The sequence below is a fragment of the Micromonospora pisi genome (assembly GCF_003633685.1).
Classification (GTDB): domain Bacteria; phylum Actinomycetota; class Actinomycetes; order Mycobacteriales; family Micromonosporaceae; genus Micromonospora_G; species Micromonospora_G pisi.
Map to the genome: position 1 here is coordinate 1,553,702 of NZ_RBKT01000001.1, position 230,686 is coordinate 1,784,387.

Here is a 230,686-nt window from a genome sequence, read left to right on the forward strand (position 1 = left end):
TCCACCCCGCGTCGCCAACAGGTGAAACCTTAGCGCACCCCTTCGGCCACACTCACAGGGGGTCGCCGGCGCCGGCTGGTTGCCGTGAATCCAGATCGGACCGAGTGCCTGGGACAGTAGACGTCGGGAGCCGTACGGCGTGTCAGGGGCCGGCGAGTTGGTTGCCCGGGGTGACGCTGGCGGCGACCACCTCGGCCTCGCCCGCCATTGCGCGTACCAGCCGGGCCCGACCGACTGCGGGTACGAGGCGCCCGGCTCGCCAGGCCACACCGAGTCCGGCGGCCAGTACGAGGAACGCGCCGAGGGTCTGCAACAGGCCGGCGAACATCCCGGCGATCCCGATCAGCGGGGCGGCGAACATCAGCAGCCATCCGTCGGAGTAGCTGAACACGCCGGAGTGCAGCACCGCCCAGCCGGCCAGCAGCCAGCCGAGGGTGTAGAGGCTGGCGCCGGTCAGGGCGATGGCACGGCCAGCTCCGCCGTACACCGTGGTGCCTTCGGGCAGCCCGGCGAAGGGCAGCATCAGCATGGCCCCGGCCAGGGCCGCCAGGAGTCCGGCCGTCGCGGTCCCCCGGCTGCGCGCGGTGACCAGCAGGCCGGTGAGTGCCATCAGGGCCAGCACGCCGAGCCAGGTGGCGATCGCCCAGAGCACCAGCGGGAACGAGCGGCCGTCGGCCGAGGCCGGGGCGGGCCCGTCGCCGATGAGCGTGACGAGGCCGTACAGGAGGGCTGATCCGGGCAGGATCCAGACCGCGCCTCGGGCGAACCGGCGCAGGGTCCAGGCCCAGGAGGTGTCGGTGGCCGGTTCCGGTTCGGAGCCTTCCTCGAAGAAGGGCAGCAGGTGGAATCCGCCGGCCGGTCGGCTCGGCTGGGCCGATGGCCGGGGTACGGCCGAGGAGGCTTTCACCGGTCGCTTGGGCTTCATCGCGTGGCTCATGCGTCACCTCGCTCCACTCGCCGGACGTCGTGTCGGGGTTCCGCACGAACATCCGCCCTGGTCACCGCTCGGCTCTAGCCCGATCGTGGCAAAGCCGGGTGGGGCGGCGCCGGGCTTCGCGGATTTCCGTACGGATCGTCTACACCTACCTCACCGGAAACGCGCGGTGGCCGTACCCCCGGTGGCACAACCCGGGCGGTACGGCCACCGCGATCGATCAACCCCGCTCGGTACGGTCCCGATCGGTGCTGGTCTCGTCGAGCAGGCTGGCCGGTGAGACGGGCTCGGGAGCGGGCAGCCCCTTGGCGCCGGACGAGGATGTCACCTGCGCCTCGGCCGCCCGTACCTGATCGTGCACCTCTTGTGCGGCCGCTGCCGCGGCCCGGGCCGCCTCGGCCGCCTCGCGCTCGACGTCGCTCGCGGTTCTCGACGCCTCCGGCGCGGGCGCGTCACCGGCCATCCCGGCCAGGCCGCCGAGCGCACCGCCCAGCCCTTCGAGTGCCTTGGTCAACTCGGCCGGCACCACCCAGATCTTGCTGGCCTGGCCGTTGGCGATCTGCGGCAGCGCCTGGAGGTACTGGTAGGCCAGCACCTTCTGGCTCGGGTTGGCCTGGTGGATGGCGTCGAAGACGGTCCGGATGGCCTTGGCCTGGCCTTCGGCCTCCAGGATCCGGGCCTGCCGGTCACCGTCGGCCCGCAGCACCGCGGCCTGCTTCTGCCCCTCGGCGGTGAGGATCTGGGACTGCTTCTGTCCCTCGGCGTTCAGGATCGCCGCCCGGCGGTCCCGCTCGGCGCGCATCTGCTTCTCCATCGAGTCCCGGATGCTCGGCGGCGGCTCGATCGCCTTGATCTCCACCCGGGTGACCTTGATGCCCCACCGTCCGGTGGTCTCGTCGAGCACCCCGGAAAGGTGGCGGTTGATCTCCTCGCGGCTGGTCAGCGCCCGCTCGAGATCGAGCGAGCCGATGACGTTCCGCAGCGTGGTGACGGTGAGCTGCTCGATCGCCTGGAGGAAGTTGGAGATCTCGTAGGTCGCCTTCGCCGAGTCGACCACCTTGAAGTAGAGCACCGTGTCGATCGAGACAACCAGGTTGTCCGAGGTGATCACCGGCTGCGGCGGGAAGCTGACCACCTGCTCACGCATGTCGACCTTGGTCCGGACCGCGTCGATGAACGGCACCAGCAGGTTCAGCCCTGGTTGCAGGGTCCGCTTGTACTTACCGAGCCGCTCGACCACGTCCTGCCGCTGCTGCGGCACGATCCGTACCGCTTTGGCGAATGTGATCACCACAAGTAGAGCCACGGCGGCGAACAACACCGCGATCGCCACATCCATACCGCTCACCTTTTCGTATCCGAAGACGCACCGGTTGAGGAATCGTCCCGCCAGACCATCGCGGTCACACCTTTGAGTTCGATCACCCGGACCCGCTCGCCGGGTAGGAACACCTGGCCGGCGTCGTAGGACCGGGCCGACCAGACCTCGCCCTCGATCTTGACCGAGCCGTGCGCGGTGTCGACCTGCTCCAGCACCAGCGCGTCGGAACCCTCGATCGCCTCCACCCCGAACGGCCGCTCGCCGCTCTCCAGGGCGGACCGCCGATGTCGTCTGATCACCGGTCGTACCGCGACCACGCTCAACGCGGAGACAAGGGCGAAAACCAGGACCTGCGCGAGCGGCGGCGCGCCGAGGGCCGCCGCGCCGGCCGTGACGAGCGCGGCCACACCGAACATCAGGAGAATCAGCGTCGTGGTGAAGACCTCGGCCACCAGCAGCACCACGCCGAGAACGATCCAGAGGAGGGGTTCCACCATTCGATCCTGTCACGGCCACGCACGTCGCGACGATCGGCGGAAACCGCCCGGATAGGTATGATCACCGATTGCCGTACCGGTCGACCGAGAGGGCCGTCGCCATGGCGCTGCTGCTCGACACCACCCGTCGTCTCGACACCCTCGTGGCCGAGACCCAGGCGACCGCGGCGGTGCCGACGCTCGTCGCCGGAGTGGTCCGGGACGGGGTGCTCGCCCACGTCACCAGCGCCGGCGAACCGCCACCGGATCCCGGCACCCAGTACCGGATCGGTTCGATCACCAAGACGATGACCGCCGCGCTGGTGCTCCGGCTCCGCGACGAGGGCCGACTGGCCCTGGACGATCCGCTCGACCGGCACCTGCCCGGCACCCCGGTCGGCACGGTCACCCTGCGCCAGCTACTCGGGCATGCCAGCGGCCTGCAACGCGAGCCGGAGAGCGACGGCTGGTGGGAACGGACCGAGGGAGCGGACCTCGCCGCCCTGCTCGCGGGGCTGACCCCGGCCAAGCTCGCCCACCCGCCGTACCGGGTCTTCCACTACTCGAACCTGGCGTACGGGCTGCTCGGCGGCGTACTCGAACGGCTCACCGGGCAGTCGTGGTGGGACCTGCTGCGCGAGCGGCTGCTCGGCCCGCTCGGCCTGACCCGGACGTCGTACCAGGCGGAGGCGCCGTACGCCCTCGGCTACGTGGTCCACCCCTGGCACGGCACCCTGCGCGAGGAGCCGCGTACCGACACCGGGGCGATGGCACCGGCCGGACAGCTCTGGGCCAGCACCGCCGATCTGGCCCGCTGGGCGGCGTTCCTGGCCGACCCCGACCCGGCCCTGCTCGCCCCGGAGACGGTGACCGAGATGTGCGCGCCGGTGGTGATGAACGACCTGGACTCCTGGACCTCCGGCCACGGTCTCGGCCTGGAGCTCTACCGCAGCGGTGAACGGGTCTACATCGGTCACGGTGGCTCGATGCCCGGCTACGTCGCCGGCATGATGGTGCACCGGCCGTCCCGGACCGCCGTGGTCACCTTCGCCAACGCGTACGGCTTCCGCAGCGGTTCCATCGGCGCTCTCACCCGACAACTGCTGACCGAGGTGCTCGACCGGGAGCCGAACCCGGTCCGGGCGTGGCGGCCGGCCGACGGCCCACCCGAGCCGGCGGTGGCCGAGCTGACCGGTCGCTGGTGGTTCATGGCCCGGGAGTTCGAGGCCAGTTGGGACGGGGAAGCGGAGGAACTGCTCCTGACCCTGCTCCGGCCGGCCGGGGCGGCACCGTGGCGGTTCGCCCGGGTGGAGCCCGACCGGTGGCGCGGCCGGTCCGGGATGAACGACGGGGAGATCCTCGCCGTACGCCGGAACCCGGACGGGAGCGTACGGGCACTCGACATCGCCACCTTCGTCTTCACCCGCGATCCGGACCGGCTCGACTGAACCGGCGGCGACTCACGGCGACCTCGGGGCGGCAGGTCAGGCCGGTACGGTAACGAAGTCGATCATCCTTTCGACCGCGTTGATCAACGGTGTCTCCACATCCTGGTAGCTCGACACCCGGGAGAGGATCAACCGCCACATCTGCGCCGGCTCGGCCACCCCGAGCGCCGCGCAGACCCCCTCCTTCCACGGCTGCCCCGGCGGCACCACCGGCCACGCCCGGATACCGAGCCGGGCCGGCTTCACCGCCTGCCAGACGTCGACGTACGGGTGCCCGGTCACCAGGACGTACGGCGAGGTCACCCCGGCCACGATCCGGCTCTCCTTCGAACCCGCGACCAGGTGGTCGACGAGCACACCGAGCCGGCGCTCCGGCCCCGGGCCGAACTCCCGTACCCGGGCGGGCAGCTCGTCGATGCCGTCGAGCGGTTCCACCACCACACCCTCGATCCGCAGGTCGTCGCCCCAGATCCGCTCCACCAGGGCGGCGTCGTGGATCCCCTCGACCCAGATCCGGCTCGCCTTGGCCACCTGGGCACGTACCCCGGCGACGGCGACCGACCCGGAAGCGGTCCGCCGCCGGGCGGCCGGGACCGCCGCGGGCGCCGGCCGGCGCAGTGTGACCGGCGAGCCGTCCAGCAGGAACGCCGCCGGCAGCAACGGGAAATTGCGCCGCCGGCCGTGCCGGTCCTCCAGCACCACCGCACCGGACTCGAATCCGACAACGGCGCCGCAGAAGCCCGAGTCGGCATCCTCCACCACCAGGTCCGGCTCGGCGTCCACCTCGGGCACCGCCTTGCGTCGCCGCCAGTTTCCGGCCAGCACGTCCTCGCCGTACATCCTCCCCATGGCGGCGACGCTAACCCGATTCGGGTGATCGGTGAAGCAGACGCGCCGCGCCCCGCCGGCACCCGAGACACGACAGCGGTGAGCACGTACCCTTGCCTGCATGTCCCCCGCAACGGGCGCGGCGACCCTTGCGCCGCGCCGGTCGAGCCGGTTCGTGGCCTGGGTACGCGCATGGCGCGCCGGGCTGGTGCCCTATGACGAGGTCGCCGAGGAGGTGGCCGGTGACGAGGAACACCTCGTCGCCGACGCTCCCGGCACCTGGACCGACGTGCCGCTCGCCGACGCCCTGCCCACCCTGTCGAAGCTCTCCCCGGACGAGATCCGGCTGGTGCTGCCCGCACCCGGCGACCCGCGCGGCCTGCCCGGCCCCGGTGCGTTCGCCGGTGCGGCGCTACTCGCGGGCGAGGCGGTGATAGCCGGCAACATGGGTCTGATCCCGGAGGTACGGCTGCACACCTCCGGCTCGGGAATGACCTTCGAGACGGTGCTCTGGCGGGTCTACCCGCTGCCCGAGGGGGCACCGGCGGCGTCGCTGGCACACCCCGGGCCGGCCGAGGCGGAAGCCGACCTCGCCACCGCCCTCGCCGAGGCGACGGCGGCGCTGACCCGGCTGGACGTCGCCCACTGGCGGCCCGAACTCGCCGGGGCGCTGGCCGCGTTGCGCCGCCCGGACGGCGGCACCGACCTGCCACCCGGTTTCGACCCGCGGTCCCGCCGGCTCTTTGCCCGGGCCAGCGTGCTCGACCAGGTGCTCGCACTCGCCGAGCACGTGGCGCCGGGCGGTGCGGTCAACAACTACGAGGTACAGCAGCGGGACGCGGCTCTGCGGCCACTCACGGTCGCCTGCCGGCGTGCCCTGGTGGCCGCCTGCAACGCCCCGCTGACCGTCTGACCCGCGCCGCTGACCGACCCGCGCGGGTCGGTCAGATCTCGTCCATCAGGTCGACGACCGAGTTGATGATGCGCGACGGGCGGTACGGGTAGCGCTCGACCTCGGTCTTGTTACTGATCCCGGTCAGCACCAGGATCGTCTCCAGCCCGGCTTCCAGTCCACAGAGGATGTCGGTGTCCATCCGGTCACCGATCATCGCGGTCGACTCGGAATGCGCGTTGATGGTGTTCAACGCCGACCGCATCATCATCGGATTGGGCTTGCCGACGAAGTACGGCTCGACCCCGGTCGCCTTCGAGATCATCGCCGCGACCGAGCCGGCCGCGGGCAACAGCCCCTCGTTGGAGGGGCCGGTCACGTCCGGGTTGGTGCAGATGAAACGGGCACCAGCCTCGATCAGCCGGACCGCCTTCGTGATCGCCTCGAAGCTGTAGGTGCGGGTCTCCCCCAGCACCACATAGTCGGGCGCGAAGTCGGTCAGGATGTAACCGACCGCGTGCATCGCCGTGGTCAGCCCCGCCTCGCCGATCACGTACGCGGTGCCGCCGGGGCGCTGGTCGGCGAGGAACTGGGCGGTGGCCAGGGCAGCCGTCCAGATTGCCTGCTCGGGCACCTCGAAACCCATCCGGGCCAGCCGGGCCTGGAGGTCGCGGGGCGTGTAGATGGAGTTGTTGGTCAGGACCAGGAACGGTTTGCCGGAGGCACGCAGCCGGTTGATGAACTCCGGTGCGCCGGGCACCGGTTGTCCCTCGTGCACCAGCACGCCGTCCATGTCGGTCAGCCAGCTCTGCACGGGCTTCCGTTCCCTCATGCCATCCCCTCGCTACGCCAGCTCGACCGACCCGGTCCCGGCCCGCCGGAGCGGGAGTCGTTCCTTGCCAACACCCGCCGGGGCGGGAATGCGCGCGTCCACCCCGCCGAAGCGGTCAGGGGCGCCGGGCCGGCACGCAACAACCCGCCGGGCAGGTGTCCCAGACCGGGAGCGTACCGAGGCGGCGTCGCGGCGACGTATCGGGCGGGTTAACCCGCTCGACGACCAGTTCGCGGACCATGGAGACGAACCGGGGGTCGGTGCCGGGGGTGCCGGCGCGGGCGAAGTCCAACCCGAGCCGCTTCGCCGTGGCGGCCGCCTCGGTGTCCAGGTCCCACACCACCTCAAGGTGGTCGGAGACGAAACCGATCGGGCTGACCACGACCGAGCTGACCCCGTCGGCCGCGAGCAACGCCAGGTGGTCGTTGACGTCCGGCTCCAGCCACGGTACGTGCGGCGGGCCGGACCTGCTCTGCCACACCAGGTCGTACCCCAGGTCCGGGGCGGCGGCCGCGGCGACCAGCGCGGCCGTCTCACGCAGCTGCGCCTCGTACCGTCCGCCCTGCGGGCCGGCGGCGGCGGCCATCGCGGTCGGCACCGAGTGGGCGGTGAAGACCAGCCGGGTGGTGGCCCGACGGGCCGGGTCGAGGGTGGCCAGGGCGGCCCGGACCGCGTCGGTGTGCGGCTCGACAAAACCGGGGTGGTCCCAGAACTGGCGCAACTTGTCGATCATGGGTGCCTCGGGGCCGACCGCCGAACGGGCGGCGACCAGGTCCTCCTGGTACTGCCGGCACGAGGAGTAACCGCCGTAGGCGCTGGTGACGAAGGCGAGCGCGGTGCCGATCCCGTCGGCCCGCATCTGCGCCACGGTGTCGGCGAGCATCGGGTGCCAGTTCCGGTTGCCCCAGTAGACCGGCAGGTCGACCCCGTTGGCGGCGAAGTCGGCGCGGATCGCGGCGAGCAGGTCACGGTTCTGCTGGTTGATCGGGGAGACGCCGCCGAAATGCTGATAGTGCTCGGCGACCTCGGCCAGCCGTTCCGGGGGTACGCCGCGCCCCCGGGTCACGTTCGCCAGGAACGGCAGCACGTCCTCGGGCCGCTCCGGCCCCCCGAACCCCACCAACAGCAGTGCCTCGTACGCCATGAAAGATATTCTTCCCCCGCCGTCTTTCCGGCGCGGCAGGACCCCGAGCTATAGCGAGCGCGGTAACACGGGGCCCTGCCTCACCAGTCAGGCGCCGAGCGCGTGGTAACCGCCGTCGACGTGCACAATCTCACCGCTGGTGGCCGGGAACCAGTCGGAGAGCAGCGCCAGGCAGGCGCGCGCCGCCGGCTCCTGGTCGGTCAGGTTCCAGCCCAGCGGTGCCCGCTCCGCCCAGGCATCCTCGAACTGCTCGAAGCCGGGGATCGACTTCGCCGCCATGGTGCGCAGCGGTCCGGCCGAGACGAGGTTGCTGCGGATGCCCTTCGGCCCCAGGTGCAGCGCCAGGTAGCGGGAGGCGGACTCCAGCCCGGCCTTGGCCACACCCATCCAGTCGTAGACCGGCCACGCCTTGGTCGCGTCGAAGGTGAGCCCGACCACCGCGCCGCCCGGCGCCATCAGCGGCAGCGCCGCCATCGCCAGCGACTTGTACGAGTACGTCGAGACGTGCAGCGCCGTCGCCACGTCCTCCCAGGGGGCGTCCAGGAAACCGCCGCCGAGGCAGCTAGCGGGCGCGAACCCGACCGAGTGCACCACCCCGTCCAGCCCGTCCACGTGCTCGCGGACCCGGTCGGCGAGACCGGCCAACTGCTCGGCGTTGGTCACGTCCAGCTCGATCACCGGCGCGGGCGCGGGCAGCCGCTTGGCGATCCGCTCGACCAGCGAGAGCCGTCCGTACCCGGTGAGGACGACCGTCGCGCCGTTCTCCTGGGCGAGCTTCGCCACCGAGAAGGCGATCGACTGGTCGGTGATGACGCCGGTGACGAGCAGCCGCTTACCGGCCAGGAGTCCAGACACGTGTAGCTCCTCCAAAGGTTGGTTGCTTGATGGGACCGGAGTCGGTGACCCGAGGTGGTCGGGATGGGTGGTCGTGCCGGGGCTCAGTGCCCCATCCCGAGGCCGCCGTCGACCGGGATCACCGCGCCGGTGACGTACCCGGCAGCGTCGCTGGCCAGCCAGGTGACCACACCGGCGATCTCGTCCGGGGAGGCGAACCGCCCGGCGGGGATCGTCTTGCGGTACTCGGCCTTGCGCTCCTCCGGCAGCTCCGCGGTCATGTCGGTCTCGACAAAACCGGGGGCGACCACGTTCGCGGTGATGTTGCGGCTGCCCAGCTCGCGGGTGATGGAACGGGCGACACCGACCAGGCCGGCCTTGCTCGCCGCGTAGTTGACCTGTCCCGGGTTGCCGGAAAGGCCGGTGATCGAGGAGATGAAGATCATCCGACCCCAGCGGGCCCGGACCATCTTGGTGGCCGCGCGCTTCGCGACCCGGAACGCCCCGGTCAGGTTCGTGTCGATCACGTCGGTGAACTGCTCCTCGGACATCCGCATCAACAGCGTGTCCTTGGTGATGCCGGCGTTGGCGACCAGCACCTCGACCGGGCCGAACTCGGCCTCCACGGCGGCGAAGGCGGCGTCGACAGCGGCGGCGTCGGTGACGTCGCACTGCACGCCGAAGAAGTCGCTCGGGGCGGTGCCCCGGTAGGTCACCGCGACCCGGTCGCCCTGCTTGGCGAACGCCTGCGCGATGGCCAAACCGATGCCGCGGTTCCCCCCGGTCACCAGCACGGTGCGGGCCATGGGCTCTCCCCCTTGTTCTGCGTACGGATGGTGCGGGTTGGAGATTAGGCGCTACCGGCAGGTAAGCAGTAACGCGGGCCAGGTCAGACCGGGGCACGACACACCCCGGGGCACTGTCGCGATCAGGCCCGTCATACCGGGGTACGACGAGCAGGATCCCACTACGGCGGGACGACCCGAGGGTTCCCGCGCCGTACCCTGCGCAGGATGGAGCAACCCGCCAACCCGGTCGGCACCGCCCTGGGCGACCTGCGCCGGCTTCTCGTCGGCCTGACCGCGCCCGCCGCCCAGTACCTGATCGGCAACCGGAACCTGGCCGGTGTCCACGCGGTCGGGCTCGGCATCGGTTCGACCCTGCCGGTGGCGCTCGCACCCCGTCGCGCGCTCTGGGCGTGACGGATCAGCTACCCGTTGCTCTTCCTCGGCGCCGTCGGCGCCACCACGGCGGACGCGCGCAGTGCCGCGGCCAGCCACTCGTACGGGAACCGCTCCGGCGGCACGTTGTTCACCGCGGTGACCAGCGCCATGTACCGGTCGAACGGTCCCTCCGGCTCCGGCGGGGTGCGGTCCCACTCCGCGCCCGCCAGCATGTGGTCGGCCGCCTGGATCCGGAACTCGGGCGTGTCCGGCATCCCGGGGCTGTCCGGTGTCGCGAAGATGCCGGTCAGCCACCCGATCCACCGGTCGGCGATCTCCCGCCCCCTGGGCGAGTCCGGCGGCACCCGCTCCCGCGCCGCGTCCATCACCGGCTGGCCGATCGCCGCGCCCGCTTCCAGGGAGTCCAGCATCGGCGACGAGGTCATCAGCGGCCCGGCCCCGGTGGTGCACGCCTCGTACAGCTCACGGCGTACGGCCTGCCGGACCTCGGTGTCCCGGACCAGCTCGGCCAGCTCGATCCACGCCTCCAACTGGGCCGCGGTGGGATGTTCGGGCAGCTCCGGCCGGGCCGCCCGCCACCACTCGACCATCCGCTCCGGCGCCTCCCAGCCGGTGGAGACCTCGGTCCAGAACTCGTCGATCAGCCGGTCACGTTCCTCGTCCGCCATGCCAACCAGCTTGTGCATCAGCGTGACCTGCTCAGCCGTGGAATCCTGTCGCAGGATGGCCGACAGCACCGCGCGACGGCTGCGCAGCCGTGCCTCCTGCTGTGCCAGCAGGGCCAGGTGGGTGGCGGCCAGCTCGCGCAGTGTCGCCTCGCCGGCCAGCACCCGCCGGATCTCGTCCAGGCCGGCGTCGAGTTCCCGTAGCGTCCGGACCAGTTCCAGCCGGGCGATGGCCGACACGTCGTACAGGCGGTGGCCGGCCGGGGTGCTGGCGGCCGGCGTGACGACACCGGCGTCCGCGTAGTACCGGACGGCGCTGACGCTCAGCCCTGTCCGCCGGGCGACATCCCCGATGGCGTACAGCTCGTTCATGTCCACGGCGCCCACTATGCGACCTCAAGCGGCTTGAGATACAAGCCCCTAATCAGGTCGCCCGGCAATCTCGGGAGACAGCCCTTGGTTGCCGCTGGTCGCCGGGATGCTCGCCATCCTGGTCGCCGGTTGGAGTGGCGGCGGCTCAGGCCGCCGCGCCGCCGTCGAGCACCAGGTCGGTGCCGACGGCGTACGCGGACTCGGGTGAGGCGAGGTAGAGCACCGCCGCGGCGACCTCGTCCAACCCGCCGACCCGGCCGATCGGTGACTGGGTCGCGAGCCGGGCGGCGCGCTGCGCCGGGGCCTCCCCCGGCCGCAACGACATCGTGGTGTCGGCGGGACCGGGACTGACGCTGTTGATCCGGATCCCGTCGCGGATGTGGTCCAGGGCGGCGTTGCGGGTCAGCGCGCTGACCGCCGCCTTGGTCGCGACGTACGCCCCGAGTCCGGGGACCCTACGGTGGGCGCCGACGTTCGAGGCGATGTTCACGATGACTCCGCCGCGGGCCCTCATCTGGGCGATCTCGTGCTTCATCGACAGCAGGGTGCCGGTGAGGTTCACCGCGACCAGCCGGTCCCACTCGTCCTCGTCGACGTCGCCGACCGGGCCCGTCGCGGCCAGCAGGCCGGCGCTGTTGACCGCGATGTCGAGCCCGCCGTAGTGGCTGTCGGTCCAGGCGACCAACCCGGCCAGGTCGGCCGAGCGGGTCACGTCCGCGGTTCTCGCCGCCGCCCGGCCGCCCGCCTGCTCGATCAACGCGACCGTACGGTCGAGCGGGGCCGGGGTGCGGCCTGCCACCACGACCGCGGCGCCCTCGGCCGCGAGGGCCTGTGCGACCGCCCTGCCGATGCCGGCACCACCGCCGGTGACCAGTGCCACCTTGCCGGCGAAGCGTGCGCTCATGCCCTCAACCCCCTGAACTTGTTCATGACTGATCGTTCTCATATTGGCCGTCGGATCGCCGAAGGCACCGGTGTCGCAGGGTGGCCGCCCGGCCCCCTCACCCGAGCAGGGCCAGGGCCTGTGTGACCGCGTCCGGCAGCCGCCGCGCACCGCCCGGCACCTTGCCGACCACCCGGATGCCCTGCATCAGCACCAGCAGCAACCGGGACAGGGCCCGGGGATCGCGGTCCGGGACGAGTTCACCCTGGGCCTGCGCCCGGATCAACGCGGAGGCCAGCACCGCCTCCAGGTGGTCCCAGCTGGCCGCCACCCGCTGCTGCGCCGACTGGTCGTGCGGTGCCAGCTCGACCGCGGTGTTGACCACGAAACAACCACGCGCACCGCCCGGTCCGGCGGCCTCGGCGGCAAACCTGCGAACCAGCGCCCGCACCGAGGGGAGCACCGGGCCGGGCTGCGCCAGTTCCCGGAGCAGCAGCGGGTCGACGATCTCGCCGTAGTGGTCGAGCGCCCGCAGGTAGAGCTCGCGCTTGCTGCCGAAGGTGGCGTAGATGCTGGCGCGGGCCACCCCGAGATGAGCCACCAGGTCGGCCATCGAGGTCGCCTCGTAGCCGCGCTCCCAGAACAGCTCCAATGCCGCCCGCAGGGCCGTGTCCGGATCGAACTCCTTGGTCCTGGCCATGGCGGGCAGGCTAGCCCAATCAAGAACGATCGGTCAATTAAGAACCCGGGAACCCGTACCCGACCGAGCCGATCGGTGGGGCTGCGCACCACCGGTCGGCCAACTTCGCCCCACGCCGACACGGGTGTACGATCCTTGCGTTCCGGTCCGGTTCGACAGGTGGAGGTGATCGCTGTGCGAGATAGCGATCCTCCTAGTCGTGGCCGGGCCGCTCGTCAGTCCCGCTGAGCCACGACTCTGCCGGTGAACTGACCCAGTCCCGCTCCTCGCACCGCCTGCGTCAACCTCGGCCGCCGCCCGGTTGAGGCACGTGTGGTGCGATCCCCCGCCGCCCGCTCGGCGCCGGGGCGCGTGGAGCGCCCGGTCACGACTTCGTGTGCGCGTCCCTACCCCTCAGGCCCCTGCCGGTCCGGTCACGCCGGCGCGGGCCGCCTGAGCCGCCACCGGAGAACACAGTCATGAACCGTTTTGTCGCCCCCGTCGGCTTCACCCTCGCCGCCATGTGGGTCCTGGTCCTGTTCGTCCTGGTCAGCGGGACGCCCTGAACGTACCGACCGCCCCGGGGCCAGCCGGTCCACCCGAACCGGCCGGCCCACGGGGGATGGTCGTCAGGGCAGCCGCGAGGTCCACAGCAGACTCATCGCCGCCGCGCACAGCGCGAACAGCAACGCCACCCCGGCGTACCACTGGGTGACCTCACGGGGTTCGGTCCGGAACCCGATCGAACTCCCCATGTCCTGGTAGACCTGCTTCAGCTCGGTGACCGACGCGGCCTCGTAGAAGAAGCCCTGGGTGGTCTCGGCGAGCTGCGCCAGGGCCATCCGGTCGACCGGTACCCGCTGGACCTGCCCGCCGATGTCGACCTGACCCGAGTCGGTGCCGAACGCGATCGTGGAGACCGGTACGTTCGCCGCCTGCGCCGCCGCAGCGGCCTCCTCCACCGACCGCCCGGCCGTCCGGAACCCGTCCGACAGCAGCACGATCCGGGCGGGTGGGATGCCCTGCGCACCGTCGGCCGGCACCGACCGGATCGCCTCCAGCGAGGTGAAGACCGCCTCGCCGGTCGCGGTCGCCTCGGCCAGCACCAGACCGTCGATCGCCTGGGTCACCGCCGAACGGTCCTTGCCCGGCGGCACCAGCACGTTCGCCGACTTGGCGAACGAAACCAACCCCAGGTTGTACGTCGGCGGCAGCTCGCCGACGAACTGCTTGGCCGCCTCCTGCGCCGCCTCCAACCGGTTCGGCGCGACATCGTCGGCCTCCATCGACAGCGACACGTCGATGGCGAGCATGATGGTGGCCCGCTCCAACGGCTCCTCGGTGTCGACCGACGGGCGCGCCATCGCGGTCGCCAGGATCGCCAGGCTCAGCAGGAAGGCGCTCGCCGCCGCGTGCCGGCGCCAGCCCAGCCCCTTCGGCGCGAGGCTGCGCAGCAGCTCCACATTGGTGAAACGGATCGCGTACTCGCGACGGCGCAACTGCCGCCACACGTACGCCCCGGCGACGGCGAGCACCGGCAGCAGCGCCAGCAGCCACCACGGTTGCAAGAAACGAATCATCGCGTCGTCCCCCTGGTACGTGCGTGCCGCTGCGCGGCGACAAAACGCACCATGTCCAGCAGCCAGTCTGAGTCGGTCCGCAGCCGCAGGTGCGCCGCACCGGCGGCGCGCAGCTGATGGGCGATCGCCGCCCGTTGGGCCGACGCGGCGTCGGCGTACCGCTGCCGCAGTCGGGGATCGGCGGTCTGCACCTCGTGCAGCGCACCGGTTTCCGGGTCGACCAACGCGAGCACCCCGACATCGGGCAGCTCCAGCTCACGCGGATCGACCACCTCGATCGCCAGCACGTCGTGCCGGACGGCCAGCTTGCGTACCGGCCGCCCCCACTGCTCCGGCGGCGCCAGGAAGTCGGAGATCACCACCGCCACGCCGCGCCGTCGCGGCGGGCGGTTGAGCATGTCGACCAGGGCGCCGAGATCACTGCGGCCGGGCCGGATCTCGGTGGCCGCGATCGCCCGCAACAACCCCTGCGCCTCCTTGCGGCCAGGCCGGGCCGGCAACCGGAGCACGCCCGGCCGCGCGCTGGCCAGACCGGTCCCGGTACGGGAGGCACCGCCCACGCCACCGCTGCCGACCACCGCGCCGATCCGGTTCCCACCCCGTACGGTCAGGTGCACCATCGCCGCCGCGGCGGCGACCACGAGGTCGCGCTTGAGCCACTGTCCGGTCCCGAAGTCGAGGCTGGCCGAGAGGTCCACCGCCATCCAGGTCTCCAACTCCCGGTCGGCGACCGTCCGGCGCACGTGCGGCGTGGTGGTACGTGCCGTCACCGGCCAGTCCATCCGGCGTACGTCGTCACCGGGGCGGTACTCCCGGGACTCCCCCGCCTCGCTACCCGGCCCCGGCAGCAGGCCCGCGTAGTCCCCCTGAAGGAGACCGTCGAGTTTGCGGGTGACCAGCAGTTGCAACCGCGACAGCACGGCCTCGGCACGGCCCGAGGTGGCGTCGGAGGTCGCCGGTCCGACGCCGGGGAACCGGGCCCGGTCGGCGGCAGGCGTCACGGCCGTCCCGGCCAGGCGGCGGCCGGTTGCACGGGGGTGGGCGACACCGGCGCGGCATTCTGCCGGGGTGCCACCGAGGGCAGCGGGATGGTGGACATCACCCTGCCGACGATGTGGTCCGCGGGTACGTCGTCAGCGAGCGCGTCGTAGCTGAGCACCAGCCGGTGCCGCAGGATGTCCGGGGCGATGTCCTGTACGTCCTGGGGCAGCGCGTAGTCCCGCCCGCGCAGCAGTGCCAACGCCCGGGTGGCCCGGACGATGCCGAGCGAGGCGCGTGGGCTGGCCCCGTACTGGATGAGCTGGGCCACGTCCGGCATCCCGTGCTCGGCCGGGGAGCGGGTGGCGAGGACCAGCCGTACCGTGTAGTCGACCAGGGCGTTGTGTACGAACACCTGGTCGGCCTTGCGTTGCAGGGCGATCAGTTCGGTCGGGCTGAACACCGGCACCGGCTCGGGCGCGCTGACCCCCATCCGGTAGACGATCTCGCGTTCCTCGGCGTCGGTCGGATAGCCGACCAGGATCTTCATCAGGAACCGGTCCCGCTGCGCCTCGGGCAGCGGATAGACCCCCTCCTGCTCGATCGGGTTCTGGGTCGCCATGACCAGGAACGGGTTCGGCACCCGGTGGGTCTGGCCGCCGATCGAGACCTGCTGTTCCGACATCACCTCCAGCAGGGCCGACTGCACCTTGGCCGGCGCACGGTTGATCTCGTCGGCGAGCAGGAAGTTGACGAAGACCGGACCGAGTTCGACGTCGAACTTCTCGCTCGACTGCCGGTAGATCCGGGTCCCGACGATGTCCGCCGGCACCAGGTCCGGGGTGAACTGCACCCGGGAGAAGGTGCCTCCGACGACCTTGGCGAGGGTCTCCACCGCCAGCGTCTTCGCCACTCCGGGCACCCCCTCCAGGAGGCAGTGGCCGCGGGCGAGCAGGGCGACGAACATCCGCTCCACCATCCGGTCCTGGCCCACAATCACCCGCTTGACCTCGAACAACGCGCGTTCGAGCAGGGTCGCGTCCTCCGCCGGGGTGCTCCCGGTGGTGGTGCCGCCGGTGGCGGATTCGGTCGGTGTCGGGGCGTCGGGCGTGGTCGGCTGGGCCACCGGTCCTCCACAGCGGGGTCGCGTGATCGAAAATGTCGGCGAGGCAGTCCGCCCTCCCTCGGCCGGACTGCCGCACCAAGCCTCGCACGTCCGGCTGAGAAGCCGGGTGGCGAGAACACCATTTATCACGTGGCCGCCCCCGGCGCGACCGCATCGCTACGCCGGGGACGGCTCTCGGCGTACGGCGGCGACAACATGAAACGTCGCTCGTGGGTAGACACGACCCGGCGGGTGACGTGTACGATTCAGCCGTCGCCGGGCGGCTCCCCCCGTGGTCGCCCGGCGCTCAACTGCCCGTGTCGACCCCGGGTGCCTCCTGCGGAACCGCGTGTTTCGACCTCCGTACACTCGCCGGGTGACCGACTCCGACCCGCTCCCGACCACTCCGGTCTGTTCGGCACGGGGTTGCCGGGCGCCCGCGATCTGGGCCCTGCGTTGGAACAATCCCCGGTTGCACGACCCGGAGCGGCGTAAGACCTGGCTCGCCTGCGCGGAGCATCGGCAGAGTCTCGGCGATTTTCTGGACGCCCGCGGTTTCCTCCGCGAGGTGGCATCAATGGACCAATCGCCTACGCTCGACCCGTGAGCGAGCGAAGCGATCTCCGCTGTAGTGGTGTCCCGGTTCGCGGCGTCCACCCGCGACGCGGGGTGACCAGTTGAGCGGCTCCGAGACTCCCGACCCGGCTCCGGCTCCGGCTCCGGCTCCGGCTCCGGCTCCGGCCAGCGTGGGTCACGCCGGGCCGACGAGTCCGCTCGAACCGTGGCCGGAGACGGTGCGGTGGCAGCCGGTCTCCCGGGACCTGATCTGGGTCGAGGTGCTGCGGCTCGCCGCCGGCATGGGCGTACTGCTGGCCGGACTGGGCATCACCTGGGCGATCACCGGCTACTGGCTCTTCGGGCTTCTCCTGGCACTGGCCGCGGTGCTCGGCGGCTGGCGGGTCTTCGCGATCGTGCGGGCCGTACACGCCTGGGGGTACGCCGAACGCGACCACGACCTACTGGTCCGGCACGGCCTGCTGGTCCGCCGCCTGTCGATCGTGCCCTACGCCCGGATGCAGTTCGTCGACGTCAGCGCCGGCCCGTTGGAACGCGCCTTCGACCTGGCCACGGTCCAGTTGTACACCGCCGCCGCGGCGAGCGACGCCCGGGTGCCGGGGCTGCGCCCGGCCGAGGCGTCCCGGCTCCGGGACCGGCTCACCGCCCTCGGCGAAGACCGCGCGGAGGGCCTGTGACCATCCGCGGGTACCGGGGGCACGGCCGGTGACCGAGCCACCCGCGCCGGGCAGTCCGGCCGCCCAGCCGCCCCCCACCCAACCACCGGCCGGCCAACCACCGGCCGTCGAGCCACCAGCCGGCCAACCACAGCCCGTCGAGCCACCAGCCGGCCAGCCACCAGCCGTCGAGCCACCGGCCGGCCAGCCACCAGCCGTCGAGCCCCGGAAGAGGCTGCATCCGCTGAGCCCGCTGCTGCACGGCGCCAACTCTCTCGTCGTGATCATCGCGGCGCTCTCCTGGCAGACCCTCGGCCGGGTGGGGATCGGCTGGTACGCCGCCCTGGTCACGGTGCTGCTGCTCGGCGTCGTCGTCCTGTCGCTGGTCAGCTGGTACAACACCGGTTACCACGTGGTCGGCCGGGAGCTGCGGATCCACGAAGGGCTGCTGTGGCGACGTACCCGGGCCATCCCGCTGGAGCGGCTGCAGTCCGTCGAAGTGGTCCGCCCCCTGCTGGCGCAACTCAGCGGCCTGGCCGAACTGCGTCTGGAGGTGGTCGGCGGCGGCAAGACCGAGGCACCTCTGGCGTACGTCGCGGTGGCCGACGCGGTGGCACTGCGCGAGCGCCTGCTCGGCCTCGCCGCCCGTACTCCACCGTCGACCCCGTCCGGTGACGGTCGGGTCGAGGCCCCCGTCCCGGGCGAGCTGAACCGTCGGCACCTGCTCTCGGTCGCGAACCGGGACCTGCTGGTCAGCCAACTGCTCACCCCGCAGGCGCTGCTGCTGCCGTTCGGCGTCGCCTTCGTCGTGGTCCAGTTCCTCTCCGCCGGGTCCTGGTCGTTCATCGCGGTCGCCAGCACCCTGACCGCGATGGCGGGCGTGCTGCTCCAGCCGCTGCGCCGGGTGCTCGCGGACTGGAACTTCCAGCTCGGCCGGGACGAGGCCGGGCTCCGCGTACGACACGGTCTGCTGGAGACCCGCGCGCAGACGGTGCCGTTGGACCGGGTCCAGGCGGTCGGGGTGACCTGGCCGCTGCTGTGGCGGGTGAAGGGCTGGCTCCGGCTGCGACTGGAGGTGGCCGGCTTCTCCACCGACGCGGACGCGGTCAACCGGGCGGACCAGCTGATGCCCGTGGGTGACCCGGACACCGCGCAACGGGTCATGGCCGAGGTGCTGCCGGGCGTGGATCTCACCATGACACTCCCCCCGCCGCCCCGGCGGGCCCGGTGGGTGCACCCGCTGGCGCAGCCGGTGCTCGGTGCCGGCCTGAGCGAACAGGTGTTCGCGGTCCGGCAGGGGCTGCTGACCCGGCAACTCGTCGTGGTGCCGTACGCCCGGATCCAGAGCGTCCGGGTGGTTCAGGGGCCGTTGCAGCGCCGGCTGCGGTTGGCCACGGTGCACGCCGACACGGCGGGCGGGCCGGGCGCGGCGGCGCAGGACCGGGACATCGCCGAGGCGTGGGCGTTGGCGGCCGAACTGACCGCCCGCGCACGGGCGGCCCGGACGCCCCGCTGAACCCCGCCGCGCCGACCCGCCGGCCACGGGTGGCCGGGTCATGCCGATCATCCGGCGGCGGCACAGGCCCTAAGCTGCACCCATGGAGCAACCGCCGGATCCCGGCTTCGCACCCGGTCTGACCGCCCGGGTTGAACTCACCGTCAGCGACACCGACACCGCCCTGGCGGTGGGTTCGGGTGACGTGCCGGTGCTGGGTACGCCCCGGGTGCTCGCGCTCGCCGAGGCAGCCACGGTCGCCGCGACCGCCACCCGACTGCTGCCCGGGATGACCACCGTCGGTCTGCGGGTGGAGCTCGACCACACGATGCCGACCCCGGTCGGGCGGACGGTCGTCGCCCAGGCCTGGCTGACCGAGGTGACCGGCCGGCGGCTGCACTTCGACGTGAGCGTCACCGACGGCTCGACCATGGTGGCGCAGGGGCGGGTGGAACGGGCACTGGTCGACCGGCACCGGTTCGTGGAAAGGGCGTCACGGACACCATGAGCATCGGATTCGACGAGGTCGGCGAGCGGGTCTACCTGCTGCGCCATCCCGTACTCGACGTCAACGTGACCCTCGTCGTCGGCGACGACAGGGCGCTGCTGGTCGACACGCTGTCGACCGCGACCCAGGCCGCCGAACTGGCCGTCGCCGTACGAGCGCTCACTGGCCACCCGTGGATCCTGGTCAACACCCACCACCACTTCGACCACTGCTTCGGCAACGCCACCCTGGTCGGGGAGGTGACCGGGCCGGTCTACGCGCACACGGCCGCCGCGGCCCGGTTACGCGACCAGCCGGAACTGGTCCGCCAGCAGGCGTACGACGAGATGCGCGACCGGGAGCCGGCGCTCGCCGAGGAGTTGACCCGCACCACCATCCTCGCCCCGACGCACACGGTCCACCTGGAGTCCACCCTGGATCTCGGTGGGCGGACGGTGGTCCTGCGGCACCTCGGGCGCGGCCACACCGACGGCGACCTGGTGGTGCAGGTGCCCGACGCCGACCTGCTGGTCGCCGGGGACCTGGTGGAGTCGAGCGGGCCGCCGTCGTTCGACGACAGCTACCCCCTGGAGTGGCCGGAGACGGTGGCGGAGCTGCTCCGGCTGACCACCCCGAACACCGTGACCGTGCCCGGACACGGCCCGGTCTTCGACACCGACCAGGTACGCGCGCAGCACGAGCAGCTCGCCACGCTCGCCTGGTTGATCCGCGACGGACACGCCGACGGCGCGCCGGCCGAGCGGGTCGCCGCCCGGGCACCGTTCGGCCCGGAGGTGACCCTGCCCGCCATCCGTCTCGGTTACGCGGAGCTCGGCGGCGACACCTGATCCCGGCCCCGGATCGGGGTGGGGAAGCGGGCGGCCACCTGCTCCCGGGTGGGCATCGCGACCGCCGCGCCCGGTGCCTCGCAGACCAGCCCGGCGACGCGCAGGGCGTACGTCACCCGTTCCGGCCAGTCCTCCGGGGCCGGTGGCCCGGTCAGGAGCAGGTCGGCGATGAGCGCGCCCATCACCGAGTCACCGGCGCCGGTGGCGTCGACCGCGTTGACCACCGGCGCGGGCACCCGGACCGGGGCTTCCCCCGTCCCGGCCGAGACCAGCGCGCCGGTAGGCCCCTGGGTGATCACCACGGCGGCGGCGCCGAGCGTGCGCAGCCGCTGCGCGACCCGCTCCAGCGGTTCGCCGGGATAGAGCAGTTCGGCGTCGGCGGCGCTCAGTTTGACCAGGTCGGCGCTGGCCGCGAACTCGGCGACCAGGGCACGCAGCCGGTCCATCGCGGCCGCGTCGGGCAGCAGCCGGGGGCGTACGTTCGGGTCGAAGACGCGCCGGCCGGTGGTGAGCGACCAGGCCCGCCGGGCGGCGGCGAGTACCGGGGCGCGGAGCAGGGCGATCGAGCCGCAGTAGAGCACGGACGCCGCACGGATCAGTTCCTGGTCGAGGGCGTCAGCCTCCAGCAGGCCGTACGACGGGGGTTCGCCGTAGAAGCGGAAGTCGGGTTCGGCACCGGCGAAGGTCGCCACGGCCAGCGCGGTCGGCGCCGGTACGGTGACCACCCCGCGCTGTCCCACCCCGGCGTCGGCGAGCAGGGCGCGGATCCGCCCGGCGAGTACGTCGTCTCCGAGTGATCCGACGAACTCCACGGCCGAGCCGAGCCGGGCCGCCCCGACGGCGACGTTGAGCGGCGCGCCACCGATCATCTGCCGGTAGACCGGTTCCCCGTCGACCTGCCCGTCGAGGAGGTCGACCAGCGCCTCGCCGATCACCACCGCGTACCCCATTCACTGCCCCCATCGCCGCCATGCCGCCCCGGTACGGGCTTTCGTCCGTGCACAGCATGCCGGTTGCCTCGACCAGCGGGTCGGGTCGGGTCGGATGTGAGTGGCCGACGGAGCCGGAGTGACGCCTCCCACCTTCGATAGACATCTACCTATTGCCATGGGGTCCTCATCCGTGGTGCACTGGCGCGTACCGGGACAGCGCGGGGGCTAACGCGCCGTGCCGGATGCCGCAGGGGCCACGCGAGCAGCAGACCCGTCCGTGATCGGACCGGGCGCCGCGTCGTCGCCTGCCCGCCACCTGGGACCTCAGCAGGGCGAGAGGGTTCGGCGACACCGCGCACAGGTCTGGCGACACCGCTCCCGCGCTCGCGGGACCCCACTGGTAGTCCGCAGCACCGGCGTACCCACCCGCCTGCGGATCTAGCCCGAAGTAAGGAGAACTCGGTGAAACCCTTCCGCAGAGTCGTGGTGCTCGCCACCGCGGCCATGCTCACCGCCGGCGTCCTGACGGTGGTGACCCCCAACGCGGCGCTCGCCCACGGTGCCGCCATGGCACCCGGCAGCCGTACGTTCCTGTGCTGGAAGGACGGGCTCAGCCCGCGTGGCGACATCCAGCCGAACAACCCGGCCTGCGCGGCGGCGGTGAACCAGAGTGGGGCGAACTCGCTCTACAACTGGTTCAGCGTGCTGCGCTCCGACGCGGCCGGGCGGACCACCGGCTTCGTCGCTGACGGGCAGCTCTGCAGCGGCGGCAACGCCAGCTTCAGCGGCTACAACCTGGCCCGTAACGACTGGCCGCTGACCCACCTGACCGCGGGCGGCAACTTCAACTTCAAGTACAGCAACTGGGCCCACCACCCCGGCACCTTCTACTTCTACGTCACGAAGAACAGTTGGAGCCCGACCCGACCACTGGCCTGGAGCGATCTCGAGGAGCCGTTCCTGACCGTGACCAACCCGCCGCAGAGCGGCGGGGTCGGCACCAACGAGGGCCACTACTACTTCAGCGGGCAGTTGCCGACCGGCAAGAGCGGTCGGCACATCATCTACTCCCGCTGGGTGCGCTCCGACAGCCAGGAGAACTTCTTCGGCTGCTCGGACGTGGTCTTCGACGGCGGCAACGGTGAGGTGACCGGGGTGGGACCGGGTGGTTCCAACCCGCCGAACCCGACCACGCCGCCGCCGAACCCGACCACCCCGCCACCGAACCCGACCACCCCGCCGCCGGGCAACGCGGGCTGCTCCGCCACCTACCGCACGACCGGTAGCTGGTCCGGTGGATTCCAGGGCGAGGTGACGGTCCGCAACACGGGCAGCTCCGCACTGAGTGGCTGGACCACCCGCTGGACCTGGGCGAACGGCCAGACGATCGGCAGCCTCTGGAACGGCAGCTTCACCCAGAGCGGGTCGACAGTGACCGTACGTAACGTCGCCCACAACGGGAACCTCGCCGCCAACGGCACCGCCACCTTCGGCTTCACCGGCAGCGCCGGCGCCACCAACACCGCCCCGACGGTGACCTGCACCAGTCCGTAGCTCCGCCCCACTGAAGCGGCCGGGCCCGACGCGTGACGCGTCGGGCCCGGCTCGGTGTGCGTGCTCCGGCCCGTACGGCCGGTCGTGGTGCGGTGCTCAGGCGACCATCGAGCCGACCACCGGCTTGGTGAGCAGGGCGGACTGGTTGCGCTGGATACCCGGGTCGAGGGTGCGCTCGACGAAGATCGCGTGCCAGATGCAGAAGATGAGTACGGTCCAGACCTTGCGCGAGTGGTCCGCCTCCTCCCGCTTGTGCTCGTCGAGCAGCCGCATCGCGTACGAGAGGTCGAGCAGGTCACCGGCGCCGGAGGTGGCGAAGATGTGCCGGACCCACTCGTACATCTCGCCCCGCAGCCAGACCCGGGTCGGGGTCGGGAAGCCGAGCTTGCGCCGGTTGACGATGGCCGGCGGCACCACGTTGCGCAGCGCCTGACGCATGGCGAACTTGGTGGCGTCGGAGCGGGGCGGCAGCTTGAGGTCGACCGGGATGCCGGCGGCGACCTCGAACACCTCCCGGTCCAGGAACGGCACCCGCACCTCCAGTGAATGCGCCATCGAGATCCGGTCGGCCTTGACCAGGATGTCGCCGCGCAGCCAGGTGTAGAGGTCGATGTACTGCATCTTGGTGACGTCGTCGAGTTCGGCGGCCTCGGCGTACAACGGAGCGGTCACGTCGGTGTAGCGCACGCTCGGGTCGTAGCGGCGCATCAGGTGCTGCTTCTCCTCCTCCGTGAACATCCGCGCGTTGCCGTAGTAGCGCTCCTCGATCGGCGTGGTGCCGCGTTCGAGGAAGCTCTTGCCCTTGACCCCCTGCGGGATGGCCTTGGAGACCGCCCGCAGCCCGCGCTGCATGCCGCCGGGCAGGCTGTTCACCGCGCCGAGCGAGAGTGGTTCACGGTAGATCGTGTAGCCGCCGAAGAACTCGTCCGCGCCCTCACCGGAGAGGACCACGGTGACGTGCTCGGCGGCCTTCTTCGCCACGAAGTAGAGCGGCACCAGCGCCGGGTCGGCGACCGGGTCGTCCAGGTGCCAGACGATCTTCGGCAGGGCATCCATCATGTCCTGCGGGCCGATCTTGGTCGCGATGGTGGTGACGTCGAGCGCCCGGGCCGACTCCTGGGCCACGTCGATCTCGGAGTAACCCGGCACGTCGAAGCCGACCGTGAAGGTCAGGATGTTCGGGTTGAACTCGCGGGCCAGGGCGACCACGGCGGTCGAGTCGATGCCGCTGGAGAGGAACGACCCGACCGGTACGTCGGCCCGCATGTGCATCCGTACGCTCTCCCGCAGCGTCTCCCGGATCTGGTCGTAGAGCCGCTGCTGGTCGTCGACCGGGGCGGGCCGGAACACCGGGCGGTACCACCGGCGCACGTCGATCCGGCCACCCGGCGTCCAGGTCAGGTACTCGCCCGAACCGATCCGGCGGATCCCGTGGTGCAGCGTGCCCGGCTCGGGCACGTACTGGAGGGTGAGGTAGTGCGAGAGGCTCGCCCCGTCCACCCCGGCGTCACCGGCGTGCGCCGCCGGCGCGAACGGCAGCAGCGCCTTCTTCTCCGACGCCAGGTAGACCCCGTCGTTGGTCTCCAGGTAGTGCAGCGGCTTGATGCCGAAGTAGTCCCGGCCGCCGAACGCCCGCCGCTCCTGCCGGTCCCAGATCACGAACGCGAACATGCCGCGCAGCCGGGTGAGCACCTGCTCGCCCCAGTAGTGGAAGCCGGCGACGATCACCTCGCCGTCGCCCTGGGTGGCGAACTGGGCGCCGAAGTCCCGGGCCAGTTCCTCGCGCAGCTCCAGGTAGTTGTAGATCTCACCGTTGAAGGTGAGCAGGTAGCGGCCGTCGGCGTACGGCAGCGGCTCGTGGCTGAGCGCCACGTCGATGATCGACAACCGCTTGTGCGCGAAGACGGCGTCCGCCCGGGTGCCCGTCGGGTCCGCGATGAGTTCGACACCGGTCTCGTCCGGTCCCCGGTGATGCAGGCATTCCAACGCTCCGGCAAGGGCGTCTCGGTGCGCGCTGGCGTCGCCGCGCGCGCTGAAAAAGGCCAGGAGTCCGCACATGGCGGTCATCTTTCCACGCGCGCCGCACACGTGTGCCGGCACCGCTGGGAGATCTCGACACACAGGCGCGGTACGGTCTGAAGGCAGGCTGGCGTGGGAGGAGCGGGACATGGGTGACGAACAGAACGAGAACACGCCGGAAACGACACGTGTCGAGTCGCACGACCCCGACTTCCCCGAGAAGTTCCTCGCCTTCATGCGGGAGGGCTGGCGTGACGCGGCCCTGGCGGTGAACCCCCGTCCCGAGGTCCCGAACTACGCCAAGCGGCGGGCCGCCCTCTCCGCCGCGTTCGCCGGCGAGACCCTGGTGATCCCGACCGGTGTCGAGAAGGTGCGGGCGAACGACACCGACTACCCGTTCCGGCCGGGCAGCGACTTCGCGTACCTCACCGGTGACCACGACCCGGAGAGCGTGCTGGTGCTGCGCCCCAACGGGTCCGGCCACGAGGCCACCCTCTACACCCAGCCGCGCAACTCGAAGGAGTCCGACGAGTTCTTCCGCAGCCGCAACGGCGAGCTGTGGGTGGGTCGCCGGCACACGCTGGCCGAGAAGTCGACCGAGCTGGGTGTCGAGACGGCGCCGCTGACCGAGCTCGGGGCCGCGCTGGCCGACTGCGCGCCGGGGCGTACCCGGGTGCTGCGCGGGCTGGACCCGTCGGTCGACGCCGCCGTCCGCCCGTACGACACCTCGGCCGCGACCGGCGCGAAGCCGGCGGCCGGGCTCGGCCGGGACCGGGAACTGGCCGCGGTGATCAGTGAGCTGAAGCTGGTCAAGGACGAGTGGGAGATCGCCCAGCTACAGGAGGCGATCGACGCGACCGTACGCGGCTTCGAGGACGTCGCCCGGGTGCTGCCGGCCGACCGGCCGGTGGCCGAGCGGCTGCTGGAGGGGATCTTCGCGCTGCGGGCCCGCCACGACGGCAACGACGTCGGTTACAGCTCGATCGTCGGGGCCGGTGAGCACGCCACGATCCTGCACTGGATCCGCAACACCGGCGCGACCCGCCCGGGCGACCTGCTGCTGATGGACATGGGCGTGGAGGGGCGGAACCTCTACACCGCCGACGTCACCCGGGTGGTCCCGGTGTCGGGCACCTTCAGCCCGCTGCAACGCCAGGTCTACGACATCGTGTACGCCTCCCAGCAGGCCGGGATCGAGTTCATCCGCCCCGGGGTGAGCTTCAAGGACGTGCACCGTACGTGCATGCAGGTGCTCGCCGAGGGGCTCTCCGAGCTGGGGTTGCTGCCGGTCAGCGTGGACGAGGCGATGGACGATTCCTCGACGATCTACCGCCGGTGGTCACTGCACGGCTTCGGGCACATGCTCGGCATCGACGTGCACGACTGCGCGAACGCCCGCAAGGAGCACTACCGTGGCGGCACCCTCGACGAGGGCTACGTGCTCACCGTCGAGCCCGGCCTCTACTTCCAGCCCGAGGACGAACTGGTCCCGGCGGAGCTGCGCGGTGTCGGCATCCGGATCGAGGACGACGTACTCGTGACGCCCGCCGGCGCGGTCAACCTCTCGGCCGGCCTGCCCCGGCAGGCCGACGAGGTGGAGACCTGGTTGGCGGCCCAGCGTGAGGCGGGGCACCGGCTCCCGGGCTGACGGGTTACCGGCACTCGTCGATCCTTGTGGGGGCGAATCGCAACGGTACGATGACGCTGCGTTCATGCCCGATCCCCCGCGGGAGGCGTCGTGCCCGGCAGGAATCTCGGCGAGCCGCCACGTGCGCCGACCATGGACGTGTTACGCCTGATCTTCGCGCTGATCGGGGTCGCGTCGCTGGTGCTCGGTTATCTCGGCCTCGACGATTTCCTCAAGGGGAACGCGCACCCGCTGGACCTGCTCTACTACGACCTCCAGCTCTTCGTCCTCGGCTCACCGCCGCTGGACGACGGCGGCACCTTCCCGGTGCCGTTGGAGATCGCCCGGTTCACCGCCCCCGCCGTCACCCTGTACGCGTTCATCGAGGCCGGCCGGTTGGTCTTCGCGACCGAACTGCGCCGGCTCCGGGTACGGCAGGCGCGTAACCACGTGATCGTCTGCGGTGACGGCATGATCGCCAACACCCTCGCCCGCCGACTCCGCTCCGACGGCGAACGGGTGGTGACGGTCCCTTCGGGGGCGGTGCCGACGACGCCGGGTGCCCGCCGGGTCGCCCGTGCGGCCCGGGACCCGGACCTGCTCGGAGCCGCCGGGGTGGGCCGGGCACGGGCTCTCTACGCCTGCACCGACGACAGTGCCGCGAACACCGCGATCGCCCTCGCCGCCGCCCGCCACGGCCGGCACGGCCAGCGCAGCCCGCTCTCGGTCTACGCCGAGGTCGCCGACCCGGAACTCTGCCTCGCGCTCCAGGCCCGGCACCTCGGCCTGACCGGCCAGCCCGGGGCGCGGGTGGACTTCTTCCACATCGACGACCTGGCCGCACGGAAGCTGCTCACCCAGGAGCCGCCGGTCCCGGTCCACGATCGACCACCCCGGGTGGTGGTGCTCGGTGCCACCGCGTTCGGCCGCTCCGTGCTGGTTGAACTGGCCCGGCGCTGGCGGGTCCGCGACCCGCAGGACGAGCGGCCGATTCCGCTCGCCCTGGTCGACGGGGACGCCAACCAGGCCCGGGAACAGCTCACCCAGCGCTTTCCCTTCCTGGACCGGGTCTGCCGGATCACCGCCTACGACGGCGACCTGGCCACCTTCCTGTCCGCCGGTGGTTTCCCGCTGCCGCCGGACCGGGTCTTCATCTGCTACGACGACGAGCAGCGGGCGTTGAAGACGGCGCTCACCGCCGAGCAGTTGTGGCACGGCGAGCCCGGCTCGGTGGTGGTCCGGCTGGACCGGCTGGCGAACCTCCGGGACGCCTTCGGCGGCCCCGGCGAGCGGCTGCTCGACGACCTCTCCGGCACCCTGCGCCTGTACGGCGTGGTCCGCGCCGCCTGCGACCCGGAACTGATCGGGGACGACCTGGCCCGGGTGATCCACGAGAGTTACGTCGCGGCCCGGCATCGGCGCGGCGAGCGCCCGGAGGAGACGCCCGCGCTGGTGCCGTGGGAGCGGTTGCCCGAGACGCTGCGGGTCGCCAACCGTGCCCAGGCCGAGGATTTCGGCAGCAAGCTGCGGGAACTCGGCTGTGCCCTCTCCCCCCGGGTGGGGCCGGGTGAGGAGTACACCCTGGCCGAGCCGGAGATAGAACGGCTGGCGGTGCTGGAACACGAGCGCTGGGTGCGGGAGCGGACCGCCAACGGCTGGCGGTACGGTGAGCCCCGCGACGACGCCCGGCGGCTGCATCCGGCGATCGGACCATGGGAGAGCCTCGGGGCGGAGATGCGCGCACGCAACCACGACGCGATCAGGGAGATGCCGGTCATCCTGGCCGATGCCGGCTTCCGGATCGTCCGGGTACGGCACGCGTGACAACGAACGGACGGTGTGCCATGCCGCGAATCGGGGTCACCGGGCACGTGATACTGGCCCACGGCACCGCGGAGCTCGTCTCCGCCAGCCTGGCCGAGCACCTGAGACCGTACGCGGGACCCGGGCTGCGGGGGATCACCTGCCTGGCCAACGGTGCCGATCAGCTCTTCGCTCGGCAGATCCTGGCGCTGGACGGCACGTACGAGGCGGTGATCCCGGCCGCCGACTACCGCCAGCACGCGGTCGAACGGGAGAACCTGGCCGACTTCGACGAGCTGCTCGACCTCGCGGCGAAAGTGGACTACATGCCGTACCCACGGTCCGGCCGGCAGGCGTACATGGCGGCGAGCGAGGAGCTGCTGGACCGCTGCGAGATGCTCGTGGCGGTCTGGGACGGGCGCCCGTCGGTCGACATCGGCGACACCGCCGACGTGGTCCGTGCCGCCCGTGAACGGGGCCTGCCGGTGACCGTGCTCTGGCCGGCCGGCGCGCGCCGTGGCCGATCGTCTCGATAGGACGTGTCAGCGCCCGCCGGTGATCGGCTCCCGGTCGGCAGCTCCCGCTGTACGGCTCACCGGTCCGCGGCTCCCGGTCCGCGGTGCGCGGTGCCCGGTCCGCGGTGCCCGGTTCAGCGGGACGGGATCTCGACCGTGATCTCCGCGCCGAGTCGGGCGCCGTCGGTGAGTTCGAGGTCGTCGCCGCTCCAGAACCGGCCCGGGTCGTACCAGTTCGGCCGGCGACCGCCCGGAAGCAACCCCATCTCCTCGTACGTCACCGCGACCACCTCGGCGCAGTAGGCGGTCTCCAGCACGCTCTCGCGTTGCCGGGCGAGAGCCGATCCGGGCCGGGCGAGAGCCGATCCGGACGGCGACTCGCCGGACGGGTCGGCGCGATCCGGACGTTCGGCCCCGAACAGCCCAGGCCGTCGCAGGCTGGGCACCCGGCCCTGCGCCCAGCGCCAGGCCAGCCGGGCGGTGGAGGGGAACGGGGTGCCGTCGAGGCGGGCGATCGTACGGAGCACCGCGTCCTCGTGGGCACGGCCGGCCGGCGGTTCGAGTTGGCGGAGCCACGCGCGTTGGCCGTACCGGTTCGCCCAGACGCAGACGGCGTCGCGAAGGTTGTGCAGTTGTACGCCGCGCTGGTGGGTACCGGACCACATGTCCGGTAGCGACCGGCCCAGTTCGGCGTGCCACATCAGCGGGGGCAGGTCGTCGAGGACGACAGCCATCCCGACGTGGTTGACCGGACTGTTCGTGGTGAGCTGGATGGCCCGGTCCGGGACGCTGCGTCCGCGGAAGACCCACACGTCCCCGGTACGGGTCACGTCGACGGCCTCATCGAGGCTGATGCTCGTATCGACCACTCGACTACCCTAGGCGGATGCGCTGGTGGAAGATAGTTGGCCTGGCAAGCGTCGTCGGTGTGGCGGCGACCGGCGTGGTGATCGCCCGTGCCGAGCGCCGACGGCGGGCGTACACGCCTGATCAGATCCGTACCCGGCTGCGGGACCGGCACGCCGAGGCCACCGTGCTGGGGCAGCGTCCGACCGACCAGTAAGTGGCTGGATGTCCGGTATGTCCGCCAAGTAGAACCGGACGGCGGCCAAGTTGCCTTGATCAACTCGCTGGACCGGCCATCTCCCGGAATGCCGGGGGCCCCGGATCGGTTATACCCCCGTACGCCGGAGCACCCCGAGCGGGTCGACTCCACGACCGGCCCCCGGGCGAACATCCCCGGAATGATTCACGGGCCGGACCGGTTACATCCCCCTGAACACCGGAGCACCCCGAGCGGGTCGACTCCACGGCCAGCCCCCGGGCGAACATCCCCGGAATGATTCACGGGCCGGACCGGTTACATCTCGAACGCGTCCCGCCACCCCCATGGCCTGGAGACGCATTCGCCCCGCGCTTGTCCCCCATGCGCGGGAAACCCCCACTGGAAGGCAACCATCGTGACTACCTTTAGTCAGTGGCTACCGGCCATCGCAAAGACTTCCGCAGTTCGTAAGGGCGCCATGACCGCCGCTGGTCTCGCGTTCGTCGGCGGTGCCATCGTCGGACCGCTCGGCGCCACCGCGCAGGCCGCCCCGGCGGCCAACCCGGCCCCGGCCATGACGACCGTCGCCCACGTCACCTCCGACAAGGGTCACGGCGACATGGACAAGGGCCAGGACAAGGACCAGGGCCAGGACCGCGGCAAGGGTCACGCCCCGTCGGCCAAGGAACTGAAGGCTGACTACCAGGCGCAGCCGAACTTCTACTGGTGTGGCCCGGCCTCGACCCGGATCGCGCTGAGCGCGGACGGGCACAACCTGAGCCAGGACGAGGTCGCGAAGAAGCTGGGCACCACGGTCGAGGGCACGCCGTCGGCCGAGGACACCACCCGGGTGCTGAACGACGTCGTGGGCGGCAACGTCTACAAGACGACGGCCATCCCGGACAGCAAGGCCAAGCCGGAGCAGATGGACAAGCTCCAGGCTGACGTGAAGCACGCGATCGACGACAACCGTGCCGTGGTCGCCAACATCATCGGCACCGGTACCGACACCGACGGGGTCTCGCACTCCTACGAGGGCGGCCACTACCTGGCCGTGATCGGTTACCGCGATGACGGTCGGGCAGTGAAGATCTCCGACCCGGCCAACCCGAACGACCCGTCGTACTGGATGAGCACCATCGACATGGCCAACTGGATCGCCACCCGCGGTTACTCGGCCTGATCCCGATCCGGGACGACAATCGAACAGCAGCATGGTGTGACCGAGGGGCCAGCTCATCGAGCTGGCCCCTCGGCGTGTCTCTATCTGATCCCGAACGCGCGCACCACGGTCTGGCTGACCGTGTTGCCCTGACCGTCACGGGCGGTGGTGCGCACCGAGGCGAAGGTCGCCGACGCCGGTGCGCGCAGGCTCGTGCGCCAGCCGTCCGTGGTCCGGCTCAGGCTGGTCGCCTGCCAGGTCACCCCGTCGTCGTACGACAGCTCCACCGTCACCCCGCGAATGCCGGCCGACCCGGCGACGGCCCCGAGTCGGACCGGCGCGACCGTGAGTTCCGCCCGCCGACCGGCCCGCCCGGAGGCGTCGGTCGTCACCTGGTAGTCGACCTGGATCAGCGGCAACGTGGCCGTCCCGCCCTCCGCCGCCGGGGCGGAGGTGAAGCCCCATTCGGTCCGGGTCCGGGTCGAGTACGGCAGCACCGCACCATCCTGGGCCGTCTCGGTGACCAGCCGCAGCGTCACCGGGTCGGGGCCGACGGGGGCGGAGAGGATTCCGCCCGGTGACTCGGCGAGGAGTTGGTCCCCCTGGTAGAGGCGGGTCGTCTGGGTGAATCCCGCAACGCTCGGCATGCCCTGGTGGTGGGGATCGGAGTCGCCCCACGGCGGCAGGTCGAAGACGACCACCTCCTCGCCGGAGCGGACCGGTGGCGAGGTGAGGCCGGTGGCGAGGACGCGTGGACGTGCCACCGGCGCGAACCAGGTCACGTCGGTGCGTTCCCCGCCGGCGTACGAGACCACCGACGAGGTCTGCGTGAGCTCCGGCATGACGGCCAGCTCCATCCACCGGTTGTGCTGGTCGGCGGTGACCCAGTCGGTGCGTACGCCCTGGGTGGGGATCGGCAGCGCCGCGCCGGAGAGCGCGGAGTGGGGCTGGTCCGGTGAGACGTCGAACCGGAGCCCGACGCCCTCGCCCGACCGGTGGTGGCGGAAGGCGACGTCGACCCGGGCCAACTCGGGCCGCGTGGGCCGGTAGCTCAGGTCCGCCGGAATCGCCCCGTTGTAGCGCCGCACCAGGTCGTAGACGTACTCGGGCGCGTGGTGCGCCTCGACCGTGAGCGCGGTACGCCCCGAACCGAGCCGCGCCACGAGTTCCTCGCCCCGGTCCCGGCCGAGCGAGGCGACCGGCAGCGGGGTACGCGGGTCGGCCACCTCGTACCAGGCGTCCAACCGACCGACTCCGTTGTTGACCAGCAGCAACAGCTTCGCGCCCGCCGCCGCGGCGGCATCGGCCTGGTCGAGCGCCCCCACGGCGTCGTTCGCCCGGACGACTGCCACCTTGCCGCGCACGTCCAGCCGGTCGTAGTCGGCGGGGGCGCCCTGACCGGCGAAGACCGCGTCGAGGCGCTGCCGCCCGTCGGGGAACGCCACGGAACCGCTCTGGATCAGCAGGTCGTCGAAGGTCTGACCGTTCGCGGTGACCGCCAGTGGTGGCTGGACCAGGCTCCACCGGGCGCGGAACGTGAACGTACCCTTGCTGACCTTTGCTCCGGTGGAGGCCGCCCAGACGCTGTCGTACTCGTGGCCGACGACGTAGTTGTCGGCGAGCGGGTACCGGCCGGGGTAGGACCGGAAGTAGTCGAGCCGCACCTGGGCGGTGGCGGTCACCTGCGGCGCGATCGCCTCCACCCGGTGCAGTCGGCGCCCGTCCAGGGTGACGGTGCTGTCCCGGCTGAGTTCGATCTCCGGCTCGGCCAGCACCGCCCGACCGAGCGAGTACGGCCCGCCTGCGCCCGGTACGTCGGCGTACATCCAGGCGCTGTAGGTGCTCGGCGGCAGGCTGACCTCGAGGGTGCCCGAGGCGTCGACCGGGTAGAGCCGGGGCACCACGTCCCGGACGATGTCCTTGATCATCACGGTGCCGGCCAGTGCCTTGCCGTCCGGTCCCCGGGTCTTGAGGGTCAGGTCGACCCGCTCGCCCTCCTTGTTGATTCCGACCACGGTGTGCACGCTCGGTGCCCCGGAGGGACCGGTGGCGACCACCATGCCGCTGGAGTACTTGTCGTCGGCGAGCAGGTCGAGGTCGACCGCGACCACCACCGTGCTGGTTCCGCGCGCCGGTACGGTGACCTGGCCGGCCGGCAGGGTGAAGAGCCCGGCCGGTGCGGTCGGCGCGTTGACCCGCAGGTCGAGCGTGACCGGGGCGTCGCCGGTGTTGGTGTACGTGACCTCCTGGTCGACCCGCTGCCCGGGTGCGTACGGCCAGTCCAGGTCGGTGAAGACGGTCCCGCTGGCGAAGACCGTGCCGGCGACGGCGGCGGAGACGTCGAGCCGACCGCTGCCGGCAAAGTACGCGTCGTACCGCTGGGTGATCTTGGTGGTACTGACCAGCGCGTCCTTGAGCTGCGAGCCGGTCCAGTCCGGGTGGGCGGCGGCGAGCAGCGCGGCGGCCCCGGCCACGTGCGGCGTGGCCATCGAGGTGCCGCTCATCGTCTGGTAGTACCCCTCCCCCTCGGCCGCGTACTGCGAGCGGGCCGCCAGCACGTCCACTCCGGGGGCGGTCAGCTCCGGCTTGAGTCCGTTGTCACCCCGGCGGGGGCCACGGCTGGAGAAGACCGCGAGCCGGTCGAGGCTGTCGACCGCGCCGACGGTCAGCGCCGCGTCGGCGGCACCGGGCGCGCCCACCATCTGCATGTCCGGCCCCGAGTTGCCGGCGGCGATGGTGAACAGCGCACCGGTCTCCGCGCTCAGCCGGTCGACCGCCTGGCTCAGCGGGTCGGTACCGTCGGTCGGGGCACCGCCCAGGCTCATGCTGATCACCTTGGCGTGCTGGTCCCGGGCCGCCCACTCCATCCCGGCGATGATCCAGGAGTCCTGGCCGCCGCCGGTGTCGTCGAGCACCTTGCCGACGTGCAGTTCCGCGCCGGGCGCGACGCCGCGTTCGGCGCCACCGGAGGCGGCGCCGCTGCCCGCGATGGTCGAGGCGACGTGCGTACCGTGGCCGTTCCGGTCGGTGACCTCCTCGCCGGGGACGAAACTCGCCGACTCGGCGACCCGTCCCACCAGGTCCGGGTGGCCGAGGTCGACGCCGGTGTCCAGCACCGCCACCGGCACGCCGACACCGGTGTTGCCACCGGACCAGACCGCTGGGGCGCCGATCTGCGCGGTCGTGTCCGCGAGCGCCGCCCGGACCTTGCCGTCCAGCCAGACCTTGCTGATGCCGGCGGCGAGGCCGGGTCGTTCCGCCTTCGCCCGGGTGGTCGCCGGTCCGGTGCCGGTCAGCCCGGCCCAGAACTCCGCCGCCCGGTCCCGCCGCGCAGTCAGCGCCGCCCCCTGGATGCTCTCCAGGCCCCGCACCCGCTCCGCGCCCGCCGGTACGGCCTGGGTACGGCTCCGCGCCGCCGCGTCGGTGTAGCTCACGATCAGCGGCAACCGGTCGGTGTGCGCGTCGTCGTAGCCGTCGGCGAGCAGCCGGGTCACGTTGAACAGGTCCTCGTCCAGCAGACCGGCGGCGACGTACGGCACCGCCGCGTCCGGGTAGACGTAGGTGTCGGTGCCGACGGTGGTGATCCGCGCCCCGCTCGCCCGGCCTCCGGGCCCTCGTACGGTAACCGCGGTGAGATCGCCGGCGGCGGCGCCGACGGTGACCCGGTCCCCGGTGATCAGGGTGACCGTGCGCGGGGTCCGGTCGGTGGCTCCCGGGGTACGGGTCGCCCCGACGGCGCTCGCCGCCCCGGTGCCGGCGGCGGTTGGCGCGTGACTGCCGGCGGCGGCGGAGGCCGGGGCGGCGGTTGCCGCGATCGCGAGCGTGGTCACCGCGGCGACCATCGACCCCGGTCCACGGAACGAGAAAGCTGGTCTACGGAACGAGAAAACAGGCAAGGGGCATCCCTCGATCGGTGAAAATATTCACCGAGCAGCATGCGCCCTTGATCATCTCAAGCCAAGGGAAGATCAATGACGACGTTGCGACATGGCGAGGATGCGCCATGGCTCGGTCGTTGACACCGTCCCGGCGTCCTGTTCACCGGAGCCGGGCCGACCGGGCGCTACTCGCCCCCGCCCCCGCCACCGCCGTCGCTGTCACCGGACACCGGCGAGCTGTCGGCGTGGCCGCCACCGCCGTCGCTCTCCGCACCCGGTTCGCGTACGGCGTCCGGGGCGCAGAGCACGGTGACCCGGTAGGTGAGCCCGACGTTGGACCAGATGGTGCCGTGCACCCAGAGACAGAGGCCGACCCCGGTGCCACCCTCCGGGTGCTCGTAGAACTCGATCACCGGGTCGGCGATCGCACCGACCAGGCCCTGGGTGCCCTGGGCGGTGCCGGGGACCTGGAGCAGGCCGACGCTGAGCTGCACCTCGACATCGGAGAGGGCGTCCAGGTCGTACCAGTGGGTGTCCGGGAGGAAGAGCCGGGCATCGACCTCGCGGCGCTTGTACTCCGGCCCCATCAGCCCGGTCTCGGCGTCGGGCTCGCCGCCGATCCAGGCGATACCGGCGTAGTCGCTGCGCAGTCGCCGGGCGTCGGTGAAGAATCCGGTCGCCACGGTGTCGATGCGGGTCTGGGCGGCGAGCTGGACGGTTGCGTCGGTCACTCGCGGCACCCTAGCACCGTCACCCCGGCCGGGTGCCACCCTCCGCCGGGGCAGACCGGCTTGCGCCAAGTAGCAAGACGGACGTACGGTTTGAATAGCCGAAGGAAACCGGTTGGTAAGTGTTACCTAAGCCGCGCGTGGCGGTAACAGGTACGAAAGACTGCGCAGGACTATTCACGGTCGCCCTTCGGCCGGAAGGCATCGGCCGGAACGAACACAGCGTGAAGGAGTACGACGTGGCGAGCCTCGACACCTTCGGTGCGAAGAGCCAGCTACGCGTCGGAGACGCGAGCTACGAGATTTTCAGGATCAACAAGGTGGCCGGGCAGGAGCGCCTGCCGTACAGCCTCAAGATCCTGCTGGAGAACCTGCTCCGCACCGAGGACGGCGCGAACATCACCGCCGACCACATCCGCCAGCTCGGCGGCTGGGACCCGGACGCGGACCCGAGCGTGGAAATCCAGTTCACCCCCGCCCGGGTGCTGATGCAGGACTTCACCGGGGTGCCGTGCGTCGTCGACCTCGCCACCATGCGTGAGGCGGTCCGCGACCTCGGCGGCGACCCGACCCGGGTCAACCCGCTGGCCCCGGCCGAACTCGTCATCGACCACTCGGTCATCGCCGACCTGTTCGGACGCGAGGACGCCTTCGCCCGCAACGTCGAGCTGGAGTACGAGCGCAACAGGGAGCGCTACCAGTTCCTGCGCTGGGGCCAGACCGCGTTCAACGAGTTCAAGGTCGTGCCGCCGGGCACCGGCATCGTGCACCAGGTCAACATCGAGTACCTGGCCCGTACGATCATGGAGCGCAACGGCCAGGCGTACCCGGACACCGTGGTCGGCACCGACTCGCACACCACCATGGTCAACGGTCTCGGCGTACTCGGCTGGGGCGTCGGCGGCATCGAGGCCGAGGCGGCCATGCTCGGCCAGCCCGTCAGCATGCTCATCCCCCGGGTCGTCGGCTTCAAGCTCTCCGGCGAGGCGCCGACCGGCACCACCGCCACCGACCTGGTGCTCACCATCACCGAGATGCTGCGCAAGCACGGGGTGGTCGGCAAGTTCGTCGAGTTCTACGGACCCGGCGTGAGCGCGGTGCCACTGGCCAACCGGGCCACCATCGGCAACATGTCCCCGGAGTACGGCTCCACCGTCGCCATCTTCCCGATCGACGCCGAGACGATCCGCTACCTCCAGCTCACCGGCCGCACCGAGCAGCAGGTGGCGCTGGTCGAGGCGTACGCCAAGGAGCAGGGCCTCTGGCACGAGCCGGACGCCGAGCCGAACTACTCCGAGCGACTCGAACTCGACCTGTCGACGATCGAACCGTCGTTGGCCGGGCCGAAGCGCCCGCAGGACCGGGTGCCGCTGGGCAACGCCAAGACGCTCTTCCGCTCCGCGCTGATCAACTATGTCGGCGACGACAACCCGGTCGCGCACGGCCCGGCCGACGAGGCGAGCGAGGAGTCCTTCCCGGCCAGCGACTCGCCGGCCAACGGGATCAACGACCCCGACGACGCTCCGGTCGACCTGGTCTCCGCCGCCACCGGCGCGAAGGGACGGGCCAGCGCCCCGATCCGGGTCACCGGCGACGACGGCACCGAGTTCGAACTCGACCACGGCGCCGTGGTGATCGCCGCCATCACCTCCTGCACCAACACCTCCAACCCGCAGGTGATGATCGGCGCGGCCCTGCTCGCCCGCAACGCGGTCGACCGTGGCCTGTCCCGCAAGCCGTGGGTGAAGACCACCCTGGCACCGGGCTCGAAGGTGGTCATGGACTACTACGAGCGCGCCGGCCTCACCCCGTACCTGGAGAAGCTCGGCTTCCACCTGGTTGGCTACGGCTGCACCACCTGCATCGGCAACTCCGGCCCGCTGCCCGAGGCGGTCTCCGCCGCGGTCAACGAGCGTGACCTGTCGGTGGTCTCGGTCCTCTCTGGCAACCGGAACTTCGAGGGCCGGATCAACCCCGACATCAAGATGAACTACCTCGCCTCGCCGCCGCTGGTGGTGGCGTACGCGCTGGCCGGCACGATGGACATCGACCTGGCCAACGAGCCGATCGACCTCGGCTCCGACGGCCAGCCGGTCTACCTGCGCGACATCTGGCCCAGCTCGACGGAGATCGAGGAGGTCATCGCCAACGCGGTCCGCAGCGAGATGTTCACCGCCGACTACGCCGACGTCTTCGCCGGTGACGAACGCTGGCAGTCGCTGCCGACGCCGACCGGTGACACCTTCGCCTGGGCCGGTGACTCGACCTACGTACGCAAGCCCCCGTACTTCGAGGGCATGGCGCGCGAGCCGCAGCCGGTCGACGACATCACCAACGCACGGGTGCTGGCCAAGCTCGGTGACTCGGTCACCACCGACCACATCTCGCCGGCCGGCTCGATCAAGGCCGACTCCCCCGCCGGTAAGTACCTGGCGGAGCACGGCGTGGCCCGCCACGAGTTCAACTCGTACGGCTCCCGCCGGGGCAACCACGAGGTCATGATCCGGGGCACCTTCGCCAACATCCGGCTGCGCAACCAGCTCGTGCCCGGGGTCGAGGGCGGCTTCACGGTCAACCACCTGACCGGGGACCAGACCTCGATCTTCGACGCCTCGGTCGCGTACCAGGAGGCGGGCGTACCGCTGGTGATCCTGGCCGGCAAGGAGTACGGCTCCGGCTCGTCGCGGGACTGGGCGGCGAAGGGCACCATGCTGCTCGGCGTACGGGCGGTCGTGGCCGAGTCGTACGAGCGGATCCACCGCTCGAACCTGATCGGCATGGGTGTGCTGCCGTTGCAGTACCCGGTCGACGTGACCGCGGAGACCCTCGGGCTCACCGGCACCGAGACGTTCACCATCACCGGCGTGACCGCGCTCAACAACGGCGAGGTTCCGCGTACGGTGCGGGTCAGCACCGACACCGGGATCGAGTTCGACGCGGTGGTCCGGATCGACACCCCCGGCGAGGCGGACTACTACCGCCACGGCGGCATCCTGCAGTACGTCCTGCGCCGGATGATCGCCAGCTGACACTTCGCGTACGGGTAAGGAAGGGCCCCTTGTTATCGCCTGGCGATAACAAGGGGCCCTTCCTTCCTTACGAACCGGGCGGGCAGCGATCTGCGTTGACATCGCCAAGAATGAGGGCATCCACTCGGACCACGGATAGGACATCGAAGATGCGCGCGCTGATCTACACCGCCTTCGTCTCGCTGGACGGCGTCGTCGACTCTCCCGGCGGCGGCACTCCGTTCGAGGCCCACCGCAGCGGCGGCTGGACCTACAAGGACATCGAGTTCCGACCCGAGGCGTACGAGCTCAAGGGCCGGGAGACCGAGGAGGCCACCGCGCTGATGTTCGGCCGGACCAGCTACGAGGCCTTCTCGCCGTTGTGGCCGGACATCGCGGACTTCGCCGCACTGAAAGAACTGCCGAAGTACGTCGTCTCGACCACCCTCGGCGAGGACGCCCTCGTCGACAACTGGGGTGACATCACGATCCTGCGCTCCATGGAGGACGTCGAGAAGGTCAAGCAGACCGACGGCGGTCCGATCGTCATCCACGGCAGCGCCACCCTCGCCCGCAACCTCTCCGATGCCGGCCTGATCGACCGCTACCACCTGCTGGTCTTCCCGGTGCTGCTCGGGGCCGGCAAGCGGATGTTCAGCGACACCGACAAGGACAAGCAGATGCTGAAGGTGGTCGAGTCGGAGACGTACGCCAACGGCATCACCAAGCTCGTCTACGACGTCGTCCACTGAGGCGGCTGACCACGGTGTTAGGAAGGGCCCCCTCCTAACCGATAGCGATAACAAGGGGCCCTTCCTTACACCTCAGAAGGTGACGGGAAGGCTGCGCAGGCCACGGGTGCGGAAGCTCGGGCGCCAGGACAGGTCAGCCGGGTCGACCGCCAGCGTGAGCTTCGGGAAGCGCCGGATCACGGCACCGATCGCGACCTGGAGTTCGAGCCGGGCCAGCGGGGCGCCGACGCAGTAGTGGATGCCGTGCCCCAGGGTCAGGTGACCGCTGTCCGAGCGGTTCACGTCGAGCAGCTCCGGCTGGTCGAACCGGAGCGGGTCGCGATTCGCGGCGGCCACGTTGACCAGGATGGCGGCGCCGGCCGGGATGTGCACCCCACCGATGGTGACGTCGGTGAGCGGGAAGCGGCGGAAGGCCACCGGTGCCGGCGGTTCGTAGCGCAGCAGTTCCTCGACCGCACCGGCGGGCAGTTCGGGTGCCGCACGCACCGCGTCGAGCTGTTCCGGGTGGCGCAGCAGGGCGAGAAGGCCGGTGCCGATCAGGTGCACCGAGTTCTCGTAGCCGGCGAAAAGCACCAGGAAGGCCAGTGAGGTCAGCTCGTCCTCGCTGAGCCGGTCGGTGCCGCCGTCCGCCTCGGTGTCACGGGCGGCGATCATCGCGGAGAGCAGGTCGTCGCCGGGCTGCCGCCGCTTGTCGGCGATCAGCGCCACCAGGAACTCCTGCAACCGCATGATCACCCGGGCGCCGGCCCGTGGATCGTCGGCGGGCGGGCTGAGCATCACGTCGGTCCAACCACGCAGGGCCGCCCGATCCGCCTCGGGAACCCCGAGCAGGTCGCTGATGACGGTGACCGGCAGCGGGCCGGCGAAGTCGGCGACCAGGTCGGCGTGGCCGTGGGCGGCGACCCGGTCGAGCAGTTCCTGCGCCGCCGCCTCCACCCGGGGACGCAGGCCGGCGATCCGCTGGGGGCCGAACGCCTGGGCGATCAGCCGGCGGATCCGGGTGTGGTTCGGCGGGTCCATGTTGAGCAGGTTCGCGTCCAGCGCCGGGGGCAGCGAGAACCCACGCCAGGAACCGTCCGAGTTCGCCTTGTCCAGGGAGAGTCGCTGGTCGGCGAGGGCCGCGCGGACGTCCGCGTAGCGGGTGACCAGCCAGACGGCGCTGCCGTCCGGCAGCGTCACCTGATGCACCGGACCGGCCTCGCGCAACGCGGCGTAGGTCGGGTACGGGTCGGCGACAAAAGCGGCGTCGAACGGCGAGGAGGGTGGGGCTGCGGCGGCTTGTCCTGTCACCGTTCGAGGCTAACCGGCTCGGCCGAGCCCTTCCCCGGTGCCCGAGGCGGCCGAGACACCCACCACCGCTGGAACGACCGGCTCCGGCGTACGGGGGGACCATCCGTACGCCGGAGCCGACCGGGGTCAGCCGGTGATCCGACCGACGCCCGCGCCAGCGGTGACCGCCGCCGGCACACCCGCCGCCGGTTGGAGCTGGTACGCGTAGTAGGTGCTTGGTTCGACCACGGTCCCGGTCGTCTCCGGTACGCCGGAGTTGACGAAGATGTTGTTCCGTTGCACCGCCCGGCCGGGTCCGCTGTCGGCGTAGCCGCTGGCGGAGTAGATCGGGAACGGCACGTTCTCGAAGTAGTTCCCCTCCACCAGCACGCCCGCGTTCTCGGTGGACGCGACCGCGTACAGGTCGTTGCCGAGGAAGTAGTTGTTGTAGACGTGCACCGGCTCACCGAACCGGACCCTCGGGTGGCGTTGCCGGGAGTGGTCGAAGAAGTTGTGGTGGATGCTCACCTTGAGGTGCCCGATGTCGGTGGAGCCGGCCCCGTCCGAGTGGCTGATCAGCATGCTCTTGTCGGAGTGGTCGAAGTGGTTCCAGGAGACGGTGACGTAGTCGGCGCCCCGGACGATGTCGACCGAGCCGTCGACCGCGCCGGCGAACCGGTTGTGGTCGATCCAGACGTGGTGCGACTCCTGCCCGACGTTGATCGCGTCATCCTCCGCCTCGGTGAAGTTGATGTTGCGCACGATCACGTTGTACGACCGGTAGAAGTCGAGCCCACCACCGGTGATCTCGGCGTTGCCACCGACCCCGATGATCGTCTTGTGTGGGCGTACGCCCTGCTTGCTGCTGATCCGGATCACGCCCTGCACCCGAATCACCAGTGGCCCGGTGGTGTCGATGTAGTTCAGGAAGTCGGTGGCGTTGGTGGCGGTCACCACCGGTCCGCCGGCACCGCCGGTGGTGCCGTTCTGGCCGAGCGCGTTGACGCTGGCGAAGCCGTCCGGCTGGCCCGGCACCGGGTTGCCGGTCGGCGGCGGGGTGGTCGGTGCCGGGGTGGTCGGTGCCGGGGTGGTCGGGGCGGGCGTGGTCGGGGTCGGTCCCGGAGTGGTCGGGGTCGGCGAGGGGGCGCCCACCGTCTCCACCAGTACGTCGTCGAAGTGGGCGCTGGCGTAGAAGGTGGCCACCCCGACCTGGCCGGTGGCGTACTGGCTGTCGGTGGCGGTGAGCACCGGACCGTTCTCCAGCCGACCGGTCAGCGTCGAGCCACTGACCTGGAGGCTGAGGCCGTACCAGGTGCCGGCCGTGACGGTGACCGCGGCGCTGGCGAGGGTGGTCGACGTACCGTTGCTGAGCCGCTTGAGTTCGACCGTGTTGTTGCCGCGCAGGGCGAGGTAGTAGTAGCTGGTGGCGGACTGGACCCGGGCGGTGAGCGCGACGAACCGGTTGCTCCCGTTGAAGACGGTCGGCTTGACCCGGGCCCGCACGGTGTAGTCGGTCCAGCTCGCTGACCCGGCCCGGGAGCGCGCGTCGGCGCTGGTGCCGGCCTGACGCAGCACGCCGCTGCCGTCGGTGGCAACGCTCCAGCTGCCGCCGGAGGCGGTCCAGCCGGTGGAGTTTCCGTCGTCGAAGTTGTCGCTGAACAGGGTGGCCGCCCGCGCGGAGCCGCCGGTGACCACGAGCGCGGTGGCGACCAGCAGGAGCGCGAGCAGGGCTGCGCCGGGCGCGGTACGCGACGGGGTGAGGCGTCTTGTGCCCTGGTGGAGGTTCATCGGCTCAGCCCAGCTTTCCCACCCCGGCACCGGCCGGGACGATGGTCGGGATGTCGGCGGCGGCGTCGAGGCGGTAGCTGTAGTAGGTGCTCGGCTCGGTGACGGTGCCCCGGGTCTCGATCGGGTGGTTGCAGTCGACGAGGATGTTGCCCCGCTCGACGATCCGGCCGAGGTCACCGCTGAACTCGACCCGCCCCGGGTTGTTCACGCTGTAGAAGTAGTTCCCCTCGACCAGCACCCCGGCGTCGTACGTGGAGGCGACCCCGTAGCTGTTGTCGTAGTAGTAGTTGTTGTAGACGTGGGTGAGGTGGGAGAACCGCACCCGAGGGTGGCGCTGGTCGGAGCGGTTGAAGTAGTTGTGGTGGTAGGTGACCCGCAGCCGTCCGAGGTCCTGCGCCCCGGCGTCCTCGTCGTGCGAGAGCAGCAGGGTCTTGTCGTGGTCGTGGAAGTTGTTCCAGGAGACCGTGACGAAGTCGGAGCCGCGTTTGATGTCGACCGCACCGTCGTCTCCGTTGGAGAACTCGTTGTGGTCGATCCAGATGTGGTGGCTGAACATCTGCACGTTGAGCAGGTCGTCGGTCGCTCCGGTGAGGTGCAGGTTGCGGATGATGACGTTGTGGACCGCGTCCGGTGGCGGCGAGCTGATGGTGTCGCTGACCGGTAGGCCGATGTTGAGCCCGCCACCGGAGAGGGTGGCGGTGGCGCCGACCCCGACGATCGTCTTGTCCGAGGTGACGTTGTGCATGCCGTCGCTGGTGCCGGTGGGCAGGGTGATCGTGCCAACCACCTGGATGACGTACGGGCCGGGGCGGGCGATGTAGTCGAGGAACTGGGCGCTGGTGTAGGCGGTGACGACCGGCCCGCCGGCGCCACCGGTGGTGCCGTTCTGGCCGAGCGCGTTGACGCTGGCGAAGCCGTCGGCCGGGCCGGTGACCGGGGTGGTCGGGGTGCCGGTCGGGGCGGGGGTCGTCGGCGCCGGTGTGGTGGGTGCGGGTGTGGTCGGCGTCGGGCCGGGTGTGGTCGGGACCGGGCTGGACGGGGTGGGCCCGGCGGGCCCGGACTCCACTGCCACGTCGTCGAAGTTGGCGGCGGCGTACCGCCCGAGCAGGCCGATCTGGCCCTGGGCGTACTGGCCGTCGGTTGCGGTCAGCGGGTTGCCGCCGTCGACCCGGCCGGTCAGCGTGCCGCCGTTGACCTCGAGACTCAACGCGTACCAGGTGCCGAGGCTGACCGGCAGCGGGGCGCTGGCCAGGACCGTGGTGGTGCCGGCGGCGACCTTGCCGAGCACAGCCGCACCGTCGCCGCGTACGCCGAGGTAGTAGTAGCTGCCGCTGCCCTGCGCACGGGCCGCGACCCCGGCCAACCGCTCGCCGGTGCCGAAGGCGGTGGGTTTCACCCGGGCGGTGACCCTGTAGTTGGTCCAGTTCGTGGCGCCGGCCCGAACCCGGGCGTCGGCGCCGGTGCTGGCCTGGCGCAGCGCGCCGCTGCCGTCGGTGACGACGCTCCACGAGCCGCCGGAACTGCTCCATCCGTTGTGGTTTCCGTCGTCGAAGTTGTCGCCGAACAGCGGCGCCGCCTGCGCGGTGCCGGTGGTGGTGGCCAGGGCGGCGGCGAGTGTGGCGGCGAGCCCGGCCGAGGCCAGGGCACGCCAGCGCGGCGCTCGCCGCCGCGCGGTGGAAATGGTGGGGGTGGGTGCGGTCACGATCGGTTCCGCCTTCCGGAGGTGGGCGCCACCCGGCGTGGGGCGCCGACCATCGGCCCGCCCGGGGACGCGGCCGTCGAAGGCCGTCGGGCGCGCTGAGGGGAGGCCGGAGCCCGCCGCCGGGTCGGCGGCGGTCCGCGCCGGGCGGGGTCACGACTGATGCGGTACGGGGTGCGCGATGCGGGACGGGTGCGCTGTGCGGGACGGATGCGCTGTGCCTGGCAGGCGCGAGGCGGTGCGGGGAGGCTGGCGCCCCAGGGCGGGGCGAGCCCGGAAGATCCTTAGGAAAGCGCTTTCCTGTCGCTCACCATAGAAACATATTCCCGCCGTGTCAATGAGAGATGTCGATACATCGACCATCCCGACCGCACTCGTGCCCCGTCCTCGGGTCGGACGGACGGACGCGCGTACGGGTCAACCGGATCACCGGCTGACCCGTACGCGTCGTCGTTCAGCGGTTGCGGCGGGGCGGGACACCGGGCTGGACCTGGTCGCCCGGCGTGGTGCCGTCGGCAGCCGTGTTCCCGGTGTCCGGCTGGTCGTCGTTCCGGTTCGGCTGGTTGTTGTTCTGGTTCGACGGCACGTCCAACTGCCCGTCCCCGCCGTACGCGATCTCCCGGCTCGGCGGGGTGAACTGCGCCGCCGGCTTGCCGGTCACGCCGGCCATCAGGGTGCGGGCCACGGCAGTGTTGACCTTCGGGGCCACCGCCGAACCGACGAAGTCGCCCGGGTCGTCCGGGTTTGCCGCGATCCCTGCCACCGCGAGCTGCGGAGTGAAGCCGACGAAGGTCTCCGTCGCGTTCTCCTCCGAGCTACCGGTCTTGCCGGCGACCTGCCGACCATCGAGGATGTCGACGACCTGGGTCGCGGTGCCTCCGTCGCAGGTGCCGAAGCTGGACTGGCCGCCGACCGGGCAACGGGCCGCGTCGGTCGCCGCCCGCGCCACGTCCGCGCTCACCACCCGGTTGCAGGACGGCCCGATCCCGTCGACCTTCTTGCCGTCCGACCCGGTGATCGAGTTGACCGGCAACGGCTTGCAGTAGACGCCCTCCGCACCCAGCGTCGCGTACGCGTTCGCCAGGTCGAGCGGGGTCGTCGACGCCACGCCCAGGGTGAAGGCACCCCAGCGGTCAGCGCTGTTCTTGGCCAGGTTGGCGTCGGTCTGGGCCCGGAACTTGATCCCGAACCGCTGCGCCATCTCCACCGCCTTCTCCGAGCCGACCTGCTGCTCCAGCCAGACGAAGTAGGTGTTCACCGACCGACCGAAGCCCGTCCACATGGTCCGGTAGCCATCCATCCAGGCCGGGTTCTCGTTCGACGGGCACCAGGCGCCGTTGCAGTTGCCCGGCCCGTCGTCCGAGTACGCGCTCGGGAACTTGGACGGTGCGTCGAACGCCGTGTCCAGGCTCCGACCGTTCTCCAGCGCGGCGAGCATGGTGAACATCTTGAACGTCGAACCGGCCTGGTAGCCGGTGATCGTCCCGCCGCCGGCCACCAACTGGTTCACCGTGTTCGGGTAGTTCTGCTGCCCGCCCGGGTTGGCGTCCACGCTGTAGTGCCGGTTCACCGCCAGGGCCAGCACCCGGCCGGTGCCGGGTTCCACCGCCGCGATCGGCAGCGCGCGCTTGTTGTTGTAGCCGTACACGGTCAGGGACTGGTTCAGCGCGGCGGTCTGCACCTTCGGGTCGAGCGAGGTGACGATGGTGTAACCGCCCCGGCGCAGCGCCTGCTGCCGCTCTTCGACGGTGGAGCCGAACGCCGGCTGTTCGTTCCACCACTGGCGGAAGTAGTCGCAGAAGAAGCCCCAGTCGACGTGTCCGGCGGTCATCGCGCCACAGTCGTTCGGCGCCTGGGTCGGGTGCAGCACCAGCGGCTCGGCGGCGGTCTTCTTCGCCTCGTCCTCGGTGATGACCTTCATCTTCGCCATCGCGTCCAGGACGTACGCACGTCGGCTCAACGCCGCGTCCTTGTCACCGCTGATCGGACTGTCGGAGTCCGGGGACTGCACCAGACCCGCCAGCAACGACGCCTCGCCGAGCGTCAACGCCGAGGCGGGCTTGCCGAAGTAACGCTGACTCGCCGCCCCGACCCCGTACGCGCCCGCGCCGAAGTACGCGATGTTCAGGTACCGGTCCAGGATCTCCTGCTTGGAGAGCTTCTTCTCCAGGGCGATCGCGTACCGCATCTCCTGGATCTTCCGGCCCTTGGTCTCGGCGGTGGCCGCCTCCCGCTGCTCCGCGGTGAGGTTGGGGTCGGACTTGAGGACGTTGCGCACGTACTGCATGGTCAGCGTCGAAGCACCCTGCTCCACCTCGCCGGTGGTGGAGTTGGCGACGAACGCCCGGACGACACCGCGCAGGTCGACACCGCCGTGCTCGTAGAACCGGGTGTCCTCGGCCGCGACGATGGCCTGCTGCATGGTGGTGGCGATCTCGTTGATCGGTACGTCGACCCGGTTCTCGTCGTAGAAGCTGGTCAGCAGCGTCTTGCCGTCGTTGGCGTACAGGTACGAGCGCTGGGCGCTCGCCGGCACGCGCAGGTCCGCCGGAAGGTCTTCGTACGACTGACTGGCCGCCTTCAGGACAACACCGGCGAGCGCGCTGGCCGGCAGCGCCGACGCGGCGAGCACCGCACCAGCCAGTACGCCGTACAGCGCCAGTCGGCCGATCTTGCCAAATCGGGTCTTCTCCGTCACCGGTCAACAGTGCCTGCGCGCCCCGGAACCATCACCGGCCGGGGCACGATCGTTAGCAAAGTCACGGCGGGCGCCAAGGTTCCGTACAGTCTCGAACCGGACGGTGCGCCCGGCAGGTGGCAAAGCACACCCGGGCCGGGGAATAGGGACGCCGTCGCCAGGGCTGTGACAGGCTCTGCGCATGGACGACAGCACGATTCTGAGCCGAATCAGCGAACTGGTCGACGAGGAGCACAAGCTCCGCGCCGAGGAACAGGCGAACCACAAGACCACCGACGAGGAGCGCGCCCGGCTCCGTGCCCTGGAGGAGTCCCTCGACCAGTGCTGGGACCTGCTCCGCCGCCGCCGGGCCGCCCGCACGGCGGGCAGTGACCCGGAGACGGTGGGCGATCGGGCCAAGAACGAGGTGGAGAGCTACCTCCAGTAACCCCGGGGCAGCACGCCCCTCGGCACAGCGCCGGGTCGAGCCGCTCGGCCCACCCGGCGCTGGCCGGTCCGGCTCACCGTACGCCCGCCTCCCCCAGCAACCGGCGGGTCAGGCCGTCCGGGTCGATCAGTTCGCCGGGCAGTCCTCGCGCGGCGAACCAGTTCGACACCACGCGTACGTCCCGGGCCAGGAACTCCTGGCCCTGCGGGTTGGCGACCACGTCGACCACCTGGGGCAGGTCGATCAGGACCAGCCGCCCCTCGTGCACCAGCAGGTTGTACGGCGACAGGTCGCCGTGTGCCAGCCCGGCGCGCGCCAGCACCGTCAGGGCGTCGAGCAGTTGGCTCCAGAGACTGCGCAGCTCGACCGCCTCCGGGCGGACCTGGGCCAGTCGGGGTGCCGCCTGGCCCTCCTCGATGTCGCCGACGAATTCCAGCATCAGCTCGGTGCCGACCAGTTGCACCGGGTACGGCACCGCGATGCTGCCCAGTTCCTGGCTGACCTGCCAGAGCCGGACCAGCGCGTCGAACTCGGCGGCAGCCCACTGACCGGCGATCATCTGCCGGCCGAACGCGGTCCGGCCCTCCATCGCCCGGTTCTCCCGGGACCGTCGCACCCGGCGTCCCTCGAGGTACCCGGCGTCGCGGTGGAAGAGCCGGTGCTCGGCGTCCCGGTACCGCTTGGCGGCCAGCAGACAGGATCGGTCGGTGCCGGGCACCTGCCGCCGGACGAGGTGCACGTCGGCTTCCTTGCCGGTTTTGAGCACACCGAGTTCGGTGTCGACCGCGGCCAGTTCGGTGACCAGCCAGTCCGGGTACGGCGTGGGGCCGTGCACCGCCAGGTCCCAGCTCGACCAGCGGTCGCCGATCTCGGGGGCGTCGGTGTCGGTGTTGGTGTTGAATCCGGCCGGTGTGGCGTGCCGGGGCCGCTTCAGGAACTGCGGTTCGTCGTCGTCGAAGCGACGGTTGCGGCGCTCTCGCGCCGATGGGACGTTGTCGTACTCACGCAAGGTAGGAATCCCTTGATCGAGGTGAAGGAAGGCAGGTGTGGGCGCACGACGACGACAGCCATTACGCGACCTCCTTCTTTCCTCGACCCGGGGCCACCGGGCGTACCTGGGTGTGACGGGAACATGTTCGTCGGGACCGGATCCGGCGGTCAAGCGAATTAACGGCGCGGAGGATCGGCCGGTCCCAACCGGCACGGAGAAAGGGCGGGGATCAGCCGGCGAGGACGGCGGAGACGGCCGGGATGAGGCCGTCGGCGGTACGGGTTGGCGCGAACCGGGACTCCATCCAGCTCCGGCCCCGATGCAGCCACACACTGGGCAGACCGACCGCCGCCGCGCCGCCGATGTCGGCCTCGGGGCTGTCGCCGACCACCCAGGAGCCCCGCAGTTGCATCCGTACCCGCTGGGCGGCGAGCACGAAGATGCGCGGGTTGGGCTTGCTGACGCCGGCCTCCTCGGAGATGACCCAGTCCGCCACGTACCGGTCGAGTCCGGTCCGCCGGATGATCGCGTCCTGCTGCCGTACGGCACCGTTGCTCACCACCACCGGTACCCAGCCGGCGTCGTCGGCGATCCGCAGCGCACAGGCGATCAACGGATCGAGCCGGGTGTGCTCCACCACGCCGTCGTGCAGCGCCTCGACCAGGTCGATCGAGGGAGTACGCAGCCGGTAGCGGTCACGGATCGCGTCCGCCACGTCCCACCGGTCGGTCAGCCCGTCCGCATCGATGGAGAGCAACCAGTCGATGTCGGTCTCGGGTGCCCCGATCTCGGCCAGGAAACTCTGCCCCCAGGCACGGAACGGGCCCGCCCGGTCGAGCAGGGTGTTGTCCAGGTCGAGGAGCAGCAGTGGCACTCGCGCACCCTACGGGAACCGAGGTGTCCGACAACAGACCCCACGTGTTAACAGCTCCCGCGATCGGCTGTGCCGCGAATCAGGCGGTGAGCAGGGCACGTTCGCCACCCAGGTGTGGCCGGCGATCGGCGAGCATCCGGTGGGTCGACCGGACCCGGAACAGTTCCACCGGATCGAACGTGCCGACAATCACCGCCTCGCCGTCGTCGGCGGCCCGTCCCAACGGCCGGCCCTCCGGGTCGTACAGCGCGGCGCCGCCGTTGAACCGCCACGGCTCGGCTCCGCCGACGGAGTTGGCGAAGGCGACGTACATGGTGTTGTCCAACGCTCGGGCGGCGTAGTAGAGGTCGCGCCGATGCGCGGAGCCGGCCACGTAGCCGCTCGGGCAGAGGTAGCCGTGTGCCCGGTCAGCGGCGGCGGCGCGGGCGTGCTCGGGGAAGCAGCCGTCGTAGCAGACCCCGAGACCGAGCCGCCAGCCGTCGACGACGAGGGTCGCCCCCCGCTCCCCGGGGACGAACAGCTCCTGCTCGTCCGGACCCCACAGGTGCTGCTTGTCGTAGCCGGCATGGGCCGTACCGGAGCGGTCGAGCACCACCGAGGCGCAGGTCCGGCGGGCGTCGGCGTGACGTACCGCGGCGCCGACGACCACGACGACCCGGCGGTCGCGCGCGGCGGCCCGGAGCGGGTCAAGGCGGGGGTCGTTGATCCGGCCGCCGTCGACGGCGGCGAGGTCGGTTCCGTCCGGGTCGGCCCGCAGGGTCGGCGGGTGGTACGCGGACAGGAACAGCTCCGGGAGTACGACCAGCCCGGCGCCGGCGTCGGCGGCCTGGTGGACGAGTCGGGCGGCGGTCGCCGCGTTGCCGGTCAGGTCACCCGGTACGGGCTCGGCCTGGACCGCCGCGACGGTGAGCGGGCCGGGTGGCGTGTCGGGGGTCGTCACGACCGGGAGCCTATCCCGGCCCGGAACCAAGCCGTACGTACGGTTTGCATCGCCCAGCGCCACCTGACACGATCGACGGGTGCCCAGAGTGAGCCAGGACCAGCTAGACGCTCGCCGCCACGAGATCCTCGCGGCGGCGCGGACCTGTTTCGCCCGGTACGGATACGAGGGTGCCACAGTACGGCGGCTGGAAGAAGCGACCGGCCTCTCCCGGGGCGCGATCTTCCACCACTTCCGGGACAAGGACTCGCTCTTCCTCGCCGTGGCCGAGGACGACGCCGTGGCGATGGTCTCCACCGTCGCCCGCAACGGCCTGGTCCAGGTGATGCGGGACCTGCTGGGCAGCGCCAACTCACCGGAGACCGCCGGCTGGCTGGGCAGCCAACTGGAGGTCTCCCGCCGGCTGCGTACCGACCCGGAGTTCGCCAAGCGCTGGGCCGAACGCTCGGCGGCGATCGCCGACGCCACCCGGGACCGGCTGCTGCGGCAGCGCGACGCCGGGGTGCTGCGCGACGACGTACCGATCGACGTGCTGGCCCAGTTCCTCGAGCTGGCGTACGACGGGTTGGTACTGCACCTGGCGATGGGCCGACCCGCCGGTGACCTCGGCCCGGTGCTCGACCTCGTCGAGGAGGCGGTACGCCGCCCCGCCGGCGGCGGCGCCCCCCGCTGAGCGGGCCCCGACAGCACCGGTGCCGTCGAGAGTCGACACCGACGACGGTGGCGTTCCAGCCCGGAGTCGAGAGGCGGAGCGGGTGGCGAGGCTGGTCCACAATGAGCCCATGATGATCAGTGCGGCGGCACCCGCGGACACCTGGGGGATCTCGGGGCCGACTTTCCTGTTCCTGTACGCCGCGGCAGCCGGTCTGCTGATCCTCGCCGCCGTCGTACAGCGCTCCATCGTCTTCGCCGGGCGGCGGGACCTCGACGCCGCCCAACTCACGCCGGAGCAGGCCGCGTACCTCAACGGCGGCAGCCGGCTCGCCATCTACGCCTCGCTCGGCGGACTCCGGGCCGCCGGGGCGATCGACTCGACCCGGCACCACCTCGCCACCGCCGGCCCGATGCCCGCCGGAGCGACCGCTCTGGACCAGGCCATCTACCACGCGGCCGGGCAACGGCTGCGCGCCCGCAGTCTGGCCGGCACGCACCGGGTTCAACTGGCCCTCGACCAACTTCGTACGGAACTGGAACGCAAGGGCCTCGCTCCCGCCCCGGAACAACGTCGCGCCGCCCGTCTCTTCCCGCTCCTGCTGTTGGGGCTCGTCGGCCTGGGCGTGCTCCGGTTCATCGCCGGGATCGCCGGCGGCAAGCCGGTCCTCTTCCTCTTTTTCCTCGTCGCCGTGGTCACCGTGATCACCCTGGTGCTGCTGACCCGGGTGCCGAAGCAGACCCGGGCCGCCCGCAGCGCCGTACGGACCCTGCGCGGCCAGCACGCGCACCTCTCCCCCAGCGCCTCCCCGGCGTACGACACCTACGGCGCGACCAGCGCCGCGATGGGTGTCGCGCTCTTCGGCGGCGCCGCGCTCTACAGCCTCGACCCGGGCTTCGCGAGCGAGGCCGAGGTTCAGCGCAACGTCGCCAGCGGAGGCTCAAGCGGCGGCGGTGACGGTGGGGGCGGCTCCGACGGTGGCGGCGGCGGAGGCTGCGGGGGTGGCGGCGGAGGCTGCGGCGGCGGAGGCTGCGGCGGATGAGCCGGACCGAGTACGGCGTCGGGATCGGCTGGCGGCCGGAGATCTCCGGCTTCGTCGCCGAACTGCCCGGTCTGCGCTTCGTCGAGGTCGTCGCCGAGACAGTCGCCGCCGCCGGCCCGCCACCCGAGGCGCTCACCGCCCTGCGGCGGCGTGGGGTGGCGGTCGTACCGCACGGGGTGCGGCTCTCTCTCGGCGGAGCCGAACCGGTCGAGCCGGCTCGGGTGACCCACCTCGCCCGGGTCGCCGAGCTGTTGGACGCACCCCTGGTCAGCGAGCACATCGCGTTCGTCCGGGCGGGCGGCGTCGAGGCCGGGCACCTGCTGCCGGTGCCACGTACGCACGACGCGGTCGACGCACTGGTGGAGAACATCACCCGTACCCAGGCCGAGCTGCCGGTGCCGATCGCGCTGGAACCGATCGCCGCGCTCTTCGACTGGCCGGACGACGAGCTGGACGAGGCGGACTTCCTCACCGAGATCCTCGACCGGACCGGCGCGCTGCTGCTGCTCGACGTGGCGAACGTCTACGCCAACGCCCGCAACCGGGGCACCGACCCGCTCGACCTGCTCGACCGGCTGCCCCTGGACCGGGTCGCGTACGTGCACGTGGCCGGCGGTGCCGAGCACGACGGGATCTACCACGACACGCACACCGACCCGGTCCCGGCGCCCGTACTCGACCTGGTCGGCGAACTCTGCGCCCGGCACCGCCCGCCGGCCCTGCTGCTCGAACGCGACGGGCGCTATCCGCCGGCCCAGGTGATCCGCGACGAACTCGACGCGATCGCCCTCGCCGCCGGTTACCCAACCGTCACATGACCACCCCGGAAAGGTCCGCCGCCGACCGGACCACCGCCGGGCCGTCGGCCCGCGACCGGCTCGCGGCGCGGCAGGCGGAGCTGGTCGCGACCCTGGTATCCGGGGCGGCGGTGCCCGCCGGCTTCGACACCCGCCTGGTCGGCGCCGCCCGTGCCGCACTGCTGAACAAGCGGGCCGGCGACGTCGCCCGGCACTGGCCGCTGCTCGCCGCCGGCCTCGGCGCCGGATGGTCGTCCACCTTCGGCTCCTGGGCCGCCACCCGCCCGACCAACGGCTCGCTGCGCGACGGCTGGGACCTGGCCCGGGAGTTGGCCGCCGGTGGCCGGCTACCGGCACCTGCGGCCGAGGAACTGGCCGTACGCGAGGCGGCCTGGCGCTACGACGGCGGCTCGGCTCCCGACCGGCGCCGCGCACCAGGGCTGGGCCGGGTCGGCCGCGTGCTGGCGCTCCAGGTCGCCGGGCGGGTCCGGCTGCTCCGAGGCGGAGCCGGATAACCGGGCACCGGTGGCGTCACCCCGCGACAGGCACCGGTGGCAGCCGCCCTCACCGGTACGGCAGGATCGTCGCCATGGATCTGGGACTCACTGACCGGGTGTACGTGCTGACCGGCGCCTCGAACGGACTCGGCCTCGCCACCGCGGAACAACTCGTCGCCGAGGGTGCCCGGGTGGTGATCGCCGCCCGTGACCCGGGCCGGGTCGCCGCCGCGGTCGAGCGGCTCGGCGGTGCCGGGTCCGCGGTCGGGCTGGCCGCCACGCTCGCCGACCCGGACACCCCGCAACGCCTGGTCGACGCGGCCGGTGAGCACTTCGGCCGGCTGGACGGCGCACTCGTCTCGGTCGGCGGGCCGCCGGTCGGCACCGCCGCCCAGATCACCGACACGCAGTGGCGGGAGTCGTTCGAGACGGTCTTCCTCGGCACCGTCCGGGCCATCCGTACGGTCGCCGAGGCCCTGCCCGACGGCGGCGCGATCGGCCTGGTCCTCTCCACTTCGGTTCGCGTCCCGATCAGCAACCTGGGCATCTCCAACGGGCTGCGCCCCGGCATGGCCGCGGTGGCGAAGGAGATGTCCGACGAGTACGGGCCGCGCGGGGTCCGCTTCGTCAGCCTGCTCCCCGGGCGCATCATGACCGACCGCAACCGGCAGATCTTCGCCGCCAGCCCCGACCCGGAGCGGGCCCGGGTCGACACGGAGTCGACGATCCCGATGCGCCGACTGGGCGATCCTGCGGAGTTCGGCCGCGTCGCCGCGTTTGTCCTCTCCCCCGCCGCCAGCTATCTGACCGGGGTCACCATCCCGGTCGACGGTGGCGCACTGCGCGGGATCTGAGCCGTGCCGCCACGTACCCGGGCAGTGCCGACACGTCGAGCGGAGGTTGCCGCGGGCCCCGTACCCGCACCGGTCCGACCGACCCGGGCCGAACTGGCGCAGGCGTACGGGCGGACCATCCCCGACCTGATCGCACCCGGCTTGGACGTGCTCTTCTGCGGCATCAACCCCGGCCTCTACTCGGCCGCGATCGGTCGGCACTTCGGCCGTCCGGGCAACCGGTTCTGGCCGGCGCTGCACCGGGGCGGGTTCACCCCCCGGTTGCTCGGCCCGACCGACCAGGCAGAGCTGCTCGGCTACGGCCTCGGCATCACCGACCTGGTGGAACGGGCCACCGCTCGCGCCGAGGAGCTGACCCCGGACGAACTCGCCGAGGGTGGTCGACGGTTGCTGGCGAAGGTCCGGCGCCATCGGCCGGCGTGGGTGGCGGTGGTCGGGGTGACCGCGTACCGGGTCGCGTTCGACCGGCGTCGTGCCGCACTCGGGCGGCAGCCGGAAGGTCTCGGCGGGGCGGGACTCTGGGTGTTGCCGAACCCGAGCGGGCTCAACGCCCACTACACCCCGGACCGGCTGGCCGATACCTTCGCCGAGCTACGGGCGGTGGTGCACGCCGGCCGGGACGAACGGGGGCGCTCCGGCGGAGCGGTTCACTCCGGGTCGTAGTCGCGCCGGGCCACGGTCGTCACCGGCTCCGGCCCGACCACGTCGAGGAACGGCTTCGGGGAGTCGGCCACCGAGAACTGGGTGCGGTAGAGCTCGGCGTAGAGGCCACCGACCGCCACCAGTTCGTCGTGCCGGCCCCGCTCGACGATCCGGCCGTGGTCGAGCACCAGGATCTGGTCGGCCTCCCGTACGGTCGAGAGCCGGTGCGCGATGACCAGCGCGGTACGGCCGCGCAGCGCGACCGCGAGCGCACGCTGCACCGCCGCCTCGGATTCCGAGTCGAGGTGCGCGGTCGCCTCGTCGAGGATCACGATGGACGGCGCCTTGAGCAGTAGCCGGGCGATCGCGATCCGCTGCTTCTCCCCGCCGGAGAAGCGGTAGCCGCGCTCGCCGACCATGGTTTCCAGCCCTTCGGGCAGGGCCCGGACGAGTTCCTCGACCTGCGCGCCGCGCAGCGCCGCCCAGAGCTCCTCGTCGGTGGCGTCCGCCTTGGCGTACCGGAGGTTCTCGGCGATGGTCTCGTGGAACAGGTGGGAGTCCTGGGTGACCACACCGATCTCGTCCCGGAGCGAGTCGAGGGTGGCGTCCCGTACGTCGACGCCGCCGACCCGTACCTCGCCGTCGGTGACGTCGTAGACGCGGGAGACCAGCATCGAGGTGGTCGACTTGCCGGCGCCCGAGGGGCCGACGAGGGCGACCATCTGTCCGGGCTCGACGGTGAAGGAGACCCCCCGCAGGACCGGTTCGGAGACCGTACGGTCGAGCGCGGCCACGTCCTCCAGGGAGGCGAGCGAGACCTCGGCGGCGCTCGGGTAGCGGAACCGTACGTCGCGGAACTCCAGCCGACCGGAGCCGGCCGGGATGGTCACCGCGTCCGGTTTCTCGGCGATGGACGGCTTCAGGTCCAGCACCTCGAAGACCCGGTCGAAGGAGACGAGCGCGCTCATCACGTCCACCCGGACGTTGGAGAGCGCGGTCAGCGGGCCGTAGAGGCGGGTGAGCAGCAGGGCGAGGGTGACGACGGTGCCGGCGCTGACCGAGCCGGTGACGGCGAGCCAGCCGCCGAGGCCGTAGGTGAGCGCCTGGGCCAGGGAGGCGACGAGCAGCATCGCGACGAAGAAGGTGCGCGAGTACATGGCCGTCTGTACCCCGATGTCGCGTACCCGGTCGGCCCGCTCGGCGAACCGCCGCGCCTCGTCCTCCGGCTTGCCGAAGAGCTTGACCAGCAGCGCGCCGGAGACGCCGAACCGTTCGGTCATGGTGGCGTTCATCTTGGCGTCGAGGTTGTACGCCTCCCGGGTGATCTCGGCCAGCCGTTTGCCGACCCGGCGCGCCGGGATGACGAAGATCGGCAGGAGCAGCAGCGAGAGCACGGTGATCTGCCAGGAGAGGGTGAACATCACGACGGCGGTCAGCACGAGCTGGATGATGTTGCTGACCACGCCGGACAGCGTCGAGGTGAACGCCCGCTGGGCACCCTGCACGTCGTTGTTCAGCCGGCTGACCAGCGCACCGGTCTGGGTACGGGTGAAGAACTGCAACGGCATCCGCTGCACGTGGTCGTAGACCCGGGTGCGCAGGTCGAGGATGATGCCCTCGCCGATCCGGGCCGAGTACCAGCGCTGGGCCAGCGAGAGCAGTGCGTCGGCGACGGCGAGTCCGGCGATGAGCAGGGCCAGCCGGACGATGATCCCGCCGGCGTCCGCGCCGCCCTTGGTGATGGTGTTGATCACGTCGCCGGCGAGCACCGGGGTGGCGACACCGATCACGGCGGCCAGCACGACGGTGATCAGGAAGACCACGATGTCCCGACGGTACGGTCGGGCGAAGGCGACGATCCGCCGGGTTGCCCCCCGGCTCAGCTGGTGGCTCCGGACCTCGTCCCGGCTCCGCATCGAGCGCAGGGTGCTCCACCCGCCCATGCCGCCGCCAGCCATCGGGTTGGACACCCGTCACCTCCGTGTCGCTAATTGTCGCGGATCGGGCCGATCCGATTCCGTACGACGCTTAAGTCAACTCGAGAGGTAAGTTATCTCTTCCCGACTGCTCCTTACAATTTCCATAATTATTCGCCGTGCCCGGCCAGTTCGCCTATACGGCGCATCTGAGCCTCACGTTCTGCCCGTTGTTGATCACTCGGGGAACGTCCGGCGGCGCCGGCGAGCAGCGCCTTGATCTCGATCACCGCGTTCCGGTCCCCGGCCAGTACGGCCGCGGCCAGGTCGCCCACGGTGTTGTCCAGTTCGGCGGCGGGCACCACGACCGTGGCCAACCCCATCCGGGCCGCCTCCGCCGCGTCCAGGCGCCGCCCCGTCACACAGACCTCCAGCGCACGCGCGTAGCCGACCAGGTCCACCAGTCGCTTCGTGCCGGCCAGATCAGGCACCAGGCCGAGCGTCACCTCGGCCATCGCCAGGCTGGCATCGTCGGCCAGCACCCGCAGGTCACAGGCGAGCGCGAGTTGGAAACCCGCACCGATCGCATGCCCCTGCACCGCCGCGACCGAGATCAGGTCGGGTCGGTGCAGCCAGGTGAAGGCCGCCTGGAACTCCGCGATCCGGTCCGCCGCCTGCTCGGGCGGCAACCCGGCGAGCGCGGCGAACGAGTCCGGGCCGGTAGCGCCGACAACAGCGCGGTCCAGACCGGCGGAGAACGCCCGACCCTCACCGCGCACGACAACGACACGCACGTTCCCGGGCAGGTCACGGGCGAACTCGCGCATCGCCCGCCACATCGCGGGCGTCTGCGCGTTGAGCACGTCGGGCCGGCACAACGTCACCGTCGCCACCGGCCCGTCGCATTCCAGCCGCACCCCGCTGTCAGCGGTCACCATGAGTCCCCACTGCGCGGGGCGCGGGCCAGGCTGAGAAGCGGGTCACGCCTTCTTGCGACGGCGAGCTCCGCCGCGCTGGCGCAACTGGACGCCGGACTCCGTGAGCACCCGGTGGATGAACCCGTAGGAACGGCCCGTCGAGGCCGCCAGGGCGCGAATGCTCTCGCCGGACGTGTACCGCTTGACCAGGTCCTTGGCGAGCGTCTGACGCTCGGCTCCGACGATCCGGCGACCTTTCTCAGTGCTGGTGGCTGTGCCGGTGGCTGCCATGTTGATTCCTCACGTCCCAGACTGTGCGGTTCGATACGGTCCCACCTATTAGACCGCCTCGAACGATCATGCGCCAGATATCAACTCTTCGCCAACCGACACGCACAGCAGTGTCAATTTCCCGATTGGACGATTGCGCTTCCGGGGAAAGGTGCAGGCCGGCGTCGGGGGAGCGTTCTTCGGGGGCCGATGTCCGTACAGCCGATCCTGTGACCGACCGTTCCGGTACAGCCGGCGGAGAGCAACCGCATTCACCACGTGCTCTGGCTGACCGTGCCGCCGACCACCCGACCGCCGCTCGCGGCCGGGGTGGTCGGCGTGGCCGACTCAGGCCAGCTCCACCAGTTCCAGCAGATCGTCGCTCCAGGCGTCCTCGTCGCCGTCGGGCAGCAGGATCGCCCGGTCCGGCTTGAGCGCCAGCACCGCACCCGGATCGTGCGTGACCAGCACGATCGCACCGGGGTAGCGGGCGATCGCGTCCAGTACCTGTTCCCGGCTGACCGGGTCGAGGTTGTTCGTGGGCTCGTCGAGCAGCAGTACGTTCGCGCCGGAACAGACCAGCGTGGCGAGCGCCAACCGGGTCTTCTCACCACCGGAGAGCACCCCGGCCGGCTTGTCCACGTCGTCGCCGGAGAAGAGGAACGCGCCGAGGATCTTGCGTAGCTCGGTGTCCGACTGCTCGAACGCGGCACTGCGCATGTGGTCCAGCACGCTCCGGTCGACGTCCAGGGTCTCGTGCTCCTGGGCGTAGTAGCCGAGCCGCAGGCCGTGCCCTGGACGAATCTCCCCGGTGTCCGGTTTCAACAAGCCCCCGAGCATCCGCAGCAGGGTCGTCTTGCCGGCACCGTTCAACCCCAGGATCGCCACCCGGGAGCCCCGGTCGACCGCCACGTTTACGTCGGTGAAGATCTCCAGCGAGCCGTACGACTTGGAGAGCCCGGCGGCGGTCAGCGGGGTCTTGCCGCACGGTGAGGGGCTCGGGAACCGCACCTTCGCCACCTTGTCGGCGACCCGGGAGTCCTCCAGACCGGAGAGAAGCTTCTCGGCCCGGCGGGCCATGTTCTGTGCGGCCACGGTCTTGGTCGCCTTGGCCCGCATCTTGTCGGCCTGCGCCATCAGCGCCCCGGCCTTCTTCTCCGCGTTGGCCCGCTCGCGGCGGCGGCGGCGCTCGTCGGTCTCCCGCTGCTCCTGGTACGTCTTCCAGCCGACGTTGTAGACGTCGACCACGGAACGGGTGGCGTCCAGGAACCAGACCTTGTTGACCACGGCCTCCAGCAGCGAGGCGTCGTGACTGATAACGATCAGTCCGCCCTTGTGTCCGGCGAGGAACCCGCGCAGCCAGGTGATCGAGTCGGCGTCGAGGTGGTTGGTCGGCTCGTCGAGCAGCAGGATGCCGCCGCCGTTCTCGGCCGCGTCCCGGAACAGGATCCGGGCCAGCTCGATCCGGCGTCGCTGACCACCGGAGAGGGTGCCGATGGTCTGGGCGAGCACCCGGTCGGGCAGGCCGAGGTTGGCGCAGATCCGGGCGGCCTCCGCCTCGGCGGCGTAACCACCGAGGGAGGCGAACTGGTCCTCGAGCGCGCCGTAGCGGCGTACCAGACGATCCTCCGGGGAGATCGCGAGCTTTGCCTCGATCTCCGCCATTTGCGCCATCAGCACATCCAGCCCTCGGGCGGAGAGCACCCGGTCCCGCGCGGTGACCTGCAGGTCGCCTGTGCGCGGGTCCTGCGGGAGGTAACCGACGGCGCCCCGGCGGTCGATCTCACCGGAGTACGGCTGCCCCTCACCGGCGAGCACCTTGAGGGTGGTGGTCTTGCCCGCGCCGTTCCGCCCGACCAGGCCGATCCGGTCGCCGGGCTGGACCCGCAGGGTCGTGTCGGAGAGCAGGATCCGGGCGCCGGCGCGCAGTTCCAGTCCGGAAACGGTGATCATGTCGTGGGACTCACTCTCGGGGTCGAAGGCTGACTCAGGCACACGCAAGCACCGGCGGGGACGACGTCCCCCCGGTGCGGGGCGGTTCAGCCTTCGCAGAGCAGCACGGCATCCAGTGTACCGGGCCGCCCGGCTGAGCTTTCGTCGGTTTTGCCACCATGATCACTCGATCACGTAGCCACAGGTCAGCCGGGGCGTGCACTCAGGCCGGGATCGGATCCCCGCAGATCCGCCAGCTGCCCCGGTCCTCGACCACCCGGTAGACATGCGCCTCGCTCGCCCCGCTCGGGTCGGCCAGAGTGACGCTGATCGAAAAGGTCCGGCCGGACCTCTCGATCTTGTCGATCTGGTACGACCGCACCGCCGGGCGGCCACCGATGTCGGCGGTGAACTGCTCCCGGTCCAGCCGCTCCCGGGTGTCCGAGCAGAGCTGGTCGTACGCCCCGCCGTAGTTGCCGGCGATCAGCCGCTGGACGAAGGAGTCGATCGCGATCCGGGCCGCCGTCTCCGGCTCCTGGCCCGGCCGGAACAGGAAGAACCCGCCGATGCCGAGCCCACCGAGCAGGAGTGCCAGCGTCAGTGCGGCAACCGCCAACAGCGGTCGGCGTACCTCCCGGTTCGTCCACGGGCTCGCCGCGGCGGCGACGGAGTCGGAGCGGGACCGGGTACGGGCGCGCGGAGCCATGGCGGGAGGGTAGCCAGTACGCCCAGCGCGCGCTATCCGGACCCGGCGGATTCCGCACCCTGCGGATCGCGGACCAGCACCCGTACCGCCCGGGCGGCGGCGATCGAGTCGACCAGCACCGTACGCCTCGGCTCGGGAACGTCGAGCAGCCGTTCGGCGCGGAGCGCGGCCAGCGGGGCGAGCCGCCGGTCAGCCAGGATGGTGTCGATCGCCCGTCGGTCCCCACCGGCGACCACCGCGTCGAGACTGCCGACCTCCGGCAGCAGCAGCCGCAGGGCCAGGTCCACGCCGTCAGCCATCGCCGCCTTCGCCTGGTTGTCCCGTCGCCGCGCGAACCGCTGCTGGGACCAGCCCCCGGCGGCGGTGCGACCCTGCACGTAGCGACTGTCCACCTTGGATACCTTCAGTTCGGTCCCGTCGGCGATACCGACCGCCACCGCACCCTTACGCGCCAGCACCAGACCGAGTCGACGGGCGGCGGTGGCCTCGGCCAGGAAGTTGGACAGACCGGCGGTCGGCGGCGTACCGGGCGGATGGTGCAGTTCGGCACTGGCACCGTCCGGCGCGGCGAGCAGGAGACCGTACCCGGTCGCGGTGACCTCGGGCGAACCGTGCCGGGTGGCGAAGCCGTCGATCCACCGGGCGATCCGGACCGGGTCGACGTCGACCCACCGGCCGCCGCCGGCGGCGGGTCGGCTGCTCATCCCCCGACCGTACGGCACCGGGCCGGCCGGGAGGGGGACCGGGCTCAGTCGGAGAGCAGCAGCCGCAGGGCGAGCAGCACGATCAGCGCGCTCGACCCGAGTGCGGTGCCGAGCCGCCCCCGGGGACTGGCCAGCGCCCGGCCGAGCAACGATCCGCCCCCGGCGACCAGTAGCTGCCAGCTCGCCGAGGCGGCCAGCACGGCCACCACGAAGATGGCCGCGTCGCCGGGGGTGAACGGGGCGGATGCCTGCCGGCCGAGGATGAGCGCGCCGAAGTAGAGAATCGTGGTCGGGTTGAGCAGGGTCAGCGCGAGCACCCCACCGAACGCCCGCACCGGCGTGGTCAGACCTCGGCCGTCGCGTACCGGGGTCGACGGATCGCGGTACTGCCGGACCGCGCGGACCACGGTCTGGGCGGCCAACGCCAGCAGGATCACCACCGCGAGCAGCCGAAGCGGTCCGGCGACCGGGCCGATCACCCCGGCCAGCGCGGTGCCGCCGAGCACCGCGACTCCCGCATAGAGCCCGTCCGCCACGGCCACCCCGAGCCCGGCGCCGGCGCCGACCTGGAACGAGGTACGGGCGGTCAGGGCCACGACCAGGACGGAGATGGCGCCGAATGGGATGGCCACTCCGTAGCCGGCGAGCAGACCGGCGACCATGGCGTCGACTGGGGCGTTCACCAGCGCATTGTGCTGTCTCGACCGGGGGCGCCGCGATCGGATTTAACACCCTCGTCGTGATCAAGTAACACTTGCCGTGCATATGATCATGACCGGCGCCGCACGAAGCGGTCCATTGTACACAAAGGAGCAGAATGCTCAGGAGAATGCGGTGGCTACCCGCGGTAACCCTGGTCGCCACCATGGCGGGCTTCGTGCCGAGCAGCCCCAGCCTGGCCGACGGGGGCACCGCCCCCCAGGGCAAGAGGTACACCGTCACCCTGTTGACCGGGGACGCGGTAACCGTCGAGATCACCGGGACCGGATGCCCCCGGGTCACCATCGAGCCGGTGAACCCGAACGGTGTGGTCCAGCAGAGCTGCGGCCCCGACGGACACGTACACGTGATCCCGGCGAGCGTGGCGGCGCAGATCGGCCCCGTCCTCGACCCGACCCTCTTCGACGTCACCGCGCTCATCCACGACGGTTACGACGACGCCAGCACCTCCGAACTGCCCCTGATCGTCCAGCCGAAGGCGAACGCCCGGATGGCGGTCCTCGGCGACGTACGGCAACTGTCGAGCATCGGAGCTGTGGCCGGTCGCGTACCGAAGAAGACCCCCGCCACCGCGAAGGCGGCCGGCGACAGCCTGCTCGCGGGGGCCGCGAAGGTCTGGCTCGACCGTAAGGTCCAGGCGACCACGTTCACCAACGACCTCGACCGCAACCTGCCCCAGATTTCCGCGCCCGAGGCCTGGGACGCCGGCTACACCGGCAAGGGCACCCGGGTCGCCGTGCTCGACAGCGGCGCCGACTTCACCCACCCGGACCTGGCCGGCCAGGTCGTCGACCGGGCCGACTTCATCGTCGAGGGTGGCGACGCCGTCGACCACAAGGGCCACGGCACCCACGTGGCCACCACCATCGCCGGCACCGGGGCGGCCTCGCACGGCCAGCGCCGTGGTGTCGCACCGGGTGCACGGCTGGTCATTGGCAAGGTTCTCGACGACAACGGCTTCGGTGAGGACTCGGGGATCATCGCCGGTATGGAGTGGGCAGCAGCCCGCGCCGATGTGATCAACATGAGCCTTGGTGGCGAGGAAGCGAGCGACGGAACCGACCCGCTCTCGCTCGCCGTCGACGCCCTCTCGAAGCAGACCGGCGCGCTGTTCGTGGTCTCCGCCGGCAACAACGGCGGCGCGATCTCCTCGCCCGGCGCCGCCCGCAGCGCGCTGACCGTCGGCGCGGTCGACGCCGCCGACAAGCTGGCCGGGTTCTCCAGCCGGGGGCCGATCGTCAACACCCACGTGGCCAAGCCGGAACTGGTGGCACCGGGCGTCGACATCGTCGCCGGCCGTGCCAGCGGCACCACGATGGGCGACCCCATCGACCAGTACTACACCAGCTCCGACGGCACCTCCATGGCGTCGCCGCACGTCGCCGGTGCTGCGGCACTGCTCGCCCAGCGTCACCCGGACTGGACCGCCGAGCGGCTCAAGGCCGGACTGGTCGGCGCCGCCGACCCGATGCCGGACGTGGACCGGTACGCCGTCGGCGCCGGCCGGCTGAACGCGGCACGGGCGCTCTCCGGCCCGGTCAGCAACCAGCCGGTGGTGGCGCTCGGTACGTTCCCGTACCCGCAGAAGGGGTCCAGCACCGCGAACCTGAGCTGGACCGGTGACTCGAACTCGGCCAGCACCGACCTCGACCTCGACGTCACCGTCACCGACCACGCCGGATCGGCCGCGCCGCGCCACACCGCGTCGCTCTCCGAGACCCGGGTACGTCTCAAGCGGGGCGCCTCCGCCGGCACCACGCTGCGGATCGACCGCTCGGCCCTGGCCGGCAAGCCGGGCTTCTACACCGCTGTCGTCACCGCCCGATCGCACGGCAAGCTCGTGTCGACCACGCCGGTGAGCTTCTACGTGGAGGTGCCGAGCTACGACCTGACGATCAAGACGGTCGCGACCAGGGACAAGCCGGAGGCCGCGACGGACTGGGTCGGTCTGCTGGTGACCAACCTCGACGACCCGACCGTCTACGGCGGCGGCGACTTCGACACCCCCGGTAAGACCGTCACCCTGCGGGTGCCCGCCGGCCGGTACGCGGTGACCGGCGCCTACACCGTCTACGACCCGGAGACCGACAACCAGCAGGGGTCGCTCGTCGGTGACCCGGACATCGCCGTCACCGCCGACCGCGTCATCACGCTGGACCCGGCTCGGGCGAAGCCGGTGACCGCGACGGTGGAGAAGGTTGCCACCACCACCAGCACCACCCAGTTCACCACTGTCCAGACCTCGCGCAGTGGTCTGGGCTGGACCCAGAGCACCACCGGTTTCGGCAGCCTGTCGAAGGTGTCGGTGGAGCCGATGGAGCGTCCCGGGATCGGCACCTTCCAGTCCTACTCGGGCTTCGCCCTGGACAGCACCGGCAACTCGGGCACCCCCGCGCACTACGACCTGGTCCACGCGTACGACAAGGGCGTACCGGCCGATCCGACGTACCGGGTGACCAAGAAGGAGCAGTCCCGGCTCGCCCGGATCGACCAGCGCTTCAACCAGATGGACTCGGACGGGATGGTCACCTCGCTGCGGCGTAGCGGCTACACCTCGGACGGGTTCGCGTTCGTGCTCCAGAACCGCACGTACGACCTGCCGGTGAACCGGACCGACTACGTCACGCCCGGTTACATCTGGAAGGACGAGGGGATCTACGGCGGGCTGACCGCCGCCGAAGGCGACCGCGCCTACCAGGCGGGCAGCAAGCAGTCCAAGATCTGGGCGCGGCAGCCGCTGCACTCGGACTGGTACGACGACCCGTCGGGCGCCGAGTTCAGCTGCGCCACCGCACCGTCTCGGACCAGCGGCAACCTGCACGTGGATCTGGTCATGCTCACCGACCAGCACCAGCGGGCCGACTGCCTGGCTGCCGGGACGATCGGGGTCAACCGCAAGCTGTCCCTGTACCGGGACGGGAAGCTGGTCGAGGAGCGGGCGGCCTCGCTGGCCGACTTCACCGTACCCAGCTCCGCCGCGGACTACCGGTTGACCTTCGACGTAGAGACCGGCCTGATCCTGCCGATCTCGACCAAGGTCAACACGTCGTGGACGTTCCGGTCGGCCGGCCCGAGCGGCACCCGCAGCGTTCCGCTGCCGCTGCTCTCAATCGACTACGCGCTGCCGCTGGACGCGGCCAACCACCCGACGGGTGGTGCGGCCAGCTTCCACGTCCGGCAGGCGAACGGCACGCCGACCCAGCGGGTGGAGTCGTTCCAGGTCTGGACCTCGACCGACGACGGCGCCTGGCGCTCGGCCCGGGTGAACCGGGACGGCGACGGCTACCGGGCCGAACTGCCGACGGTCAAGGCGGGACAGGCCGTCTCGCTCCGGGTGAAGGCCGGCGCGAGCGGTGGAAGCGGCATCGAGCAGACGATCATCCGGGCGTACCACGCCGGCTGATCAGCACCGGTTGGCGCGTCCCGTGGATCGGTCCGCGGGACGCGCCACCACTTCGACGGCGACCTGGCCGGCCGGCTCCCCGGCGGTCAGGTCGCCGTTCTTCGTGCTGCTCCGCGAGTTCCCGGCTGGTCGCGTACCGGGGTGGGAGGCCGGCGCGGACCAGGGAAAAATGTCTGTCACGTATCGAGGATGTTAGGTCTTTCCAACGTCCTGAGTGAACGGTTAGCATCCGGTACCCGAAGCTTCTTCATGTAATGATCCCACCGCGAGGAGGATCAGCATGTACCGACGTGCCCCGTACCGACGGACGACCGCCATCGCCGTCGCGGTCACCACGATCGCCGCCGCGCTCCTCGGCGCTCCGGCCACCGGCGCGCAGGCCGCCCTCGAACCCACTCCCGCCACCTTCGCGAACAGCGCCGCCGCCAACAGCGCCGCCGACCCGAACCGCGCCGGCACCACCAGCTTCGCGGCCGGCGACTACTGCCTCGGCGAGTGCGCGGACATCCTGCCACCGGGTCAGAACGGCAACGCCACCCTGATCGAGGTGCTCGGCAACCAGGCCTTCGGCACCCTGCCCCGGCACTCCGGTGACCAACTCGGCAAGTACGCCGACCTGGTGTACGGCTACGCCGGGCTGCACGAGGACCAGATCGGGAACTTCTTCAACGACGCCTCCTTCGGCGTGCCACCCGGCCAGGCGGAACGGACCTACTCCCCCCGCTCCGACGTCACGATCGTCCGGGACCGGTCCACCGGCGTCCCGCACGTCACCGGCACCACCCGGGGCGGCACCATGTACGGCGCGGGCTACGCCGGCGCCGAGGACCGCCTCTTCACCATGGACCTGCTCCGGCACGTGGGGCGCGGCACGCTCACCCCGTTCGCCGGTGGCGCACCCGGCAACCGGGCGCTGGAGCAGAGCGTCTGGCGCAACTCGCCGTACCGGGACGCGGACCTGGCCGCCCAGGTCGAGGCACTACGCCAGCGTGGGCCCCGGGGCGAGCAGCTCTACCAGGACGTACGCGAGTACATCGACGGGATCAACGCGTACATCGGCGTCTGCGTGGCGGGACGCAACTGTCCCGGCGAGTACGTGCTCACCGGTCACCTGGACGCGATCACGAACGCGGGCGGCCCAGAGCCGTTCCAGATGACCGACCTGATCGCGATCGCCGGTGTGGTCGGCGGGCTCTTCGGCGGCGGTGGCGGCACCGAGATGCAGTCGGCGCTGGTCCGGATCGCCGCCCGGGCCAAGTACGGCACGAGCGAGGGGGACCGGGTCTGGGCCGCGTTCCGGGCCGAGAACGACCCGGAGGCGGTGCTGACGCTGCACGACGGGCAGAGCTTCCCGTACGGCGCCGCCTCGCCGGACGCGCCCAGTGTGGTGCTGCCCGACGCCGGCTCCGCCCGGGTCGAGCCGGTCGTCACCGACCAGACCGGTTCGGCGACCAGCACCACCGGTGGCCCGTCCGAACTCGCCGCCGCCCTCTCCGGACTCACCATCACCCCGGCGAGCCGGGGCATGTCGAACGCGGCCGTGATCTCCGCCGAGCATTCCGCCACCGGGCACCCGGTCGCCGTCTTCGGCCCGCAGACCGGCTACTTCTCCCCGCAACTGCTGATGGTGCAGGAGTTGCAGGGGCCGGGGATCAGCGCCCGGGGCGCCGCCTTCGCCGGGATCAACCTCTACGTGCTGCTCGGCCGGGGACAGGACTACGCCTGGAGCGCCACCTCCTCCAACCAGGACATCACCGACACGTACGCGGTCCCGCTCTGCGCCCCGGACGGCAGCGCGCCGACCCTGGCCAGCAACCACTACCGCTTCCGGGGCCAGTGCCGGCCGATGGAGGAGCTCTCCCACGTCAACTCCTGGACACCGAGCGTGGCGGACGGCACACCGGCCGGCTCGTACCGGCTCGTCGCCTGGCGCACCGCACTCGGGCTGGTCGCCTGGCGGGGCACGGTCGGCGGTCAACCGTACGCGTTCACGTCGCTGCGTTCGACCTACCGGCACGAGGCCGACTCGGCGATCGGTTTCCAGATGTTCAACGACCCGGCCCTGATGGGTTCCACCGCCGGGTTCAAGGACGCGGCGGCCACCATCGGGTACGCGTTCAACTGGTTCTACGTCAACTCCGACTCCTCGGCGTACTTCAACTCCGGCCTCAACCCGGTCCGGGCCGCCGGCGCGAACCCGAACCTGCCGCAGCGGGGCGAGCCGGCGTACGAGTGGGTCGGCTTCGACCCGGCGGCCAACACCGCGACCTACCTGCCGGCCGCCGCACACCCGAACTCGGTCGACCAGGACTACTACGTCAGCTGGAACAACAAGCAGGCCAAGGACTTCGGCGCCGCCGACGGCAACTTCAGCTTCGGCGCGGTGCACCGGGGCGACCTGCTGGACAAGCCGGTACGGGCCGCGCTCGCCGCCGGGCAGAAGTTCGACCGGGCCTCGCTGACCGGTCTGGTGCAGCGCGCCGGGCTGACCGACCTACGCGGCGTCGAGGTGCTCGACGAACTGATCCGGGTGCTGGAGAGCCAGCCGGTCACCGACGCCAACCTGGCGGGTGTGGTGACCCGGTTGAAGAACTGGCGGCAGGCGGGCGCCCTGCGGGTGGAGACGGCCAGCGGATCCAAGGTGTACCAGCACGCGGACGCGATCCGGGTCTTCGACGCCTGGTGGCCGCTGCTGGTCAACGGCCAGTTCAAGGCCCCGCTCGGGGCCGACCTCTACCAGGCGCTGGTGAACGCGCAACAGGTCAACGAGTCCCCCTCCGGCCACCAGCGCGGGGACGTCTCCACCCTGCCGACCTCGGCGAACGAGGCCCAGGCACACAAGGGATCGTCGTTCCAGTACGGCTGGTGGGGCTATGTCGACAAGGACCTGCGCGCGGTCCTCGGCGACCCGGTGCAGGGCGGGCTGGGGCGTACCTACTGCGGCAACGGCAACCTGGCGGCGTGCCGGCAGATCCTGCTCGACACGCTACGCACCGCCGCCGCCCAGCCGGCGACCGTCACCTACCCCGGCGACGCGAGCTGTTCGGCCGGGGACCAGTGGTGCGCGGACGCGATCATCCAGTCGCCGCTGGGCGGGATCAAGCACGCCACGATCGCCTGGCAGAACCGCCCGACGTACCAGCAGGTGGTCTCCTTCCCCGCCGGCCGGGGAGACGACATCTCCAACCTCGCCGCCGGGCGTACGGTGACCGCGTCGAGCACCCAGTCCGGCAACGGAGCCGCCCGTGCGGTCGACGGCGACCTCGGCACCCGTTGGGCGAGTTCCTGGTCGGACAACCAGTGGATCACCGTCGACCTCGGCTCGGTGCGACCGGTCAGCCGGGCGGTGCTGACCTGGGAGGCGGCGTACGCGAGGTCGTACCGGGTGGAGGTGTCGACCGACGGCGCCACCTGGCAACCGGTCTGGTCGACCACCGCCGGCGACGGTGGTACGGACCAGGTCGACTTCACCACCACCTCGGCCCGCTACGTCCGGATGCAGGGCCTCACCCGGGCCACCGGTTTCGGCTTCTCGCTCTGGGAGCTCGAGGTGTACGCGCACTGACACCCGTACGACAAAGGAGAGTGGCCGTCCGCTGCCGGACGGCCACTCTCCTTCTGCACAGGGACCTGCTCAGACGTTGAAACCCAGGGCGCGGAGCTGCTCGCGACCCTCGTCGGTGATCTTGTCCGGGCCCCACGGCGGCAGCCAGACCCAGTTGATCCGGAAGTCGGAGACCAGACCGCCACCGGGACCGGTGGTCAACGCGTTGCGGGTCTGGTCCTCGATCACGTCGGTCAACGGGCAGGCCGCCGAGGTGAGCGTCATGTCCAGGGTGGCGATGTTGTCGTCACCGACGTGCACCCCGTACACCAGGCCCAGGTCGACCACGTTGATGCCCAACTCGGGGTCGACGACGTCCTTCATCGCCTCCTCGATGTCGGCGATGGCGGCCTTGCTGACAGCCGGCGCGCCAGCGCCGGTGTCACCGGCGCCGGTCGCGGCGACCTCGGCCGCACCGGTCGCGCCCACGGTCTCCTCGGAACTCATGCCTTCCAGCACCTCGCTGCGCTCGCTCATGCCTTCACCTCCGGGCTCACGCCCACACCGGCGCGTACCGCGGCGTCCTTGAACGCCATCCACGGCAGCAGCGCACATTTCACCCGGCCCGGGTAGCGGGCGACACCGGCAAAAGCCACCCCGTCGCCCAGCACCTCCTCGTCCGGCGTCACCAGCCCGCGGCCGGAGACCAACTCGACGAAGGCCGTGTGAACGGCGAACGCCTCGTCGGCACCCCGACCATTGAGCAGTTCGTGCAGCACACTCGCCGAGGCCTGGCTGATCGAACAGCCCATGCCGTCGTACGAGATGTCGGAGAGCACGTTCCGCGCCACCGCCACCCGCATCGTCACCTCGTCACCACAGGTCGGGTTGACGTGGTGCGCCTCGGCGACCTGGCCGGACTTGTCGGCCGGGTCGCGCAATCCGCGACCGTGCGGGTGCTTGTAATGATCCAGGATGATCTCCTGGTAGAGCTGGTCGAGTTGCATCAGCCAAATACCTTTCGCACCTGCTCAAGGGCAGCCACCATCGCGTCGATCTCGGCGGTGGTGGTGTACAGGTAGAACGAGGCGCGGGTCGTCGCCGGTACGCCGTACCGGACACAGACCGGACGGGCGCAGTGGTGGCCGACGCGCACCTGCACCCCCTGGTCGTCCAGCACCTGCCCGACGTCGTGCGGGTGCACACCGTCGAGCGCGAACGAGATCGTGCCACCGCGGCCGATCGGCACCACCGGCCCGAAGATCCGCAGCCCGGGTACGGTCCCGAGCGCGTCCAACGCGTACGCGGTGAGCTGCTTCTCGTGCCACTGGATCGCGCGCATGCCGATCCCGGTCAGGTAGTCCACCGCCGCGCCGAGCGCCACCGCCTCGGCGATCGGCGGCGTTCCCGCCTCGAACCGGGCCGGTGGCTGCGCGAAGGTCGAACCCGCCATGGTCACGGTTTCGATCATCGAACCGCCGCCGAGCACCGGCGGCATCGCCGCGAGCAGCTCGGCCCGACCCCAGAGCACGCCGATCCCGGTCGGCGCGCACATCTTGTGCCCGGTGAACGCGATGAAGTCGACGTCCAGGTCGACCACGTCGACCGGGATGTGCGGTGCCGACTGCGAGCAGTCGAGCATCAGCAGTGCGCCGACCTCACGCACCCGTGCGGTGATCCGCGCGGTGGCGTTGACCGTGCCGAGGATGTTCGAGACGTGCACCAACGAGACGAGCTTGGTCCGCTCGTTGATCAGCTCGTCCACCTCGGACTCGTCCAGCCGCCCACCCTCGGTGAGCTTGAACCAGCGCAGCGTGGCGCCGGTCCGCTCACAGAGCAACTGCCACGGAACGATGTTGGAGTGGTGCTCCATCTCGGAGATGACCACCTCGTCACCGGGGCCGAGGCGGAACCGGGGGTCACCGGCCGCACTGGTGGAGGCGTTCGAGAAGGCGTACGCGACCAGGTTGATCGCCTCGGTGGAGTTCTTGGTGAAGACCACCTCGTCCACGCTGGGCGCGTTGATGAACGCGGCGACCTTCGCCCGCGCCCCCTCGTACGCCTCCGTCGCCTCGGTGCCGAGCGTGTGCACCGATCGGGAGACGTTGCCGTTGTGCCGCTCGTAGTGCTGGCGCAGGACGTCGAGAACCTGCCGGGGTTTCTGCGAGGTGTTCGCGCTGTCCAGGTAGACCAGCGGGTGCCCGTTGACTTCCCGACCGAGGATCGGGAAGTCCGCGCGCACCTTGTCCACGTCGAAGCGCGGCACGTCGTCGTACTGCGGCATGCCCGGCGGGATCGCGATCGTGGTCATCTCTGGCAGCTTTCTCTTCTCAGGCGCGGGCTGCGCCGGCTCCGGCGACGTACCGCTCGTAACCCTCGGCCTCGAGCTTCTCGGAGAGTTCCGAGCCGCCCTGCTCGACGATCTTGCCGCCGACGAAGACGTGCACGAAGTCCGGCTTGATGTAGCGCAGGATCCGGGTGTAGTGGGTGATCAGCAGCAGCCCGGTCTGGCCGGTGTCGCGGACCCGGTTGACGCCCTCGCTGACCACACGGAGCGCGTCGATGTCGAGACCCGAGTCGGTCTCGTCGAGGATCGCCACCTTCGGCTTGAGCAGTTCGAGCTGCACGATCTCGTGCCGCTTCTTCTCACCGCCGGAGAAGCCCTCGTTGACGTTGCGCTGGGCGAACGCCGGGTCCATCTGGAGCCGCTCCATCGCGGTCCGCAGCTCGCCGGCCCAGGTACGCAGCTTCGGCGCCTCGCCATCAATCGCGCCCTTGGCGGTACGCAGGAAGTTGGCGACCGAGACGCCGGGAACCTCGACCGGGTACTGCATGGCGAGGAAGAGCCCGGCGCGGGCCCGCTCGTCGACGGTCATCGAGAGCACGTCGACCCCGTCGAGGGTCACCGCACCACCGGTGATCTGGTACTTCGGGTGACCGGCGATCGAGTACGCCAGGGTCGACTTGCCCGAGCCGTTCGGACCCATGATGGCGTGGGTCTCCCCCGCCCGCACGGTCAGGTCGACACCGGCCAGGATCGGCTTCAGCTCACCCTCGGGCAGCTTGACCGACACCTGCAGGTCACGGATCTCCAGAACGCTCACGGGGTAACTCCATTGCTTGGCGTAAGACTGACGAAGACATCACCGTCGCGGACCTCGACGGGATAGACGGGTACGGGTTCGGTGGCGGGCAGGCCGCTCGGCTCACCGGTACGCAGGTCGAAGCGGGAGCCGTGCAGCCAGCACTCCAGCGTGCACCCGTCGAGTTCACCCTCGGAGAGGGCGACCGAGGCGTGCGAGCACTCGTCCCGGATGGCGTAGAAGGCGTCGTCGTCGGCGTGCACCAGAGCGATCTCGGTGCCGTCGACCTCCGCCCGGACCACCGCCCCCTTGGGCAACTCCTCGGCCGCACAGATCCTGATCATCAGGATCCCGCCTTGACCAGCCGGGACTCGATCGTGTCGCCGAGCCGGTCGCGCAGTTCCTCGACCGGGATCTTGTTGATCAGCTCGGCGAAGAAGCCACGGACCACGAGCTTGCGCGCCTCGGCCTCGGGAATGCCCCGGGCCATCAGGTAGAAGAGCTGTTCGTCGTCGAAACGACCGGTCGCGCTGGCGTGGCCGGCGCCGGCCACCTCGCCGGTCTCGATCTCGAGGTTCGGTACGGAGTCCGCCCGCGCCCCGTCCGACAGGACCAGGTTGCGGTTGATCTCGTACGTGTCGGTGCCGGTGGCGGCGGCCTGGATCAGCACGTCGCCGACCCAGACGGTGTGCGCCGCCTCGCCCTGGAGCGCACCCCGGTAGCCGACGTAGCTGCGGCAGTCCGGGACACTGTGGTCGACCAGCTGCCGGTGTTCCAGGTGCTGGCCGGCGTCGGCGAAGTAGAGCCCGTACAGCTCGGCCTCGCCACCCCGCCCGGTGTACTCGACGCTGGTGAACTGCCGCACCAGGTCGCCACCGACGGAGACCTGTACGTGCACCACCTTGGCGTCCCGACCGAGCCGCACCTTCAGGTGCTGTGCGTGCACCGCGTCCGGCGCCCAGTCGACCACCGTCACCAGGGTCAGCTTCGCGCCCTCGGCGACCGTCACCTCGACGTTGTCGGCCAGCGTCACGCTGCCCGAGTGCTCCAGCACCAGGGTGACCTCGGCGAACCGGCCCACCTCGACGAAGGTGTGCCCGTACGTCACCTTCTCCGCACCGGTGCCGACCACCCGTACCACGGCCGGCTCGGCGACCACGGCCTCCGGCGCGACCGAGATCAGGTACGCCTCGGGCGCGGCGCCGTACGCGAGCGCGCTCACCCGGTCGAACGGGGTGAGCACACTGCCGACCCGGGGGTCGTCCCGGGCGATGGTGCTGGTGGTGACGCCGTCGGGCAGCGCACCGACCTCATGGCCGAGCGGTGCGCCGGTGCCGGCGGTGTCACCGGCGAGCGACCGCAGGCGCTTGAGCGGGGTGAACCGCCATTCCTCCTCGAGCCCGGTGAGGGCCGGGAAGTCGGCGACGTCGTACGAGCGGAGCGCCTGCGACTTGGTCGTGGGCGGCGCGAAAGCCTCGGTAGTCATCTCTTCCTTGAGTCTTCTCTGGCGAGAGTCCGGCTGGGGGCGTACGCGGGCGGCGTCAGCCGACCGCGCCCTCCATCTGCAGCTCGATCAGGCGGTTGAGCTCCAGGGCGTACTCCATCGGCAGTTCCTTGGCGATCGGCTCGATGAAGCCACGGACGATCATGGCCATCGCCTCGTCCTCGCTCATGCCCCGGCTCATCAGGTAGAAGAGCTGGTCCTCGCTGACCTTGGAGACGGTCGCCTCGTGCCCCATCGACACGTCGTCCTCGCGGATGTCGACGTACGGGTAGGTGTCCGACCGGGAGATGGTGTCGACCAGCAGCGCGTCGCACTTGACCGTGGACTTGCTGTGGTGCGAACCCTCCATCACCTGGACCAGGCCCCGGTAGGAGGTACGGCCACCGCCACGGGCGATGGACTTGGAGATGATCGTGCTGGAGGTGTGCGGCGCCGCGTGCACCATCTTGGCGCCGGCGTCCTGGTGCTGCCCCTCGCCGGCCATCGCCACCGAGAGCACCTCGCCCTTGGCGTGCTCGCCGACCATCCAGACGGCCGGGTACTTCATGGTGACCTTGGAGCCGATGTTGCCGTCGATCCACTCCATGGTCGCGCCCTCGTGGCAGACGGCGCGCTTGGTGACCAGGTTGTAGACGTTGTTCGACCAGTTCTGGATGGTCGTGTAACGGCAGCGCGCGTTCTTCTTGACGATGATCTCGACGACCGCGCTGTGCAGCGAGTCGGAGGAGTAGATCGGCGCGGTGCAGCCCTCGACGTAGTGCACGTACGCGCCCTCGTCGACGACGATCAGGGTCCGCTCGAACTGACCCATGTTCTCGGTGTTGATCCGGAAGTACGCCTGCAGCGGGATGTCCACCCGGACGCCCTTGGGCACGTAGATGAACGAGCCACCGGACCAGACCGAGGTGTTCAGCGCGGCGAACTTGTTGTCACCGACCGGGATCACGGTGCCGAAGTACTCCTTGAAGAGTTCCTCGTGCTCCTTGAGCGCGGTGTCGGTGTCGAGGAAGAGCACACCCTGCTCCTCCAGATCCTCACGGATCTTGTGGTACACGACCTCGGACTCGTACTGGGCGGCCACACCGGCGATCAGCCGCTGCTTCTCCGCCTCCGGGATGCCCAGCCGGTCGTAGGTGTTCTTGATGTCCTCGGGCAGGTCCTCCCAGCTGGCGGCCTGCTTCTCGGTCGAGCGCACGAAGTACTTGATGTTGTCGAAGTTGATCCCGGTGAGGTCGGCGCCCCAGGACGGCATCGGCTTGCGGCCGAACAGGCGCAGGCCCTTGAGACGCAGGTCGAGCATCCACTGCGGCTCGCTCTTCTTGGCCGAGATGTCCCGCACCACGGCCTCGGACAGACCACGCTGGGCGGTCGCCCCGGCGGTGTCGGTGTCGGCCCAGCCGTATTCGTAGCGGCCCAGGGCAGCGAGGTGCTCCTCCTGGGAGATCGGCTGAACGATCTGCTCGGTCATCTATCTGTCCTCACAGTGGTGGCGGGATTACCGGGTTGGGCACGCCTGGACTGAGCGGGAATGTGCGTGGTGCACACCCCGTCGCCGTGCGCGATGGTGGCCAGACGCTGCACATGGGTGCCGATCAGACGGGAGATGACCGCCGTCTCGGCCTCGCACAGCTGGGGAAACTCTGCGGCCACGTGCGCCACCGGGCAGTGATGCTGGCACAGCTGACCACCGGTGGCGATCGTGGACGCGTTCGCAGCGTAGCCCTCGGCGGTCAGTGCGCCCGCAAGCGCCTCCGCGCGAGCCAGCGGGTCGTCGCCGGCGTCTTCGAGGGCGGCCCGGCAGCGGGCCTCCAGGGCTGCTACCTGCTCCGCGGCAAAGGCGTCGACCGCGCGGGGGCCGCCCTGGCGGGCGATCCAGCGCAGCGCGGCGGTGGCCATGCCGTCGTAGGTGTGGGTGCCGCAGCGCACCTTCGCCGAGTCGGTGAGCATGAACACCCGGGCCGGACGGCCCCGGCCGCGATGGCCGCGCAGGGGTTGCTCGCGGGAGATCACGTCACCGTCGGCGAGCATCGCGTCGAGGTGCCGGCGGATCGCGGCCGGGCTCAGCCCGAGCGCGGTGCCGAGCTCGGCGGCGGTGGACGCCCCGTGGGCCAGCAGCAGGTGGGTGACCCGGTCCCGGGTGCGATCGGCGATCATGGACGTGGCGTGCGCGGACACGGCGGCCTCGGCGGCCGGACCGGCCACCGGGTCGTGCTCAGAGAGCGCCGCCATGTTTTTCACTACGCCAACGTTACGTATTTCCCGAGACGACCGCAAACCGTACTCCGAGTGATCCGGACCACCGGTTTGCCACGGTGCCCGGCGAGGCCCAGCACTACGCTACGTAGGATTACCGCCGTGAACCGATTCGGCCGCCTTCCGGTCAGCCTTCCGCTTCTGCGCCGCCTCGCGCTCGCCTCGGTGGTCGCCAACGTGATCATCGTCGTGACCGGCGGCGCCGTCCGGCTCACGGGCTCCGGCCTCGGCTGCCCCACCTGGCCCCGCTGCACCGACGAGTCGTACACCACCACCTCGGAGATGGGCATCCACGGGGTGATCGAGTTCGGCAACCGTACCCTCACCGGGGCGGTCGGGTTCATCGCGCTCGCCGGGCTGCTCGCCGCGCTGACGTACCGGCCCCGGCGGCGGTCGCTGGTGCTGCTCGCCGGCTCGGTACTGCTCGGCGTCGCGGCCCAGGCGGTGATCGGCGGGATCACCGTACGGATGCAGCTGCACCCCGGGGTGGTCGGCATCCACTTCGTCGTCTCGATGCTGCTGCTGCTCTCCACGTACGCGTTCTGGCGCCGGGTCGACGAGGGCGACGCGCCGGCACGGCTGACCGTACCGCGCCCGATCCGGACCCTGGCCTGGTTCACCACGGCGGTCAGCGGCGCGGTGATCGTGGTCGGTGTGCTGGTCACCGGCAGCGGCCCGCACGCCGGTGACGAGGACGCCGCCCGCAACGGCCTGGACCCGCTGGCGATCTCCCAGTTCCACGCCGACCTGGTGTTCCTGCTCGTCGGCCTCACCGTGGGGCTGCTGCTGGCCCTGCGCGCGGCGAACGCCCCGGCGGTCGCGGTACGCGCCGCGGTGGTGCTGCTCGTGGTCGAGCTGAGCCAGGGGCTGATCGGACTGGTGCAGTACCTGACCCACCTGCCCGCGCTCCTGGTCGGTGCGCACATGCTCGGCGCCTGCCTGGTCTGGCTGGCCACCCTGTCGGTGCTCTGGGCCACCCGGGTACGGCAGCCGGCCGCACCGGCAACCGTCGCCGACCAGGTAGCCGCCTCCACCACGCCCGCCCCCGCCCTCTCCCGCTGACGTCCGGCGCCCGAAGCGCCTCCGTGCGCCCACCATCCCGCACGGCGCACCCCGATTCCCGCGCTTTCACCGAATGAGTGCCCACCCGGGTCCGGGTGGGCACTCACGGGCACAAACCCCCGAGCAGCGCCGGGGAGCGGAAAGGGTCAGGAGAGCCGGGTCAGGATGCCGTCGGCCAGGCGGTCGGCGGCACCGGGGGCGTGGGCGAGGAAGAGGGACGGTTCGGTCAGCTCCAGTTCGACCAGGACCGGGGTGCCGTCCGGACCCGGTATCAGGTCCACCCGCGCATAGAGCAGCCGCTCGGTGGTGCCGCCCGGCAGAGCGGCCAGCACCCGCTCGGCGGTCGCCCGCTCGGCCGTACTCGGTGTACGTGGGGTGATCTTCTCGCTCCGGAAGAGCTCCACCGTCTCCTGGTCCGGACCGGTGAGCATCGCCCCCTTGCGGATCGCGTGGCTGAACCCGAGGCCGTCCGGGCCGGCGAGGAAGAGCAGAGCGGTCTCCCCGACCGTGTCGACGGCGCTCAGGTAGGGCTGCACCATGGCGAGCCGGCCAGCGGCCCCGAGCCGGGCGACGTGTCGCGCGGCGAGCCCGCGCAGGGCCGGGTCGGCGAGGTCGTACCGGCCGGTGTCGAGACTGCCGGCACTGATCGCCGGCTTGATCACGTACTCGCCGCCGGTCGGTGGCCGCCAGGTCGCTCCCGGTTCCACCCACTCGGTCGGCACCGTCGGCACGCCCGCGTCGGCGAGTTCGGCGAGATACCGCTTGTCGGTGTTCCAGCGCACGAGATCGGACGGGTTCGCCAGGCGGGGCACGGTATCGGCCCAGGCGACGAACTCGTCCCGGCGCGACGCGTAGTCCCAGGCCGAGCGGAGCACCACGAGGCGGTACGCGGCCCAGTCGACCCCTGGCGCGTCCCAGACCACCGGTTCGATCCGTACGCCCCGGGCGGCGAGCGGTCCGACCAACAGCCGGTCGTCCGGATCCAACTCCGGCAACTCGGCACAGGTAACGAGTGCGACCCGGGGCTCTCCCCGGGTCGCACGGTAACTCTCGGACAAATTTATCAACGGGCCATTGTGCGTCGAGCCATCGAGCGCCACAGGTCGTTGCTCGGTCGCATCTGGTCCATCAACTCGCGTTCCCATTCGTTCTCTATTGCTACCCCTGCCTTTTCGCAGGCCAGTCGGGCGACATCAGTGCCGTCCGCGAACTGGTCCCCCCACACACCGTCCTCCCCCACCAGGACGATGCGGGCACCGCGCTTGCCGACGTACTCGATGACCGCCTTCGCGCCGCCGTGTCCAGCGGCGAACGTCCGGATGCCGGCGACCAGACCACTCGGGGCTGGCTGCACGGCGGCCTGTTCGCTCGTCAGCGTCGTATCGGAACCATCTGCCATAGGGCGAAGCCTAAGCAGAGGCGCCCTGGAGCGCCTCCCAGTTGTCAGGATTTTGTGATGACAGTTACCTCTCCACTTAAGGAGAAGCACAGGTGGTTTATGCCCATTTATCCGTTATACACGCCGATGATTCGCGGACAAATCAGGACGATTCACGTTTACCCTTGAGTCGAGCCGACTCACCTCGATGCAAGGGCGTTTCCCGACATAAGAGCCCAGATGAGATTCAATCAGCTCGATTTGCCTCAGTTATACTGATCGATTGCCCAGCGGGAACAGCGAGACATCCGGAACCTGACGACACGTGACCACGCCCCCGAGGACGCGGCTGGCTCAGATCAGCGCGTCGAGCGCGACCGCGACGCAGAGAATCGTCAGATAGGTCGTCGACCAGTGGAACAGCCGCATCGGCTTGAGCGGCTCACCCCGCCGGGCCCGCCCCTCGAGACGGTGCGCCTCGAGCAGGAAGACCGCGCCGGTCACCACCGCGGTGATGCCGTAGATCGGGCCGAGGCCGAACTCCGCCCCCGCCGGCCAGGCCGCCAACGACGTGGCCACGGTGAGCCAGGAGAAGATCACGATCTCCAGGTTGACCCGACGGACCGAGGCCACCACCGGCAGCATCGGGATCCCGGCGCGGGCGTAGTCGTCCTTGTACTTGATGGCGAGCGCGTAGAAGTGCGGCATCTGCCAGAAGAAGACCAGCCCGAACAGCGCCCACGCGGCCGGCGCCAGCGACCCGGTGACCGCAGCCCAGCCGATCAGCACCGGTGCCGCCCCGCAGATCCCGCCCCAGAACGTGTTCTGCGACGTGGTCCGCTTGAGCCACATGGTGTAGACGAGGTCGTAGTACGCGATCGCACCCAGGGTGATGGCCGTGGCCAGCCAGTTGGTGAAGACCGCCATCAGGACGACCGACACCACCGCCAACGTCAGGCCGAAGATCAGCGCGTTGCGCGGCGCCACCGTGTGGGTCGGCAACGGACGCCGCTTCGTACGCCGCATCAACTGGTCGATGTCACGGTCGATGTAGCAGTTCAACGCGTTCGCCGCGCCCGCCGCGAGCGAGCCACCGACCAGCACCACGACGATCAGCCAGAGCGATCCCAGCCCCTTTGCCGCGAGCATCATCGCCGGCACGGTCGTGATGAGCAGCAACTCGACGATCCGAGGCTTGGTGAGCGAGACGTACGCCCGGACCACCGCGCCGATGTCACTGCCACGAACGGTCGAACCGGCGGGCACATCTCCCGCTGGAGTTCCGCCAGGGGTGGTGGCGACCGGGCGCTCGGTGATCGTGCTCACGGATTGCCACCTTCCGGCATCGAGGCGGGAGATCGGATTCGGCGGCGACCGGCACGGATCAGCACACCGAGCGACAGCCTACGCGTCGCCCTTTTGGCTGACCGGGCGACCCGTCAAGGGTGCGGGCGGTCACATCTCCATGACGCGCTCGAACATCCGAATCAGCCTGGTCGAGAGTATCGGCATCTGGATCCCCGGGCGCACGTTTAGCCCGGGTCGCTAGGGTCATCCCAGAGGGTTCCGACCACTGCCTAGGAGCACAAACCATCGTGGCTGCCAAACGACCCGCGTCATCTCCGCTGAACTGGTCCGACCTCGACCGTCGGGCCGTCGATACCGTCCGAGTGCTGGCCATGGATGCCGTCGAGAAATCCGGCAACGGTCACCCGGGCACGGCGATGAGCCTCGCGCCCGCCGCGTACCTGCTTTTCAACCGCCTGCTCAAGCACGACCCGTCCGACGCCGCGTGGCCGGGCCGGGACCGCTTCGTGCTCTCCGCCGGACACTCCAGCCTCACCCTCTACATCCAGCTGTACCTCAGCGGATACGGCCTGAGCCTGGACGACCTGAAGTCGCTGCGCCAGTGGGGATCACTCACCCCGGGCCACCCCGAGCACGGTCACACCGTCGGCGTCGAGACCACCACCGGGCCGCTGGGTCAGGGGCTGGGCAACGCGGTCGGGATGGCGATGGCCGCGCGGCGTGAGCGGGGCCTGCTCGACCCCGACGCCGAGCCCGGTCAGTCCGTCTTCGACCACCACATCTGGTGCATCGCCTCGGACGGCGACATCGAAGAGGGCATCAGCCACGAGGCGAGCGCCCTGGCCGCGCACCAGAAGCTCGGCAACCTCGTGCTGATCTACGACGACAACGAGATCTCCATCGAGGACGACACCCGGATCGCGAAGAGCGAGGACGTCGCCGCCCGGTACGCCGCGTACGGCTGGCACGTGCAGACCGTCGACTGGCGGGCCGGCGACGCCGACCAGGGCGACTACCACGAGGACGTGGAGGCGCTCTACGCGGCGCTGAACGCCGCCAAGGAGGTCACCGACCGGCCGTCGTTCATCGCGCTGCGCACCATCATCGGCTGGCCCGCGCCGAACAAGAAGAACACCGGCAAGATCCACGGCTCCGCGCTCGGTGCCGACGAGACCGCCGCGACCAAGAAGATCCTCGGCTTCGACCCGGCGCAGAGCTTCGCCGTCGACCCGGAGGTGCTGGCCCACGCCCGCGGCACGCTGGAGCGCGGTCAGGCGGCGCACGCCGAGTGGAACAAGGCGTACCAGGCGTGGTCGGAGGCGAACCCGGAGCGCAAGGCGCTGCACGACCGGCTCTCCACCCGTACGCTGCCGGCCGGCTGGACCGACGCGCTGCCGACCTGGCCGGCGGACGCCAAGGGCGTCGCCACCCGGGCCGCCTCGGGCAAGGTACTGGAGGCGCTCGCCCCGGTGCTGCCCGAACTCTGGGGCGGTTCGGCCGACCTGGCCGAGAGCAACAACACCACGATGAAGGGCGAGCCGTCGTTCATCCCGGCCGAGTACGCGACCAAGGACTTCCCCGGTCACGAGTACGGCCGGACGCTGCACTTCGGCATCCGTGAGCACGCCATGGGGGCGATCCTCAACGGCATCGCGCTGCACGGCGGCACCCGCCCCTACGGCGGCACGTTCCTCGTCTTCAGCGACTACATGCGCCCGTCGGTCCGGCTCGCCGCGCTGATGAAGCTGCCGGTGGTCTACGTCTGGACGCACGACTCGATCGGCCTCGGCGAGGACGGCCCGACCCACCAGCCGGTCGAGCACCTCTCCGCGCTGCGCGCCATCCCCGGCCTCGACGTGATCCGGCCGGCCGACGCCAACGAGACCGCGTGGGCCTGGCGGCAGGCGCTCACCAACACCGACCGGCCGGCCGCGCTGGCGCTCAGCCGGCAGCCGCTGCCGACGGTCGACCGTGAGACGCTCGCCTCCGCCGAGGGGGTGGCCAAGGGCGGTTACGTCCTGGCCGAGGCGTCCACCGCGCAGCCCGCGGTGATCCTCATCGGAACCGGCTCCGAGGTGCAGCTCTGCCTCACCGCCCGGGACCGCCTCGAAGCCGCCGGCACGCCCACCCGGGTCGTGTCGATGCCCTGCCAGGAGTGGTTCCGGGAGCAGGACTCGGCGTACCGCGAGTCGGTGCTGCCGCGTGGCGTACGCGCCCGGGTCAGCGTCGAGGCCGGCATCGGCATGTCCTGGCGGGACCTGGTCGGTGAGCTGGGCGAGACGGTGAGCCTGGAGCACTACGGCGCCAGCGCCCCGCACACCGTGCTTTTCGAGCAGTTCGGCTTTACTCCCGACCACGTCGTCGCCGCCGCTCACGCGTCGCTGGCGAAGGTCGGCGAGATCACTGGCTCCACCACCGGTAACTGAGAGAAGGTCAGCACATGACGGACAGGTTGGGTGAGCTCAGCGCGGCGGGCGTCGCGGTCTGGCTCGATGATCTATCAAGGGTGCGGCTCAGCTCCGGCGGGCTGGACCAGCTCCGCCGGGAGAAGCACATGGTCGGTGTCACCACGAACCCGACCATCTTCGCCAAGGCACTGAGCGACGCGGACGAGTACAACTGGCAGCTGCGTGACCTCGCCCTGCGCGGCGTGGCCGTGGAAGAGGCCGTACGGATGCTCACCACGTACGACGTGCGCTGGGCGACCGACGTGATGCGGCCCGCGTACGACAGCTCGGACGGCGTCGACGGCCGGGTGTCGATCGAGGTCGACCCGCGGCTGGCGTACGAGACCGAGAAGACCGTGGCCGAGGCGAAGTCGCTCTGGTGGCTGGTCGACCGGCCGAACCTCTACATCAAGATCCCGGCGACCGAGGCCGGCCTGCCGGCGATCACCGCCACCCTCGCCGAGGGGATCAGCGTGAACGTGACGCTGATCTTCGGTCTCGACCGCTACTCGCAGGTGATGGAGGCCTTCCTCGCCGGCCTGGAGCAGGCGAAGGCGAACGGGCACGACCTTTCCAAGATCGGGTCGGTCGCCTCCTTCTTCGTCTCCCGGGTCGACTCCGAGATCGACAAGCGGCTCGAGAAGATCGGCTCCGCCGAGGCGAAGGCGCTCAAGGGCAAGGCCGCGGTGGCCAACGCCCAGCTCGCCTACGAGCGCTACGCGGAGGTCTTCTCCACCGACCGGTGGCGCGCGCTCGCCGACGCGGGTGCCCACCCGCAGCGCCCGCTCTGGGCCTCCACCTCGACGAAGAACCCGGACTACCGTGACACGATCTACGTCGAGGAGCTGATCGCTCCCGGTACGGTCAACACCATGCCGGAGTCGGTCATCCACGCGTACGCGGACCACGGCGAGACCCGGGGCGACACCATCACCGGCTCGTACGAGGCCGCCCGGAAGGTCCTCGCCGACCTGATCGCGGTCGGCGTCGACTTCGACGACGTGATCAACACGCTGGAGCGCGAGGGCGTCGAGAAGTTCGAGGCCAGCTGGGAAGAGCTGCTCGACGGCGTACGCAAGTCCCTCGCCGCGGCGGCCACCGGAGCCAACCACCCCAACCAGGCGGCCCAGGGCAACGCCGCAGCCGCCCAGCAGGCGGGGGGCAACGCGTGACCCAGGACCTGGGGAGCGCCGAGGCGGCGGCCGGACTCACGGTCTACGGCGCGGAGGCCATCGACGCCTCCGCGCCCGGCTCGACCCGCACCGCCCTGGTCGCCGACGACGCTCCCCGCCGGCTGGCGGGCAAGGACGCCACGCTCTGGGGGCCGGACGCCGAGGCCGAGGCCTCCGTCCGGCTCGGCTGGGTGGACACCCACCAGCGCAGCCGCGAACTCCTCCCCCAGCTCGCCGAGCTCAAGGCCGAACTGGTCGACCTCGACCACGTGGTGCTGGCCGGCATGGGCGGCTCGTCACTGGCCCCCGAGGTGATCACCCGTACCCTCGGCAAGCCGCTGACCGTACTCGACACCACCGACCCCGGTCAGGTCCGCGCCGCCCTCGGCGACCGACTGCTCCAGACCGTCGTCGTGGTCGCCAGCAAGTCCGGCTCGACGGTGGAGACCGACAGCCACCGCCGGGCGTACTGGCAGGCGTTCCTCGACGCGGGGCTGACCGAGGCGGAGGCCGGCCGGCACTTCGTGATCGTCACCGACCCCGGCTCGCCGCTGGTCGAGACCGCCAACGAGATGGGCGCCTTCGTGCTCCTCGCCGACCCCAACGTCGGCGGCCGGTACTCGGCGCTCACCGCGTTCGGACTCGTCCCGTCGGCACTGGCCGGGGTAGAGGTGGCCGAGCTGCTCGACCAGGCCGAGGAGTTCTCCGCCGCTCTCGGCGGGGACAAGGACAACCCGGCGCTCGCGCTCGGTGCCGCACTCGGCACCGCCGCCACCGGGGGCCGGGACAAGGTCGCGCTGATCTCCGACGGCACCGGCATCGAGGGACTCGGCGACTGGGCCGAGCAGCTCATCGCCGAGTCGACCGGCAAGGGCGGCGTCGGCATCCTGCCCGTGGTGATCGAATCGCCGCAGGCGCCCGGCGCCACCGGCGCGGACGTGCTCACCGTGACCTACGGCGGGGCGCTCGCCCCGGGGGCCAACCCCGGCGGCGGGATCGCACCCCAGCTGGCCGTGAACGGCCCGCTCGGCGCGCAGTTCCTGGCCTGGGAGTACGCGACCGCGCTGGCCGGGGTGGTGCTCGGCATCGACCCGTTCGACCAGCCGAACGTCACCGAGTCCAAGGAGAACACCAACCGGCTGCTCGCGGGCGGCCTGCCGGACGAAACACCGTCCTTCACCACCGGCGCGGTCGAGGTCTACGCCCCCGCCGGTGCCCCGGGCGACCTGACCGGCGTGCTCCGCTGGCTGACCGACGGGCTCGGCCCGGACGGCTACCTGGCCGCCATGGCGTACCTCGACCGGTTCGGCGACGCCGGCGCGGCCGAGCTGCGCCCGCTGCTCGCCGAGGTCTCCGGACGCCCGGTCACCTTCGGCTGGGGACCCCGGTTCCTGCACTCCACCGGCCAGTACCACAAGGGCGGCCCACAGGTCGGCTCGTACCTGCAGATCACCGGCGCGGTCGCCGACGACCTGCCGGTGCCGGGCAAGCCGTACACCTTCGGCGAGTTGCAGGCGGCCCAGGCGGCCGGCGACCGGCAGGCCCTGGCCGGCCGGAAGCGGCCGGTGCTCCGGCTGCACCTGACCGACCGGGCGGCCGGTGTGGCGCAACTGCTCGACGCGGTCCGAGAGCTGCGGGGCTGAGATGAGCCCGGGGCTGAGTAAGGAAGGAGGCGCTGTGAACCCGCTGCGCGATCCGCAGGACCGGCGGCTGCCGCGCATCCCGGAGCCGTGCGCTCTGGTGATCTTTGGCGTGACCGGGGACCTGGCCCAGAAGAAGCTGCTCCCGGCCGTGTACGACCTGGCCAACCGAGGGCTGCTGCCGCCGGGCTTCGTGGTCCTCGGTTTCGCCCGCCGCGACTGGGGCGACGGTGACTTCGAGTCGCTCGCGTACCAGGCGGCGCGCAAGGGCGCCCGGACCCCGTGGCGGGAGGAGGTCTGGGCCCGGCTGGCGGGCAACATCAAGTTCGTCGGCGGCTCGTTCGACGACGACGACGCGTTCGACAGCCTGGCCACGACCCTGGACGAACTGCGTTCCACGCACGGCATCACCGGCAACGCGGCGTTCTACTTCTCCATCCCACCGGCCGCGTTCCCGGTGGTGCTGAAGCAGCTCGCCCGTACCGGGATGGCGGACAACGGCAAGTCCGGTGGCTGGCGCCGGGTGGTGGTGGAGAAGCCGTTCGGCTCCGACCTTCGCTCGGCGAAGTCGCTCAACGACCTGGTCGACGACGTCTTCACCCGGGACGACGTGTTCCGCATCGACCACTACCTGGGCAAGGAAACCGTCCAGAACATCATGGCGCTGCGGTTCGCGAACAACCTGTTCGAACCACTCTGGAACTCCAAGTACGTCGACTCGGTGCAGATCACCATGGCCGAGGACGTCGGCATCGGCTCCCGGGCCGGTTTCTACGACCACGCCGGCGCCGCCCGCGACGTGCTCCAGAACCACCTGCTGCAACTGCTCGCCCTGGTGGCGATGGAGGAGCCGACCAGCTTCGACGCCGCCGAGATCCGGGCCGAGAAGCTCAAGGTGCTGCGCGCCATCACCATCCCGAAGGACGTCTCCACCGGCACCGTACGCGGGCAGTACCTGCCCGGTTGGGTGGCCGGCGAGCGCGCGGTCGGCTACCTGGACGAGAAGGACATCCCGCCGGACTCGACCACCGAGACGTACGTGGCCGTACGGCTCGGAATCCAGAACCGCCGTTGGGCCGAGGTGCCGTTCTACATCCGGGCCGGGAAGCGCCTGCCCCGCCGGGTCACCGAGGTGGCCATCATGTTCAAGCGGGCACCGCACCTGCCGTTCGGCGCCACCGACGTGGAGATGCTCGGCAACAACCAGCTCGTCGTACGGGTCCAGCCGGACGAGGGCGTGGTGCTGAAGTTCGGCGCCAAGGTCCCCGGCACCACCATGGAGGTCCGCGACATCGCGATGGACTTCCAGTACGGCGAGGCGTTCACCGAGTCCAGCCCCGAGGCGTACGAGCGGCTCGTGCTCGACGTGCTGATCGGCGACCGGACGCTCTTCCCGGACGCGGCCGAGGTGGAACAGAGCTGGCAGGTGATCGACCCGCTGGAGGACGCCTGGCAGGCGACCAAGCCGGAGCCGTACCGCGCCGGCGAGTGGGGACCCCGGGCGGCCGACGAGATGCTGGCCCGCGAGGGCCGGGCATGGCGGCGGGCGTGAGCGGGCGGACCAGCGGGCTCAGCGAGCAGACCAGGAGGCTCCTTTGATCGGCCTATGGGACACCACCGGGAACGAGGTGGTGAAGGCGTTGGCCGCCGAGCGGCGCAGCGCGGGCGGGGTGGCCAGCGGCATGGCACTCACGCTGATCGTGGTGGTGGACGAGAAACGGGTCCGCGAGGCCGAGGCCGCCGCGACCATCGCCGCCGCGGCGCACCCGTGCCGGCTGCTGGTCGTGGTCCGCTCGGACGTCGAACGGGAACAGAGCCGGCTGGACGCCGAGATCGTGGTCGGCGGCCGGCTCGGCCCCTGTGAGGCCGTCGTGATGCGGATGTACGGCCGGCTCGCGCTGCACGCCGAGTCGGTGGTGATGCCGCTGCTGGTGCCGGACGTACCGGTGGTCACCTGGTGGCACAGCGAACCGCCGTCGCAGATCGCCAACGACTTCCTCGGCGTGGTCGCGGACCGGCGGATCACCGACGCCGCGCAGGCGATCAACCCGATCGACGCGCTGCGGCAGCGGGCCCAGGACTACGCACCGGGCGACACCGACCTGGCCTGGACCCGGATCACCCCGTGGCGCACCCTGGTCGCGGGCGCGTTCGACACCACCGCGGCCCGGGTCACCGACGCCACGGTGGTGGCGCCGAAGGCCGACCCGACCGCCGCCCTGATGATCGGTTGGCTCGCCGCCCGGCTCGGCATCAAGCCGCGCCTGCAGGAGACCACCGAGCACGCCCGGATGCGCTCGGTGGAGCTGCTCTGCGCCAACGGCGACCACGTGGTGCTCACCCGGGAGAACAACATGGCCACCTTCGAGCGGACCGGGCAGGCCGAACGGCAGCTTCCACTGACCCGCCGACCGCTCGGCGACGAACTGGCCGAGGAGTTGCGTCGGCTCGACGCCGACCAGGTCTACGCCGAGGCGCTGAGCGCGACCACCGGCCTCGGCGGCCTGGATCTGCGGCCGGCTCAGCGGGTGCACATCTGGAAGGACCCGACACCACCTCGGCGACCGGCCGCCCCGGCGGCTTCCGGCAGCTCGAAGAGCCACGCCCCGGCCACCGCACCGGGTGGATCCGCGAAGTGAGCGAAACGGTCGTAGAGGTACACGCCGACCCGTCCGTACTGGCCCAGGTGGTCGCGGCGCGGTTGGTGGTCAAGCTGATCGACGCACAGGCTGCTCGTGGTACGGCGGGGGTGGTGCTGACCGGTGGCCGGATCGCCGGCGCGGTCTTCCTCGCCGTACGGGACCTGCCGGCCCGGGACGCGGTCGACTGGTCCCGGGTTGACGTGTGGTGGGGTGACGAGCGGTTCCTGCCGACGGGGCACCCGGAACGCAACGAGACCCAGGCCCGGGCCGGCCTCCTGGACCACCTGCCGCTGGACCCGGCCCGGATTCACCCGATGCCGGCCTCGGACGGCCCGGACGGGGACGACCCGGAGGCGGGTGCGGCCCGGTACGCGCAGACCCTGGCCGCGGCGGCCCCCGGTACGGCCGACCTGCCCCACTTCGACGTGCTGATGCTGGGGGTGGGCGAGGACGGCCATGTCGCCTCGGTCTTCCCGGAGCACCCGGTGGGCTACGAGACCCGGCCGGTCAGCGCCGTACGGGGCAGCCCGAAGCCGCCACCGACCCGGGTCACCCTCACCCTGCCCGCGATCAACACGGCCGAGGAGATCTGGCTCGTGGCGGGCGGGGCCGACAAGGCGAGGGCGGTCGGGATGGCTCTGGCCGGTGCCGGGGCGCTCCAGTTGCCGGCGGCCGGCGTACACGGGGTGGAACGCACCCGGTGGCTGCTGGACCGGGCGGCGGCGGCCGAGGTCAAGCCGACCTTCCGCAGCCTGCGCTGAACACACGAACCCGGCCGGCCCGATGGTTGATCCGTCGGGCCGGCCGGGTTCTTTTGTCGGCCGGCCCGGTTCAGATCTCGCCGCGACGGCGGCGGAGCGCGGCCAGGGCCTCGTCGAGCAGGGCCGCCCCGTCGGCGTCGCTACGCCGCTCCTTCACGTACGCCAGGTGGGACTTGTGTGGCTCGGCGCGGAGCGGGCCCGGCGGGTTCTGCGCGTCCTGCCCGGCCGGTTGACCACAGCGGGGGCAGTCCCAGGTGTCGGGCGGTGCCACCTCGGCCGCCAGCAGGATCTCGACGGTGTGCCGGTTGACGCACCAGTAGGTGACCGGCCGGCGGGGTGCCGGTTCTGTCCGGCCGGTCGGGCGGGCCGGCACGGCACCGACCCGGGTGCCACGGATGGCGCTGTTGTTGTGCACGGCTGCTCGCTCCTGTCGTCCGAGCGGGACCGGCGCCGGGTACGGCGACGGCGTGGTGCGACGCGGTGCGGCAAAACGGCTGCGCGCGGCCCGTGGGCACGGGCCGCGCGCAGGTGTTACGACTCTCTGCAGGCGCAGGTCAGCTGGCCATCGCGAGCTTGAGCCAGAGGCCCAGGCCGACAATGCAGGCAAACCAGACAACACCCACCAGAACCGTGTAACGGTCGAGGTTCTTCTCCGCCACCGACGAACCGGCCAGGCTGGAGCTCACCCCACCGCCGAACATGCTCGACAACCCGCCACCCTTGCCGCGGTGCAGCAGGATCAGCATGGTGAGGAGCACACTCGTGATGACCAGCAACACGATCAACGTGTATGCGAACTGGATCGGAAGCATGGTAAGGGTCAGTCCTCTCGTGACGGGCCCGTCAAGAATAGCGGCCGGCTATGCGGTGACGTGCTCCGGGAACCGGCAGATTTTCGCGAACTCCTCCGCGTCCAGGCTCGCCCCGCCGACCAGAGCGCCGTCGACATCCGGCTGCGCCATGATCGCGGCGACGTTGGAGGACTTCACCGAGCCGCCGTAGAGGATCCGGACCTGCTCCGCCGTGGAGTTGCCGAACGTCTTCGCCACCCGTTCACGAACCGCCCCGCACACCTCCTGGGCGTTCTCCGGGGTCGCCGTCTTGCCCGTGCCAATCGCCCAGACCGGCTCGTACGCGACCACGATCTGCGCCACCTGCTCCGGCGTGAGCCCCTGCAGGGCCGCGTCGAGCTGGTCACAGCAGTGCACCACGTGGCGGGACTCCTCGCGGACGTCCAGCCCCTCCCCGATGCAGAGGATCGGCGTCATCTCGCTGCCGAGTGCCGCCACCACCTTCGCGTTGACCAGGGAGTCGTCCTCGTGGTGGTAGGCCCGCCGCTCGGAGTGCCCGACCACCACGTACTGGCAGCCGAGCTTGCTCAGCATCGGCCCGGAGATGTCCCCGGTGTAGGCCCCCGGCGGGTACGGCGACAGATCCTGCGCGCCGTACCCGATCAGCAGCTTGTCCCCCTCGATCGCCGTCTGCACACTGCGCAGCGAGGTGAACGGGGGCAGGACCACCGTCTCGACCTCCGTGAGCTGCTGGACGTTGAGCCGGAAGGCCAGGTCCTGGATCAGCTTGTTGGCCTCGAAGTGGTTCAGGTTCATCTTCCAGTTGCCGGCCATCAGCGGCCGACGTACGGGAGCTGCTGCGGCCATCACTTCTCCAGAGCGGCGATACCGGGGAGGGTCTTGCCCTCCAGGTACTCCAGCGAGGCACCCCCGCCGGTCGAGATGTGACCGAACGACGACTCGTCCAGCCCGAGCGCACGCACCGCGGCGGCCGAGTCACCGCCACCGACCACCGTGAACCCGTTGACCGCGGTGATCGCCTCGGCGATCCCTCGGGTGCCGGCCGCGAACGCCGGCATCTCGAACACGCCCATCGGGCCGTTCCAGAAGACCGTCTTCGCGCCGCTGATCACCTCGGCGAAGGCGGCCACCGTACGCGGACCGACGTCCAGCCCGAGCCGGTTCTGCGGAATCGAGTCCGCCGGCACCGTCTCGTGCGTGGCGTCCGGCGCGAACGCGGTGGCGGCCACCACGTCCAACGGAAGCACGATCTTGCCGTCGGCGCGGGCCAGCAGGTCCCGGCAGGTGTCGACCATCTCCTCCTCGAGCAGCGAGGTGCCGACCCCGTGGCCCTGGGCCTTGAGGAAGGTGAAACACATCCCGCCACCGATGAGCAGGCGGTCCACCGTCGGCAGCAGCGCCTCGATCACGGCGAGCTTGTCGCTGACCTTCGAACCACCGAGCACCACCACGTACGGCCGGTCCGGCTCTCCGGTCAACCGGGAGAGGACCTCCACCTCACGCAGCACCAGCCGACCGGCGACGTGCGGCAGCCGGGCCGGTACGTCGTAGACACTGGCGTGCTTGCGGTGCACCGCGCCGAACGCGTCGTCCACGTACGCCTCGGCGAACCCGGCGAGCTGGTCGGCGAAGGCGCCCCGCTCGGCCTCGTCCTTGCTGGTCTCCCCCGGGTTGAACCGCAGGTTCTCCAGCAGCACCAGCTCACCGGCGGCGAGCGACTCGACCGCACCCCGGGCGGACTCGCCCACGGTGTCGGTCGCGAAGGTCACCGGCGAGCCGAGCAGCTCGGCCAGCCGGGTGCCCACCGGCGCCAGGCTGTACTGCGGATCCGGCGCGCCCTTCGGCCGCCCCAGGTGCGAGCAGACGATGATCGCCGCGCCCGCGTCCCGCAGCGCGGTCAGGGTCGGCAGCACCGCCCGGATCCGGCCGTCGTCGGTGATCGCCCCGGTGGCCTTGTCCAGGGGTACGTTCAGGTCGGCGCGTACCAGCACCCGCCGACCTGACACCCCCTCGGCCAGCAGATCGTCGAGGGTACCGATGCTCACAGCGAGGAACCCACCAGCTTGACCAGGTCGACGAGGCGGTTGGAGTAACCCCACTCGTTGTCGTACCAGCCGACGACCTTGACCTGGTTGCCGATCACCTTGGTCAGACCGGCGTCGAAGATGCAGGAGGCCGGGTCGGTGACGATGTCGCTGGAGACGATCTCGTCCTCGGTGTAGACCAGGATGCCCTTGAGCGGGCCCTCGGCGGCGGCCTTCAGCGCGGCGTTGACCTCGTCCACCGAGGTCTCACGGCCGGCGGTGAAGGTCAGGTCGGTGGCCGAACCGGTCGGGATCGGCACCCGCAGCGCGAAGCCGTCCAGCTTGCCCTTGAGCTCCGGCAGCACCAGGCCGATCGCCTTGGCCGCACCGGTCGAGGTCGGCACGATGTTGAGCGCGGCGGCACGGGCCCGACGCAGGTCCTTGTGCGGACCGTCCTGCAGGTTCTGGTCCTGGGTGTAGGCGTGGATCGTGGTCATCAGACCCTTCTCGATCCCCACCGTGTCGTTGAGCACCTTCGCCATCGGGGCGAGGCAGTTCGTGGTGCACGACGCGTTCGAGATGATGTTGTGCTTGGCCGGGTCGTACTGGTCGTGGTTGACGCCCATCACGACCGTGACGTCCTCGTTCTTGGCCGGCGCCGAGATGATGACCTTCTTGGCCCCACCGTCGATGTGCGCCTTGGCCTTGGTCGCGTCGGTGAAGAAGCCGGTCGACTCGATCACGACGTCGGCGCCGAGGTCGCCCCACGGCAGCTTGCTCGGGTCCTTCTCGGCGAACGCCTTGAACGTCTGCCCACCGACGGTGATCTCGTCGGCGGTCGCCTTCGCCTCGTGCGGCAGGCGACCGAGGATGCTGTCGTACTTGAGCAGGTGCGCCAGCGTGGCGTTGTCGGTCAGGTCGTTCGCGCCGACCAGTTCGATGTCGGCGCCCGAGGCGAGCACCGCACGGAAGAAGTTGCGGCCGATTCGGCCAAAGCCGTTGATGCCAACCCGGATGGTCACAGGCCCATCTCCTCGCAGTCTGGTCCGGCGGCGTTCAGGCCGATCGCCGTCGGAGGTGTGCGCGCCGACCGCAGGAGTCGGCCGCCGATAGTGATCGGCCACCCCGCCGCGGTCCGAGGACCTGACCGCCCGAGGCGGTGAATACGGCGCGGATAACCGGTTCCGGCCCCGTCGCCGTACGCTGGGTACCTTATCCGAGCGGAGCGCCCCGCGTTGCGTCGGGGCGTAAACCCACCCCCTCCGGGCGACGATCCGGGGACTGTCGAAGTGAGACGGCACACGCGGGACACCCGACCGGCCGTTCAGACCGCGAGCATGTCCGGCGTGACCGCCGCTTCGGTATCGGGGATGCCCAGGTCGCGGGCACGCTTGTCGGCCAGCGCCAGCAGCCGCCGGATCCGCCCGGCGATCGCGTCCTTGGTCAGTGGAGGGTCGGCCAGCGCGCCCAGCTCCTCGAGGGACGCCTGACGGTGCTCCAGGCGTAGCTGCCCGGCCGAGGTGAGGTGGTTGGGTGCCTCCTCGGCGAGGATCTCCAGCGCCCGGGTCACCCGGGCGGCGGCGGCCACCGCCGCGCGGGCCGAGCGGCGCAGGTTGGCGTCGTCGAAATTGGCCAGTCGGTTGGCGGTCGCCCGCACCTCCCGGCGTACCCGACGCTCTTCCCAGGCCAGCACGCTGGAATGGGCGCCGATCCGGGTGAGCAGGGCGGCGATCGCGTCCCCGTCCTTGACCACCACCCGGTCGACCCCACGCACCTCGCGGGCCTTGGCGGTGATTCCGATCCGGCGGGCCGCCCCGACCAGGGCGAGGGCCGACTCCGGGCCGGGGCAGGTGATCTCCAGCGCGGAGGAGCGGCCCGGCTCGGTCAGCGAACCGTGCGCCATGAACGCACCCCGCCAGGCGGCCACCGCGCAGCAGACGTTCGCCGCCACCACGTGCGGCGGCAGGCCGCGTACGGGACGGCCCCGGACGTCGAGCAGCCCGGTCTGGCGGGCCAGCGCCTCGCCGTCCTTGACCACCCGGACGATGTAGTGGCTGCCCTTGCGGAGGCCGCCGGAGGCGAGCACGTGAATCTCGCTCGGGTAGCCGTACACCTCCGCGATCTCGCGCCGCAACCGCCGGGCGACCGCGCCGGTGTCCAGCTCCGCCTCGACCACCACCCGCCCGGAGACGATGTGCAGTCCGCCCGCGAACCGCAGCAGGGCGGCCATCTCCGCTCGGCGGCAGCAGGGTTTGGGCACGTCGACCCGGCTCAGCTCGTCCTTGACCGCAGCCGTCATCGCCATTGTCGTCACCTCGTGGCCGGTTCCGGCGTGATGCCGGTGATTCGTACGTGCTTAACGATTGGCACCCAGGACAGGCACCAGCGCGGCTCCCAGTGCGGCAGGATCATGTCGTGGACTACCGTCCTCGACCGCCACCGGTGCGACCACCAGCCGCGCACCCAGCGATTCTGCCGCACGATGGACCGGTTCGGGGTCACCTACCGCTTTCCCGTCGGCGAGAACCAGGTCGACCCGCAGTTCCGGCAGGTACCACCGGAGCGCGGCGAGGTGGTCGGCGACCGAGAGACCGAGTGTTTCCTGCTCCGCCGCCAGGTTCAGGGTGACCAGCCGGCGGGCCGGGCTGGCGACGATCGCGGCGGCCAGCTCCGGCACCAGCAGGTGCGGGATCACGCTGGTGTACCAGCTCCCCGGACCGAAGATCAACCAGTCCGCCTCGCAGACCGCCGCCACCGCCTCGACGCAGGCACGGGGACCGGCCGGGGTGAGCCGTACGGACTCGACCCGCCCCTGGGTCACCGCCACCGAGTGCTGGCCGCGTACGGTCCGCAGCTCGTCCGGCCGGGTCGGATCGGCGCCGCGTACCCGGGCCTCGATCTCGACCTGCTGGCAGGACATCGGCAGCACCCGCCCGACCGCGCCGAGCATGGCGCCGGCGTGGTCGAGTGCGGCCACCGGGTCGCCGAGCTGCTCCATCAGACCGAGCAGCACCAGGTTGCCGACCGCGTGGCCGGCCAGGGGGTCCGCACCCGGGGGCCGGGCGCCGTTGCCGTGGGCGAAGCGGTGCTGGAACAGTTCGGCGCTGCGCCGGGTGGCCGGCTCCTCGTCGGCCAGGGCGACCAGGGCCTGTCGCAGGTCGCCCGGTGGCAGTGCGCCGCGTTCGGCGCGGAGCCGGCCGCTGGAACCGCCGTCGTCGCCGACCGTGACCACAGCGGTGATGTCGAGCTCGAGGTCGGGCGCGCAGCGGCGCAGGGCTCGCAACGACGCGGCGAGCCCGTGGCCACCGCCGAACGCGACGACCTTGATCGCCGTCACTCGCGGCCCAGATCGCGGTGCTGGGCGTTGGCGGCCAGCCGGGCCTGCCGCAGCCGGCTGGAGAGCTCCTCGGCGATCGCCACGCTGCGGTGCTTGCCGCCGGTACAACCGACCGCCACGGTCAGGTACCGCTTGCCCTCCCGCTCGAAACCGGGAGCGGTGGCGTTGATCAGGCGGGCGTACGTCTCGACGAAGGTCACCGCCCCGCGCTGACCCAGCACGTACCGGCTCACCGCTTCCTCCCGACCGTTGTGTTCCCGCAATTCCGGCACCCAGTATGGATTAGGCAGGAACCGGGCGTCGAGGACGAAGTCCGCATCCGGTGGTAGACCGTACTTGAAGCCGAAGGAGAGCACGGTCACCTTGATCCGGCGGGCGTCCTCGCCACCGAAGAGCTCTTCCACCCGGCTGCGCAGCTGGTTGACGTTGAGATGGCTGGTATCGATGATCACGTCGGCCTGCTCGCGGGCCTCCTCCAGCAGACCGCGCTCGACCGCGATGCCGTCGGCGAGCCGTCCGTCCCCCTGGAGCGGGTGCGAGCGCCGGACGCTCTCGAACCGCCGGATCAGGACCTCGTCGTCGGCGTCGACGAAGACCACCCGGGGCTGGAAGCCCCGATCCTTGAGCGCCCGGATCGCGCCGGCCAGGTCGGTGGAGAAGGCGCGGCTGCGTACGTCGAGCACCATCGCGGTCTGCCGGGTGGTCCCACCGGCCTTGAAGGCCAGCTCGGCCATGTCCAGCATGAGCGCCTGCGGCAGGTTGTCCACCACGTAGAAGCCGACGTTCTCCAGCGCTCGGGCGACCGTGCTGCGGCCGCCGCCGGAGACCCCGGTCACCACGACCAGGTCGGTCTCGGACCGGCTGGGCTCCGTCGCGCTCTCGTCCGCGCGCGAGCCGTGCGCGCCGCCGCGCTCGCTCACCTGTTCCCCCCAAGCCGCGCGTGCCGGACGGCCGCTCTTCGGTCGGGTCCGTGCGCGCGGGATCGATGTATGGTCACCAGCCACCGTCCCAGGCCGCCGAGCCCCCCGGTTGTGGAGTGTGCCCGTGGAAGAAGCCGAGGATCAGCGTCGCTATCACGTAGTTGTCAACGACGAAGACCAGTACTCTATCTGGCCTGCCGGCTCGCAACTCCCACCGGGTTGGCAGCGGACGGGCGTGGAGGGTGACCGGGCGACGTGCCTGGCCCACGTCGACGAGGTCTGGACCGATCTGCGGCCACGTGATCTGCGGGAGTGGTCGGCCGTACGGACCTGAGCCGCAACACCACCGTCAGAACGGGCGCCTCGATTGTTCGAGGCGCCCGTTTTTGTATGCGCAGGACCGGAATGAGCGAGCCACCCAGATTGCGCCGTGAATCCGTACACGTTAATTAATGTTGTTTCTTTTCCATGACGAATATGTCCGCTCGACCGGAAGCGTGACCGGCGGAATTTCCGCCGCCAAGTGTCCAGCATCATGAATGTGCGTCACTAACACGGACAGGATCGGGTAACGGCAACTTCGTGGCTTTTTGTCATACAGAATCTGATCAAATCGGGCCGAATCTCCCGAGCTGACAAGCATCTGTCTCGGTCCCGACCCAGTGTTGACAGATCTGAATGCCTCTCGTATTTTTTGGTCACCCCCGATCACTACGCGATATCTTCCGCCTTTCCGATCGACTCGCCGTGCCGTCACCCTGCCCTGACCACGCACTCGGTGACGCATTTACCGGCGATGTTTCATCGTGCGCCGATAAAGCCGGCCGCACCCAAAAAGGAGGAAAGCAGACCGTGCGGTCGACCAGCAGTAGCGCAGGCGAAGTCAGCGACGACCAGGCGAGCGCGGTCGAACCGGACGGCGAGTGTTACGACCTACTGGCGCTCCAGCAGGGACTGTTGTTCCACGACCGCTTCGAACCCGGTTCGGGCGTCGACATCCTCCAGATCGTCATCGACTGGCCGGAGCCGCTCGACCCGACCGCCATGACCACCGCCTGGCAGGCCGCGGCCCAACGCCACCCGGTGCTCCGGACCGCGTTCACCCTGCTCGGGCCGGAACGGGCCAGCCAGCGGGTGCAGCCCGAGGTCACCATTCCGGTGCACCGGTACGACTGGCGCACCGACGCCCCGACCGGCCGGGCGGAACGGTTGGCCAGACTGGACCGGTTCCTCGCCACCGACCGCTCACACGGCTTCGACCCGGCCACCGCGCCACTGGTCCGGATCGGACTCATCCAACACCGGGCCGACCAGCACACCATCGTGTTCAGCCTGCACCACGCGATCATCGACGGCCGATCCGTGCCGCTGCTGCTGACCGAAGTCCTCACCGACTACACCGCGATCCTCCAGGGCACCGAGCGCCCGGTCCCCGACCGTCGCCCCTTCCAGGACTTCGCGACCTGGGCCGGCCAACGATCACTCGTCGCCGACCAGCGCTTCTGGCGTACCCGACTGGACGGGGTCACGCTACCCACCCCGCTCCCACTGCACCCCGCCACCAGCACCCCGCCCCGCGGACCGGACTCCGTACGCGAACTCACCCACCAGCTCGACCCGGCCCGGAGCGCGACCCTGCACCGGGCCGCGAGCGCGGTCGGCGTACCGCTGAGCACCCTGGTCACCGCCGCCTGGGCGGTGCTGCTGCACCGCTACAGCGGCGAACGGGACGTGGTCTTCGGGGCGGTCCGGAGCTGTCGTCGGGGCTCGATCGACCGGGCCGACACGATCATCGGAATGGTGATCAATACCGTGCCGCTGCGGATCGACGTACGACCGGAACTGACCGTACGGGACTGGCTGGTCGACGTACGCGCCCAGATCGACGCGGTCCGGGCGCACCAGGCCGCGCCCCTGACCGCCGTCCAGGGCTGGAGCGGCCTGCCGGCGAGCACCCCGCTCTTCGACAGCCTGCTCATGTACGAGCACCGTGACCTACAGACCGTACTCAGCCGTTCGGTGCCGGACTGGGGTGCCCGCGTGGCCCGGGTGCACCGCCACCCGGGACCGCCGGTGACCGTCCTGGTCTTCGGTGAACCGGTGCTGCGGGTGCTGCTCTACCACGACCGGCGACGGCTCACCGACCTCGCCGCCGACCGGATGCTGCACCACCTCACCACCTGCCTGGTCGGACTCGCCGCCGGGCTGGACGCACCGGTCGCCGCGCTCCCCCTGCTCGGTCCGGACGAACACCACCAGCTCACGCACGACTGGGCCGGGCACCGCCCCGAGCCCGCCGGTGGTCCGGACCACCCGACCGACAGCACCATCGGCGAACGGTTCTCCGCACAGGTGCGACGCAGCCCCGACGCGGTCGCGGTGACCGGGCCGGACGGCACACTCAGCTACGCCGAACTCGACGCGCGCGCCAACCGCCTCGCCCACCTGCTGATCCGGCGGGGCGCCGTACCGGACCAACCGGTGGCGGTCGCCCTGCCCCGGTCGGTCCGGCTGGTGGTCGCGCTCCTGGCCGTGGTCAAGGCCGGGTGCGCGTACCTCCCCCTCGACCCGACCAACCCACCGGCCCGGACCCGGGAACTGCTCGCCGTGAGCGGCGACCCGCTGCTGCTCACCGAAGCCGACCTGACCGCGGCCGAACTGGCCGGAGCCGAGCTGCCACCGACCACACCGGACCTTCCTGTCCGACCGGAGAGCCTGGCCTACGTCAACCACACCTCGGGTTCCACCGGCGCCCCGAAGGGTGTCGCGGTGCCGCACCGCGCCGTGCTCCGACTGGTGCACGAACCGGGCTACCTGCGTCTCGGTCCCGACCAGACGGTGCTGCAACTCGCCCCGGCCGCCTTCGACGCCGCCACCCTGGAAATCTGGGGCAGCCTGCTCAACGGCGCCCGGCTCGTGGTCGCCCCACCCGACCCGCTCGGACCGGCCGAGCTCGCCCAGCTGCTGCGGGCCGAACAGGTCAGCGTGCTCTGGCTCACCGCCGGGCTCTTCCACCAGGTGGTCGAGGAGGACCCGGGCGCCCTCGCCACGGTGGGGCAGCTCCTGGCCGGCGGCGACGTACTCGACCCCGGCGCGGTCCGCACCGCGCTGCGGGTCCGCGCCGGTCGCCCACTGGTCAACGGGTACGGGCCGACCGAGAACACCACCTTCACCTGCTGCCACCGGATGACCGACCCGGAGACGGTCCCGGCGCCGGTACCGATCGGCCGGCCGGTGCCGCGCAGCACCGTCTACGTCCTCGACGGACTGCTCCGTCCGGTCCCGGTCGGCGTTCCCGGTGAGCTCTACACCGGTGGCGACGGGCTGGCCCGGGGCTATCTCGGGCAACCCGGTCGGACCGCCGAGCGGTTCCTGCCGGACCCGTTCGCGCCCCGGCCGGGCGCCCGCATGTACCGGACCGGGGACCGGGTCCGCTGGCGCCCCGACGGGACCCTGGAGTTCCTCGGCCGGGTCGACCGGCAGGTGAAGATCCGGGGATTCCGGGTGGAGCCGGCCGAGGCGGAGGCGGTCCTGCGGGCGCATCCGTCGGTCGGCGAGGTCGCCGTGGTGGTGCACGGCGACGGCGAACACCGCCGGCTGGTCGCCTACGCCAGCCCGTCGACGGGTACGGCCACACCGGACGGTACGGCGCCCCTGGACGAGCGGCTGCTCGGCGCGTACGCGCTCGCCCACCTGCCGCCGTACCTGCGCCCGGCCGGTTACGTACTGCTGCCGGCGTTGCCGCTCAACCGCAACGGCAAGGTGGACCGGGACGCCCTGCCCGCCCCGGCGGCGCCGACGCGCCCGGTGCCGGAACGACCGCTGACCGACCCGACCCAGCTCCAGCTCGCCGCCCTCTGGACCGACCTGCTCCGGACGGGTGTGGGACGGGCCGAGGACGACTTCTTCGACCTCGGCGGCAACTCGCTGCTCGCCACCCGGCTCGCCTTCCGCGCCGCCGAGCGGTTCGGCGTCGACCTGCCGGTACGCGTCATCTACGAGCAGCACAGCCTGGCCGGGCTCGCCACCGAGATCGACCGGCGCCGGCACAGCCCCGGGCCGGCATCGGCCCGGATCACCGCCCGGGACCGGGGCGCCTACCGCAGCGGGGTCGCCCGCACCGGACCGATCGATCCGACCGGTCACCTGGTCAGGCCGGGGACCGGGCCCTGGGCGATGTGGCGCTGGATCGGACTGCGTGCCGCCGGATTTCCGGTCGGGCCGCTCACCCGGCTCGGTGACCCCGACCACCTGGCCCGCACCGACGCGCTGCTGGCCAGCGAGGACCGGCTGGCCGAGGTACGCCGGGCGATGACCGGGCGGCTGCACCAGGCCCGCCGGACCGCCCCCGCCGACCAGCGGTCCCGGTGGAACCGGGCGGACCGGCAACTGCGCCAGGGCAGCTTCCCCGACGACCTGCCGGACGTCGCCGACCCGGTGCTGGCGGCCGGGATCGCCGAGACCCGGGCCGCTCTCGCCGACGCGGTGCGACGGCACCGGGCCGACCGGTCCGCGTTCGACCGGTCACACGTTCAGGCGAGCCGGCGACGTACCGCAGCGCTCCGCGCCGCCGCCGCCGACCCACGGCTGCGCGAGGCGGTGACCTGGCAGAACCGGCACGCCCTGCGGACCGGGCTCGACCCCCTGTTGAACCGCGCCGACGGCGACGCGACCACCCGCGACTCGAAACACCGGCAACACGAAGCGCTGCTCGCCACCTACCTGCAGCGGTACTGCGCCAAGAACGACACCATCGGCTTCTTCGGCCCGGTCGGTTGGGCCACCGTCGCGCCGGCCGGTACCGGGCTGGAGATCACCTCCGACGCCGCCCCGCTGACCCGTACGGTCTACTTCGAGAACTGGGCGATGGCCGGGCTCGCGGACGCGCTCACCGCCCACCACCCGCGCCTGGCCCCCTGGCTGATCCCCCGTCGGCTGCCGTTCCTGACCGTCCTCGACGACCAGCTACTGCTGCCACTCACCCCGCCCACACCGCTACCGCCACCGCTGGCCCGGCTGCTCGCCGCCGCCGACGGCCGGCGTACCGCCGAAGAGATCGCCGCCGAACTGGTCGCCGACCCGGCCAGCGGGTTCGCCACGCCGGACGAGGTGTACCGGATGCTGGCGGAACTGCGCGACACACACCGGATCACCTGGTCGCTGGAGGTGCCGAAGGAGGACCTCTTCCCGGAGCGGTCGGTCCGGAACCGACTGGCCCCGGTCACCGACGACGCCGTACGGAAACCGGCACTGCGCGCCCTGGACGACCTGGTCCGGGCCCGGGACGCGGTCGCCGGGGCGGCCGGGGACGCCGACCGGCTCGGCACCGCCCTCGCCGACCTGGAACGGACCTTCACCGAACTGACCGGCGCCGCACCGACCCGCCGGGCCGGCCGGGTGTACGCCGGCCGCACGCTGGTGTACGAGGACTGCCGGGCGGGCGACCGGGTGACGCTCTCCACCGACCTGGTCGGCACCCTCTGGCCGGCGCTGAGCCTGCTGCTGGAGAGTGCCCGCTGGTTCACCTTCGCCGGCGCCGCCCTGTTCGCCCGGGCCTGCCGCGAGCGGTACGCCGAACTGGTCGGCCGGGGCGGGCAGCCAACGGTGCCGTTCGCCGACTTCTGGCTCTGGGCCAACGATCTCCTCTTCGACCTGCCGGAACGGCTCATCGCACCGGTGGTCCGGGGGCTGCAGGACCGGTGGCGCCAGATCCTGCCGGAACTCGACGGGGAACGCCGGATCCAGCTCGACTCGGCGAGCATCGCCGACCGGGTCACCGCCGCGTTCGCCGCCCCCCGACCCGGCTGGGTCGGCGCGTACCAGCACAGCCCGGACGTGATGCTGGTCGCCGACGGGGCCGAGGCCGTCGCCCGGGGCGACTTCCGGTGGGTGGTGGGCGAGGTCCACCCGGGGGTGAACACGCTGCGGTCCGCCCTGTTCATGGCCCAGCACCCGGATCCGACGGAACTGGTCGCCGCGATGCGGGCCGATCTGCCCGGCCCCCGGGTGGTGCTGGCCGCCACCGGTGAGGAGGGCGGGGCCCCGTCCCGGCTCACCGACAAGCTCGTCACCGACCAGGACCTGCGGCTGGTCTTCGGGCACGACAGCTGCGGGCTGGACCCGGAGACGGCGGTCGCGGTGGCCGACTGCGTACTGGAGTCGCAGGACGGGACGCTGACCGTACGGACCCGGGACGGCCGGCACGCGCTGCCGCTCGCCGAGGTGGTCGGCGAGGCGCTGATGCTGCAACTGATCCAGCGCTTCGACCCGCTGCCGCCGGCCGACCACCGACCACGGATCACCGTCGACCGGGTGGTGATCTCCCGGGAGAGCTGGCGGTTCGGTGCGGCTGGACTGGACTTCGCCACGATCGTCGAGGAGGCGGAGCGGTTCCGTGCGGTACGTCGCTGGCAGCGCGACTCGGGTCTGCCCCGGTACGTCTTCGTCAAGACCCCGGTGGAGAAGAAGCCGTTCTTTCTCGACTTCGCCAGCCTCGCCTCGGTGGACGCGTTCGCCCGAGCGGTCCGGCGCACGGTCTCCGGCGCCGGACCGGACGCCACCCTGCGGCTGAGCGAGATGCTGCCGACGCCGGAGCAGCTCTGGTTGACCGATGCCGGCGGTGGCCGCCGGACGGCCGAGTTCCGCCTTGTCGCCGTGGACACCCGCCGGCCGGAAGCACAGAGGAGAAGCCATGACCGGTGACACCTTCGTCCTGCCCGCCTCGTCCACCCAGCGGCGGCTCTGGATGCTGGACCAGCTCGACCCGGGCTCGGCGGCGTACAACATCGCCTGGTCCGTCCGGCTCACCGGCGAACTGCGGGTCGACGCGCTCCGCGCCACACTGGACTGGCTGGTCGGCCGGCACGAGGTGCTGCGGACCGTCTTCACCTCGGTCGACGGCGAACCGGCGCAGGTGGTCGGTCCGAAATGGTCGGTTCCACTGCCGGTCACCGACCCGGGAGCCGACGGGTCGGCGGGGCTCGACGCCCTGCTCGACGCGGAGAGCCGGGCGCCGTTCGACCTCGCCACCGGCCCGCTGCTGCGGGTGCGGCTGGTCCGGCTCGCCCCGGACCAGCACGTGCTCATCCTGGTGGTGCACCACATCGTCGCCGACGGGTGGTCGTTCGACACGGTCTTCGACGAACTCGCCCACGGCTACCGGGCCGCCGTCGCCGCAACCGTGCCGGAGCTGCCGCCACCGCCGATCCAGTACGCCGACTTCGCGGTCTGGCAACGGGAACAGGCACACGGGTCCGCCTTCGCCGAGGACCTCGCCTACTGGCGGGCCGAGCTCGCCGGGGCACCGACCCTGCTCGACCTGCCCGCCGACCGTCCCCGTCCGGCGGAGCAGTCACCGGCCGGCGGGCTGGTCACGTTCCCGCTGCCGGCGGAGCTGACCGACGGTGTACGGCGACTAGCCCGGGACGCCGACACCACCGACTTCGCGGTGCTGCTCAGCGGTTTCCAGGCCCTGCTGCACCGGCTCAGCGGACAGCCGGACCTGCTGGTCGCCGTACCGGTGTCGGGACGGAGCCGGCCGGAGACCCGGGGTGTGGTGGGCTTCTTCGCCAACACCCTGGCGCTGCGCGGTCGGTTCGAGGAGCGGACGAGTTTCGCCGAACTGCTGGGCGCCGCCCGGAGCAGCGCGATCGCCGCCCAGTCCCGGCAGGACGTGCCGTTCGAGGAGCTGGTCGACCTGCTCGCCCCGCAGCGCAGCCTCGCCTACTCGCCGCTGGTGCAGGTGATGTTCGCGCTCGAACAGACACCGGCACCGGTCGAGGCGGCCGGGCTGCGGATCGCCCCCGAACTGCACGAGAACGGCACCGTCAAGTTCGACCTCACGCTCACCGTGGAAGAACGGCCGGACGGGTGGCGCGGACGACTGACGTACCGGACCGAACTCTTCGACGCCGACCGGATCGAGCGGCTCGGGGCGGCGTACCTGGCGCTGCTCGGGGCGGCGGTCGAGCAGCCCTCGACGCCGGTCGCCGAGCTGCCGCTGCTCAGCCCGGCCGCCCGCGCGGAGATCATCGCCGGTTGGCGGGCCGAACGGCTCGACCCGCCCCCGTACGACTCGATCGCCGCGCTCTTCGCACGGCACCCGCCGGCCGACCCGGACGCGGTCGCGGTGGCGGCGCCGGACGCGACGCTGACGTACCAGCGGCTGACCGCCGACCGCAACCGCCTCGCCCACCTGCTCCGCGAGTACGGGATCGACGTCGACGTCCCGGTCGGGATCTGCCTCACCCGGGGCAGCGGCATGCTCACCGCGATGCTGGCGGTCTGGCAGGCCGGCGGCGGATACCTGCCCCTGGACCCGGAACTGCCGACCGCCCGGCTGGCCGGGATGGCGCGTTCGGCCGGGGTGCCGCTGATCCTGACCGACCGGGCCAGCGCCGACCGTACGGGTGACTGCTGGCCGACCGGGACGCGGGTGCTCCGCCTCGACGACGCCGAGCAGGTCACCCGGTTACGGGCGCTCCCGGAGACCCCACCGACCTACGCCGCCCACCCGGACAGCCTCGCCTACCTGCTCTACACCTCCGGATCGACAGGTGTCCCGAAGGGAGTCGCGGTCACCCACGGTTCCGTGGCCAACCTGCTGGTCGCCTTCGACCGGCTGCTCTGCCTCACCGCCGCCGACCGGGTCGCCGCCCTCACCACGAACGCGTTCGACATCTCCGTGGTCGAACTGGTCCTGCCGCTGCTCGCCGGGGCCCGGGTGGAGCTCTTCGACTCCCGGTTCGCCCAGGACTCCGCCGCCCTCCGGTCCGCACTCGCCGAGCGGGGCGTCACCACGATGCAGGCCACCCCGGCGAGCTGGCGGATGCTGCTCGCCGCCGGCGGGGTGCCGGCGAACGTACGGCTGCGGATCAGCGGCGGCGAAGCGCTCACCCGCGACCTCGCGGACGCGCTGTGTACCGACGGCGCCACCCTGGTCAACGGTTACGGCCCCTCGGAGACCAGCATCTACTCGACCGCCGGCCGGGTCGACGCCGACGGACCCGTCAACCTCGGCGGCCCGGTCGCGAACACCCGGCTCTACCTGCTCGACCCGGCCGGCCAGCCGGTTCCGGTCGGCGCCGTCGGCGAGCTGCACCTGGGCGGCCTCGGCGTGGCCCGGGGATACCACGGCGACCCGGCCCGGACCGCGGTCAGCTTCCGCCCCGACCCGTGGAGCAGCCGCCCCGGCGCCCGGCTCTACGCCACCGGCGACCTGGCCCGGTGGCTGCCGGGCGGGCGACTGGAGTACCTCGGCCGCGCCGACCAGCAGGTCAAACTCCGTGGCTACCGGATCGAGCTGGGCGAGATCGAAACCGCGCTACGCGCCCAGGAGGGCATCCGGGACGCGGTCGTGGTGACCTGGCGGGCCAGCGCCGAGGACGTCCGGCTGGTCGGGTACGTGGTGCCGACCGACCCCCACGCCGACCCGGCCGCGCTCTGGTCCCGGCTGCGCCCCGCGCTCGCCGCCCAACTGCCGGAGTACATGCTGCCGGCGACCCTGGTGCCACTGGACCGGTTTCCGCGTACCGGCAGCGGCAAGGTCGATCGCCGGGGCCTGCCCGAACCGGTGTGGCGGGACGCCGACGACGGCAACCGGGTGGCGCCACGTACCCCGGTGGAGAAGCAACTCGCCCTGCTCTGGGGCGAGGTGCTGGGGCTCGCCGGGGTCGGCGTGCACGACAACTTCTTCAACCTGGGCGGCCACTCGCTCACCGCGACCCGGCTGATCGCCCGGATCCGCACCACATTCGGCGTCGACCTGCCCCTGCGGCTGCTCTTCGCCGCGCCGACCATCGCTGAACTCGCACCCCGGGTCGCCGACCCGGCCACCGCAGGCCCCCACCGCAACGGCACCACCGACCGGGTCGCGACCGGCGGACCAAGCGCCCAGGACCTGCTCGCCTCGCTCGACGACCTCTCCGACCGGGAGATCGACGAACTGTTGGACACGCTGATCGCCGAGGAGGGCTCATGACGGCCACGCCGTCCCCGACCGACCGCCGGGACCGTGCCGTGATCATCGGCGCCGGTCTGGCCGGCTCACTCGCCGCCGTGTACCTCGCCCGCCGTGGCTACCGGGTGGACGTCTACGAGCGACGCGACGACCCACGACTGGCCCCGGCCGGAACCGCCGGCCGCTCGATCAACCTCGGGCTCTCCGCCCGGGGGATGCGCGCGTTGCAGGAGGTGGGGCTCCTCGGCGACGTACTCAAGCGCAGTGTGCCGATGCGCGGCCGGGTGGTGCACTCACCGGACGGCACGGTCAGCTTCCAGCCGTACGGGGTGCACGGCCACCAGATCCTGCACTCGGTGCTCCGAGACGAGCTGATCGCCGTCCTGGTCGACGCGGCCGAGGCCCAGCCCGGGGTGCGGTTCCACTTCGGCTGGCGGCTGCACGGGCTCGACCGGGAGACCCCCTCGGTCTCGGTGACCCAGCTCGCCGACGGCGTCACCGACGAGGTGCCGGCGGACCTGATCGTCGGCGCGGACGGGGCGTTCTCCTCGGTACGGCAACAGCTCCAGTACGGCCTGCGGGCCAACCACGGCCAGGAGTTCCTCGACTGGGGCTACAAGGAGCTGACCATCCCGGTCGACGTCGACGGCCGACCCCGGGTACGGCTGGAGGCGCTGCACGTCTGGCCCGGCGAGCACGGGCTGATGGTCGCCCACCCGAACGTCGACGGCTCGCTGACCTGCACCCTCTTCATGCCGTTCGAGGGGCCGCACAGCTTCGCCACACTCAACGGACCGGCGGCGATCCGCGACTTCTTCCGGCGGAACTTCCCCGACGCCCAGGAGCTGATGCCCCGACTCGTCGAGGAGATCATCGAACACCCGACCGGGCAGATGGTCACCGTACGGACCAGCCCGTGGCGGTACGCCGACCGGGTGGTGCTGATCGGCGACGCGGCCCACGCCGTCTACCCCTTCTACGGCCAGGGCATGAACTCCTCCTTCGAGGACTGCCTGGTGCTCGACCAGTGCCTGGAGCGGCACCGCGACCGAGGCGACGCGCTCGCCGCGTACGAGACGGCCCGCAGGCCGCACACCGACGTGCTCGCCGACCTCTCCACCCGGAACTTCGTCGAGTTGCGGGACCGGGTGCACCGGCCGGCGTACGCCCTGAAGGCGGGTGCGGACCGGCTGCTCAGCCGCCTCCTGCCCGCCCACTGGACCCCGCTGTACACGATGGTCGCCCACACCACCACCCCGTACGCCGAGGCACTGGCCCGGTCGGAGCGACAGGACCGGCTGCTGCGCGCGGCGGCGACCGGCGGCGTCCTGGCGCTCGGCACCGCCCTGGCCTACACGATCACCCGGGCGGCCCGCGCCACCCGCCGGTCGGGGCGGTGACGGTGCCGTGCTGATCCATCCCCAGGAGCCGGCCTGCGTGCTGGTGGAACAGTTCGACCTGACCGCCGAGGCGGTCCACCCGCTGCTGCACGGGGTCGAGGAGAAACTGCTCAGCGTGCTCCGCTGGGCCCGCGAGTACCTCTGCCGGCCCCATCCCGAACTCGGCCGCAAGGGCCCGGTCTGCCCGTTCGCGCAGGCGTCACTGGACCGGGGGATGTTCTACCTCGCCGTGCACCGGGGCGAGACGGTCGCGCCGGCCGTGCTCGACGGGCTGCTGATGACGTACCGCGACTGGTTCCGGGAGCTGCCCCCGACCGCCGGCCCGGCCGCCCAGTTCAAGACCATCCTGCTCACCCTGCCGGACCTTCCGCCGGACCAGGCGAACACGGTCGTGGACCGGGCCCAGGAGCGGCTGAAACCGCAGTACGTGGCCGAGGGGTTGATGGTCGGCGAGTTCCACGCCGGACCGCCGGAGAAGGCAGGGCTCTGGAACGTCGACTTCCGCCCCCTGTACAGCCCGGTGCCGCTGCTCGCGATCCGGCACATGGTCTCGTCGGACTTCCCGTTCCTCGCCGACGACGCGGACGCGGTCGCCGCGTACCTGCGCCTGTTCGGTGCGAACACGCCACCGGCCCTGCGTACCCGGGTCAGCGCCGCGGCCCGCGAGTTCGGCCTCTCCCTGCCCGCCCCGGAGCCGGTCTCCCCCAGACCACCGGTCCCCCAACTGGCCGATCAGCAAGGAGCCACATCATGACCGAGCGAAGCGAGGGAATCAGCCAGCTCAGTCACACAGGTCATGGCATCGACGAGCGCAGCGAGGAGAGGTCATGACCGAGGTCAATGGAGCGGATCATGGCAGTACCCCGCCGGCGACCAACAAGCGGGCGTTGTTGGCGCGGATGCTGACCGAGCGGGCGAACGCTCCCCGGACGTACCCGGTCTCGTCCGGTCAGCAACGGTTGTGGTTCCTGGACCGGTTCCAGCCCGGTGACCCGGTCTACAACATCCCGGTCGCGTTCCGGTTGCGCGGCCCGCTCGACGTCGAAGCGCTCCGCGCCGCCCTGGAACTGATCGTGCGACGGCACGGGGCGTTGCGGACCAGCTTCGCCGACTCGGGTGGCGAACCGGTGCAGGTGGTCCGCCCGACCGCCGACCCGGTGCTGGAGGTCACCGACCTGTCCGGCGGCACGGCCGAAGAGGCGGCCCGGCTGGTCTGGCAGGAGGCACGCCGCCCGTTCGACCTCGCCCACGGCCCGCTGTTCCGGACCAGGCTGGTCCGGACCGCCGACGACGACCATCATCTGTCCCTCTGCCTGCACCACATCGTCTCCGACGCCTGGTCGCTCGGGGTGCTCTTCACCGAGCTGAACACCGCGTACGCGGCGCTGCGCGAGGGCCGTACGCCGCAGTTGCCGGAGCTGCCGGCCCAGTACGCCGACTACGCGCTCTGGCAGCGGGAGAAGCTGGCCGGCGAGGCGCTGCGGGACCAGCTCGACTACTGGCTGGGCCAGTTGCGCGGCGCCCCCGCCCTGCTCACCCTCCCGACCGACCGGCCCCGACCGGCCGCCCAGTCCTACCGGGGCGCGGTGCACTACTTCGACTTCGGTGCCGCGCTGCTGCGCCGCCTGCGGGAGTTCAACCAGGCCAGCGGGGCGACCACGTTCATGACCCTGATGGCCGGGTTCAGCGCGTTGCTGTCTCGCTCCAGCGGCCAGGACGAGCTGGTGATCGGCACCCCGGTCGCCGGGCGCAACCACGCCGACCTGGAGCCGCTGATCGGGTTCTTCGTCAACACGCTGCCGCTGCGGGTGTCGGTGGCCGGCGTACCGACGTTCGGGGAGCTGGTCGACCGGGTCCGGGAGGCGACCCTGGGTGGGCTCGCCCACGCCGACGTGCCGTTCGAGAAACTGGTCGAGGAGCTGGCGCCGGAGCGCAGCCTCGGCCACGCCCCGGTCTTCCAGACCCAGCTCATCGTGCAGAACACGCCGCCGGCCAACCTGGACCTCACCGATCTGACCAGCACCTCGCTGCGGGTGGACAGCGGCACCGCCAAGTTCGATCTCTCCCTGGTCGGCGAGATGACCTCGGACGGCGGGCTGCACCTGGCGGTGGAGTACGACACCGCCCTCTTCGACGCCGAGTCGGTGGCCCGCCTGGCCCGACAACTGACCACGTTGCTCGACGCGGCGCTCACCGACCCGGACCGCCCGGTCGCCGAGATCCCGCTGCTCGCCGGGGTGGAGCGGTGGCGTTCGGTGGTCGACTGGAACGCCACCGCGCGGGGCCTGCCGCCGGTCGCGTCGGTGCTGGAACTGCTGCCGGTCGACGACTCGGAGGCGGGGCCGGTGCCGGCGGTCAGCGGCCCGGACGGGGCGGTGAACCCGGCCGGGTTGCACGAGCGGGCGGCCGGGTTGGCGTACGTGCTGCGCGCCCGTGGAGTACGGCCGGACACCCCGGTCGGCATCTGCCTCGACCGGGGCGTCGGCATGCTGGTCGGCGTCCTCGGCACCTGGCACGCCGGGGCCGGTTACCTGCCGCTGGATCCGAGCCTGCCGGCCGACCGACTCCGGTACCTGCTCGACGACTCCGGCGCCCGGGTGGTGGTGACCCAACGGTCGGTCCGGGAGCGCCTCGCCGACCTGCTCGCCGACGTACCGGTGGTGGTCTGTCTGGACGACGACGCGGCGGAGCTGGCGGCGGCCCCGACCGACGCGGACCCGGTGCCGGCCCACCCGGACGGCCTGGCCTACCTGATCTACACCTCGGGTTCGACCGGCCGGCCGAAGGGGGTCGCGGTGCCGCACCGGTCGGTGCTGAACCTGATCGCGTCCTTCCACGACGACCTCGGCCTGACCGGCGCGGACCGGTTCGCGGCGGTCACCACGCTCTCCTTCGACATCTCCGTGCTCGAACTGCTGGTGCCGCTGGTCACCGGCACCCCACTGACCATCGTGGACTCCGCCGTCGCCGGTGACGGGCCGGCCCTACGGGAGCTGCTGGTGGCCGACGGGATCACCGCCATGCAGGCGACCCCGGCCACCTGGCGGCTGCTGCTCGCCACCGGTGGGGTGCCGGCCGGGTTGCGGCTGCGGCTCTGCGGCGGCGAGGCGCTCCCCCGGGACCTGGCGGACGCGCTGCTCGCGGACGGCGCGATGCTCTGGAACTGTTACGGCCCGACCGAGACCACGGTCTGGTCGGCCGCGACACCGGTGGCGCCGTCGCCGGCCACCATCGACCTGGGTACGCCGATCGCCAACACCGAGCTGTACGTGCTGGACCGGATCGGCCAACCGGTGCCGGTCGGCGTGGTCGGCGAGGTGCACATCGGCGGTCACGGGGTGGTACGCGGTTATCCCGGTCGCCCCGGACTGACCGCCTCCCGGTTCGTCCCGGACCCGTTCAGCGGCCGGCCAGGGGCCAGGCTCTACGCCACCGGTGACCTGGCCCGGCAGCGGGCCGACGGCCGGTTGGAGTTCCTCGGCCGGACCGATCACCAGGTGAAGATCCGCGGCTTCCGGATCGAACTGGGCGAGATCGAGGAGCAGTTGCGGGCCCACGACCTGGTCGCCGACGCGGTGGTGAGCACCTGGGCGGCCGGCTCCGACGACACCCGACTGGTCGCGTACGTGGTCCCGACGGGCGCCCCAACCCCCGACCTCTGGGCGGTGCTGCGCCCGTGGCTGGCCACCCGGCTGCCCGGTTACATGGTCCCGGCGACCCTGGTCACCCTCACCGCGCTGCCGGTGAACGCCAACGGCAAGACCGACCGGGGCGCGCTGCCGCAACCGGACTGGCGGGACGCGGTCACCGCCGAACGGGTCGCCCCGCGCGACCCGGTGGAGCAGTTGCTCGCCGAGATCTGGCAGCAGGTACTCAGGGTCGAACGGCTCGGCGTACACGACGACTTCTTCGCCCTCGGCGGGCATTCCCTGCTCGCCGCCCAGGCGCTGAGCCGCATCGGTGCCGCGTTCGAACTGGAACTGCCGATCCGGGTGCTCTTCGAGGCGCCGACGGTGGCCGCCATGGCCGACGCGCTGGTCGCCCGGGAACCGGTTCCGGGGCACGTGGTGACCGTCGCCGAGCTGCGCCAGGATCTCGCCGGGCTCTCCACCGAGGAGCTGCGTACGCTGCTGGGTGAGCCGTCGTGACCGAGGTCGACGCCGGTACGCGGGAACGGCTGATCCGGGAACTGCTCGCCCGGCGCGGGGTGACCTCGGCCCGCCGCTCCACCACCGTCGTGCCCCGCGAGCCGGGCACCCGGATTCCGCTCTCCCCGTTGCAGGAGGGGCTCTGGTTCCTCGACCGGATCGACCCTGGCGGCGCGGCGTACGTGCTGGCCGTCGCGGTCCGGTTGACCGGCACCCTGGACCGGGTGGCGCTGCGCCGCGCGCTCGACGCGACCCGGGACCGGCACGAGGCGCTGCGTACCGTGTTCCAGCTCCGGGACGGCCGGACCGAGCAGGTGGTGCTCCCCGCCTCGGACCCCGGCAACCGGATTCCGCTGGAGGACGTCGACCTCACCGCCACCGACCCCGCCGACCGGGAGGAGCGGGCCGGCACGCTCGCCCGAGGCTTCATCGAGACCGGCTTCGACCTGGAGCGGGGGCCGCTGGTCCGGGCCCTGCTGGCCCGGATCGAACCGGACGAGCACCTGCTGGTGCTGAGTGTGCACCACATCATCGCCGACGACCGGTCGCTGCACACCGTGCTGGGTGAGGTCCTGGACGAGCTGTTCGGCGCCCCCGCTCCGGCACCGCCCGAGGTGCAGTACCCGGACTACGTACTGTGGCGACAGCGGGCGTTGGACGCCGGAGTGATGCGGCGGCAGCGCGACTTCTGGGCCGGCCAGCTCGCCGGGGTGTCCGGGGCGTTGGACCTGCCGACCGACCGGCCGCGCCCACCGGTGCAGACGTTCACCGGCGGAACGCACCGGTTCGAGGTGCCGGCGGAGCTGACCAGTGCCCTCGACGGGGTGGCCCGGCGCACCGGCAGCACCCGGTTCATGCTGGTCCTGACCGGGTTGCAGGTGCTGCTGCTGCGCTGGACCGGCCAGGACGACATCTGTGTCGGCTCCCCGGTGTCGCTCCGTTCCACCCCGGAACTCCAGTCGGTGGTCGGGCTGATGGTGAACAGCCTGGCGCTGCGCACCGACCTCTCCGGTGATCCGACGCTCACCGAGGCCCTCGGGCGGGTACGCCGTACCTGCGTCGACTCGCTCGACCACGCCGACCTGCCACTGCACCAGGTGGTCGAACTCGCCGCCCTGCCCCGGGACCCGAGTCGCAACCCGCTGTTCCAGGTGATGTGCGTGGTCAACCCCGGTGGTACGCACCGACGGTCGTCCGGGCTGACGGTTCGGCCGGCGGGCTTCGACCGGGAGAGCGCGCGGATGGATCTGACGGTGCTCTTCTCCGAGACCGGTCCGACCCTCACCGGGGTCGTCGACTACAACCGTGACCTCTTCGACCCGGCGACCATCCGGCGCTTCGGTGACCGGCTGCTGGTCGTACTCGACGCGCTCGCCACCCGCCCGCAGCGGCGACTCTCCGAACTGGACCTGCTCACCGGCGACGATCGGCGTGTGCTGGCGCAGTGGAACGACACCGCCCGCGACCGCCCGGGCGGCGGGGCGCCGAGCGGCGACGGGTTGGCGGAGCTGGTCCGGGTGTGGGCGGCGGCGACTCCGGACGCCCCGGCCGTGGTCGACGGCGACGAGACGATCGACTACGGCGAGCTGGACCGCCGGGCCGAGCGGCTGGCCCGGCGGCTGCGGCGGGCCGGGGTCGGCCCGGAGGTGCCGGTCGGTCTGCTCCTGCCCGCCGGCATCGCGGCGATCACCGGCATCCTCGGTGTCCTCAAGGCCGGCGGCGCCTACCTGCCGCTGGACCCCGGACATCCACCGGCGCGGCTGCGCGCCCTGCTCGCCGACGCACACGCACCGGTGCTCCTGGTCGACCCGGCGGACCTGTCCCGGTTCGCCGACCATCCCGGTACCGTGCTCCCCATCACAGACATCGACCCCAATGACATCGATCTGGATCACGCCCCGCTGCCGGTGACCGCCCCGGACCAGCTCGCCTACGTCATCTACACCTCCGGCTCGACCGGCGCGCCGAAGGGAGTGATGGTCAACCACCGGAGCGCGGTCAACCTGACCAGGGCTTTCATCGAGGAGCACGGGATCGGGCCGGGGGACCGGCTGCTGATGCTGCCGCCGTTGAGCTTCGACGCCTCCGTCGGCGACATCTTCCCGGCCCTGGCCGGCGGCGCCGCCCTGGTGCTGCACCGCCGCCCGGCCGAACTCACCGGCCCGGACCTGCTCCGGCTCTGCGCCGAAGAGCGGATCACCCTGGTCGACACCGCCGCCGCGCTCTGGACCCGATGGGTCGCCGACCTCGCCTCGGCGCCGGCGGGTACGCCGGCAACCGGGTTGCGGGCGCTGATGGTCGGCGGTGAGGCCGCCCCGACCGACACCGTACGGGGCTGGGCCCGCGCCACCGGCGGAACCGTACGGGTGCACAACCACTACGGCCCGACCGAGGGCACCGTCTGCGCCACCACGTACGCGACCGTCGACGCGAGTGAGCTGCCCGGCCTCGGTCAACTGCCGATCGGCCGCCCACTGGACAACGTACGGGTGCACCTGCTCGACGCCCGACTGCGCCCGGTGCCGGTCGGCTTCACCGGCGAGGTCTACCTCGGCGGCGCCGCACCGGCCCGGGGCTACCTCGGCGCACCGGGCCTGACCGCGTCACGGTTCGTGCCTGACCCGTTCGGCGCACCCGGCGCCCGGCTCTACCGCACCGGCGACCTGGCCCGGCACCGGCCGGACGGGACCATCGAGTTCCTCGGCCGCACCGACCGCCAGGTCAAGATCCGGGGACACCGGATCGATCTCGGCGAGGTGGAGGTCGCCTGCGCCGCCCAGCCCGGGGTGGGGCGGGCGGCGGTGACGGTACCCGACGACGGAACCGGTCCCCGGCTGGTCGCGTACCTGGTGCCGGCGGGCGGGACCGCGCCGACCCCGGCCGAGGTCCGGGCGGGTCTGCGGGAGCGGCTACCGGACTACCTGCTCCCCGCGCACCTCGTCTTCCTGCCCGAACTGCCGCTGAACGCGCACGGCAAACTCGACCAGGCGGCCCTGCCGGCGCCGGTCGAAGAGACGCCGGGGGCCGATCACGTACCGCCCCGGACCGCGACCGAACGGGCGCTCGCCGGCATCTGGTCCGGGTTGCTCGGCCGGGAACGGGTCGGCGCCCGGGACAACTTCTTCGACCTCGGTGGACACTCCCTGCTCGCCGGTCCGCTGGCCGCCCGGATCCACGCGGACCTCGGTGTCGACCTGCCGCTGCGGGCGCTCTTCGAGACCGCCGACCTGGCCGGCCTGGCCCGCCGGGTCGACCAGGCTCGGGCCGGCGACACCGGCCGCCGGCTCGACCCCGACCGGGTACGCGACGACGCCCGGCTCCCCGACGACGTCGCCGACCGCCTGCCGGCCGGCCGCCCGGCGACCACACCGGAGACGGTGCTGGTCACCGGGGCCACCGGCTTCCTCGGCGCGCACCTGCTCGCCGACTGGCTCGACCGGAGCCGGGCCGAGCTGCACTGTCTGGTCCGGGCCGGCTCCCCGCAGGCCGCCACCGACCGGGTACGCGACAACCTCGCCCGGTACGGCCTCTGGCGTGACGAGTACGCGAGCCGGCTGGTCGGTGTCCCCGGTGACCTCGGTGAACCCGCGCTCGGGCTGAACCGTCGGGACTTCGAGGCGCTGGCCGACCGGACCGACCTGGTGCTGCACAACGGCGGGCTGGTCAACTTCCTGATGCCGTACGAGCTGCTGCGGCCGGCGAACGTGACCGGCACCGTCGAGGTGCTGCGGCTCGCCGCCGCCGGGCGCCCGACCGCCGTACAGCTCGTCTCCACCCTCGGGGTGTTCCTCACCCCGGACCGGGTCGACGGCCGGGTCGACGAAGGGGACACCCCGGACGACTGCACCGGTCTCGGCGACGGTTACAACTCCACCAAGTGGGTCGCGGACGCGCTGGTACGCGCCGCACGTGCACGCGGGCTGACGGTCAGCGTGCACCGGCCGGCCCGGATCACCGGCAACGCCACCACCGGGGTCGGCAACGCCGACGACTACTTCAGCCGGCTACTGAAGACGTTCGTGCAGCTCGGCGCGGTGCCCGAGATCGGCGACGACCACGCCGACCTGGCCCCGGTCGACTACGTCGGCGCCGCGATCGGGCACCTCTCCCGGCAACCGGAGCGCTGGGGGCAGGACTTCCACTACTACAACAACCACACCATCTCCTTCGCCGACCTGGCCGGTGCGCTGGCCAGCTACGGCTACCCGGTCGACCTGGTCCCGTACGACCGGTGGCGGGCCGCGCTGCTGGGCCGGCCGGACGCGGCACTGGCACCCTTCACCCCGCTCTTCGGCGAGCACGCGCCCCGGCGTACCCAGCCCTTTTTCGACTGCACCCGGACCGAGGCGGCGCTGGCACCGGCCGGCATCACCTGCCCACCGGCGGACCCGGCGCTGCTCCACACCTACCTGGCCTGGTACGTCAGCGCCGGGTTCCTCGACCCGCCGCCCGGCGGGCACAGCGATGTCAGGAGCATCCATGGCTGAACGGATCCGCGCCCGCCTGCTGATCGCGGTCTGGCTCGGCCAACTCGTCTCCCTGGTCGGCTCCAGCCTGACCGGCTTCGTGCTCGGCGTCTGGGTCTACCAGCGGACCGGCTCGGTCACCCAGTTCTCGCTGATCTTCCTGGCCAGCAGCCTGCCGGCGGTGCTGGTCGCCCCGTTCGCCGGGGTGATCGCCGACCGCTGGGACCGGCGCCGGGTGATGCTCCTCAGCGACCTGGGGGCGGCGATAGGCACCGCCGCGCTCGCCCTGCTGGCGGCGAACGACAGCCTCGCCGTCTGGCACATCTACCTGGCCACCGCGCTGAGCGCGGCCAGCTCCACCGTGCACCAGGTCAGCTACCAGGCGATGACCCCGGCGCTGGTCGGCAAGACGCACCTGGCCCGGTTCAACGGGCTGATGCAGGTCACCCGCGCCGCCCAGATCGCCGCGCCGCTGGTCGCCGGTGTGCTGGTGGTGACGATCGGGATCGGCGGGGTGCTCGCGGTCGACCTCGGCACCTTCGCGGTGGCGTCGCTGACCCTGCTGCTGGTCCGGCTTCCCGCCGAGGCGACCCGTCCGGCCGCACGACGGACCCGCGAGCCGGTGCTGACCGAGGCCGCCGCCGGCTGGCACTACCTGCGCGCGCACACCGGACTGTGGCAGTTGATGGTCCTCTTCGGCGCGTACAACTTCCTCTTCGGTTTCGCCGGTGTGCTGGTACAGCCGCTGATCCTCTCGTTCGCCTCGGCGGACACCCTCGGGTTGCTGATGTTCGCCGGTGGGGCCGGGCTCTTCGCCGGCAGCGTGGTGATGACGGCCTGGGGCGGCCCGGCCCGTCGGATCCACGCGGTCTTCGGTGGGCTGGCGCTCGGCGGGGTGGCGCTGGTGCTGCATTCGCTCACCCCCTCGGCCTGGTTGATCGCCGTGGTGGCGCCGCTGTTCCTGTTCACCCTGCCGATCGTGAACAGCTCCACCATGACCCTGATCCAGACCAAGACCGAGCCGGCGGTGCTGGGTCGGGTGCTGGCCGCCGCCCGGGTGGTCGGCGACGCCAGCATCCCGGTCGCGTACCTGCTCGCCGGCCCCCTCGCGGACCAGGTCTTCGAGCCGCTGATGCGGCCTGACGGTGCGCTCGCCGGCACTGCCGGCGCGGTCATCGGCACCGGTGACGGCCGGGGCACCGCCCTGGTCTTCGCGGTCACCGGCACGTTGATGGTGCTGCTCGTCGCCGCCGCCTGGTCCCGCCGGTCGCTGCGCGCGGTCGACGACCTGCCGGACGCCCTGGAGCCGGCCGAGCCCGCCGAGGCCGCCGAGGCCGCGACACCGGAACCCGTGGAAACCCCCGAGCCGGTACGCGACTAGCGACCGCCCCGCCTCCTTCCCCGTCCCCGCCTCCAGCAAGGAGTACGAGCATGCCGGTGCCGTTGTCGCCCGAGGTCCTCCGCGCGTTCATCGAGTCCGACGAGGCCCCCTCGGCCCACCTCGACATGCTTAACGCGATCTCGTTCCGTACCGCCGGTGCGGGCCTGCGGCTCGGTGTGTTCGAGGCGTTGGCCGACGGTCCACTGCCGGTCACCACCATCGCCGAGCGGGTCGGCGTCGATCCGCTCGGGCTGCGGCTGCTGCTCGACGCGCTGGTCGGTTTCAACTACCTCACCCACACCGACGGCACGTACGCGAACAGCGCCAACACCACCCGCTGGCTGCTCCGCTCGGTCCCGGACAGTTTCGCCCCGGTGCTGTCGTTCTGGTCCACGGTGCTGACCGAACTCTGGGGCGACCTGGAATCCTCGATCCGCCAGGGCGGACCGACCGGCGACTTCTACGCCTGGCTGGAGCGGCGACCGGAAACCCTGCGCGACTTCCAGACCATGCTGCGGAGGCTCTCCGGTTGGCTCGCCGAGGAGGTCATCACCCTGGTCCCCGCTCCCCCGGCGAACGGGCGCCTACTCGACCTCGGTGGCGGGCACGCCGGTTACACGGCGGCGTTCTGCGCCGCGTACCCGCAGTTGCGGGCGACGGTGCTGGACCTGCCCGGTGCCCTGGCCCAGGGGCGGGCGGTGGTCGACACGGCCGGGCTCGCCGACCGGGTCGAGCTACGCCCCGGCGACCTGCTCACCGCCGACCTCGGCACCGGGTACGACCTGGTCCTGCTCTTCAACATCGTGCACGGGTACGACGAACGCCAGGTCGCCGCGCTGCTCGACCGGGTCGCCGCCGCACTCAACCCCGGTGGCCGGGTGGTCCTGCTGGAGCCGCTCGCCGAGGTCCCCCAACGTCCGCCGGGTGTCGCCGACGCGTTCGTACGCGCGTTCAGCCTCAACCTCTTCCACACCCAGGGCGGCAGGGCGTACGCCTTCGACGAACTGGCCAAACTGCTCACCGAGGCCGGATTCGACGAACCGGAGGAACGGATGCTGACCCGTTCCGACGCCGACCACCTGGTCCTCGCCACCCGCGCCTGACCGGTCCCGCTCCGCGGACACACTGGTTTTGCCCGCGCTCCACCTGTTCCGTTGGGGTGACAACAGTCCCGGCAACGGCTAGGACCCGTACCGGCACGAGTGGACCAGCAAACGGACCGTCGTGCGCGGCGGTGGCGCTGGGGGTGGGGTGCACGTGCGGCGGTTGATACGTCTGAAGAGGTTATCGCCACTTGAGCGAATGCGATCTTGAGCGGAAACGGCAACCGGCGCTCCTCCTGGTGAGGAGCGCCGGTGCTGGTGCCGGTTCAGCGTGCGGCGTTCTCGCAGTTCACCGTGTTACCGCCGGACGGGCCGAGCAGGCAGGTGTCGCCCGTTTCGGTACGGTTGTCGCCGCCGTCAAGCGCGTCGGCGCCGTCGGCCGCGGTGCCGCCGACAAGGTGGTCGTCGCCGCCGAGGCCGAAGAGCTGGTCCTGACCCTTACCACCGAAGATCTGGTTGTCCCCGTCGTTGCCGGTCAGCACGTCGTTTCCGCTGCTGCCGTAGAGGTCCTCGATGTCGATGAGTGAGTCCCCCTCGCCCGGCGTGCCGTCGTCGCCGGTCACGTTGTCGAGGTCGACGGTCACCGGTCCGGAGTGGTTCCAGTCGTAGCGGGCCATGTCCCGACCCGCGCCGCCGTCGAGGACCTCGCCGCTATAGCCGGAGTAGATGATGTCGTCACCGTTCCCGCCGCGCAAGGTGTTGCCGTCCACCCCACCGTCGATGGTGTCGTTGCCGTCGCCGCCATCGATGACGTCGACACCGTCCTCACCCTTGATGGTGTCGTTGCCGTCACCACCTTCGAGCAGGTCCGCCCGCATGCCGCCGGTGATGATGTCGTCGCCCTCGCCACCGATCAGGTGGCATGCGTCATGTCCCCCGATGGTGTCGTTCCCGGGACCGCCAATGCCCGTGAAGTTTTCGATATTCCCGATGGCGTCGTCGCCCGCGTTACCTCGGAGTTCCACCTCGTATTCCCAGCCGTACAAACGATCGTTGCCGGCACCGCCCTCGATCACGGCGAAGTCCGAAAAACTGAAGGTGTCCCACTCGCCAGCTTCGCCCTGGTCAACCTTGTGATCGCGGTTGCCGTAGGTGACAGAAACCGGGTTGGTCCGGCTGGCATAGCTCAGCGTGTTCCGGCCCATGCCACCGAACATCGAGTCCGCACCGAAGCCGCCGTCAACAAGGTCGTCGCCGTCACCGGCGGAAATGTAGTCGTTGCCGTCGCCGCCATACACCCGGTCGTTACCGGTGCCCAACTCCCGAAGCTGATCGTCACCAACCCCGCCCTCGACCCGGTCATCGCCGTCGCCGCCGTCGACCATGTCGTTGTCAGCGTCGCCGTACGCCTGGTCAAGCCCCCCATCACCGTTGATCGTGTCAGCACCCGCGTCACCACGCACCGTGTCGTTACCCGGACCACCGTTGACGACATCGTCACCATTACCACCGGAAACAAAATCAAGCCCGTCGCCGCCAGCCACCGTGTCGTTGCCGTCATGGCCGTACACCTTGTCGGCACCATCACCACCGTCCAACGTGTCCGCCCCGCCGCGACCCACGAGCATGTCGTCCGCCCACTCACCGACCAAACGGTCAGCACCGCCGATCGAACCGGTCAACGTGTCCACACCCTGATTGCCGTACGCCAACATCCCGTACGCCGAATCATTCGTGACCGTGTCATCACCATCCATCGCGTACACCACGATCCCCAACGCCACCGGCGTCACCCCGGAATCACACGTCGCCTTCGTCGAATCATTGGCGACAGCAGCGCAACCCTTACCCGCCACAACCGGCACCACATCATCGAAAATCACCACTCGACCATTGGCCGTAACGTGCAGCGCGTTCGCCTGACCATCACCGGCCGTGAATCGCACATTCCCCGGCGACATCACCTGAACCGTCGCGTTCACCGCCGCGAACACCGGAGTCGCAGACACCGCAACAAACGTCACCGTAGCCGTAGCGACCACACCAAATAAACGCAGACCGCGAAAACCATGCAATGTGGACATACCCATTCTGCTCCCCGCGTAATCGAAAAGCCATCCTCCCCACTTGATCACCAATCAGTCAAGCGAACTTTCGGCTTGCCCGGAGGCACCGATCGAGAGTGGTCGGACCGTCCCGGACACCGACTGCGATCATGGGTGGATGGCTGTCACCGCCCGACTCGTCCGGATCGAGGACGTCCCGGTCCTGGCCGATCTGCTCCAAACCAACCGTGAGGTCCTCGCCCCGTGGGATCCCGTCCGGAGCGAGGACTACTTCACCGTCGAGGGCCACCGCGTTGTCATCGACACCGCGCTCGAACAGTACGAACGGGGCGCCGCGCTGCCGCACGTGATCGTCGATGACGGCCGAATCATCCTGAACACGATCGTCCGGTGCCCATTCCAGTCGCGCAGCCTCGGTTACTGGGTGGGCACCGCCGACAACGGCCGGGGCGTCGCCAGCGCCGCCGTACGCGAGATCGTCCGGGTGGCTTTCCAGGAGTTGGGGCTGCACCGGGTCGAGGTCGGCACACTCCTGCACAACGTAGCCCCGCAGCGGGTGCTGGAGCGCAACGGTTCAGTTCGCTTCGGCATCGCCCCGAACTACCTGAACATCGCGGGCGTCTGGCAGGACCACACCCTGCACCAACTCGTCGCCCATCCGGACGATACGTAGCGTGCCACTCCCACCACGCCGTCGGGCGGAACACCGGCGTGGCCTACCCGGTCGGTTGACGCAAGTTGCACCCGGCGATCTACGGCACCGCACCGGTCCTCGCCACCCGCGCCTGACCGCTTCCGCCCGGATCCAGGGCTCCTCCAATCAAGAATTTCAGGAGCCGACGTCAACGAACATCGTCGTTGCGCCAGTCCATGCGACTCAAGAACGTCCGGATCTGTTCGCGGCGGCTTCGCCACCTCTCGCCCATCAGCCAGATCCGGAGCTGGAACTGTTGGGATCTTCGGATCTCCGACACCCATACTCGCCGTGGCTGCTGCCGAAGGGTTCTCGCCCACCGCAGCCCGTTGTTGTCCGTGAAACGGATTTCGATCTCCTGCAGGTCCGGCAGGGCCGATCCGACGAGCACCGGCAGCCTTTTGTCAGTTGGGCCCCCATCGGTGGCGGTGTGGAAGCCGTCCATCCGGGGCCACGAAATGTCGATCGAACCACCCGGCCCGAGACTGCGGCGACGTCGAGTCACGGAACCCGTGACCAGCGTCTGAACATGGAGGAAGAAGAACTCAAAGAAGGCGTCGCCGAACAGATTGGTGCCCAGATCCGGTGGCCATCCTCCATGTCCGAGCCAGGCTCTCCACCAACTCTTCTTGAGAGTCGACAGCGGTCGCATGGCATCAGAATTCAGCGGCAATGCCATCAGGTCGAATACCGGCTCACTGCCGACGTTCGTCACCGTCACGATATGTCGATCGTCGCGTGTCTCCACGGAACTGACGTAGACGAGCCGGGCGTGTCTGGCCTGCTGGTCCTGGCGTTCGAGCCTGGCTCGTCTGATTTCATACCAGAGTCCGAATGCGAGTCCGCCGAAGGCGAGCATGCTGCCAACGCCGGCAATCCAGTCCGGGACGCTACCCCAGTTGGCACCACCCGCCGCATACTCCACCCGCCCATGGTGGGTAGCACAGTCAACAGGGCGGGCTGGTCGCGCTGACCGTACGAGCAGCGTCCCCGTGGAGATCATGTGCTAACTTAGGGCTCCTAAGTTAGCTCCTAGTACATGAAAGGTCGGCATGCCACGGCAGGGTTTGACGGGCGAGCGTGTCTCGGCCGCGGCAGCCGAGCTGGCAGACAAGGTCGGGCTGTCCCGGTTGACCGTCGCGGCGGTCGCCCGGCAGTTCGGGGTCTCGGATGCCGCCCTGTACGCGCATGTGCGAAGCCGCGACGCGTTGATCGCCCAGGTCGCGGTTCGGGCCGCGGCCGCATTGGCTGACAAGCTCTCGCTCGCCGTGGCCGGGCGATCCGGCAGGCAGGCCCTGGCCGGATTCGCCGACGCGTGGCGCACCTTCGCGACAGCGCACCCCGGGCAGTACGCCGCGACCCAACTGCAGTTGCCGCCCGAGATCGGCACGAATTCGGCGGGGCATCTGCGGCTGATCGAGCTGAGCTACGCGATGCTGCGCGGGTACGGGCTCAACGAACCGGACCTGACTGACGCCATGCGTTTCGTGCGCAGCACCTTCCACGGTTTCGCCACCCATGAAACTGTCGACGGATTCGGGCATCCCCGCGATATCGACGCCTCCTGGGGCAGCATCGTCGACGCGGTGCACACCACTCTGAGCAACTGGCCAACCAGAAAAAGGGAGCAGGAGTGAACAGTCACGAGAGCCACGACCTGTACGTCAGGTCGGCGGACGGCAGCCGCCTGGCGGTCCGACGTGTGGGTTCCGGTGATCCCGTTGTCCTGGTGCACGGGTCCGGCGGTGGGCTGCATTCCTGGGCCGTGGTCGCGGACCAGCTTGCCGACGACCACGAGGTGTGGATGCCGGCCAGGCGCGGCTACGGTCCCAGCGACGTCCCGCCCGGAAGCAAGTCGTTCAAGGACGAGACCTCCGACGTGATCGCCGTCATCGAGGCGGCGGGCGGATCATCGGGTAAGCCCGTCCATCTTGTCGGGGCCTCCTACGGAGCAACCCTGTCGTTGCACACCGCGTCGGCTGCCCCGCGCGACCTGCGTTCACTCGCCATCTTCGAGGCTCCGCTCTTCGCGGCCGGGACGAAGACCGTGCTCCTGCTCGATCGGTACCGTGCTGCCTTCGAGCGCGACGACGCCCGAGCGATGGCCGTGGTGTTGAACGAAGTGACGCGGGTTCCGGCGGAGATCGTCGCGGCATTCGCCGCCGCCTCGGATGACAGGAAACCCGACCCGGTCGAGGCGCGGCGCTCGGCGATCGGCTGGCTGCACGATCTCGAAGCGCTCGCCGAGGACAGCACGGACATCGCCCGGTGGTCCTCGATCACCGTGCCGACCCTGGTGATGCAGGGGGCCGACACCTGGGAGCCGATGCCGAGCACGATGAACTCCCTCGCGAACACCATTCCTGGCGCACGTCAGGTCATCTGGCAGGGCCAATCGCACTTCGTGACGATGACGGCACCCACTCTGGTCGCGGACACCCTGCGCCGGTTCTTCGCCGAGGCCACGGCCTGACCCTCGCCGCCGGCTCGGGGCGGCCTGCGCCCCGACGGCGGCGCCGCGTACGGTCAGCGGTCGACGTCGGCCGGGCGCCAGCCCAGCGCCGGGCCGAGCCCGGTGGCGATGTCGCTGAGGATCTGCACGTAGTCGTCGTGGTCGAAGGTGAACGGCAACGCGAACGCGACCTCGTCGACCTCCCGGAAGGCGGCGTGCGCGTAGAGCCGTTCGGCGATCTCCGACGACGTACCGACGAGGTCGGGCGCGAACATCATCCGCCCGGGCCCCTGCGGGCTGGCGGTACGCGGCGTCCGCTGCCGCGCGTACGCCTGGTACTTCGCCCGCTGCTCCGGCGAGGCACTGTCGGTGGGGATCACCACCAGCCCCTGCGAGACCCGGGCACCGGCACCATCGGGGTGGTGCTCGCGGAAGGTCCGGATGTGCGAGAGCTGGATCTCGGCGAAGTTCTCCGACTCCTCCGCCTTCACCACGCTGCTGGTCAGGAAGTTCATCCCGTTCTCACCAGCCCACTGGGCGGACCGCAGGCTCGCCCCGCCGTACCACATGCGGCGTCCCAGACCCGGGGAGTGTGGCTGCACCCGGTGGGAGAACACCTCAAAGCCCTCGACACCACTGAAGTCGGTGGCCGACTCACCCCGGACGAAGTCCAGCAGTCGCCGTACCCTCTGGTAGCTGAAGTCCTCGACATCGGCGGTGTCCGGGTAGAGCGCGTCCTTGACCTGCTCGTAGTGCATCGGCGGCCCGACGCTCACACCCGGATTGAGCCGACCGCCGGAGAGGATGTCGACCGTCGCCAGGTCCTCGGCCAGCCGCAGCGGATTCTCCCAACCGAGCGGGATGACGGCGGTGCCCAGCTCGATCCGGCTGGTGCGTTGGGAGGCCGCCGCCAGGATGGCGACCGGCGACGAAATGCCGTACTGGAGGTGGCGGTGCCGGACCCAGGCGCTGTCGAAGCCCAGTTCCTCACCGAGTGTGATGATGTCGAGCGTCGACTCGTGACCCGGGCGAGGATCGGCGTCGTCGAACAACCCGATGGTCAGAAAGCCCAGCTTTCGCAGCGGCTCCGAGGGCAGCGGCACAGGGCCCCCCATCGTCCACGGCATGCTCTGCCGTACCCCAACAACCGCCCGGTCGGGCAGGAGATCACCGTACCCGTCGACCTTCGGTGGAACACTGGCGCGATGGCTGACGCCGCTGCCCTGTCCGCTCGCCCGGTGCCCCGTACGCCGGAACGGGTCCGCTCGGTCCGAATCGCCGTGGCCGTCGTGCTGGCCGTCGGCGTCGTGATCGGCGCCGTCCTGCTCTGCTGGCCCCGGAGAACCGTCGTGGAGGTCATCAACCAACCACCGGAGGTGCGGTACGCGGACGGCGACAACTCCCACGTCGCGGTCCTCGTACACGTCCGGGCGCCGATCGCCGCTCTCCAGCTCTCGGCGGGCGGCACCTCCTCCCTGGACCACTACGAGGTCGTCCTCGGAAGCGACCCGAGCGGGGGCTACGGGCATCTTGTCCGGGTCGACGCGACCGGGATGGATCCGGGCCGGCTGACAGTCGTTTGGACGGTCGAGGGCGCGTGGTTGAACTATCAGCATGGCCACCGCCTCTTCGTTCCCGCGAAATCCTTCGTCGGGGGCAGGTGAGCACGCGGTTGAACCCACGCACCAGCCGGCACGTCGTAGGCCCTGTGAACGACACAATCTGGCGTAGAAGCTCCGAAGCCTCCCTGGTGATCCGTACCGACTTCAGCCACGAAGAGGAGTGGACGCGCATCCAGGCGGCAATCACCGAGCCGCAGACCGAGGACGAGTTCGAGGCCTACGTCGAGTTCGTCGACGACAAGGCGTACGAGGGTGTCACCGCCGCACGGCTGCTTGAACTCGTACCGGCCGATTCACACGAGAGGTTCGTGTTCCTCGTCGACACGGAGGCGCTCACCCATCCCGACCGCCCGATTCTCGTGGTGAACCTCTACGACTGGGTGGAGGGCCTCGAGGACCAGGGCAAGGGGCCGCACTACGGCGCCACGTTCCGGGTGGTGCCGGAAGAGATGTGGTCGGTGCAGAACAACCTCTCGCTGGCGAACATGGACTGGGAGGAATTCGCCGACAACGTCGACGAGGACGGCATCTTCCGCGGCTTCGAATAGGGCGGGAAGCGGGTACGCGGCACCCGCCCCGCCACTGATTGCCTTACGTCGATACGCTCCGGGCGGGTGCCTACCGGCGAAGGAGACGATCCCCATGGCTCAGGACGGCGCGTCGCGACCCCCGCTGCGGCCACGTTATTCCCGACCGTCGCCGCCCCGACCGACCACGAGACCCGGCTCGGTGTGGGTCGTCTCGCTGTTGCTGGTCGGCTACGGCCTGCTCGGCACGTCACTCGGAACGGTGCTGCTGGAGGACGCGATCTCCCATGGTGAGGAGGACGTGGTCATCCTGATGGCGGTGATCAGTCTCCTGCTCTCGGCGGCGCAGGTCACGTCGGGCATCGGCCTCTTCTTCGGTGCGCGGTGGGGGCGTACCGGCGCGCTGACCGTCTGCGGCGTCAACGTCCTGTCCGTCGCGGTGGCCGCCGCCAACGACGGCGTGGGCGCCGCCCAGGCATGGATCGCGGTCGCCGTCAACGCCGTACTGGTCTTCATCCTGCTCGGCGAGAAGGTCCACGGCTGGACCGGCGGCGACAACTGACCGACGCCGGGCGGCGCGGCCCGTACCGGGTCGGTGCGAACCCCTACTCGTATGGTGATCGCCGTGTCGGGAGAACGCGTCATGGCCGGTATCACCGGCGACTTCGAGATCGATGTGACCGTTGGCGCCGGTGACGCCGACCCGTTGGCGGGCTTCGCCGAGGACAACGGGTTGAAGTACACGCACGTGGTGCTGGACCGGGGTCTGGCACCGTCCCAGCCCATGCTGACGCTGGCCGGCGCCGGTTCGCTGGATCGACAGCGCGGCGTCGCCCAGCGATGGAGCGAGCGGCTGGAGCAGGCGGGCCTGCGGGTCGTGCGGAGCAGGATCAGGGCCGCGTCCTGGTGCGAGGGCGTTCCGGCGACGGACGAGGAGGCGGCCGCCCAACCCTCGGGTCGCTACTTCGAGCATCGCCTGCGGCTGCTGCTGCCACCAGGGGTGGCGACACTGCTGGCCGTGACGGAACTGGCCGAACGGCACGGTGCCCGGCTGTCACGAGACGCTCAGCGGACCCGCACCGACGGCCTCGACGAGCGGTTCGTCACGCAGCGCTGCCGGAACGCCGGCCGGGCCACGGCGCAGGCTCACCTCGACCAACTCGTCGGCACACTGCGCGGTCACGGTTGGCAGGTCGTCGCGGCCGAGCAGACGTACGTCGTGTTCGACGACTGTTCGCGGCTCGACGCGGAGTGGCTCGTCCGCACGGAGCAGGCCGGTCAGGGCGGCTGGGAGGACCGGATGCGCCGCGCGCCCGCCGGCACACCCGACTATCCCCGTACGTATCTGCCGCTCCCCGACAATCCGGGGCTGCGGCAGCGGGCAGCCTTCGACCCGGCGCTCAAACAGCGCCCGAACGCCTACCGGGCGGGAGAGCCCGAGTTCGCCGACCCGGTCGTCGGGCAACGGTGGACCACGGCTCGCCGTACGGCGATGACGCACCTGTTGAACGTCATCAACCGGACCCGCTGGGCGGAGCATCTCGTCCTGCGGGGCAGCGTCACGTTGTCGGCCTGGCTCGGCGACGCCGCCCGGGAGCCGGGCGACCTGGACTTCGTCGTGACGCCGTTCGCGCTCTCGATCAACAGTCCCGAGGCCCGGGAGATGCTGGACGGGGTGGTGTCGGCACTGCGCGGGCATCCGGGGGCGGGGCTGGATCCCGACCGGGTCCAGGTGGAGGACATCTGGACCTACGAACGTGCCGACGGCCGGCGTCTGGCCGTCCCGTTCACCGCCGCCCACGACCTGACCGGTTCCGTACAGCTGGATTTTGTCTTCAACGAGCACCTTCCCATGGAACCCACCACGATTCGGATCGACGGTGTGGGAGAGGCGATGCGAGCGGCACCGCCGGCGCTCTCGCTTGCCTGGAAGCTCATGTGGCTCGGCACCGACATGTACCCACAGGGCAAGGACCTGTACGACGCCGTCCTGCTCGCCGAGTACACCACCGTGGACCTGCGACTCGTACGGGACCTGCTCCGGCCCGAGTTGGGCGCCGAGGCGGACACCTTCACCGCCGAGACCGTGCTCCGCTGGGACGTCGACTGGCGCAACTTCACCGACGAGTACCCGGGGGTCACCGGCGACGTCGATGCGTGGAAGCACCGCCTGGCGCTCGCGCTCGACCGGCCCGCCGGCGCCCTGCTCTAGGGTGCGTGCCATGGGACGACGATGAGGACGGTGGATGCGGGTCGAGTCGGACCGGGCGGATGAATCCGTGATGGCGGAGCCGGAACTGGTGGCCGCCGCGCAGGCCGGTGATCACGATGCCTTCGGTCGTCTGGTCGGGCCGTTGCGCGACGAGTTGCGCGCGCACTGCTACCGAATGTTGGGGTCGCTCCACGACGCGGAGGACGCGGTCCAGGACACCCTGGACCGGGCCTGGCGCGGCCTGGCACGCTTCGAGGAACGCGGTTCGGTACGGCCCTGGCTGTACAAGATCGCGACGAACCGGTCGCTGACGCTCATCGAACGGCGGGGGCGGCGTGAACTCCCCACCGACCTGGGTCCCGAGGGCACCGCGCTGGCCGAGGCGACGTGGCTCGAACCGTACCCGGACCGGCTGATGGGCTGGACGGCGGAGCTGAGCCCGGAGGCTCGCGTACTGGCACGGGAGAGCGTGGAGCTGGCATTCGTCGCCGCTCTGCAACACCTGTCCGCCGCACCGCGAGCCGTCCTGCTCCTGCGCGATGTGCTCGGCTACAGCGCCAGCGAGACCGCCGACCTGCTGGAGACCACGGTCGCGGCGGTCAACAGCGCGCTGCAACGCGCCAGGAAGACCCTCACCGGGCTCCTGCCGGAGAACACCCAACAGCACACGATGGCCGCGCTCGGGGAATCGACGCGGCGGAGGCTGGCCCGGCGGTACGCCACCGCCTGGGAGGCCGGGGACGTCGACGCCATCGTGGCGATGCTGACCGAGGACGCGAAGTACTCGATGCCGCCACTGACCGCCTGGTACGTGGGCCACGACAACATCCGCGGCTTCCTGGTCGACGGACCACTCAGGCGACGGTGGCGTTTCCTACCCGCGCGGGCGAACGGACAGCTCGCCTTCGGCACGTACCTGTGGGACAAGGACCGGGGTGGCTACGTTGCGGCAGGTCTGGACCTGCTCGTCCTGCGCGGCACACGGGTCGCCGAGGTGGTCTCGTTCCTCGACGCCAGCTTCCCGGCGTTCAATCTGCCGCTGACCCTCACGGACGCCGGTCACGGGGTGAGGCTGTCCAACTGATCGAGCCGACCGGTTTCGAGGTGGGTGATGTCGCCGCCGGAGTCGAGCGCGGCGTCGAGCAGGAGTGCGAGTGAGGTGCCGTATACCGGCACCTCGGCTGGGTCTTCGACCAGTCGGAACTCGCGGTCGATCGGGTCGGTCGATCCGTTGGGGACCGTTTCGAGGCGGCAGACGACCCAGTGCGGCGTATCCATTCCGAAGTCGGAGGCGACGGCGACGCTTCGGCCATCGGCGAGGTCGATGATAGCGACTATCGACCGTTCGCCGGGGCCACGCCAGAGCCGGCGATGCTGGTCGGCCGGCAGCACCCGCCAGGCGTTGTCGAACAACGTCGCGGAGCCGATCCGACGGTAGAGCGCGACGATATTGGCGGCGGCCGCCTCGAACATCTCGACCGGCGTGGGAGGCGAGGTTTCGTGGTCGCGCAGGATCCGGTCCTGCGCCGGAACGGCGAGCCGGCGCGCTGCCCGTACGCTCCCCACGTTTAGCATTCGACCCATGGCACTGCTGCATCGCGCTGAACTGCACCCGACCAAACTCGAACTCCTGGCGTCCTGGCTGCCCGGCCGCCCGTGGTACGAGGGGCCGGCTGCCGCCGACGTCGAACGGGTGGCGGCCTTCCGGTTCGACGACCCCGCCGGTGCGGTGGGAGTCGAGACGATGCTCGTCCGGGCCGGTGCCGGGCCGGTCCACCAGGTTCCGCTGACGTACCGTGACGCGCCGCTGGACGGTGCCGACGACTGGCTGATCGGCACCACCGAGCACTCGGTTCTCGGCCGGCGCTGGGTGTACGACGGGTGCGGAGATCCCGTCTATGTCGCGGCACTGACCGAAGTGATCTACTCCGGCGGCGTCCAGGCGGACGAGTACTTCGAGGTCGATGGCAAGGTCGAACACCGCGAGCCGAACATGCTCGTCACCGGCAGTGGTGTCGCAGACGCCGACATCCCCGCCACCGGCGCGTTGCACCACGTCACCGACGAGGACAACAGCACGGCCGTCGTGACGGACTCCGTACGGTTGACGGTCCTGCGTCGTCTCCCCGCCGGCAACCCGGTGGCCGGCGCCATCCTGACCGGCACCTGGGACGGCCAGGAGACCCCGGTGACGCTGGCGTACGCCACCCCACGCTGAGCCGGGACCGCGCCCAGCGCCGCTGACGTCGGCGCGAGCCGCCGACGTCAGCGGAGGGCGTCGACCTCAGCCGGCGGCCTCGACGAGCAGTTCGTCGATCTGTCCCATGGCCTGCCGCAGCCCCTCTTCCATGCCCATCGCGAGCATCTGTTCGAGCTGCTCCGCGTTGGTGAACTGGCTGACGGTCGTCATGCGTGTCCCGGAGCCGACCGCCTCGAGTGTCACCACGGCGTGGGTCGGCTCGATGGTGGTGACAGGTTCGCCGTCGTCGTCGGCGAAGCCGTCGTCGAACTCCAGCCGGTACGGTGCTTCGATCGCGGTCATCCGCCACCAGCCTCGGGACTTCTGGCCCTCGGGACCGGTCATGTAGTAGGCGGACCGCCCGCCCACCACGAACTCGTGCCGTTCGAAGGTGGCCGGCCAGGCCGGCGGGCCCCACCAACGCTCCAGCTGGCGTGGGTCCTCCCAGACCTGCCACACCCGCTCGACGCTCGCGTCGAACTCGGCGACCATGGTCAGGGTCAACGCCGCACTGTCCTTGAACGTATCCACTACCGCCACCGTGTTGGATCCTCTCAGTCTTCGGCCAGGATCTGCTCGATCTGACCGGTGCGATACCGCCAGATCTCCTCGTACGCGCCGAGGAGGCGGGTCGCCTTGCGCAGCGCCGCCAGGTCCCCGTGGACGATCTGCTCCCGTCCCCGCCTCTTCTTGGTAACGAGCAGGGCCCGTTCGAGCACCGCGACGTGCTTCTGTACGGCCGCGAAGCTCATCGGGTAATGCTGTGCGAGCGCCGAGACGGATTGCTCGCTCCGGATCACCTGGGCGAGGATGTCGCGCCGGGTCGCGTCCGCGAGCGCGTGGAAGATTCGGTCTACTTCCGCCGCGTCCAGCTCATCTACAACCATATAGTTGTACGTTAGTGCCGATCCGTGCGGGGCACAAGCAAGCTCCCCTGACGGCCCTCTCCGGCGGGGCAGCGCGAGGGTGTATCGACCACCTACTGTGTAAACGCCATCGATCGATCGCCACCTCGGGGGTGCACCGATGACGGACTACACCAACGGCCTGCGCGGTTTCGATCACATGTTGACCGAGACCCGGCAGCAACTCGCCCGGATGCGTGCCGCCGCAGCCACCGGCGCCGCCGCTCCCTCCGACGAGGACGCGAACACAGAGCCACCGCAGCCGTTGACCGGTCAGGGCAGTGATCCGGCTGGATGGGTACTGGCCACCGTCTCCGCCGGCCAACTCCAGTCGTTGACCGTCGACCCCCGGTTGCTACGCGAAGGCACCGAGGCGGTCTGCGAACAGATCATCGCGGCAGTCAACGACGCCTTCGCCGATCTCGGCCTGCACACCCGCGCCGGCTCCGCGCAGGAGAGCACGGACGTACCCGAGACCGAACAACTGGCCGCGAGCCTCGCCGACCTGCAGGACGAGTCGATGCGCAGCATGGCGATGTTCACCCAGACCCTCACCTCCGCGCTGGACCGCATCCAGTCCCGAAATCGGTAGGCGCTGTGGTGGACAACCAATTCGAGGTCGAGCCGGAGAACCTCGCCGAGAACGGTGCTGGCATCGGCCGGGTTGGGGAAAACCTGCAGACCCTCTGGCAGCAGTTCAGTAGCCAGGTCGAGGCCATGGGAGACATCTTCGGCGACGACGACGTCAGCAGCCTCATCGCCACCTCGTACCAGGCGGCGCACCAGATCGCCGCCGACTCGATCGGCACCGTGGTGGAGAGTCTCGCCGGCTTCGGCACCGGCCTGCAGGAGATGGCCGCCCGGTACGCCGAAGCCGACGAGCAGATCGCCGACGGATTTCGCCGCCTGCTGCGCTGACGCCGAGGAGACCGACCATGGGATTGCAGCTTCCCGGCGAGCTCGCCGATCTACTCAACGAACTCGGCTACACGTGGCCGAAAGCGGACGAGACAAAGATGTTCGAACTCGCCCAGATGTGGTTCGGGTTCGCCGATCAGGTCGCACCGCTGCCGGCTCAGGCCCACGCGGCCGGGCAGTCGGTGCTGGCGCAGAACAACGGGCCAGCGACGGACGCATTCGCGAAGTTGTGGACAGCGAATTCGGCGGCGGTGCCCGTGCTGGACAACGCCGTGACGGGCGCCCAGGCGATCGGCGCGGCCCTGATCGTCTGCGCTGCGGTCGTCCTCGCCCTGAAGATCAGCGTCATCGTCCAACTGACCATCCTCCTGATCCAGATCATCCAGGCGATCGCCACCGCGGCACCCACCTTTGGCGCATCCCTGCTGGAGATCCCGGTGTTCAAGAAGCTGGCCGACATCGCCATCGACTACCTGGTCGGTCAAGCCTTGGAGGCTCTCCTTGGCTAGGGATTCCAGGGGCGTGGGCAGAAAGGTCGACAGCGCCGTCAGCGGAATCATCGCGCGCAAGGCCGACGAGGTCTTCGACACCGCCGACGTGCCGGGCAGCGCCAGAGGCGTACCGCCGGCCGGGCGGGGCGGCTGGCCCCCGTCCCCGCCGACCGGCCCGAAGCCACCCCATGGCGCCACCGGTGCCGCCGAGTGGCGGTACCAGCGGTACCTGCACCAGGCCCACAGCAAGGGCAAAACCCAGGACCAGGTGCTCCCCTTCGACAAGTGGAAAACCAGCCACTACGACCCCGCCGCCGCCGGTGGCCGCCCCGGCCGTCGGGGCGGCAGCGAGCAGGTGGCCGCCAAGGAATACCTTGCCGAGCACTACGGCGTCCAAGAGGTCGAGAACGTACAACTCGGCCCCCAGTGGGTTGACGGGGTACGCCCCAACGCGACGGGCGGCACCGACTACTTCGAGGTCGGTGCAATGACCCAGGGCGGGCTGCCGGAGGCGCGCGAGCGGGTGAAACTGGCCAACGAGGTGCCGGCGCTCGGGGAGAACGACACCCTGCAGTTCGTCGACAAATCAGCTCCCAGCGAGGACCGATGGATTCGATACAGTAGGAGCGACGACCCGATGACCAAGCGCTACGTCCCGCCCGAGACCGGCGAAGGGTGACCCGGTGTCCCAGTTCCACAACATCTTCTGCACCTCCGACGCCCGACTGACACCGTCCGAGATCGCTGAACGCGCGGACGAGACGTGGTACGGCGACGGCGAACCCTCGTACTCACCGCAGCCCGGCGACGATCCGGCGTGGCGCCGGTTGGAGATGCGCCTGCCCGGCATCGGACGCCCGATCGTCTTCCTCAGGAATGTCGGCGCCGAGGAGACCCAGCTCTACGTCGACGAGGCCCTGGCGGAACCGCCCGCTCCGTTGCCCCCGGAGGTCGCGCAGCGGATCCGCGCCACCCGACAGATCGTCGGCATCGAACTCTGGCCGGAGTCCCTCAACGACGACGCCTGGGAACTGCTCGACCTCGTCCAGTCGTTCATCGCGAGCACCCTCGACGGTCTGCTGGTCACCGGCGACGGCGTCTACGACGCGGGTCTGCAACCAATCGTCTGACCGACCGAATCCGGCGTGGTGTCTGCCGCAGGCTCGGCTAGCGGGTAATGCTGGGGCGTGTCTCCGGAACGGGAGCAGGGGTCTCGGACGGCGCGGCGGGCTCGGCGCCGATGCGTCGTACGCTGGGGAGGGCGGCGGTGCCGAGGCAGGCGAGCGCGACGACGACCGCCGCCGCGACCAGGGGCAGCTCCGCCGACCACAGGCTCGCACCGAGCGGGGCCAGGGCGTAGCCGACCGGCGTCGCGGCCAGCGAGAGCAGCCAGTCGTACGAGGTGACCCGGGCGAGGACGTGTGATGGGATCTCGGCCTGGACCACGGTCTGCCACACCGGATTGAGGAACCCGAGCGCGGCCAGCGCGATGCCGTACGAAGCGATGACGGCCGGCGCGGGCGCGGCGGTCGCCAGCAGCAGGAGCGGGAGCGCGTACGTCGCCAGCCCGAGGTTCGCCACCAGGATCGGTCGCTTCGGTCGCACCCGTCCGGCCAGGAGCGAGCCGAGCAGCAGTCCGACCGCGCCCGCTTCCAGGACCAGTACCCAGACACCCTCGCCGCCGAGTTGATCGACCACGATGACGGGACCGAGGGTGACCAGGATCGCGGCGGCGCCGTTCCAGGCGGCGTGGGCGATCAGGCTGCTCCAGTACCAGTCGCGGGTGCGTACCTCGGTCCAGCCTTCCGCCAGGTCGGCGAGGAGTGACCGGCGTTCGATCGGGGTGCGGCGTACCCGGATGGTGGTGAGCAGCGCGGCGCTGGCGGCGAACGACGCGGCGTCGAGGATGAACGCCCAGCCGGGACCGGCGGTCAGGATCAGCAGTCCGGCGAGCGCCGGCCCGCCGAGTCTGGTGGCGTTGGACGCGACGGCGAGCAGGGCGTTCGCGGCTTGGCGGTCCGGTTGCTCGAGGGTTCCGGCGACCAGGGGTGAGGTTGTCGGCATGGCGAAGGCGGAGGCGACGCCGCCGACCGCCGACGCGGCGGCGATGTGGGTCAGGGTCGGGCCGGCGCCGAGCAGTTCGACGCCGATGAAGAGTTGGGCGGCGCAGCGGACGAGGTCGGTGACGAGTGCGACCCGACGGGCGTCGAAGCGGTCGGCGACAACGCCCCCGACCGGCAGGAGCAGCAGCTTGGGCACCGTCGCACAGGCGAGCACGAGGGCCAGCGCCGAGGTCGAACCGGTGACCCGGAGTACGGCGAGGGCGAGCGCGGCGGGTATGACGGCGTCGCCGAGGGCGGAGAGGGTACGGCCGACGAGGAGCAGCCGGAAGGCGCGGTGCCGGAGCGGATGAATCACCCCCGAGAAGTTAGTTCGATGTCGAACCTTTCGTCAACGAATAATTCGATGGTGACATAGAGTAGTGCGATGGAGCACCGCGACTCGACCGACGACCACGTCGACCGCTGGCTACCGGTCCTTCCCGACCTCGACCCCGACGTGGAGGGAGCGGTCACCCGCGCGACAAAGCTGACCCGCCACCTACGACGGGTCAAGGAGAGGTACCTCGTCGACTTCGGGTTCCAACGACACGAGTTCGACACCCTGCACGCCCTGGCCGGCCGGCGCGGCCGGGCCACCCCGTCGGAACTCGCCGCCGACCTCGACATGGCCCCACCGTCGGTGACCGCCCGCCTGGACGCGCTGGAGCGACGCGACTTCGTCCGCCGCATCCCCTCGGCCACCGACCGCCGCCGCGTGGACATCCAACTCACCGAAACCGGGCACGCCGCCTGGCTCGGGGCGATGAAGCTCCTCGGCAAGGAGGAGCACCGACTGCTCGGCGCCCTCGACCCGGCCGAACGCAGGACCCTCTCCGACCTGCTGCGCCGGGTCATGCTCGCCGCGGAGACGGCGGACGTCGAACAGAACGCGGCGGTGGCGGGCGACGACTAGTCGTCGGTCAGGGTCTTCACCAGCGCGGGCGACAGATCCTGATCCGCGTAGAGCAGCCGTACGGCGTGCGGGTCGGGGTTGCCCGCGTCTGGGCCACGCCACACCAGGCGTAGCCCGGCCCGCTCCGTCGTCCGCCGCGATCGTGTGTTGCCCTCCAGCAGGTACGCCGTCAGCGGCAGGTCCGTACGCGTCGCCCGAGCGGCGCCGACCGCGGCACGGATGATCTCCTGGGCGTACCCCTGGCCCCAGAAGGTCGGCGAGAGGCGGAAGCCGAGGTTCCACGCCACGCCGTGACGGACGAAGCAACCACCGATCCCCACCAGTTGCCCCTGGGCGGACGGCTCGGTGCCGCGCGCCACCCAGATGCCCAGACCATCACGAAGCCAGGCGGCCCGCCAACGATCGATCATGGATTCGGTCTGGTCGACGGTGGTGTGGCGGCTGATCGGATCATCGCGCCACACCTGCGGATCCGCGTACAACCGGTACAGCTCGGTCAGGTCGCCGTGCTCTGGAACGGTCAGCACCAGTCGCTCGGTCCCGTGGGTGCCGGCCGCTCCGGGAATGTCGGTCCGCATCTCGTCCTCACGCCCCCCGGTTCGGTGATCGTTGCCGATGTTATGCGTACGGTCCGCGCGCCGGCACCCGCCACCGGCCCGAGAGCCGGGTGATGACGTCCGCCAGCGGGAGATCGGCGGCGCTGCGGAGCACCACGTCCGCCGCGCCGACCTGCGCGACATCGACGAACGGGTTCGGAATCGCCACGGTGGCCATTCCGGCGCCCCTGGCGGCGGCGACACCGTGCGGGGTGTCCTCCACGGCCAGCGAGGCGGAGGCGGTCGTCCCGAGCCGATCGAGCGCGAGCAGATAGACCGCGGGATCCGGCTTGTGGGCGGCCACCTCCTCACCGGTGGCGACGACGTCGAACATGTCGAACGCGCCCACCCGGGACAGGTGTTCTCCCACCCAGCGCAGGGGCGAGCTGCTGGCAACGGCGCAGGCCAGGCCCAGCTCCCGGGCATCCCGCAACCAGTCCCGGATGCCCGGACGGAAGTCCATCGACAGGTGCATACGTCGCCGATGGGCGATGAACCGGGCGTGACTGGCCGTCCGGTCGAAGGTCGGACCGACCATTGCTCCGAGTCGGTCGAGCCGATCCGCGGGGAATCAGGCGGGCGGGGCCGTGGTCCGGTCCGGGTCGAGCGCGGCGAGGATCGCCTCGGCGGTCCGCCGGCCGATGCCCGGCACCTCGACGATCTCGTCGACCCCGGCAGCGGCCAGTCGCTTGACCGACCCGAAATGCCGCAGCAGCGCCTTGCGGCGTACCTCGCCGAGACCGGGCACGTTGTCCAGGCCGGAGGTGGTCATCCGCTTCGACCGGCGCTCCCGGTGGAACGTGATGGCAAAGCGGTGCGCCTCGTCCCGGACCCGTTGCAGCAGGTAGAGACCCTCGGAGGTACGCGGCATGATCACCGGGAACTCGTCGTCGGGCAACCACACCTCCTCCAGTCGCTTCGCCAGGCCGCAGAGCGCGACGTCGTCGATGCCGAGTTCGGCCAGCACCGCCGCGGCGGCGGCCACCTGAGGCTGCCCGCCGTCGACCACCACGAGCTGCGGGGGGTACGCGAACCTGCGCGGACGCCCGGTGGTCGGATCGATGCCGGGACGGTCCGGATCGGCCGCCATCTCCTCGCCCAGCTCACCGGTTTCCGCCCGGGTCTCCAGATAACGGGCGAACCGGCGGCGCAGCACCTCGGACATGGCGGAGAGGTCGTCGGTCGCGCCGCGCACCACGAACCGCCGGTATTCGCTCTTGCGAGGCAGCCCGTCCTCGAAGACGACCATGCTGGCGACCACGTCGGTGCCCTGGATCTGCGAGATGTCGTAACACTCGATCCGCAGCGGCGACGTACGCAGGCCGAGCGCCTCGGTGATCTCGTCGAGCGCCTTGCTCCGGGTGGTGAGGTCACCGGAACGGCGCAACTTGTGCCGGGTCAGCGCCTCACCGGCGTTGCGCCCGACGGTCTCCAGCAGCGTCCGCTTGTCGCCGCGCTGCGGCACCCGGAGGCTGACCCTGCTCCCCCGGTGCTCGGAGAGCCAGTCGGCGAGCGCGTCGGCGTCCGGCGGCAGGGCCGGCACCAGCAGCTCCCGGGGTACGTCGGTCTCGCCCTGCTCACCGCCGTAGACCTGGGTGCAGAAGTGGTGCACCAGGTCACCGGTGGTCAGGTCCTCGACCTTCTCCACCACCCAACCCCGCTGGCCGCGCACCCGACCGTCGCGTACGTGGAAGACCTGGACCGCCGCTTCGAGGGGGTCCTCGGCGAAGGCGACCACGTCCGCGTCGGTGCCGTCGCCGAGCACCACAGTCTGCTTCTCCATTGCCCGGCGCAGCGCGGCCACATCGTCGCGCAGCCGCGCCGCAAGCTCGAACTCCAGCTGCTCGCTCGCGTCGAGCATCTCCCGTTCGAGGCGGCGGACCATGGTGTCGGTCCGGCCGGCCATGAAGTCGCAGAAGTTCTCCACGATCTCCCGGTGCTCCTCGGCGGAGACCCGGCCGACGCAGGGCGCCGAGCACTTGCCGATGTCGCCGAGCAGGCACGGGCGACCGATCTGACCGGCCCGCTTGAACACCCCGGAGGAGCAGGTGCGCGACGGAAAGACACGTAACAGCAGGTCGAGGGTCTCGCGGATGGCCCAGGCGTGCGAGTACGGCCCGAAGTAACGGACCCCCTTGCGCTTGGCGCCGCGCATCACCTGGAGCCTCGGGTACTCCTCGTCGAGGGTGACGGCAAGGTACGGGTACGACTTGTCGTCCCGGTAGCGGACATTGAACCGGGGGTCGTACTGCTTGATCCAGGAGTATTCGAGCTGGAGCGCCTCGACCTCGGTGCCGACCGTGACCCAGTCGACCGAGGCGGCGGTGGTGACCATCTGCTGGGTCCGCTGGTGCAGGTTCCAGATCTCGCCGAAATAGGAGTTGAGTCGGCTGCGCAGGCTCTTGGCCTTGCCGACGTAGATCACCTTGCCGGTCGGGTCGCGGAAGCGGTAGACCCCGGGAGCCTCCGGGATCGTGCCGGGGGCGGGACGGTAGGTCGAGGGGTCAGCCACGCCAGCAAGCGTAGTCCGCGCCCCTGTCATTCCCGCCCAGGCTCGGCCCCCACTCCCCCAGCCCCGTGAGGCCCGTTTGGAAGGGCCCCTTCCTATACAGAAAGCGATAACAAGGGGCCCTTCCTTACCCTCAGGTGAGTTCGACGATCAGGCCGGGCTCGGCGGCGCCAACCTCACCGTCGTACGTCTCGCCGGCCGCCGCCTGCGCGGCGGTGCGGTCGGTTCCCGGCCAGAAGTGGGTCAGCAGCAGCATCCCGACACCTGCCTCGGCTGCCTGTGTGCCGGCCTGCCGGGCGCTGGTCAGGTCGTGTACGGAGTCCGCCGGCACCTCGTCGACGTGGCTCGCCTCGGCGAGCAGCAGGTCGGAGTCGTGGGCCAGTTCCACCACGTCCGGGCTCGGCCCGGTGTCGCCGGTGTACGTGAGCACCCGCCCACCGGAGGTCAGACGTATCCCGGCGTTCGGCACCCAGTGCGGCAGCAGCCGGGTCTCCGCCTCGAACGGGCCGATCCGCAGCCGGTCGCCGGCGTTGAACTCGTGCCGGACGTACGCGTCGTCGAGCATTCCGGGCCGGTCCAGCGCGAGTACCGCGTCCACGGCACCGGGCAGCGCGTACACCGGGAGTGCTGTGGGTTTCTCCGCCCGCAGATGGCGTGCCCGCAGCAGCGGGTTGAGGTCGGCGCAGTGGTCGGGATGACCGTGGCTGACGAAGACCGCGTCGACCTGCTCGGCGCCGATCCGCTCCAGCAGTCGCGGCAGGGTGGCGTACCCGATGTCGAGGAGCAGCCGGAAGCCGTCCTGTTCGACCAGGTATCCGCTGCACGCCTGGCCGGCTTCCGGCCACGCACCGCAGGCACCGAGCACGGTCAGCCGCATGCACGCATCGTAGAGCGGGCCCGGCCCTGACGCGGAGTGTCGCGCTTGCCGCGTCAGGCCGGCCCGCAGATCAGCCGAGGATGCGGCCCGCAGGTCAGGCGAGGGTGATGTTCTCCCCGTCGACCTTGACCTCCTTGGTCGCCAGCGGCCGGGTCGCCGGTCCGGTCTTCACCGAGCCGTCGGTGATCGAGAACTTGCTGCCGTGACAGGTGCAGTTGATCGTGCCACCGTCGACGCTGGTCACCGGGCAGTTCTGGTGGGTGCAGATCGCGCTGAACGCCTTGAACTGGCCAGCGGTCGGCTGGGTCACCACCACGTCCTTGGCCGCGAAGATCAGGCCACCGCCGACCGGCACCTCACCGGTCTTGGTCAGCACGTCCGCGCCGCCGCCGGTCGGGTCGCTCGCGCCCGGGTCGCTGCCCGGAGCGGCGTCGTCGGCACCGTCGGTGGAGTTGTCGGTGCCGCAGGCGGCGAGCACCACGGTCGCGCCTACGGCGCCCGCGCCCAACAGCATGGCGCGGCGGGTCTGCACCGGAGCGGTCACGATCTGATCGTCACTCATGCCTAGCCTTTCCTCTTCGACTGTGGCGGCCGTGTCTGGGCTGGTGCTACGGCCACGACAGTAGACACGCAAGATCCCCGGCATTGGTTCAGTTGGGCACGAATCAGACCCCGGACGCCGCTCGGCGCCCTCGGGCCGGGGTCGCCGCGGTCTTGGCCGCGCCGGCCTTGGCCTTCGTAGCCGTGGCCGGTGCCGCCGTGGCCGGCGCCGCCTTGGCCGCGCTCGTCCGCGTCTTCGCCGTCGCCGCGCCGTTGGCCTTGTCGGCCCGTGCGGTCGCCGTCTCCGAGCCCTTTGCCGTGCCCTTGAGACCGAGCACCGGACGGAGGAACTGACCGGTGTGGCTGGTCGGCACCTCGGCCAACTCCTCCGGCGTGCCGGCGGCGAGCATCAGGCCGCCCCGGTGGCCGCCCTCCGGGCCCATGTCGATCAGCCAGTCAGCGGTCTTGATCACGTCCAGGTTGTGTTCGATCACGATCACCGTGTTGCCCTTGTCGACCAGGCTCTCCAACACGCCGAGCAGCTTGCGGATGTCCTCGAAGTGCAGACCCGTGGTCGGCTCGTCGAGCACGTACACGGTCCGGCCGGTGGAACGTTTCTGCAGCTCGGAGGCGAGCTTGACGCGCTGCGCCTCGCCACCGGAGAGCGTCGGCGCGGACTGGCCGAGCCGTACGTAGCCGAGGCCCACGTCGACCAGCGTCTTGAGGTGCCGGTGGATCGCCGGGATCGCGGAGAAGAAGTCCGCCGCTTCCTCGATCGGCATCTGCAGTACGTCGGCGACGGTCCGCCCCTTGTAGTGCACCTCGAGGGTCTCCCGGTTGTACCGGGCACCCTTGCAGACCTCGCAGGGCACGTAGACGTCGGGCAGGAAGTTCATCTCGATCTTGATCGTGCCGTCACCACTGCACGCCTCGCAGCGTCCACCCTTCACGTTGAAGGAGAACCGGCCCGGGCCGTAGCCGCGTACCTTCGCCTCGGTCGTCTCGGCGAAGAGCTTGCGGACGTGGTCCCAGACCCCGGTGTACGTCGCCGGGTTGGACCTCGGCGTACGGCCGATCGGCGACTGGTCGACTCCGACGACCTTGTCCACGTGTTCGAGGCCGGCGACCCGGGTGTGCCGCCCCGGCACCATCCGCGCACCGTTGATCTGGTTCGCCAGGACCGCGTACAGGATGTCGTTGACCAGGGTCGACTTCCCCGAACCGCTGACCCCGGTGACGGCGGTGAACTGACCGAGGGGGAACGACACGGTCAGGTTGCGCAGGTTGTGCTCACGCGCTCCGTGCACCACCAGCTCACGTCCGGGCGTCTGCGGCCGGCGCTGCTTCGGGGTGGGGATCTTGCGGCGCCCGGAGAGGTAGGCGCCGGTGACCGACTCGGGATTTCTGAGCAGTTCGGGTACGGAGCCGCTGTGCACGATCTTGCCGCCGTGCTCGCCCGCACCCGGCCCGATGTCGACGATCCAGTCGGCGACCCGGATGGTGTCCTCGTCGTGCTCGACCACGATCAGGGTGTTGCCCAGGTTCTTGAGCCGGACCAGGGTCTCGATCAACCGGTGGTTGTCGCGCTGGTGCAGCCCGATCGACGGCTCGTCGAGCACGTAGAGGACGCCGACCAGACCGGAACCGATCTGGGTGGCGAGCCGGATGCGCTGGGCCTCGCCACCGGAGAGGGTGCCGGCCGGCCGGTCCAGCGAGAGGTAGTCCAGGCCGACGTCGACCAGGAAGCGCAGCCGGGCGTTGATCTCCTTGAGCACCCGCTCGGCGATCATCTTCTGCCGGTCGGTGAGTTCCAGTACGGCGAGCAGTTCGGCGCACTCGCCCACCGAGAGGGCGCAGGTCTCGGCGATGCTCCGACCGCCGAGGGTGACCGCGAGCACCTCGGGCTTGAGCCGGGCCCCGCCGCAGGCCGCACAGGGTACGTCCCGCATGTAGCCCTCGTACTTGTCCCGCGACCAGTCCGACTCGGTGTCGGCGTGCCGGCGCTCGATCCACTGCACCACACCCTCGAAGCCGGTGTAGTAGGAGCGTTCGCGGCCGTACTTGTTGCGGTAGCGCACGTGCACCTGGTCACCGGAGCCGTGCAGGATGGTCTTCTGCGCCCGCGAGGGAAGCTTGCGCCACGGGGTGTCGAGGTCGAAGTGCTCCGCCTCGCCCAACGCCTCCAGCAGGTGCAGGAAGTATTCCAGGGTCTGCCCCGACGACCAGGGCTGGATGGCCCCCTCGCGCAGGGTCCGCTCCGGGTCCGGTACGAGCAGTTCCGGATCCACCTCCTTCTTCGTACCCAGGCCGGTGCACTCGGGGCAGGCGCCGTACGGGGCGTTGAAGGAGAAGACCCGGGGTTCCAGGTCCTCGATCGCCAGCGGGTGGTCGTTCGGGCAGGCCAGGTGCTCGGAGTAGCGCCGCTCCCGGTCCGGGTCGTCCTCGGCCAGGTCGACGAAGTCGAGCAGGACCAGCCCACCGGAGAGGGCGAGCGCGGACTCCACCGAGTCGGTCAGCCGCTGCTTCGCCGAGGTCTTGACGGCAAGCCGGTCGACCACCACCTCGATGGTGTGCTTCTCCTGCTTCTTCAGCTTGGTCGCCGGGGACTCGCCGATGAACTCGGTCAGCGGGTAGACCGTGCCGTCGACCCGGGCCCGGGCGTACCCCTTGCCCTGGAGTTCGGCGAAGAGGTCGAGGTATTCCCCCTTGCGGCCACGGATCACCGGCGCGAGCACCATGAACCGGGTGCCCTCCTTCATCGCCAGCACCCGGTCGACGATCTGCTGCGGGCTCTGCTTGGAGATCCGCTCCCCGCAGACCGGGCAGTGCGGCTCGCCGACCCGGGCGTAGAGCAGGCGGAGGTAGTCGTAGACCTCGGTGATCGTGCCCACCGTCGAGCGAGGGTTGCGCGAGGTGGACTTCTGGTCGATCGACACCGCCGGGCTCAGCCCCTCGATGAAGTCGACGTCTGGTTTGTCCATCTGGCCGAGGAACTGCCGAGCGTACGAGGAGAGCGACTCCACGTAGCGTCGCTGACCCTCGGCGAAGATCGTGTCAAAGGCCAGGCTCGACTTGCCCGAGCCGGAGAGCCCGGTGAAGACGATCATTGCGTCCCGCGGCAGGTCGAGGTTGACGTCGCGCAGGTTGTGCTCGCGCGCGCCGCGAATGATCATGCGGTCGGCCACTGTCCGTGTACTCCCGGGGAGAAGAAAGCGAGAACCTGCCCGTCGGGACAAGTTTCTACTGCTCGAAAAGATTCTGCTTTTAGGTCCGGTTCAGCAACTGCGTCCAGTCCGCCGGTTATGTCCAACCCGGCGACTGCCCAGTCAGCGATCTTGGCACCGGTTCCGATGGTCCGGCAGACGCCAAGAATGCGCCTCGGCAACTCTAGCCCCGGCGTACGACACTTTCTCCCAGCCGGACGTCTGCCCTGGTCAGCGACGTGGCCCCCCGCGCCAGAGCCGGCCGGACCGGGCCGGTTGCGGGCGGGCTCGACGGCGGGCGGACATCGAACCAAAGCCGGTCCGCCGAACCAGCACCGGTTCGCCCGGGGCGCCGCGTCGAACCGGACAGAGATCGGGTTACGGGCGGATCCGGCGCTCCGGTCGCGTACGTCGCCGCCCGGCCCGCGCCTCGGCTGCCAGTCGCGTCTCCCGTCGCCGGGTCTCGAAGGCAACCTCGCGTTGCAGTTTGCACCAGCTCTCCCACCGGCGCGGAGTGAGATCCCCCTCCTCGAGCGCGGCCCGGACCGCGCAGCCCGGCTCCACCCGGTGCGAACAGTCGTCGAACCGGCAGGCCGCCGCCAGCTCCGCGACGTCGGCGAAGGCCAGATCCAGCCCACCGGCCGCGTCGAGCAGACCCACCGCCCGGATGCCGGGGGTGTCGAGCACCGCACCACCGCCGGGGATCGGGATCAACGCCCGGTGGGTGGTGGTGTGCCGGCCCTTGCCGTCCACCCCACGGATCCCCTGGGTCACCATCACGGTTACCCCGGCCAGCGCGTTGACCAGCGTCGACTTGCCCGCACCGGAGGGCCCGAGCAGCGCCAGCGTCCGGCCGGCACCGGCTCGTGGCCGCAGCTCGTCCAGGCCACTACCGGTCTGCGCGCTGACCGGCAGCACCCGTACCCCGGGCGCCAGCTCGGCCACCTGCGCGGCGACCGCCGCCGGATCAGCGGCAAGATCACATTTGGTGAGCAGCACCATCGGTTCCGCCCCCGAAGCCCAGGCGAGGGCGAGCATCCGTTCGATCCGCGCCATGTCCGGCGTCGGATGCATCGGCTCGACCACCGCCGCGGTGTCGAGGTTGGCCGCGAGCACCTGCTCCACGGCGGCCTTGCCGGCGATCCGGCGCACGATCGCCGTCCGCCGGGGCAGCACCACCTCGGCGGTTACCCGGTCGTCCGGCCAGTGCCGGACCAGCACCCAGTCCCCGACACAGGGCAGCCGGGTGGGATCACCGGCCGCCCCGGCCAGGATCGTCCCGGCCAGACTGGCCCGGAAGGTGCCGTCGGCACGGAGTACGGTGCAGACCCCCTGATCCACCCGGACCACCCGGCCCGGCCGCAGATCGCGCCGCCCGGAGGCGGCGTTGGCGAAAGCGGCGTCCCAACCCAGGGACGCAAGATCGAACCTCATGTCAACCCTCGTCAGACGTGGTGAAACGGGATGTGGGAGACGCGCACGGCGACCGGCATGATCCCCACCTCCCTCCCACTCCCGGGTGACGCGTTCAGCTCGAACGGTAGAGGCTCCCTCCGATCCCCCGAAAGCCATTTCCCGGTACGGCCCGCCGATGACCACCGGCGGGGTCGGGACGACTAGGGTCGAATACGTGACAGTTGACCCACTGGTACTCAGCGCCGAAGTGGACCGGGCCACGGAGCGGCTGCTCCGTACCGCCGGCACGTTCGACGCGACGGCCCTGGCCGAACCGTCGCGACTGCCCGGCTGGAGTCGTGGGCACGTACTGGCCCATCTCGCGCGCGGCGCCGACGCGCTGGTGAACCTGCTCAGCAGCGCACACACCGGGCGGGACATCCCGGCGTACGCGAGCGCGGACGCCCGGGACGCCGAGATCGTGGCCGGTGCCGGCCGCGCGATCGACGAACACCTGGACGACCTGCGCGGCAGCGCCAAGCGCTTCGCCGAGGCGTGCGCCGCCATGCCGGCCGAGCGCTGGGCGGCGGTGGTCCACTCGCACCGCGGCGACCGGGTCGCGGCGATCCTGGTCTGGACCCGGCTGCGCGAGCTCGAGGTGCACCACGTCGACCTGGACGCCGGCTACGACATCGTCGACTGGCCCGAGGGGTTTGGCCAACGGGTGCTCAACGAGGCCGCCACCGACCTGGGTCAACGTCCCGACGTACCCCCGCTGGTGCTGCACCCCACCGACACCGGCCGCGCCCTGACCATCGGCGCACCGGGCCACGGCCCGACCGTCTCCGGCCCGGTGCGCACCCTGGCCGGTTGGCTGATCGGCCGTTCGGCCGGCGCCGGACTCACCGTCACCCCCGCTGGCCCCCTCCCCACCCCACCGGACTGGATGTAGAGGTACGGACATGAGTTACCGCGGAGATGTCTCGACCGGCGGCGCGCCGGACGTACGGGAGCTGGACAGCCTCATCATCACCAAGGTGTCGGTCGGCCCGATGGAGAACAACGCCTACCTGGTGCGCTGCCGCTCGACCGGGGACCAGGTGCTGATCGACGCCGCGAACGAGGCGCCCCGGCTGCTGGATCTCGCCGGTGAGACCGGGCTCAGCCACGTGATCACCACGCACCGGCACATGGACCACTGGGTGGCCCTGGAGGAGGTGGTGGCGGCCACCGGCGCGGTGAGCCTGGCGCACACCGCCGACGCCGAAGGGCTGCCGATCGACTCCGAGACGCTGGTCGACGGCGACACCGTACGGGTGGGTGGCTGCGCGCTGGAAGTGATCCACCTGGTCGGGCACACCCCGGGTTCGATCGCCCTGCTCTACCAGGACCCGGCCGGCATCCCACACCTGTTCACGGGCGACAGCCTCTTTCCCGGCGGGCCGGGAAAGACCACGGATCCGGCCCATTTCGAGAGCATCATGAACGACCTGGAGTCCAAGGTCTTCGGGCGGCTGCCGGACGAGACCTGGTTCTACCCGGGTCACGGGCGGGACTCCACCCTCGGTGCCGAACGCCCGAGCCTGGGCGAATGGCGGGCCCGGGGCTGGTAGTCAGAGCTCGAAGAGGTCCTTGAGCGCCTCGACGATCCGGGACATGCTCGCCCCGGTGGCCATGCCGACCCGTTCGACACCGGCCACGGCGGGCACCCGGCGCATCCGGTTGACCACCACCACCCCGGTCATCGGGTCGGTCTCCGCCAGCGGCACCACGAACGGCGGCAACTCCTCGGTGCCGCGCTGCCGGACGATCGGGGCGCAGTACGGGGACGCGCTCGGCCGATCATTGTGGGCGTCACCGGAGAGGACGATGACGCGGTACCGCACCTGCGTGGGGTCGCCGACGGTCCAGATCTCACCCCGGTTCACGCTGCCTCGACCAGATCGGTCCAGCCGGCTTCGAGGTTGTCGGCGAGCCGGTCGAATCCGTCGAGTTCGTCGCGTACCTCCGGGTTCGCGGCCAGCCACTCGTCCTGCCGGCGGGCGGCGTGGCGCAGCGCCTCCCGGCGCGCGGCCCGGTCGATCCACGCGGACAGGGACATGCCCTCCTGGCCGGCGGCGGCGCGAGCACGCGCGAGCGTATCCGGGTTCAGGCTGAGTGTGACCTTGTCTGCCATACGGGTCACCATACTCGCGGTGGTATTCACGGAGGTACGTCCCAGCCGGGCGCGTCGCACCGAGGTCCCTTGAGGGACAAACCAGGCGATTCACTCGGTCCGACGGCTCCACCAGCAGGTCCGACCATGGGCGGACGCCCAGGCAGCGGCTAACCTCGGCGGGTGAACTGGCTCGACATCATCGGTTGGAGCGGCTCGGCGCTGCTGGTCTGGTCCCTGCTACAGACGCGGGTGCTCCGGCTGCGCGCGCTCAACCTGGTCGGCTCCCTGGTGCTGATCGGCTACAACGCCGCGCTCGGGGTCTGGCCCGGAGTCGGGCTCAACGTGGTGATCGCGATCATCAACGTCTGGTACCTCCGCCGGATGCTCGCCACCCGACACGACGAGCGGACCTACGAGGTGGTCGAGGTCGGCACCGGCGACGGCTTCCTCAACCACACGCTGCGCGTACACGCGGCGGACATCGCCCGGTTCAACCCCGAGTTCCGGTGGGGCGGCGCCGACCCGGACCGGTCGGCCTTCCTGGTCGTACGCGCCGACGAGGTGGTCGGGGTGGTGCTGGTGAACGGGGCCGGCGGGGACGTCGCCCGGGTCGAACTCGACTACGTGACCCAGCGGTTCCGGGACTTCACCCCGGGCGAGTTCGTCTACCGGCGCAGCAGCCTCTTCACCAACCGCGGCTACCGGCGGGTGCTCACCCCACCCGGCATGGTGGCGCCGTACTACGACCGGCTCGGCTTCCGCCGCGAGGGCGACTCGTACGTGCTCGACCTGCCGCCGGTCAGTCCCGGAGCCGGAGCTGGAGTACGTCCATCCGACTGATCTCCGCGTTGGGGACCTCGTCGCTGACCGACCCCTCGTAGCTCGCCAGTACCTGGAACCGGTCGGCCGGCAGGTACGCGCGACCGGGATCGCCGACCAGGACCCGGGCCCCCCGGGCGGCCGCCCGCTCGAGGAAGGGCAGCATCCGTTGCGCCAGCCCTCGGCGATAGAAGACGTCGCCGGCCAGGACCAGGTCCACGCCGGCCCCGTCGCCGTCGAGCAGGTCACCGCCGGCCTGGCGCACCTGGATGTCGTTGGCGCGCGCGTTCATGCCGATCACGGCCAGCGCGTACGGGTCGATGTCGTTGGCGGCCACCGTCGCCGCCCCGGCGAGCCCGGCTGCGATCGCGGCCAGACCGGAGCCGGACGCGAGGTCCAGCACCCGCCGGCCGGTGACGACATCCGGGTTGTCCAACACGTACCGGGCGAGTGCCTGCCCGCCGGGCCAGGCCGACGCCCAGTACGGCGGCGGCAGCACCGTCCCCGCCTCGGCCTCCATCCGGGCCCACCAGACGATCGCGTCCTCGGCCAGGTGCAGGCGTACCTCGGGCACGAAGGGCACCTCGACCAGGCGGAGTCGATCAAGCCCGCCGGACTCCGCGCCGGCCACCTTGCCCTCGAGATCGGCAAGCGGGTCCGCTGTCCGTCTCGTCACCGACACAGCATGACGCAGCCGCACCCCATCGGCACCGTTATTGGCCTCCTGTCGCCGAGCCGCGACTTCGCGTCGCATCAGGCGGGTCGGGCCGCTAGTGTCGGTGACGTGTGGGACGACCACCGTCGCACACCTGTTAAGGAGATTTGGATGGCAACCGGCACCGTGAAGTGGTTCAACTCTGAAAAAGGCTTCGGCTTCATCGAGCAGGACGGTGGAGGGCCGGACGTCTTCGTCCACTACTCCGCCATCGACAGCCAGGGTTACCGCGAGCTCAACGAGGGTCAGCAGGTCGAGTTCGAGGTAACCCAGGGGCAGAAGGGTCCGCAGGCAGCGAACGTACGTCCGCGCTGAGCCAGCGGCGACGGGCATTGAGCAGCACGACCCAGCCGACGGTCAGTCCGATTCCGACCGTGGCCAGCATCGTGAACGACTCTCCGGGTAGTAGTCCCCCGAGCGAGTTCGCCGCAGTGCCCAGCAGCACGTACAGCCCGGCCCAGAGCGCGGCGCCCAACGCCGCGCAGGACACGAAACGGCGGTAGGACATCCGTAGACCGCCGGCGGCCAGTGGCAGCAACGCGTTGAACACCGGCAGGAACGGGGCAACCATCACCATCCGTCCGCCACCGCGGTTCAGGATGCCCTCGGCGGCGGCCCACCGCGCCTCGCCGATCCAGGTCCCGATCCGGCCGCGCCGGATCCGGTCACCGAAGTAGCGGCCGGCGAGGAAGCTCAACGACCAGCCGACCACGCAGCCGGCGATCACGCTGAGGTAGGCACCGGCGGGTCCGCCCGGTCGGCCGGTGCCCACCACAGCGAGCACCGCGATGTCGCCGGGCACCAGCACGCCCACCAGCGGAATGGTGTCCAGGAGCATGACCAGGCCCAGCCCGGTGAGGTACAGCACGATCGGTAACTCACCCAGTTGCGTCAACCAGTCACTCACGGCCGCCCCCATGCCTCATGTATCCCACCGTAGGGGCGCTGGCAAGCGCGGACATCCGGGACAGACCCTCGACCGACGTCGAAAACCCCTGAACAGTCTCAGGGTGCTCCCCGATTTCCCGGTGGGAACCGAAACTGTCTCGCCATTGATTGCCGTCTCCGCCGGGAGCGGCTACGGTCAGCGGCCGTGGACGCTGACTTCCTCATCATCGGCGGTGGGATAGCGGGCGCCAGCGCGGGCTATCACCTGGCCGCGTACGGGCGGGTGATCCTGCTGGAGATGGAGTCGGTCGCCGGCTACCACGCGACCGGCCGTTCGGCGGCGCTCTTCTCGGAGTACTACGGGGGCCCGGTGGTCCGGGCGCTCACCTCGGCGAGCCGGTCGTTTCTGGACGCCCCACCGCCCGGTTTCAGCGCCACTCCCCTGTTGACCCCACGGGGGGTGCTGGCGCTCTCGCCGGCCGGCGAGGACGAGAGCTTCGACGCGGCGCTCGCCGACGAACTGGCCGCGCCGACCCCGGCCCGCGAGATCGACGTGGACGAGGTGCAGCGCTACTGCCCGATCGTCCGCCCCGGCCGCTACCACCGGGCGATGGTCCGCCCGGCCGCACAGGACATCGACGTGGACGCCCTGCATCAGGGATTCCTACGGGGGATCCGGGCCAACGGCGGCCAGGTGGTCCGCTCCGCACGGGTACGGTCGCTCACCCGACTGCCCGACGGCTGGCGGGCGGAGACCGGGGTCGGCCAGTTCACCGGAGCCCAGGTGGTCAACGCCGCGGGCGCCTGGGCCGACCAGGTGGCGGAACTGGCCGGGGTACGGCCGGTCGGGCTGACCCCGCTGCGCCGTACGGCGTTCCTGGTGGACCTGCCCGACGGCGTACGCGCGGAGCACTGGCCGATGGTGTCGGACGTGGCCGAGACGTTCTACTTCAAACCGGAGTCGGGGCGTCTGCTCATCTCGCCGGCCGACGCCACGCCGACCCCGCCGGGGGATGTCCGGCCGGACGACCTCGACATCGCGGTGGGCGCGGCCCGGGTCGAGGAGGCGACGACGCTGAGCATCCGGCGGGTGCACCACGCCTGGGCCGGGTTGCGGACCGCCGCCGCCGATGACGTGCCGGTGGTCGGCCGCTCCGCCGAGGTGGAGGGGTTCCTCTGGTTCGCCGGGTTGAGCGGGTACGGGATGCAGGTGGCGCCGAGCCTCGGCCGGCTGCTGGCGGCGCTGGTGACCGGTGTCCCCCCGGCCGGCCCGCAGATCGATCCCACCCCGGTGGCCCCCAACCGCTTCCACTGACCCCGCCGCACCTCACCCCCGACCCCCGCCGCCGCACCCCGCCGCGCCGCGCCGCCGCACCCCGCCGCGCCGCGCCGCGCCGCGCCGTAGGCGTTAGGAAGGGCCCCTTCCTCTACCAGAAGCGATAACAAGGGGCCCTTGCTTACACCGGGGAGGGGCGGGGTGGGCGAGTTCGGCTGGGAGCGTATTCGCTGTCGGCAGAAGCAGAGCCGGTCGGGTCGGCGGTCCGCCTAGCGTGGGCGCATGGACAGGACGGCATTGGTCATCGGGGCGACCGGGCAGGTCGGGCGCGCCACCGTACGCGCGCTGGTGCAGGACGGCTGGCAGGTCCGGGCCGGCTCCCGGGGTGGTCGGGGCGGCCCGCTGTGGCCGATCGACTGGCACGTGCACCCGGTGGCGTTGGACCGGGAGGACGACGAGCAGTTGGTTGCCGCGGTCGGCGGCGGGGTGGACCTGGTGGTCGACACCGTGGCGTACGGCACCCGGCACGCTCAGCAGTTGATCGACCTTGCCGACCGGATCGGGTCGGCGGTGGTGCTGTCGAGCGCTGCCGTCTACCTCGACGACCAGGGGCGGGGGTTCGGTGCGGACGGGGTCACCTTTCCCGTACCGATCGCCGAGACCCAGCCGACCACCGCGCCGGGGGTGGGCGACTACGCGGCGGAGAAGGCGGGCCTGGAACGGGAACTGCTCGCCGCCGGGGCGATCCTGCCGACCACGCTGCTGCGCGCGGGCGCGATCCACGGGCCGCACACCATCCATCCGCGGGAGTGGCACTTCGTCAAGCGGGCGCTGGACCGCCGGCCGACCCGGGTGCTCACCTACGGCGGCGAGAGCCGCTTCCACCCGGTCTCGACCGCGAACCTGGCCGAGTTGATCCGGCTGGCGGCGGCCGAACCGGGTGCCCGGGTGCTCAACGCCGCCGATCCGGAGGCGCCGACCGTTCGGGAAATCGGTGCCGCGATCCACTCGGTGCTCGACCACACCGCCGACGAGGTGCTGATCGACGGTCCGTCACCGGCGCCGCCGGTCGGCGAGACGCCCTGGTCGACACCGAAACCGGTGGTGTTGGACATGGGCGTCGCCGAGCGGAAACTCGGCTACCGACCGGTCACCGGTTATCTGGAGTCGCTGCCACGGACGGTGAGCTGGCTGGTGGACGCCACCCGGGACCGGGACTGGCGGTCGGTCTTCACCGACCTGGCGCACAACTACCGGACCGACTACTTCGACTACGCCGCCGAGGATGCCTGGCTGGCCCGGCACCGCTAGTGGTCCCCAAGGGGTCCGCGGGGGCCGCCCGGGGCCCACGGGCGGCCGGCGGTGCCGGTTGCGCGGCGGTTCAGTTCTGCAGGTAGCCCTGGGAGACGCGGGCCTCGGCCAGCAGCCGGGCGAACGCGTCCGCGTTCCCCTCGACGAGCAGGGGCACGGTCGCCCCGCCACCGAGCGAGCGCAGGTAGTTGAACTCGACCGGGCCGATGTGGCGGACCTTGCCGCTGTCGTGCACGAGGAAGATCGGGCTGGGGTTCTGTGTGGTGCTCTGGATGAGATACATGGGACGCACCTTTCTGGTCGTCGATCTCCTAGTCGTCGATGATCCATCTGTGCCGGGGCCGCTCCGGAACGGGAACGGGGGTTGCTGAGTCCTCGCCGGCGAGTTCCAGCGCCCGGGCGACGATGTCCGGCTTCTGAGCGATGATGGCGGGGCCGGGACACTGGGGGTGACCCCAGTTGACACCGTTCTCCGCCCCCATGCTGTGGTGGCCGAGACCCCGCCCGGAGGGACTGGTGGCGATCTGCAGGGGGATGTCGTAGATCTGGTTGGCGCGTACCAGCAGGCGCGCGTTCGCCTCGATCTGTTGTGCGGTGAGTGCGCCCGGAACAAAACCCTCGTTCTCCACACTGAGCCACGTGGGGTTGCCGGACCGTTGTGCCCATGACCGGATGTCGGTGTCCACCATCTGCGCGATCCGGCCGTCCTTCGCGATCACGAAGTGCGACGAGACGCGGGCGGAGGGATTCTTCTGCCAGGCGATGGTGCCCTCGAAGTAGCCCTCGGCGATGTGCAGCACGATGCCGCGATGTTCGACCATCCGGTCGGTGGCCTCATTACCGTTTCTGTCGCCGTCGCCCGAGTTGACGGTGGGGCCACGCCAGGTGGCGAGATCGGTCCAGAGTGCCATTGAATTCTCCCTATCGGCGCGCCTTAACCCGGAATGGATTGACAATGCCGATCGTCCAACCTGTCCGACTTGAGCGTATCGTCGCCCGCACGCCGCTGACCAGGGAAAACGTGTGCCAACTTCTGTCGCGCGCGCGTCAGATCCACTACCGGGGGAGTGCCGGTAGTCGATCTATAAACGATTCGATCAAAGGGGACGGTGGATCAGGAAGAACCGGGGAATCCGATCAGAATGCCAGGCACTCGCACTCGGTCATCAACGTACGGACGTTGTCGGTGTACCGGATGTTCGAAACCTTCAGGTCGTACGTGCCGTCGGGCTTCTCCACGAGCACGGTGCCGGGGCCCATGTTGTACGAGGAGATGACCGCGTTCAACAGGCACGGGTCCACGTGGTCGACACAGTCCGCCGGATCGATCGAGTAACCGAGCCCGCTCAGGTCACCGAGGTACCTGATCAACCAGGCCAGGTAGTTCGCCCCGAGCGTGGCGTTGTCCTGGTACTTCCGGATGTCGAGCGACTTGTCGAACCGGTTGTTCACCTGGTCCGCCGTACCCGGCATCACCTGCATCAGCCCGACTCCGCCGTCGCAGGCCTCGATGTTGGACTGCCAGCCGCTCTCCTGCCAGGCGATCGCCTTGACCAGTGCGACCGGCACCTTGATCTCCGGCGCGGAGACCGGCCAGTAACTGACCCCGGCGGCGGTGGTCAACGCCGCCTTCACCTCTGCCCGGCTCGCCTGGGTGCCGACGTACTTCGGTGCGGTGCAGCTGGCCGGGGCGGGCTGGATCGCTGGCGGCGGCGGCACGTCCGCCTTCGGCACCTGCTTCGGCGGCGCCTTCGGCTTCGACGTCTTGGGCTTGCTGGTGGTCGCGCTCGGGGTGGGTGTCCGGCTCGGACCGGCGCCCAGTCCCTCCGCCGTTGACCCGGTCGGCGCGGCGCTGGTGGGCTCCCCCGCGGACGGGCCCGCCGAGCCGTCGACGGTCACCCCGACCGGGGCGCCCACCGCCTCGACATCGCCGCTGTCCCCGCCACCGCAACCGGTCGCCGCGGCGACCAGGAGCAGAACACCCGCGGCCACACCGATCCGTCGCGTCCATCCACCCATCGGAGCCTCCCCCAGTCCGGTCCGAGCGCGAACCTTACAAGGTCAGGCGGCCGTCCGGGGGCCTCGACCGGCGGGGTTCACCGCCCTAACGGGCACGCCACCATCAGCCGACCGGCCGGGGCGTTGCTGGTGGCTGGGCACGTACGGCCCGGTCCCGGGTGGCCCAGGCGACCATGAAGACCACCGTCCACAACGCCCCCAGCAGGATCGAGGTGACCGTCTCGCTCGCCGAACTCCAGCCGACGTAGAGCCGGGCCGCCGCGATCATGAACACCCCCACCGCCGCCGACGTCCAGGCCGCCACCGCGAACGGCCACCGGCTCTGGCGGGCCAGCAACCAGGCGAGCGTGCAGAGACTCGCGGTCACGATCACGTTCTGGTTCGGGAAGGAGGTCACCGTCGCACCGACCAGGGTCGGGGTGCGCTGACCCGGCTGGGTGAGGTCCGCCACCAGGGCGAGCAGCACCAGTGGCAGGGACGCCCCGACCGTGCCCACCACGCTGACCAGATCCGCCTGCCAGGGCCGCGACCGCCAGCCGACCAGCACCGCGACCAGGGCCACCGCGATGATCAGGAACGATCCTCGGAAGATGTTGAGCACGGTGACCGCGGCGTCGACCGTACCCTCGGCCCGCTGCTGGGTGAACCAGTCCGCGATCGCGTGGTCGACCACGTACAGGCCGCTCTGGTGGACCACCACGTCGACCAGGTAGGCCAGCACGAGCCCGCTGGCGAAGAGCAGACCCAGCCCGGCGGCCAAGTTGATCAACAATGTCCAGCCGGGGCCGATGTGCATCGCGAGCAGGAAGAACAACACACCGTACCGGCCGGCGAGCCAACGTACCGGCGGGAGCGCCCGAGCCCGACCCAGCAGCGCCCGTACCGGATCGGGATTGCGGCCCAGCCAGCGCCCGACCAGGACGATCACCACCACCGCGACCAGCAGCACCAGCACCGCCCCGGTCGCCTTGCCGAGATAACTGGAAACGGTCTCGTACGACTCACCGGCCAGGTAGCCGACCACCACCGAGCCGCCGACCCAGCTGACCACCCCGGCCAGGTTCCACGGAGCGAACCGCCGGTACGGCATCCCGGCGTTCCCGGCGAGCCGGGGAACCAGGGTCCGGGCGTACGCGATCCAACGCGCCACCAGCACCGCCCGCCCGCCGAGCCGGTCGAGCATCTCGTCCGCCTTCGCCCAACGGCGCGTGCCGATCCGCTGCCCCCACTTGCTGGCCCGCAGCCTCGGCCCGTGCCGACGACCGCTGCGGAACGCCACCGAGTCACCGAGCAGCGCCGAGGAGATCATCACCACCAGCGCCGTGCCAAGATCCAGCGTGCCGGTGTACGCCAGGAACCCGACCAGCAGCAGGGTCGCCTCGCTCGGCACCAGCAGCCCCAGCACCAACAGCCCGGTCTCCCCCGCGACCAGTGCCGCCGCAACAAGGTAGACCAGCAGCGGCGGCAGCTGTTCCAACAGCTTCACCACCGAATGCATATCCACCCCCGGACCACGCCGGCCAGCATGACAGCCCGGTACGACCCCATGACAGCAGTTTGAGGGAGATCCCGACCACCTCTGGGGTGACCCCGACGCAAAGCCGCATGGGCAGGAGGGAGGATAGAGGTATGCAGACCCGCGCCGACCTACGCAACGTCGCCATTATCGCTCACGTTGACCACGGCAAGACAACCCTGGTTGACGCCATGCTGCGACAGGCCGGTGCGTTCCACGCCCGGGCCGAGATGGCCGACCGGGTGATGGACTCCATGGACCTTGAGCGAGAAAAGGGCATCACCATTCTCGCCAAGAACACCGCCGTACGCTACGTGCCGCCGGACGGCAGCGACCCGGTGGTGATCAACATCATCGACACCCCCGGCCACGCCGACTTCGGTGGCGAGGTCGAACGCGGCCTCACCATGGTCGACGGGGTCGTCCTCCTGGTCGACGCGAGCGAGGGACCGCTGCCGCAGACCCGCTTCGTGCTCCGCAAGGCGCTCAAGGCCCGCATGCCGATCATCCTGGTGATCAACAAGGTGGACCGACCGGACGCCCGGATCAAGGAGGTCGTCGACGACACGTACGAGCTCTTCCTCGACCTCGACGCCGACGAGGAACAGATCGACTTCCCGATCATCTACGCCTGCGCCCGCGACGGCATCGCCTCGCTGACCCAGCCCGCGGACGGCACCATCCCCGACGACAGCACCTCGCTGGAGCCGCTGTTCCGCACCCTGCTCGGCACCATCCCGCCGCCGGCCTACACCGAGGGCGCACCGCTCCAGGCGCACGTCACCAACCTCGACGCCTCGCCGTTCCTCGGCCGGCTCGCCCTCTGCCGGGTCCGCGAGGGCACCATCCGCAAGGGCGAGACCGTCGCCTGGTGCCGCATCGACGGCACCACCGAGCGGGTCCGGATCTCCGAGATGCTGATGACCGACGGCCTCGAACGTAAGCCCGCCGAGTCGGCCGGCCCCGGCGACATCATCGCCGTCGCCGGCATCCCCAACATCATGATCGGTGAGACGCTGGCCAACGTCGACGACCCGCGGCCGCTGCCGCTGATCACCGTCGACGAGCCGGCCATCTCGATGACCATCGGCACCAACACCTCGCCGCTGGTCGGTCGGGTCAAGGGCTCCAAGGTCACCGCCCGGATGGTCAAGGACCGGCTGGACAAGGAACTCATCGGCAACGTCTCGCTCCGGGTCCTGCCGACCGAACGGCCGGACGCCTGGGAGGTCCAGGGCCGTGGCGAACTCGCCCTGGCCATCCTGGTCGAACAGATGCGCCGCGAATCGTACGAACTGACCGTCGGCAAGCCCCAGGTGGTCACCAAGGAGATCGACGGCAAGACCTGCGAGCCGGTCGAACGCCTCACCATCGACTCGCCGGAGGAGCACCTCGGCGCGATCACCCAGCTCCTCGCCACCCGCAAGGGCCGGATGGAGCAACTGGTCAACCACGGCACCGGCTGGATCCGGATGGAGTGGCTGGTCCCGGCCCGCGGCCTGATCGGCTTCCGGACCGAGTTCCTCACCGACACCCGGGGCACCGGCATCCTGCACCACGTCTTCGAGTCGTACGAGCCGTGGTTCGGCGAACTGCGTACCCGCAACAACGGTTCGCTCGTCGCCGACCGGGCCGGCGTGGTCACCCCGTTCGCCATGATGAACCTCCAGGAACGCGGCGTGCTCTTCGTCGAACCGACCAGCGAGGTCTACGAGGGCATGCTGGTCGGTGAGAACTCCCGCTCCGACGACATGGACGTCAACATCACCAAGGAGAAGAAGCTCACCAACATGCGCTCCTCCACCAGTGACGAGACGGAGAAGCTGATCCCGCCGCGCAAGCTGTCGCTGGAGCAGGCGCTGGAGTTCTGCCGTGAAGACGAGTGCGTCGAGGTGACGCCGAACGCGATCCGACTGCGCAAGGTCGTACTCGACCAGAACGCACGCGGCCGGGCCGCGGCGCGCCGCAAGCACGCCGGCTGACCCCACCCACGGCGCTCCCCCGGGCTGCCGCCGATCGACTACGGTCGGCGGCATGACCTGGGAGAGGCTCGACGCGGAGCTGGCCGACACGGCCGGCACGGTCTCGGTGTACGCGGGACGGCTCGACGCCGCACCCGCGTACACCCGGCTGCCGGATCGCACCCACTACGCCGCCAGCACCATGAAGGTCGCGGTGCTCGGTGCCCTCTACCGGGCCGCCGACACCGGCACCCTCGACCTGGACGCGCCGGTCCCGATCGAGAACGAGTTCGACTCCGCCCAGCCCGACGCACCCCGGTTCCGGTGCGCCTCGAGCTACGACGACGACCCCGCGGTCTGGGCCCGGGTCGGCGGCCACGCACCCCTGCGCTGGCTGGCCCACCGCATGATCGTCCGGTCCAGCAACCTCGCCACCAACCTGCTCCTCGGGCACGTCGGCCTCCCCGCCGTCAACGCCGTCTGGGACCTCGCCGGCGCCCGGCACAGCCACACCGGGCGCGGCATCGAGGACTTCGCCGCCCGGGACGCCGGCATCGACAACCCGGTCACCGCCGCCGACCTCGCCACCCTGCTCGGCACCATCGCCCGGGGCGCCCAGGTCACCGGCCCGCTCGCCACCCCGGCGACCTGCGCCGCCATGCTCGACGTGCTCCTCGCCCAGGAACACCGCGAGGACCTCGCCGCCGGACTACCGGCCGGTACCCGGGTCGCCCTCAAGAACGGCTGGGTACGAGGCGTCCGGCACGCCGCCGGGGTGGTCTTCCCCGACGACGCACCCCCGTACGCCCTCGCCGTCTGCACCAGCCACCACCCCGACGGCGGCGAACCCGACCAGACCGCCCGGCGGCTGATCGCGCGCGTCTCCGCCACCGTATGGGCCGCCCGCCGCGACCTCCTCCCCGACCGAACACCCCCCGAACGATGATCACCAGCCGGTAGGGTGCCGGAATGGCCATCGCCGCCGTCCGCACCCACCGTCTCAGCGCCCCACTGCACACCCCGTTCGTCACCGCGCTACGCCGGACCACCACGGTGCAGAGCCTGATCGTCGAGGTCGTCGACAGCGACGGGCGTTCCGGCTTCGGCGAGGCACCCCAGGTCTGGCAGGTGACCGGCGCGTCGGCCGCCGGGGCACAGGCGTGCGTGGAGGAACTGCTCGCCCCACTCCTGATCGGCCGGGACGCCGACGACCTCGTCGCCCGCTGCGCCGAACTGCACCGGGCGGTCGCCGGCAACGAGGCAGCCAAGGCCGCCACCGACACCGCCCTGCACGACCTGGCCGCCCGGCGGCTCGGCATACCCCTGGTCCGGCTGCTCGGCGGCACCCGCCTGCGGGTACCGACCGACGTGACCCTGGCCGCCGGTGAGGCCGGCGCACTCGCCGCCGCCACCACCCACCGGATCGCCGAGGGCTTCACCGTACTGAAAATCAAGGTCGGTGCCGACGCCGCCGGTGACCTGGCCCGGGTACGCGCCGTCCGGGCTGCGGCCGGACCCGACACCCTGATCCGGCTCGACGCCAACCAGGGCTGGACCCCACGCGAGGCGGTGCGCGTGATCCGGGGCATCGAGGACGCGGGACTGGACGTCGAACTCGTCGAGCAGCCGGTGTCCCGGTGGGACCTGGACGGGCTCGCCTGGGTCAGTGACCGGGTCAACGTACCGATCCTCGCCGACGAGTCCGTCTTCGGACTCCGGGACCTGGTAGCCGTGATCCACCGGCGGGCAGCGGACATGGTGAACGTGAAACTGGCCAAGTGCGGCGGCCTCGGACCCGCGCGCGGCCTGCTCGAACTCGCCGCCGCACACGGTATGGGCACCATCGTCGGCTCGATGATGGAGAGCCAGATCGGACTGGGCGCCGCCGCCAGCCTGGTCGCCGCGTACGGCACCAGCGCCACCTCCGACCTCGACGCCGCCTGGTGGCTCGCCTCGTCACCGGTACGCGGCGGCATCCGCTACGACGGCGCCACCGTCGTCCTCGCCGACGCACCCGGCCTCGGCGTCGACGGTCTGGACTAGCAGCGGCACCCGACCGCCCCGGGTATCGATCCTTGCCGGTCGACGGCTGCTTTGCGTAGGGTCGGCCGGAACGGCCGGAGAGGGTGGGTCCCAGGTGAGATCAGAGGCTGACACCGGATCACAGGTCAACACCGGACCACCGGCCGACACCCGGATACGGCCTGGCCAGGAGGCGGTGGTCCGGGTGGCGGTCGCGACCCTCTGGGCCGGCCCGGAGGCGGTCCGAGCGGTGGACGGGCCGGCACTCGCCCCGTACACCACCGACATTCCGGGCTGGATTTCCGGCATGACCGCCGAACAGCAGGTCGGCGACTGCGTACTGAGCCAGCTGCTGCTCGGCGAACGGGTGCTCGTCGAAGAGGTCCGGCCGGACGGGTGGGTACGCCTGATCGCCACCGAACAACCCGCGGCCAAACTCGACCCCCGTGGCTATCCCGGTTGGCTACCGATAGGGCAACTCACCGCCGCGCCAGCCGGTCCCGCCGCCGCGTCGCTCGTGGTCGGCGCCACGGCGACCGCGCTGTACGCCGCGCCGGGAGGCGAGGTGGTGCTGCCGGACGTCATCCTCGGCACCCGACTCACCCCTGCCGGCCCGGCCGACAACGGTTGGCGCCCGGTGCACGCCCCCGGCCACCCGCGCCCGCTCTGGGTGCCCGACGACCATCTGGCCGAGCTCCCGCAGCGGCCACCCCACGCCGCCGAGGTGCTCGCGGTGGCGCACCGCCTGCTCGACGTCCTCTACCTCTGGGGCGGGGTCTCCGCGTACGGGATCGACTGCTCCGGGCTGGTGCACCTGGCCTGGCGCCGGTTCGGGGTACAGCTTCCGCGCGACGCCGACGACCAGGCGAACGCCACCACGCCGGTCCCGTTCGGCGCGGAACGCCCCGGCGACCTCTACCTCTTCGCCCGCCCCGGCCGTCTCGTACACCACATCGGCATCGTCAGCAGCGCACCCGGTGGTGGCTGTGACCGGCGCATCCTGCACGCCTCGTACACCCAGCGGCGGGTGGTGGAGGAGTCGGTCACCGGGGACCGGGAGGCGACCCTGGTCGGCGTACACCGGGTCCGTCCGCGCGGCGACGGCCGGGTCGCCGGCATCCCGGCCGGGCCGACCGACGGCCCGACCGGGTAGACCTCTCGGCCGGTGGACGGGTCGGTCAGCGGCTGGCTTCGGCGAGTTCCCTGCGGCGGTCGCTGGCCGACTTGATCAGGCTGGCCACCGTCGCGACCGCGAGCGTGCCCAGAATGACCACCAGGGAGAGCCAGATCGGTACGTGCGGCGCCCAGCCGACGTGCTCGCCGCCGTTGATGAACGGCAGGTTGTTGTCGGCGAGCGCCTCCAGCACCAGCTTGACCCCGATGAAGCCGAGTACGACCGCGAGGCCGATGTTGAGGTAGACCAGCCGGTCGAGCAGTCCGCCGAGCAGGAAGTAGAGCTGCCGCAGTCCCATCAGCGCGAAGACGTTGGCGGTGAAGACCAGGTACGGGTTCTGGGTGATCCCGAAGATGGCCGGGATGGAGTCCAGGGCGAAGATCAGATCGGTGGTGCCGATCGCGATCATCACGACCAGCAGCGGGGTGAAGAGCCGCCGGCCGTTCTCCCGTACGGTCAGCTGGCCGCCGGCGAAGTCGGACGAGATCGGCAGCGCCCGTCGGCTCCACCGGATCAGCAGGTTCTCCTTGAAGTCCTCCTCCTCCGGCTCGCCCTGCCGGAAGAAGTTGATCGCCGTGTAGACGAGGAACGCGCCGAAGATGTAGAAGACCCAGGAGAACTGGGAGATCAGCGCGGCGCCGGCGGCGATGAAGCCACCGCGCATCACCAACGCCAGCACGATGCCGATGAGCAGCACCTTCTGTTGGTACTGCCGGGGTACCGCGAAGCGACCCATGATGATCACGAAGACGAAGAGGTTGTCCACCGAGAGGCTGTACTCGGTGAGCCAGCCGGTGTAGAACTCGGTCGCCGTGGAGAGGTCCGTGGTGAGCCAGAGTCCGACCCCGAAGACCAGGGCGAGCAGGACGTAGAACCCGACCCAGAGACTGGACTCGCGGATACTCGGCTCGTGCGGCCGTCGCCCGATGATCAGCAGATCAACGGTCAGCAGCGCGCCCAGCGCGATCAGCGTTACGACCCACACCCAGGTGGACACGTTCAGATCATTCCTCCGGCAGACACTCGGCACACCCGAAACGGCACACCCGTTCGGGCGTGCCGTGGCTGGTGCTGCCGAATGTGGTGACTGTCGGAGGTCTCTTCCACCGGCGGCACCCGGAGCAACGTCCGCCTGCCACCGACCGACGGGCCGGGTCGATCACCGGACGAACCGGTAACCGACCGTGTTGACGACGCCGCCGCAGGGGAGTACTCCCCTCCTCGTCCTCATCATCCCCCATCCCGTACCGATCGAGCACCTCGGGCCGCTGCGTTCTTCCCCACCCCGTAACGCCGCCATCGCACCGCTGGTCGCCTTGTCGCTGCTCCGTGACGTTCGGTGGCGACCCGCACCACCCGTAGGCATCCTAGGAGGCTAGGTGTCCATGCCGAGCTCGGAGTGAACCGGCGCACCCCGGGCTCCGCCAGCGGTTCGGCCGTGAAAAGCTGTCCCGATGGTGCTCGAGGTTGCTCTGATTGATGTCATTCCCGGCCGCGAGGAAGAGTTCGCCGCCGCATACGCCGAGGGGCACAAGACCCTGCACGGCACGCCCGGTTGCCGGTCGGTCCGGATGACCCGGGGCGTGGAGTCGCCGTCCCGCTTCGTCCTGCTGGTGGAGTGGGACACGGTGGCGGCGCACGAGGAGAACTTCCGCGCCACCGACCGCTACGTCACCTGGCGGGACCTGATCGGCCCGTTCTTCGCCGCGCCGCCCGTGGTGGAGCACTTCACCGACGTACCGGCCTGAGGCCCGTCGTTCTGTCGTACCCCGGGGCTAGCCTTCCGGTCGTCCACAAGCGACCCGAGGGAGCCGACGCATGTACCGACAGGGCGACGTCCTCGTCCATCCGATCGATCCGGCCGAGGTCCCGGCCGGACTGATCCCCGCCGGCCGGGACGCGCGGGGGCGGTTGGTGCTGGCCCGTGGCGAGGCCACCGGGCACGCGCACGTGGTCAACGGCTCCGGCGTCACCCTCTGGGCCCTGCCCGACCAGACCGAGCCGTCGTTCCTGCTGATCGAGGGCTACGGCCGGCTCGGTCACGAGGAACACGGCCCGATCCCGCTCCCCGCCGGCGCCTACCGGGTGGTCCGGCAGCGGGAATACCTCCCCGGCGCCTGGCGGCCGGTGGCCGACTGATGACCACCGAAACGCCCTCGGACCACGTCGACCCCGGTCTGCGCACGCCGCACTCCCCCGAGGCCGCCGGCCCGCCCGACGACCGGAGCGCCGCCGCGCTGGCCCGGACGGCTGACACCTGGCTGGCCCGAGGGCTCGCCACCGACCCGGCCGACCGGGCGACCGCGGAGGCCGCCGTCCGGCAGGCGTACGCCGGCGCCGGGCTCGCCACACCCGAGACGATCATCTGGCTCGGCTCCCCGTACGCCGGCGCACTCGCGGCCGCGCTGCTCACCGACACCACCTCCGGCGCCGCCGGACCCGGCGGGTTCGGGGCCGCCGGGCCCGGCGGCCCCTCCCCGGCAACGTCACCACCAGGCGGCGACCCCGACAAGTCCCCGACCGGCCGGGCACTGGCCGAGGTGACCGCCGCGATCCGGGCACAGGGACACGAGCCGCACCGCGTCGTCACCGGCCGCTCCGTCCGGGCCCGGTTGCGCACCGCCCCCTGGGCCGAGGCGCGCGCCGACGCGGTCACCCGGCTCGGCCCCGCCGGCTGGGCGGCCCACTGGGCGGCCGGCGGCCAGCGGACCTGGCACCTGCTCAACGAGCGGCTGGTCACTCCACTGCGGACCCGGCTCACCGACGAGCTGACCCGGGAGATGCCGGCACCCCTGGTCGGCCGGGCCCGGACCGCCCTGCTCGACGTCGTGTTCGGGCAACACGACGCGGCCTGGCTGAGCGCGTTCGACAACGATCCCCGGGTGGCCGGGCTGGCCGGGGTCGCGGATGCGGCCGGGTGGTGGTGGCCGTACGAGCGGGTCGTGATCATGACTGAACGACCGGTCCGCGTCGAACGGGACAACCTCGGCCGGCTGCACCACGGCGACGGCCCGGCACTGGTCTATCCGGACGGCTTCGGCCTGCACGCCTGGCGGGGCATGCCGATCCCGGCCGACGTCGCCGCCGAACTGCCCCGGCTCACCGTCGAACGGATCCGGGCCGAACGCAACGCCGAGGTACGGCGGGTCATGCTCGAACACTTCGGCTACGACCGCTACCTGCGCGAGAGCAAGGCCAGGGCGATCCACCGCGACGCGTACGGCGTGCTCTGGCGGATCGAGCTGCCGCAGGACGAACCGCTGGTGATGGTCGAGGTGGTCAACGCGACCCCGGAACCGGACGGCACCAGCCGCACCTACTGGCTCCGGGTGCCACCGCAGACCCGGACCGCGCGCGCCGGGGTTGCCTGGACCTTCGGTCTGACCGAGCAGGAGTACGCCCCGCTCGTCCAGACCTGAACCAGAGCGGGTCAGCGCAGGGCGACGGCCGGAACGCCCCATCGGGCACCGGCCGCGCCCGGCGCCGGAATCCGCTCCAGAACGCCACCGGCGAAGACGTCATAGAGCGGCAACGTCCTCAGGTGGACGTACCCGATGTGGCAGTCACAGGCGGCGTTCGGACAGGGACGTGGCGCCAGCGCCGGCCGGTACGAGCCGTCGTAGAGGTTGCCCAACGGGGTGTCGACGAAGTGGCACCGCCGCACCGTTCCGTCGCCCCGAACCGAGATGACGCTCTCACCGGCCCGGCACGGCGCCCCGGCGGAGGGGTGCGGCCGGACGCTGTAACCGAAGAGCGGGTCGATCGCGGTCCACTCCGCCTCTTCGGCGGAGCTGTAGGTCCACCCGTCGGCGGCGTTGACCCAGAGGTACACCTCGTCCGGCAGCGCGGCCCGCAGCGCCCTGGCCTCGTCCAGGTGAGCCGGCAGCCCGACCACCCCGACCGAATGGCGTACGCCCAGCTCCACCAGCCGCGCACTGCGGCGCAGGAAGGTCGCCTGATCCACCTGACCGGGGTGGTACGTCGCCCAGAGCGCCACCGCCTCCCGGTCCGCGTCGGCCAACCACTCCAGCCGGCCGGCGAGATTCGTCTGGATCGCCACCCGGGTCACCTGCGGCAGCCGGGAGAGCGTGACCATCGCCTCCCGGTACCAGGAGCGGGTCAGTCCCTCGCCCCACGGGGTGAAGAGCACCGATATCTGGTCGTCGTCGGGATTGCGCACCACCCAGTCGACGAACCGGTGCAGCGCCTCCCGGTCCGCGCGCAGCTGCGCCGGGCTGTCCCGACGCTTGGCGAACGGGCAGTACGGGCAGTCGTAGTTGCAGCTCGCCAACGGCCCACGGTAGAGGATCGAGAGGTTCACCGGAGCGCGTACTCCGCCATCGCGAGACGCACCGGCCCGGAGACCAGCCAGGGGCCGATCGCGTCGGCCCGTTCCAGCCCGGTGTCGGTCAACGCCAGCCGCTCGGTCCCGATGGTCAGCCAGCCCCGCTGCGCCAACTGGTCCAGTTGGGGGAAGTCGTCGGCGACGGCGGTGCCGAACCGGTCGTGGTACGTCCCCGGCGCGAAACCCTCCGCTCGCAGCAGGGACTTCACCAGCCAGCGCCGCCGCTGCTCGACCTGGTCGAGTCGGAAGCCCACCTCGGCCACCTCGAAGTCACTCTCCGGACGGCGCAGGTAGTCGTCGATGATCGCCCGGACCTGCCCGATACCGACCGCGTAGTCGAAGGAGTAGTGCAGGTCGGAGGTGTAGGAGCGGGCGCCGCAGCCGAGCCCGACCATGCCGTCGTCCTGACAGCAGTAGTCGGGCCGGTCACCCCCGACGCCGCCCGGTGCCCCGACGGGCCCGCTCGTGGCGTCCGCGGGTCCGCTCGTGGCGTCGTCCAGGGGCAGGTCGGCCCGGCGGAAGTGACGCAGCGACAGCTGGCGGTAGCCGGCCGCCCGGAGCGTGTCCCGCCCCTGGCGGTACAGGTCGAGCCGCTGCCGGTCCCAGCTCTCGTCCCGGGCCCCCGGTGCGTCGTCGAGCGCGACCGGCGCAGCCCCGGCGGCGCCACCGGCACCGCGCCGGCCGAGCCCGGTGAGTGGACGGACGTAGAGCGGATAGAGAAATACCTCCTCCGGCCGCCAGGCGAGCGTCGCGGTCAGCGACTGCGCCCAGGTCCCGGCAGTCTGGCCCGGAATCCCGTAGATCAGGTCGAGGTTCAGCTCGACTTCGCCGTACGCCCGGATGGTGGCCAACGCCCGCTCGACCTCGGCCCGCCGCTGCGGCCGACCGGCGGCGTGCGCCTCCCGGTCGAGGAAGCTCTGCACCCCCATGCTGATCCGGCTGGTGCCCCGCTCGGCGAGGACCTCGATCCGGTCGGGGGTGGCGGTGGCCGGCGAGGTCTCGACCGCCATCGGTACCGCGCCGAGCCGGGCACCGAAGCCGTCCAGTACGTCGAACATCGCGGTCAGCTCGGTCGCGGTCAGGTACGTGGGGGTGCCGCCGCCGATCGCCACCCGGGCGAAGTCGGCGTCACCGCCGAGCGCGTCCCGTACCCGGCGCGCCTGCCGGGCCAACTGGTCGAGATAGCCGCTCACCTGCTCCGCGGGCGGGTTCGCGCGGGTGAACAGGTTGCAGAACCCGCAGCGCATCTCGCAGAACGGCAGGTGCAGGTAGAGGAAGAGGGCGTCGCGGCGTTCACCGGCCCAGACGTCGGCGAGCGCCGGCCGTGGCCGCAGCGGCCGGTACGCGGTCTTGTGCGGGTACGCGTACAGGTAACCCTGGTACGGGGAGCCGTCCAGATCGGTCGACTCGCTCATTCCCAGTCCCCCGGCTTGCCCCAGTCCCCAGGCTCCAGCACGAACTGCGCGTACGGCACCGTCCACACCACCTCGTGACCGAGCCGGTGTCCACTGTGGCCTTCCTCGCCGTACGCGGTGCCGTGGTCGGCGCAGAGCACCACCAGGCAGGGCCGGTCCCGGGAACTGGCCAGGGCGAAGAGCCGGCCGATGTGGCGGTCGACGTACTCCAGTGCGGCGGCGTGACTGTCCCGGCTGTCCCGGTCCGCGCCGGGCAGGTAGTGCCGGTTCGGCTGGTGCATGGCGGCCACGTTGACAAAGAGGAAGAGCGGCCGTTCGGCGGGGACCGCCGGCACGACGGTGGCGATCCGGTCGAGTTGCGCCTCGAAGCAGCCCGGTGCGGCGACCCCGAACTCGGGTTCCCAGTGCGCCTCGGCGAAGAGCCCGGGCAGGACCGCGCCGAGCGGTGGCTTGCGGTTGAAGAAGCCGACCCCGCCGACGCAGACGGTGTGGTAGCCGGCCGCGGCGAGCGCCGTCACCACGTCCGGGGCGTCGAAGACCCAGGTCTCGTCCGCGGTGCTCTCGCTGCCGGGGAAGGCTGCGGCGAAGAGCCGGGGATGGGGTCCGGGCGTGGTCGGTGTCGGCAGAAAACCGGCGAAGAACGCCTGGTGGGCGGCGTAGGTGAAGCTGGCCGGGCTGTGCCGCCGCTGCCAGCCGTCGGGCAGTGCCCGGGCCAGGTTCGGGGTGCGACCGGTCGCGATCAGCTCGGCGGCCACGTCGTAGCGGAGCGTGTCCAAGGTGACGAACAGCAGGTCGTGGCTGCCGATCAGGTCCTTCATCCGGCCCACCCCCTCCGATCGGCGGCAACCGTCAGCTCCGCCCGCCAGCGGTCGAACCGACCATCGCTCAGCGCGTGCAGTTGCGCGGCGCAGCAGTCCCGCCCCGCGTGGTCGAGCAGGTTGGGCAGCAGGTCGCCGAACGCGTTCACCTCGGCCACCATATGCCGCCGCCAGTCGGTGCCGATCATCAGGTCGACCCCGGCGTGCAGGCTGCCCGGAAAGCAGGCGGCGGCACGTACGCAGGTCCGCAGCGCGGCGTCGTACGCCGCTTCTCCCATCGCCGCACGGACCGCGCCCAGGTCGCCACGGTCGTTGCCCAGGTGCAGATTGGTCAGCGGTCCGCGACTGGACCGGACCACCACGTGCCCCGGCTCGCCGGCCACCACCAGCACCCGCAGGTCGATCGTCCGGCCGCCCAGCCCCGCCTTGGGGAACCACCGCTCGACGTGCAGGCCGTCCGGGGCGAGCCGGTCCACAATCGAGGCCACCTCCCGCTCGTCCCGGTAGCGACGCACCCGCAGCGAGTTGAAGAGGCGGCCGTCGGCGGCCAGCTCGACCGAGGTGGTCGCCTGCACCCGGCCCGGCGCGACCTCCAGGGCCAGCACCCCGGAGGCGGACGAACCGTGCGCCGGCTTGACGAACACCCGCGACCAGCCGGCGGTACGCATCAACGCGCGCAGGTCGCGGTAGTCGGCCGGCGGGGAGGGCAGGGCCGGCGGCACCGGCACCCCGGCACCGGCCAGCCGGGCGTGGCAGGCCCGCTTGTCGAACATGACCGCGATGTCGTCGGGGTCGTTGAGCAGGCTGGCCCCGGCGGCCGTCGCGGCTTCGGTCAACCGGGCCAGGGCGGCCCGCAGGCCGGCGTACCAGGCGGCGGAGCCGATGATCTCGCCGTGCGCGGCCGGGGCGGCGGCTCCGCGCAGCAGTCGGTCGACCTCGGCGTCCTCGCCGGGCGAGTCGACCCGGACGACCGCCCCGGCGGGGAGCCGGACCGGGCCGGTCGCCAGTTCGCGCCAGGGCAACGGGACGACCTGTCCGGGCCAGCCGACCTCGGCGGCGGCCCGGAACGCGTCGACTCGGCGGTTGCCCGGATTGCCGACCACGACCAGCGGTGTGCCGTTGGTCATTCCGCCACGGCCACGAAGTACTCGTCCTCGTTCTCGGCGTCCCCGCCCTCGCTGAGGTCGACCTCGACCCCGGGCAGTTCCTCGACGAGGCGGGCCGCCAGGTCGTCACCGACGAAGTGGTGGTGCAGGTCGAGCCGGCGCAGGTGGGTCAGCGGCTGCCCGGCGAGCAGCGCGGCGGCGCCCTGGTCGCCGAGCATGCCCAGCGAAAGGTCCAGGGTGTGCAAGCGGGCCACCACCGGGGCACCGGCCAGTGCCGCCGCCACCTGGTCGGCGATCTCCGCGTCGCGCAGTCCCAGGTAACCGAGGGCTGGCGACCGGCTGCCGGCCAGGATCGGCGCCAAATCGTCCACCGTGGCGTCTCCGCCGTAGTACTTGGTGCCGAGCCACAGCTCCAGGTGCTCCAGCGCCGGCAGGTCGCACTCGCCGACCCCGCGGACCACCTCGGCGGGGAGCCCGCCGCACTCGAAGGCGAGTTCCCGCAGCGCCGTGTGCCGGACCGGGCGGAGCTTCACCGGGGCCTCGTGTGGCGCGGAGCCGCGCACCCGCAGCACCTCCAGCGCCGGGTACGCCTCCAGCACCGGCGCCAGGTCGTCCTGCCGGATCCAGGAGATCTCGCACTCCTCGCCGACCATGTCGCCGAGGAAGAGGGCCCGCAGTCCGGTCAACCGGTCCGCCGCGGCGCAGAGCTGCTCGTACGGCGGCACGTTGAACGCCGCGTACCCCCAGGAACCGAAGACCAACGCGGTGACCGAGGCCGGGTCGACCGTGTCGAGAAACTGCGCGAACCGCTGCGCGAAGGCGGGCGAGGGCAGCCCTTCCCGCTCCTCGTCGTCATCGTCGAAGGCGTCGATCCGCCAGGCGACCGCACCGGGCTCGGCGGGCGGTGCCAGCTCCGGGTCGAACTCGTGCACCGGCAGGCCGGCGAACTCGGTGAGGTGGCCGGTCATTCGGCCACCGCCACGTACCGGTCGCCGTCCTCATCGGCTTCCTCGGCGTCGGAGAGGTCGACTTCGACCCCGGGCAGCTCTTCGACCAGGCGCGCGGCCAACTCCGCGCTGACGAAGTGGTGGTGCAGGTCGAGCCGGCGCAGGTGGGTCAACGGCTGCCCGGCGAGCAGGGCCGCCGCGCCCTCGTCGCTGAGAATGCCGAGCGACAGGTCCAGGGTGTGCAACCGGGCCACCACCGGGGCGCCGGCCAGTGCCGCCGCGACCTGGTCGGCGATCTCCGCGTCACGCAGCCCCAGGTAACCCAGCTCCGGCAACCGGGTGCCGGCCAGGATCGGCGCCAGGTCCGCCACCCCCGCGTCGCCGAAGTACTCGTCGGTGCCGAGCCAGAGTTCGAGGTGGGTCAGCGCCGGCAGGTCGGACTCGGCCACCCCGCGTACCACCGTCGCGGGCAGGCCACCGGACTCGAAGGCCAGCTCCCGCAGGGCCGGATGCCGGGTCGGGTTGAAGGCCAGGCCGTCCGAGCCGCGCACCCGCAGGGTCTCCAGCTCCGGGTACGCGGCCAGCAGCGGCGTCACGTCCGTCTGCTTGATCCAGGAGATCTCGCACTCCTCGAACGTCATCTCGCCGAGGAAGAGCGCGCGTAGCCCGGTCAGCCGGGGTGCCAACCCGACCAGCAACTCGACCGGGGCCTCCGCGTCGTACGCGGAGCCCCACTGGCCGATGATCAGCGCCTGGACCGCGCCGGGTTCGACCGCGTCGAGGAACTCCTCGACCAGTTGGTTGAAGTCCTTCGTGGAGGTGTCGTATTCGCCGGTCAGCTTCCAGGCCACCGTGCCGGGATCGGGCGGCAGTGCCACGTTCGGCTCGAAGACGACAACCGGTCGGCCGGCGAACTCGGTGACGTGCGTGCTGATGGTCATGTACGCGGTCTCCCGGTCGTGGGGATGCGGGCGGGCGACACCATAGCAAGCCCGACCGACACCGCCTCCCATCCACACCGACCACGCAAGGGTTAGGAAGGGCCCCCTATACAACGGATTCCGATAACAAGGGGCCCTTCCTTACCTCTGGGTTGCGAAGCGGGCGCGGCGGCCGAGGTCGATGAAGCCGAGGCGGCGGTAGAGGGTGCCGGCCGGGTTGTCCACGTTGACGTCGAGCAACGCCTCGGTCGAGCCGGCGGAGCGCATCCGGCGCAGCGCCGCGACCACCAGGGCGGCGCCGAGTCGCCGACCACGGGCCTCCGGTCGTACGCCGACCTGCACGATCCAGCCCTGGCCGGCGGTTACGAAGCCGAGGTCGGCCCCGGTCGGATCGGTGGCCAGCAACGTCCACTCCGGCCGGAAGTCCTCGTCGTCGGTGGTCCACTCCACCCACTGTCGCGCGGACCAGTCGGGGAAGCCGGGGCGTTCCCGGAACGCGGCCTGGTAGACGGCGAAGAAACGCCCGGCCAGGCCAGTCGACCAGGTGCGTACGGTCAGCCCGGCCGGCAGGTCGATCGGGGGCGGCTCGGTGCCGGCCAGGTCGAACCGGAGCACGTCCTCGGCGAAGGTCTGTCCCAGGCCCCGGGCGGCGAACAGGGTCCGCGCCCCGTCGGTGAGTGCCTCGGTCTCCACGGTGACCTGCTCGGCCCCGGTCAGGGCCGGGTCGAGGGCCCAGTCGAGCAGCGCGGCTCCCAGGCCCCGCCCCCGGTGCGCGGGGTCGACCAGGCCGGTGGCGACGGCTGCGCGTACCCCCTGGGTTTCCCGGGGTCGGACCGCGCCGGCGGCGATGAGCGTGCCGGCGGGGTCCACCGCGCCCCGGGCCACGCCACCGTCGGCGGCGAACCGGCGGGCCAGGAAGGACGCGTCGGTGACCAGCGGCAGCCCGCCGTCGACGGCCAGGCAACGGGTCGCCAGGGCGGCGACCGCCGGGAGGTCGTCGCCGGTCAGCGTCCGCCAGGTCGGTGGGATGTCCACAGTCCGTTCGGTGTCCACGATCGGGCATCGTAGGCCGGCGGCATCCGGGCGCCCACCGATTTCCGCCGCCGCCGGGTCGGCAACCACCCGCCGGAGCCGGCGGCCACCCCGACGCCGGACCGGCCGCCAATCGCCGGTGCCGGCTGGACGGGATCGGTACGGTGTCGACAGGACCATGACGTCGGCGGAGGAGAGCCATGCGACTGACCAAGAAGGGGCACTCCTGCATGCGGGTGGAGCAGGACGGCAGCGTTCTGGTGCTCGATCCGGGCGCGTACAGCGACCCGGACGCACTGGTCGGCGCGGACGCGGTACTGATCACCCACGAGCATCCGGACCACTTCGCCGAGGACCGGATCCGGGCCGCCGCGCAGAACGACCCGAAGCTACGCCTGTTCGCCAACCGGGCGGTTGCCGCGAAGCTGGACGGGCTCGGCAACCGGGTCCAGGTGGTCGGCGACGGCGACACCTTCTCCGTCGAGGGGTTCGAGGTCGAGGCGCACGGCGAGTTGCACGCGGTGATCCACCCCGATATCCCTCGGATCACCAACGTCGGCTACCTGATCAACGGCCGGCTCTTCCACCCCGGCGACGCGCTGACCCCGCTCGGGCGCCCGGTCGACACCCTGTTGCTGCCCGCGCACGCGCCGTGGTCGAAGACGGCCGAGCTGATCGAGTACGTCCGCGAGGTACGGCCGGAGCGGGTCATCCCGATGCACGACGCCGGGCTGAGCAAGATCGGCCGGGACATGGTGCGCACCCTGGTCGGCGGGGGCGGGCCGCCGACGCCGGCGTCGTTCCAGGCGGTGGGCGACGGCGAGACCGTCGAGGTCTGAGCCAGGGCACGCCCGGCGATCACTGCACCCCGGTCGCGTCCATCCCGCGCAGTTCCTTCTTCATCTCGGCGACCTCGTCGCGGATCCGCGCGGCGAGCTCGAACTGGAGTTCCCGGGCGGCGGCGAGCATCTGGTCGTTGAGTTCCTGGATGAGCTGGGCCATCTCGGCCCGGGCCATGCCGGCGCGGACCGGACCGCTGCTGCTGCCCTTGCCGGCCCGGCTACGGGTTTCCGGCACCGGGGCCTTGCCCCGCGACATCTGGCGTACGGCACCACCGACGCGAGTGCTCTCGGTGTCCTCGGCCTCCCGGTAGATGTCGTCCAGGATGTCGTGGATCTTCTTCCGGAGCGGCTCGGGGGTGATCCCGTTCGCCTCGTTGTGCGCGACCTGCTTGGCCCGTCGCCGGTTGGTCTCGTCGATCGCGTTCGCCATCGACGGGGTGATCTTGTCCGCGTACATGTGCACCTGGCCGGAGACGTTACGGGCGGCCCGGCCGATGGTCTGGATGAGCGACCGGCCGCTGCGCAGGAAGCCCTCCTTGTCCGCGTCGAGGATGGCGACCAGGGAGACCTCGGGCAGGTCCAGACCCTCGCGCAGCAGGTTGATGCCGACCAGCACGTCGTAATCGCCCTTGCGCAGCTCACGCAGGAGTTCGACCCGGCGCAGCGTGTCGACCTCCGAGTGCAGGTAACGGACCCGGATCCCGTGCTCCAGCAGGTAGTCGGAGAGGTCCTCGGCCATCTTCTTGGTCAGGGTGGTGACCAGCACCCGCTCGTCCCGCTCGGTACGCAGCTTGATCTCGTGCATCAGGTCGTCGATCTGGCCCTTGGTGGGCTTGACGATCACCTCGGGGTCGACCAGCCCGGTCGGGCGGATCACCTGCTCGACGAACTCCCCCTGGGCCTGCTCCATCTCCCAGTTGCCCGGAGTGGCGGAGAGGAAGACCATCTGGCCGACCCGCTCCAGGAACTCGTCGAACCGCAGCGGCCGGTTGTCGGCGGCGCTGGGCAACCGGAACCCGTGGTCGATCAGCATCCGCTTACGGGAGGCGTCGCCCTCGAACATGCCGCCGATCTGCGGGATGGTCACGTGCGACTCGTCCACCACGGTGAGGAAGTCGTCCGGGAAATAGTCGAGCAGGCAGTGCGGCGGGCTGCCCGGTTGGCGGCCGTCGATGTGCATGGAGTAGTTCTCGATGCCGGAGCAGAAACCGACCTGGCGCATCATCTCGATGTCGTAGGTGGTGCGCATCCGCAGCCGCTGGGCCTCGAGCAGCTTGCCCTGCCGCTCGAACTCGGCCAGACGCTCGGTCAGCTCCTCCTCGATGCCCCGGATCGCCCGCTCCATCCGCTCCGGCCCGGCCGCGTAGTGGGTGGCGGGGAAGATCAGCAGGTGGTCGACCTCACGGACCACCTCACCGGTGAGCGGGTGCAGGTAGTAGAGCTTCTCCACCTCGTCACCGAAGAACTCGACCCGCAGGGCCAGCTCCTCGTACGCCGGGATGATCTCCAGCGTGTCGCCCCGGACCCGGAAGGTGCCCCGGTTGAAGGCCATGTCGTTGCGGCTGTACTGGATGTCGACCAGCCGGCGCAGCAGCTTGTCCCGCTCGACCTCCTGGCCGACCTTGATCCGCACCGCGCGGTCCAGGTATTCGTCCGGGGTGCCGAGCCCGTAGATCGCCGAGACGGTCGCGACCACGATCACGTCCCGGCGGGTGAGCAGGGACATGGTGGCCGAGTGCCGCAGCCGCTCCACCTCCTCGTTGATCGAGGAGTCCTTCTCGATGTAGGTGTCGGTCTGCGGGATGTACGCCTCAGGCTGGTAGTAGTCGTAGTACGAGACGAAGTATTCGACCGCGTTGTGCGGCATCAGCTCGCTGAACTCCTTGGCGAGCTGGGCGCAGAGCGTCTTGTTCGGCGCCACGACCAGGGTGGGACGCTGCAACCGCTCGACCAGCCAGGCGGTGGTGGCGCTCTTACCGGTGCCGGTGGCGCCGAGCAGCACTGAATGGCGGTCACCTCGACGCACCCGGCGCTCAAGATCGTTGATCGCCGTCGGCTGGTCACCGGAGGGCTGGAACTCACTGACGACCTCAAAACGGCCGTCCAGTCGTGGGATGTCGAGCGCCATGCCAACAACGGTACGCCGCAGGTATGACAGCCCTGGTAGGCAACGGTGGGTACACGATCGGCTTCGATATACGCATTGTGTGGTGGAGATCACCGCGCTACCGTTTCAAGGTAGGCCGCTCGCGGCGGCCGACCAGGTAGGCGACCGGGCCTCCACACCGGCCGGTCGCACCTGGCGCAGTGGTTGCAGCCCCGGCCCTCGTCGGCGTGCGCACCCGACGCGGTCGCGCCAACGCGCAGACCGGCCGCCGCGAGCGCCCCCACGCCCCGGGGAACCCCGCTCCGGGCCGGCCGGCGTCGAGCCCACTTACCCGACGTTCCCCCAGGTCACGTCACTTTGCCCCGGATTCGACGTTCAACCACGCGTGAGCACCTCGTTGCCCCCCACCGGGCGTCGACGACCCGGCGCCGGCCACCCACCATCCCGCAGGCGCCCACAACCGCCCACCGAGGGCTGGCGAGCCGCCCCGGCCACCACCCGGCGCGCCCGGCTGGCTGCGCTGGCCGTACTCGGCTGTCTCGCGCTCAGCTCCGGCGCCGGACTCGCCGCCGGGCTGGTCTCCTGCACCCCGGCCGCCCCGACCGACCCGGCCCGCGCGCTCACCGCCGCCGAGGCACACCGGCTGGCCAGCATGCGGATCGTCAACTACCGGCACGGCCGGGCCGGGGTACGCGCCACCCTCGGCGGGCCGGGCACCCAGATCCAGCTCACCGGCACCGTCGACTGGCCCCGGGCACTGGCCTACCTCCGGGTCGGCGGACCCGGAGCGGGCAGCCAGCGGGGGCTGCTCCAGGCCGTACCCGGACTGGTGGTGACCCGGCCCGACGTCGCGTCCGGCGCACCAGGAGAGCCAGCCGGCGAGCCACCGGCCAGCGGCGCGGACCAGGCCGGCGAACGGCCGGAGCCACCGCCCGAGGTGCCACCGACGGACGGCTGGCGGGCCCGCCGGCTGGTCACCAGCGGACCGGTACCGGCGGCCGTCGACTCGTTCCTCGCACTGCTCTTCGCCGTCGCCGCCGACCGGCCGGACCCGGCCGAACCGTTGCTCGCCGGTGACGGAGCCCGTTGGCTCGGGCGGGATCACGCCGGCGGGGTCGACGTCGACGTGCTGCTCGGTCCGGCCGTGCCGGTCGCGACCGGCCACCACGAACCCGTGCCCGGGGCGACCGGCCACCACGAACCCGGGTCCGGGCCCGGCCCGTCCGACACGGCCGAACCGGCCCCGGCCGTGCCGGACGGACTGGCCGGCGGGGCCGTACGGTACTGGCTCGACGACGACGGACAACTGCACCGGTTCGAGGCGCTGCTCGCCGGCGACGTACCGGTGCAGGTCGACGTCGACCGGGCCGCACTGCCCGAGTTGAACGGCGTCGCGGCGCTCGGCGGCCCACCGGTCGAACCCCGGGCGGTCACCGCCGACGAGGCGGACCTGCTCGCCCGGGTCCGGTCGGCCAACCGGGCACCCGGCGGGGCGGAGATCGGTCTCGCGGTGCCGACCCAACCGGTGTCCGAACTGCCGGCCGCCAACCTGCGCGCCGCGGGCTGGGTCGACTGGTCGCGCGGCGTCGCCTACCTCGGGGTACACGAGCTGGACCGGCCGGGTGAACGGACCCTGCTGCGGGCCGACCGCACCGGCGTGGCGGTACGCGACGTCCCGGCCGCACCGGCCCCGAGCCCCTCGGCGGGCACTCCCGGCACCGGTCCCCGCACCCGGCCGGCCGGTGCGGTACCGCCCCCGCTGCCACCGCCCCGGGACCGGGAGTGGAGCTACCTCAGCTGGCAGCGGCGGGCCGACGCGCTCGGCGCTCCCGACCTGGATCTGCTGCTGAACGAGGCGCTGGCGATCGGCGGCGCCGGTCTCGGATCGGCCGCACGGCTGCGCGAGTCGGCGAACTGGCTGCGCCAGGAGAGCCTCGACGGGCGCCCGGTGGCGGTCTTCGAGGTGCCCAAGGAGGCCGAGGTGTCGGTCGGGCGTGGGCAGGCCCGGATGCGTTACTGGGTGGACGGCGACGGGCTCCTGCGCCGGCTGGAGCTGCGTACGCGGATCGGCGCCTTCGCCCAGCTCGACCTGGCGCCGGGCCGGGTGCCGGAACTGCCCGCCGTACCGGTCGACTGAGCGCCCCCGGCCCCGACCCGGGCGAGGGCGCGTGCCGACCCGGGCGCGGGGCGGCAGCGGTCAGGGGCGCCAGTCGGTGGTGGCGGCCCAGCGTTCGGCCCGGAGGTGCTCGGCGTCGAACCAGGGATCCTTGGCGGCGGCGTAACTGGTGGTGTCCGGTCCACCGGCGACCAGCCCACGCTTGAGCGCCAGATAGCCGGCGCGTTGTTCCTCGTCCGCGCGGAGGTGGTCGCGCATCAGCAACGCGTAACGCCAGCCGGGCGAACCGACCACCCGCAGGTGCAGGTTGACCGGCCGGGCCGGGTCCGCGCCACCGTGCAGGCGCTTCTCCCACCGGGCGCCGTCGGCCGGATACCGGGGCTCGTCCCACCAGTCCCCGGCCCGTCGGGGAAAGCCGGCGGCGGCGAGGGGAGCCGCGAGCATGTCGGCCTGCTCCAGCGAGTCGACGGTGAGCTGGAGGTCGATCAGGTCCTGGGCGGCCAGGCCCGGTATCGCGGTGGAACCGATGTGGTCGATCCGGAGGTCGGTCGGACGCAGCGCGTGCCGGATCCGGGCGGCGAGCCGGGCGTACTGGGCCTCCCAGTGCGGATCGGCTTCGGCGAGCGCCACCGGCCCGCCCTGGACCGGCACGCCGTCGCGCAGGTTGCGCTCGTAGGGGACCAGCCGGTCCCGCCAGAGCGTCTCGACGGCCAGGTGCAGGTCGGCCAGGTCACCGTCGTTGGTCAGCACCACATCGGCGGCGGCCCGCCGCTGCTCGTCCCCGGTCTGCGCCCGGATCCGCCGCTCGGCTTCCTCGGCGGTCATCCCCCGGCTTCGGATCAGCCGGTCGATCCGGGTGGCGCGGTCCGCGCTCACCACGACCACCAGGTGGTACGTCGGCGCGAGTCCCACCTCGACCAGGAGCGGTACGTCGTTGACGACGATCGCGTCGGCCGGCGCGGCGGCGGCGAGTGCCGCGGTGCGGGACCGGACCCGGGGGTGGGTGATCTGTTCCAGCCGCCGTCGAGCCGACTCGTCGGCGAAGACGAGCCCGCCCAGCGCCGGCCGGTCGAGTGCGCCGTCGGCGCCGAGCACCCCGTCGCCGAAGGTCGCGACGATCTCGGCCAGCCCGTCGGTCCCGGGTGCGACCACCTCCCGGGCGATCCGGTCGGCGTCGATGATCACGGCACCGAGCTGGGCGAGCCGGCTCGCCACTGCGCTCTTGCCCGAGCCGATCCCGCCGGTGAGTCCGATCATCAGCACCGGCTCAGTCAACCCCGTCCGGTCGAGCTGGGGCAAGTTACCGCGATTTGATCTTCAGCCGTCCGGGCGCGTCGCTCGTGGCCCGGTGAGCGCGGTACGAACAACGGTGGCCCCGTCCCCCCGTCAGGGAGGGCGGGGCCACCGCGATCGCGCTAACCGCGGTTACCTACCCGCGGGTTGGTGCCTGGTGCTCACTTGCCGCCGGCGAGCTTCTCCCGCAGCGCGGCGAGCGCCTCGTCGGTGGCGAGGGTGCCTGCCGGCTCCTCCGCCTGACGGGCCGGCGCCGGGGTGGACGAGGAGGTCGCCCCGCCACCGGTGGTGCTGACCGGAGCCGGGTTGGCAGCGGCCTCGGCGTCGGCGGCGCGGGAGGTCTGCACCTGCTTGGTGTGGGCCTCCCAGCGGGTCCGAGCCTCGGCGTACTGCGTCTCCCAGGTCTCGCGCTGCTTGTCGAAGCCCTCGAGCCACTCCCCGGTCTCCGGGTCGAAGCCCTCCGGGTAGATGTAGTTGCCCTCGTTGTCGTACGTCGCGGCCATGCCGTAGAGGGTCGGGTCGAAGTGCTCCTCGCCCTCGACGAAGCCCTCGTTGGCCTGCTTGAGCGAGAGCGAGATCCGCCGCCGCTCGAGGTCGATGTCGATGACCTTGACCATGACGTCCGAGCCGACCTGGACGACCTGCTCCGGGATCTCCACGTGGCGCTCGGCCAGCTCGGAGATGTGCACGAGACCCTCGATGCCGTCGTCCACCCGGACGAACGCACCGAACGGCACCAGCTTGGTGACCTTACCCGGGACGATCTGCTGGATCGCGTGGGTACGGGCGAACTGACGCCACGGGTCCTCCTGGGTCGCCTTCAGCGACAGGGAGACCCGCTCGCGGTCGAGGTCGACGTCCAGGACCTCGACCTCGACCTCCTGGCCGACCTCGACAACCTCGGAGGGGTGGTCGATGTGCTTCCAGGAGAGCTCGGAGACGTGAACCAGACCGTCGACGCCGCCGAGGTCGACGAACGCACCGAAGTTGACGATCGAGGAGACGACGCCCTTGCGGACCTGTCCCTTCTGCAACTTGTTGAGGAACTCGGTGCGAACCTCGGACTGGGTCTGCTCGAGCCAGGCACGGCGGGACAGGACCACGTTGTTGCGGTTCTTGTCCAGCTCGATGATCTTGGCTTCGAGCTCCCGGCCCACATACGGCTGCAGGTCCCGCACCCGACGCATCTCCACCAGCGACGCGGGCAGGAAGCCCCGCAGGCCGATGTCGAGGATGAGGCCACCCTTGACCACCTCGATGACGGAACCGCGCACGACGCCGTCCTCGTCCTTGATCTTCTCGATCGTGCCCCAGGCGCGCTCGTACTGCGCCCGCTTCTTCGAGAGGATCAGTCGCCCCTCCTTGTCCTCCTTCTGGAGAACCAGGGCTTCGATGTGGTCGCCTACGGAGACCACCTCAGCGGGGTCCACGTCGTGCTTGATCGACAACTCGCGCGAGGGGATGACGCCCTCGGTCTTGTAGCCGATGTCGAGCAGGACCTCGTCCCGATCGACCTTGACGACGGTGCCTTCGACAATGTCGCCGTCGTTGAAGTACTTGATGGTCTCGTCGATCGCGGCGAGGAAAGCTTCCTCAGAGCCGAGATCGTCGTGGGTGACCCGGTTGGCGCTCGAGGGGGCCTCGATGCTGCTCGTCATGTGGGCGGTTGCTCCGGTCGGATGGGTGTCACAGCAGGCGTTTGTGTCGCAGTGACCTGTTTGCGCCAGCGGATCCGTCGCCGTACACACCTAACGATCATGCGTGAGACCGTGGGATATGCCCGTCGACCGCGGACCTGCTCCCTGCCGAGGCACACGATCCGCGAGCGCATCGAACAGCTTACCGTGCGCATTACCACAGCATGCAAGCCCTCCTGCCACCTGTTGCGACACGCCGTCCAAGACGCGGGAACTCGCCCTGTCGACAGCGCGACACGCGGGCGACGAGGCCGCCCGCGACGTGCGCGTACCCGGGCTCTAGCGTGGCCGGGGTGACTGACGACGAGGCCGAGGGTGTGACCCGGCGCACGGTGGGCGACGCGGAGACCCGGCGAGCGAGCCGGCGGTGGTGGGACCGGGACGCCGACGACTACCAGGACGAGCACGGTGCGTTCCTCGGCGACGTCGACTTCGTCTGGTGTCCGGAACGGCTGCGCGAGGCCGACGCCCGGCTCCTCGGCGACCCGGCCGGTCAGCGGGTGCTGGAGCTGGGCTGCGGCGCCGCCTCGGCCGCCCGCTGGCTCGCCACCCAGCAGGCCCGGCCGGTCGCCCTGGACCTCTCCGCGGGCATGTTGCGGCACGCCGCGCGCGCCGCCGAGACCACCGGGGTACGCGTACCGCTGGTCCAGGCGGACGCCCTTGCCCTCCCCTTCGCCGACGGCGCCTTCGACATCGTCTGTACGGCCTTCGGCGCGGTGCCGTTCGTGGCCGACTCGGCGGCGGTGATGCGGGAGGTCTACCGGGTGCTGCGGCCGGGCGGCCTCTGGGCGTTCTCGGTCACCCACCCGATGCGCTGGATCTTCCTTGACGACCCCGGCGAGGGTGGCCTGAAGGCGGTGCACTCGTACTTCGACCGGCGCCCGTACGTGGAGCAGGACGCGGACGGGGTGCCGACCTACGTCGAGCAGCACCGGACCCTCGGCGACCGGATCCGCGAGCTGGTCGGGGCCGGGTTCCGGCTACGCGATCTGGTGGAACCCGAGTGGCCGGAGGGGCACGAGCAACTCTGGGGCCAGTGGAGCCCGTTGCGGGGCCGGATCTTCCCCGGTACCGCGATCTTCATCTCCGACAAACCGCTCGTCGAGGGCGAATAGCCGACGCTCACCCGTGCGCGGACCGGGCCGGTGGGTGCCGCCGGCCGGCCCGGTTTTCCGATGGGGACGCGGGGTAGACGGGTTCATGCACAAGGACGAGAAGCTGCACAAGGGCGACCGGGTGAGCTGGCGCAGTCACGGCGGAACCGCGTACGGCACCGTCCAGGAGGAGATAACGCGGCGGACGACCGCCGCCAGACGGACGGTCGACGCGTCCAAGGACGAACCGCAGTACCGGGTACGGACGGACTCCGGCGCGGAGGCCGTACACAAGCCGGAGGCGTTACGTCGTGCCCCGCGGTGACGACCGGGCCGACATCTACCGCGCCTTCACCGACGCGGTGAACATGAAGCCGGGCGAGCTGCGGAGCTGGCTGGAGACCGACGACTCCAAGACGGTCGGGCAGCACTCCGGCGGCGGTGAGTCGGTCGGACACGAGTCGGGACGGCGGATCATCGACCTGCTGCGCCGCAAACGGGCGGAGTTGACCGACCGGGACTACGCGCACATGCGCAAGGTCGTCGGTTACGTGCACCGGCACATGGCGCAGCGCCCCCGGGGTGACGTCAGCCACACCCGGTGGCGCTACTCGCTGATGAACTGGGGGCACGATCCGGTCAAGGGATCGTGACCGCCGATCAGTGGTCGGCGGTGTTCCAGTCCTGACCCGCGCCCACCGAGACCTCCAGCGGTACGGAGAGCGGCTGGGCGTTGCCCATCTCCCGCCGGACCAGTTCCTCGAGCTGCTCCCGCTCACCGGGATGCACCTCGAAGACCAGCTCGTCGTGCACCTGGAGCAGCATCCGGGACCGCAACCCGGACGCCCGCAACGCCGCCTCCACGTGCAGCATCGCCACCTTGATCATGTCGGCGGCGGAGCCCTGGATCGGAGCGTTGAGGGCCATCCGCTCGGCCATCTCCCGCCGCTGCCGGTTGTCGCTGACCAGATCGGGCAGGTAGCGGCGCCGGCCGAGCATGGTTTCGGTGTAGCCGTCCCGTACCGCCCGGCGCACCACCTCCTGGAGGTAGTCGCGCACACCGCCGAACCGGGTGAAGTACTCGTCCATCAGGCCACGGGCCTCGTCCGGGGCGATGTTGAGCTGCTGGGCCAGACCGAACGCGCTCAACCCGTACGCCAGGCCGTAGTTCATTGCCTTGATCTTGCGCCGCTGGTCGGCGGAGACCTCGGCGACCGGCACGTGGAAGACGAACGAGGCGGTGGTGGCGTGGAAGTCCTCGCCCGAGTTGAACGCCTCGATCAGCGCCTGGTCGTTGGAGAGGTGCGCCATGATCCGCATCTCGATCTGGCTGTAGTCGGCGGTGAGCAGGGTGTCGTAGCCGGTGCCCACCACGAAGGCGCGCCGGATCCGCCGCCCCTCCTCGGTCCGGATCGGAATGTTCTGCAGGTTCGGGTCGGTCGACGAGAGCCGCCCGGTCGCCGCCACCGTCTGGTTGTACGTGGTGTGGATCCGGCCGTCGTCGGAGATCGACTTGAGTAGTCCGTCAACGGTCGACTTGAGCCGGGCCACGTCCCGGTGGCGCAGCAGGTGCGCCAGCACCGGGTGGGGGTTCTGCGCGTAGAGCCACTGCAACGCGTCCGCGTCGGTGGTGTACCCGGTCTTGATCTTCTTGGTCTTGGGCAGGCCCAGCTCGGTGAAGAGGATCTCCTGCAACTGCTTGGGCGAGCCGAGGTTGAACTCCCGACCCACCACCTCGTACGCCGCCTGCGCGGCCGCCTTCACCTCGCCCGCGAAGTGCGCCTCCAACTCGGAGAGGTAGTCGGTGTCGGCGGCGATGCCCACCCGCTCCATCTCGGCGAGCACCCGGACCAGCGGCAGTTCCACGTCGGCCAGGAGCCGGGCGGAGAGTTCCCCGTCGCGGGCGAGTTCCGCGTCGATCGCGTCAGCCAGGTCGAGCGTGGCGCGGGCCCGCAGCATCAGGTTCTGCTCGACCTGACTGTCGTCGTCGCCCAGCCCCTCGAAGGTGAGCTGGCCGGTCTCCGGCTGGTCGACCCGCAGCTCCCGGTGCAGGTAGCGCAGGGCGAGGTCGCCCAGATCGTAGGAGCGCTGGTCCGGCCGGGCCAGGTACGCCGCCAGCGCGGTGTCCCGGCCGACTCCACGCAACTGCCAGCCGTGCGCGGCGAACGCCAGCAGCGCCGGCTTGCTGTCGTGCAGCACCTTCGGCCGCGCCTCGTCGGCCAGCCACTCGCCCACCGCCGCCTCGTCCGCCGGGTCGAGGGTGGTGGGGTCGAACCAGCCGCCGGCGCCGTCGGCGGTCGCGACCGCGATCCCGGTCAGGGTGCCGGTGCCGCGCCCGAAGGTGCCGGCGACGGCGACCCCGGCCGGGGTGCCGGCCGGGGTGTGCTCGGCCAGCCAGGCCGCGACCGCGCCGGTGCCGAGCACCTCGGTCGCCATCTCGAAGCCCGCCTCCGCCTCCGGCTGCACCGCCTCGAGGTACTGGTAGAGCCGGTCCCGCAGGACCCGGAACTGGAGCGTGTCGAAGACCTGGTGGACCGCCTCGCGGTCCCAGCCCGCCCAGCGCGCGTCGGCCGTGCCCAGCGACAGCTCCAGGTCGTCGACCAGCCGGTTGAGCTCGAAGTTGCGGATCACGTCGGCGAGCCGCTCCCGCAGGCTCTCCCCGGCCTTGCCCTTGATCTCGTCGGCGCGGGCGATCACACCTTCCACCCCGCCGAACTGGTTGATCCACTTGGCCGCGGTCTTCGGACCGACCCCCGGTACGCCGGGCAGGTTGTCACTGCTCTCCCCGACCAGCGCCGCCAGGTCGCGGTACTGCTCCGGACCGACGCCGTAGCGCTCGGTGACCGCCGCCGGGTCCATCCGGGCCAGGTCGGAGACGCCCTTGCGGGGGTAGAGGACGGTGACCGTGTCGCCGATCAACTGGAAGGCGTCCCGGTCGCCGGTGCAGATCAGCACGTCCATGCCGCTCTCCCGGCCCTGCCGGGCGAGGGTGGCGATCACGTCGTCGGCCTCGTAGCCCTCCTTCTCCACCACCGGCACCCGGAGCGCGGCAAGCACCTCCTTGACCAGGCTCACCTGGCCGTGGAAGTCGGTCGGGGTCTCGGCCCGGCCGGCCTTGTACTCGGCGTAGCGCTCGGTGCGGAACGAGCGGCGGGAGATGTCGAAGGCGACGATCAGGTGGGTCGGCCGCTCGTCCCGGAGGACGTTGATCAACATCGAGGTGAAGCCGTACACCGCGTTTGTCGGCTGGCCGGTCGTGGTGGAGAAGTTCTCCACCGGCAGGGCGAAGAAGGCCCGGTAGGCCAGCGAATGGCCATCCAACAACAGGAGGCGGGGTGCGTCGGTCACCCTGCCGACTCTAGTCGGGGCCACCGACATCCCGGTCACGCCCCACGCGGCGGGGATCACCGGCCAACGGGACGAACAACACGAATTCGGGCCCGGCGCACGCGCCGGGCCCGAATTGGTGGGACGTGGTCAGGCCACGCCCAGGTACGCCTCCTTGACCGCCGGGTCGGTCAGGAGTTCCTGTCCGGAACCCTCCTTGACGATCCGGCCGGTCTCCAACACGTAACCGCGGTGGGCCCGGGAGAGCGCCTGCTGCGCGTTCTGCTCCACCAACAGGATCGTGGTGCCCTGCTCGTTGATCCGCGTGATGATCTCGAAGATCTGCTGGATCAACTTGGGCGCCAGACCCATCGAGGGCTCGTCGAGCAGGAGCAACCGGGGCCGGGTCATCATGGCCCGACCGACCGCCAGCATCTGCTGCTCACCGCCGGAGAGCGTGCCGCCAGGCTGCTTGCGCCGCTCGAGCAGCCGGGGGAAGAGGCCGTACACCATCTCCAGGTCCTCGGCGATGCCCGCCTTGTCCCGTCGGGTGTAGGCACCCATCTCCAGGTTCTCGTGCACCGTCATGCCGGGGAAGACCCCCCGACCCTCCGGCGACTGCCCGATCCCACGGATCACCCGCAGGTCGGCGCGCATCTTGGTGACATCGGTACCGTCGAACCGGATCGAACCGGCGGCAACCGGACGCAGACCGGAGATGGCCCGCATCGTGGTCGTCTTGCCGGCACCGTTCGCCCCGATCAGGGCCACGATCTCGCCCTCGGCGACGGTCAGGCTGATGCCGTGCAGCGCCTGGATCCGGCCGTACAGCAGGGTCAGGTTGTCGATCTCAAGCAGCATCTTCCGACACCCCCAGGTAAGCCGCGATCACCTTCGGGTCGTCGCGGACCTCGGCCGGCGTACCCTCGGCGATCTTCTGACCGAACTCCAGCACCACGATCCGGTCGGTGACGCCCATGACGAGCCGCATGTCGTGCTCGATGAGCAGCACCGTGACGCCACGGTCCCGGATCTTGCGGATCAACTGGAGCAGGGCCTCCTTCTCCGCCGGGTTGAAGCCGGCAGCCGGCTCGTCCAGGCAGAGCAGGGTCGGATCGGTGGCCAGCGCGCGGGCGATCTCCAACCGGCGCTGGTCACCGTAGGAGAGGTTGCGGGCCAGGTTCTCCGTGTGGCTGTTCACCCCGACGAAGTCGAGCAGCTCACGAGCCTTCTCCTTGCCCTGCTTCTCCTCCCGCCAGTGCCGGGGCAGCCGCAGCAGCGCGCTGGGCACGCTGGTCCTGTGGTGCGCGTCCGCGCCCACCTGCACGTTCTCCAGCACGGTCATCTCGGGGAAGAGACGAATGTTCTGGAACGTACGGGCGACACCCAACTTGGTGATCTTGAAGCGCTTCTGCCCGCTGAGCTTGCGGCCCTGGAACCGGATCTCGCCCTCGGTCGGGGTGTAGACCCCGGTCATGGCGTTGAAGCAGGTGGTCTTCCCGGCGCCGTTCGGACCGATCAGGCCGAGGATCTCCCCCTTGTAGAGGGTGAAGTTCACCTGGTTCAGCGCCACCACCCCACCGAAGCGCAGCGTGACGTTGTCCACCTCGAGCAGTGGCTCACGGCCGGCCGGCGGTACCGCCGGCCCCGGGGTCTCCTCGCGCGGCGAGGGGATCTGTGCTGTCGGCCCGTGCGCGGCCTCGGCGCCAACGCCGGACTCCGGCGGGGAACCCACCTCGACCCGGGCGTCCGGGGCGAGATCACGCTCGCTGGTCACATCCCGCTCACTGCCCATCTGCGGCTCACTCAACGACCGCCACCTCCTTCTGCCGGTCCTTGAGCTCGGCGGCCCGCCGCCGGTTCGGCCACAGACCCTGCGGCCGGAAGATCATCACCACGATGAGAAGCACACCGAAGATGAAGTAACGCAGCGACGTGGGGCTCACGTCGTAGTCCCGACCGGCGATGCTGACCACCTCGGGCAGACCGAAGACGTCCCCGACCGAGCGTAGCCACTCCGGAATGTAGATCACCAGGAAGCCACCGAGGATCGCGCCACCGATGCTGCCGGCACCACCGAGCAGCACGGCCGCCAGCACCAGGATCGAGTTCTCGAGCGAGAAGGTGGAGGAGTTGACGAAGGTCGCCTGCCCCGCCCAGAGCGAGCCGGAGAGACCACCGACCGCCGCGCCGATCGCGAACGCCCAGAGCTTGAACCGGAAGGTCGGCACACCCATGATCTCGGCCGCGTCCTCATCCTCCCGGATCGCGACCCAGGCCCGACCGACCCGGCTCCGGGAGAGGTTGCGGATCAGGAACACGGCGATGATGATCACGGTGAGGAGCAGCCAGTAGTACGGCTTGAACTCGAAACCGAAGATCGGGGAGCCGTCCGACCACTTGCCGGGGGGATGCGCCACCGAGGGGATGCCCCGGTCACCGTTGAGCACCCAGTCCTGGTTCTTCGCCACGATCCGGATCATCTCGGCGAAGCCGAGTGTCACGATCGCCAGGTAGTCACCGCGCAGCCGCAGCGTCGGGGCGCCGAGCAGCACCCCGGACAGGAGCGCCAACGCGATCGCGATCGGCACCGTGACCAGCCACGGCCACGGGCTCTCCAGCCAGTTGTACTCGGTGATGAGCTTGCTCTCCGGCGAGGTGAGCAGGGCGACGGTGTAGGCGCCGACCGCGAAGAAGCCGAAGAAACCGAGGTCGAGCAAGCCGGCGTAACCGACCACCACGTTCAGGCCGAGCGACAACAGCACGATCCAGGCACAGTAGAAGAGCACCGCGGCCATGTCGTTGCTGGTGGTGTAGAGCGGAATCCACACACCCGGGATGTTCAGGTACTCGTAGAACCACTTGTTCGGCAGGATGTAGAGGAAGGCCACGAAGACCAGCAGCCCTGCGATCCGGACCGGCTTCGGCAGTGAGTCGAGCGTGTGGCCGACGCGGCTGGTGGCCTCGTGCCACCGGGTTCGGAAGTCGGTCATGCCCGCGCCCTTCCCAACGACTCACCGAGCAGGCCGGTCGGCCGGAACATCAGCAGGGTGATCAGCACGACGAAGGAGATCAGGTCGCGCCACTGCGAGCCGAAGACCGCCGAGCCGTAGTTCTCCACCAGCCCGAGCAGCACACCGCCGATAGCGGCGCCGCGCAGGTTGCCGATACCACCGAGCACCGCGGCGGCGAACGCCTTGAGCCCGAGCAGGAAGCCGATGTTGTACCGGGTGTTTCCGCTCTTCATGTCACTGAAGACCGCGGCCACACCGGCCATCAGACCACCCAGGACGAAGACCAGGGCGATCACCCGGCTCTTGTTGACGCCCATCAGCGCGGCGGTGTTGGCATCCTGGGCCACCGCCCGGATACCCCGGCCGAACCGGGTCCTGTTCACGAAGAAGTCCAGGCCGACCATCATCAGGATGGCCACGCTCAGGGTGAGCAGCTGAACCGGGGTGACGTGGAATCCGCCGATGGTGATCACCGGGTCGGTGGGGAGCAGTCGCGGCGCACCGATCTGACGCCGCTGGGTCAGCGCCCCCATCAGCTCCATCAGGGCGTACGAGGCGCCGATGGCGGTGATGAGGAAGGCCAGTGGCGGTGCGTTGCGCCGCCGCAGTGGGCGATAGGCCGTCACCTCGATCAGGAGGGCGGTACCGCCGGAGAGGGCCGCGGCCGCGACAATCGCGACCACGATCAGCAGCAGCGCCTTCGTCACCGAGGGTCCGTCGCTGTTACTGTTCAGGCCGAAGAAGCCCCAGGTCCACACGGCGGCGAAGGTGCCGATCATGAAGACCTCGGAGTGCGCGAAGTTGATGAGGCGAAGGACGCCGTACACAAGGGTGTAGCCGAGGGCGATGAGAGCGTAGATCGCGCCCTGGACCAGCCCTGTCGTTGTCAGTTCCGGGAATCCCCGGAAGAGTTCTGCAAAGTCCACCAAAGCTCCGAGGGGTTGCGTGATACGGGTGTGGCCGGCCATGACGCCGGCCACACCAGCACTATTCGTATTTGTTACGCACCGATCCGGTTCGCGCCTGGCGCCCGATCGGGTCAGCCCTTCGGGATCTCCAGATCCGGTGCCCAGGCACCGTTGGTGGCCTTGAACGCCCACACCTTCACCTGAGCGGGGTCAAGCTCGCCGTTCGCCTCCCACTTGTAGGTCACGCCGGAGGCGGCGCCAGCCTTGTTGTAGGTGCCGAGGAAGGCCTGGATGTCGGCGCGGGTGGTCTTGCCGGCCTTGATCGCCTCAAGGTAGATGTTGGCGAGGTCGTACGACACGTCGGCGTAGACGCCCGGGTCGACACCGTTGAACTTCGCCTTGAAGTCGGTCACGAAGGTGCCCTTGGCCGCGGTGGCCGGGCCACACGGGCAGGTGGAGATGGTGCCCTCGACGTCCTTCTGACCGGTCACCGACAGCATGTTCGCGTCGTTGATGCCGTCGCCGCCGATGAACGTACCGGTCCAGCCGTTGGCGCGGAGCTGCTTGAGGAACGGCGCCGCCTCCTCGGTGTAACCCGCGTAGAACAGCACGGTCGCGCCACTGGTCTTGACGCTGGAGATCTGCGCGCCGAACTCCTGCGCGTTGTCGACCACCTTGTCGGTCTTGACGACCAGCGGGCCGAGCACCTTCTTCGCCTCGTCGGCGAGACCGGCGCCGTACGCGGACTGGTCGTCGATGACGAAGACCTTCTCCGCCTTGATAACGCTCTTGATGTAGTTGGCGATCGCCGGGCCCTGCGAGAAGTCGTTACCCACGCCACGGTGGAAGACCTTCCAGCCCTTGGTGCTCAGGCTCGGACGGGTCGCCGACGGGGTGATGCTCGGCAGGGTGGCCTGCTCGAAGATGGGCAGCGCGACCTCGGACTCACCCGAGAACGCCGGCCCGACCATTCCCACGATCTTCGTGTCGGCGGCCGCGCTGGTGGCCAGACCACCAGCCAGGTCGGCCTTACCCTGCGAGTCGAACGGGGCCACCGTCACCTGGCAGTCCGCGTTCGCCTTGTTGTACTGCTCGACGGCAAGGTCGACACCCTGCTTCATCGGCGTCACGAGCCCGGCATCCGCACCGGACAGCGCACCGAAGAAACCGATCTTGAGGTCGCACGCCTGGCTCCCGGAGCCGGTGCCCGAACCCTCGTCCTGCTTGCACGCGGTAGCGCCACCAACTAGCAGCGCCGCCATGGCGACACCGCCGAGGACGCGTACGAAGTTTTGCCTCAAGGCTGAAACCCCTCCTCCATCCACGAGTCCGGTGCCGCGGGCAGATGAGCCACGACAGCGCCGAACGAGACCGTTCACCCGGTCTGGCGGGGGACGTTATCCCACCAGCCAGACATGCCGGTAGGTCTAGCTGCCCGCTTTCACTCAACCGTTACGTAGCGTGGCAAGGTTTGCGCTCTGTTGTTATAGATGCGAGCTTCCGCAAGAAGATCAGAATGTCGATGAAAGCCGCGCCTGCCAGGCACGGGACTCTCGGCCATCATCGGTAACCATCACTACCTGCCCGGACGTCGCGGCGATCGATGCCGCCGTGTCGCCGCCCGCCGGCACGGCAACCGGCAGCGCCACCGGAGACCACCGGTCGGCGGTCGCATCCGACATCCACAGTCGGTGACCCTCTGCCGCGACCGTGGCCGCGAGAACCCGGTCGCCGTACGTCGCGACCGCCTCCACCCCGGCGATCATCCCGGCGCCCGCGACGCCGAATCCGGCGGCGGCCCGCCAACCCTCGCCGGCTGCCCCGTCGGGAACCGCCGGCCCGCCCCCGGCCGTCGGGTCCGCCAGGCGCCAGGTGCCGAATGTGGCACCCCGCGAACCCAGGGCCAGCACCACGTCGCCCACCCGGAGCAGCCGGTGGACGGCCTCGTCGGAACCGCTGGCGGGTAGGGAGATCCGGTCCCAGGTCAGCCCGTCGGGCGACCACCAGACGAACGGGTCATGGTCAGGTCGCCCGGGCGCCCGTCCGCTGCCACCGACCAGCCAGCCGTCGGCGACCGCGAGCGCGTCCGTCGCCGAGGTACGCAGTTCGACGTCGCTGGCCAGCCGGGGTGCGTTCTCGACGAGTTGGAAGTCGGCGCCGTCCGGTGACCGCCAGACCGCGGCCCCGCTCTCCCGTCCGCCGGCGATCAGCCACCCGTCCGGTCCACCGGCGACCCGACTGACGTTGACCGCCGCCGGGCCGCCGTACAGTTCGAACGCGGCCGACACCTCGACCAGCGCGCCATCCGGCAACTGCCGCCAGGTCCGCACCCTCGGGTTACCGTGCGCGCCACCCGCCTTGGCGCCGATCACCGCGATCCGGCCGTGCCGGCAGCCGACCGCGTAGAGGATCGCCCGCTCGCCGTAGTAGCTACTCGGCACGAGCCGTACGGCGCTCCAGTTCCGGGCGTCGGCGCTCGTCCAGGCGGCAGGTCGGGTGGCACCGTCGATTCCGCCGATTGCGCCGACCACATACCAGCGGCCGGCACAGGTCACCGCGTCTCGGAGCATCGGCCGACCGTCCGGTCCGGCCGGCATCGGCAGCGTCACCGCCCGCCAGTCCGGTCGAACCTGGTGCTGCGCCTGGTCAGCGGCGGGGCGCTCGCAACCGGCGATCAGCAGGACCGACGCGACGAGCCCCGCGACGAACCGCCGACCGATGGGCATGTGCCGATCCTAGGGGCGCTCCACAGACGACGAAGGGGGCCAATTCTCCGCCACTGGCCCCTTCGTCTCCGCCGATCGTGGACCTGTTTTCCGCCGGTCGCGCCACCGGTTCCGCCGGTGCGACCGCCCCGACGTCCCGGTGAGCCGGCCCCGACGGCTCAGGTTCAGCTCGCCTCGGTCGGCTCCGCGCCGGTCCCCTCGGCCAGGATCCGCTCGGCCACCTCACGCATGGTCATCCGGTGGTCCATCGCGGTGCGTTGGATCCACTTGAACGCCTGCGGCTCGGTCATGCCGTACGTCGTCATCAGCGCGCCCTTGGCCCGCTCCACGGTCTTGCGGATCTCCAGGCGGTCGGTCAGCCCGGCCACCTCGGACTCGAGTGCGGCGATCTCGGAGTACCGGGACAGCGCGATCTCGATCGCCGGCACCAGGTCACTCTTCTGGAACGGCTTCACCAGGTACGCCATCGCACCCGCCGCCCGCGCCCGCTCGACCAGGTCGCGCTGACTGAACGCGGTGAGGATGACCACCGGTGCGATCCGGCCACCGGCGATCCGCTCGGCCGCCGCCAGCCCATCCATGATGGGCATCTTGATGTCGAGGATGACGAGGTCGGGCTTGAGTTCCTCGGCCAGGCGCACCGCGGTCTCCCCGTCACCCGCCTCCCCCACCACGTCGTAGCCCTCTTCGACCAGCATCTCGGCGAGATCCAGCCGGATGAGCGCCTCATCCTCGGCGATCAGCACCCGCCTACGCTCGATACCCGCCTGCGTGTCGGCCACGAACCTCTACCCCCAGCGCTCTTGTCCGACACCCGCCCGGCCGGGTGTCGCCGTCATCAGCGTAGTGGGTACCCTAGACCCGGCCTACTCATCAGGTCCGTGGTTGCGTCCCCGTATTCCAACCGGTAGAGAAACGGAGCTCAAACCTCCGACAGTGTGGGTTCGAATCCCACCGGGGGCACGTCAAGTAACCGCAAACGCGGAGCGTGGTCGCGCGACCACTCCCGGCAGGGAGCGTCGCGTAAACCCGGCAACACGATCTTCGGAAGGCGCCACCCGGCAACTCGGGTGGCGCCTTTTCTGATGTTGGATCGGTGGCTTGTCCGGAACCCGACACGCCACCGCGACCCGCCTCGCCGGCCGAGCCGCGGGCTGCGCGTACGGGCGGAGACCATCCGGGGCTGCTAGAGTGGCTGCCGATTGTTCGGGTACATGCAAGTGGTCGGGAACAAAGGGGACCAGACATGGCGGGTGACGTCGACATCTCCGGGTAAAACCGGACATGTTAGGCCATCGGCGGGCGCGTACAGCGCAGCCGCGATGGCCATGGCGTTCTTCCCTCCCTCTGTTTCCCGCTGCGCGGCTCTGCCGCGCGCCCACATCACACCCAAGGGCTTCGCATGTCCGATTCGTTCGTTGTCTGCTCGAACCTCTCCTTCTCCTGGCCGGACGACACACCGGTCTTCCAGGACCTCTCCTTCACCGTCGGCGCCGGTCGCACCGGCCTCGTCGCGCCGAACGGCGCAGGCAAGAGCACACTGCTCAAGCTGATCGCCGGTGAACTGAAACCCACCGCCGGAAGCATCTCCGTCAACGGGGTCCTCGGATACCTCCCCCAGACCCTGCCCCTGATCGGTGACCTGACCGTGGCCGAGGTGCTGGGCATCGCCCCGGTCCTCCAAGCCCTGAACGCGATCGAGTCCGGGGACGCGAGCGAGGAACACTTCACCACCATCGGCAACGACTGGGACATCGAGGAACGCACCAACGCGCAACTCGACCGGCTCGGGCTCGGGGACGTTTCGCTCACCCGACACCTGCACACCCTCAGCGGTGGCCAGGTCATCTCCCTCGGCCTGGCGGCACAACTGCTGAAGCAGCCCGATGTCCTGCTGCTCGACGAACCCACCAACAACCTCGACCTCGACGCGCGACACAAGCTCTACGGCGTGATCGAGGACTGGAACGGCTGTCTGCTGCTGGTCAGCCACGACCGCGCCCTGCTCGACCGGATGGACCGGATCGCCGAACTCGACCGGGGCGAACTCCGCCTCTACGGCGGGAACTTCACCGAGTACGAAGAGACGCGGGAGGCGATGCGGGAGGTCGCCGAGAAGAACGTGCGCAACGCCGAGCAGGAGGTCAAACGGGAGAAGCGGGAGATGCAGCAGGCGCGTGAGCGGGCCGAGCGCCGAGCCAGCAACGCCTCCAGGAACCTGAAGAACGCCGGCCTGCCGAGGATCTTCGCCGGGACGATGAAACGGGGCGCCCAGGAGTCGGCGGGCAAGGCGAGCCAGACGCACGCCGCGCGGGTCAACGACGCGAAGGCCCGGCTCGACGAGGCCGGCCGCGCCCTGCGCGAGGAGCAGAGGATCTCGCTGGAACTGCCCGGGACCAAGGTCCCCTCCGGACGCACCCTCCTGCACGGGGAACGGATGCAGGTCCGGTACGGCGAGCGGGCCCTCTTCGCCACTGCGGGTGCCGACCTGATCATCCGGGGGCCGGAACGGATCGCCCTGACCGGTCCCAACGGCGCCGGCAAGTCGACCCTGCTGCGCGTGATCAACGGCGATCTCGAACCGTCCAGTGGCGAGATCACCCGGGCCGAGGGCCGGGTCGCGTACCTGTCCCAACGGCTGGACCTGCTCGACCTCGACCGGACCGTGATGGAGAACCTGGCCGCGTCCGCGCCCACCATGCCGGAGGCGCAGCGGATGAATCTGCTCGCCCGCTTCCTGTTCCGGGGCTCCCGGATCCACCTGCCGGTCGGGGTGCTCTCCGGCGGCGAACGGCTGCGCGCCACCCTGGCCTGTGTCCTGTTCGCCGAACCGGCGCCCCAGCTGCTGCTGCTCGACGAACCGACCAACAACCTCGACCTGGTCAGCGTCAGTCAGCTGGAGGGCGCGCTCGACGCCTACGAGGGCGCGTTCGTGGTGGTCAGCCACGACGAACGGTTCCTCGCGGAGATCCGGGTGCAACGGTGGCTCCGGCTCGACGACGGCCGCCTGCTGGAGACCGGGCCGCCCGAGAGCGCCTGAGCCGGGGTACGGGAGGGCCCGGACGCGTCCGGGCCCTCCCACCCGGCACCCTTTCCTCCGTACGCGGCGCGTCCCGGACCGGTCAGCCGGTGGCGTCCCGGACCAGGATCGCCGCCTGGACCCGGTTGGCGAGCCCGAGCTTGGCGAGCGAGCGGCTGACGTGCGCCTTGACCGTCGCCTCGGTCAGCGACAGTTCGGCACCGATCCCCGCGTTGGACAGGCCACGGGCGAGTGCCTCGATCACGTCGCGTTCCCGGCCGGTGAGGAGGGCGAGCCGTTCCCGGGCCCGCTGTGCCACCGCCGGGCCGCGTTCCACGAAGGAGCTGAGCAGGCGCATGGTGACCGTCGGAGCGAGCATGGCGTGGCCGGCGTGCACCGTACGGACGGCGGCGGCGAGCTCGGTCGGCGGAGTGTCCTTGAGCAGGAACCCCACCGCACCGGCCCGGAGCGCCTGGTGGACGTACTCGTCCAGGTCGAAGGTGGTCAACATGATCACCTTCGGCGGGTTCGGAACGGCACCGATCCGGGCCGCGGCGGTGAGCCCGTCCATCCCCGGCATCCGTACATCCATCAGCACCACCTCGGGCCCGAGCCGGGTCACCACGTCGACCGCCTCGGCCCCGTCCCGCGCCTCCCCGACCACCACGATGTCCCCGGCGGCCTCGAGGATCAACCGCAGGCCCGACCGGACCAGATGTTCGTCGTCGACCACCAGCACCCTGATCACGCCGGCACCCCCCGTCCCGGGTACGGGATCCGGGCGCGGACGGTGAACCCGCCGTCCGGCTCGCCACCGGTCTCCAGCCGCCCGTCGAGCAACTCCACCCGCTCGCGGAGCCCGACCAGGCCGAGCCCGGCGCCGGGCAGCCCCTCGGCCACCGTGGTCGGCGCCGTGTTCCGTACGGACACCTCGAGACTGTCCGGCAGGTAACGCAGGTGGACGTCGGTGACCCCGTCCCGGGCATACTTGTGGACGTTGGTCAGCGCCTCCTGCACCACCCGGTACGCGGCGTGTTCCACCGTCACCGGCAGGGGTTGGGGCGTTCCGTCGTCATGTCGGGTGACCGCGACACCCGCGCCCCGCGACTCCTCCAGCAGCCGGTCGAGGTCGGCGAGCGCCGGCTGCGGTACGAGACCCGCCCCGACGGTCCACTCCGACCGCAGTACGCCGAGCACGTCCCGCAGGTTCGCCAGGGCCTCACGGCCGGTCGACCGGATCAGGGCCGCCGTCTCGACCGTACCGGCGTCGGTGGCACTGACCTCCAGCGCGCCCGCGTGCAGCACCATGAGTGAGACCCGGTGCGCGACCACGTCGTGCATCTCCCGGGCGATCCGGTTGCGCTCCTCGGCGCGGACCCGATCGGTCCGGGCCTGCTGCTCCCGTTCGAGCTGGTCGGCCCGCTCACGCAGGGCGGTGAGGGTCTGCCTGCGGGCGTCCACCAAGAGTCCGACGATCAGCGGCAGACCGATGTGCATCAGGCACATCATCAGGAAGTTGGCCGGCGTGGCCGTGTTGAGGTAGCGGTCACCACCGACGGCGACACCGACCGGGATGGACGCGACCATGACCATGCCGGCGCCGAGCAGGTAGCCGCCGAGCTGCCCGGGACGGCGCTGGTTCGTACCGGCGTAGTAGGAGGCGACGGCGAGGGCCGGCCACATGACGACGGCGATCCAGGCGACCGCCGCCACGGCGTACAGCGGCCAAAGCCGTACCCGGGCGTGGGCGGCGGCGAGGGCGCAGGCACCGGCCAGCACGGCGATCACGGGCTCGGGCCAGGACGACCGGACCCCGAGGCCGCCGCTGGCCGACAGCCAGGAGCCGATCAGGACGGTGACGCCGAGCAGGCCCGGAACCAGCCGGCGGAGGTCGCCGACGTCTCGGAGACGGCCTGGAAGCGGGAGCGTCGGCGGGTGTGGGATCACCACCCCAGGGTAGGTGCGGCCCGGCCGTGCGACCGGCGCCGATCGTCGCGGCGACCCCTTACCTAAGTAGGGGGTGCGGGCCGACCCTGGGCAGATGCGCGCACCAGGGCGGGTGGCCGAGGCTCGGGTCATGACCGACATGTGGACCAGCCGGCCGGCGGCGGGCAGCCGATGATGGACGCCGTCCTCGAACTGCTCACCCGGACCATGACCTCGCCGTGGGTGTATCTGGCGATCTTCGCGATCGCCGTGGTCGACGGGTTCTTCCCGGTCGTACCGAGTGAGACGGCGGTGATCACCGCCGGGGTGTTCGCCGCGACCGGTGGGCCGGACCTGCTGCTGGTGATGGCCGTCGCCGCCACCGGCGCGTTTGTCGGCGACCACGTCTCGTACCTCATCGGCCGGACCGGTGGCAGCCGGGTGACCGGACGGCTGCGACCCGGCGGCCGCCGGTACGCCGCGTACACCTGGGCCCGCGCGGCGCTGCTGGACCGGGGCGGCCTGGCCCTGATCGTCGCCCGGTACGTGCCCGGCGGTCGGACCGCGATCACCGTGACCATGGGCACGGTCGGCTACCCGCGCCGCCGGTTCCATCTCTTCGACGCCGTCGCCGCCTGCTCCTGGGCGCTCTACTCGGCCCTGGTCGGTTACCTCGGTGGGGTGGCCTTCGAGCACGACCCGATCCGGGGCCTGCTGCTCGGGCTCGGCATCGCCTTCACCGTCACGGTCGCGGTCGAGGCGGTCCGGTACCTCCGCCGCCGGTCCGGCCCACGGCCGGCGCCGGGCGCGACCGCGGCCGTCCACGCCGGCGCGGCAGCGGGACGGGGCCCGGGACCGGCCCCCGACTAGGGTCGACCCGGCTCGAACCCGGCGGTACGTCACCGCCGGCCACCTGGTCGCCAGCGGCGGTCGCCGGCCCGGACCGGGCCGGGTGTCACGGCTTGCGGGCCAGCCCGGACCAGTAGTACGCGGCGTTCGGGTCGACCGGCGGCTCACCGTCGGGACGCCAGGCCATCACCGGTACGACTCCCGGCTCGACCAGTTCCCAGTCGCCGAAGAAGCGGGTCACGTCGTCGCGCACCCGGGGCACCAGGGTCATCCCGCCCTGGCCGGCGGCGGCCGCGACGCCGGCCATCGCCTCCGGGTCGAACTCCTGGCCGGGGTGGGTGATCGCGACGTAGCTGCCGGAGGGCAGCGCGTCCAGCAGGGTGGCGACCTTCTCCCAGGGGTCGTCGGCGTCGGCGACCAGCATCAGGATCGCGATCAGCAGCAGACCCACCGGCTGCTCGAGGTCGAGCGTCGCGGTCAGCTCCGGGTCGGCCAGGATCCTGCCCGGGTCACGCATGTCGGCGTCGAGGTAGACGGTCTGCCCCTCGGTGCCGCTGACCATCAGCGCCCGCGCGTGCGTCAGCACGATCGGATCGTGGTCCACGTACGCCACCCGGGTCTGCGGCGCGATCACCTGCGCGATCTCGTGCACGTTCGGCCTGGTCGGGATGCCGGTGCCGAGGTCGAGGAACTGCCGGATGCCGGCCGACCCGGTCAGGTAGCGGACCACCCGGTGCATGAAGGCCCGGTTCTCCCGGGCCATGGTACGGATGCTCGGGATGGCGGCGACGAACGCGTCGCCCATCGCCCGGTCGGCGGCGAAGTTGTCCTTGCCGCCGATCCAGTAGTCGTACATCCGCGCGGAGTGCGCCACGCTGGTGTCGATCCCCGCCGGCGCCCACTCGCCATCCACGTTCCCGACACCCGACGGCTGTGACACCGCTACCCCCACAGATCGTGAAACCTTTTCGGCACGCACACCTTAGCGACATCCGTCACCGTGCCGGGGCATCCGTCGACACGGCCGCGCCGTCCGGTCCGGATCGGTCAGGCCAGGGCCACCCGGCCCTGGTGCTCGTCGCGCGGAAGCTCGCCGTCGGCGACCGCGACGATCTCCAGGTGCTCCAGTGTGACCTGCCCCGAGAGCACCGTGCTGAACGCGATGTCGGCGGCGTCGCGACCCGTGGCGATCCGCACCATGCTCTGCCGGGGTGCCAGCCGGGTCGCGTCCCAGAGCTGCCATTGGCCGTCGAGTTCGGTCTCCACCACGGCGTGGAAGTCCATTGGCGACAGGCCGGGCGCGTAGACGGCGGCGACCCGCGCGGGTACGTCGACGGCCCGGCAGAGGGCGGCGACCACGTGCGCGAAGTCGCGACAGACCCCCTCCCCGGCAAGCAGCGTGTCCACCGCGTCGGTGGTCGGACCACTGCTGCCGGAGGCGTACGCGAGGTTCTCCCAGACGTACTCCCGGATTGCCCGTACCCGCTGGTCCGCCGTTGACTCGCCGCCGAAGTGGCTGCGGGCGAAGCCGGCGAGCCGGTCCGAGGGGCAGTACCGGCTCGGCCGCAGCGCCTCCACCCGTTCCGCGTCACCGACCGGGGCGGGCGTGACGCCGCGCGCCGTGCTTGTCGCCTGGTAGGTGACGGTCAGGGTGCCCGGCCGTAGCCGGATCAGGTGCGAGCGGCCACCCACCGCCGTGGCGATCTCATCGGCGCTGACCGGCACCTCGTTGTTGACGATCTCCAGTCGCTCGCCCAGCACCGCGCCGGGCGGGCGGGCGACCGCGATCTGGAGCACCACGCTGGCCGGGGTGGCCACCTCCATGACGAGCGTGCCACCGACCTGGACGGTTTCCGGATGTGTCTGCGCCTGATTCATCGTTGGTACGTCCCGTCCTCGTCTGGCGACAGTGTGCGGGCCTGGCGCCGCCGACCGGGTACGCGACGTCGTTGCCGTCCCGCCACCTCTTCCGGCGGACGCGGGCCCGAGCCGGCGCCGTGGAGTCCGACCGGGATCGATTATCACCGTTCCCGATGCCATCCGCCCGGCCCGGCGCAGGCTCGCCGGCTGCCGTCCACCCGGCGCGTCGGGGTCGGTGCTGGTGCAGCCGGGTCAGCCGGACGTGGCCCGGGAGTAGAGTGAGGGTCACCGTCGCGGAGTCCGGCGGCGGACCAACCTGACGATGATCCAGACCCGACGATGATCCGGACCCGTAGCCGGAATTCGAGGATCAGCACTGAGCGGGTCGGTGGGCCGGGCGCCCAGCCAATTCTCTTTCGACCGACCCGGTCCTGCGCACGCACCGCACCCGATCTCAGACGGAGAACGGGAGACCTCGCATCCGGTTACGGCCTCTCCGTGGTGAGCGGGACCAGGACGGCAACGGTGACATCCGGCCATCGGACCGGCGTACGACCGACAGGATCTCGACCGACCAGGTATGGAGTAGGACATGGAAATCGACAGGCACAAGATCCTGGACGCACTTCGACGTCGCGGGCAGCATCACCGGGCCGACTGGGTGGAAAAGGAGTTGCCCGAGCGGGTCGACACCGTCCGCAACTCCGGCCTGCTCTCGATGCTCAACCTCGACCCGGCCGAGTTCGCCGACCAGCCGAACAGGTGACGGCGACCCGCCGATCGTAGGCACTAAACAATCGTTGACTCATCTCAACGATTTCTCTATGGTGACGAACGCGCTTCCCAACCCCCCACACTCCATGGAGCACGCGTGTCCGTCGCCTACGTCGCCCTCGCGATCCTGCTCAGCGTCATGCTGCTGGGCTCGGCCCAGGGCAAGCTGACCAAAAACGAAAAGGTCGTACAGGGGCTCAGCGCCGCGAACGTCCCGCTGAACTGGTACCCACCGCTGGCCACCATCGAGATCATCGGCGCGGCCGGTCTGCTCATCGGAATCTTCATCGGCCCCCTCGGCGTCGCCGCCGCCGCCGGCGTCACGCTCTACTTCGTCGGTGCGGTCATCGCGCACCTGCGTGCCGGCGACACCTCGGGCGTCGCCGCGCCCGCGACGATCCTGCTGATCGCCGTCGCCACCCTCGTCGTACGGATCCTCTCGCTCTGACGCCGCCGCCCGTCGGCGCCCGCCGTACGAACCCGGGCTCTCCGCCGTCCGCCCGGTCCGCACCCACGCGGACCGGGCCGACGAGCAGCGGTCGGGTCAGAAGTCGCCCTTCGGGTCGAGGTACTGTGCCGCGTTCTCCTTGGTGACCCGTGGCGACGGGACCACGGTGTCCTTCTCCGTCGTGGCGCCACCCAGGATCTCCACCGCCCGGTCGAGCCCCAGACTGCCGATGATGTCCGCGTCGTTCAAGCCGGTGACCAGGTAGTTCGTGCCGTCGAGAATGGCCTTCAACGCCTCCGCCTGACCGTCGACCCCGGCGATGATGATCTGCTTGTCCCTGCCGGCGTCCGCGATGGCCCGCTGCGCGCCCAGGCACATCGCGTCGTTCTCGCAGAAGACGGCGGCCAGGTCGGCGTGGGTGGCGAGCAGGCTCTCCATCACGGTCAGCCCGCCGTCCGACCCCCAGTTGCCGAAGTCCGGCGCCTCGACCAGGGTGATGCCCGGCTTGCCGGTGAGGACGGACTTCACCCCGTCGGTCCGGGCCAACCCGATGCTGTTGTCGGCCGGGCCGCCCTTGATGATGGCGACCTTGCCGCCGCCGGGCAGTTTCTCCGCGAGGAACTCGCCGTTCTGCACCCCGATCGCCTTGTTGTCCGGGCCGATCCAGCTCGTGTACTCACCGGTCTGGAACTTCCGGTCGACCAGCACCACCGGCTTGCCCGCCGCCTTGATCGCATTCAACGCCGCGGGTGCCGACTCCAGCGGCCCGCCGGAGATGATGACGGCGTCGACGTTCTTGCTGAGCAGATCCTCGACGTTCGCGGCGAGCTTGGCCGCGTCCCCGTTCGCGTCGGTGCTGACGACCTCGACGTTCCCCTTCTTCTTGGCCTGGGCCGCGATGGCCTTGTCCATGCCGCTGAAGTAGGGACCGCTGAGCATGAAGTTGGCGACACCGATCGTGTAGGAGCCGTCGCCGCCGGACCCACCCGACCCGCCGGAGTCGGAGCAGGCGGTCAGGCCGAGGGCGAGGGTTCCGGCGACCAGCAGTCGACTGAACTTTTTCGCGTACATGCCAACATCTCCCGGGTGTGGTGGTGGACAGGGCGCCTTACGGGACGGGACGGCGGGTCCGGGGCGGCGCGGTTCAGGTGCGTACCCGGTTCACCCGCTGGACCAGGATCACCGCGATGATGATCAGTCCCTTGAGAACCTGCTGCCAGAAGCTCTGTACGCCGTACAGGTTCAGCAGGTTGTTGATCAGAGCGAGGACGAGGACCCCGCCGAGGGTCGCCTTCGCCGTACCGCGACCGCCGGCCAGACTCGCCCCGCCGATCACACACGCGGCGATCGCGTCCAGTTCGAACGCGACCCCGACGCTCGGCTGGGCGATGCCCACCCGACTGGCCAGGATCACCCCGGCCAGCCCGGCACAGGCGCCGCTGATGGTGTACGCGAGGACCACGTGCCGGCGTACGTTGATGCCGGCGAGCCGTACCGTCTCCGGGTTGCCGCCGATCGCGATGATCGACCTGCCCGCCGGGGTGCGGGACAGGAACACCCCGCCGGCGCCGAAGACCACCAGCATGATCACCGTGGTCAGCGGGATCGGTCCCACCATCGCCGATCCGAGGGTGAAGAACGCCGGGTCGTCCGGTGCGATCGGCACGTCGGAGTAGACGAAGGCCAGCCCCCGGACGGTGGTCAGCGCGGCCAGCGTCACCACGAACGGCGCCAACTCGAACCGGGCCACCAGAACACCGTTGACCAGTCCGAACCCGATACCGGCGGCGATTCCGACCGCCATCGCCAGCGGGATCGGCAGCCCGGACACCAGGCCCGCGGTGACGATGCCGGCGAAGGCGACCACCGACCCGACGGAGAGGTCGATGCCACCGGTCAGGATCACCACCAGCATGCCGAAGGCGAGCAGCCCGGTGGTGACCATCTGCTTGAGCAGGTTGGTGAGATTGGTCGGGGTGAAGAACGTCTCGGAGGTTGCCGCGGCGACCACGAGCAGGAGTACGACGAGGGTGCCGAGCGCCGCCTCGACCGTACGGTCGCGGCCGTTGAGCACCAGGCGCAACGGTCGCCGGCCGCCGCCCCCGGTCCTCTCCGGCCCGGTGCTGGTGAGCTGCCCGGTCATGTCCGCTCCTCGATCGCGTAGGCGAGTACCTCGTCCTCGGTGCTCCGGTCGGCGGGCAGGTCAGCGGTGAGCCGCCCCTGCCGCATCACCAGCACCCGGTCCGACGCGCCGAGCACCTCGGTCAGGTCGGAGGAGATGAGCAGCACGCTCAACCCGGACCGGGCCAGGTCGTCGATGATGCGGTAGATCTCCACCCGGGTCGCCATGTCGACCCCCCGCGTCGGCTCGTCGAGGATGAGCACCCGTGGCTCGACCAGCAGCCATTTGGCCAGCACCGCCTTCTGCTGGTTACCGCCGCTGAGCTGGACCACCGGCATCGACGCGCAACGCGCCGGCTGGATGCCGAGCCGCTCGACCATGGTGCTGACCTGGCCGCGCTGGCGGCTCCGGTCGATCAGGCCGCCCCTGGTGTCGCGGCGCAGGGTGGTGAGGGCAATGTTGTCCCGTACGGTCAGGCCGAGGACCAGGCCGGTGCGTTTGCGGTCCTCGGTGACCAGCGCCAGCCCGGCCGCGATCGCCTCGGCGGGGCTGCGGAAGTCGCCGCCACCGCCCGCGACGCGGACCTCGCCGGCCGCCGCCCGGACGGCGCCGAAGACGCACCGGGCCAGTTCGCTGCGGCCGGAGCCGACCAGGCCGAACAGGCCGACGACCTCCCCCGCGTGCAGGGTGAACGAGACATCGCGGAACTCGTTCGGCCGGCGCAGCCCGGTGACGGTGAGCCGGGGCGCGCCCGGGGCGCCACGCCGGTCCGGGTAGATCTGCGCCAGCCGGCGGCCGGCCATCAGCCGGATCAGCTCGTCCTCGGTGGTCTCGGCGGGCGTGGTGGTGCCGACCACCCGACCGTCCTTGACCACCACGATCGAGGTGGCCAGGTCGAGCACCTCGGCCAGCCGGTGCGAGACGTAGACGACCAGCACACCCCGGTCGGTCAGCCGCCGGACCAGAGCGAAGAGCGAGTCCAGGTCGCTGCCGGCCAGGACCGCGGAGGGTTCGTCGAGCACCAGCACCCGGGGGTCGCCGACCAGCGCCTTGGCAATCTCCACCATCTGCTGCCGGGCCACCGAGAGCCGGCCGGCGACGGTACGGGGGTTGATCGCGCCGAAGCCGATCGTGGTGAGCAGCGCCGCCGCCCGCCGGTGCGCGGCGGCCCAGTCGATCAGGCCGGCGCGGCGCGGGAAGTTGCCCATCAACAGGTTCTCGGTGACCGACAGTTCGGGCACCAGGCTGAGTTCCTGGTGGACGGTACGGATGCCGTGGGCGTGCGCGTCGTGCGGCGAGCGGGGCTCGATCCGTTTTCCGTCCAGCCACATCTCGCCCGCGCTCATCCGCTCGGCGCCGGCCAGGATCTTGATCAGGGTCGACTTGCCGGCGCCGTTCGCGCCGACCACGGCGAGCACCTCCCCCGGGCGCCCGACCAGGTCGACCCCGTGCAGCACCTCGACACCGCCGTAGTCCTTGTGTACGCCGCGCAGTTCGAGGCTCATTCGAACGCCTCCATCACCACGATCGTCTTCTGCCGGGTGAAGCCGAGCGCCGTGTCGTGCAGCCCCTCGCGGTAGCCGCCGGTCTCCTTGGTGCCGCCGAACGGCAGGTTCTCGGCCCGTACCGCGGTCGAGCCGTTGATCAGGACCCCGCCGACGTCGAGCCGGCGGGCGATGGTGAAGGCGCGCGAGATGTCCCGGGTGAAGACCGCCGCGTGCAGCCCGTACGGCGACTCGTTCGCCATCGTGACCGCCTCGGACGGATCGGCGAACCGGGCCACCGGCGCGACCGGACCGAAGATCTCCGCGGCCAGCGCGGGGCTGTCGGCCGGCACGTCGACCAGGACGGTCGGGTCGACGAAGGCACCACGCCGGTCGCCCCCCGCGACGAGCCGGGCGCCGTCGTCGACGAGCTGGCCGACCGCCTGTTCGACCCGCCGCGCCGCCGTCTCACTGATCAGCGGCCCCACGTCGGTCCGCTCGACCAGTTGGTCGCCGACGGCGAGCTCGGCGGTCTGCGCGAGCAGCGACGCCACGAACGCGTCGTGTACGCCGTCCTGCACGTAGACCCGTTTCACCGCGCAGCAGATCTGCCCGTTGCCCCGGGCCAGCCGACCGAGCACCACCGCCCGGGCGGCCTGCTCGACGTCGGCGTCGTCACAGACGATCAGCGCGTCGTTGCCGCCGAGTTCCAGGAAGACCTTCTTCAGGGTGGTGGCGGCGTGCTGGGCGATGGCCCGCCCGGCGGCGGTGCTGCCGGTGAGGCTGACCGCGGCGATGCCGGGCAGTTCGGCGAGGAGTTCGGAGACGCGTACCCCGCCGGTGACAAGTTGGTGCGCGTGCCGGGGGGCACCCGCGAGCTCCACCAGTTCGGCGATCCGGACCAGGGCGAGCGGGCAGCGGGCGGGCGGTTGGACCAGCACCGCGTTGCCGGCGGCGAGCGCGGCCGCCGCCTTGTGCGCGTACAGCTCGACCGGGTAGTTGAACGGGACCAGCGCCGCCACCACGCCGAGGGGTTCGCGCATGGTCACCGCCAGGTGCCGTTCCAGCCCGGGTACGGCGTCGAGCGGGATCTGCCGGCCGAAGAGTCGGGTCGCCTCGCCGGCGTGCCCGCGGAAGATCCGGATCGCGGCGTCCACCTCGCCCCGGGTCTGTGTCAGTGGCTTGCCGTTCTCGGCCGCGAGCAGCCGGGCGAGGCTCTCCCGCTCCTGCTCGACGAGGTCGGCGATCCGCCCGAGCAACGCCGCCCGCTCGTACGCGGGCAGTGCGGCCATCGCCCGCTGCCCCGCCTGGGCGGCTTCGACCGCCGCGATCACCTGGTCCTCGCCGGCCGCCTCGACGTCGCCAAGGTGGGCGCCGGTGCCGGGATTGTGCACGTTGATGACGGAAGACGTGACGGCGGGCATCCGTTTCACTCCTTGGCTGGTCAGCTGGTGGGTTCGCTCGGTCGCGGGGGTTTCGTGGGCGCCGGACGCGGCGCTCGGTGTGGTGTTCCGGACCCGGTCGACCACGTCGGGGTGGTGGTGCCGGAAACGCGCCGGCCACGGCGGTCCGGATATCCGAGTCGGCGCCCGATATTGACCGCCATTGCCAGCGCGGCCGGCGCCAGCCGGTGACAGTCGTCAATGCTGAACCGGTGTGCCGGGGCGGAGACACTGAACGCACCGACCGGCTCCCCGGCGACACTCATGATCGGCAGGCCGAAACAGCGCACGCCCTCCTCGTTCTCCTCGTCGTCGATGGCGAACCCCCGGGTCCGGACGAGGTCGAGTTCGGCGAGCAGGGCCGCACCGGTGAGGGTCCGGCCGGTACGCGCGGGCAGCCCAGCGGCGAGGATCTCCGCCCGGCGCCGCTCGTCCAGTACGGCGAGCACGGCCTTTCCCATCGCGGTGCTGTGCATGGCGACCCGGCTGCCGATCCGGGAGACCAACCGGACGGACTTGGCGCTCTCCACCTTGTCCACGTAGACGATCCGGTTGCCGACCGGGACGCCGAGGTGCACGGTCTCTCCGCTCAACTCGACCAGGTCGACCAGGTAGGGCCGGGCGGCGGCGCGCAGACCGTCCTCGTCGAGGTACTGCCCGGCGAGCGCGATCAGGGTCACGCCGAGGTGGAAGGCGCCGGCCGGATCCCGTTCGAGGACGCCGAGTTCCAGTAGCGAGGTGGTGTACCGGTGGGTGGTGCTCACCGCGATTCCGGCCTCGGCGGCGAGTTCACCCAGGGTCAGACCGGCGCCCCCGGCCTCCGAGACCGCACCGATCAGTTCGAATGCCTTATCGACGCTCGACGATTTTCGTCCGCTCCTCATTCGAGTTACTCGAATCCATTTCCATCGAGTTCCAGATAACGGCGATGTTTACACCGTGAAACAAACCTGTCAACCTTCTGGAGCCAGATACATCGGAGGTATCTGGGGAAAGACAAGATCACCAAAACACCGGATGGCGTTCAATCGCCTGGCAGCACGCCGTTTCAGCGCCAAGGATCCGGGACGGTCCAGCCGTGCGACCATCGCTCCGATGAGCAACCGCACCAGACATCCAATGTCTCTACCATTTCGCACATACCTTGATCAATGCGATAAGCGGCTCGCCGGCACCTACCGGCGAGGCTGGAGACCGCCGGCCCCGGAGGTCGTACCAAGCGGTAGGGTCGGATCATGACGAGTGAGGAGCAGGAGCGACCCCAGGCCGACGAGGACTGGGACCGCTTCGTCGACGGGCAACTCGCCGAGCTGGGGATCAGTCGCGACGAGCTGGCCCGCCAGGCCGCCCGGGGCGAGTTCGAGTCGGCCTCGGCCCAGCACCTCTGGACCCTGATCAGCTGACCCGGGCAGGGCCGACCGGTGGGCATAATCACCCGATCCCCCCGAGCGGAACAAACTGGGCGGGCCGGACGTTGATCGCCCGTGTGATCGACGTACCCCTGTCAGTTCTTGACCTTGCACCGGTCGCCGCCGGAACCACCGCCGGCCAGGCCCTGCGGCACACCACCGAGCTGGCCCGACGGACAGAAGAGCTGGGCTACCAGCGCTTCTGGGTGGCCGAACACCACAACATGCCGGCGATCGCGTCCTCCGCGCCGCCCGTGGTGATCGCCCACCTGGCCGCCGCCACCTCGACCATCCGGGTCGGCTCCGGCGGGGTGATGCTGCCCAACCACGCCCCACTGGTGGTCGCCGAGCAGTTCGGCACCCTGGAGGCGCTGCACCCCGGCCGAATCGACCTGGGTATCGGCCGGGCACCCGGCACCGACCAGGTCACCGCCCTGGCGTTGCGCCGGACCATGGACGGGCTCTCCGCCGAGAACTTCCCCCAGGAGCTCGCCGACCTGGTCAACTACTTCACCGGGGAACGCCCCGGTCCGATCACCGCCAGCCCCGGCAAGGGTGACATGCCGGCCGTCTGGCTGCTCGGTTCGAGCGGCTTCAGCGCCCAGCTCGCCGGAATGCTCGGCCTGCCGTTCTCCTTCGCGCACCACTTCAGCTCCACCAACACCCTCCCCGCGCTGGCCCTCTACCGGCAGCACTTCCGACCGTCGCAGTGGCTCAAGGAGCCGTACGCGATGGTCGCGGTGAACGCGATCTGCGCCGACACCGACGAGCAGGCGCAGTGGCTCGCCGGCCCGGCCGGACTCTCCTTCCTCAAGCTGCGCTCCGGCCGGCCGGAGCCGTTGGCTACCCCGGAGGAGGCCGCCGCCTACCCGTACACGGAGATCGAGCGGCAGTTCACCCGGGACCGGATGCACGGTCAGGCGATGGGCAGCCCGGAGACGGTCCGCCGGCAGCTCTCCGCGCTGCTGGAACAGACCCAGGCCGACGAACTCATGCTGACCGCGATGGTCTACGACATCGAGGCGCGGGTACGTTCGTTCGAACTGATCGCCGAACACGTCGCGGGCGGGTTGCGCCGCGAACACTGACTCGGAGTGCGCTCCGTCCTCGATCAGCCGTGAAACAGGATCTTCACGTGGCCGTCACCGATACGCCCCGTAGCCCCGCCTAGTCTCAATACCGGTGGTGGTTCGACATGCGCGGTCGGGACGGGTCGCGTCATGTCGCGGTGTGTGTCGTACCGGGCCGGGTGGGGTGGGCCCCTACCCGGCCCGGTACGACTGGGCCCGCCGGTACGGACTCAGCGAAGGTAGATGTTCGGCGCGGACGGCGTCGCCATCCCGTCACCGATGAAGAAACTCGGATGCGGCGGCTGGTTGTAGGCGGTGTTCTGCCAGGCGACCGCCACCCGGTACTGCGGATCGTGCATCAGTGTCGTGATCCGGGTGCTGGTCGGCGTCGGCGTGCTGTAGATCCGTAGCGCGGCACTGTCGCTGGTCCGCCAGATCACCTCCTCCCGCCAGTCGCCGAGGATGTCGGCCGAGAGCGCGGGCGTGGACTTGGTGCCGTTGTTCGAGGCCACCCCGCTGCCGGTGAGCAGCCGGGTGTCGCCGCCGGTGCCGTACTTGTCGATCCGGGTGGCGTCGAGCAGCTCACGCACCGGATCCCCGTCCCACCAGGCCAGGAAGTTGATCGACGAGGGCTTGCGGCCGACGTTCGCGCCGCTCGGGCCGCGCAGCCCGTCGACCGCCGCCGACCACGCCTCGGCACCCGCGCTGCCGGCGTAGATGTCACCGGCCACGCCCCGACCGTTGTCCCCACCCGGGGCGGTGGACCAGTGGACCTGCCCGGTACGGGCGTTGGCGAACCAGGACGACGGCTTGCTCGCATCCTCGCTGACCTTGAAGTACTCCAACCCGGAGCGGCCCGGATCGAAGTCACCGACATGTCCGGCGTCGCCGTGACCGTGCCCTGTGTTCCAGAGGGCGGTCCCGTTGTCGTTGACGCACATCGCACCGAAGAGAATCTCGTCCCGGCCGTCCGCGTCCACGTCGGCGACGGCCAGGCTGTGGTTGCCCTGGCCGGCGTACTGGCTGCCGGCGGAGTTGGAGTCGAACGTCCAGCGCCGGGTCAGGCTGCCGTCGCGGAAGTCCCAGGCCACGATCACCGTACGGGTATAGTAGCCCCGGGACATGATCAGAGACGGCCGCTGCCCGTCCAGGTAGGCGGTGCCGGCGAGGAACCGGTCGACCCGGTTGCCGTAGTTGTCACCCCACGACGAGACCGTGCCCCGGGCCGGCAGGTAGTCCACGGTGGAGGCGACCGCACCGGTCCGACCGTCGAACATGGTCAGGAACTCCGGCCCGGCGAGGATGTAGCCGCTCGAGTTGCGGTGGTCGGCCGAGGACGAGCCGATCACCTGCCCGGTGCCGGAACGGGTGCCGTCGGCGGTCTTCATCGCCACCTCGGCGTCGCCGTCACCGTCGTAGTCGTACACCTGGAACTGGGTGTAGTGCGCGCCCGCCCGGATGTTGCGCCCCAGGTCGATCCGCCACAGCCGGCTCCCGGTCAGGGTGTACGCGTCAACGTAGACGCTGCCGGTGTAGCCGGACTGCGAGTTGTCCTTGGCGTTGGACGGATCCCACTTCAGCACGATCTCGTACCGGCCGTCGCCGTCCAGGTCACCGACGGAGGCGTCGTTGGCCGAGTAGGTGTACGCCTCACCGGAGGGCGTGGTGCCGCCCGGTGGCACCTGGAGCCGTACGTCCAGGTAGCCGTTGGCGAACTGGAGCGCCGGTGCCGAGGCGGCCTGCTCGGCGCCGTTCACCACCGCCCGTACCGTGTACGCCGCGCCGGCCGGGGCACCGTTGTCGAGGTGGTTCGTGGCACCGGTGATCGGCGCGGCGTTCACCCGGGTGGTGCCCCGGTAGAGGTTGAACGCCACACCCGACCCCTCGGTGCCGAGCAGCCGCCAGGAGACCAGGTTGGCGCTGCCGGACCGGACACTGACCAGGCCCCGGTCCAGGTCCTCGGCCTGCTTCGCCCCGGCTGCCGGCGGGGCCGTCGTCGGCGGGGTGGTCGGGGTGGTGGGCGGCGGGTCGGTCGTCGGGGCCGGCGGGGTGGGCGTCGGTGTGTTCGTCGGCGGGCCGGTCGGTGGGCCGGTGGTCGGTGAGACGCCACCGGTGCAGGTGGTGCCGTTCACCGCGAAGCTCGCCGGCACCGGGTTGCTGGCGTTGTTCCAGGACCCGTTGAAGCCGAACGAGACCGTGCCGAGGGTGGCCACGGCACCGTTGTAGCCGACGTTCACGGCGCTGACCTGCGTACCGGACTGGCTCACCGTCGCGTTCCACGCCTGGGTCACCTGCTGACCGGCGGCGTACGACCAGGTGAGGTTCCAGGCGGTGAGCGGGTCGCCGAGGTTGGTCAGGGTGACGCTGGCGCCGAACCCGCCCTGCCACTGGTTGGTGACCTGGTAGTCGATCCGGCAGCCGGCCGCGGCGGCGGAGGCGACCACGGCGGTCATCGCACCGGTGGCGGCGAGCGTGCCGGCGGTGATGGCGGCGAGAAGTGCGGTACGGCGGGACGCGGAGCGCCCCGATCCGGTACCGGCGGCGGACACGATGCGTTGTCGTGAGCTGGGCATCTCTACTCCGGGGAGGACGGGGTGCGCGGCGGTGCGACGGTGTCGCCGGCCGCGACGGGCCGGACGGTCCCCGCCGGCTGCCCTGGCCGGCGGATCGCACACCACGCGGGACGGCCAAGGAATAAATCAGTTCAATGACCGCCGCGACGACAGATGAAGGCTCCGGGCGCATCTGAAGCGTAGGACAAGGCCACAGCGCTCACAAGATAGAGGATGGCAAATTTAAAAGGTTTCAGTTCTGCCTCGGCGGCAGGTGTCGGTCCTCGCGCAGTACGACGTACCCGCCACCCGGCACGGTCACCGACGGTCCGCCGGAGTGCGGGGCCGGTCTGCCGGAGACGAGCACCGGCGTCCCGGCCACCGGGACCGACCGGGGTGCCTCGTCGTGGTTGAACAGGAACAGCCAGCTCGTCCCCTCGGGCGACCCGCGCCGCACCGCCTCCACCCCGACCGGCGCCTGCGGGCAGGTCGGCACGGCACCGGCCGCCGTTGCCACCAACTCCAGCAGCCAGCGGTAACCGTCGTCGTCGAGCCGGGTGGAGACGTACCAGGCGACGCCCGCCCCGTACCGGTGCCGGGTCACCGCCGGCTGACCGGCCAACCGCCCGCCCGCGTACGTCAGCACCGGCCGCGCCCCGGCGAGCCGTACCGTCTCGCTCCAGATCCGCCCGGTCATGGCGCCGCCGTGACCCCCGTCCCGCCCGTCGGCGCCCACCGGGAGGCCCGGACCGCCGACCACGGGCTGCCGCTCGTCGTCAGCGAGCGGGTGGAACTCCTCGACCCGGATCCCGAGCACGTCCCGGAAGGCACCGGGGTAGCCGCCCAGCCGGATCCGGCCGTGCTCGTCGGCTATCCCGCTGAAGTAGCTGACCAGCAGGTGTCCACCGGCGGCGACCCAGGCCCGGACCCGGGACGCGGTCCGATCCGAGGCCAGGTAGAGCGCGGGGAGAACGAGCAGAACGTGGCCGCCGGCCGGGTCCCCGACGGCATCCCCGACGGCTGGGTCCCCGACGTCCGGACCGGTCGCGACTCCGATCCGGCCGGCGGCGGCCGTCGGGTGGGCGAGCTGGTCCGGTCCGACGAAGTCGGTGCCGAACCCGGCCTGCCACAACAGGCGGTGCACGGTGCCGACCTCGTCCAGGTAGTCCAGTCGCCGCGAGGGCAGACCGGGACCCTGTAGCGCCCACCAGCACTCGACATCCCAACCGATCCCCACCGACGTCTGGACCATGCCGCAACGGCCGACCTGTGCGGAGAGTCGGGCCAGGTCCCGGCCCAGTGCCACAGTTTCCCGGAACACCCTGCTCTCCGGCCCGACGTGCGGAACCAGGGCGGAGTGGAACCGCTCGGCGCCACCGACCGGCGCCCGCCACTGGAAGAACATCGCCCCCACCGACCCCCGGGCGACGTACGCGAGACTGTTGCGCGCCAGCCGGCCCGGCTCCCGGCTGTGCATCCGACCCGGTACGTGGATCAGGTTCGGTGCGCTCTCCATCAGCAACCAGGCCGCACCGCCGTCGGCACCCGGCCCGCCGTCGCCACCCGTGCCGACTCGACGGGCCCAGGAGCGGGCGAGGTCGGCGGCGAATCCGATCTGTTCCTCCGCTCCCCGGTCGGCAGCCGACGGATAGTGGTCGATCGCGACCAGGTCCACCTCGCTCGACCAGCGCGCGTGGTCGACCGGCACCCAGTCGCCGAAGACGTAGTTTGTGGTCACCGGCACGTCGGGCGTCGCGGCTCGCAGCAGGTCACGCTGCTCGACGTACGCCGCCAGCAGCTGATCGGACCAGAACCGGCGGAAATCCAGCAACTGGGCCGGGTTGGCCAGGTACTGGGTGGCCCGGGGCAGGTCGACCTGCTCCCAGTCGGAGTAGTGCTGGCCCCAGAAGCTGGTGCTCCAGACGTCGTTGAGCCGATCCAGGTCACCGTGCCGGGAGCGCAGCCAGTGCCGGAACGCGTCAGCGACGTACCGGCAGTGGCAGGTGGTGCCGTACTCGTTGTGCACGTGCCACAGCGCGAGCGCCGGGTGGTCCCGGTAGCGGGCGGCGAGCGCTTCGGCGATCGCACGGGCGGCGTTCCGGTACGCCGGTGCGACCGCGCAGTAGGTGTCCCGGCTGCCGTGGTGCAGCCGTACGCCGTCCACGGTGACCGGCAACGCGTCGGGATGGGCCAGGCTGAACCACGGTGGCGGCGAGGCGGTCGGGGTGGCGAGCGCGACCCGGATGCCCGCACCGTGCAACAGATCCAGCACCCGGTCCAGCCAGTCGAAGTCGTACCGCCCCGGGTGCGGCTCGAGCCGCGACCAGGCGAAGACGCCGACGGTGACCAGGTTGACCCGGGCCTGGCGCATCAGCGCCACGTCCTGCGTCCAGACCTCCGCCGGCCACTGCTCCGGGTTGTAGTCGCCGCCGTAGCAGAACCCGTCGACGCCCCTCGGCCACCGCATCGCCCCCACCCCTCTCCTCTCCCCACCATCCACTTTGTTCACTCCCCCGCCCAACCAGGGGTAAGGAAGGGCCCCTTGTTATCGGATTCCGTTGTACTAGGGGCCCTTCCTAACCTCAGAAGCATTGACAGTTTGTTTGGAAGCCAAAGAAACTAGAGGGGAAGGGTTCGGTCGAACCGATCGGCCGGTGCTCGCCAGACGGGCATCGGCGGCTGGAGACCCGAGGGCGCGGGTCCGGCGGGGTGCCCAGGTGGGGGGGCGCCCCGCCCCGGACCGGAGCTCAGCCCTTGACCGCACCGGTGAGCACGCCCTTCGTGAAGTGCCGCTGCACGAAGGGGTAGATCAACAGCGCCGGGACCACGGTGACCACCACGACCGCCATCTTGATCGCCAACGACGGCGGGTACGCGGTGACACCCGGCAGGTTCGGTACGTTGCCGGTGACGTGCGGCGACTGTCCGGCGAGCAGGTAGCTCTGCAACACCCGCTGGATCGGGAACTTGTCGTTGTCGTCGAGGTAGAGCACGGCGTTGAAGTACGCGTTCCAGTAGCCGACCGCGTAGAAGAGGCCGACCACCGCCACCACCGCCCGGGAGAGCGGCAGCATGATCAGGGTGAGGATGCGGAACTCCCCCGCGCCGTCGATCCGCGCGCTGTCCACCAGCTCCGACGGCACGTTCATGAAGAAGGCGCGGACCACCACCAGGTTGAAGACGCTGATCGCGCTCGGCAGGACCAGCGACCAGAGGCTGTCCTTGAGGCCCAGTCCGGTCACCACCAGGTAGCTCGGCACCAGGCCGGGAAAGATCAGGAACGTGAGCAGGAAGAAGAAGAGCAGCGGCCGGTGGGCTAGCGAGTCCGGCCGGGACAACCCGTACGCCGCGAGCACCGTCAGCACCAGGCTCACCAGGGTGCCGGCGACGGTGACCAGGGTGCTGACCCAGACCGCCTGGGTGACCGTACCGCCGGAGAAGATCGTCACGTACGCGGAGATGTCGATCTCGCGCGGCACCAGGACGATCCCGCCCGCCTCGTTGATCGTGTCCCGCGCGGCGAGGCTGGTCACCAGCACCGCCCAGAGCGGCCCGAGTACGGCGAGCACCAGCAGGGTGAGCAGCACCCCCTTGCCGAGCCGCCCGATCGGGGTCGGCCGCTCCGCCCAGGCCGGCCGGGCCTCGCCCTGCCTGCGCCGACGCGGGCGTCGGGGCGGGTCCGTCCTGTCCGGTCGAGCCGAGACGACACTCATGATTTCGCGTACACCCCCTGTTCGCCGAGCCGGTGCGCGGCGGAGTTCGCGGCCAGGATCAGGATCAGGCCGACCACCGCCTTGAACAGGCCGGCGGCGGCACCCAGGCCCCACTGCTGGGGCACGATCGCCTGGTAGTAGACGAAGGTGTCGAGCACCTCGGCCGCCTGCCGGCCGACCGCCTCCCGTTGCAGGATGAACTGCTCGAAGCCGACCGAGAGCGCGTCACCCAGTCGCATGATCAGCAGCAGGATGATGACCGGCCGCAGTCCCGGCAGGGTGATGTGCCAGAACCGCCGCCACCGCCCCGCGCCGTCGGCCGCCGCGGCCTCGTACAGGTTCTGGTCGATCGCGGAGAGCGCGGCGAGGAAGACGATCGCGCCCCAACCGGCGTCCTTCCAGATCGCCTCGGCGGTGACCAGCACGATGAACGTGTCCGGGTTGGTCATCACCTGCCACGGCTCGAGCCCGGCCTGGCGCATCTCCTGGGTCAGCAGCCCGGCGCCGCCGAGCATCTGGACGAAGAAGGTGACCACCAGTACCCAGCTGAAGAAGTGCGGCAGGTAGACGACGCTCTGCACCAGGCCGCGTACCCGGGCGGAGAGCACGTTGTTGAGCAGGACGGCGAGCAGGATCGGCAGTGGGAAGAAGAAGACCAGCTGGAACGCGGTGATGGTCAGGGTGTTGCGTACCGCGTCCCAGAAGGCCGGGTCGGTGAAGAGGGTCTCGAAGTTGCCGAACCCGATCCACTCGCTCTGCAGAAAGGCGTCGAGCGGGTCGTCACCCAGGAACGGGTTGTAGTCCTGGAACGCGATCACGTTGCCCAAGGTCGGCAGGTAGTGGAAGACCAGCAGCAGCAGCGCGGCGGGCGCGACCATCAGCAGCAGCGGCCAGTCCCGCCGCAGCCGGTCGCGGAAAGTACGCCGGACGCGGAAAGTACGCCGGACGCCCGGACCACGCCGGTCGCGGCGAGTACGGCGGCCAGGTCGGATCCGCCGGTCGCGTTCGGCGGTGGTCTCGTCGATGCTCATCCGGCGGTGCTCATCTGCCGTTGTCGGCCAGGGTCTTCTCCAGGAACTCCCGCCCCTCGTCCCCGCCGCCGGCGCGGAACTCACGGACCACCTGGTCCAGGTCACCGATCGGCCGTCGGCCGCGCAGGATGTCGATGATTTTGTCCTCGCTCGGGACCAGCACCTTGGCGTAGTTCGCCGGCAGTTCGAGCTTGATCCCGGCAAAGAGGTCGGGCTCCAGGTGTCCGATCGTGGCGCGGTGGTAACCGAGGTAGTCCGCTACGTAGTCGGGGGTGTCGCCGCTGCGTACCTTGACCGGCACCCGCCCACCGAGGTAGTCGAACTGGGCGGCCTTCTCCTTGCGGCCCAGGTCGGTGGGGATCGGACTGCCGTCGGCGGCACGGGTGAAATGGGTGCCCTCCACCCCGTACTCGCGCAGTTCGTACTCGCGGCTGCCGAACGGGGCGGCACCCCAGTTGAGCACCCGCAGGATCTCCTCGGTACGCGTCCTGCCCAGTCCCTTCTTGACGAAGGTGAAGAAGATCGGTTTCTCGCTGCCCCAGACCACCGGTCTGGTGGTGCCGGCGCCGAAGACCTGCACCGGCTGCATGTTGTAGGTCGGGGTGACCTTGACCTGCTCGCCTTGCATCCCCTGCCAGGCACCGAGACCGTCCTGGTACATCAGGATCTTGCCGCCGTTGAAGAGCTGCTTCTCGTCGGCGCCCTTGGTGGCGATCGTGTCCGGGTGGACCAGGCCCTCGGCGAAGAGCCGGGTGGTGAACTCCAGCGCGGCCCGGTATTCCGGCAGCTCGTACTTGTGCACCAGCCCGCCGTCGGGCTTGCGCCGCCAGCCGTTCTGCACCCCCGGGCAGCCGAAGTACTGCTGCACCATGGAGAAGACGGTGCCGAACGCCCAGACACCCCGGTCGGCCCGGGTCAGCTTCCTGCCGAACTGGTAGAGCTCGTCGGTGCTGGTGGGCGCGGCGACACCGGCCGCGTCGGTGAGATCCTTGCGGTGGAACATGGCGAAGGCGAACGGGCCGTCGGTGGGGAACGGCACCGAGTAGAGCCGGCCACCCCAGACCGCGTACTGCCAGGCTCCGGTGGACAGCGAGGCCAGATTCGGGTACGCGTGTACCGCGTCACCCTTGAGGTAGTCGGTCAGATCCTCGAAGAGTGCCCGGACCGCGTCGGAGAACCGGGAGATCTTGTCGATCTCCCAGTTCGGCCCGACCAGCAGGTCCGGTACGTCCCGCGCCCCGAGCACCGCGCTGAGCTTGTCGGCGTACGTGTTGCCGTCCTGGAGGCTGGGGTTGACCACGACGCCGAGCTGGGCGTTCACCGCGTCCAGATAGGAGTTCCGGCCGACGCCCGGCGGGGTCGGGCCCCACCAGGGCGACATGGTCCGCAGCTCCGCGCCGCCGGCGCCGGGTTTCTCGGCCACCGCCGTGACGAGGTTGCGGGGATAGGTCAGGAAGCCCTGCGGAATCGGCCCCTCACCGGGAATGTCGGGCTTCACCAGGTCGACCGGGCGGTAGCTCGGCAGCACCGCGGCGACGGCGTCAGCCCTGGTGGCGGCGCCCCGGCTGCCGGCCTCCTTGCTGCAACCGGTGAGCAGACCACCGCTGGCCAGCGCGGCGCCACCGAGGCCGACCAGGCCGAGGAAGCTTCGTCGGCCGGTGGCCCCGCTCGGATGCGTCGGATGCACGGGACACTCCCTTCGATCGGTGGGGTGTGCGACGGAGGGACGCACAGGTAGAGTTATTTCGTCGGGTGACTAAACTAAGTTAATCGACAGTGGTCATTGCCACAAGGGACACTGGCGTCCGCCGGGCGTGCGGAGGGGACCCTTCCTATACCTGAAGCGATAACAAGGGGCCCTTCCTTACCCCTGGCAGGGCATGATGGGATCACCGCCGCGAGCCGGCCGAGACCGGTCGGGCCACCAGTACGCGGGGAGCGGGAAGACTTTGATCACGATGCAGACCGGTGCCGAACCGGCCGACCTCGCCGACGTACGGATCACCAACCTCGCCGTCGTGCTGCGCCACGTACGCGCGCACGCGCCCTGCTCCCGGGCGGACATCGCCGCCGCCACCGGGTTGAACAAGGCGACCGTCTCCAGCCTGGTCGCCGACCTGATCGACCGGCGACTGCTGCGCGAAACCGGACTGACCGAGAACCGGATCGGCCGCCCCGCCACCATGCTGGTGCTCGACGGCGAACCGTACGCGGCGATCGGCATCGAGGTCAGCGCCGACCAGCTCAGCGTGGTCGCGGTCGACCTCGGTGGCACCGAACTGCTCAACTGGCGCCGGGCCTTCACCGGGCAGGGCGGCACCGGCACCCGGGCGGTCAGCTCGATCGCCGCGCTCGCCAACCGGGCGATCGGCCGGCTCGCCGCCCAGGGACGCGGTGTACTCGGGCTCACGGTCGGTGTGCCCGGGCTGATCGACGACGCGGGTACGGTGCGGGGCGCGCCCAGCCTCGGCTGGCGGGACCTCGCCCTCGGCGCCGAACTGCGCCGGGCGCTACGCGACCCCGCCTTCGAGGTGGTGGTCGAGAACGACGCCAATCTCGCTGTCCTGGCCGAGCACCGGCACGGCCCGTACGCCGGCACCGCCAACCTGGTCCACCTCGCCGCCGGCGCCGGCATCGGGGCCGGCGTGGTGGCCGACGGCCGCCTGCTGCGCGGCGGGCGCGGCTTCGCCGGGGAGATCGGACACCTCTGCCTCGATCCGGGCGGCCCGCGTTGCCCGTGTGGCCGGCAGGGCTGCCTGGAGGCGTTGGCCGGCATTCCGGCACTGGTCCGACGGGTGCTGGCGGACTCCACCCAGGACGGGCCGGTCACCGATTTCGCCCCCGAGCTGGAGCGGGTCCGAACCCGTGCGCGGCAGGGCGACCGGCGGGCGCTGGAGGTGCTCGCCGAGGCCGGTCGGCACCTCGGACACGCGGCAGCCATCCTCGGGAACCTGGTCAATCCGGAGGTGGTCCTGCTCGGCGGGTACTTCGTCGTCCTCGCCCCGTGGCTGCTGCCAGCGGCCGAGGCGGAGCTGACCGCCCGTACGGTGGCACCGGACGCCGGGGGCACCCGGCTCGCCGCCTCCGCTCTCGGGCCCGGCGCGGCGGCGGTCGGTGGCGCCGCCCGCGCGCTCGCGATGGTCGATGCGGGCCGCCTCCCGCCCGCCCCACCCACCTGAGCACATCGATCAAGGTCGACCCTTGACCGGCGCGACGGCGAGGTGAAAACCTCGAAGGGCTTCACCGCCACGCCCCGGCGTCCGGTGTGCTGGTGAGGCGTATCTTCGGGCGGCCGTCGAAGCGCTTCGAGCTTCCCGGGCTGGCGGCCGATCCCCCCGCGCCACCCCACCCTGCGCGAACCGAGATCTCCGAACCCCTCCGTCCCCCGTGGTGGAGCCGGCCGGAGATCACGAAAGGTGATCGACATGCGCCAGCCCACCATGCGCGACGCCCAGCCCAGCTGCCCGCCCCCGTACACCGTCGCCGACGAGCCGCCCACCCCGTCCGGGGACGAGCCGGCCAGCACCCACACCGGCACCGGGGCCGAGGTGGGCTTCCGCGACCCCGACCGGCCGCTCGCGGAACGGGTCGGCGACCTGCTCACGCGGCTCACCCTGGCCGAGAAGATCGGTCTGCTGCACCAGTATCAGGCGGCCGTCCCCCGACTCGGTGTCGCCGGCTTCCGTACCGGCACCGAGGCGCTGCACGGGCTGGCCTGGCTCGGCCCGGCCACCGTCTTCCCGCAGGCACTCGGGCTCGCCAGCGGCTGGCACCCGGAACTGCTCCGCGCGGTCGGCGACGCCGTCGGCGACGAGGTACGCGGCCGACACCGGCAGGACCCGTCGCGGATCGGGCTGAACGTCTGGGCACCGGTGGTGAACCCGCTGCGTGACCCCCGCTGGGGGCGCAACGAGGAGGGTTACGCCGAGGATCCGTGGCTGACCGGGGTGCTCGGCACCGCGTACGCCAGCGGCCTGCGGGGGGACCACCCCGACCGCCTCAAGACCGCCCCGACCCTGAAGCACTTCCTCGGCTACAACAACGAAACCGACCGCTGCCTGAGCTCCAGCAACCTGCCGCCACGGGTACTGCGCGAATACGAACTGCCGGCCTTCCGAGCCCCGCTCGCGGCCGGCGCGGCGGTGGCCGTGATGGCCTCGTACAACCTGGTGAACGGGCGCCCGGCGCACCTCAGTCCGCTCCTGGGAGACGAACTCCGGGCCAGCGCGCCCGACGAGATCATGGTGGTCGGCGACGCGGGTGCGGTGACGAACCTGGCCGGGGCGCAGGGCCACCTGCCGGACCACCCGACCGGGTACGCCGCCGCGCTACGGGCCGGGATCGACAACGTCACCGAGGACGACACCGACGGCGGCCCGAGCCGTCGGCGCTTCACCGAGGCGCTGCGCCGGGGTCTGCTGACCGAGTCCGATCTGGACCGGGCGGTACGACGGCTGCTCAGCATCCGGTTCCGGCTCGGCGAGTTCGACCCACCGGACCGCGACCCGTACCGGGCCGTCACCGCCGACGTGGTCAACTGCCCCGCGCACCGGCGGCTGGCCCGGCGGGCCGCGCAGGAGTCGTTCGTGCTGCTGCGCAACGACGGGCTGCTCCCACTCGCCCCGGCGCACGCCCCGAGGGTGGCAGTGCTCGGGCCGCTCGCCGACACCCTGCACGTCGACTGGTACAGCGGCACCCTGCCGTACGCGGTGACCGCCCGGGACGGGCTCGCCGCCCGGCTCGGCACGTCGGTCGCGTACCACCCGGGGGTGGATCGGATCGCGTTGCGGGCCACCGGCCCGGTCGCCGGCTACGTACACGCCGGGTCCGGCCCCGCCGGGGCGACCCTGGCCGTGCCCGCCGAAGCGCCGCCGGCCCGGACCGGGGCGGGCCGGGTCCCGCTGACCGCCGCCGGTCCGGGGACCGCCGCGACCTTCGAGGTGTACGACTGGGGCCGCGGTCTGGTGGCGTTGCGTGCCGTGGCCAACGGCCGGCATGTGGGCGGCGACGAGGGCGGTCGGCTGGTCAACGACCGGCCCGGCCCGGGCGGCTGGCTGGTCAGGGAGACGTTCCGACTGGTCGGAGCGGCCGACGGGCGGAGCCTGCTCTGGCACGAGGCGAGCGAACGGTACGTCCGAGTCGGCACCGACGGTGTCCTGCACGCCGACGCCCGGGACACCGTCGGGGCGACCCCGTTCGCCGTCGAACCGGTCGCCGACGGTGCGGTCGAGGCAGCCGCGCTCGCCGCCGACGCCGACGTGGCGGTGGTGGTGCTCGGCAACCACCCGATGGTCAACGGGCGGGAGACCGAGGACCGGGTCGACCTCGACCTGCCGGCCGGACAGGAGGCGCTGCTGCGCGCCGTACACGCGGCGAACCCGCGTACGGTGCTCGTGCTGACCAGCGGCTACCCGTACGCGGTCAACTGGGCGCAGGAGCACCTGTCGGCCGTACTCTGGTCCGCCCACGGTGGCCAGGAGTACGGGCACGCGCTCGCGGCCGTACTCTGCGGCGACACCGACCCCGGCGGGCGGCTGACCCAGACCTGGTACCGCTCCGCCACCGAACTGCCCGACCTGTTCGACTACGACGTCATCGCCAACGACGCGACCTACCTCTACTACCGGGGCGCCCCGCTCTACCCCTTCGGTCACGGGCTGAGTTACACCACGTTCGACTACGGCGAGCTGCGCTGTGACACCGACACGGTCGACCCGGACGGGGTGGTCGAGGTGAGCGTCGAGGTGGCCAACGTCGGCGACCGACCCGGGGTCGAGGTGGTGCAGCTCTACACCCGGCAGCGGCGGTCGCGGGTGAAGCAGCCGCTGCGCCAGCTACGCGGCTTCGCCCGGGTCACCCTGGCCCCGGGCGAGCGGACCACCGTACGACTGGCGCTGCGCGCCGCCGACCTGGCGCACTGGGACGTCACCAGCGAGCGGTACGTGGTCGAGTGGGCCCGGCACACGATCGCCGTCGGTAGGTCGAGCCAGGACCTCCGCGCGACCGCGACGCTGACCGTACGGGGCGAGCGGATCGGCCCCCGGGACCCCCTGCGGGCCCCGCTGCGCGCCGCCACCCACGACGAGTACTCAGGGGTGGTGCCGGTGCCGGACGGCGGCACCGGGGACGCGGTCACGGCCACCGAGGCGGGCGCCTGGCTCCGGTTCGCCTCGGTCGACTTCGGCGCCGGCGTCGGCGCGCTCACCGCCCGGATCGCCAGCCCGTCGGCGCGGCCGGCGGCCGGCCCGGCCGGGTTGACCCTGCGGTTGGACGACCCGGTCGACGGTCCGGTGGTGGGATCTGTTCCGGTTCCGGCGATGGACCTGCGGGACGGCCGCCCCGGTCGGGAGCGGGACTGGGCCGAGGTGACCGGTCGCTGGCACCGGTCGGTGGCCACCGGAGTACGGGACCTGTACCTCCTGTTCGATGCCCCAGGCGTTACCGTGAGCTGGTTGAGCTTCGTCAGCGCGACGATCGGTCAACGGTCCGTGGCTGATGTTGGAGGCGTCTAGTGTCCGATCCGTCCCCTGTCACCCCAGCCGACGGCAGCACCGGCCCGGCCAGCGAGGGTTCGCCGGCCAAGCGCCCGGACATGGTCACCATCGCCGACGTGGCCCGGCACGCGGGTGTCGCGGTCAGCACGGTGTCGTACGTGCTCAGCGGCAAGCGGGCCATCTCGGCGACGACCCGGGAACGGGTGCTGACCAGCGTACGGAAACTGGGGTACCACCCGAACGCCGGTGCGCGGGCGCTGGCCAGCCGCCGGGCGAACGTGATCGCCCTGGTGCTGCCCCTGCGCTCGGGCATGCACCTGCCCGTACTCATGCAGTTCGCGACCTCGGTGGTGACCACCGCGCGCCGGTTCGACCACGACGTGCTGCTGGTCACCGCCGACGACGGGCCGTCGGAGCTACGCCGGATCGCGGCCAGCGCGATGGTCGACGGGCTGATCCTGATGGACGTGGAGATGGACGACCCCCGGGTGCCGCTGCTGCGTCGGCTGGAGCGGCCGAGCGTGCTGATCGGCTTCCCGGCCGACGCCACCGGTCTGACCTGTGTGGACCTCGACTTCTATCAGGCGGGTCAGGTCTGCGTGGAACACCTGGGGCGGCTCGGCCACCGCCGGATCGCCCTGCTCGGCGCGCCGTCGGTGGTCTACGAGCGGGGCACCGGCTTCGCCCGGCGGACCCGGTCCGGTTTCGTCGAGACCGCCGAGCGGCTCGGTCTGCACGCGGTCGCGCAGCCGTGCGAGGAGAACCTCGACTCCGTACGCCAGGAACTCGCCGGGCTCTTCGAGCGGGAACCGGAACTCTCCGGGCTGGTGGTGCACAACGAGGCGGCGGTGGGACAGGTGCTCGCCGCGTTGCCGACGTTGGGCCGCGGCGTGCCACGGGACATCTCGGTCGTCGCGATCTGCCCGGACGAGGTGGCCGAGCGGGCCAGCCCGCCGCTGACCTCGGTGCTGATCCCGGCCGAGGAGGTCGGCCAGCGGGCGGTGACGCTGCTGATGGAGAAGCTGGCCGGCACGCCGGTGCCGGAGGGGACCCTGCTGGACCCGCGACTCACCGTCCGGGCCAGCACCAGCGCCCCCGCCCTCTCCCCCACCGGCTCCTGAACCCTGCTCGCCCACCGGCGTCGATTCCCGCCCCGTCCACCGGCGTCGATTCCCACCTTGCCCACGGTGTCGATTCCTGATCGACTTGGGCATGGGCGCGCACATGGACCCGGAGGAGTTCCGTCGCAACGGCTACGCGGTGATCGACTGGATCGCCGACTACTGGACCCACCTGGCCGAACGCCCGGTGACGCCGGCGGAACCGCCCGGTGCGGTGGCCGCGCTGCTGCCGGCCGGCCCACCGGAACACGGTGAGCCCTTCGACCGGATCCTGGCCGACCTCGACCCGGTGGTGGCCCCCGGCCTGACCCACTGGCAGCACCCCGCGTTCTTCGGCTACTTCCCGGCGAACACCTCCGGCCCGAGCGTGCTCGGCGACCTGGTCAGCGCGGGGCTCGGAGTGCAGGGCATGCTCTGGGCGAGCGCGCCGGCCTGCACCGAGGTCGAGACGGTGATGATGGACTGGCTGGCCGAGCTGATCGACCTGCCGCAACGGTTCCGTTCCTCCGGCCCCGGTGGCGGGGTGATCCAGGACTCGGCCTCGTCGGCGACCCTGGTCGCCACCCTCGCCGCACTGCACCGGGCCAGCGGCGGGCGCTGGCGTGGCAACGGGGTGGACCGCCGCTACCGGGTCTACACCTCGACCCAGGCGCACTCGTCGGTCGAGAAGGCCGCCCGGATCGCCGGGCTCGGCGACGACGGGGTACGCGCCATCGAGGTCGACCCGAAGACACTCGCGCTGCGACCGGAGCTGCTACGCGCGGCGATCGAGGCGGACCGGGCCGCGGGTGACGTACCGGCGCTGGTGGTGGCGACGATCGGCACCACCTCCACCACCGCGGTCGACCCGCTGCCGGCGATCGGCGAGCTGTGCCGGGCGTACGGGCTGTGGCTGCACGTCGACGCCGCGTACGCCGGTGCGGCGGCGGTCTGCCCGGAGCTGCGCTGGTCGCACGCGGGCGTCGAGTACGCCGACTCGTACTGCTTCGACCCGCACAAGTGGCTGCTCACCGGCTTCGACTGCGACGCGTTCTGGGTCGCCGACCGGGCCGAACTGACCGGCGCGCTGAGCGTACTGCCGGAGTTCCTGCGCAACGCGGCGACCGAATCGGGTGCGGTGCTCGACTACCGCGACTGGCAGGTGCCGCTGGGTCGACGGTTCCGGGCGTTGAAGCTCTGGTTCGTGCTGCGCTGGTACGGCGCCGAAGGACTACGGGCACACATCCGTGCGGGTGTGGACCTGGCCGGACGCTTCGCCGACCTGGTCCGGGCCGACGAACGGTTCGAGGTGGTGGCGCCGCACCCGTTCTCGCTGGTCTGCTTCCGCCTGCGCGCCGACGCCGCACCAGCCGCCGACATACCCGCCGCCGACGCGCGCAACGCGGAACTGCTGGCCCGGGTCAACGCGACCGGCCGGGTCCACCTCACACACACCCGGGTCAACGGCCGGCACACGCTGCGGTTGGCGGTCGGCGCCCCGCAGACCACGTACCGGGAGGTGGACCTGGCCTGGCGGCTGGTCGAACGGACCGCGACCACGCTGCTGGGCGGGGCGGCCGAGGGGAACCGGGCGACGGGCGCACCGGCCGGCTGACCCACTCGGCTACCGTGACCAGCGTGAACGAGAGCATCTGGGCCGCCGTACGGGCCTGCCGGGACGTGCTGGACGAGGCGAACGGGTCCGATCCGCAGGAGCTGACCTGTCGGGTCCTGAAGGTCGCCGAGGAGGCCGGGGAAGCGGCCGGGGCCTGGATCGGCGTGCTCGGGCAGAACCCGCGCAAGGGGGTCACCCACACCCGGGCGGAGGTCGCCGGCGAGCTGGCCGACGTGGCGCTGGCCGCGCTGATCGCGATCGAGAGCCTCGGTTTCGACGCCCGCGAGGTGCTGGACGACTGCGCCGGCAAGGTCGGTGCCCGGCTCGCCGCCGCGGCTGGTGCCGTACCGGCGGCGGTGTCACGGGACTGAACCGTCGCGGCAGAATGTGTCTCATCGACAACCGTAACGGTGCGGGGAGGCACACATGCTGAAGGTCATCGGCGCGGGCTTCGGGCGGACGGGCACCAGGTCCACGAAGGACGCGTTGGAACTGCTCGGCTTCGGCCCGTGTCACCACATGACCGAACTGTTCCAGCACCCGACGACCATCGCCGGCTGGCTCGCCGCGAGCGAGGGCGGCCCGGTGGACTGGGAGCGGGTGCTCGACGGCTACCGCTCCACGGTGGACTGGCCGAGCGCGTACTTCTGGCGCGAGCTCAGCACGGCCTACCCGGACGCCAAGGTGCTGCTCACCGTACGCGACCCGCAACAGTGGTACGACAGCGCCGCCAGCACGATCTACCGGGCCCGGTCGTCGCGCCCCGAGACGTTGCCGCCCGGCGTACGGCAGGCGCTCGAGGAGCAGCCGGAGCTGCGGGACCAGCCGAGGCTGGTGGAGAAGCTGATCTGGCAGGGGACCTTCGACGGCCGGTTCGAGGACCGGGAACACGCGATCGCGGTCTACACCGCCCACGTGGCGGAGGTACGCGCCACCGTACCGGCACCACGGCTGCTCGAGTTCGACCCGGCGCAGGGCTGGGAGCCGCTCTGCTCCTGGCTCGGCGTGGACCCGCCCGAGCGGCCGTTCCCCCTGCTCAACACCGGTGCGTCGTTCCGGGAACGGATCACGGACCCGGAGGGTCTGCGCCCCCTCTGACCCCATCGCCGGGCCGGTCGACCACGCTCACCAGTGGGTACGGGCTCCCATTCTTCCCGTACCTTTCGCGAAGTTTGCTCTCAGCCGACGGTGCTGCAATGGGAGCCGGTCACGGGCCCACCACAGGGGTCGGCCCGGCCGGCAGCGCGAAGGAGCATCCGATGGCAGTGACATCGTCTCGCCGGCCCGGCAACGGTCCGGTCCTGGTCGGCCTCGACCGCGCCAGCGGATCCGGCGACCGGCCGGATCCGGACACCCCGACCCCGGCCGCCCAGAGTCCGCTGGTCTTCCTCCGCCCGGAACGGGTCATGGTCGACACGGAACCACTGGCGGTCGCCGATCACGGCAGGTGGCGGTACCTGCGGGCGGCGTGACGCCACGCCCGTCGGGTGAGGGTGCTCAGGTCCAGGCGCTCGGGTCGGCGACCAGCTCGGTCACCCGGCCGGGCAGCTTGCCGCTGGCCACGTCCGCGACGGTGACCAGTTCGAGGATCTCCCGCTCACTGGCCCGCAACGCGATCCAGACCTCCTGGAGCGAACGGGCGGCACCGTGGTAACCAAGATCCTCGGGGCGCTGTCCACGGATGTGCGCGAGCGGCCCGTCGATCACCCGGATCACGTCGGCGAGGGAGATCTCGGCCGCCTTGCGGGCCAGCCAGTAGCCGCCCTCCGGGCCACGCTGGGCGTGCACGATCCCGCCCCGGCGCAGTTGCAACAGGATGCTCTCCAGGAACTTCGGCGGAATCTCCTGGGCCCGGGCGATCTGCTCGGCGGTGACCGGGGTCGGACGCCGGGCGGCGCCCTCGGCGGCGGCGGTGTCGTCCGCCGTGGCGGCGAGTTCGGCCGTCGCGCGCAGCGCGTAGTCAACCCGTGCGGAGAGACGCATGCCGGCTAGGTTAGTCCCCGGGCCGCGCGGTCAGCGGCGCCGGGGTGGCAAGCCGCCCAGCCAGTGACCTTCCGGGCGGAACGGTTCAGGCGCCGACCCGGCGGAGCAGACCCTCCTGGACCGAACTGGCGATCTGGCGACCGTCGACGGTGAACATCCGTCCGGTGGCCAGGCCCCTCGCGCCGGAGGCGGACGGGCTCCAACAGTCGTAGAGGAACCACTCGTCGGCCCGGAACGGCCGGTGGAACCAGAGCGCGTGGTCGAGACTCGCGCCGACCACGCCACCGGGCCCCCAGACCTCCCCGTGTACGGAGAGGACCGAGTCGAGCAGGGTCAGGTCGGAGGCGTACGTCAGCGCGCAGGCGTGCAGCAGCGGATCGTCGGGCAGCTTGCCGTCGATGCGCATCCAGACCCGCTGGTACGGGTCCGCCGGCCGGTCGCCGGGGCGTACCCAGCCGGGCTCGCCGACGTACCGGACGTCGATCGGGCGCGGGATCAGCGACCAGATGCCGAGCCGCTCCGGATAGCGGGCGAGCCGGCCGGCCATGGTCGGCACCTCGTCCGGACCGGGCACGTCGGGCGGGACCGGGGCCTGGTGGTCGAGCCCCTCCTCGGTCCGCTGGAACGAGGCGGACATGAAGAAGATCGTCTTGCCGTGCTGTCTGGCCACGGACCGCCGGACCGAGAAGGAGCGGCCGTCCCGGATCCGTTCCACCTGGTAGTCGATCGGCTCGACCGGGTCACCGGGGCGGACGAAGTAGCCGTGCAGCGAGTGCACGACCCGGGTCGGGTCGACGGTCCGGCCGGCGGCCACCAGGGCCTGACCGGCCACCTGACCGCCGTACACCCGTTGCGGGCCGACCGGCGGACTCATACCGCGAAAGGTCATCTCATCGGTCTGGGTCAGGTCGAGCACCTCCAGGAGCTGATCGACCGCGACCTGTCCACCGACCGGCCCGCCGGACGTCACTGCAGGGCCCGTGCCGCCGCCGCGTCGACCAGGGACCCGAGCTGGTGCACCCGGAGCGTGTTGGTGAAGCCGGGGGTGCCGGGCGGGCTGCCCGCCACGATCACCACGTAGTCGCCCGGGTTGCCCCGGCCGAGACCGAGCAGCGCCTGGTCGACCTGACGGAACATGTCGTCGGTGTGCTGCACGAACGGCATCAGGAAGGTCTCCACGCCCCAGGCCAGGGCGAGCTGGTCGCGCACCTCCGGGACCGGGGTGAAGGCGAGCAGCGGCAGGTCGCAGTGGAGCCGGGAGAGCCGGCGCACGGTGTCGCCGGTCTGCGAGAAGGCGACCAGGGCCTTGGCGCCGATCGCGCGGGCGATCTGCGAGGCGGCCACGGTGAGCGCGCCGCCGTGCGTACGCGGGTCGTGCTGGAGCCGCGGGACGCCGATCGACCCGGACTCGGTGGTGGTAACGATCTTCGCCATGGTGCTCACGGTGAGCACCGGATACTTGCCGACGCTGGTCTCACCCGAGAGCATCACCGCGTCCGCGCCGTCGAGCACCGCGTTGGCGACGTCGGACGCCTCGGCCCGGGTCGGGCGGGAGTTCTCGATCATGGAGTCGAGCATCTGGGTGGCGACGATGACCGGGCGGGCGTTCTCCCGGCAGAGCTGCACGGCCCGCTTCTGGACCAGCGGAACCTGGTCGAGCGGGAGTTCGACGCCGAGGTCGCCCCGGGCCACCATGATGCCGCCGTCGAACGCGGCGACGATCGCCTCCAGGTGGTCGACCGCCTCCGGCTTCTCCACCTTGGCCATGACCGGCCGGTGGACGCCGACCTCCTGCATGATGTTGTGCGCGAGCTTGATGTCGTCGGCGGAGCGGACGAAGGACATCGCGATCATGTCGACCCCGAGGCCGAGGGCGAAGCGGAGGTCGTCAGCGTCCTTCTCCGACATCGCCGGCACGCTCACCGCGACGTTCGGCAGCGAGACGCCCTTGTTGTTGGAGACCACGCCACCCTCGGTCACCAGGACCCGGATGTCGTTGCCCTCGACCGAGCTGACCTCGACCGCGACCCGGCCGTCGTCGATCAGCAGGCGGTCGCCGGGGCGGACCTCCTGGGGCAGCTTGGAGTAGGTGCAGGAGACCCGCTCGCGGGTTCCGAGGATGTCGTCACCGGTGATCACGACCGAGTCGCCGGTGCGCCACTCGTGCGGGCCGTCGGCGAAGCGGCCGAGTCGGATCTTGGGGCCCTGCAGGTCGGCCAGGATCGCGACCGCTTTCCCGGTCGCCTGGGCGGTCTGCCGCACCAGGTGAAAGACCTGCTCATGGTCGGCGTGGCTGCCGTGGCTGAAGTTCAGCCGGGCCACGTCCATGCCCGCCTCTACGAGCCCTCGGATCCGCTCCGGGGACGATGTCGCAGGGCCAAGCGTGCAGACGATTTTCGCGCGGCGTGTCACGCCCATCAGGCTAGTCTCTCTCCCAGATCGGTCCACGGGCCGACCCTGTCGGATTCTGGAATATTCGTCCAACGTCGTGCGGTGCGCAGATGTCCGGCGGGTGTCTCTCGCCAGCGTCCGGCGGGTGTCGTCTCACCGGGCGACGTCGGGGTGGCGGGCATCAGCGACCGCGCGACCGGAAGCGTACCGCCGTCGCCCCATCCACGACACGCCCGGGTTTACCGCAGTCGTCGACACGGCCCGGATCCGGGGCACCAACGGCACGGCGAGTGCCGGCAATTCGGACTAAGCGCCCCCGTGGGATGAGTGCCCAATTAGCTGGCATACCAGACAGGAATCGATGAGCATCTTGACGTCCGGAAACACCGGCGTAACACTCGTCGGGAGAGCGCTCTCACACCTCTGACCCGCAGGCGCGGGCCGGCCGCCGGTGCCGCCGACGACTGGCCGAACCCCACACCCGGCCCGGCACCGCCACGCCCCGCCGGGCAACCCAGCGCGCCCTCATCCCCGACAGGTGGGCCCCATGGAAGTTCCTCGTCGCACCACCCGCACACCCTCGAACCGGTCCCGCTGGACGGTGCTCGCCGCACTGGCCGCCGCACTGCTGGCACCCGTACCGTTCATCGACGCCCCGACCGCGCAGGCCGCCCCCGTCCTGATCTCCCAGGGCAAGACGGCCACCGCCTCGTCCACCGAGAACGGCGGCACCCCCGCCTCGGCGGCGGTCGACGGCAACACCGGCACCCGCTGGTCGAGCGCGTTCAGCGACCCCCAGTGGCTCCAGGTCGACCTGGGCGCCAGCGCCACCCTCAGTCAGGTGGTGCTGCGCTGGGAGACCGCCTACGGCCGGGCCTTCGAGATCCAGGTCTCGGCCACCGGGAGCAGTCCCTGGACCACGATCTACTCGACCACCACCGGCACCGGCGGGGTGCAGACCCTCAACGTGACCGGCAGCGGGCGCTACGTGCGGATGTACGGCACCACCCGGTCCACCGGCTACGGCTACTCACTCTGGGAGTTCCAGGTGTACGGCGAGTTCGGCACCGTCCCGCCGACCACTCCGCCCACCACGCCGCCGCCGACCGGCACCCCGGTCGAACCAACCGACCCGCGCAACCCGAACCTCGGGCCGAACACGTTCGTCTTCGACCCGTCGACGCCGACCTCCACCATCCAGGGCCGGCTGAACACGATCTTCACTGCTCAGGAGCAGAACCAGTTTGGCCCGGAGCGGTACGCGGTGCTGTTCAAGCCCGGCACGTACACCGCCGACGTGAACCTCGGCTTCTTCACCCAGGTCGCCGGGCTCGGCTTCTCCCCCGACGACGTGAACCTCAACGGACACGTACGGGCCGAGGCGACCTGGTTCGGCGGCAACGCCACCCAGAACTTCTGGCGCGCGGCGGAGAACCTGTCGGTGACCCTGCCGGCCGGGGTGACCGTCGAGCGCTGGGCGGTCTCGCAGGCCGCCCCGTACCGCCGGATGCACCTGCGCGGCGCACAGAACCAGATCCAGCTCTGGAACGGCGGCGACGGCTGGTCCAGCGGCGGGCTGATGGCCGACACCAGGATCGACGGCCTGGTGGTCAGCGGCTCACAGCAGCAGTGGTACTCCCGCAACAGCGAGTTCGGCAACGGCTGGACCGGTTCGGTGTGGAACATGGTCTTCCAGGGGGTGACCGGCGCACCGCCGCCGAACTTCCCCAACCCCTCGCACACGGTGATCGGCACGACCCCGACGGTCCGGGAGAAGCCCTTCCTGTACGTCGACGGGACCGGCGAGTACCGCGTCTTCGTCCCCGCGCTGCGCCAGAACAGCTCGGGCACCACCTGGTACAACAAGACACCGGCCGGCAGTTCGATCTCGCTCAGCCAGTTCTTCATCGTCCGGCAGGGCACCCCGGCGGCAACCATCAACGCCGCCCTGGCCCAGGGCAAGAACCTGCTCTTCGCCCCGGGCCTGCACCGGATCAACGACACCATCCGGATCACCCGGGCGGACACCGTCGTACTCGGCCTCGGCCTGGCCACGATCGAGCCGCAGAACGGCGTGACCGCGATGAGCGTCGCCGACGTCAACGGGGTGAAGGTCGCCGGCATCATGTTCGAGGCCGGCACGACCAACTCCGCCACCCTGATGGAGGTCGGCCCGGCCGGCTCCAGCGCCGACCACGCGGCCAACCCGACCTCGTTGCACGACGTGTTCTTCCGGATCGGCGGCGCGGTCGCCGGCAAGGCCACCAACAGCCTGGTGATCAACAGTGACGACGTGATCGGCGACCACATGTGGCTGTGGCGTGCCGACCACGGCAACCCGGGCACCTACGGGTGGACCGTGAACCCGGCCGACACCGGCCTGGTCGTCAACGGCGACGACGTCACCATGTACGGCCTCTTCGTCGAGCACTACCAGAAGTACCAGACCATCTGGAACGGTGAACGCGGCCGGACGTACTTCTACCAGAACGAGATGCCGTACGACCCGCCGAACCAGGCGGCCTGGATGAACGGGTCGACCCGGGGGTACGCCGCGTACAAGGTGGCGGACGCGGTCAACACGCACGAGGCGTGGGGGCTGGGCAGCTACTGCTACTTCAACGTGAACCCGGCGGTGGTCGGCGAACGCTCCTTCGAAGTGCCGAACAAGACCGGGGTCAGGTTCCACAACATGGTCTCGGTCTCGCTCGGTGGCGTAGGAACGATCAACCGCGTCATCAACAACACCGGTGGTCCGGCCAACCTGGCCACCCAGACCATCTACGTAGTCAACTACCCCTAACCCTCCCACCCACCCCCACCCACCCCCGCCCAACTCCCCCACCCCCCCGCCCCCTACCCTCCGGTCCCACAGCGCCCGGCCCGGTCTCCCGACCGGCCGGGCGCTCCCGTGGATCTAGGGCAAATCGCCGCGGATAGAGATCATCCAGCGTGGATCTGCCCTAGATCGACGAAGTGGGGCGGGGGTTAGGCGGGGGTTAGGTGGGGGTGCAGGTTGGGGTGGGGGCGGTGTTGGTGCCGCTGTAGGAGCCGAGGAAGCCGAAGGTGGTGCTCGCACCGGCGGCGAGGGTGCCGTTGTAGGCGACGTTGGTGGCGGTCACGGCACTGCCGGCGGAGGTGATGGTGGCGCCCCAGGCGGAGCCGACCGACTGCCCGTTGGACCAGGTCCAGGTCACCGTCCAACCGCTGATCGCGCCGCTGCCGGCGGTCACCCGTACGTCACCCTGGAAACCGCCGGACCATTGACCGGTCACCGCGTAGGTGGCGGTGCAGGCGCGGGGCGTACCCGGGGGTGTGGTGCGGGGCGGGGTCGGGGTGGGCGTCGCGGTCCGGGTCGGGGTCGGCGTCGGACCACCGGGGGTACGGGTGGGTGTGGCGGTCGGGGTCGGCCCGGAGCCACCGGGGAAGATCACGTCGCTGCACCAGTAGTACGACTGGTCCATGTGGCTGGCCTGCCAGATGGTGAAGACCACGTGCCTCCCGGTCCGGCCCGGCGCGGAGACGTTGATCGAGTTGGAGACGCCGTTGAGGGCCGGGTCGTTGGTCCGGGTCCCCTGTCCGGGCGGGATGACCCCGGTCTGCGCGACCTGTTCCAGGTCGGCCCAGCGCAGCGGCGCGGTGACCGGGTTGTAGCCCTGCCGGGAAACGTACACCCGGTAGTAGTCGGCGCCGTGCAGCGCCTGGTCGTGCACGGTCAGGGTGAAGTTGTTGTTCACCGACGCGGCCTGCCAGGCGCCGGGGGTGTCCATGGCGGCGTAACGCGGACCGCCGGTACGGCCACCGCTGCACAGCTGTCCGTCCGGGATCGCGGCCTGGTGGTTGCCGGCCACGCCCTCGCGGTAGAGACCGTTCCAGTTCCACATGCCGTTCGGGTCGTTCTGCCAGGCCTGCCAGCACATCGGGTCCTGGGTGGCCATCTCGGGTGCCTGGAAGTTGCCGCCCCAGCGCTGCCAGCAGCCGTAGTTGCGCGACGGCGGGCTGATCGTCGAACCGTGTGCGGAGGCGGTGCCGACCAGGGCGGTGGCGAGCAGCATCAGGGCGCCCGCCGCGACGGCCAGCACGCGGGTGGCCAGTGGTCGGGTGGTCGGTGGGCGGGTGTCCGGTGGGCGGGTGTGCAGGGGCATGTCGGTGCTCCCGACGTTCAGGCGGGAGGCTGCCCGTGGCTCCCGCACCGGCTAGATCGCTCCCGCGCCGGCCCTACCAGAGCAGATTCACATGGCTCGATTGCTGTTGTCAATAGTTGTGTTTCCAAACAAAGCAATACGGCGACCCGC

199 protein-coding genes and 2 tRNA genes (1 of these 201 only partly in view) are annotated in these 230,686 nt (G+C 71.0%); 89 read left to right on the forward strand and 112 right to left on the reverse strand.

Going from position 1 to position 230,686, the window contains the following annotated elements; all coding sequences use genetic code 11:
* From BDK92_RS05840 to BDK92_RS05855, 4 genes are all read right to left on the reverse strand, one after another.
* Positions 1–11 (reverse strand) — tRNA-Met (locus tag BDK92_RS05840) (it extends 63 nt beyond the left edge of the window).
* Between the two features lie 131 nt (positions 12–142).
* The gene (locus BDK92_RS05845; RefSeq protein WP_211349099.1) at positions 143–937 is read right to left on the reverse strand and encodes a hypothetical protein; all 795 of its coding nucleotides are present in this window, start codon (positions 935–937) and stop codon (positions 143–145) included.
* 217 nt (positions 938–1,154) lie between these two features.
* The gene (locus tag BDK92_RS05850; protein ID WP_121155311.1) at positions 1,155–2,273 is read right to left on the reverse strand and encodes an SPFH domain-containing protein; all 1,119 of its coding nucleotides are present in this window, start codon (positions 2,271–2,273) and stop codon (positions 1,155–1,157) included.
* Between the two features lie 5 nt (positions 2,274–2,278).
* Positions 2,279–2,749, reverse strand: a complete 471-nt coding sequence (locus tag BDK92_RS05855; protein ID WP_121161689.1) for an NfeD family protein — start codon at positions 2,747–2,749, stop codon at positions 2,279–2,281.
* 104 nt (positions 2,750–2,853) lie between these two features.
* Here BDK92_RS05855 and BDK92_RS05860 point away from each other — a divergent pair, with 104 nt between their 5' ends.
* Entirely contained in the window at positions 2,854–4,179 is a 1,326-nt protein-coding gene (locus BDK92_RS05860; RefSeq protein WP_121155313.1) for a serine hydrolase domain-containing protein, read from the forward strand.
* A gap of 36 nt (positions 4,180–4,215) precedes the next feature.
* On the opposite strand, the gene BDK92_RS05865 is transcribed toward BDK92_RS05860, so the two are convergent.
* Positions 4,216–5,028, reverse strand: a complete 813-nt coding sequence (locus BDK92_RS05865) for a DUF3097 domain-containing protein (protein ID WP_121155314.1) — start codon at positions 5,026–5,028, stop codon at positions 4,216–4,218.
* A gap of 100 nt (positions 5,029–5,128) precedes the next feature.
* Between BDK92_RS05865 and BDK92_RS05870 the strand changes: the two genes are divergently transcribed.
* Positions 5,129–5,920, forward strand: a complete 792-nt coding sequence (locus BDK92_RS05870) for a hypothetical protein (RefSeq protein ID WP_121155316.1) — start codon at positions 5,129–5,131, stop codon at positions 5,918–5,920.
* Between the two features lie 31 nt (positions 5,921–5,951).
* Here the strand turns inward: BDK92_RS05870 and BDK92_RS05875 are convergent, their stop codons facing one another.
* The 4 genes from BDK92_RS05875 to fabG all read right to left on the reverse strand — a co-directional run bounded on the left by BDK92_RS05875 (position 5,952) and on the right by fabG (position 9,515).
* Entirely contained in the window at positions 5,952–6,731 is a 780-nt protein-coding gene (locus BDK92_RS05875; RefSeq protein ID WP_121155318.1) for an HAD-IIA family hydrolase, read from the reverse strand.
* Positions 6,732–6,846: 115 nt separating this feature from the next.
* Positions 6,847–7,875, reverse strand: coding sequence for a ferrochelatase (locus tag BDK92_RS05880; RefSeq protein WP_121155320.1), 1,029 nt, complete (start codon positions 7,873–7,875; stop codon positions 6,847–6,849).
* An 87-nt stretch (positions 7,876–7,962) separates the two neighbouring features.
* Positions 7,963–8,730, reverse strand: coding sequence for an enoyl-ACP reductase FabI (gene fabI, locus BDK92_RS05885; RefSeq protein ID WP_121161691.1), 768 nt, complete (start codon positions 8,728–8,730; stop codon positions 7,963–7,965).
* Between the two features lie 83 nt (positions 8,731–8,813).
* On the reverse strand, positions 8,814–9,515 hold the full coding sequence (gene fabG, locus BDK92_RS05890) for a 3-oxoacyl-ACP reductase FabG (RefSeq protein WP_121155322.1): 702 nt from the start codon (positions 9,513–9,515) through the stop codon (positions 8,814–8,816).
* A gap of 207 nt (positions 9,516–9,722) precedes the next feature.
* Between fabG and BDK92_RS05895 the strand changes: the two genes are divergently transcribed.
* On the forward strand, positions 9,723–9,911 hold the full coding sequence (locus tag BDK92_RS05895; protein WP_121155324.1) for a hypothetical protein: 189 nt from the start codon (positions 9,723–9,725) through the stop codon (positions 9,909–9,911).
* 8 nt (positions 9,912–9,919) lie between these two features.
* Here the strand turns inward: BDK92_RS05895 and BDK92_RS05900 are convergent, their stop codons facing one another.
* The 6 genes from BDK92_RS05900 to BDK92_RS05925 form a co-directional block, all read right to left on the reverse strand.
* Positions 9,920–10,936: a MerR family transcriptional regulator gene (locus tag BDK92_RS05900; protein WP_121161693.1), complete on the reverse strand. Its 1,017-nt coding sequence runs from the start codon at positions 10,934–10,936 to the stop codon at positions 9,920–9,922.
* Between the two features lie 139 nt (positions 10,937–11,075).
* Positions 11,076–11,834: an SDR family oxidoreductase gene (locus tag BDK92_RS05905; RefSeq protein ID WP_121155325.1), complete on the reverse strand. Its 759-nt coding sequence runs from the start codon at positions 11,832–11,834 to the stop codon at positions 11,076–11,078.
* A 97-nt stretch (positions 11,835–11,931) separates the two neighbouring features.
* Positions 11,932–12,513 carry a TetR/AcrR family transcriptional regulator gene (locus tag BDK92_RS05910; RefSeq protein ID WP_121155327.1) on the reverse strand — a complete coding sequence of 194 codons (582 nt, stop codon included), beginning with the start codon at positions 12,511–12,513 and terminating at the stop codon, positions 11,932–11,934.
* Positions 12,514–13,121: 608 nt separating this feature from the next.
* A complete protein-coding gene (locus BDK92_RS05915; RefSeq protein WP_121155329.1) occupies positions 13,122–14,072 on the reverse strand; it encodes a VWA domain-containing protein in 951 nt (316 codons plus the stop codon).
* The gene (locus BDK92_RS05920; protein WP_211349100.1) at positions 14,069–15,073 is read right to left on the reverse strand and encodes a DUF58 domain-containing protein; all 1,005 of its coding nucleotides are present in this window, start codon (positions 15,071–15,073) and stop codon (positions 14,069–14,071) included. Before BDK92_RS05920 ends, BDK92_RS05915 begins: the two co-directional genes overlap by 4 nt.
* Entirely contained in the window at positions 15,070–16,176 is a 1,107-nt protein-coding gene (locus BDK92_RS05925; RefSeq protein WP_121155331.1) for an AAA family ATPase, read from the reverse strand. The genes BDK92_RS05920 and BDK92_RS05925 overlap by 4 nt, the downstream gene beginning before the upstream one ends.
* A gap of 355 nt (positions 16,177–16,531) precedes the next feature.
* Between BDK92_RS05925 and BDK92_RS05930 the strand changes: the two genes are divergently transcribed.
* The 5 genes from BDK92_RS05930 (at position 16,532) to BDK92_RS05950 (ending at position 20,217) form a co-directional block, all read left to right on the forward strand.
* Positions 16,532–16,762 carry a hypothetical protein gene (locus BDK92_RS05930; RefSeq protein ID WP_121155333.1) on the forward strand — a complete coding sequence of 77 codons (231 nt, stop codon included), beginning with the start codon at positions 16,532–16,534 and terminating at the stop codon, positions 16,760–16,762.
* Between the two features lie 70 nt (positions 16,763–16,832).
* Positions 16,833–17,408: a PH domain-containing protein gene (locus BDK92_RS05935; protein ID WP_425462210.1), complete on the forward strand. Its 576-nt coding sequence runs from the start codon at positions 16,833–16,835 to the stop codon at positions 17,406–17,408.
* 28 nt (positions 17,409–17,436) lie between these two features.
* A complete protein-coding gene (locus BDK92_RS05940; protein ID WP_121155337.1) occupies positions 17,437–18,903 on the forward strand; it encodes a PH domain-containing protein in 1,467 nt (488 codons plus the stop codon).
* An 82-nt stretch (positions 18,904–18,985) separates the two neighbouring features.
* On the forward strand, positions 18,986–19,390 hold the full coding sequence (locus BDK92_RS05945; protein WP_121155339.1) for a thioesterase family protein: 405 nt from the start codon (positions 18,986–18,988) through the stop codon (positions 19,388–19,390).
* Positions 19,387–20,217, forward strand: a complete 831-nt coding sequence (locus BDK92_RS05950) for an MBL fold metallo-hydrolase (protein WP_121155341.1) — start codon at positions 19,387–19,389, stop codon at positions 20,215–20,217. The genes BDK92_RS05945 and BDK92_RS05950 overlap by 4 nt, the downstream gene beginning before the upstream one ends.
* Here BDK92_RS05950 and BDK92_RS05955 read toward each other — a convergent pair.
* Positions 20,190–21,167, reverse strand: coding sequence for a carbohydrate kinase family protein (locus BDK92_RS05955; RefSeq protein WP_121155343.1), 978 nt, complete (start codon positions 21,165–21,167; stop codon positions 20,190–20,192). The two genes, BDK92_RS05950 and BDK92_RS05955, sit on opposite strands and share 28 nt — an antisense overlap.
* Positions 21,168–21,653: 486 nt before the next feature.
* Here BDK92_RS05955 and BDK92_RS05960 point away from each other — a divergent pair, with 486 nt between their 5' ends.
* On the forward strand, positions 21,654–22,703 hold the full coding sequence (locus BDK92_RS05960; protein WP_121161697.1) for a lytic polysaccharide monooxygenase auxiliary activity family 9 protein: 1,050 nt from the start codon (positions 21,654–21,656) through the stop codon (positions 22,701–22,703).
* 96 nt (positions 22,704–22,799) lie between these two features.
* Here BDK92_RS05960 and asnB read toward each other — a convergent pair whose 3' ends face one another.
* Positions 22,800–24,761, reverse strand: a complete 1,962-nt coding sequence (gene asnB / locus BDK92_RS05965; protein ID WP_121161699.1) for an asparagine synthase (glutamine-hydrolyzing) — start codon at positions 24,759–24,761, stop codon at positions 22,800–22,802.
* Positions 24,762–24,870: 109 nt separating this feature from the next.
* Here asnB and BDK92_RS05970 point away from each other — a divergent pair, with 109 nt between their 5' ends.
* The 3 genes from BDK92_RS05970 (at position 24,871) to BDK92_RS05980 (ending at position 28,688) form a co-directional block, all read left to right on the forward strand.
* Positions 24,871–26,370: an aminopeptidase P family protein gene (locus BDK92_RS05970; RefSeq protein WP_121155345.1), complete on the forward strand. Its 1,500-nt coding sequence runs from the start codon at positions 24,871–24,873 to the stop codon at positions 26,368–26,370.
* Between the two features lie 90 nt (positions 26,371–26,460).
* Positions 26,461–28,173, forward strand: coding sequence for a RyR domain-containing protein (locus tag BDK92_RS05975; protein WP_147456924.1), 1,713 nt, complete (start codon positions 26,461–26,463; stop codon positions 28,171–28,173).
* Positions 28,174–28,193: 20 nt separating this feature from the next.
* Positions 28,194–28,688, forward strand: coding sequence for a hypothetical protein (locus BDK92_RS05980; protein WP_121155349.1), 495 nt, complete (start codon positions 28,194–28,196; stop codon positions 28,686–28,688).
* 113 nt (positions 28,689–28,801) lie between these two features.
* Here the strand turns inward: BDK92_RS05980 and BDK92_RS05985 are convergent, their stop codons facing one another.
* Complete coding sequence (locus BDK92_RS05985) at positions 28,802–29,536, reverse strand: hypothetical protein (protein ID WP_121155351.1); 735 nt, start codon at positions 29,534–29,536, stop codon at positions 28,802–28,804.
* 17 nt (positions 29,537–29,553) lie between these two features.
* Here BDK92_RS05985 and BDK92_RS38845 point away from each other — a divergent pair, with 17 nt between their 5' ends.
* Both BDK92_RS38845 and BDK92_RS05990 read left to right on the forward strand, forming a co-directional pair.
* Entirely contained in the window at positions 29,554–29,730 is a 177-nt protein-coding gene (locus BDK92_RS38845) for a hypothetical protein (RefSeq protein ID WP_170208511.1), read from the forward strand.
* A 460-nt stretch (positions 29,731–30,190) separates the two neighbouring features.
* Positions 30,191–30,895, forward strand: coding sequence for a C39 family peptidase (locus BDK92_RS05990; protein ID WP_121155353.1), 705 nt, complete (start codon positions 30,191–30,193; stop codon positions 30,893–30,895).
* An 80-nt stretch (positions 30,896–30,975) separates the two neighbouring features.
* Here the strand turns inward: BDK92_RS05990 and BDK92_RS05995 are convergent, their stop codons facing one another.
* Both BDK92_RS05995 and BDK92_RS38850 read right to left on the reverse strand, forming a co-directional pair.
* Positions 30,976–34,704, reverse strand: a complete 3,729-nt coding sequence (locus BDK92_RS05995) for a S8 family serine peptidase (RefSeq protein WP_211349101.1) — start codon at positions 34,702–34,704, stop codon at positions 30,976–30,978.
* 233 nt (positions 34,705–34,937) lie between these two features.
* Complete coding sequence (locus tag BDK92_RS38850) at positions 34,938–35,483, reverse strand: hypothetical protein (RefSeq protein ID WP_121155357.1); 546 nt, start codon at positions 35,481–35,483, stop codon at positions 34,938–34,940.
* A 221-nt stretch (positions 35,484–35,704) separates the two neighbouring features.
* On the opposite strand from BDK92_RS38850, the gene BDK92_RS06005 reads away from it, so the two are divergent.
* Both BDK92_RS06005 and BDK92_RS06010 read left to right on the forward strand, forming a co-directional pair.
* Entirely contained in the window at positions 35,705–38,509 is a 2,805-nt protein-coding gene (locus BDK92_RS06005; protein ID WP_121155359.1) for an aconitate hydratase, read from the forward strand.
* A gap of 149 nt (positions 38,510–38,658) precedes the next feature.
* Positions 38,659–39,240 carry a dihydrofolate reductase family protein gene (locus tag BDK92_RS06010; protein WP_121155361.1) on the forward strand — a complete coding sequence of 194 codons (582 nt, stop codon included), beginning with the start codon at positions 38,659–38,661 and terminating at the stop codon, positions 39,238–39,240.
* Positions 39,241–39,312: 72 nt separating this feature from the next.
* On the opposite strand, the gene BDK92_RS06015 is transcribed toward BDK92_RS06010, so the two are convergent.
* From BDK92_RS06015 to BDK92_RS06030, 4 genes are all read right to left on the reverse strand, one after another.
* Positions 39,313–40,530, reverse strand: coding sequence for a cytochrome P450 family protein (locus BDK92_RS06015; RefSeq protein WP_121155362.1), 1,218 nt, complete (start codon positions 40,528–40,530; stop codon positions 39,313–39,315).
* A gap of 126 nt (positions 40,531–40,656) precedes the next feature.
* Complete coding sequence (locus BDK92_RS06020) at positions 40,657–42,297, reverse strand: pectate lyase family protein (protein ID WP_121155364.1); 1,641 nt, start codon at positions 42,295–42,297, stop codon at positions 40,657–40,659.
* Positions 42,298–42,301: 4 nt separating this feature from the next.
* The gene (locus BDK92_RS06025; protein WP_246016847.1) at positions 42,302–43,999 is read right to left on the reverse strand and encodes a pectate lyase family protein; all 1,698 of its coding nucleotides are present in this window, start codon (positions 43,997–43,999) and stop codon (positions 42,302–42,304) included.
* Between the two features lie 451 nt (positions 44,000–44,450).
* Positions 44,451–46,694 (reverse strand): transglycosylase domain-containing protein, encoded by a 2,244-nt coding sequence (locus tag BDK92_RS06030; protein ID WP_211349102.1) that lies wholly within the window; start codon positions 46,692–46,694, stop codon positions 44,451–44,453.
* Between the two features lie 181 nt (positions 46,695–46,875).
* On the opposite strand from BDK92_RS06030, the gene BDK92_RS06035 reads away from it, so the two are divergent.
* Positions 46,876–47,121, forward strand: a complete 246-nt coding sequence (locus tag BDK92_RS06035; protein WP_121155366.1) for a DUF2630 family protein — start codon at positions 46,876–46,878, stop codon at positions 47,119–47,121.
* A gap of 73 nt (positions 47,122–47,194) precedes the next feature.
* Here the strand turns inward: BDK92_RS06035 and BDK92_RS06040 are convergent, their stop codons facing one another.
* The 3 genes from BDK92_RS06040 to BDK92_RS06050 all read right to left on the reverse strand — a co-directional run bounded on the left by BDK92_RS06040 (position 47,195) and on the right by BDK92_RS06050 (position 49,926).
* Positions 47,195–48,130, reverse strand: coding sequence for a serine protein kinase RIO (locus tag BDK92_RS06040; protein WP_121155368.1), 936 nt, complete (start codon positions 48,128–48,130; stop codon positions 47,195–47,197).
* 211 nt (positions 48,131–48,341) lie between these two features.
* Positions 48,342–48,986 carry an HAD family hydrolase gene (locus BDK92_RS06045; RefSeq protein ID WP_121155370.1) on the reverse strand — a complete coding sequence of 215 codons (645 nt, stop codon included), beginning with the start codon at positions 48,984–48,986 and terminating at the stop codon, positions 48,342–48,344.
* A gap of 79 nt (positions 48,987–49,065) precedes the next feature.
* Complete coding sequence (locus tag BDK92_RS06050) at positions 49,066–49,926, reverse strand: carbon-nitrogen hydrolase family protein (protein ID WP_121155372.1); 861 nt, start codon at positions 49,924–49,926, stop codon at positions 49,066–49,068.
* A 79-nt stretch (positions 49,927–50,005) separates the two neighbouring features.
* Between BDK92_RS06050 and BDK92_RS06055 the strand changes: the two genes are divergently transcribed.
* The 6 genes from BDK92_RS06055 to mug all read left to right on the forward strand — a co-directional run bounded on the left by BDK92_RS06055 (position 50,006) and on the right by mug (position 54,431).
* A complete protein-coding gene (locus BDK92_RS06055; protein WP_121155374.1) occupies positions 50,006–50,599 on the forward strand; it encodes a TetR/AcrR family transcriptional regulator in 594 nt (197 codons plus the stop codon).
* Between the two features lie 112 nt (positions 50,600–50,711).
* Entirely contained in the window at positions 50,712–51,620 is a 909-nt protein-coding gene (locus BDK92_RS06060) for a TIGR04222 domain-containing membrane protein (RefSeq protein WP_121161703.1), read from the forward strand.
* Complete coding sequence (locus BDK92_RS06065) at positions 51,617–52,438, forward strand: MbnB/TglH/ChrH family RiPP precursor modification enzyme (protein WP_121155376.1); 822 nt, start codon at positions 51,617–51,619, stop codon at positions 52,436–52,438. Before BDK92_RS06060 ends, BDK92_RS06065 begins: the two co-directional genes overlap by 4 nt.
* Positions 52,435–52,932, forward strand: coding sequence for an SCO6045 C-terminal-like domain-containing protein (locus BDK92_RS06070; protein WP_246016849.1), 498 nt, complete (start codon positions 52,435–52,437; stop codon positions 52,930–52,932). Before BDK92_RS06065 ends, BDK92_RS06070 begins: the two co-directional genes overlap by 4 nt.
* 74 nt (positions 52,933–53,006) lie before the next feature.
* On the forward strand, positions 53,007–53,768 hold the full coding sequence (locus tag BDK92_RS06075; protein WP_121155378.1) for an SDR family oxidoreductase: 762 nt from the start codon (positions 53,007–53,009) through the stop codon (positions 53,766–53,768).
* 3 nt (positions 53,769–53,771) lie between these two features.
* Positions 53,772–54,431: a G/U mismatch-specific DNA glycosylase gene (gene mug / locus BDK92_RS06080; RefSeq protein ID WP_121155380.1), complete on the forward strand. Its 660-nt coding sequence runs from the start codon at positions 53,772–53,774 to the stop codon at positions 54,429–54,431.
* Here mug and BDK92_RS06085 read toward each other — a convergent pair.
* From BDK92_RS06085 to BDK92_RS06115, 7 genes are all read right to left on the reverse strand, one after another.
* Positions 54,416–56,368 (reverse strand): ABC transporter ATP-binding protein, encoded by a 1,953-nt coding sequence (locus BDK92_RS06085; protein WP_121161707.1) that lies wholly within the window; start codon positions 56,366–56,368, stop codon positions 54,416–54,418. The two genes, mug and BDK92_RS06085, sit on opposite strands and share 16 nt — an antisense overlap.
* A 128-nt stretch (positions 56,369–56,496) precedes the next feature.
* A complete protein-coding gene (locus BDK92_RS06090; RefSeq protein ID WP_121155382.1) occupies positions 56,497–57,264 on the reverse strand; it encodes an enoyl-CoA hydratase/isomerase family protein in 768 nt (255 codons plus the stop codon).
* A 42-nt stretch (positions 57,265–57,306) separates the two neighbouring features.
* On the reverse strand, positions 57,307–57,534 hold the full coding sequence (locus BDK92_RS06095; protein WP_007462679.1) for a helix-turn-helix domain-containing protein: 228 nt from the start codon (positions 57,532–57,534) through the stop codon (positions 57,307–57,309).
* A gap of 327 nt (positions 57,535–57,861) precedes the next feature.
* Positions 57,862–59,466 carry an ABC-F family ATP-binding cassette domain-containing protein gene (locus BDK92_RS06100; RefSeq protein ID WP_121155384.1) on the reverse strand — a complete coding sequence of 535 codons (1,605 nt, stop codon included), beginning with the start codon at positions 59,464–59,466 and terminating at the stop codon, positions 57,862–57,864.
* A gap of 202 nt (positions 59,467–59,668) precedes the next feature.
* Positions 59,669–60,151, reverse strand: a complete 483-nt coding sequence (locus tag BDK92_RS06105) for an Rv0361 family membrane protein (protein WP_121155386.1) — start codon at positions 60,149–60,151, stop codon at positions 59,669–59,671.
* 32 nt (positions 60,152–60,183) lie between these two features.
* Positions 60,184–60,855 (reverse strand): acVLRF1 family peptidyl-tRNA hydrolase, encoded by a 672-nt coding sequence (locus BDK92_RS06110; protein ID WP_121155388.1) that lies wholly within the window; start codon positions 60,853–60,855, stop codon positions 60,184–60,186.
* Between the two features lie 44 nt (positions 60,856–60,899).
* Entirely contained in the window at positions 60,900–61,538 is a 639-nt protein-coding gene (locus BDK92_RS06115; protein WP_425462211.1) for a LysE family transporter, read from the reverse strand.
* A 134-nt stretch (positions 61,539–61,672) separates the two neighbouring features.
* On the opposite strand from BDK92_RS06115, the gene BDK92_RS06120 reads away from it, so the two are divergent.
* Both BDK92_RS06120 and BDK92_RS06125 read left to right on the forward strand, forming a co-directional pair.
* Complete coding sequence (locus tag BDK92_RS06120; RefSeq protein ID WP_246016851.1) at positions 61,673–64,978, forward strand: S8 family peptidase; 3,306 nt, start codon at positions 61,673–61,675, stop codon at positions 64,976–64,978.
* Between the two features lie 280 nt (positions 64,979–65,258).
* Complete coding sequence (locus BDK92_RS06125) at positions 65,259–68,543, forward strand: penicillin acylase family protein (protein WP_211349104.1); 3,285 nt, start codon at positions 65,259–65,261, stop codon at positions 68,541–68,543.
* A gap of 69 nt (positions 68,544–68,612) precedes the next feature.
* On the opposite strand, the gene BDK92_RS06130 is transcribed toward BDK92_RS06125, so the two are convergent.
* The 8 genes from BDK92_RS06130 to BDK92_RS06165 are packed head-to-tail and all read right to left on the reverse strand — an operon-like array spanning position 68,613 to position 75,347.
* Complete coding sequence (locus BDK92_RS06130) at positions 68,613–69,029, reverse strand: metal-sulfur cluster assembly factor (RefSeq protein WP_121161711.1); 417 nt, start codon at positions 69,027–69,029, stop codon at positions 68,613–68,615.
* 26 nt (positions 69,030–69,055) lie between these two features.
* The gene (gene sufU, locus BDK92_RS06135) at positions 69,056–69,529 is read right to left on the reverse strand and encodes a Fe-S cluster assembly sulfur transfer protein SufU (protein ID WP_121155394.1); all 474 of its coding nucleotides are present in this window, start codon (positions 69,527–69,529) and stop codon (positions 69,056–69,058) included.
* Positions 69,529–70,833: a cysteine desulfurase gene (locus tag BDK92_RS06140; RefSeq protein WP_121155396.1), complete on the reverse strand. Its 1,305-nt coding sequence runs from the start codon at positions 70,831–70,833 to the stop codon at positions 69,529–69,531. The genes sufU and BDK92_RS06140 overlap by 1 nt, the downstream gene beginning before the upstream one ends.
* A 19-nt stretch (positions 70,834–70,852) precedes the next feature.
* Positions 70,853–71,626 carry a Fe-S cluster assembly ATPase SufC gene (sufC, locus tag BDK92_RS06145; RefSeq protein WP_121155398.1) on the reverse strand — a complete coding sequence of 258 codons (774 nt, stop codon included), beginning with the start codon at positions 71,624–71,626 and terminating at the stop codon, positions 70,853–70,855.
* Positions 71,623–71,949, reverse strand: a complete 327-nt coding sequence (locus tag BDK92_RS06150) for a non-heme iron oxygenase ferredoxin subunit (protein WP_121155400.1) — start codon at positions 71,947–71,949, stop codon at positions 71,623–71,625. Before BDK92_RS06150 ends, sufC begins: the two co-directional genes overlap by 4 nt.
* Positions 71,949–73,091 carry a Fe-S cluster assembly protein SufD gene (gene sufD, locus BDK92_RS06155; RefSeq protein WP_121155402.1) on the reverse strand — a complete coding sequence of 381 codons (1,143 nt, stop codon included), beginning with the start codon at positions 73,089–73,091 and terminating at the stop codon, positions 71,949–71,951. Before sufD ends, BDK92_RS06150 begins: the two co-directional genes overlap by 1 nt.
* 55 nt (positions 73,092–73,146) lie before the next feature.
* On the reverse strand, positions 73,147–74,577 hold the full coding sequence (gene sufB / locus BDK92_RS06160; RefSeq protein ID WP_121155404.1) for a Fe-S cluster assembly protein SufB: 1,431 nt from the start codon (positions 74,575–74,577) through the stop codon (positions 73,147–73,149).
* Positions 74,574–75,347: a helix-turn-helix transcriptional regulator gene (locus tag BDK92_RS06165; protein WP_425462212.1), complete on the reverse strand. Its 774-nt coding sequence runs from the start codon at positions 75,345–75,347 to the stop codon at positions 74,574–74,576. Before BDK92_RS06165 ends, sufB begins: the two co-directional genes overlap by 4 nt.
* Before the next feature lie 117 nt (positions 75,348–75,464).
* On the opposite strand from BDK92_RS06165, the gene BDK92_RS06170 reads away from it, so the two are divergent.
* Positions 75,465–76,424, forward strand: a complete 960-nt coding sequence (locus BDK92_RS06170; protein ID WP_211349105.1) for a COX15/CtaA family protein — start codon at positions 75,465–75,467, stop codon at positions 76,422–76,424.
* Between the two features lie 146 nt (positions 76,425–76,570).
* On the opposite strand, the gene BDK92_RS06175 is transcribed toward BDK92_RS06170, so the two are convergent.
* The 3 genes from BDK92_RS06175 to BDK92_RS06185 all read right to left on the reverse strand — a co-directional run bounded on the left by BDK92_RS06175 (position 76,571) and on the right by BDK92_RS06185 (position 79,128).
* The gene (locus BDK92_RS06175) at positions 76,571–77,482 is read right to left on the reverse strand and encodes an ATP-grasp domain-containing protein (RefSeq protein ID WP_121155410.1); all 912 of its coding nucleotides are present in this window, start codon (positions 77,480–77,482) and stop codon (positions 76,571–76,573) included.
* A gap of 5 nt (positions 77,483–77,487) precedes the next feature.
* Positions 77,488–77,823, reverse strand: coding sequence for a hypothetical protein (locus BDK92_RS06180; RefSeq protein WP_121155412.1), 336 nt, complete (start codon positions 77,821–77,823; stop codon positions 77,488–77,490).
* A 333-nt stretch (positions 77,824–78,156) separates the two neighbouring features.
* A complete protein-coding gene (locus tag BDK92_RS06185; RefSeq protein WP_121155414.1) occupies positions 78,157–79,128 on the reverse strand; it encodes a heme o synthase in 972 nt (323 codons plus the stop codon).
* Positions 79,129–79,397: 269 nt separating this feature from the next.
* On the opposite strand from BDK92_RS06185, the gene tkt reads away from it, so the two are divergent.
* From tkt to pgl, 6 genes are read left to right on the forward strand one after another with little or no spacing between them, the layout of a single operon-like run.
* The gene (gene tkt / locus BDK92_RS06190) at positions 79,398–81,536 is read left to right on the forward strand and encodes a transketolase (protein WP_121155416.1); all 2,139 of its coding nucleotides are present in this window, start codon (positions 79,398–79,400) and stop codon (positions 81,534–81,536) included.
* 14 nt (positions 81,537–81,550) lie between these two features.
* Complete coding sequence (tal, locus tag BDK92_RS06195) at positions 81,551–82,729, forward strand: transaldolase (RefSeq protein ID WP_121155418.1); 1,179 nt, start codon at positions 81,551–81,553, stop codon at positions 82,727–82,729.
* On the forward strand, positions 82,726–84,372 hold the full coding sequence (locus BDK92_RS06200) for a glucose-6-phosphate isomerase (protein WP_121155420.1): 1,647 nt from the start codon (positions 82,726–82,728) through the stop codon (positions 84,370–84,372). The genes tal and BDK92_RS06200 overlap by 4 nt, the downstream gene beginning before the upstream one ends.
* Before the next feature lies 1 nt (position 84,373).
* Positions 84,374–85,921 carry a glucose-6-phosphate dehydrogenase gene (gene zwf, locus BDK92_RS06205; protein ID WP_121155422.1) on the forward strand — a complete coding sequence of 516 codons (1,548 nt, stop codon included), beginning with the start codon at positions 84,374–84,376 and terminating at the stop codon, positions 85,919–85,921.
* Positions 85,922–85,964: 43 nt separating this feature from the next.
* Positions 85,965–87,008: a glucose-6-phosphate dehydrogenase assembly protein OpcA gene (locus tag BDK92_RS06210; protein ID WP_121155424.1), complete on the forward strand. Its 1,044-nt coding sequence runs from the start codon at positions 85,965–85,967 to the stop codon at positions 87,006–87,008.
* Positions 87,005–87,772, forward strand: a complete 768-nt coding sequence (gene pgl, locus BDK92_RS06215) for a 6-phosphogluconolactonase (RefSeq protein ID WP_121155426.1) — start codon at positions 87,005–87,007, stop codon at positions 87,770–87,772. Before BDK92_RS06210 ends, pgl begins: the two co-directional genes overlap by 4 nt.
* A 70-nt stretch (positions 87,773–87,842) precedes the next feature.
* Here the strand turns inward: pgl and BDK92_RS06220 are convergent, their stop codons facing one another.
* The 8 genes from BDK92_RS06220 to rapZ form a co-directional block, all read right to left on the reverse strand.
* Positions 87,843–88,187 carry an RNA polymerase-binding protein RbpA gene (locus tag BDK92_RS06220; protein ID WP_121155428.1) on the reverse strand — a complete coding sequence of 115 codons (345 nt, stop codon included), beginning with the start codon at positions 88,185–88,187 and terminating at the stop codon, positions 87,843–87,845.
* A gap of 139 nt (positions 88,188–88,326) precedes the next feature.
* Positions 88,327–88,584 carry a preprotein translocase subunit SecG gene (gene secG, locus BDK92_RS06225; protein ID WP_121155430.1) on the reverse strand — a complete coding sequence of 86 codons (258 nt, stop codon included), beginning with the start codon at positions 88,582–88,584 and terminating at the stop codon, positions 88,327–88,329.
* Between the two features lie 48 nt (positions 88,585–88,632).
* Entirely contained in the window at positions 88,633–89,430 is a 798-nt protein-coding gene (gene tpiA, locus BDK92_RS06230) for a triose-phosphate isomerase (protein WP_121155432.1), read from the reverse strand.
* Entirely contained in the window at positions 89,430–90,629 is a 1,200-nt protein-coding gene (locus BDK92_RS06235) for a phosphoglycerate kinase (RefSeq protein ID WP_121155434.1), read from the reverse strand. The genes tpiA and BDK92_RS06235 overlap by 1 nt, the downstream gene beginning before the upstream one ends.
* A complete protein-coding gene (gene gap / locus BDK92_RS06240) occupies positions 90,626–91,630 on the reverse strand; it encodes a type I glyceraldehyde-3-phosphate dehydrogenase (RefSeq protein WP_121155436.1) in 1,005 nt (334 codons plus the stop codon). Before gap ends, BDK92_RS06235 begins: the two co-directional genes overlap by 4 nt.
* Before the next feature lie 302 nt (positions 91,631–91,932).
* Entirely contained in the window at positions 91,933–92,913 is a 981-nt protein-coding gene (gene whiA, locus BDK92_RS06245; RefSeq protein WP_121155438.1) for a DNA-binding protein WhiA, read from the reverse strand.
* A 51-nt stretch (positions 92,914–92,964) separates the two neighbouring features.
* Positions 92,965–93,945 carry a gluconeogenesis factor YvcK family protein gene (locus BDK92_RS06250; protein ID WP_121155440.1) on the reverse strand — a complete coding sequence of 327 codons (981 nt, stop codon included), beginning with the start codon at positions 93,943–93,945 and terminating at the stop codon, positions 92,965–92,967.
* Positions 93,942–94,865, reverse strand: a complete 924-nt coding sequence (gene rapZ / locus BDK92_RS06255) for an RNase adapter RapZ (RefSeq protein ID WP_121155442.1) — start codon at positions 94,863–94,865, stop codon at positions 93,942–93,944. Before rapZ ends, BDK92_RS06250 begins: the two co-directional genes overlap by 4 nt.
* Positions 94,866–94,989: 124 nt before the next feature.
* On the opposite strand from rapZ, the gene BDK92_RS06260 reads away from it, so the two are divergent.
* From BDK92_RS06260 to BDK92_RS06300, 9 genes are all read left to right on the forward strand, one after another.
* Positions 94,990–95,199: an MbtH family protein gene (locus tag BDK92_RS06260; RefSeq protein ID WP_121155444.1), complete on the forward strand. Its 210-nt coding sequence runs from the start codon at positions 94,990–94,992 to the stop codon at positions 95,197–95,199.
* A 518-nt stretch (positions 95,200–95,717) separates the two neighbouring features.
* A complete protein-coding gene (locus BDK92_RS06265; protein WP_170208512.1) occupies positions 95,718–101,567 on the forward strand; it encodes a non-ribosomal peptide synthetase in 5,850 nt (1,949 codons plus the stop codon).
* Positions 101,557–104,844 carry a non-ribosomal peptide synthetase gene (locus tag BDK92_RS06270; protein ID WP_121161713.1) on the forward strand — a complete coding sequence of 1,096 codons (3,288 nt, stop codon included), beginning with the start codon at positions 101,557–101,559 and terminating at the stop codon, positions 104,842–104,844. Before BDK92_RS06265 ends, BDK92_RS06270 begins: the two co-directional genes overlap by 11 nt.
* Complete coding sequence (locus BDK92_RS06275) at positions 104,841–106,223, forward strand: FAD-dependent oxidoreductase (RefSeq protein WP_121155448.1); 1,383 nt, start codon at positions 104,841–104,843, stop codon at positions 106,221–106,223. The genes BDK92_RS06270 and BDK92_RS06275 overlap by 4 nt, the downstream gene beginning before the upstream one ends.
* A 7-nt stretch (positions 106,224–106,230) precedes the next feature.
* Positions 106,231–106,977, forward strand: a complete 747-nt coding sequence (locus BDK92_RS06280; RefSeq protein WP_121155450.1) for a DUF6875 domain-containing protein — start codon at positions 106,231–106,233, stop codon at positions 106,975–106,977.
* 73 nt (positions 106,978–107,050) lie between these two features.
* Positions 107,051–110,371 (forward strand): non-ribosomal peptide synthetase, encoded by a 3,321-nt coding sequence (locus tag BDK92_RS06285; RefSeq protein WP_121155452.1) that lies wholly within the window; start codon positions 107,051–107,053, stop codon positions 110,369–110,371.
* A complete protein-coding gene (locus tag BDK92_RS06290; RefSeq protein ID WP_121155454.1) occupies positions 110,368–114,858 on the forward strand; it encodes a non-ribosomal peptide synthetase in 4,491 nt (1,496 codons plus the stop codon). The genes BDK92_RS06285 and BDK92_RS06290 overlap by 4 nt, the downstream gene beginning before the upstream one ends.
* The gene (locus BDK92_RS06295) at positions 114,851–116,218 is read left to right on the forward strand and encodes an MFS transporter (RefSeq protein WP_121155456.1); all 1,368 of its coding nucleotides are present in this window, start codon (positions 114,851–114,853) and stop codon (positions 116,216–116,218) included. The genes BDK92_RS06290 and BDK92_RS06295 overlap by 8 nt, the downstream gene beginning before the upstream one ends.
* Positions 116,219–116,268: 50 nt before the next feature.
* Positions 116,269–117,321: a methyltransferase gene (locus BDK92_RS06300; protein WP_121155457.1), complete on the forward strand. Its 1,053-nt coding sequence runs from the start codon at positions 116,269–116,271 to the stop codon at positions 117,319–117,321.
* A gap of 266 nt (positions 117,322–117,587) precedes the next feature.
* Here BDK92_RS06300 and BDK92_RS06305 read toward each other — a convergent pair whose 3' ends face one another.
* On the reverse strand, positions 117,588–119,351 hold the full coding sequence (locus BDK92_RS06305; RefSeq protein ID WP_121155459.1) for a calcium-binding protein: 1,764 nt from the start codon (positions 119,349–119,351) through the stop codon (positions 117,588–117,590).
* A 133-nt stretch (positions 119,352–119,484) separates the two neighbouring features.
* Here BDK92_RS06305 and BDK92_RS06310 point away from each other — a divergent pair, with 133 nt between their 5' ends.
* The gene (locus BDK92_RS06310) at positions 119,485–120,000 is read left to right on the forward strand and encodes a GNAT family N-acetyltransferase (RefSeq protein WP_121155461.1); all 516 of its coding nucleotides are present in this window, start codon (positions 119,485–119,487) and stop codon (positions 119,998–120,000) included.
* Between the two features lie 169 nt (positions 120,001–120,169).
* Here the strand turns inward: BDK92_RS06310 and BDK92_RS06315 are convergent, their stop codons facing one another.
* On the reverse strand, positions 120,170–120,946 hold the full coding sequence (locus tag BDK92_RS06315) for a hypothetical protein (RefSeq protein WP_121155463.1): 777 nt from the start codon (positions 120,944–120,946) through the stop codon (positions 120,170–120,172).
* Between the two features lie 127 nt (positions 120,947–121,073).
* Here BDK92_RS06315 and BDK92_RS06320 point away from each other — a divergent pair, with 127 nt between their 5' ends.
* Positions 121,074–121,658, forward strand: a complete 585-nt coding sequence (locus BDK92_RS06320; RefSeq protein WP_121155465.1) for a TetR/AcrR family transcriptional regulator — start codon at positions 121,074–121,076, stop codon at positions 121,656–121,658.
* Positions 121,655–122,494, forward strand: coding sequence for an alpha/beta fold hydrolase (locus BDK92_RS06325; RefSeq protein WP_170208513.1), 840 nt, complete (start codon positions 121,655–121,657; stop codon positions 122,492–122,494). The genes BDK92_RS06320 and BDK92_RS06325 overlap by 4 nt, the downstream gene beginning before the upstream one ends.
* Positions 122,495–122,547: 53 nt before the next feature.
* On the opposite strand, the gene BDK92_RS06330 is transcribed toward BDK92_RS06325, so the two are convergent.
* The gene (locus BDK92_RS06330) at positions 122,548–123,576 is read right to left on the reverse strand and encodes an LLM class flavin-dependent oxidoreductase (protein WP_121155469.1); all 1,029 of its coding nucleotides are present in this window, start codon (positions 123,574–123,576) and stop codon (positions 122,548–122,550) included.
* A 102-nt stretch (positions 123,577–123,678) separates the two neighbouring features.
* Here BDK92_RS06330 and BDK92_RS06335 point away from each other — a divergent pair, with 102 nt between their 5' ends.
* From BDK92_RS06335 to BDK92_RS06355, 5 genes are all read left to right on the forward strand, one after another.
* Complete coding sequence (locus BDK92_RS06335; protein ID WP_121155471.1) at positions 123,679–124,137, forward strand: hypothetical protein; 459 nt, start codon at positions 123,679–123,681, stop codon at positions 124,135–124,137.
* Between the two features lie 44 nt (positions 124,138–124,181).
* A complete protein-coding gene (locus BDK92_RS06340) occupies positions 124,182–124,643 on the forward strand; it encodes a DUF6924 domain-containing protein (RefSeq protein WP_147456927.1) in 462 nt (153 codons plus the stop codon).
* Positions 124,644–124,824: 181 nt separating this feature from the next.
* Positions 124,825–125,184, forward strand: a complete 360-nt coding sequence (locus tag BDK92_RS06345) for a hypothetical protein (protein ID WP_121155475.1) — start codon at positions 124,825–124,827, stop codon at positions 125,182–125,184.
* Between the two features lie 63 nt (positions 125,185–125,247).
* Positions 125,248–126,834, forward strand: a complete 1,587-nt coding sequence (locus BDK92_RS06350) for a nucleotidyl transferase AbiEii/AbiGii toxin family protein (RefSeq protein WP_246016854.1) — start codon at positions 125,248–125,250, stop codon at positions 126,832–126,834.
* Between the two features lie 34 nt (positions 126,835–126,868).
* Positions 126,869–127,918, forward strand: coding sequence for a sigma-70 family RNA polymerase sigma factor (locus tag BDK92_RS06355; RefSeq protein ID WP_246016855.1), 1,050 nt, complete (start codon positions 126,869–126,871; stop codon positions 127,916–127,918).
* On the opposite strand, the gene BDK92_RS06360 is transcribed toward BDK92_RS06355, so the two are convergent.
* A complete protein-coding gene (locus BDK92_RS06360; protein WP_211349109.1) occupies positions 127,894–128,409 on the reverse strand; it encodes a hypothetical protein in 516 nt (171 codons plus the stop codon). The two genes, BDK92_RS06355 and BDK92_RS06360, sit on opposite strands and share 25 nt — an antisense overlap.
* A 7-nt stretch (positions 128,410–128,416) precedes the next feature.
* Between BDK92_RS06360 and BDK92_RS06365 the strand changes: the two genes are divergently transcribed.
* Positions 128,417–129,052, forward strand: a complete 636-nt coding sequence (locus tag BDK92_RS06365) for a CG0192-related protein (RefSeq protein WP_121155479.1) — start codon at positions 128,417–128,419, stop codon at positions 129,050–129,052.
* A gap of 66 nt (positions 129,053–129,118) precedes the next feature.
* On the opposite strand, the gene BDK92_RS06370 is transcribed toward BDK92_RS06365, so the two are convergent.
* Together BDK92_RS06370 and BDK92_RS06375 are read right to left on the reverse strand one after the other, a co-directional pair.
* On the reverse strand, positions 129,119–129,613 hold the full coding sequence (locus BDK92_RS06370; RefSeq protein WP_121155481.1) for an SRPBCC family protein: 495 nt from the start codon (positions 129,611–129,613) through the stop codon (positions 129,119–129,121).
* Between the two features lie 14 nt (positions 129,614–129,627).
* Entirely contained in the window at positions 129,628–129,960 is a 333-nt protein-coding gene (locus BDK92_RS06375) for an ArsR/SmtB family transcription factor (protein ID WP_121155483.1), read from the reverse strand.
* Between the two features lie 139 nt (positions 129,961–130,099).
* Between BDK92_RS06375 and BDK92_RS38855 the strand changes: the two genes are divergently transcribed.
* Genes BDK92_RS38855 through BDK92_RS06395 form a run of 5 tightly spaced genes read left to right on the forward strand, consistent with a single transcriptional unit; the run spans position 130,100 to position 132,517 of the window.
* Complete coding sequence (locus tag BDK92_RS38855) at positions 130,100–130,570, forward strand: YbaB/EbfC family nucleoid-associated protein (protein WP_170208514.1); 471 nt, start codon at positions 130,100–130,102, stop codon at positions 130,568–130,570.
* 8 nt (positions 130,571–130,578) lie between these two features.
* Positions 130,579–130,896, forward strand: coding sequence for a WXG100 family type VII secretion target (locus BDK92_RS38860; RefSeq protein ID WP_170208515.1), 318 nt, complete (start codon positions 130,579–130,581; stop codon positions 130,894–130,896).
* 17 nt (positions 130,897–130,913) lie between these two features.
* Complete coding sequence (locus BDK92_RS06385) at positions 130,914–131,405, forward strand: WXG100-like domain-containing protein (protein ID WP_121155486.1); 492 nt, start codon at positions 130,914–130,916, stop codon at positions 131,403–131,405.
* A gap of 13 nt (positions 131,406–131,418) precedes the next feature.
* Positions 131,419–132,066, forward strand: a complete 648-nt coding sequence (locus BDK92_RS06390; protein ID WP_121155488.1) for a hypothetical protein — start codon at positions 131,419–131,421, stop codon at positions 132,064–132,066.
* A 4-nt stretch (positions 132,067–132,070) separates the two neighbouring features.
* On the forward strand, positions 132,071–132,517 hold the full coding sequence (locus BDK92_RS06395; RefSeq protein ID WP_121155490.1) for a hypothetical protein: 447 nt from the start codon (positions 132,071–132,073) through the stop codon (positions 132,515–132,517).
* A 37-nt stretch (positions 132,518–132,554) separates the two neighbouring features.
* Here BDK92_RS06395 and BDK92_RS06400 read toward each other — a convergent pair whose 3' ends face one another.
* The gene (locus BDK92_RS06400) at positions 132,555–133,805 is read right to left on the reverse strand and encodes an MFS transporter (protein ID WP_121155492.1); all 1,251 of its coding nucleotides are present in this window, start codon (positions 133,803–133,805) and stop codon (positions 132,555–132,557) included.
* 69 nt (positions 133,806–133,874) lie between these two features.
* Here BDK92_RS06400 and BDK92_RS06405 point away from each other — a divergent pair, with 69 nt between their 5' ends.
* Positions 133,875–134,402, forward strand: a complete 528-nt coding sequence (locus BDK92_RS06405; protein WP_121155494.1) for a MarR family winged helix-turn-helix transcriptional regulator — start codon at positions 133,875–133,877, stop codon at positions 134,400–134,402.
* Here BDK92_RS06405 and BDK92_RS06410 read toward each other — a convergent pair.
* From BDK92_RS06410 to rsgA, 7 genes are all read right to left on the reverse strand, one after another.
* Positions 134,399–134,980: a GNAT family N-acetyltransferase gene (locus BDK92_RS06410; protein WP_121155496.1), complete on the reverse strand. Its 582-nt coding sequence runs from the start codon at positions 134,978–134,980 to the stop codon at positions 134,399–134,401. The genes BDK92_RS06405 and BDK92_RS06410 overlap by 4 nt on opposite strands.
* Positions 134,981–135,020: 40 nt before the next feature.
* Positions 135,021–135,536: an HAD family hydrolase gene (locus BDK92_RS06415; RefSeq protein WP_121155497.1), complete on the reverse strand. Its 516-nt coding sequence runs from the start codon at positions 135,534–135,536 to the stop codon at positions 135,021–135,023.
* A gap of 33 nt (positions 135,537–135,569) precedes the next feature.
* Complete coding sequence (gene uvrC / locus BDK92_RS06420; protein WP_121155499.1) at positions 135,570–137,510, reverse strand: excinuclease ABC subunit UvrC; 1,941 nt, start codon at positions 137,508–137,510, stop codon at positions 135,570–135,572.
* Between the two features lie 130 nt (positions 137,511–137,640).
* Positions 137,641–138,384, reverse strand: coding sequence for an MBL fold metallo-hydrolase (locus BDK92_RS06425; RefSeq protein WP_121155501.1), 744 nt, complete (start codon positions 138,382–138,384; stop codon positions 137,641–137,643).
* A gap of 94 nt (positions 138,385–138,478) precedes the next feature.
* Complete coding sequence (locus tag BDK92_RS06430; RefSeq protein ID WP_121155503.1) at positions 138,479–138,946, reverse strand: Rieske (2Fe-2S) protein; 468 nt, start codon at positions 138,944–138,946, stop codon at positions 138,479–138,481.
* A 103-nt stretch (positions 138,947–139,049) separates the two neighbouring features.
* Positions 139,050–142,109, reverse strand: a complete 3,060-nt coding sequence (uvrA, locus tag BDK92_RS06435) for an excinuclease ABC subunit UvrA (protein ID WP_121155505.1) — start codon at positions 142,107–142,109, stop codon at positions 139,050–139,052.
* A gap of 396 nt (positions 142,110–142,505) precedes the next feature.
* On the reverse strand, positions 142,506–143,561 hold the full coding sequence (gene rsgA, locus BDK92_RS06440) for a ribosome small subunit-dependent GTPase A (protein WP_121155507.1): 1,056 nt from the start codon (positions 143,559–143,561) through the stop codon (positions 142,506–142,508).
* A 196-nt stretch (positions 143,562–143,757) separates the two neighbouring features.
* Here rsgA and BDK92_RS06445 point away from each other — a divergent pair, with 196 nt between their 5' ends.
* Together BDK92_RS06445 and BDK92_RS06450 are read left to right on the forward strand one after the other, a co-directional pair.
* The gene (locus BDK92_RS06445) at positions 143,758–144,474 is read left to right on the forward strand and encodes a maleylpyruvate isomerase family mycothiol-dependent enzyme (protein ID WP_121161719.1); all 717 of its coding nucleotides are present in this window, start codon (positions 143,758–143,760) and stop codon (positions 144,472–144,474) included.
* A 10-nt stretch (positions 144,475–144,484) separates the two neighbouring features.
* The gene (locus BDK92_RS06450; RefSeq protein ID WP_121155509.1) at positions 144,485–145,135 is read left to right on the forward strand and encodes an MBL fold metallo-hydrolase; all 651 of its coding nucleotides are present in this window, start codon (positions 144,485–144,487) and stop codon (positions 145,133–145,135) included.
* Here the strand turns inward: BDK92_RS06450 and BDK92_RS06455 are convergent, their stop codons facing one another.
* Positions 145,136–145,450: a type II toxin-antitoxin system PemK/MazF family toxin gene (locus tag BDK92_RS06455; protein ID WP_121155511.1), complete on the reverse strand. Its 315-nt coding sequence runs from the start codon at positions 145,448–145,450 to the stop codon at positions 145,136–145,138.
* Complete coding sequence (locus BDK92_RS06460; RefSeq protein WP_147456928.1) at positions 145,447–145,698, reverse strand: hypothetical protein; 252 nt, start codon at positions 145,696–145,698, stop codon at positions 145,447–145,449. Before BDK92_RS06460 ends, BDK92_RS06455 begins: the two co-directional genes overlap by 4 nt.
* Positions 145,699–145,860: 162 nt before the next feature.
* Between BDK92_RS06460 and BDK92_RS06465 the strand changes: the two genes are divergently transcribed.
* Entirely contained in the window at positions 145,861–146,520 is a 660-nt protein-coding gene (locus BDK92_RS06465) for a YgjV family protein (RefSeq protein WP_121155514.1), read from the forward strand.
* On the opposite strand, the gene BDK92_RS06470 is transcribed toward BDK92_RS06465, so the two are convergent.
* The gene (locus BDK92_RS06470; RefSeq protein ID WP_246016856.1) at positions 146,480–147,175 is read right to left on the reverse strand and encodes a class I SAM-dependent methyltransferase; all 696 of its coding nucleotides are present in this window, start codon (positions 147,173–147,175) and stop codon (positions 146,480–146,482) included. The genes BDK92_RS06465 and BDK92_RS06470 overlap by 41 nt on opposite strands.
* A gap of 150 nt (positions 147,176–147,325) precedes the next feature.
* On the opposite strand from BDK92_RS06470, the gene BDK92_RS06475 reads away from it, so the two are divergent.
* Positions 147,326–147,529: a cold-shock protein gene (locus BDK92_RS06475; protein ID WP_121155518.1), complete on the forward strand. Its 204-nt coding sequence runs from the start codon at positions 147,326–147,328 to the stop codon at positions 147,527–147,529.
* Here the strand turns inward: BDK92_RS06475 and BDK92_RS06480 are convergent.
* On the reverse strand, positions 147,450–148,121 hold the full coding sequence (locus tag BDK92_RS06480; protein WP_211349113.1) for a DedA family protein: 672 nt from the start codon (positions 148,119–148,121) through the stop codon (positions 147,450–147,452). The genes BDK92_RS06475 and BDK92_RS06480 overlap by 80 nt on opposite strands.
* Before the next feature lie 186 nt (positions 148,122–148,307).
* On the opposite strand from BDK92_RS06480, the gene BDK92_RS06485 reads away from it, so the two are divergent.
* Positions 148,308–149,417 carry an NAD(P)/FAD-dependent oxidoreductase gene (locus BDK92_RS06485; RefSeq protein ID WP_121155521.1) on the forward strand — a complete coding sequence of 370 codons (1,110 nt, stop codon included), beginning with the start codon at positions 148,308–148,310 and terminating at the stop codon, positions 149,415–149,417.
* A gap of 243 nt (positions 149,418–149,660) precedes the next feature.
* Complete coding sequence (locus BDK92_RS06490; protein WP_211349115.1) at positions 149,661–150,689, forward strand: NAD-dependent epimerase/dehydratase family protein; 1,029 nt, start codon at positions 149,661–149,663, stop codon at positions 150,687–150,689.
* 70 nt (positions 150,690–150,759) lie between these two features.
* Here the strand turns inward: BDK92_RS06490 and BDK92_RS06495 are convergent, their stop codons facing one another.
* From BDK92_RS06495 to BDK92_RS06510, 4 genes are all read right to left on the reverse strand, one after another.
* Positions 150,760–150,972 (reverse strand): hypothetical protein, encoded by a 213-nt coding sequence (locus tag BDK92_RS06495; RefSeq protein WP_121155523.1) that lies wholly within the window; start codon positions 150,970–150,972, stop codon positions 150,760–150,762.
* Between the two features lie 28 nt (positions 150,973–151,000).
* Positions 151,001–151,600, reverse strand: a complete 600-nt coding sequence (locus BDK92_RS06500; protein ID WP_121155525.1) for an N-acetylmuramoyl-L-alanine amidase — start codon at positions 151,598–151,600, stop codon at positions 151,001–151,003.
* A gap of 226 nt (positions 151,601–151,826) precedes the next feature.
* A complete protein-coding gene (locus tag BDK92_RS06505) occupies positions 151,827–152,708 on the reverse strand; it encodes a lytic transglycosylase domain-containing protein (protein WP_211349117.1) in 882 nt (293 codons plus the stop codon).
* Positions 152,709–152,811: 103 nt separating this feature from the next.
* Positions 152,812–154,206: a VTT domain-containing protein gene (locus tag BDK92_RS06510; RefSeq protein ID WP_121155527.1), complete on the reverse strand. Its 1,395-nt coding sequence runs from the start codon at positions 154,204–154,206 to the stop codon at positions 152,812–152,814.
* Between the two features lie 131 nt (positions 154,207–154,337).
* Between BDK92_RS06510 and typA the strand changes: the two genes are divergently transcribed.
* From typA to BDK92_RS06530, 4 genes are all read left to right on the forward strand, one after another.
* Positions 154,338–156,206 carry a translational GTPase TypA gene (gene typA / locus BDK92_RS06515; RefSeq protein ID WP_121155529.1) on the forward strand — a complete coding sequence of 623 codons (1,869 nt, stop codon included), beginning with the start codon at positions 154,338–154,340 and terminating at the stop codon, positions 156,204–156,206.
* Positions 156,207–156,258: 52 nt separating this feature from the next.
* A complete protein-coding gene (locus tag BDK92_RS06520) occupies positions 156,259–157,131 on the forward strand; it encodes a serine hydrolase (protein ID WP_121155531.1) in 873 nt (290 codons plus the stop codon).
* 23 nt (positions 157,132–157,154) lie between these two features.
* Positions 157,155–158,228 (forward strand): mandelate racemase/muconate lactonizing enzyme family protein, encoded by a 1,074-nt coding sequence (locus BDK92_RS06525; RefSeq protein ID WP_121155533.1) that lies wholly within the window; start codon positions 157,155–157,157, stop codon positions 158,226–158,228.
* 94 nt (positions 158,229–158,322) lie between these two features.
* Positions 158,323–159,360, forward strand: a complete 1,038-nt coding sequence (locus tag BDK92_RS06530) for a C40 family peptidase (RefSeq protein WP_246016857.1) — start codon at positions 158,323–158,325, stop codon at positions 159,358–159,360.
* Between the two features lie 25 nt (positions 159,361–159,385).
* Here BDK92_RS06530 and BDK92_RS06535 read toward each other — a convergent pair whose 3' ends face one another.
* On the reverse strand, positions 159,386–160,384 hold the full coding sequence (locus tag BDK92_RS06535; protein WP_121161728.1) for a TerC family protein: 999 nt from the start codon (positions 160,382–160,384) through the stop codon (positions 159,386–159,388).
* Positions 160,385–160,835: 451 nt separating this feature from the next.
* On the opposite strand from BDK92_RS06535, the gene BDK92_RS06540 reads away from it, so the two are divergent.
* The 3 genes from BDK92_RS06540 to BDK92_RS06550 all read left to right on the forward strand — a co-directional run bounded on the left by BDK92_RS06540 (position 160,836) and on the right by BDK92_RS06550 (position 162,800).
* The gene (locus BDK92_RS06540) at positions 160,836–161,129 is read left to right on the forward strand and encodes an antibiotic biosynthesis monooxygenase family protein (protein WP_121155535.1); all 294 of its coding nucleotides are present in this window, start codon (positions 160,836–160,838) and stop codon (positions 161,127–161,129) included.
* A 70-nt stretch (positions 161,130–161,199) separates the two neighbouring features.
* Positions 161,200–161,520 carry a hypothetical protein gene (locus BDK92_RS06545; RefSeq protein WP_121155537.1) on the forward strand — a complete coding sequence of 107 codons (321 nt, stop codon included), beginning with the start codon at positions 161,200–161,202 and terminating at the stop codon, positions 161,518–161,520.
* Complete coding sequence (locus tag BDK92_RS06550; protein WP_246016858.1) at positions 161,520–162,800, forward strand: DUF6745 domain-containing protein; 1,281 nt, start codon at positions 161,520–161,522, stop codon at positions 162,798–162,800. The genes BDK92_RS06545 and BDK92_RS06550 overlap by 1 nt, the downstream gene beginning before the upstream one ends.
* Positions 162,801–162,811: 11 nt before the next feature.
* On the opposite strand, the gene BDK92_RS06555 is transcribed toward BDK92_RS06550, so the two are convergent.
* From BDK92_RS06555 to BDK92_RS06585, 7 genes are all read right to left on the reverse strand, one after another.
* Positions 162,812–163,702: an STM4011 family radical SAM protein gene (locus tag BDK92_RS06555; protein WP_121155539.1), complete on the reverse strand. Its 891-nt coding sequence runs from the start codon at positions 163,700–163,702 to the stop codon at positions 162,812–162,814.
* The gene (locus BDK92_RS06560) at positions 163,699–165,141 is read right to left on the reverse strand and encodes an STM4012 family radical SAM protein (protein ID WP_121155541.1); all 1,443 of its coding nucleotides are present in this window, start codon (positions 165,139–165,141) and stop codon (positions 163,699–163,701) included. The genes BDK92_RS06555 and BDK92_RS06560 overlap by 4 nt, the downstream gene beginning before the upstream one ends.
* Positions 165,138–165,959, reverse strand: a complete 822-nt coding sequence (locus BDK92_RS06565; protein ID WP_121161735.1) for an STM4013/SEN3800 family hydrolase — start codon at positions 165,957–165,959, stop codon at positions 165,138–165,140. The genes BDK92_RS06560 and BDK92_RS06565 overlap by 4 nt, the downstream gene beginning before the upstream one ends.
* Positions 165,956–167,086 carry an STM4014 family protein gene (locus tag BDK92_RS06570; RefSeq protein ID WP_121155543.1) on the reverse strand — a complete coding sequence of 377 codons (1,131 nt, stop codon included), beginning with the start codon at positions 167,084–167,086 and terminating at the stop codon, positions 165,956–165,958. The genes BDK92_RS06565 and BDK92_RS06570 overlap by 4 nt, the downstream gene beginning before the upstream one ends.
* Positions 167,083–168,033, reverse strand: a complete 951-nt coding sequence (locus BDK92_RS06575; RefSeq protein WP_121155545.1) for an STM4015 family protein — start codon at positions 168,031–168,033, stop codon at positions 167,083–167,085. Before BDK92_RS06575 ends, BDK92_RS06570 begins: the two co-directional genes overlap by 4 nt.
* Positions 168,030–168,953, reverse strand: coding sequence for an STM4015 family protein (locus BDK92_RS06580; RefSeq protein ID WP_121155547.1), 924 nt, complete (start codon positions 168,951–168,953; stop codon positions 168,030–168,032). The genes BDK92_RS06575 and BDK92_RS06580 overlap by 4 nt, the downstream gene beginning before the upstream one ends.
* A 141-nt stretch (positions 168,954–169,094) precedes the next feature.
* A complete protein-coding gene (locus BDK92_RS06585; RefSeq protein ID WP_246016859.1) occupies positions 169,095–170,006 on the reverse strand; it encodes a GNAT family N-acetyltransferase in 912 nt (303 codons plus the stop codon).
* A gap of 179 nt (positions 170,007–170,185) precedes the next feature.
* Here BDK92_RS06585 and BDK92_RS06590 point away from each other — a divergent pair, with 179 nt between their 5' ends.
* Positions 170,186–170,824, forward strand: a complete 639-nt coding sequence (locus BDK92_RS06590) for an MBL fold metallo-hydrolase (RefSeq protein ID WP_121155551.1) — start codon at positions 170,186–170,188, stop codon at positions 170,822–170,824.
* Between the two features lie 19 nt (positions 170,825–170,843).
* Here the strand turns inward: BDK92_RS06590 and uvrB are convergent, their stop codons facing one another.
* Positions 170,844–172,955 carry an excinuclease ABC subunit UvrB gene (gene uvrB / locus BDK92_RS06595; RefSeq protein WP_121155553.1) on the reverse strand — a complete coding sequence of 704 codons (2,112 nt, stop codon included), beginning with the start codon at positions 172,953–172,955 and terminating at the stop codon, positions 170,844–170,846.
* Between the two features lie 364 nt (positions 172,956–173,319).
* On the opposite strand from uvrB, the gene BDK92_RS06600 reads away from it, so the two are divergent.
* Positions 173,320–175,071, forward strand: coding sequence for a hypothetical protein (locus BDK92_RS06600; RefSeq protein WP_121155555.1), 1,752 nt, complete (start codon positions 173,320–173,322; stop codon positions 175,069–175,071).
* 60 nt (positions 175,072–175,131) lie between these two features.
* Here BDK92_RS06600 and coaE read toward each other — a convergent pair whose 3' ends face one another.
* Positions 175,132–176,313, reverse strand: coding sequence for a dephospho-CoA kinase (gene coaE / locus BDK92_RS06605; RefSeq protein ID WP_121155557.1), 1,182 nt, complete (start codon positions 176,311–176,313; stop codon positions 175,132–175,134).
* 191 nt (positions 176,314–176,504) lie between these two features.
* Positions 176,505–178,001, reverse strand: a complete 1,497-nt coding sequence (rpsA, locus tag BDK92_RS06610; RefSeq protein WP_121155559.1) for a 30S ribosomal protein S1 — start codon at positions 177,999–178,001, stop codon at positions 176,505–176,507.
* A 332-nt stretch (positions 178,002–178,333) separates the two neighbouring features.
* On the opposite strand from rpsA, the gene BDK92_RS06615 reads away from it, so the two are divergent.
* From BDK92_RS06615 to BDK92_RS06625, 3 genes are all read left to right on the forward strand, one after another.
* A complete protein-coding gene (locus BDK92_RS06615) occupies positions 178,334–179,155 on the forward strand; it encodes a class I SAM-dependent methyltransferase (RefSeq protein WP_246016860.1) in 822 nt (273 codons plus the stop codon).
* A gap of 85 nt (positions 179,156–179,240) precedes the next feature.
* Positions 179,241–179,459: a hypervirulence associated TUDOR domain-containing protein gene (locus BDK92_RS06620; RefSeq protein ID WP_121155563.1), complete on the forward strand. Its 219-nt coding sequence runs from the start codon at positions 179,241–179,243 to the stop codon at positions 179,457–179,459.
* Positions 179,446–179,787 (forward strand): DUF3140 domain-containing protein, encoded by a 342-nt coding sequence (locus BDK92_RS06625; protein WP_121155565.1) that lies wholly within the window; start codon positions 179,446–179,448, stop codon positions 179,785–179,787. The genes BDK92_RS06620 and BDK92_RS06625 overlap by 14 nt, the downstream gene beginning before the upstream one ends.
* A 7-nt stretch (positions 179,788–179,794) precedes the next feature.
* Here BDK92_RS06625 and polA read toward each other — a convergent pair whose 3' ends face one another.
* The 8 genes from polA to BDK92_RS06665 all read right to left on the reverse strand — a co-directional run bounded on the left by polA (position 179,795) and on the right by BDK92_RS06665 (position 189,891).
* Positions 179,795–182,512: a DNA polymerase I gene (polA, locus tag BDK92_RS06630; protein WP_121161737.1), complete on the reverse strand. Its 2,718-nt coding sequence runs from the start codon at positions 182,510–182,512 to the stop codon at positions 179,795–179,797.
* Between the two features lie 99 nt (positions 182,513–182,611).
* Positions 182,612–183,322 carry an ABC transporter ATP-binding protein gene (locus BDK92_RS06635; RefSeq protein WP_121155567.1) on the reverse strand — a complete coding sequence of 237 codons (711 nt, stop codon included), beginning with the start codon at positions 183,320–183,322 and terminating at the stop codon, positions 182,612–182,614.
* Positions 183,312–184,271, reverse strand: coding sequence for an ABC transporter ATP-binding protein (locus BDK92_RS06640; RefSeq protein ID WP_246016864.1), 960 nt, complete (start codon positions 184,269–184,271; stop codon positions 183,312–183,314). Before BDK92_RS06640 ends, BDK92_RS06635 begins: the two co-directional genes overlap by 11 nt.
* Positions 184,264–185,454, reverse strand: a complete 1,191-nt coding sequence (locus BDK92_RS06645; protein ID WP_121155570.1) for a branched-chain amino acid ABC transporter permease — start codon at positions 185,452–185,454, stop codon at positions 184,264–184,266. Before BDK92_RS06645 ends, BDK92_RS06640 begins: the two co-directional genes overlap by 8 nt.
* Positions 185,451–186,401: a branched-chain amino acid ABC transporter permease gene (locus BDK92_RS06650; protein ID WP_121161739.1), complete on the reverse strand. Its 951-nt coding sequence runs from the start codon at positions 186,399–186,401 to the stop codon at positions 185,451–185,453. The genes BDK92_RS06645 and BDK92_RS06650 overlap by 4 nt, the downstream gene beginning before the upstream one ends.
* Before the next feature lie 113 nt (positions 186,402–186,514).
* On the reverse strand, positions 186,515–187,684 hold the full coding sequence (locus BDK92_RS06655; RefSeq protein WP_121155572.1) for a branched-chain amino acid ABC transporter substrate-binding protein: 1,170 nt from the start codon (positions 187,682–187,684) through the stop codon (positions 186,515–186,517).
* 210 nt (positions 187,685–187,894) lie between these two features.
* The gene (locus BDK92_RS06660; RefSeq protein ID WP_121155574.1) at positions 187,895–189,109 is read right to left on the reverse strand and encodes a hypothetical protein; all 1,215 of its coding nucleotides are present in this window, start codon (positions 189,107–189,109) and stop codon (positions 187,895–187,897) included.
* A gap of 164 nt (positions 189,110–189,273) precedes the next feature.
* Positions 189,274–189,891, reverse strand: a complete 618-nt coding sequence (locus BDK92_RS06665; protein ID WP_121155576.1) for an ANTAR domain-containing response regulator — start codon at positions 189,889–189,891, stop codon at positions 189,274–189,276.
* A 107-nt stretch (positions 189,892–189,998) separates the two neighbouring features.
* Here BDK92_RS06665 and BDK92_RS06670 point away from each other — a divergent pair.
* Together BDK92_RS06670 and abc-f are read left to right on the forward strand one after the other, a co-directional pair.
* A tRNA-Leu gene (locus BDK92_RS06670) sits at positions 189,999–190,072 on the forward strand.
* A 439-nt stretch (positions 190,073–190,511) separates the two neighbouring features.
* Positions 190,512–192,149, forward strand: coding sequence for a ribosomal protection-like ABC-F family protein (gene abc-f, locus BDK92_RS06675; RefSeq protein WP_121155578.1), 1,638 nt, complete (start codon positions 190,512–190,514; stop codon positions 192,147–192,149).
* A gap of 82 nt (positions 192,150–192,231) precedes the next feature.
* Here the strand turns inward: abc-f and BDK92_RS06680 are convergent, their stop codons facing one another.
* Together BDK92_RS06680 and BDK92_RS06685 are read right to left on the reverse strand one after the other, a co-directional pair.
* The gene (locus BDK92_RS06680; protein WP_121155580.1) at positions 192,232–192,876 is read right to left on the reverse strand and encodes a response regulator; all 645 of its coding nucleotides are present in this window, start codon (positions 192,874–192,876) and stop codon (positions 192,232–192,234) included.
* Complete coding sequence (locus BDK92_RS06685; protein WP_147456929.1) at positions 192,873–194,075, reverse strand: sensor histidine kinase; 1,203 nt, start codon at positions 194,073–194,075, stop codon at positions 192,873–192,875. The genes BDK92_RS06680 and BDK92_RS06685 overlap by 4 nt, the downstream gene beginning before the upstream one ends.
* A 174-nt stretch (positions 194,076–194,249) precedes the next feature.
* On the opposite strand from BDK92_RS06685, the gene BDK92_RS06690 reads away from it, so the two are divergent.
* The gene (locus BDK92_RS06690; RefSeq protein ID WP_121161741.1) at positions 194,250–194,924 is read left to right on the forward strand and encodes a DedA family protein; all 675 of its coding nucleotides are present in this window, start codon (positions 194,250–194,252) and stop codon (positions 194,922–194,924) included.
* A gap of 85 nt (positions 194,925–195,009) precedes the next feature.
* Here the strand turns inward: BDK92_RS06690 and BDK92_RS06695 are convergent, their stop codons facing one another.
* Both BDK92_RS06695 and BDK92_RS06700 read right to left on the reverse strand, forming a co-directional pair.
* Entirely contained in the window at positions 195,010–195,816 is an 807-nt protein-coding gene (locus BDK92_RS06695; RefSeq protein WP_211349119.1) for an SAM-dependent methyltransferase, read from the reverse strand.
* Positions 195,817–195,950: 134 nt separating this feature from the next.
* Positions 195,951–196,781 (reverse strand): transglutaminase-like domain-containing protein, encoded by an 831-nt coding sequence (locus BDK92_RS06700; protein WP_121155586.1) that lies wholly within the window; start codon positions 196,779–196,781, stop codon positions 195,951–195,953.
* Positions 196,782–197,355: 574 nt separating this feature from the next.
* On the opposite strand from BDK92_RS06700, the gene BDK92_RS38865 reads away from it, so the two are divergent.
* Positions 197,356–197,529, forward strand: coding sequence for a hypothetical protein (locus BDK92_RS38865; protein WP_170208516.1), 174 nt, complete (start codon positions 197,356–197,358; stop codon positions 197,527–197,529).
* A 105-nt stretch (positions 197,530–197,634) separates the two neighbouring features.
* Positions 197,635–197,985: a DoxX family protein gene (locus BDK92_RS06705; RefSeq protein ID WP_121155588.1), complete on the forward strand. Its 351-nt coding sequence runs from the start codon at positions 197,635–197,637 to the stop codon at positions 197,983–197,985.
* 96 nt (positions 197,986–198,081) lie between these two features.
* Here the strand turns inward: BDK92_RS06705 and BDK92_RS06710 are convergent, their stop codons facing one another.
* The 5 genes from BDK92_RS06710 to BDK92_RS06730 form a co-directional block, all read right to left on the reverse strand.
* Positions 198,082–199,056: a substrate-binding domain-containing protein gene (locus tag BDK92_RS06710; RefSeq protein WP_121155590.1), complete on the reverse strand. Its 975-nt coding sequence runs from the start codon at positions 199,054–199,056 to the stop codon at positions 198,082–198,084.
* A gap of 73 nt (positions 199,057–199,129) precedes the next feature.
* Positions 199,130–200,128 (reverse strand): ABC transporter permease, encoded by a 999-nt coding sequence (locus tag BDK92_RS06715; RefSeq protein ID WP_121155592.1) that lies wholly within the window; start codon positions 200,126–200,128, stop codon positions 199,130–199,132.
* Complete coding sequence (locus tag BDK92_RS06720) at positions 200,125–201,612, reverse strand: sugar ABC transporter ATP-binding protein (protein WP_121155593.1); 1,488 nt, start codon at positions 201,610–201,612, stop codon at positions 200,125–200,127. The genes BDK92_RS06715 and BDK92_RS06720 overlap by 4 nt, the downstream gene beginning before the upstream one ends.
* The gene (locus tag BDK92_RS06725) at positions 201,609–203,015 is read right to left on the reverse strand and encodes an aldehyde dehydrogenase family protein (RefSeq protein WP_121161743.1); all 1,407 of its coding nucleotides are present in this window, start codon (positions 203,013–203,015) and stop codon (positions 201,609–201,611) included. Before BDK92_RS06725 ends, BDK92_RS06720 begins: the two co-directional genes overlap by 4 nt.
* Positions 203,016–203,035: 20 nt before the next feature.
* Positions 203,036–203,917 (reverse strand): IclR family transcriptional regulator, encoded by an 882-nt coding sequence (locus BDK92_RS06730; protein WP_121155595.1) that lies wholly within the window; start codon positions 203,915–203,917, stop codon positions 203,036–203,038.
* A gap of 351 nt (positions 203,918–204,268) precedes the next feature.
* Here BDK92_RS06730 and BDK92_RS38870 point away from each other — a divergent pair, with 351 nt between their 5' ends.
* Positions 204,269–204,436, forward strand: coding sequence for a hypothetical protein (locus BDK92_RS38870; RefSeq protein WP_170208517.1), 168 nt, complete (start codon positions 204,269–204,271; stop codon positions 204,434–204,436).
* Positions 204,437–204,519: 83 nt separating this feature from the next.
* Positions 204,520–205,530, forward strand: a complete 1,011-nt coding sequence (locus BDK92_RS06735) for an LLM class flavin-dependent oxidoreductase (RefSeq protein ID WP_246016866.1) — start codon at positions 204,520–204,522, stop codon at positions 205,528–205,530.
* 212 nt (positions 205,531–205,742) lie between these two features.
* Here BDK92_RS06735 and BDK92_RS06740 read toward each other — a convergent pair whose 3' ends face one another.
* The 5 genes from BDK92_RS06740 to BDK92_RS06760 all read right to left on the reverse strand — a co-directional run bounded on the left by BDK92_RS06740 (position 205,743) and on the right by BDK92_RS06760 (position 214,495).
* Positions 205,743–208,085 (reverse strand): rhamnogalacturonan lyase family protein, encoded by a 2,343-nt coding sequence (locus tag BDK92_RS06740; RefSeq protein WP_121155599.1) that lies wholly within the window; start codon positions 208,083–208,085, stop codon positions 205,743–205,745.
* Positions 208,086–208,317: 232 nt separating this feature from the next.
* Entirely contained in the window at positions 208,318–210,531 is a 2,214-nt protein-coding gene (locus BDK92_RS06745; RefSeq protein WP_121155601.1) for a beta-galactosidase, read from the reverse strand.
* Between the two features lie 280 nt (positions 210,532–210,811).
* Positions 210,812–211,777, reverse strand: a complete 966-nt coding sequence (locus BDK92_RS06750) for a carbohydrate ABC transporter permease (RefSeq protein ID WP_121155603.1) — start codon at positions 211,775–211,777, stop codon at positions 210,812–210,814.
* On the reverse strand, positions 211,774–212,808 hold the full coding sequence (locus tag BDK92_RS06755; protein ID WP_121155605.1) for an ABC transporter permease: 1,035 nt from the start codon (positions 212,806–212,808) through the stop codon (positions 211,774–211,776). The genes BDK92_RS06750 and BDK92_RS06755 overlap by 4 nt, the downstream gene beginning before the upstream one ends.
* Before the next feature lie 10 nt (positions 212,809–212,818).
* On the reverse strand, positions 212,819–214,495 hold the full coding sequence (locus BDK92_RS06760; protein WP_121155607.1) for an extracellular solute-binding protein: 1,677 nt from the start codon (positions 214,493–214,495) through the stop codon (positions 212,819–212,821).
* A gap of 271 nt (positions 214,496–214,766) precedes the next feature.
* Between BDK92_RS06760 and BDK92_RS06765 the strand changes: the two genes are divergently transcribed.
* The 7 genes from BDK92_RS06765 to BDK92_RS06795 all read left to right on the forward strand — a co-directional run bounded on the left by BDK92_RS06765 (position 214,767) and on the right by BDK92_RS06795 (position 223,489).
* Entirely contained in the window at positions 214,767–215,987 is a 1,221-nt protein-coding gene (locus BDK92_RS06765; RefSeq protein ID WP_121155609.1) for an ROK family transcriptional regulator, read from the forward strand.
* 246 nt (positions 215,988–216,233) lie between these two features.
* Positions 216,234–219,320 carry a glycoside hydrolase family 3 protein gene (locus BDK92_RS06770; RefSeq protein ID WP_246016868.1) on the forward strand — a complete coding sequence of 1,029 codons (3,087 nt, stop codon included), beginning with the start codon at positions 216,234–216,236 and terminating at the stop codon, positions 219,318–219,320.
* The gene (locus tag BDK92_RS06775) at positions 219,320–220,423 is read left to right on the forward strand and encodes a LacI family DNA-binding transcriptional regulator (RefSeq protein ID WP_246016870.1); all 1,104 of its coding nucleotides are present in this window, start codon (positions 219,320–219,322) and stop codon (positions 220,421–220,423) included. Before BDK92_RS06770 ends, BDK92_RS06775 begins: the two co-directional genes overlap by 1 nt.
* Before the next feature lie 91 nt (positions 220,424–220,514).
* Positions 220,515–222,017 (forward strand): pyridoxal-dependent decarboxylase, encoded by a 1,503-nt coding sequence (locus BDK92_RS06780; protein WP_246016871.1) that lies wholly within the window; start codon positions 220,515–220,517, stop codon positions 222,015–222,017.
* A 23-nt stretch (positions 222,018–222,040) separates the two neighbouring features.
* Complete coding sequence (locus BDK92_RS06785) at positions 222,041–222,388, forward strand: nucleoside triphosphate pyrophosphohydrolase family protein (protein WP_121161749.1); 348 nt, start codon at positions 222,041–222,043, stop codon at positions 222,386–222,388.
* Between the two features lie 55 nt (positions 222,389–222,443).
* Complete coding sequence (locus BDK92_RS06790; protein ID WP_121155613.1) at positions 222,444–223,115, forward strand: sulfotransferase family protein; 672 nt, start codon at positions 222,444–222,446, stop codon at positions 223,113–223,115.
* Positions 223,116–223,276: 161 nt separating this feature from the next.
* Entirely contained in the window at positions 223,277–223,489 is a 213-nt protein-coding gene (locus tag BDK92_RS06795) for a hypothetical protein (RefSeq protein ID WP_147456930.1), read from the forward strand.
* Positions 223,490–223,514: 25 nt separating this feature from the next.
* Here the strand turns inward: BDK92_RS06795 and BDK92_RS06800 are convergent, their stop codons facing one another.
* The 3 genes from BDK92_RS06800 to pyk form a co-directional block, all read right to left on the reverse strand.
* Complete coding sequence (locus tag BDK92_RS06800) at positions 223,515–224,000, reverse strand: RrF2 family transcriptional regulator (protein WP_121155617.1); 486 nt, start codon at positions 223,998–224,000, stop codon at positions 223,515–223,517.
* An 85-nt stretch (positions 224,001–224,085) separates the two neighbouring features.
* The gene (locus BDK92_RS06805; RefSeq protein WP_121155619.1) at positions 224,086–224,970 is read right to left on the reverse strand and encodes an acyl-CoA thioesterase; all 885 of its coding nucleotides are present in this window, start codon (positions 224,968–224,970) and stop codon (positions 224,086–224,088) included.
* Positions 224,967–226,418 (reverse strand): pyruvate kinase, encoded by a 1,452-nt coding sequence (pyk, locus tag BDK92_RS06810; protein WP_121155621.1) that lies wholly within the window; start codon positions 226,416–226,418, stop codon positions 224,967–224,969. Before pyk ends, BDK92_RS06805 begins: the two co-directional genes overlap by 4 nt.
* A 520-nt stretch (positions 226,419–226,938) precedes the next feature.
* On the opposite strand from pyk, the gene BDK92_RS06815 reads away from it, so the two are divergent.
* Complete coding sequence (locus tag BDK92_RS06815; RefSeq protein ID WP_121155623.1) at positions 226,939–229,194, forward strand: discoidin domain-containing protein; 2,256 nt, start codon at positions 226,939–226,941, stop codon at positions 229,192–229,194.
* A 196-nt stretch (positions 229,195–229,390) separates the two neighbouring features.
* Here the strand turns inward: BDK92_RS06815 and BDK92_RS06825 are convergent, their stop codons facing one another.
* A complete protein-coding gene (locus tag BDK92_RS06825) occupies positions 229,391–230,536 on the reverse strand; it encodes a lytic polysaccharide monooxygenase auxiliary activity family 9 protein (protein WP_121155625.1) in 1,146 nt (381 codons plus the stop codon).
* Positions 230,537–230,686: the final 150 nt, after the last annotated feature.

Bases quoted from the DNA above. Each gene is read 5' to 3' on its own strand.
- sufB (WP_121155404.1), bottom strand. From the start codon at position 74,577: ATGACCGAGCAGATCGTTCAGCCGATCTCCCAGGAGGAGCACCTCGCT.
- BDK92_RS06790 (WP_121155613.1), top strand. From the start codon at position 222,444: ATGCTGAAGGTCATCGGCGCGGGCTTCGGGCGGACGGGCACCAGGTCC.
- BDK92_RS06590 (WP_121155551.1), top strand. From the start codon at position 170,186: ATGCGACTGACCAAGAAGGGGCACTCCTGCATGCGGGTGGAGCAGGAC.
- BDK92_RS06800 (WP_121155617.1), bottom strand. From the start codon at position 224,000: ATGCGTCTCTCCGCACGGGTTGACTACGCGCTGCGCGCGACGGCCGAA.
- BDK92_RS06490 (WP_211349115.1), top strand. From the start codon at position 149,661: ATGGACAGGACGGCATTGGTCATCGGGGCGACCGGGCAGGTCGGGCGC.
- BDK92_RS06545 (WP_121155537.1), top strand. From the start codon at position 161,200: ATGTACCGACAGGGCGACGTCCTCGTCCATCCGATCGATCCGGCCGAG.
- BDK92_RS06300 (WP_121155457.1), top strand. From the start codon at position 116,269: ATGCCGGTGCCGTTGTCGCCCGAGGTCCTCCGCGCGTTCATCGAGTCC.
- BDK92_RS06070 (WP_246016849.1), top strand. From the start codon at position 52,435: ATGACCACCCCGGAAAGGTCCGCCGCCGACCGGACCACCGCCGGGCCG.
- BDK92_RS06035 (WP_121155366.1), top strand. From the start codon at position 46,876: ATGGACGACAGCACGATTCTGAGCCGAATCAGCGAACTGGTCGACGAG.
- BDK92_RS06010 (WP_121155361.1), top strand. From the start codon at position 38,659: ATGCGCGCGCTGATCTACACCGCCTTCGTCTCGCTGGACGGCGTCGTC.
- zwf (WP_121155422.1), top strand. From the start codon at position 84,374: ATGAGCCCGGGGCTGAGTAAGGAAGGAGGCGCTGTGAACCCGCTGCGC.
- BDK92_RS06550 (WP_246016858.1), top strand. From the start codon at position 161,520: ATGACCACCGAAACGCCCTCGGACCACGTCGACCCCGGTCTGCGCACG.
- BDK92_RS06500 (WP_121155525.1), bottom strand. From the start codon at position 151,600: ATGGCACTCTGGACCGATCTCGCCACCTGGCGTGGCCCCACCGTCAAC.
- BDK92_RS06360 (WP_211349109.1), bottom strand. From the start codon at position 128,409: ATGCTAAACGTGGGGAGCGTACGGGCAGCGCGCCGGCTCGCCGTTCCG.
- BDK92_RS05860 (WP_121155313.1), top strand. From the start codon at position 2,854: ATGGCGCTGCTGCTCGACACCACCCGTCGTCTCGACACCCTCGTGGCC.
- BDK92_RS06815 (WP_121155623.1), top strand. From the start codon at position 226,939: ATGGAAGTTCCTCGTCGCACCACCCGCACACCCTCGAACCGGTCCCGC.
- BDK92_RS05980 (WP_121155349.1), top strand. From the start codon at position 28,194: ATGCCGCGAATCGGGGTCACCGGGCACGTGATACTGGCCCACGGCACC.
- BDK92_RS06635 (WP_121155567.1), bottom strand. From the start codon at position 183,322: ATGCTGCTTGAGATCGACAACCTGACCCTGCTGTACGGCCGGATCCAG.
- BDK92_RS06780 (WP_246016871.1), top strand. From the start codon at position 220,515: ATGGGCGCGCACATGGACCCGGAGGAGTTCCGTCGCAACGGCTACGCG.
- BDK92_RS06765 (WP_121155609.1), top strand. From the start codon at position 214,767: ATGCAGACCGGTGCCGAACCGGCCGACCTCGCCGACGTACGGATCACC.
- BDK92_RS06335 (WP_121155471.1), top strand. From the start codon at position 123,679: ATGGCTGACGCCGCTGCCCTGTCCGCTCGCCCGGTGCCCCGTACGCCG.
- BDK92_RS06140 (WP_121155396.1), bottom strand. From the start codon at position 70,833: ATGACCACGATCGCGATCCCGCCGGGCATGCCGCAGTACGACGACGTG.
- BDK92_RS06745 (WP_121155601.1), bottom strand. From the start codon at position 210,531: ATGCGGTGGCCGAGGGGCGTCGACGGGTTCTGCTACGGCGGCGACTAC.
- BDK92_RS05880 (WP_121155320.1), bottom strand. From the start codon at position 7,875: ATGGCGTACGAGGCACTGCTGTTGGTGGGGTTCGGGGGGCCGGAGCGG.
- BDK92_RS06120 (WP_246016851.1), top strand. From the start codon at position 61,673: ATGCTCAGGAGAATGCGGTGGCTACCCGCGGTAACCCTGGTCGCCACC.
- BDK92_RS06090 (WP_121155382.1), bottom strand. From the start codon at position 57,264: ATGGTGACCGCTGACAGCGGGGTGCGGCTGGAATGCGACGGGCCGGTG.
- BDK92_RS06755 (WP_121155605.1), bottom strand. From the start codon at position 212,808: ATGAGCATCGACGAGACCACCGCCGAACGCGACCGGCGGATCCGACCT.
- BDK92_RS06740 (WP_121155599.1), bottom strand. From the start codon at position 208,085: ATGCCCAGCTCACGACAACGCATCGTGTCCGCCGCCGGTACCGGATCG.
- uvrB (WP_121155553.1), bottom strand. From the start codon at position 172,955: ATGGCGCTCGACATCCCACGACTGGACGGCCGTTTTGAGGTCGTCAGT.
- BDK92_RS05870 (WP_121155316.1), top strand. From the start codon at position 5,129: ATGTCCCCCGCAACGGGCGCGGCGACCCTTGCGCCGCGCCGGTCGAGC.
- BDK92_RS06150 (WP_121155400.1), bottom strand. From the start codon at position 71,949: ATGATCAGGATCTGTGCGGCCGAGGAGTTGCCCAAGGGGGCGGTGGTC.
- BDK92_RS06130 (WP_121161711.1), bottom strand. From the start codon at position 69,029: ATGAGTTCCGAGGAGACCGTGGGCGCGACCGGTGCGGCCGAGGTCGCC.
- tpiA (WP_121155432.1), bottom strand. From the start codon at position 89,430: ATGGCCGCAGCAGCTCCCGTACGTCGGCCGCTGATGGCCGGCAACTGG.
- pyk (WP_121155621.1), bottom strand. From the start codon at position 226,418: ATGGGCGTGACACGCCGCGCGAAAATCGTCTGCACGCTTGGCCCTGCG.
- BDK92_RS06525 (WP_121155533.1), top strand. From the start codon at position 157,155: ATGGCCATCGCCGCCGTCCGCACCCACCGTCTCAGCGCCCCACTGCAC.
- BDK92_RS06795 (WP_147456930.1), top strand. From the start codon at position 223,277: ATGGCAGTGACATCGTCTCGCCGGCCCGGCAACGGTCCGGTCCTGGTC.
- BDK92_RS06365 (WP_121155479.1), top strand. From the start codon at position 128,417: ATGGCACTGCTGCATCGCGCTGAACTGCACCCGACCAAACTCGAACTC.
- sufU (WP_121155394.1), bottom strand. From the start codon at position 69,529: ATGCAACTCGACCAGCTCTACCAGGAGATCATCCTGGATCATTACAAG.
- BDK92_RS06110 (WP_121155388.1), bottom strand. From the start codon at position 60,855: ATGAGCAGCCGACCCGCCGCCGGCGGCGGCCGGTGGGTCGACGTCGAC.
- BDK92_RS06100 (WP_121155384.1), bottom strand. From the start codon at position 59,466: ATGATCACCGTTTCCGGACTGGAACTGCGCGCCGGCGCCCGGATCCTG.
- BDK92_RS06495 (WP_121155523.1), bottom strand. From the start codon at position 150,972: ATGTATCTCATCCAGAGCACCACACAGAACCCCAGCCCGATCTTCCTC.
- BDK92_RS06405 (WP_121155494.1), top strand. From the start codon at position 133,875: ATGGAGCACCGCGACTCGACCGACGACCACGTCGACCGCTGGCTACCG.
- BDK92_RS06520 (WP_121155531.1), top strand. From the start codon at position 156,259: ATGACCTGGGAGAGGCTCGACGCGGAGCTGGCCGACACGGCCGGCACG.
- BDK92_RS06450 (WP_121155509.1), top strand. From the start codon at position 144,485: ATGAGTTACCGCGGAGATGTCTCGACCGGCGGCGCGCCGGACGTACGG.
- BDK92_RS05905 (WP_121155325.1), bottom strand. From the start codon at position 11,834: ATGAGCGCACGCTTCGCCGGCAAGGTGGCACTGGTCACCGGCGGTGGT.
- BDK92_RS06565 (WP_121161735.1), bottom strand. From the start codon at position 165,959: ATGAAGGACCTGATCGGCAGCCACGACCTGCTGTTCGTCACCTTGGAC.
- BDK92_RS06295 (WP_121155456.1), top strand. From the start codon at position 114,851: ATGGCTGAACGGATCCGCGCCCGCCTGCTGATCGCGGTCTGGCTCGGC.
- BDK92_RS05960 (WP_121161697.1), top strand. From the start codon at position 21,654: ATGCTCACCGCCGGCGTCCTGACGGTGGTGACCCCCAACGCGGCGCTC.
- BDK92_RS06375 (WP_121155483.1), bottom strand. From the start codon at position 129,960: ATGGTTGTAGATGAGCTGGACGCGGCGGAAGTAGACCGAATCTTCCAC.
- BDK92_RS06690 (WP_121161741.1), top strand. From the start codon at position 194,250: ATGGACGCCGTCCTCGAACTGCTCACCCGGACCATGACCTCGCCGTGG.
- BDK92_RS06750 (WP_121155603.1), bottom strand. From the start codon at position 211,777: ATGAGTGTCGTCTCGGCTCGACCGGACAGGACGGACCCGCCCCGACGC.
- BDK92_RS05845 (WP_211349099.1), bottom strand. From the start codon at position 937: ATGAGCCACGCGATGAAGCCCAAGCGACCGGTGAAAGCCTCCTCGGCC.
- BDK92_RS06310 (WP_121155461.1), top strand. From the start codon at position 119,485: ATGGCTGTCACCGCCCGACTCGTCCGGATCGAGGACGTCCCGGTCCTG.
- BDK92_RS38865 (WP_170208516.1), top strand. From the start codon at position 197,356: ATGGAAATCGACAGGCACAAGATCCTGGACGCACTTCGACGTCGCGGG.
- BDK92_RS06060 (WP_121161703.1), top strand. From the start codon at position 50,712: ATGATCAGTGCGGCGGCACCCGCGGACACCTGGGGGATCTCGGGGCCG.
- BDK92_RS05955 (WP_121155343.1), bottom strand. From the start codon at position 21,167: ATGGGGTACGCGGTGGTGATCGGCGAGGCGCTGGTCGACCTCCTCGAC.
- fabG (WP_121155322.1), bottom strand. From the start codon at position 9,515: ATGGCCCGCACCGTGCTGGTGACCGGGGGGAACCGCGGCATCGGTTTG.
- BDK92_RS06770 (WP_246016868.1), top strand. From the start codon at position 216,234: ATGCGCCAGCCCACCATGCGCGACGCCCAGCCCAGCTGCCCGCCCCCG.
- BDK92_RS06510 (WP_121155527.1), bottom strand. From the start codon at position 154,206: ATGCATTCGGTGGTGAAGCTGTTGGAACAGCTGCCGCCGCTGCTGGTC.
- BDK92_RS06385 (WP_121155486.1), top strand. From the start codon at position 130,914: ATGGGATTGCAGCTTCCCGGCGAGCTCGCCGATCTACTCAACGAACTC.
- BDK92_RS05915 (WP_121155329.1), bottom strand. From the start codon at position 14,072: ATGATTCGTTTCTTGCAACCGTGGTGGCTGCTGGCGCTGCTGCCGGTG.
- BDK92_RS06645 (WP_121155570.1), bottom strand. From the start codon at position 185,454: ATGACCGACTTCCGAACCCGGTGGCACGAGGCCACCAGCCGCGTCGGC.
- BDK92_RS06570 (WP_121155543.1), bottom strand. From the start codon at position 167,086: ATGACCAACGGCACACCGCTGGTCGTGGTCGGCAATCCGGGCAACCGC.
- BDK92_RS38870 (WP_170208517.1), top strand. From the start codon at position 204,269: ATGACGAGTGAGGAGCAGGAGCGACCCCAGGCCGACGAGGACTGGGAC.
- secG (WP_121155430.1), bottom strand. From the start codon at position 88,584: ATGCTTCCGATCCAGTTCGCATACACGTTGATCGTGTTGCTGGTCATC.
- BDK92_RS06575 (WP_121155545.1), bottom strand. From the start codon at position 168,033: ATGACCGGCCACCTCACCGAGTTCGCCGGCCTGCCGGTGCACGAGTTC.
- BDK92_RS06270 (WP_121161713.1), top strand. From the start codon at position 101,557: ATGACCGGTGACACCTTCGTCCTGCCCGCCTCGTCCACCCAGCGGCGG.
- abc-f (WP_121155578.1), top strand. From the start codon at position 190,512: ATGTCCGATTCGTTCGTTGTCTGCTCGAACCTCTCCTTCTCCTGGCCG.
- BDK92_RS06320 (WP_121155465.1), top strand. From the start codon at position 121,074: ATGCCACGGCAGGGTTTGACGGGCGAGCGTGTCTCGGCCGCGGCAGCC.
- BDK92_RS05970 (WP_121155345.1), top strand. From the start codon at position 24,871: ATGGGTGACGAACAGAACGAGAACACGCCGGAAACGACACGTGTCGAG.
- BDK92_RS06460 (WP_147456928.1), bottom strand. From the start codon at position 145,698: ATGGCAGACAAGGTCACACTCAGCCTGAACCCGGATACGCTCGCGCGT.
- BDK92_RS06095 (WP_007462679.1), bottom strand. From the start codon at position 57,534: ATGGCAGCCACCGGCACAGCCACCAGCACTGAGAAAGGTCGCCGGATC.
- polA (WP_121161737.1), bottom strand. From the start codon at position 182,512: ATGTCGGTGGCCCCGACTAGAGTCGGCAGGGTGACCGACGCACCCCGC.
- BDK92_RS06105 (WP_121155386.1), bottom strand. From the start codon at position 60,151: ATGGCTCCGCGCGCCCGTACCCGGTCCCGCTCCGACTCCGTCGCCGCC.
- BDK92_RS06825 (WP_121155625.1), bottom strand. From the start codon at position 230,536: ATGCCCCTGCACACCCGCCCACCGGACACCCGCCCACCGACCACCCGA.
- BDK92_RS06125 (WP_211349104.1), top strand. From the start codon at position 65,259: ATGTACCGACGTGCCCCGTACCGACGGACGACCGCCATCGCCGTCGCG.
- BDK92_RS06425 (WP_121155501.1), bottom strand. From the start codon at position 138,384: ATGCGGCTGACCGTGCTCGGTGCCTGCGGTGCGTGGCCGGAAGCCGGC.
- BDK92_RS06085 (WP_121161707.1), bottom strand. From the start codon at position 56,368: ATGGCTGGCGGCGGCATGGGCGGGTGGAGCACCCTGCGCTCGATGCGG.
- BDK92_RS38845 (WP_170208511.1), top strand. From the start codon at position 29,554: ATGCGCTGGTGGAAGATAGTTGGCCTGGCAAGCGTCGTCGGTGTGGCG.
- BDK92_RS06430 (WP_121155503.1), bottom strand. From the start codon at position 138,946: ATGAGTGACGATCAGATCGTGACCGCTCCGGTGCAGACCCGCCGCGCC.
- BDK92_RS05945 (WP_121155339.1), top strand. From the start codon at position 18,986: ATGGAGCAACCGCCGGATCCCGGCTTCGCACCCGGTCTGACCGCCCGG.
- BDK92_RS06075 (WP_121155378.1), top strand. From the start codon at position 53,007: ATGGATCTGGGACTCACTGACCGGGTGTACGTGCTGACCGGCGCCTCG.
- BDK92_RS06715 (WP_121155592.1), bottom strand. From the start codon at position 200,128: ATGACCGGGCAGCTCACCAGCACCGGGCCGGAGAGGACCGGGGGCGGC.
- rsgA (WP_121155507.1), bottom strand. From the start codon at position 143,561: ATGAGGTTCGATCTTGCGTCCCTGGGTTGGGACGCCGCTTTCGCCAAC.
- tal (WP_121155418.1), top strand. From the start codon at position 81,551: ATGACGGACAGGTTGGGTGAGCTCAGCGCGGCGGGCGTCGCGGTCTGG.
- BDK92_RS06180 (WP_121155412.1), bottom strand. From the start codon at position 77,823: ATGGCAGATGGTTCCGATACGACGCTGACGAGCGAACAGGCCGCCGTG.
- BDK92_RS05865 (WP_121155314.1), bottom strand. From the start codon at position 5,028: ATGGGGAGGATGTACGGCGAGGACGTGCTGGCCGGAAACTGGCGGCGA.
- BDK92_RS06415 (WP_121155497.1), bottom strand. From the start codon at position 135,536: ATGGTCGGTCCGACCTTCGACCGGACGGCCAGTCACGCCCGGTTCATC.
- BDK92_RS06700 (WP_121155586.1), bottom strand. From the start codon at position 196,781: ATGAATCAGGCGCAGACACATCCGGAAACCGTCCAGGTCGGTGGCACG.
- rpsA (WP_121155559.1), bottom strand. From the start codon at position 178,001: ATGACGAGCAGCATCGAGGCCCCCTCGAGCGCCAACCGGGTCACCCAC.
- BDK92_RS05950 (WP_121155341.1), top strand. From the start codon at position 19,387: ATGAGCATCGGATTCGACGAGGTCGGCGAGCGGGTCTACCTGCTGCGC.
- sufD (WP_121155402.1), bottom strand. From the start codon at position 73,091: ATGACTACCGAGGCTTTCGCGCCGCCCACGACCAAGTCGCAGGCGCTC.
- BDK92_RS05875 (WP_121155318.1), bottom strand. From the start codon at position 6,731: ATGAGGGAACGGAAGCCCGTGCAGAGCTGGCTGACCGACATGGACGGC.
- asnB (WP_121161699.1), bottom strand. From the start codon at position 24,761: ATGTGCGGACTCCTGGCCTTTTTCAGCGCGCGCGGCGACGCCAGCGCG.
- typA (WP_121155529.1), top strand. From the start codon at position 154,338: ATGCAGACCCGCGCCGACCTACGCAACGTCGCCATTATCGCTCACGTT.
- BDK92_RS06730 (WP_121155595.1), bottom strand. From the start codon at position 203,917: ATGAGGAGCGGACGAAAATCGTCGAGCGTCGATAAGGCATTCGAACTG.
- BDK92_RS05910 (WP_121155327.1), bottom strand. From the start codon at position 12,513: ATGGCCAGGACCAAGGAGTTCGATCCGGACACGGCCCTGCGGGCGGCA.
- BDK92_RS06580 (WP_121155547.1), bottom strand. From the start codon at position 168,953: ATGACCATCAGCACGCACGTCACCGAGTTCGCCGGCCGACCGGTTGTC.
- BDK92_RS06710 (WP_121155590.1), bottom strand. From the start codon at position 199,056: ATGTACGCGAAAAAGTTCAGTCGACTGCTGGTCGCCGGAACCCTCGCC.
- BDK92_RS06305 (WP_121155459.1), bottom strand. From the start codon at position 119,351: ATGGGTATGTCCACATTGCATGGTTTTCGCGGTCTGCGTTTATTTGGT.
- BDK92_RS06275 (WP_121155448.1), top strand. From the start codon at position 104,841: ATGACGGCCACGCCGTCCCCGACCGACCGCCGGGACCGTGCCGTGATC.
- whiA (WP_121155438.1), bottom strand. From the start codon at position 92,913: ATGGCGATGACGGCTGCGGTCAAGGACGAGCTGAGCCGGGTCGACGTG.
- BDK92_RS06410 (WP_121155496.1), bottom strand. From the start codon at position 134,980: ATGCGGACCGACATTCCCGGAGCGGCCGGCACCCACGGGACCGAGCGA.
- BDK92_RS38855 (WP_170208514.1), top strand. From the start codon at position 130,100: ATGACGGACTACACCAACGGCCTGCGCGGTTTCGATCACATGTTGACC.
- BDK92_RS06720 (WP_121155593.1), bottom strand. From the start codon at position 201,612: ATGAGCCTCGAACTGCGCGGCGTACACAAGGACTACGGCGGTGTCGAG.
- BDK92_RS06505 (WP_211349117.1), bottom strand. From the start codon at position 152,708: ATGGGTGGATGGACGCGACGGATCGGTGTGGCCGCGGGTGTTCTGCTC.
- BDK92_RS05895 (WP_121155324.1), top strand. From the start codon at position 9,723: ATGGAGCAACCCGCCAACCCGGTCGGCACCGCCCTGGGCGACCTGCGC.
- BDK92_RS06725 (WP_121161743.1), bottom strand. From the start codon at position 203,015: ATGCCCGCCGTCACGTCTTCCGTCATCAACGTGCACAATCCCGGCACC.
- BDK92_RS05850 (WP_121155311.1), bottom strand. From the start codon at position 2,273: ATGGATGTGGCGATCGCGGTGTTGTTCGCCGCCGTGGCTCTACTTGTG.
- BDK92_RS05990 (WP_121155353.1), top strand. From the start codon at position 30,191: ATGACCGCCGCTGGTCTCGCGTTCGTCGGCGGTGCCATCGTCGGACCG.
- BDK92_RS06020 (WP_121155364.1), bottom strand. From the start codon at position 42,297: ATGAACCTCCACCAGGGCACAAGACGCCTCACCCCGTCGCGTACCGCG.
- BDK92_RS06620 (WP_121155563.1), top strand. From the start codon at position 179,241: ATGCACAAGGACGAGAAGCTGCACAAGGGCGACCGGGTGAGCTGGCGC.
- BDK92_RS06355 (WP_246016855.1), top strand. From the start codon at position 126,869: ATGCGGGTCGAGTCGGACCGGGCGGATGAATCCGTGATGGCGGAGCCG.
- BDK92_RS06475 (WP_121155518.1), top strand. From the start codon at position 147,326: ATGGCAACCGGCACCGTGAAGTGGTTCAACTCTGAAAAAGGCTTCGGC.
- BDK92_RS06065 (WP_121155376.1), top strand. From the start codon at position 51,617: ATGAGCCGGACCGAGTACGGCGTCGGGATCGGCTGGCGGCCGGAGATC.
- BDK92_RS06660 (WP_121155574.1), bottom strand. From the start codon at position 189,109: ATGCCCATCGGTCGGCGGTTCGTCGCGGGGCTCGTCGCGTCGGTCCTG.
- BDK92_RS06285 (WP_121155452.1), top strand. From the start codon at position 107,051: ATGACCGAGGTCAATGGAGCGGATCATGGCAGTACCCCGCCGGCGACC.
- BDK92_RS06540 (WP_121155535.1), top strand. From the start codon at position 160,836: ATGGTGCTCGAGGTTGCTCTGATTGATGTCATTCCCGGCCGCGAGGAA.
- BDK92_RS06560 (WP_121155541.1), bottom strand. From the start codon at position 165,141: ATGAGCGAGTCGACCGATCTGGACGGCTCCCCGTACCAGGGTTACCTG.